Here is a 188,351-nt window from a genome sequence, read left to right on the forward strand (position 1 = left end):
GAGCCGCTCCATCTCGCGGGTCATGGCAAGGTCCATGGCCTTGTCGATACGTGTCTGCAATCCGAGAGGCGAGCGGGCGCCCTTCTCGAAGCTCTTCTTCCATTCGCGCATGGCCGCGACAAAGATCGAGCCCATGCCGCTCGTTTTGCGCTCCGAGAGGGAGCGGTAAAGCTCCTCGAGCGACTGGCCCGACCAGAAGACCTGCTCGAACTTGTTGAGCGCCACCCGCATGCGAGCATAGGCGATCAGCTTGTCGACGATGATAGCCCAGGTCCAGATCGATGCGGCCAGAAGGCCGATCATCACAAGCTTGACCACCCATCCTGCTTGCCAGAACAGCGCCCAGATCGACAATTCGCCACCGGGCGCGGCGAGCGCTACGCTTTCCATGTATCAACGTCCTCGTAGTATTATACCAGGGGAGACAATTTCGGCCCCGCCCGCACACGTCACACCGTTCAACAGAACCGCGCCTTGCTCCCCGCGGGACTCCCCATGCGCCTTTATCCGGGAAATTTTGGTCAAAGGAAGGCGCAGGCAGACGCAGGTTTCACCACCATTGTGATGAACTTGCATGGTTAATTATGCGTTACGATGCTGCATTGCGGCAGGTATTATTTGTTGCGCGGAAAGACAAACCGAAGTCAAGCGGCCACTGGCATGGCTGCGCGACCTACTCTCCACCCGCCATGAACGCCGGCAGCCATTCCTTGGGGAACCGCCGCGGCTTACCGGAAGGCCCGACAATCGCTGCTTCGACGCGTGCTTCGACCAGCACCGTCTCGTCACGCAGCAACCTTTGAGCCATGAAGACACGCGCGCCGGACACACGCTCGACGCGCGTCTCCACGGTTATGATGTCGTCGATGCGGGCCGGTTGCCGAAAGTCGATTTCCATGCGGCGCACCACCCAGGCGAGGATTTCCCCATGCTTGCCGTCTGCAAGCTCCGTATGGTGCACCCCCGCCAAACGCAGGAAGTCCGAGCGGCCGCGCTCCAGGAATTCAAGATAGCGGGCATGATAGACGACACCGGTGAAATCCGTATCGGCGAAGTAGACCCTTGCCTTCAGTCGATGCCCCTCCCCGGTCAGTACGCCCGACAGGCCGACCTCGAGATCTATATCGTCGCGCTCCGAAGCCAAACCGCCTATTCCTCGCCCTGAAACAGGCTGATCTGCGCCTGCGCCAGCTCCTTCGGCGGCTGCAAGCCCATATGCTTCCAAGCCCTTGCGGCCAGCACCCGCCCGCGCGGCGTGCGCTGGATGAAGCCCTGCTGGATAAGATAGGGCTCGATGATGTCCTCGATGGCGTCGCGCGGCTCCGACAGCGAAGCGGCGATGGTCTCTATGCCGACCGGCCCGCCGCCAAAGTTCTCAAGGATCGTCGACAGATAGCGCCGATCGAGCTGGTCCAGCCCCAGTGCGTCGACCTCCAGCCGCAAAAGTGCCTCGTCCGCCACCTTGCGCGTCACCTCGTCCGCGCCGGCCACGGAAGCGAAATCACGCACCCTGCGCAAAAGCCGGCCGGCGATGCGCGGCGTGCCCCGCGCCCGGCGGGCAATCTCCTCGGCGCCGTCCGGCGACAGCGGCAAACCCAGGATGCGCGCGCCGCGGGTGACGATCTGCTGCAGTTCCTCGACCGTGTAGAACTCCAGCCTGACGGGAATGCCGAACCGGTCCCTGAGCGGCGTCGTCAGCAGCCCCAGCCGCGTGGTCGCCGCCACCAGCGTGAATTTGGCAAGGTCGATCTTGACCGAGCGCGCCGCCGGCCCTTCGCCGATGATCAGGTCGAGCTGGTAGTCCTCCATCGCCGGATAGAGGATTTCCTCCACGGCCGGGTTGAGCCGGTGGATCTCGTCGATGAAGAGGACGTCGCGATCCTCGAGATTGGTGAGCAGCGCCGCCAGGTCGCCCGCCTTGGCGATGACCGGCCCTGAGGTGGAACGGAAGTTTACGCCGAGCTCCCGCGCCATGATCTGCGCCAGCGTCGTCTTGCCAAGCCCCGGCGGCCCTACGAAAAGCACATGGTCGAGCGCCTCGCCGCGCCCGCGCGCGGCCTCCACGAAAACCTTCAGATTGGCGCGCGCCGCCCTCTGCCCGACAAAATCGTCCAGCGACTGCGGCCGCATGGTCGCTTCCACGTCCTCGCCGCGCTTGTCGGCCGAGATGAGGCGATCGGCCTCGCTCATGAAAGAAGCTCCATGCCAGGGATGCGAGCGGCTGCCTTCCTGTCAAAGGTGACGGTGTGGGAGCAGCCGCTGGCGCGATGGTGTTCCGCGATAAGCGCATCGGGAAAATCAACCTGCCGGTCGTTCGCCCTCTCCAGTGCAGCCACAACGGCGTCGAAGCTTTCAAAGAGCAGGGTCCTTGTCCTCAACAACTTGCGAACCGTCGCCAATATCTGCTCCTTGGGTTGCCGGTATCGCGAAGCCAGCGACCAGTAGAATTCCAGGAGAACGATCAGGCTGACAAAGCCCGGGCGCTCGACAGTAAGGCTCGTGCCCAATGCAAGCGCCGCGGCGCGTTGCCGCTCGTCGTCATTCAAGACCATGCGAAGCAACACGTTCGTGTCGATACCAACCCGCTTCACGCAGCGTCCTCGCGGCTATCGTCTCCATCCTCGCCAGCAACATGGCGGCCAACGGCCTCGCCCACGGCGGCATCGATTTCTTCGAGACTCGCCGGCCCGCCGGGCGGATCACCTAGGATTCCTGCAAGATCCGCAAACTCCAGATTGCGGGCCGTGCCGACAAGGTGATCGTCGACGATGGTCCACGCAATCGTATCGCCTGGCTTGAGCGCCAGTCTTTCTCTGACATCCTTGGGCAACGTGATCTGGCCTTTCGATGTCAGGGTGACGAAATCGCCCATCGCCTTACTCCTGATGAAATTTCCTACTTTGTAGAAAATAGGGGAAACTTGCCCGAACGGCAAGCAACTGGCCTTCACGCATCACTGTGCCAGTTCCTTCAACCCCAGCCGGATCAGCGTTCCGGCATCCGCCCCCTCGCCTGCGTTTCTCATGGCATTAGCCACTGCATTGGCCGCGACGTCGCGCGAGTAGCCCAGATTCGCCAAGGCTGAAACGGCATCCGCAACAGGCGCGGGCGCGGAGCCCTCGCCGAGTTCCTGTTTCAGCCCAATGGTGCCCGACGCATCGCCCGCATAGGCCGGCGCCTTGTTCTTGAGTTCCGTCACGATGCGCTCGGCGACCTTCTTGCCGACGCCCGGCGCGCGCGCCACCATCGCGACGTCCTTTAGCGCAATGGCATTGGCAAGTTCCGCCGTGGAAAGCGTCGAAAGCACGGCCAGCGCCACCTTCGCGCCCACGCCCGGCACATTGTTCTGAAGCAGCCGGAACCACTCGCGCTCGAGCTGCGTGCGGAAACCGTAAAGGCGAATCATGTCCTCGCGCACATAGGTTTCGATATAAAGGACGACAGCCGTGCCCTCGCCTTCCAGCGCCGAAAGCGTGCGCGCCGGGCAATAGGCCACATAGCCCACCCCGCTCACATCGACGACACAATAATCATCGCCGATCTCGTCGACGATCCCTTTCAGCTTGCCGATCATTTGGCCGCTTCCAGCGCCAGGCGCGAGACGGCGGACTGCCGGTGATGCGCATGGCATATGGCGATGGCGATGGCGTCCGCCGCGTCGTCCGTATCGAACCGCGCCCTCGGCAACAGCACCTTGACCATCATATGGATCTGCTTCTTGTCGCCATGCCCCACCCCTATGACCGATTTCTTGACCGCGTTCGGCGCGTATTCCGCCACCAGCAGGCCGGCCCGCGCAGGGACGAGCATGGCGATGCCCCGCGCCTGGCCGAGCTTCAGCGTCGCGGCCGCATCCTTGTTAACGAAGGTAGCCTCGACCGCCGCCTCCACCGGCATATATTCGTGCAGGATACTCTCCAGCCCGTCATGGATCTGGCAAAGCCGTGTCGCGAGCGCCGCATCGCCGTCCGAACGCACCGTGCCGGCGGCCACGAAGCGAAGCGAATTACTGAGGGTTTCGATGATGGCCCAGCCGGTGCGCCGAAGGCCCGGATCGATGCCGATGATGCGAATCGCGTTGTTCATGGCACTACCATAGCCGCGCGCAGGCTTATTGCCATCGCTACCGCATCGGCCCGAGGTTTAACGCGAACCTCCGGCGCGAGCGGCCGGAAAGACCCACGACGGTGCATCGCCCGCATGGACTATTTCGACCCAAGCCTGCTGCTCCTTTCCGCGGTCATCGCGATTGCCGGCGTGGCGCGCGGCCTGTCGGGCTTCGGCACGGGCATGATCGTCGTCCCCGTGGCCGCGGCGCTCTATGATCCGGTGACGGCCGTGGTCGTCGTGGTCATTATCGATTCCCTGCCCACGCTCCCGGTCGCCATCCCCGTGTTGAAGATCGTGCGCTGGAAGGAGGTCCTGCCCGTAACCGCAGGGCTGGCGCTGTTCGTGCCGGTGGGGGTGTTCATCCTCAAGAACGGCGACCCGACGATGCTGCGCTGGCTCATCTCCGCCGTCATTCTCGCCTGCGCCGGCGCGTTGTGGCGCGGCTGGCGCTATCGCGGGCCGCGCGGCATCCCTGTGTCCTTCGGGGTCGGCGCAACGGCGGGCGTCCTGTCGGGGGTCGCGTCCATACCCGGACCGCCGGCCATCATCTACTGGATGGCCTCCACCCTGCCGGTCGCCATCGTGCGCGCCAATCTCCTGGCGCTATTCCTGCTCGGCGAGTTCATGTCGATCGGCAATCTGTGGGCGGCGGGACTTTTCGATCGCGAACGCGTGATCACGGGGCTCATCACGGCGCCGATCTATCTGGCCGGCCTTCTTCTGGGGTCGAAGCTCTACGGTCTGGCCAGCGACGCGGTGTATCGGCGCTTCACATTCCTACTGATCGTGATCGCAGCGCTTACCACGCTGCCGCTGGTAGACAAGATCGCAAACACCTTCGGCTGATCGCCAGTCTCAGTTCCCGCCAAACGCGGTTCGCAGAAGCGTGATCTGATCGGAGACGGGATTGGCCGTGAAAGCCAGCTCATCACTGTCGAAAGGATGCACGCCATAGACCTGCTCGTCCATACGGCGCACTAGCGCTTCCAGGCGGATCGAACGGCGCACCAGGCTCCGGAACGGCTCCGGCAACTCGCTCCAGCCCGGCGCGTCCTCGCTGCTGGAGGCGGTGTCGAGCCTGACCTTGGCCTTCTCGGCGGCAACCTGCTCGCGCGTCATCTCACCGGAATTGGCGGCACGCTGCAGCAAAAGCCAGGAGGCGAGTTGCATGAGCCGGGTGGTCAGCCGCATCGATTCGGCAGCATAGAGTCCCGTGGCAAGACGCGACAGGGTCTTGGCCGCGGCGCGGCCTTCGCCGTCGAGATATTCGGCGGCCTCCTCGACCAGCCCCATACCCTCATCGTAGAGAGGCTTGAACGACTGCGAAAAGACCCGGCGCTCGGCGAGCTTCACCATATTGGTGCTGCCCCTGCTCCCATTGACCATGCGTAATCCGCCCCACCAGTTCCTTGCGCTTTGTCTCCAGCGCCACCGTCTTTTTATCGCATCCGCGAGTGGCGAGAAAATGCTCTCCTTGAAGATCGAAGGCAAGTCCCCTCTTAACAAAAGGTTAACGCCCGACCTGAGGCTTCTTGACGCAAAAAAAGAGCCGCGATGGCGGCTCTCAGGAGTTTAACAGGGAGGCGTCAAACAGAATGGCTCAGCCACTCGGTAAGAATCCAGATCACTGGATAAACACAGTAAACACCCGTAAAGCTTAACAATGGATTAACGACTCCGTCGAGTTTCGCTTAAAAAGCGAGTTTCCTGACGATCGCGTCCCTAAACGTCCTTGACCATCTCGCGTAGCCGGAATTTCTGGATCTTGCCCGTTGAAGTCTTGGGGATTTCGGCGAAAACCACATGCTTTGGGCATTTGAAGGAGGCGAGCAGCGTCTTGCAGTGGGCGATGATCTCCTCCGCCGTCGCCTGCCGACCGGGCCTGAGCTCGATGAAGGCCACGGGCGTCTCGCCCCACTTTTCGTCCGCCCTGGCCACCACGCCGCACGCCGAGACGGCGGGGTGCTTGTAAAGCGCGTCCTCCACCTCGATGGAGGAGATGTTCTCGCCGCCTGAGATGATGATATCCTTCGAGCGGTCCTTGAGCTGGATGTAGCCGTCCGGATGCATGACGCCCAGATCGCCGGAATGGAACCAGCCACCGGCGAAAGCTTCCTCCGTCGCCTTCGGGTTCTTGAGATAGCCCTTCATGACGATATTGCCGCGGAACATAACCTCGCCCAGCGTCTCCCCGTCCGGTGGGGTCTCCCGCATCGTCGCCGGATCCATGACCGTCAAGCCCTCCAGCGCCGCATAGCGTACTCCCTGGCGCGCCTTGCGCCGGGCCTTCTCCGACCTGTCCAGGCTCTCCCACTCGTCCTTCCACTCGTTCACGACCGAAGGGCCGTAGGTCTCGGTCAGGCCGTAGAGATGGGTGACCTCGAAGCCGGCGTCGGCCATCGCCGACAGGACGGATTCGGGCGGCGGCGCGGCGGCGGTGTTGAAGATCACCGTCTGGTCGAAGTCGCGCTTTTCGGCGTCGCTGGCGTTGAGCAGCGCCGACATGACCACGGGCGCTCCGCAAAGATGCGTGACGCCATGCTCGGCTATCGCCTCGTACATCGCCTTGGCCCGCACCCAGCGCAGGCATACATGCGTGCCCGCTTGCACCGAGACGGTCCAGGGGAAACACCACCCGTTGCAGTGGAACATCGGCAGCGTCCACAGATAGACCGGCGCCCGACCCATGCCTGCATGGACGGTGTTGGAATAGCACATCAGCGTCGCGCCGCGATGATGATAGACGACGCCCTTCGGGTTGCCCGTGGTGCCGGACGTATAGTTCAGTGAGATCGCGTCCCATTCGTCGTCCGGCATCTGCCAGGCGAAATTCTCGTCCCCCTCGGCAACCAGTTCCTCATATTCCAGGCTGCCGATGGCCGCCCCCTTGGGATAGGGCGCATCCTCGGCATATTCGGGATCGTCGTAGTCGATCACCAGCGGCTTCACCTTGGCGATTCCCAGCGCTTCCTTCATGACGCCGGCGAACTCCCGGTCGACGATCACGACCTTGCTTTCGGCATGATCTAGCTGGAACGCGACAATGGCGGCGTCGAGCCTCGTATTGAGCGAATGGAGCACGGCCTTGGTCATCGGCACGCCGTGATGCACCTCCAGCATGGGCGGCGTGTTCGACAGCATCACCGTCACCGTATCGCCCTTGCCGATGCCGCGCTTGGAGAGCGCCGAGGCAAGCTTCAGGCTGCGCTCCCAGAACTCGCGATAGCTGCGCCGCTGCCGGCCATGGATGATGGCCGTCCGGTCCGGAAAAGTTGCGGCCGCCCGCTCCAGCAGCACGAGTGGCGTCAGGGGCTGATAATTGGCCGGATTGCGATCGAGGTTCTGTTCATAAGGATTGTGCGCCACGCTTACCCTCCCAACGTCTTTCCGCCTTTTAAGCATAAGCGCTGGATGCCGTCACTAGAACCAAATGCTGACCACGCCGTCGTGAATCAGCTTTACTGCGACGATCAGCACCATCGCATACATGAACGGATAGAAAACTTCCGGGCGCATGCGCTTGATGATCCACACGCCGGCCAGCGTGGCCAGCGGCGCCAGAGGCATCAGCATGAACGATGCGGTCAGATTGGTCGTGTCGAACTGGCCGAGCGCGAAATAGGGGACGAGCTTCACCGCATTGACCACGGCGAAGAAAATCACGCTCGTCCCGGTAAACAGCTTCGGATCCTGCTTCAGCCGGAGCGTATAGACCTGATAGGGCGGTCCGCCGGCATGGGCCACGAAACTGGTGAAACCGGCGACCGCGCCCCAGAAGGCGCCCATGAACCGGTTGTGGCTGCCGATGCGCTCCAGCCCGCCCAGCTTGTCCGTCGCCCAGCGCAGAAAGAACAGGAGCGCGATGATGCCGACGATCAGCCGCACATGCCCCTCCGTCACCACCGCGGCGGTCCACCAGCCGACGGCGATGCCTAGCATCGCCCCGGGCAGCATGATCGCAAGCGTCCGGCGGTCGAACACCCCGCGCCATGCCCACAGCGACACCATGTCCATCACGATCAGGATCGGCAGCAAGATGGCCGCCGCCTGAACCGGCGACACGGCGAAAGCGAGCAGGGGAACGCCCAACAGCGCCATGGCACCGCCGAAGCCGCCCTTCGACATCCCGACGAGCACGACGGCGGGAATTGCGGCAGCGTAGAAGAAGGGATCCGTGAGAATGGGCGACATGTTGAACTGGCTGATTGCCTATAGCATTTTGCAGTCAGGTGCGATCACCCGACATCCGCATACATGCGGAAAAACAAGAAGATGGAGCGCCCTTTGTGCAGTCGGATGGACGCATGGCGCTCCAGCGGCATAAACGCTTTCAGCCCTTTTGACGAGGCCGGGCCGCGAATAAATCGCAATTCGCTTGTTTCCGCGCCTGACATTGGACTATGCCCCAATAGAGCCAAGATCGCCCGTAAATAACGGCCGCAGGAAAAACATGACCGAAACATCGACGCCCCAACGCTGCCGCCTCGTGCTGATCGCCCCGCCGGACGCCGATCCGGCCCGTGTCGGCGCGGCCTTGTCTGCCGGCGACGTGGCATCCCTGCTCATTCCCGACTATGGCATCGACGAGGCGATATTCGAAGGCGTGGCCGAGCGGCTTTGCCGGCTCGCGCAGGAACATGGCGTGGCCGCCATCGTTGCCGGTTCGCCGCGGGTCGCCACGCGCATACACGCCGACGGCATCCATTTCGAAGGGCCCAAGGACGAGCTGGCTGAACTGGTCGCGAAGTACCAGGAGCGCATGGCCGTGGGGGCCGGCGGCGCCAAGAAGCGCGACGAGGCGCTCGAACTCGGCGAAACCCAGCCCGACTACATGTTCTTCGGCCGTTTCGGCTACGACAACAAGGAAGAGCCGCACCCGCGCAATCTTTCGCTTGGCGCCTGGTGGTCGGAGATGATTGAGATACCGGCGGTCGTGCTCGCAGGCTCGACCATCGCCTCCATCCGCGCGGTCGCCGAAACGGGCGCCGAGTTCGTCGCGGTCGGCAATGCGGTTTTCGAGATCGGCGTCGATCCGGCTGAGCGTCTGGCGGAAGCAAATGAGCTGCTCGACCGGCACGCGCCCCAATGGGAGCAGATCGGCTGATGCGCACTGTCCCGTTCCTGATGCTTGCCGCACTCGCCCTGTGCCAGTCGCTGCCCGCGTCGGCTCAGGACAGAGATGATCGCCTGGGTACATCCGGCACCGACAAAGCGGTTCCCGAGGTCGACCCCAACCGCTTCGGCGACGTCAAGGATGAAGCTTTCGGCGCATACCAGCGCGGCTACTATCTCACCGCCCTCGACCTTGCCCGCCCACGCGCCGAAGCCGGCGATCCCGCCGCCCAGACCCTTATCGCCGAGATCCATGCCCGCGGCCTCGGCGTCCCGCGCAACGCCGACGAGGCTGCGAAGTGGTATGCGAAGGCCGCCGAGCAGGGCGTGCCGGAAGCCCAGCTCCAGTACGGCCTGATGCTTCTCGATGGCCGCTTCGTCGAGCAGGATACCGAGAGGGCCCGCACTCTGCTGGAAGCGGCGGCCGAAAGCGACCATCCCTTGGCCCAGTTCAACTACGCTCAGCTTCTCATGCGCGAGGGATCCGGCCCGCAGGGCGAAGAGGAAGCGGTCGAGTTTTATGAAAATGCCGCCAGGGCCGGCTTACCGGACGCGCAATACGCCATGGCGCAGATCAAGGCCAATGGCGTCGGCGGCATCGAGCCGGATCAAGTGGAAGCCCGCCGCTGGCTCGAACGCGCAGCCAAGCGGAATTACGATACCGCCCAGCTCGATTTCGGCACATGGCTGGTCGAGGGGCGCGGTGGCGAGGCTGATCCCGAGGAGGGTTTCGCCTGGCTGAAGCGCGCTGCCGAGGGCGGCAATGTCGCCGCCCGCAACCGCCTCGCCAAGCTCTACCGGGCAGGCGTCGGCATCGAGGCCGACCCGGTGGAAGCTGCCGCCTGGTACATCCTGGCCCGCCGCGCCGGGCTGGTGGACCGAGAGATGGAAAGCTTCATGGACGGCCTCACCCAGGATCAGACCAAACAGGCGCTGGAACGGGCCAGCCGAATGCGCTGATCTCCATTTTTCAGAGCAAAAATGGCGAGGCCGACCGGCCGTCGGCACTCGTGCGTCGCAAGCCAGGGGCGCGGATACGCCCGCCCCGCGCTTGAGGGACAAAAAAGAAGGGTAGCCGGGTTCGCCCGATTACCCCGGCTCGTCTTGCCTCTTTTAGGATTTTATGGTCTTGGAGGCGCCGAACGGGGCACATGCAGCACCCACTCTATCAGGACACGTCAGAATGAAGATCAACGGCAACGAAATCCGTCCCGGCAACGTCATCGAGCACAATGGCGGCCTCTGGGTGGCGGTGAAGACCAACGCGGTGAAGCCCGGCAAGGGTGGCGCCTACAATCAGGTTGAGCTGAAGAACCTGATCGACGGCACCAAGCTCAACGAGCGCTTCCGCGCCGCGGAGACCGTCGAGAAGGTGCGTCTGGAGCAGAAGGACTTCACCTATCTCTACGAGCAGGGCGACGCGCTCGTCTTCATGGATGCAGAAAGCTACGAGCAGCTTGAACTCCAGAAGGATTTCGTCGGCGACCGCTCCGCCTTCCTGCAGGACGGCATGACGGTGACGGTGGAGCTTTACCAGGACAAGCCCATCGGCGTTTCGCTTCCCGATCAGGTCGTGCTCCAGATTTCCGAGGCCGACCCCGTGATCAAGGGCCAGACCGCGACTTCCTCCTACAAGCCGGCAACGCTGGAGAACGGCATCCGCGTAATGGTACCGCCCTTCATCTCCTCGGGCGAAAAGATCGTCGTCGACACCAACGAAATCACCTATATCCGCCGCGCCGACTAAGCGCCCGGACCACTCAAGAGAACAAGGACCGACCCCTATGGCGCGTTCGGCGATCATCAATGTCATGGTTCAGGCCGCTATGAAGGCCGGGCGCTCGCTCGCCCGCGACTTTGGCGAAGTGCAGAACCTGCAGGTTTCGCTGAAAGGCCCCGGCGATTATGTCAGCCAGGCCGACCGCAAGGCCGAGCAGATCGTCCATGACGAGCTTGCCAAGGCACGCCCCGGCTATTCCTTCCTGATGGAGGAAAGCGGCACGGTGACGGGGGACGATCCGCAGCACCGCTGGATCGTCGACCCGCTCGACGGCACAACCAATTTTCTGCACGGCATCCCGTTGTTCGCGGTGTCCATCGCCCTCGAACGCCAGGGCCAGATCGTCGCGGGGGTGATCTACAATCCCGCCATGGACGAACTCTACACGGCCGAGCGCGGTGGCGGCGCTTTCTTCAACGACCGCCGCATGCGCGTTGCCGCCCGCAGCCAGATGAGCGACGCGGTGATCGGCACCGGCATTCCTCACCTGGGCCGCGGCCATCACGGCAAGGCGCTTCTCGACCTGCGCAACGTCATGGGCGAGACGTCCGGAATCCGCCGCATGGGTGCGGCCGCGCTCGACATGGCCTATGTCGCGGCTGGCCGTCTGGACGGTTTCTGGGAAGACAGCCTCAGCCCGTGGGATACGGCAGCCGGCATCCTGATGGTGCGCGAGGCGGGCGGTTTCGTGACCGACCGCGACGGCAAGCAGCACATGTTCGACACCGGCTCGATCATTTGCGGCAACGAAGCCATCCACCGCAGCCTTCTCAAGCTGCTCCAGAAGCCCGCCCCGACCGCCTGAGCGGTTCAACGCTCCGCACTGCGCTTCGCCATATATGCCTTTCCGCAGGCAGTGATGGCGGCGCGGGCATCCATTGGTTGCTTCCACTCGAACGCCCGGCAAAAAGCTGCCGCATCCACCTTCAGGTCGCCAAGAAGCTGTTCCGCCATCGCGCCCTTGCCGGCAAGCCGCAGCCCTGCCGCGAGCAGATCTGGCGGCGCGGGAAGCAGCCGGCGCGGCAAGCCCATGCCGTCACGCAGCAAGCCAGCGATCTCGGCAATCGCCACGCTTTCCCTATCCGCTACTTCGTATACGCCCGTCCCCTTGCTCCGAATCCCGCCTTCGACGGCAGCAGCAATCGCATCGCAAAGGTTGTCGACGGCGCAAAGCGTGCGCGCATTGTGCACCGAGGCAAACGGCAGCGGCAAGCCCGAGGCGGCAAGCCGCATGAGCTTCGCCCAATTGCCCGGCGCATCGGGCCCGTAGACCAGCGGCGGCCTCAGCGCTATACCCGTCCGTCCCTCGGCACCACCGAAACGCCTGACATGCGCTTCGCCGGCCAGCTTCGAACGGGCATAGGGCGACGCCGCGCCCGGCTGCCCCTCGGCCTCCCTCGCCGCAATGCTGCTCATGAAGACCAGTGCCGTCACACCCGCTGCTTCGCAGCCCTCGGCCAATCGGGCTGTGCCGGCGTCGTTGACCTGGAAGAAGACCTGTTCATCCTCGACCTTGCCATGCGCCGGCCCCGCGAGATGAACGACCGTATCAACGTCGCGGAGCGCACCGCTCCAGTCCGTGCGACCGTCGATGGAGCCTATGACGACACTATCCGGCGCGCCGCCACATGAACGCACGGCCAGCCGCAAGCGATGGCCGCGCGCGGCGAGATGTCTCGCCGTATGCCTGCCCACAAAGCCGGTTGCACCCGTCAGGAGGATCGTCGCCATGAAATTTCCGGCCTTTTTCGTCGTTCTCTTGGCATTGCCCCAGCATGACAGGGCAAAGGCGCTTATGCGGTGATTGCTTATTTCAATTTGGTCACAATTACGTTTAGAGTCACCGCCAAACTCAGGCTAAACCAGATTCGAGGAACGTATGGCCTTGCTGAGATCGCTTGGGGCGGACCGTCTTGCCACCGACGATGCCTATGACCCCAGGGGCCTGTCGAGCCCGCAGGTCTTCCTCTATTCGATGCTGGTCTTTCTGGCGATATCGGGCTTCGTCGCCGCGATTCTCTATCGCCAGATTTCCGTCGCCTTTCAGAGCAATCCCGGCCTGAACGGCCTCATCCTCGGTGTTCTGGCCATCGGCATCCTGCTGGCGATGCAGCAGGTCATCCGCCTTTTCCGGGAAGTGCGCTGGGTGAACTCCTTCCGGATGGGATCGGAGGCCACCGAGCCGGTTCTCCTGGCGCCCATGAAAGCGCTCCTGAGCCGCTCGTCGACCATGGCGCTGTCGACCAGCTCCATGCGCTCGATCCTCGATTCCATTGCAACCAGACTGGACGAAAGCCGCGACACGTCGCGCTATCTCATCGGCCTGCTGGTATTTCTCGGCCTTCTCGGCACTTTCTGGGGCCTGCTTCAGACCATCGGCTCCATCGGTGATACGATCCAGTCACTCGATCCGGGTACCGGCAGCACCAACGACATTCTGGAATCGCTGAAATCCGGCCTTTCCGCGCCGTTGGCGGGCATGGGCACCGCCTTTTCATCGTCCTTGTTCGGCCTTTCCGGCTCGCTCGTCCTCGGTTTTCTCGATCTCCAGGCCGGCCGCGCCCAAAACCGTTTTTACATCGAGCTGGAAAACTGGTTGTCGACCGTCACCGATCTCGGCTCCGACCTCACGGCAGGTTCCAAGGAAAGCGAGGCCAGCGACGAGCTCAAGGCAATGGCCGAAAAGCTGCGGACCATGCAGGAGGGCGGCGGCGGCTCCAACCCCCGCACCGCCGCCGCCATGGCGCAGCTTGCCGAAGGAATTTCGGGCCTGGTCAAGAACATGCGTCAGGAACAGCAGATGATGCGGGATTGGGTCGAAGCCCAGGCGGGCGAGCAAAAGGCCCTGCGCGAAACGCTTGAAAGCATCGCCGCCTCACTCAAGAAGCGGGAAGGCGGCTGATGGCGCTTGCCCGTTCGCGCCGCCGCCCCGGAGGCGTCGACTACTGGCCCGGCTTCGTCGACGCCATGGCGACGCTGCTGCTCGCCATCATGTTCCTCCTGTCGGTGTTCGTGCTGGCGCAGTTCTTCCTGAGCCAGGAGATAAGCGGCAAGGACACCGTGCTCGAGCGCCTGAATGCACAGGTCAACGAACTGACCCAGATGCTCGCGCTGGAGCGCGCCAACACGCAGGATGCCGAGGACGCGCTCGCCGATTTGCAGGCTTCCCTTGAAGAGGCGCGGGCCGAGAAATCCCGCCTTGAACAATTGCTGTCGTCGGATGCGGGCCGCACCCAGCAGGCGGCGGAGCGCATTGGCGTCCTGACGGATGAGCTTGCCGACGAACGCCAGGTGAGCCAGCGCGCGCTCTCGCAGGTGGAGCTTCTCAACCAGCAGATCTCCGCGCTGAGGAAGCAGATCGGTGCGCTGGAAGCCGCGCTCGAAGCGTCCGAACAGCGCGATGTAGAATCGCGTACCAAGATCGCCGACCTTGGCCGCCGCCTCAATGTCGCGCTCGCCCAGCGCGTACAGGAGCTTAACCGCTATCGATCGGATTTCTTCGGCCGGTTGCGCGAGATCCTTTCCGACCGCGAGAACATTCGCATCGTCGGCGACCGCTTCGTGTTCCAGTCGGAAGTGCTCTTCCCCTCCGGCGCCACGGAGATCAACGAGAGCGGCAGGGAAGAGATGCAAAAGCTGGCCGACGCCCTTATCGACCTGCAGGAGGAGATCCCGCCGGAAATCAATTGGGTCCTGCGCGTCGACGGCCATACGGACGATGTGCCTCTTTCCGGCACCGGGCGCTTCCGTGACAATTGGGAGCTTTCCACCGCGCGCGCCACCTCGGTGGTCAAGTTCCTCATCGGGCAGGGCGTACCGGCAGATCGCCTGGTGGCCGCCGGGTTCGGCGAGTTCCAGCCGCTCGACCCCGCCGACACGCCGGAAGCACGCGCCAAGAACCGCCGGATAGAACTGAAATTGACCGAACGCTGAAATTTAACCGCGCCATCATTGCGAGAACACCATGTCTTTCCAGAAACTCGATGAACTTGGCCGCAGCCTCGGCGCGCTTGAGCACGCGTTGGCGATCCTCGGGGCGGACGAGGCGACCCAGATGGCCGTGGGCGGCGGCGAGGCCCGCGCCGAAGCCATGTCGGCGCTCGCCGGCATGCATCACCGGCAGGCCACCGCGCCGGAAATCGCCGATTGGCTGAATGCCGCGGAAAACGAAATGCTGGAGCCCGATCATGCGGCCGCGGTACGGGAATTCCGCCGCGAATACACCAACCGGACATGCCTGCCGACCGAATTCGTCGAGCGCCAGATGCGCACCCGCATGCGCTGCGAGCAACTCTGGCGCGACCTGCGCCCCAAGGGCGATTGGGCAGGTTTCCTGCCGGCGCTCGAAGGCGTGATCGAGTTCGCGCGCGAGGAGGCGGCGCTGCGGGCCGATGCGACCGGCCTTTCCCCCTACGATGCCATGATGGAGCAGTTCGACCCGGGCAATCGCGTGGCGGAAATCGCCCCGCTCTTCGCCGAACTCAAGTCATTTCTGGTCGATTTCGTCCCGAATGCGCTCGAAGCGCAGCAGAACCGGCTGGAAAAGACGCCGCTCCGCCCGCTTTCAGGAGCTTATCCGGTGGAAAAGCAGCGCGAGCTGGGCCTGGCGATGATGACTGCGGTCGGCTTCGACGTCACCCGCGGCAGCCTTTCGGTCTCGCACCATCCCTTCTGCGGCGGCGTGCCCACCGATGTGCGCATCACCACCCGCTATCGCTCGAACGAGTTCCTCTCTGCGCTGATGGGCACGCTGCACGAAACGGGCCATGCCCTATATGAACAGAACCTGCCGACCGAATGGGCTCATTGGCCGCTCGGCAAGGCGCGCGGCATGGCCATGCATGAAAGCCAGAGCCTGTTCGTGGAAAAGCAGATCGGCCGCAACCCGGCATTCTGGGAATGGGCCTTGCCGGTCGTCGAAAAACACCTGGGCGAACAGTGGGAAAAGGATGAGATCCTCGCCCATGTCCACTATGTGGAGCGCGGGCTGATCCGCGTCGACGCCGATGAAGTCACCTATCCGCTGCATGTCATCCTGCGTTTCGAGATCGAGCAGGAGTTGATCGACGGCAGCCTCGCAGCCAAGGACCTGCCCGAGGCATGGGATGCGCGCATGCGCGACTTTCTCGGCCTTTCCATCATCGACACGCCGCAGGACGGGCCAATGCAGGACGTGCACTGGCCTTCCGGCGCTTTCGGCTACTTCCCGTCCTACACGCTGGGCGCCATCATCGCCGCCCAGCAGTGGGCGGCCATCGAGCGGGAAATGCCGGACGTGAACCAGCAGATCGCCCGCGGCGACTTTGAGGCGGTCAATGCATGGCGACGAAAGCACGTCTGGTCGCAGGCCTCGCTCTGGACGACGCCGGAACTGGTCGAGCGCTCGACCGGCGAGCCGCTGAACGTCGCCCACTTCCGCAGGCACCTCGAAAAGCGCTACGGCGCGTGACGCGCGTCCCCTTGCCCGCCTGGGCATTCCATCCGACAGTACATCAGGTGACCTTGCAATAGATCGGGGGCGGGATGGGCAACGATGCGGATGCCATAATCGTGGGCGGAGGCCTTGCCGGCCTGGCTGCAGCGGCCGAACTCGCCGACCGCGGTAAACGCGTCATCCTGCTGGAGCAGGAAGGCTTTCTTGCCGGTCAGGCGCACTGGTCGCTGGGCGGTCTCTTCATGGTCGACACGCCGGAACAGCGGCGTATGCGCATTCGCGACAGCCGGGACCTCGCCCTTTCCGACTGGATGGGATCGGCGGGCTTCGACCGGCAGGAAGACCATTGGCCGCGGAAGGTCGCCGAAGCCTATGTAGAGTTTGCCGCCGGCGAGATGCGCTCCTGGCTGCGCCAGATGGGCATGCGCTGGTTTCCCGTCGTCGGCTGGGCCGAACGCGGCGGAGCCTTCGCCCATGGTCACGGCAATTCCGTCCCACGCTTCCACATCACCTGGGGCACGGGGCCGGGCGTCGTGGAGCCCTTCGCGCGCCGCGTCCGCGAACAGGAAGAGACCGGAAGGATCACGGTCCGGCTCCGCCATCGCGCCACCCGCATATCCAAGACCCGCGGCGTCGTATCGGGTGTCGCCGGCGACCTTCTGGAGCCGTCGGCCGTCGCCATCGGCCAGCAGTCCGGCCGGACCGTCATAGGCGATTTCGCATTCAGCGCCCCAATCGTCATCGTCGCTTCGGGCGGCATCGGCGGCAATCTGGATCTCGTCAGGAAAAATTGGCCGGTGGAAAGGCTGGGCCCGGCACCGAAAACGATGGTCGCGGGCGTACCGCACCATGTCGATGGTCGCATGATCGGCGTGACCGGAAAGGCCGGCGCGGCAACCATCAACACTGATCGCATGTGGCATTATACCGAAGGCCTGCGCAATTTCGCGCCGATCTGGCCGAACCACGGCATCCGCATCCTGCCCGGCCCTTCCTCCCTGTGGTTTGATGCGCGCGGCGACAGGCTTCCGGCCCCCTGCCTGCCGGGATTCGATACGCTGGCGACGCTGAAGCATATCCTTTCCACCGGCTTTGAGTATTCCTGGTTCGTCCTGACCCAGAAGATCATCGAGAAGGAGTTCGCTCTGTCCGGATCGGAGCAGAACCCGGACCTGACCTCGAAAAGCTGGCTGCAGGTGCTGAAGAGCCGGCGCGGCAAGGGCGCTCCGCCTCCCGTCGAGGCTTTCAAGGAAAAGGGCGAGGATTTCGTCGTGCGCGACACCATTGCCGAATTGGTGGCCGGTATGAACGCGCTCACCGGCAACGGCCTTCTCGATGCCGGCCACATCGAACGCCAGATCGCCGCCCGCGACCGCCAGCTTGATAACCCGTTTGCGAAGGACATGCAGATCACCGCCATCCGCGGCGCCCGCGCCTATCTGGGCGACCGGCTCATCCGCACGCCCAAGCCCCATGCCATACTGGACGCGGCCAACGGGCCGCTGATTGCCGTCCGGCTCAATGTCCTGACGCGCAAGACGCTCGGCGGCATCCATACGAATCTTCACGGCCAGGCGCTGGATGCTGCCGGAAAGCCCGTGCCGGGCCTTTATGCGATCGGCGAGGCCGCCGGCTTCGGCGGCGGCGGCTATCACGGCTACAAGGCGCTGGAGGGAACGTTTCTCGGCGGCTGCATTTTCACCGGGCGAAATGCCGGACGTCACGCCGCTGCGAATTGAAGCGCCCTACTCCGCCGCGCCCTTGAACACGTCCGCGCCGGCCTCGAACTGCAGGCTGGCCAGGCGCGCATAGGCGCCGCCGCGTGCCACGAGTTCGGCGTGGCTGCCCTCCTCGATGATGCGCCCGTCATCCATCACCAATATCCGGTCCGCCTTCAATACGGTGGCGAGGCGATGAGCGATGACGATGGTGGTGCGCCCTTTCATCAGTTCCTCCAGCGCCTGCTGAACCAGCGTCTCGCTTTCCGAATCGAGAGCCGAAGTCGCTTCGTCGAGGAGCAGGATCGGCGCATCCCGCAGGATCGCCCGGGCGATGGCCACGCGCTGGCGCTGCCCGCCCGAAAGGGTGATCCCGCGTTCGCCGACGGCGGTATCGTAGCCCTCGTCCAGTTGCTGGATGAACTCGTGCGCGTGGGCGGCCCTGGCAGCGGCAGCGATCTCGTCACGCGAAGCGCCGGGCCGGCCGAAAGCGATGTTTTCGGCGACACTGCAGGCGAATATCGTGACATCCTGCGGCACGATGGCCATGCGCCGGCGCACCGCCGAAGGGTCGGCTTCCCGCACATCGACCCCATCGACCAGGATTGTCCCCCGAACAGGATCGTAAAAGCGCAGAAGCAGCGAGAACACCGTGCTCTTGCCTGCACCCGAAGGCCCCACGATCGCCACGGTTTCGCCCGGCTCGACGTCGAAGGAGAGCCGATGCAGGGCAGAGCGTTCCGGCCGCGCCGGGTAGGCGAACTCGACATTACGGAATGACACCGCGCCCATGGCCGGCTCCGGCAGCGCCTTCGGGTTCTCCGGCTTGGTGATGGCGGCGTGCTCGTCGATGAGTTCGCCCATGCGCTCGGCGGCGCCTGCTGCCTGCGACAGTTCGCCCCAAACCTCGGAGAGCGCGCCTAGCGCGCCGGCGGCCAGTACGGCGTAGAGCAGAAACTGGCCGAGCGTGCCCGGCGTCATCGTGCCGGCCAACACCTGATGCGATCCGAACCACAACACCGCGACCACCGAGGCGAACGTCGTGAAGATCGCGAAGAACGTCAGGATCGAACGCGCCAGGATGGATTGGCGCGCCGCCTGGAAAGCCTGCTCCACGGCCTCGCCGAAGCGCCGGGCGACGCTTTCCTCGCTGGTGAAGGCCTGCAGCACCCGCACCGCGCCGATCTGCTCGCCGGCGAACGCGGACGCTTCGGCGAGCGTGTCCTGCGCATGGCGCGAACGCCGCCGCACGGAGCGTCCGAAGGCCACGAGCGGCAGGACGATGAGCGGAATGGCCACCACGACGAGCGCCGAAAGGCTGGGGCTGGTGATCGCCATCATGACCACCGCGCCAAGCCCCATCAGCGTGTTGCGCAGGGCGACCGAGGCCGTGGCGCCGACCGCCGACTTGATCTGCGTCGCATCCGCCGTCAGCCGCGAGACGATCTCGCCTGACTGGGCCTTGTCGAAGAAGGCCGGCGAAAGACGGGTAACACGCTCGAAGACGTCGCGCCGGAGATCTGCCACCACCCGCTCGCCGAGCGTGATGACGAAATAGTACCGGCAGGCCGAAGCCAGCGCGAGCACGGCCGCCACCACGACGAGCATCGAGAAATAATTGGCGATGAATGTCCCGTCGGATTGGGAAAAGCCATGATCGATCATGCGCCGCACCGCCAAGGGCAGGGTCAGCGTGGCGCCGGCCGCCAGAAGCAGGGAAATGCAGGCGCCGACGACGAGCCGCGGGTAGCGTCGCACATAGGGCGCAAGACGCGTGAGCGGCCCAAGCGACCGCCCTTTGTCCGGCTCCGGCGCCGCCTTCATTTCCGCGCCCTCGTTTCCAGCATGTACCCATTCCTTCCGGCGCGATAAAGAATCGAAGCCCGGCGCACTTGTGTCTGTTCTGCGCCTGATGTATAGGCACGCCAACCTTTTGAAAGCCGTAGCCTTCATCGGCCGCGGCTTCAAGTTTTGAGCGTGAGCGACATTGCCGCAGCGCTGCTCATCTGAACAACCGCAGAGATTCAGGACAGAACGATGAAAGCCGACATTCATCCCGACTATCACACGATCAAGGTCGTCATGACTGACGGCACCGAGTACGAGACCCGCTCGACCTGGGGCAAGGAAGGCGACACGATGCATCTCGACATCGATCCCACCACGCACCCGGCCTGGACCGGCGGTCAGCAGACGCTGATGGACCGCGGCGGCCGCGTCTCGCGCTTCAAGAAGCGCTACGAGGGTCTCGGCGTCTAAGACACTTTGTGATCATGATTGCAAAAAAAGCCCGGGTTTGCCCCCGGGCTTTTTTGTTGCAGGTCAGGGCCTGTCTATATGCCCCAGGGCGCGGTCAGGATCGACGCGGTCGCGCACCATCTGCTTCAGCGCTTTCACATCAGGAAAGCCATCGTCACGCTTGCGGTCCCAGATCAGTTCGCCGTCGCACTCGATCTGGAAGATGCCACCCGTTCCCGGCTTCAGCGTCACCTCGGAAAGCTCGAACGAAAAGGTCGACAGCAGTTCCTGCGCCATCCACCCCGCCCGCAGCATCCAGTTGCACTGGGCGCAGTAGGTGATGACCACCTTGTGGCCACCCATGCCGGGTCCAAGCGGGCCGGGTCCCGCTGATTTGTCCGACGTCTCCGTCATCATGCGGCGCTCAGCTTGGCGAGGGTCTCGTCGTCGACCTCGAAATTGGCGTAGACGTTCTGCACGTCGTCGTCGTCCTCGAGCGTCGCGATCAGCTTGAGGATCGATTGGGCGCGGTCCTCGTCCACCGGCGTGCTCGTCTGCGGCTTCCAGATCGCCTTGACCGATTCGGCCTCGCCGAGCGACCGTTCCAGCGCCGTCGTCACATCGCCGATATCCTCGAAGGTGCAAATGATGACGTGGCCGTTCTCGTCCGATTGCACGTCTTCCGCACCGGCCTCGATGGCCGCTTCCATCACCTTATCGGCATCGCCGGCGCTGGCCGGATAGATGATCTCGCCGACCCGGTCGAACATGAAAGAGACGGACCCGGTCTCCCCCATGGAACCGCCGGCCTTGGTGAAGGCGGCGCGCACATTCGACGCGGAGCGGTTGCGGTTGTCAGTCAGCGCCTCGACGATGACGGCTACTCCGCCGGGGCCATAGCCCTCGTAGCGCACCTCTTCGTAGTTCTCCGAATCGCCGCCGGAGGCCTTCTTGATGGCGCGTTCGATATTGTCCTTCGGCATGGACTGTGCCTTGGCGTTCTGCACGGCCAGGCGCAGGCGGGGGTTCATATCGGGGTCGGGCAGGCCTGCCTTCGCGGCGACGGTGATCTCCCGCGCCAGCTTGGAAAACATCTTGGAGCGGACGGCGTCCTGACGGCCCTTGCGGTGCATGATGTTCTTGAATTGGGAATGGCCAGCCATGGGGCTCCTTCACTCGTTCTTTCGAGATTTCCAGATTGGGCCGCGTTATAGTGAAATTGCCGGACAACGTCCAGCAGTCGCACGGTCGCGCAAGCCGGCGGAATGGGTTATCATCATCCCTGTCAAAGAAGGGAGTTGCCCATGCCTGCCTTCCGCCTCGCCGCGCTTTTGATGACATTCCTGATGCCCACGTGGTATGCCGCCGCCCAGCAGGTCCGCCCCAGCACCTGCCTCGCCATGGCGCAGACATTGCCTTCGGTGATTTTCGCCAGCTTCCAAACGGCCGCAGCCGGTGACGATGTCGCCATCACCTATGCTGGACACTCGACCTACCTTATCGAAACACCGGCCGGCGTCACCATCGCCACGGACTTCTCCGGCGCCCACGGCGCCAATCCCCCGCCGCGCGTGGTCACCATGAACAAGGCCCACACCACGCATTTCACGCTGAGCCCGCCGCCGGGCGTTGAGCATGTTCTGCAGGGCTGGAACCCGGACGGCGGCAAGGCGGAGCATTCACTGCTCGTCGACGACGTCTATATCCGTAACGTCACGACCGACATCAACCGTTTCGGCACGTTCGAGGCCGACGCCAATTCCATCTTCATCTTCGAGGTTGCGGGCCTGTGCATCGGCCATCTCGGCCATCTGCACCACCGGCTGACCGACAAACACTATGCGGCGATCGGCCGGCTCGACGTGTTGATGGTGCCGGTAGACGGCGGCATGACCATGTCGCTCGACGGCATGAGCGAGATCGCGCGCCGGCTGTCCTCCTCCATCATCCTGCCCATGCACCGGCACACGACGCCGCTCAGCGCCTTCACCGGCCGGATGGGCGAAGGTTTCGACATAGACTTCCGCGAGGGCCGCTCTTTGACAGTCTCTCTCACCAGCCTGCCGAGAAGGCCGACCATCGTTGTGCTGGACGGGGTCTGACGCCGCGCGTCGTCAATACTGACAACAGCTCACTCTCCGCCCGCCTCCCGCGCGAGTTCTTCCTTCTCCCGCGCACGCTTGCGCCGCGCCATCATGTTGAGACCCTCGACCAGCGCAGAGAAACCCATGGCGGTGTAGATATAGCCCTTGGGGACGTGGAAGCCGAAGCCATCGGCGATCAGCGTCATGCCGATCATCAGCAGGAAGCCCAGCGCCAGCATGACCACCGTGGGATTGTGCGCGATGAAGCGCGACAGCGGCTCCGCAGCGACGAGCATGACGGTGACGGCGGAGATGACGGCGATGAACATGATGGCGATCTCGTCCGTCATGCCGACGGCGGTGATAATGGAATCGATCGAGAATACCAGGTCGAGCAACAGGATCTGAACGATAGCCGCACCTATGCCCATGGTCACCCGGCCGCCCACCATGTTCGCCTTGTCATCCTCCGGATCGACAGAATGGTGGATCTCCTTGGTCGCCTTCCACACGAGGAACAGGCCGCCGGCGATGAGAATGAGATCGCGCCACGAAAAGCCGTGATCGAACAGCTCGAACAGCGGATCGGTAAGCTGCACGATGATCGAGATCGTGCCGAGCAAGGCCAGACGCAGGACCAGCGCCGCACCGATGCCAAGCCTGCGTGCCCGCTTCTGCTGCTCCTTGGGCAACTTGTTGGTCAGAATCGAGATGAAGATCAGATTGTCTATGCCGAGAACGATCTCGAGCACCACCAGCGTAACCAACGCCACCCAAGCTTCCGGATGATAGATGAAGTCAAAATGCCCAGCAAGCCATTCCATAATCGCTATCCCGCCGCAAAAGGGTAAAAAGTCCCGAACAGGTAGGATGCGGAATGGGCCGCGTCAACGCCAGAAAGCAGGTACCGTCTCTTCCAGCCTGGGGCCGAGCCGAAGCGGCGCGATCTTCTCGGCAAGACCCGTCCGGTCGGATATCTCAACGCCCAGGCCGCAGATCGTCGTCGGCCCCTGCGCCGCCTCGAACCGCCCCTTCGGCACCTTGGTGGTGAAGCGGTTGAGCGGCTCCTCCTTGTCCATGCCGAGCGAGGAATCGTAGTCGCCGCACATGCCGGCATCCGAAAGATAGCCCGTGCCACCGTTCAGGATCTGGTGATCGGCGGTCGGCTGATGCGTATGCGTGCCGACGACCACGCTCGCCCGCCCGTCCACGAAATGGCCGAAGCACATCTTCTCCGACGTCGCTTCCGCATGGAAATCGATGATCACCGCATCAACCTGCTCGCCAAGCGGACACGCCGCAAGCAGGTCTTCCGCACAGGCGAAAGGATCATCGAGATCCGGCTGCATGAAGACGCGGCCCATAATGTTGGCGACAAGCACGCGCGCGCCGTTCTTCGCCATATAGACACCCGAGCCGCGCCCTGCCGCTCCTTTCGGGAAATTGGCCGGCCGCAGGAACCGCTCCTCGCGGGGAGCAAAGGACAGCGCCTCGCGCTGGTCCCAGACGTGGTTGCCCGTCGTCACCACGTCGGCTCCCGCCGAAAGCGTATTCTGGAAAATCTCCTCGGTGATGCCGAAGCCACCCGCCGCGTTCTCGCCGTTCACGACAACGAAATCGAGCCGCAGATCGGAAATCAGACCGGGAAGCTTTTCCCACACCGTCGTGCGCCCCGAGCGGCCCACCATGTCGCCTAAAAACAAGAATCTCATCGCCGCCTTCTACATTATCGATCTGAAAATCGGAATTGCTTTTCGATCCACGGTCGAATCGTCGTGATCAAACCGGAACGAACCGGCGCAAGCCGCTTTCCGTCAGGATCTCAGGGATGATGACGTCATGGGGTTCCTCGGGAACTTCCGCCACCTCTTGCACGTCGAAGGCGATGCCGATCAGCCGCGGCGACCCGCCGGCGGCCTGAATGCGCGCAATTGCCCGATCGTAGTAGCCGGCGCCATAGCCGATGCGGTGGCCGCGCGCATCGAACGCGGCCAGCGGCACCAGCATCAGGTCCGGCGTCAGCTCCTGCGCTTCCGTTCCCGGTCCCTGTGTGCCGAACCCCATGTCCAGCATAGGCGCGCCACGCACCATCTCGCGGAAGATGATGGTTGTCCTGTCGAGGATCGCCGGCAGGCAAAGCTGCGCGCCACGGTCGCGCAGCGCCGCCATGAGCGGCCGCGTATCAACCTCCGACCGCATCGGCCAGAAGCCGGACACCACGGCACCCGGCTGTGGCGCGATCTCGTCTGCGTGCCCGGCAAGGTTCAACGACGTCTCGATACGCCAAGCTTCATCCAGCGCATCGCGGCGGGCGAGCGCTTCGAGGCGCAGCTTCTTTTTAAAGTCGCGTTTGGTAATGAGGGTCATTCCCGCACGATAGGCAACCTGCAACCGCAGGGAAACCCCGTCAGCGCCGGCCACTGCTTTCATTCCGACAAGGAGGGAAGATGCGATCCACGGCAACCGATGGAATGCTCGATCCCGGGAACCTACAAAGTAGGTGGGCGCCGTATGGCCAAGCCCACGGGCAAGACCAGGGACAGCTCCCTTAAGGATCGTTAAGGCCCCGGGGAATTGGATTCCTGTCGTGAGGCGCAGATCGCTCAGCCAATATAGTCCTGCGCGCTGCAATCCACCAGTGGGAAGGCACGCCTTGCGCGCACTATTTTCGATCAATAGTTTCGCCGGACGAATATTCGATGAAGGAGGGGCAAGCATGCCCGACATCACCATCCGACCGCTCGAGCCCGCCGACCAGCCAGAATGGCGGCGCATGTGGACTGCTTATCTGGAATTCTACAAGACCAGCGTGCAGGAGGAGGTTTACGCCACGACCTGGACGCGGCTCTTTGACGACGGCGAATACGAGCCCAATGGCCTGATAGCCCTGATCGACGGGGAGCCGGTGGGCCTCGTTCACTACATCTTCCATCGCACATGCTGGGCGACCGGCAACAATTGCTACCTGCAGGACCTCTACGCCGATCCTGAAGCCCGGGGCAAGGGCGTCGGCCGGGCGCTCATCGAGGCGGTCTACGAGAAAGCCGACGCGGTGGATGCCGCCAATGTCTACTGGATGACCCAGGACTTCAACGAAACCGCCCGCAAGCTCTATGACCGCATCGCAAGGCTGACACCTTTCATCAAATATCAGCGAACCTGAGGTCTTTTCTGATTGGGGCACGTCTGGTCAGGCCAGGCCGCGCCTCCCGACCTGCCTGTGATGCAGAGGTTTGCGGCCGGACTCCCGGGCGGGGTCCGTCGCTGCGACGCCCTCCCCGCCAAACACGATTTGCAGGAACTCGACCAGCCACTGCCTGAGATGCCGGTCCCAGATATACCGGCCGCCCAGATGGTCGCGACCGGGCTGGGCGCCGGGCAGCACGAAGCGATGCGCCCCGCGCACGACCCAGCGCTGCATCATCACCCGGGTGAGCTCCGCATGGAACTGCACGCCCCACGCGTTTTCACCATAGCGGAACGCTTGGTTGGGATATTGTTCGGCGGTGGCGAGCAGCTTCGCGCCCTTTGGCAGCGAAAAACCCTCGCGATGGAACTGGTAAACCATTTCCGGCCAGTGCATTAGCTGGCGGCCCTCGGTCGTCGCCCGGATCGGATACCAGCCTATCTCCACCAGGCCCTCGTCATGGCCTGTAACCTCGCCGCCCAGTTGGTTGACCAGCATCTGGGCCCCCAGGCAGATGCCCAGAAACGGCTTGTTCTCCCTCAGCGGAATGGAAATCCAGTCGGTCTCGCGCTGGACGAACTCGTCGCGGTCATTGGCGCTCATCGGCCCGCCGAACACGACGGCGCCGGCATGTGCCTCAAGCGTCTCCGGCAATGGATCGCCTAATGGTGGCCGGCGGATGTCGAGGGAAAATCCGGATGCTTCCAGCAACTGCCCCACCCGGCCTGGGCTCGACATTTCCTGGTGCAGGACGATCAGTATCCTGCCGCTATCGCCCCCGCCACGACCGTCGGTCATCCCGCTCCCTTGTCGATCCCAGCATTCTCCTGTACGCGCTGACGCATCAGCACCCGCGTCCTGGTGTCGACGCCGATCAGTTCGGCGACCCGCCAGACAAGATTATCCTCAAGCTCGTGCAGTTCGCCATCGGCAAAGACGATTTCCCACATCAGGCGCACGAATTCCGCGCGTGCCTCCACGCCCAGGTGCCGTTTCAGCACACTGGTGAACGTGTAAAGGTCGACCGCGTCGGCCTCCGCTTCCTCGCCCGCCTTGAGCAAGGCTTTCAGTTCCGAACCGCTCAGGCTGTAGGCGCGCGCGAGCGTTTCCTTCAGCCGTTTCTTCTCGCTCTCGCTACGCTCGCCGTCGGCTGCCATCACATGGATGAGCAGCGCCGCCCCCGCAACCCTCGGATCGTCAGCATCGAGGCCGGGCGCGGTCTCGCCGGCTGGCAGGTCTTTCAGGAAGGCAAGAATACGCTCGAACATCACAGGCTCAGGAATCGGGACAGGCAAAGGTTAGAATCGGACTTCGCACATGCGAAGTCCGATTGGAAAATAAATCGACCAAATGGGCTTATGGTTCCGCAAATCTGTTCCCCAGGAGCAACACTGCTCAGAACAACCGAAAGCGGGTTCCGTCCTTTTCTGTGTCCTTGGAATCCACGCCCGGATCGTCCGGCACGGGAGGGCGCAACAGCGCTCGATCCTCTTCGGCCTCGGCCAGACGTGCAAGCTCCTCGGCGGATTTATCATTACCTTCGGTCGGTTTTTTTCGCTCTTCATCCGCCCCAGCCCGCTCCGCCGGAGCCGCCGGCTGCTCTCCTCCGTTCGATCCCGCCTCTTCCTGCTCCTTTTCCGGCTCCTGCAGAACCGGCTCCGCATCGATCGCCACAGTCTCGATGTCTGCGGCGTCGTCTCGCGGGCCAGACTCGGACTGAAGCGCCGGCAGGGCGGCAAGCGCTTCTTCCGCTTCCACGACCTGCCCCAGCCGCTCCACCGGTGCACGCCATTCGACGGCATCGACGCGGCCTGTTACCGGCGAAACGGGTGCCCAGCGCTCCAGTGCCTGACCGTCCGCCACCCAGGCCGGATCGCGCGGCGCGCGCAACGCCTTGGCCAGCCAGTGGCGCACGCGCCCCTGATCGCCAGTCTCCGCCTCCTCTATGTCGGCCAAAAGGAGGAATGCGCCTTCGCGCGACTGCAGCCTGACGGCGGCCTCCGCCGCCGCGCGCGCTTCCTTGTATTCGCCGGCATCCAACGCCGCGCGACCGACGGCCAGCTCGGATTCCACATTGTTGGGCCGCAGCTTCTTCAGCTTCTTCGCCCGCGCCAGCCGGTCATGGGTGGAATCCCCGGGCCGGGCATGCACATAGACATCCGCCAGCTCCGGATGCGGCTCCTTCTTCCATACGGTCTCCAGCACCTTGGCGCCCTTGCGCAGATCGTTGAGCCGGTAGAACGCCCGTGCCGCCGTCACGGCGGCAGGCACGAAATCGGGCTGCAGCCGGTGGGCCTCCATCGCCGCGGTCTTCGCGCCGGTCGTATCGGTATCCAGCATTTCCATGGCCTTGGCGGTCAAAAGCACAGCCCGGCGGCGGGCAATGGCCTCGCGCTCAGCCTGCCTTGTCCCCTTCTGCGCCTCGACAAGCGCCAGTGCGCCCTGCCAGTCCCCTTCCTCGGCCCGTGCTTCCAGCGTGGCTTCTGCAGCCCATTGAAGCTGCGGCGCCTGGCGCGCGGCTTCCGAGGCATAGTGGCGGGCGGCTTCCCGTTCACCCAGCCTTTCAGCCTCGAGATAAAGTCCGCGAAGGCCCACGAGACGCGTTTCGGGATCGTCAGCCATGGCGGCGAACTTCTCGCGCGCCGCCTCATGGTCGCCGTCCAGCAAGGCTGCCTGCGCGTCGAGCAGGTGGATAAGCGGCTCCTGATCCGCCGAAATGAGTTTTGATGCCTGCTTTCCCATGCGCCGGGCAAGCCCCCCATCACCCGCGCCGGCGGCGATCATGCCGGTCGACAGTGCCTGGTATCCCCTGTCCCGGCGGCGCACCCGGAAATAGCGCGCGACGGCATAGGGGCTGTTCCAGATGCTGCGAAGGAGCCACCATACGATCATCACCGCCGCCACAATGGCCACGACGAGGACCGCGGCGACCATCAGCGTCACCTCATAGCGATACCCGCCGAAGGTGACGACAAGATCGCCGGGCCTTTCGGCCAGCCAGGCGAAGCCGAGGCCGAGCAGGAAGACGATCGCGATATAGAACAGGACTCGAAACATCGGCGCTTCCTCAAGCAGGCTTCAGCGCGCTGGAAAGCGCATTCTCTAGAATATCGTCGGCCGCCTGGCGCGCCCTCAACTTCTCGGCGAACGGCGCCGCGGTCTCCTTGGCTTCCGGCGGCAGCGTCTCATACTCAGCCAGCGCCTTCTCGAAATCGCCGGCCTGCACGGCCGCCTCCATCCGCGCGGCGATCGCTTCCGCGCTCTCGCCCTCCACCTCGCCTACCGGGCGCACATCGATCGCCGAACGCGCGCTTGCCATCAAACGCTCGACGAAACCCGCCGAGGGATTGGAGGCGCGGCCAAGGGCTGCGATGGCGGAGGCCGCCTCCGGCGCTTCCGCGGCCAGCTCGGCACGGGTGGGAATACCGAATTGCGCATAGGGCCGCAGCGGATCGAGCTGCGAGGCATCGGGAGCCAGGGCTGAATAGGTTTCAAGCTCGGAGGCATAGGGCTCGCCGCGCTCCACGGTGGATTTCAGTGCCGAGGCCGCGACCACCAGCGCCAGCCTCGGCCCCTCATCATTCGCGGCCACTTCCTCGGTCAGCGAATCCAGCCGCTGGCCCAGCGCCTCAACAGCCGATCTGTTCGCATCGGCCGTCTGCCGGATATCGTCGAGCGTGCCGCGCACCTGCGAGACGCTTTGCTCAAGACCGGCAACCTGCTCGGCGACTTCTCCGCCCGCACTACCTTGAGCGGCATTCTCGGACAGAGAGGAAACCCGCTCTTCCACCTCCTGGAGTTTTGCCTGCAGAGCCTGCAGGCCGGCATTTTCACCGGCCCCGCCGGAGGAAACGCTATCACGCAGGGAGGCGACATCCGAAGAAAGCTGCTCGATGCGCTGCAGCGGCTGAGCCAGCGCTTCCTGGAGGGCGCCGTCATCCTGGCTGGCCTGCGCCGGCGCGGCGCGGAGATTCTCCAGCTCCGCGCGCATGGCGGTCACCTCCTGCCGGAGGTTTTCGATTGCCGGATCCGGCGCTTCTTCCCGCTGACCTGGAACAGGCAGCACATTCGCCCATTGCAGCCCGCCGGCAAGCGCCAGCACGATCACACCACCCGCCACGCCGCCAAGAAACGCGCGGCCCGACCCGCCGGAACGGGGTTCTGCCTCGGCGCGGTGGGCCGATGCACCGCCCGCATCTGCGGATTTAGGGGCATCCTCTTTCTTTTCGCCCGCCTCTCGCGGCTTTTCGGCCGGGCTTCGACCGAATTTCCCGCGCTCGGCTTTCATTGACCGCTCGTCCCGCTTGGTGCTCGCCGAAGCGGCCTTGCCGTCATCGACGGTCTTTTCCCCGGGTGCGCCGGCTTCCGCTGGCTGCTGCGCTTCCGGTGCAGGATCCGCCTCGCCGGCATCCGTCTCCCGCTTGACCGCGTCCGGTTCCAGATCGATCGTCACCGGATCCTTTGAGGATTTCGAATGACGGGTCCTCGGCGTTTTGACCATCAGGCAGCTCCGCTGGCATTTCGTGCGCACCTCGTACGGCGCAACACCCTTCCTAGGACATGGCCCCTCAAAAGTGAAGGAAATGGTACCTTTTTCGGTTCCCCGGAGGGCATGGCCACCTTCCTGTTTTCCACACCCGATAAATTGTCAGGCGGTTATCGCGAGAGATCGTCGTCGATCAGGGACAGCATAGCCTCGTCGGTCGGCGCCGGGGCGACAAGACAGGTTTCGCGCGGAAAACGTCCCAACGCACCGGCAACCCGCTGCGAGATACATATGAAGCGCGCGGTCAGTCTTCGTCCGATAGACGCATTTTGCACCAGGAGGGAAGCAGCGAAACGGGAATGAACGAGCACGAAGTCCGGCGAGGCATCGCCCAATAGCCGTTCGACATCTGCCTCGGACAGAGGCTTAGCCAGCGTGTCATAGGTCTCGACAACAAGCGAACGGAGCCCGGCCGCCGACAATCCCGCCTCAAGCGCGTCACGCCGCACCCGGCCGCACAGGACAACGATGCCGCTACCGCGCGACACCTTCTCCGCCACGAGACGGGCAAGCGCCGCCGCATCGCCGCGATGCTCGGGCATGACATGAAGCCCTGCCTCTCGCGCCCGTTGCGCCGTCCTCGGACCGACCGCGAATGCAGGCAAACCGCTCAGTCGAGAAAGCAATTCCTCCGGCGCGTGGCGCACCGCATTGGCGCTCGTGATGGCCACGGCGTCAAACCCGGACAGATCGGGAGCGTCCGCCGGCAATGCGCGGATCTCGGTCAGCGGCAGCACAAGAGGCTGATGGCCCAGCGCTTCCAGCCGCGCCGCCGTTTCCGAGGCACCCGGCTCAGGCCGCGTAACGAGAACCCGCGCCACTAATCCCAACTGTCGAAGAATTGCGCGCCCGCCTTGTCGCGTATGCGCTTCCCGGCATCGACGCCGATCTCGGCCGCTATCCCTGCCTTGCCTTCGCCGCTGATCTCATGGCTCTGGCGACCGTCGGGGGTAAGGATGAGGCCGGAGAAGGACAGGCGATCGCCTTCCATCTTCGCCAGACCGGCTATCGGTGTGCGGCATGAACCGTCGAGCACCGCCAGGAAGGCGCGTTCGCAGGACAGCGCCGCGCCCGTCTCCTCGTGGTGGATGGCCTCCAGCATGGAGCGGATGCGCCCGTCACCTGCACGGCTCTCTATGCAGATGGCCCCCTGCCCGAGCGCCGGTGGAAAGGTTTCAGGGTCCATGATCGCGGTGGCGACATGTTCCATCGCCAGCCTCTTGAGGCCGGCCAGCGCCAGCAGCGTACCCTCGGCCACACCCTCTTCCAGCTTCCTCAGCCGCGTCTGCACATTGCCGCGAAACATGCAGACGTCGAGGTCGGGCCGCATGCGCAGTACCAGCGCCTGGCGGCGCAGCGACGAGGTGCCCAGCTTGGCGCCCTGGGGAAGGTCTTCGATTGTCTCGACCGAGCGCCCGATAAAGGCGTCCCGCACGTCCTCGCGTTCCAGGAAAGCCGTGATCTCCAACCCTTCTGGCAGAACGGTTGGCATGTCTTTCGAGGAGTGAACGGCGAGATCGATGCGGCCGTCGAGCAGCGCTTCCTCGATCTCCTTGGTGAAAAGCCCCTTGCCGCCGGCTTCCGAGAGTGGACGGTCCTGGATGCGATCGCCCGATGTCGAGATGACCACGATCTCGAAAGCCTCTTCCGGCAGGCCGTGCGCCGCCATCAGCCGGGCGCGCGTTTCGGCCGCCTGGGCCTGCGCCAGAAGGCTGCCCCGTGTGCCTATGCGAATGAGATCAGTTTGCATGCCGTCATGTCCGTGCTAACCGCACTGCCGAGATTGAAGTGCGGCCCTCTCCCTATCGCAGGAGGGGAGGTCGCGGCAACCTGAGCAGGTTCCGCAAGAATGTTCCACAATTTTGCGACAAGAATCTGCGGCAATAAGGGCGAAGCGGACCATATGACGCGCGTGCTGGGCATCGAGACGAGTTGCGACGAGACGGCGGCCGCCGTCGTGGCGCGCAATGCCGACGGCAGCCCGCATATCCTCGCGAATATCGTACTGAGCCAAATCGAGGAGCACGCGGCCTTCGGCGGTGTCGTGCCGGAGATTGCCGCTCGCGCTCATGTCGAGGCGCTGGACGGCGTCATCGAGGCGGCACTGCAGGAAGCCGGACTGACCCTGAAGGACGTGGACGCCATCGCCGCCACCGCCGGGCCCGGCCTTATCGGCGGGCTTATCGTCGGCCTGACAACCGCCAGGGCCATGGCCGCGGCGACCGGCAAGCCGCTCATCCCGGTCAACCATCTGGAAGGCCACGCGCTCACGGCCCGGCTGACCGACGGGCTGCCGTTTCCCTATCTCCTGCTCCTCGTTTCGGGCGGCCACACGCAGATCGTTCATGTGGCAGGTATCGGCGACTATCAGCGCTGGGCAAGCACCATCGACGACGCGCTGGGAGAAGCGTTCGACAAGACCGCCAAGCTTCTGGGCCTGCCCTATCCCGGCGGTCCCAATGTCGAAAAGGCCGCGGAGGGCGGCGATCCCCGTCGCTTTGCCTTTCCCCGCCCGCTGAAGGGCGAGGCCCGGCCGGACTTCTCCTTCTCCGGCCTCAAGACCGCCGTGCGCCGCGCGGCAACCGAACGGGCGCCGCTTTCGCCGAAGGACGTCAGCGACATCTGCGCCTCATTCCAGAAGGCGGTCACCGAAACGCTGGCGGATCGGGTAGCCCGCAGCCTGGAACGTTTTCGCACCCTCCATCCTTCTGACAGTGAGCCGGCATTGGTCGTTGCCGGCGGCGTCGCCGCCAACGCCGCGATCCGGGCCGCTCTGGAAGAACTGTGCACGGACAAAGGCTTCCGTCTCGTCGCGGCGCCGCTCGACCTGTGCGGCGACAATGCGGCCATGATCGCTTGGGCCGGGCTGGAGCGCCTTGAAGCCGGCATCGTGGAAGATGCGGCGTCCTTCGCGCCAAGGCCGCGCTGGCCGCTGGACGAGACGACGAACCCGCTCTTCGGCGGCGGCAAGCGTGGAGCGAAGGCATGAGCAAAATGAGGCGTATCGCCGTCCTTGGCGCCGGTGCCTGGGGCACGGCGCTGGGGCTGACCATGCGACGCGCCGGCCATGCGGTGACGCTGTGGACCCGCGACCCGCAGCTGGCGGATGAAATCTCGACCCTCAACACCAATGGGCGCTATCTGCCGGGTGTCGAGCTCAAGCCAGGGCTATCGGCAACCGTGGACATGGCCGAAGCGCTGAACGAGGCCGATTGCGTGCTCGCCGTGACGCCGGCACAAACGCTGCGCGAGGTATTGGCCGCCGCCCAATCCGCCATGGGGGCCGCCATGAAGCCTGACACGCCCCTCGTCCTGTGCGCCAAGGGTATCGAGCGCGGCACTGGCCGGCTGATGTCGGAGATCGCGGCTGAAGTGCTCCCGCAAAACCCGATTGCGGCGCTTTCCGGCCCAAGCTTCGCCGCCGAAGTCGCGCGCGGCCTGCCCACAGCCGTGACCGTCGCGGCAAAGGACGCCGCGCTCGCCGCGCGCCTTGCCGAAACGCTGTCAGCCCCGCATTTCCGCTGCTACTCTACCGGCGATCTGATCGGCGTCGAAATCGGCGGCGCACTCAAGAATGTCCTGGCGATTGCCGCCGGCGCGACCGACGGCGCGGGCCTCGGCGCCAGCGCCGTCGCCGCCATCATCACACGCGGCTTTGTCGAATTGCGGCGCATTGCTCGTTCCTTCGGCGGGCGCGACGAGACGCTGATGGGGCTTTCCGGCCTTGGCGATCTCGTCCTCACCTGTTCGTCGGCCCAGTCGCGCAACTATGCCTACGGGCTCGCGCTCGGCAGGGGCGAAAGCCTCGATAACCGGCCGCTTGCCGAAGGCGCGCTTACGGCCAATATTGCGGCCCGCATCGTTGCCGAGCGCGGGCTGGACGCGCCTATTATCCGCTCCGTCACGGAACTGCTGGAAGGCCGGCTGACCGTGGAGACCGCCATGGGCGCGCTGCTGTCGCGCCCGCTGAAGCACGAAGAAAACTAGAGCGCCGTGCGTCCATTTGGACGCACTAAGGACGCTCTATCTTTTTTATTTTTCCGCATTTATGCGAACGTCAGGTGATACCACCTGACTGCAAAATGCTAGAGCGTGAACCCGAAAAGTGGAACCCGTTTTTCGGAAATGAACATGCTTCAACAAAGGAGGCTGTATTGATCTTCGCCATCATCTGCCAGGATAAACCCGGCCATCTCCAGGTTCGCCTAGATGCACGCCCCGACCACGTGGCCTATCTCAACGGGCTGAACGAAAAGGGGGCGCTGAAATTCGCGGGGCCGTTCCTGGACGAAAACGAAAAGCCCTGCGGCAGTCTGGTGGCGGTCGAGGCCGCCGACAAGGCGGCCGCCGAGGTCATCGCTGCGGCCGATCCCTACGCTCAGGTGGGGCTCTTTGCCTCAGTGGAGATCCGCCCGTGGAACTGGGTCTTCAACAAGCCGGAGAATGCGTAACATGGCCTACTGGCTGTTCAAATCCGAGCCCAATGCCTGGTCGTGGGAAGACCAGAAGCGCAAGGGAGAAGCCGGCGAGGAATGGACCGGCGTGCGCAACTACCAGGCCCGCAACAACATGCGCGAGATGAAGATCGGCGATCTTGGCTTCTTCTACCATTCGGTGAAGGAGACCAGCGTGGTCGGCATCGTCGAGGTCTGCAACACGGTACACCCGGATTCGACCACCGACGATCCGCGCTGGGAGTGCGTCGACATCCGCGCGGTGACGGACATTCCCCAGCCCGTGACGCTGGCCGATATCAAGGCCAATCCACATCTTTCCGATATGGTTCTGGTGAACAATTCCCGGCTGTCGGTTCAGCCCGTCAGCGAGCAGGAATGGCGCGAGATATGCCGTATGGGCGGCCTGAAGGAAGCGCCGAAAAGCCCATGATCGGCGACGGCGCGGCGGAGGCCTTCATCCGTGCCAACACCACGCTTACCGCACCGCCGCACGTTCCGGAGATCCAGCTCCATCTGGCAGGTGAAGCTCACGATCTGTGGCAGCGGACGGAGGAGGAGTTGCAGGAACTCGGCCTGCCGCCGCCTTTCTGGGCCTTCGCCTGGGCAGGCGGGCAGGGTCTTGCGCGCTACGTGCTGGACCATCCCGAATACGTGCGCGGCAAGCGCGTGCTCGACTTCGCTACCGGCTCCGGACTTGTCGCCATCGCCGCCGCGATGGCCGGCGCCGGCGCGGTGCTGGCAGCCGACACCGATCCCTTTTCCGCAAGCGCCTGCCGGCTCAACATGGCCGCAAACGGTGTCCGGTTCGACATCGCCGGGCAAGATCCGGTCGGCAATGAGGTCGCGGCCGATGTGGTTCTTGCCGGCGACGTGTTCTACGACAAGGCGCTGGCCGAACGCATCATTCCCTGGTTCCAGGCGCTCGCCGGCTGCGGTATCGCCGTGCTGGTTGGCGATCCGGGCCGCGCCTACCTGCCGAAGGAACGCCTGCACTATCTCGCCGAATACGAGGTACCTGTCACCCGCGCACTCGAAGATGCCGAGGTGAAGCGCACCATCGTCTGGCAATTCGCTTGAACCCGGATGGGCTTTCTTCGTGGGCACAGCCGAGAGCAGCACGATACATGACACAAGCGCCGGTGCTGCCCCTCATCGGCCTACCGCACCTCCTCGGCAAACGGCGAGAAGGAGGATGGGAGCCGGCGCCGGCTTCCTACTTGGCCTGCCCTTCCACCGAATGGCGCATGATGAGCGGCATCTGGCTCATCGTGAAGATGATGGTTATGGGCATGATGCCCCACACCTTGAACGCCACCCAGGCGTCGGTCGAGAAAGACCGCCAGACGATTTCGTTGACGATGGCCAGGAAAATGAAGAACAGCCCCCAGCGCAGGGTCAGCTTGCGCCAGCCCACCGCATCGAGCTTGAAAGCCGAATCGAACACGTAGCCGAGCAGCGACTTGCCGAAGGCGAGCCCACCCAGAAGGATAACGCCGAACAGTGTGTTGACGATGGTCGGCTTCATCTTGATGAAGATTTCGCTGTGCAGATAGAGCGTCAGCGCCCCGAAGATGAACACCACCACACCGGAAACGAGCGGCATGATCGGCAGCGTGCGGGTAAGCACCCACGAGGCCGAAAGGGCGATCGCCGTCGCCGCCATGAACAAGGCGGTGGCGATGAACAGCGGCCCGCCCAGCGCACCCAGCGCCGGAAAGCGTTCGGCGATCCACTCGCCCCGCGCATTGGCGAAGAAGAAGACCATGAGCGGCCCGAGCTCCAGCGCCAGCTTGAGCAGCGGGTTGACCTCCTTGCGCTTGGGATCGGAAGGATCGCGTTCGAATATTCGCTGGCTCACTTAATGCACTCCCGCGATCGCCTTGGCGAAATCGCTTGCAGAAAAGGGTTCGAGATCGTCGACGCCTTCGCCGACGCCGATGAAATAGACCGGCAGCTTGTGCTTGGCGGCTATGGAGACGAGGATACCGCCCCGCGCCGTCCCGTCCAGCTTGGTCATCACCAGTCCGTTGACACCGGCAATATTGCGGAAGATTTCGACCTGATTAAGGGCGTTCTGGCCGGTGGTTGCGTCCACCGTCTGCAACACCGTATGCGGCGCGTCAGGATCGTGCTTGCCGAGCACGCGAACGATCTTTTCAAGCTCCGACATCAGCTCGGCCTTGTTCTGGAGCCGACCGGCCGTATCGATGATGAGAACGTCCGAGCCGGCCTCCTTCGCCTTCTCGTATGCGTCCCAGGCAAGGCCTGCCGCATCCGCGCCAAGCTTTGAGGCAACCACCGGCGATCCCGTGCGCTCGCCCCATATCTTGAGCTGTTCGATGGCCGCCGCTCTGAACGTGTCGCCGGCCCCCAGCGTGACCGAGAGCCCGCCCGCCGTCAGCTTGGCCGCAAGCTTGCCGATGGTCGTGGTCTTGCCGGTTCCGTTGACGCCCACGACGAGAACCACATGCGGCTTGTGCGAAAGGTCGAGTTCCAGCGGCACGGCGACGGGGGCGAGCACCTTCTCGATCTCCTCGGCCATCACGGCCTGCACTTCTGCGCCGGATACGTCCTTGCCATAACGACCCGACGCCAGCGCGTCCGTCACCCGCATCGCCGTTTCGAGTCCGAGATCGGCGCGCAGCAGCACGTCTTCCAGGTCCTGCAGCGTATCCTCGTCCAGCTTTCGTTTGAGAAAGATACCGGAAATGTTGTCGCGCAGTTCCTTGGAGGAGCGGGAAAGCCCTTCGCGCAGCCGCTGGAACCACGGCTTCTTCGGCTCCGTTGCGGGCGCGGCAGCGGCTTCTTCCTTGCGACGCTCGACAGCCTTGGCGACAGTCACCTTGGCGCGTTCTTCTGCCTCCACGGGCAAGGGCGGCGGCGTAGCGACCGTCTCCCTTCTCCCTGCCCGCGGGGAGAAGGTGCCGGCAGGCGGATGAGGAGCAGCGCCATCGGTTTCAGACTCAGGCGCTTCCTTGGCCGCGTCATCCACGGCCGGTGCGGCATCCTCAGCCTCGCGCGGCCTCCCACCCTCACCCTCTCCCCGTAAACGGGGAGAGGGAGGCGCCGGCGTTGCGCTGGGTTTTTCTGGCTCTGGCTCTGGCTCTGGCTCTGGCTCTGGCTCTGGCTCTGGCTCTGGCTCTGGCTCTGGCTCTGGCTCTGGCTCTGGCTCTGGCTCTGGCTCTGGCTCTGGCTCTGGCTCTGGCTCTGGCTCTGGAATGATTTCAGGCGGGGCGGCGGGTTCGGTCAAGCTGCCCGGCGCCGCCGGCTCTGCTCCCGCTGCCCCGGTCGTCTCGTCCTGCCGGTCGTCGGGCTTTTCCTCCTCCACCTTGTTCTTGCCGAAGGTGAAGACCTTTTTGATGAATCCGAATGCCATGCCTACCTATGCTGCCTCCACGGCCAGCGGCGCGGCCAGAAGCCGCTCCCCGTCATGGCCGGTGATCCGCGCTTCGATGATGTCGCCGGGGCCGCCGACATCGATAGCCGCCAGCGTAAAGCCTTCCGTGCGGCCAAGCCCTTCGCGCTCCACCAGGATACGCTGCTGGCTGCCGGCAAGGGAGGAAAGATGACGGCGATAGGCCTCGTCTCCCACCGTGCGTAGCCTGGCTGCGCGCTCCTTCACAAGCCCGCGGTCGAGCTGCGGCATGCGCGCCGCCGGCGTTCCCTCGCGCGGGGAGAACGGGAAAACATGCAGATGCGTCAGCCTGCATTCATCGACGATCCGCAGCGAGTTCTCGAACATTTCCTCTGTTTCCGTCGGAAAGCCCGCAATGATGTCCGCGCCGAACACGGCGTCGGGACGCAAGGCCCGCACTTCCTCGCAGAAGGCTATGCTGTCGGCGCGCAAGTGCCGGCGCTTCATCCGCTTCAGGATCATGTCGTCGCCATGCTGGAGCGACAGATGCAGATGCGGCATCAGACGCTCCTCTTCGGCGAGCGCGGCCATCAGGTCGCCGTCCGCCTCGATGGAATCGATGGACGAAAGCCGCAGCCGGCGCAGTTCCGGCACCTCACGCAGGATCGTCCGCACGAGCCGCCCGAGCTTCGGCGCGCCCGGCAGGTCGGCGCCGAAGCTGGTCAGGTCGACACCGGTCAGCACCACCTCGGCATAGCCGTTCTCAACCAGCCGGCGCACTTGGTCGACCACCGCGCCCATAGGCACCGAGCGCGAATTGCCGCGCCCATAGGGGATGATGCAGAAGGTACAGCGATGGTCGCAGCCGTTCTGCACCTGCACGAAGGCGCGCGCCCGGCCTTCGAGGGCGTCGACCATGTGGGAGGCAGTCTCCCGCACCTCCATGATGTCGTTGACACGCACCTTTTCGAAGCGGTTGACGCCGAAATCCGGCAAAGCGCGGTAGCTGTGCGCCTTCAGCTTCTCCTCGTTGCCGAGGACCAGATCCACCTCGTCCATGGCGCCGAAAGTGCCGGGCTCGGTCTGCGCAGCGCAGCCGGTGACAATAATGCGCGCCTGCGGATTGTCGCGCCTGGCCTTGCGGATCGCCTGGCGCGCCTGACGCACGGCTTCGCCGGTGACGGCGCAGGTGTTGATGACGATTGCTCCGCCCTTGAGCGCGTCCAGCCCGGCTTCGCCCGCTTCGCGCTTGATGACTTCCGACTCATAGGCGTTGAGGCGGCAGCCGAATGTCACAACGTCGACGCCCATCAGGCGACCCCCTCGGTCTCGCGCTGCCATTCCCCGGTTGCGGGATCGAACCGGCCGGAAAACTCCCATTCGGCCGGGCCGGTCATTATTACATGGTCGTCGTCGCGCCAATGGATTGCCAACGGGCCGCCGGGAACGTTGACCGTCACACGGCGGTCCGTGCGGCCGGTGCGCACGGCGGAAACGGCGGCCGCACACGCCGCTGAACCGCAAGCCCGCGTCAGCCCCGCGCCGCGCTCCCAGGTGCGCAGGTCCAGGCTGTCGCGCGCGGTGACCCGGGCGACCGAGATGTTGGCGCGTTCGGGGAAGATGGGGTGGTTCTCGAGCAAAGGCCCGAACCGTTCGAGATCGTAGCCGTTGACGTCGCCATCGACCCAGAAGATCGCATGCGGATTGCCCATTGAGGCGACGGACGGCGAATGCAGCGCCGGATCGTCTATCGGCCCCACCTGCAGTTCGATCATGCGCGTATCGCGGAACTCTTCCGCAAGCGGAACTTCCTGCCAGCCGAAGCGCGGCTTGCCCATGTCGACCGAGATCGTCCCGTCCTCGTGTTCCTCGGCATTGAGAATCCCCGCGACGGTCTGGAAGGTGAACAGCTTCTGGCCGGTTTCCGCCGCCAGCGCCTGCACCACGCAGCGCATGCCGTTGCCGCAGGCTTGGGCATGCGAACCGTCGGAGTTGAGTATCTCGATATAGTTGTGCGTTCCGGCAACCTTCGGATCGTGGATGGCCATGATCTGGTCGAAGCGCGTGGCAGGATCGGCATCGAGCGTGCGCGCGGCAGCGGCGGAAACACGGTCCGCGCGGCCACGCATGTCGGCAACGATTATCTCGTTGCCGAGCCCGTTCATTTTTGCAAATTGCGCAAGTTCCGCCATCGGCTCCAATTCCCGCTGGATATGGCGCCTATATGGCGGATCGCGGCAAAAATTACCAGACGACGCGGTCGATCACGCTATGGCGATGATGCCGAGAACCGCCAGCAGGAACAGGACGAGCACGATGCCGATAAGTATCTTGACGCCGGTCATGGCCGCACCGGCAATACTGTTGAGGCCCAGAAGCCCTGCCACGGCGGCGATAATCAGCAGAATGAGTATCCATTTGAGCATTGGGAATCCCTCTCCGCACATATAATCGATGTCGTTGCTTAACGAAAAATGCTTCCGCCGGTTCCGCACCGTATCTCGAAACTGCACGGAATCGCGTTCACGGGCCTTGAAAAGACTCGGTGAAACCGGTTCTTAACCATGTTGGTATGTGATAATTTCCAATCCTCGCCATGGTTGATCGTTAGGTGGGATGCTTGCGAACTTAATGCTGGGAAGCGCCCGGCGCCGACGGAGAAGGCAATGCCGCAGTCAAAGACTTTTATTTTCGCCGCCTCGCTTATGACGCTTGCGCTCGCAGGCTGTCAGTCCGGGCGGTTTACGCCCATGCAGTCGAACGCGCCGGCGCCTCTGGCGGCAGCGCCCGCCGGCACGGTGACGTCGAGCCAACTGCCGCCGCCGGCGCAGGCGACTTCGCCCAGCGAGTTTCCCGAAGCACCGGGCGGTACAGGCGACACCGAAATGGCCGCGTTGGATCCAGCCGCACAGGCTGCGGCCGCCGCGGGAGCGCCCGAGATAACGGCCGGTTCCGTGGCCGGCGTGTGGAGCGTGTCCGTGGCGGGCGAGAATTGCCGTGTGGCAACCCCGCAGACAAAGTTCGGCCAGGGCTTCCGTGCCGGTCCGCTGCGCTGTCCCGCGCCCATGGATGGTGTCAAATCGTGGAACGTGGCCGGCAATCAACTCGCCTTTTACGATGAGAGCGGGCAGGTGCTTGCCAGGCTCTACTCGACCGGGTCGGAGAATTTCAGCGGCCAGACGACGAACGGCCAGCCGATTTCCCTGAACCGCTAGAAAGATGACGCGCCCGTGATCCGGGCTCGCCTTTCCGCTTTGCCCGCCACCGCCCGGTAATCCCATGTCCCTGCGCGACGGACTAGCAACACACCAGACCGTCGCCGAGCGATACGCCCATCTGGTCGAGAGGGGCAAGATCGCTCGCGATCCGGCCCAGGAGGAAATCGCCGCTGCGCTGGACCGCCTGCGCGAGCGCATCGACGAACGGCGCCTGGCCCGCAAGTCGAGCGCGCTGGGCTGGCTCTTCGCCAAACGGCGCAACCACCGGGCCGGCGTCACCGGCCTCTACATCCATGGCGGCGTCGGGCGCGGCAAGACGATGCTCATGGACATGTTCTACGAGATGCTGCCGGTACGCGGAAAACGCCGGGCCCATTTCAACGATTTCATGGCCGACGTGCACGACCGCATCGCCAACCACCGGGCGGCGCTGAAAAACGGCGACACCAGGGAGGCAGACCCCATAGGGCCGGTCGCGGCCGCCCTGGCACAGGAAGCCTGGGTCCTGTGCTTCGACGAGTTCACGGTGACGGACATCGCCGATGCCATGATCCTGTCCCGCCTTTTCCAGGCGCTGTTTGCCGAAGGGGTCGTGTTGGTGGCCACCTCCAATGTCGCGCCCGACGACCTTTACCGGGATGGCCTCAATCGAGGCCTGTTCCTGCCCTTCATCGACATATTGAAACAGCACACAAGCGTAATGCACATCGATGACGGCGCGGACTACCGGCTCGAAAAGCTCAATCGCCTGCCGGTCTACATCACCCCGCTCGGCGCCCATGCCGACCAGCTGATGAACGAGGCGTGGGAAACCGTCACAGCGGGCAAGGAGGCGGAAAGGCAGACGATCGCATTGAAGGGACGGCGGATAGAGATACCCGTGGCCGTGGGCTCAGCGGCCCGGTTCGCCTTCGACGATTTGTGCCGCAAGCCGCTGGGTGCGCGCGACTTCCTCGCTATAACCAAGCGCTACAAGACCATCTTCATCGATGGCGTGCCTGTCATGGAGGATGCCCATCGAAACGAGGTCAAGCGGTTCATCCTCCTGATCGACACGCTCTACGATCAACAGGTGCGCCTGTTCGTCTCGGCCGAAGCGCCCCCCGCCAAGCTCTATGCAAGCACCCGGGGCACGGAAGCGTTCGAGTTCGACCGCACGGCGTCGCGCCTGATCGAAATGCAAAGCCGCGACTGGCAGCAGAAGACGCAAGAGGCCGATATTGGCGAAATTGCGCAGATATAATTGACGTTTACGTAAAGCCACTAACGTCTAAACGATTGAATTTGCTCGCGTGAAAATAATCGGTTGAATTTTTTTGCGAGCCTGCTTATGCCAACCGGGATTTTGGGCCGGAATAACGAGCTAACAGCAGCCGGCCCGAAACCCTGCAATTGCCGGGTCTGTGACGTTCGGGTTCCGGCGCATCACGGAAGGGGATTCTCACCACATGGCACGCGACAAGATCGCTCTCATTGGCTCCGGCATGATCGGCGGTACGCTCGCCCACATGGCCGGCCTGAAGGAACTCGGCGACATCGTATTGTTCGATATCGCCGAAGGCACACCGCAGGGCAAAGCCCTCGACATCGCCGAGTCCTCCCCGGTCGATGGCTTCGATGCAAAACTGCTCGGTGCGAATGACTACAGCGCCATTGAGGGCGCCGATGTTGCCATCGTCACCGCCGGCGTGCCGCGCAAGCCCGGCATGAGCCGCGACGACCTCCTGGGCATCAACCTCAAGGTGATGGAACAGGTTGGCGCGGGCATCAAGAAATACGCGCCCAACGCCTTCGTCATCTGCATCACCAACCCGCTCGACGCCATGGTGTGGGCGCTGCAGAAATTCTCCGGCCTTCCCAGGAGCCATGTCATCGGCATGGCCGGCGTTCTGGACTCCTCGCGTTTCCGCTATTTCCTCGCCGAGGAATTCAAGGTCTCCGTCGAGGACGTGACAGCCTTCGTGCTGGGTGGACACGGCGATTCCATGGTGCCGCTGACGCGCTATTCCACGGTCGCCGGAATCCCGATCCCCGATCTGGTCAAGATGGGCTGGACCTCCAAGGAGAAGGTCGAGGAAATCGTCCAGCGCACCCGCGACGGCGGCGCCGAGATCGTCGGCCTGCTCAAGACCGGTTCCGCCTTTTACGCACCGGCCGCCTCCGCCATCTCCATGGCCGAGAGCTACCTGAAGGACAAGAAGCGGGTGCTGCCCTGCGCGGCGCATCTTTCCGGCCAGTACGGCGTGAAGGACCTTTATGTCGGCGTGCCGGTCGTGATTGGCGCCGGCGGCGTCGAGCGCATCATCGAGATCGACCTCAACAAGGCCGAGCAGAAGAATTTCGACAAATCGGTCGCAACCGTTCAGGGTCTCTGCGAGGCCTGTGCGGAAATCGCCCCCAGCCTGAAGAAATAGGACCCCGACGCCCCATGAACATTCACGAGTATCAGGCCAAGCAACTCCTGAAGGGTTACGGCGCGCCCGTGGCCGACGGCGTTCCGGTCTTCAAGAAGGAAGAGGCGGAAGCCGCTGCCAAAAAGCTGCCCGGACCGCTCTATGTGGTGAAAAGCCAGATTCACGCCGGCGGGCGCGGCAAGGGCAAGTTCAAGGAACTCGGCCCCGACGCCAAGGGCGGCGTGCGGCTGGCCCAGAGCATTGAGGAAGTCGTCGCCAATGTCGAGGAAATGCTCGGCAACACGCTGGTCACCAAGCAGACGGGACCGGAAGGCAAGCAGGTCGGCCGCCTCTACATCGAAGACGGCGCTGACATCGACCGTGAGCTCTACCTGTCGATCCTGATCGATCGCACGGTCGGTCGGCCCGCTTTTGTCGTCTCCACCGAAGGCGGCATGGACATCGAGGCGGTCGCCGAGGAGACGCCGGAGAAGATCCTGACGCTCGCTATCGACCCTGAAAAGGGCGTCACAGTGGAAGACGTCAAGAAGCTCAACGAAGCGCTGAAGCTTGAAGGCGAAGCAGCCAGGGACGGCGAGACGCTGTTCCCCATCCTCTACAATGCCTTTACCGAGAAGGACATGAGCCTGCTCGAGGTCAACCCGCTGATCGTCATGAAAGACGGCCGCCTGCGCGTTCTGGACGCCAAGGTCTCCTTCGACAGCAACGCGCTGTTCCGCCACGAGGACGTTGTTGCCCTGCGCGATACCAGCGAGGAAGACGAGAAGGAGATCGAAGCCTCCAAGCACGACCTCGCCTATGTCGCCCTCGACGGCAATATCGGCTGCATGGTCAACGGCGCCGGCCTTGCCATGGCGACCATGGACATCATCAAGCTCTACGGCGCCGAGCCGGCCAACTTCCTCGACGTGGGCGGCGGCGCTTCCAAGGAGAAGGTGACGGCGGCCTTCAAGATCATCACCGCCGACCCGGCCGTGAAAGGCATCCTGGTCAACATTTTCGGCGGCATCATGAAGTGCGACGTGATCGCCGAAGGCGTCGTCGCGGCCGTGAAGGAAGTGGGCCTGAAGGTGCCGCTGGTCGTCCGCCTCGAAGGCACCAATGTCGAGCTCGGCAAGAAGATCATCAACGAGTCCGACGTCGACGTCATCGCCGCCGACGACCTCGACGATGCGGCCAAGAAGATCGTCGCCGCGGTAAAGGGCCGTTGAGCCATGCCGCCCCGCAAGATCGCTCTTCTGGAAGCCGCCGACCGGCGCATCGAAAAGGTGTTCGATCCCCATATTGCGGGCGACGTGAACGATTCCCAGGTGAAGATTGCCAAATTCGGGGCGGTCTTCGACTGGCATTCCCACGATGAGGAAGACGAGGCGTTTCTGGTTCTGCGGGGCCGGATCGCCATCGACTTCCGCGACGGCGTCGTCGAGCTTGGTGAAGGCGAATTCATCGTGGTGCCGAAAACGGTGGAACACCGCCCGCGCGCACTTACGGAGGAACCGGTCGTTCTGATGTTCGAGCCGGCCACGACCCTCAATACCGGCAATGCCGAAAGCGACCTGACCGTCTCCGATTTGAAGCGATTGTAGGAAAAAGCATGTCCATACTCGTCAACAAAGACACCAAGGTCCTGGTCCAGGGCCTGACCGGCAAGACCGGCACTTTCCACACCGAGCAGGCGCTGGCCTATCACGGCACGCAGATGGTCGGCGGCATTCACCCCAAAAAGGGCGGAACCACCTGGCAGGGTCAGGGCGGGGAAGAGCTGCCGATTTTCGCGACCGTCGCCGAGGGCAAGGAAAAGACCGGGGCCACGGCCTCCGTCGTCTACGTCCCGCCGGCAGGCGCGGCGGCTGCCATCATCGAGGCCATCGAGGCGGAGATCCCGCTTATCGTGTGCATCACCGAGGGCATCCCGGTGATGGACATGGTCAAGGTGAAGGCCAGGCTGGAAAAGTCGAAGTCGCGGCTCCTCGGCCCCAACTGCCCGGGCGTCCTGACCCCGGACGAATGCAAGATCGGCATCATGCCCGGCAACATCTTCAAAAAAGGCTCGGTCGGCGTCGTCTCGCGCTCGGGCACGCTCACCTATGAAGCCGTGTTCCAGACCACCAATGCAGGCCTCGGCCAGACGACCGCCGTCGGCATCGGCGGCGATCCGGTGAAGGGCACCGAGTTCATCGACATCCTGGAAATGTTCCTCGCCGACGACGAGACGAAGTCCATCATCATGATCGGAGAGATTGGCGGCTCGGCGGAAGAGGAAGCGGCGCAGTTCCTCAAGGACGAGGCCAAGAAGGGCCGCAAGAAGCCGATGGCCGGCTTCATCGCCGGCCGCACCGCCCCTCCCGGGCGCACGATGGGCCATGCCGGCGCGGTGATTTCCGGCGGCAAGGGCGGCGCCGAAGACAAGATCGCTGCGATGGAAGAAGCCGGTATCAAGGTGTCGCCGTCCCCGGCACGCCTCGGTACCACGCTGGTGGAAGCCATCAAGGGCTGAAGAATGCGAAACGCCAGGTTGCGCTTGCAGCTTGGCGTTTCAAACCACAACTGATTGAATGACGGCAAAGCCGTCCGCGCCGGCCGGCGTCCAGGCCGCTTAAGCAAGGAGCCGGAGAAAATCCGGAGCTTTACATGGCACGGCAAAACCAAGCCAACGACGAATTCTCCCTCACATCCTTCCTCTATGGCGGCAACGCCGCCTATATCGAAGAGCTCTACGCCGCCTTCCAGGAGGACCCTTCCTCGGTAAACGAGGACTGGCAGGCCTACTTCGGCCAACTCAAGGACGATGCGGCCGACGTGAGGAAGAATGCCGACGGCGCTTCGTGGAAGAAGCAGAATTGGCCGATTGCCGCCAATGGCGAGCTTGTCTCCGCGCTCGACGGCGATTGGGGAGACGTCGAAAAACACTTCGACAGCAAGATCAAGCAGAAGGCCGCTGACGGCGGTGTCGCCCTGACGGAAGCGGAAATCCAGCGTGCGGCGCGCGAATCCGTCCGCGCCATCATGATGATCCGCGCCTACCGCATGCGCGGCCACCTGCATGCCAACCTCGACCCGCTGGGTCTGGCCAATCCCCTCGAGGACTACAACGAGCTGTCGCCGGAAGCCTACGGCTTCACCGAAGCAGATCTCGACCGGCCCATCTTCATCGACAATGTGCTGGGCCTTGAGACGGCGACCGTGCGCCAGATGCTCGACATCCTCAAGCGTACCTATTGCTCGACCCTCGGCGTGGAATTCATGCACATCTCCAACCCGGAGGAAAAGGCATGGATTCAAGAGCGCATCGAAGGGCCGGACAAGGGTGTGGCGTTTACCGCCAACGGCAAGAAGGCCATCCTCCAGAAACTGATCGAGGCCGAGGGTTTCGAGCAGTTCATCGACGTGAAGTACAAGGGCACCAAGCGTTTCGGCCTCGACGGCGGCGAGGCGCTGATCCCTGCGCTCGAGCAGATCATCAAGCGTGGCGGCGCCATGGGGCTCAAGGAAGTCGTGCTCGGCATGGCCCATCGCGGGCGCCTCAATGTGCTTTCCCAGGTATTGGAAAAGCCGCACCGCGCGATCTTCCACGAATTCAAGGGCGGCTCCTTCACGCCTGATGAGGTGGAAGGCTCCGGAGACGTGAAATACCATCTCGGCGCCTCCTCGGACCGCGAGTTCGACGGCAACAAGGTGCATCTGTCACTGACGGCCAACCCCTCGCATCTGGAGATCGTCAACCCGGTCGTCATGGGCAAGGCCCGCGCCAAGCAGGACCAGGTCTTCGGCCGCAAGCGCGAAGAGGTAGTGCCGCTGCCCGAGCGCGCCAAGGTCATGCCGCTGCTTCTGCACGGCGATGCCGCCTTTGCCGGCCAGGGCGTCGTTGCCGAGTGTTTCGGCCTTTCCGGCCTGCGCGGCCATCGCGTTGGCGGCACCGTGCACTTCATCATCAACAACCAGATCGGCTTCACCACCAATCCGCGCTTCTCCCGCTCCTCGCCCTACCCTTCCGATGTGGCGAAGATGATCGAGGCGCCGATTTTCCACGTGAACGGCGACGATCCGGAGGCGGTGGTCTATGCCGCCAAGGTGGCCACCGAATTCCGCATGATGTTCCACAAGCCGGTGGTCATCGACATGTTCTGCTACCGGCGCTATGGCCACAACGAGGGCGACGAGCCGGCATTCACCCAGCCGATCATGTATCGCAAGATCCGCAAGCACCCGACCACAGGCGATATCTACGCGAAGAAGTTGATCGATGAAGGTTTGGTCGCCCAGGAGGAGATCGACCGGATGAGATCCGGCTGGCGCGCGCATCTTGAGGCAGAGTTCGAGGCCGGTCAGGCCTACAAGCCGAACAAGGCCGACTGGCTGGACGGCGCCTGGTCGGGCTTCAAGCGGGCGGACAACGAGGACGAACAGCGCCGCGGCAAGACGGCTGTACCGGTCAAGACGCTCAAGGAGATCGGCAGGAAGCTCACGGAAGTCCCCGCCGATTTCGAGGCGCACCGCACGATCAACCGCTTCCTGGAAAACCGGAAGAAGATGATCGAGTCGGGCGAGGGCATCGACTGGGCGACCGCCGAGGCGCTCGCTTTCGGCTCCATCCTCCTGGAGGGCAACCCCGTTCGCCTCTCCGGGCAGGATTCCGAGCGCGGCACCTTCTCGCAGCGTCATTCGGTTCTGTACGACCAGAAAGACGAGAGCCGTTTCATTCCGCTCAACCATCTGGGTCCTCAGCAAGCCTACTACGAGGCCATCAATTCGATGCTCTCCGAGGAAGCCGTGCTCGGCTTCGAATACGGTTTCTCGCTGGCCGAGCCAAGGGCGCTCACGCTTTGGGAGGCCCAGTTCGGCGACTTCGCCAACGGCGCGCAGGTGATCTTCGATCAGTTCATCTCGTCGGGCGAGCGCAAATGGCTGCGCATGTCGGGCCTCGTCTGCCTGCTGCCGCACGGCTATGAGGGTCAGGGGCCCGAACACTCCTCGGCGCGGCTGGAACGTTTCCTGCAAATGTGCGCGGAAGACAATATGCAGGTCGCCAACTGCACCACACCGTCGAACTACTTCCACATCCTGCGCCGCCAGCTCAAGCGCGACTTTCGCAAGCCGCTCATCCTGATGACGCCGAAATCACTGCTGCGCCACAAGCGAGCGGTCTCGACCCTGTCGGAAATGTCCGGTGAAAGCTCGTTCCACCGCCTTCTGTGGGACGATGCGCAACATCCGGGCGATCAGCCCATCAAGCTGGTCAAGGATTCAAAGATCCGCCGCGTCGTCATGTGCTCGGGCAAGGTCTATTACGACCTTTACGAAGAACGCGAGAAGCGCGGTATCGACGATGTCTACCTGCTGCGTATCGAACAGCTCTACCCTTTCCCGGCCAAGGCGTTGATTACCGAACTGTCGCGCTTCCGCAATGCGGAGATGGCCTGGTGCCAGGAAGAGCCCAAGAACATGGGCGCATGGTCGTTCATCGACCCCTATCTGGAATGGGTGCTGCAGCACATTGACGCCAAGCACAAGCGGGTGCGCTACACCGGCCGTCCGGCCGCCGCCTCGCCCGCCACCGGCCTCATGTCGAAACACCTGGAACAGCTCGCCGCCTTCCTCGAAGATGCGCTGGGCGGCGAATAGTCTGAACAGAACCAACGGAAACGAGACCTATGGCTACCGAAATCCGCGTTCCCACTCTGGGAGAATCCGTCACCGAGGCAACCATCGGCCGCTGGTTCAAGAAGAAGGGCGAGGCGATTGCCGTCGATGAGCCTGTCGTCGAACTTGAAACCGACAAGGTCACCATAGAGGTCCCCGCGTCTGCCGCGGGCACGCTGGAGGAGATATCCGCCGAGGAAGGCACCACCGTCGAAGTCGGTGCACTGCTGGGCATGATCGGCGAAGGCAACGGTGAAGCCGCGTCTGCGAAAAGCGACAAGCCAGCCGCCAAGAAAGAAAAGACCGAGCAAGCTGATGAGGGCGACGGGAAGGCGCCCGGTGGCAAGCTCGTCGACGTCAATGTTCCCTCGGCGGGGGAATCGGTGACCGAGGCTCAGGTCGGCGAGGTCTACAAGAAGGTGGGCGACACCGTTAAGGCCGACGAAGCGATTCTCGAGCTTGAAACCGACAAGGCGGCCCAGGAAGTCATGGCGCCGGTCGCCGGTGTGATCCGCGAACTGGCCGTCGGAAGCGGCGACGAGGTGAAGGTCGGCGCGCTGCTGGCCCGCATCGAGGAAGGCGCATCTGCGGATACCGGAAAGGCCGAAGCGAAAGCAACCGCGAAGCAGGAGGAAAAGGACGAGGCTCCCGTCGGCGAGGCTGCATCCACCGCCGCGCGCGATGTCCGCCATGGCGGCGGCGGCGGAGAATCCGCCCGCCCGCCAGCGCCCGCCGCTGCCAAGCTGATGGAGGAACATGGCCTGAAAGCTTCCGAGATCGCCGGCTCCGGCAAGGAAGGCCAGGTGCTCAAGGGAGATGTCCTCGCGGCGATAGAACGCGGCAAGGACACTGGACGCGGCGCGCCGAGCGAGCCGGCCGAGAAGCCGAAGGCAACCCGCGCGCCTTCCTCCGGAGAGGATGAGGCACGCGAGGAGCGGGTGAAGATGACCCGGCTGCGCCAGACCATCGCCCGCCGCCTGAAAGAGGCCCAGGCCACGGCCGCCATGCTGACCACGTTCAACGAGGTGGACATGACGGCGGTGATGGAACTGCGCAAGAAGTACAAGGACCTGTTCGAGAAGAAGCACGGCGTGAAGCTCGGTTTCATGGGCTTCTTCTCCAAGGCCGTCTGCCATGCCCTTAACGAGATCCCTGCAGTCAATGCCGAGATCGACGGCACCGACATCATCTACAAGAACTTCTGCCATATCGGCGTCGCTGTCGGCACCGAGAAAGGCCTTGTCGTGCCGGTGGTGCGCGATGCCGACCGGATGACGATTGCCGAGATCGAGAAGGAGATCGGCCGGCTCGGAGTTGCCGCGCGCGACGGCAAGCTCTCAATGGCGGACATGCAGGGCGGCACCTTCACCATCTCCAATGGCGGCGTCTATGGCTCGCTCATGTCGACACCGATCCTCAACGCCCCGCAGTCGGGCATCCTCGGCATGCACAAGATCCAGGAGCGGCCGATGGTCGTCGGCGGGCAGGTCGTCGTCCGCCCGATGATGTATCTGGCGCTTTCCTACGATCACCGCATCGTCGACGGCAAGGAGGCGGTCACCTTCCTGGTACGCGTGAAGGAAGTGCTGGAAGATCCCGAGCGTCTGGTGCTCGATCTTTAGGCAGCTGAAAACGGCGGCAGGCGCGAAATGCGAATGACATGGACATTCCTGACCGTGCCTGCCCTTCTTGGCCTGGCGAACGCCGTCGAGGCCGCCTGCCCGCAGGCCTTGGCGATTTATCAGGAAGTCGGCGGCCAAACGGCCATCGACTTCATCCCCAATATGGACATGGTCGCCGCCAGCAACACCTTTCGCCTGATCCTTCCCGATGCGGCTCCCATCGAAGGCCATGTGGAATGGCAATCCGGCGGCGGACGCCCGGACGGCTTGCTGCTGAAGGACTGTCCCACCGGCGACGCGACCGGGGAGGAACTTGCCGCCTGCACATTGTGGCGCGGCGTGGTGTACGCAGTCGACGATGCGGGCGATGTCGGGCTGCTTCCCGGCCCCCGTGACGATGCCGCGCAGCAGCTTATCATGACGGACTTGAGCCGGGCGCTGCATTTCAGCACACTCAATGACGGCGAGACAGCCCTACCCGGCTTCGACGTCTATGAAATCACCGGATGCCAGGAATAATGGTCCGCAATTTGATGTTGCCCCTACTTTGATGTTGGAAGAGATATTGAGCAACATGAGTTGCAAACCGACGAGGCGGAAATGAGCGCATATTGGCCTGAACTCCTTTCCCTGATGGCAATTTTCTCATTTGCGATTATTTCGCCAGGAGCGGATCTGGCGATGGTGATGCGTCAATCCATCGTCAACGGGCGGCGCGCCGCCATCCTGACCAGCATTGGCATCGGATGCGCCCTGCTGTTCCACGTGACGTATACCGTTCTGGGGCTTGGCCTGCTCATCTCCCAATCGGTCTACGCCTTCAATATCCTCAAATGGTGTGGTGTGGCCTATCTTACCTATATCGGCATCCAGTCGCTTCGCGCCAGGCCGCCGACCATGGAAACCGCACCGGTTCCGACCGAAGCGCCGGCCCAGAACCAGTCCGCGCTCAAGGCATTCCTGATCGGGTTCGCCACCAACGCGCTCAACCCGAAACCGGTCTTCTTTTTCCTGTCGATCTTCTCGACGGTCGTCCACATCGAGACGCCGGCGGTGGTCAAGTTTTTCTACGGATGCGTGATGGCGACAGCGCTTATCGCTTGGTTTGTCGGCGTATCCATCTTCATGACGACACCCTCCGTAAGGCAAGGGTTCAATCGCATCGGCGTATGGATCAACCGTGTCGGCGGCCTTGTCTTCCTCGGCCTCGGCCTGAAACTGGCTACCGAAAAAGCGGGCTGAAGACGTCAATTCCCGGCAATCCGAAAACCAATTATCACGACTGGCTGACAGCAATGCGGCCGAAACGAAGGGAAAATTCATGTCATACGATCTCGTCGTCATCGGAACCGGTCCGGGCGGTTATGTGTGCGCCATCAAGGCCGCCCAGCTTGGCCTGAAGACCGCCGTCGTCGAAAAGCTGCCGACCCATGGCGGCACCTGTGTGAATGTCGGCTGCATTCCCTCCAAGGCCCTGCTGCACGCATCGGAAATGTTCGCGGAAGCCTCGCACTCCTTCGCCGATCTCGGCATCGATATCGGCAAGCCGAAGCTCGACCTGAAGAAGATGATGGCGCACCGCCAGAACTCGGTCGACCAGAACACCAAGGGTCTCGACTTCCTGATGAAGAAGAACAAGATCGACGTTCTGCGCGGCACCGGCTCGATCGCCGGCAAGGGCAAGGTCACCGTCAAGGATGCAGACGGCAAGGAGCAGACGGTCGAGACGAAAAACATCGTCATCGCCACGGGCTCGGATGTAAACGGCATTCCCGGCGTCGACGTGAAGTTCGACGAGAAGGTCATCGTATCGTCCACCGGCGCGCTGGAGCTTTCCAAGGTGCCTTCGAAGATGGTGGTCGTGGGAGGCGGCGTGATCGGGCTCGAGCTCGGCTCCGTCTGGGCGCGCCTCGGGGCCGAGGTCACGGTGGTCGAATATCTCGATACCATTCTCGGCGGTATGGACGGCGAGGTCGCCAAGCAGTTCCAGCGCATGCTTTCCAAGCAGGGCTTCACCTTCAAGCTCGGGCAGAAGGTGACTGACGTTTCCAAGGCCGGCAAGGGTGCGAAGGTGACCTTCGAACCGGCCAAGGGCGGCGACGCAGAGACGATCGAAACCGATATCGTGCTGATCTCCACCGGCCGCAGACCGTATACGGAAGGTCTCGGCCTCAAGGAGGCCGGCATAGAGACGGACAAGCAGGGCCGGGTCAAGACCGATAAGCACCTGCGCACCAATGTCGAAGGCATTTACGCGATCGGCGACGTAATCGCCGGGCCGATGCTGGCCCACAAGGCAGAGGAAGAAGGTGTGGCGGTGGCCGAGACCCTGGCCGGTCAGGCCGGTCACGTGAATTATGACGTCATTCCAAGCGTCGTCTATACGAGCCCCGAAATCGCCTCCGTCGGCAGGACGGAAGAGGAGCTGAAGAAGGCCGGCGTTGAATACAATGTCGGCAAGTTCCCCTTTTCGGCCAATGGCCGTGCACGCTCCATGCTGCATACGGATGGATTCGTGAAGGTGCTGGCCGACAAGAAGACGGACCGTGTCCTGGGCGCACATATCGTGGGTTTCGGCGCTGGCGAAATGATCCATGAGGCTGCCGTGTTGATGGAGTTCTCCGGTTCCTCCGAAGATCTCGCCCGCACCTGCCATGCCCATCCGACCATGTCGGAAGCGGTCAAGGAAGCCGCGCTCGGCGCATTCGCCAAGCCCATTCATTCCTGAACATCGGCCGCGGGAATCGAGGGGACGCGGTTTGCGCCGCGCCCCTGGTATTCTCGCTCCTATTGAGCTGCCGGCGGTTCTTGTTCAGCCGGCGCTTCACCGGCTGGACCTTCGGTTTCCGGCGCGGCAGGGGCCGTATCCGTGGGAGCGGCTCCAGTCTCCGGCGCGGGCGTTGCTTCCCCGCCGGCACCTCCTTCGGGAACAACGGTTACATTCCCGCCCTCGGGCGCCAATGTAGTCTCCGTATCTCCAAAGAAGGCGCCGCCGCCGAACACCAGAAACAGGATAACCAATATGGCCGCCAGCACGGCAACGATGACGAACGTGCTGGCACCGCTCCCCGAACCCCGCACACGCGTGGCATCGGGTGGCGGTGGCGTGCTGGGGCCTGCCGCAGGATCATGCGGGTCCCGCGTGGGGTCGCCGCTGCCGGGTCTCTTGTCAGGATTTGCCATTGAACTCTCCAGGGGTTCGCCTCGGTAGCGTTGAAACGCACCAAAGGGTTGGAGTGTTCCCTGGCCTGCGGCGGGGCGGGTCCGCCACGCCGAAACGGAAAAATCCGATTTTTGGTTTTATAGGGCGCGGGTAACCCTGTATCCCGCCTGGCGCAACTTCTCGACGAGACCGTCCTTGCCGGGAAGATGCATGGCACCAACGGCAATGAAGGCATGTCCCTTCTTCAAAATGGGCAGCGCGCGCTCGGCCATGGTCGCATTGCGGGCGGTTACCATGGCCGCTTCGAATTCGGCATATCCCATGCTTGCCCCGTCGCCTGGAACGGCTTGTTCCAGCATCGGTCGGAACATCGCGGTCTCGCCGTCGCTGTAGAGCTGGATCATCGTCTCGATCACATCGTCCACCCGGTCGCCCATCGAAAGCGTACTGACCAGACCCTCGATGTGAAACGGCATCGGCAGCGAGGCCATGGCGCGAAGCTGTTCTCCCACGCTTTCAAGCCCGGCAAGCTTCTTGCCGGCCGCCTTCGCGTCCTTCGCCAGCTTCACGTCGAGCACCGGCTTTCCCGCCTGCTGGCGCGCCTGCTCGCAGGCAGGCAGTGCAACCAGGGAAACAAGCATCCACGGCTTCATCTTCACCACGCTCGAGAGCGGCACCCCTCGCGCATCGAGCGCCGTGGAAACGATTTCCCGCTGTTCCGCCGTCAGATGGTCGGTCAGTGCCTCGCCGGGCGGGAACATCATCAGGCCGGGCTCTTCCACCATGGCGGCCATGACCGCCTGCTGGTCCAAAATGTCCGTCGTCTCGATCACCACCGTCCGGGCCTCGTCGAAGGCCGCTTTCGCGGCATCGGGCAGGCTGGTGACACGCGGATCGGTTACATGCATCGTCCCAAAGAGAAAGGACGGCGCGATGCCGTCCTTTTCGATCTTCCACAGGAGTCCCTTGCCATTGGGCGTTCGCCCGGCTTCGCGCTCGATCTCGACAACCTGTTCCGGATCGTTCCTGAGAAACTCCTCCAGCAGGTTCCGGCCATTGCAGGCGATCGTCTCATCCGCCTGCGAATGCGCCGGCGAGGTCGCGAACAGCAGCGTGACGGCAAAAGCCAGCACGAACAGCACATTCACGGCGGCAAGCAGCCACAGCGATGTGTTGGCGATACGATCGGCAAGAGCGCGGTTTTTTCTCATGTTCGAGGCGTATCGGCAAAATGTGGAAAAATCGGTTAACCGGCAACAGAACCGTGCATTTCACGCGCGCGGATGCGCGGCATCGTAAATTTCCAGTAACCGGGATGTATCGACTGCCGTATAGACCTGCGTCGTCGACAGGCTGGCATGGCCCAAAAGTTCCTGAATGGCGCGAAGATCCCCGCCCCGGGCGAGCAGATGCGTGGCGAACGAATGGCGCAACGCATGCGGGGTGGCGGTGTCGGGAAGGTTCAGCGCCGAGCGCATCTTCTGCATCTCGCGCTGAATGATTGCCGGCCGCAGCGCCCCGCCCCGCGCGCCGCGAAACAGCGGCTGGTTCGGGCTCAGATGATAGGGGCAAAGCCGCCTGTATTCCGCCGCCGCCCTGTGGACCACGGGCAGGACCGGCACGAGCCGCGTCTTGCCGCCCTTGCCGGTGATGCGAAGCGTCTCCTCGCGCGGTGAGACGAGGTCACCGCCCGTAAGCCCCAGAGCCTCGGAAATGCGCAGGCCCGATCCATAAAGCAGCGCCAGGACAGCGGCGTTCCTGGCCGCGATCCAAGGTTCCTCTGCAAGCTGCCCGTCGCCGCTGGACACACGCCGCGCATCGGCCGCCGTCAGCGGCTTCGGCAATCCCTTGGGTGCGCGCGGCGAGTGCAGGGCGGAAGCGCCGGCCGCATTCACGAGGCCGCGCTTTTCCAGGAACCGCAGGAAAGAGCGGATACCGGCCAACCCCCGCCCCAGCGTGCGCGCACCCGCACCGCCATTGCGTCGCGCGGCCAGAAAGGCACGAAAATCGGCAGGTCTCAGATCGGCGATGTCGGCAATGCCCGGCGCGCCACCGCAATGGCCGGTCAGGAATTGCAGAAACTGCCGCGTGTCGCGCTCATAGGCCTCCACCGTCAGCTTTGCCAGGCGCCGTTCGCCGGCGAGCGTCTGCAACCACTCGCCGCGCGCGGCCTGAAGGTCGGGTCTGGCTGCAATGAGGAATTCCTGCGTCATGGCGCGCCCGTTGGAAAACACCATTATGGCAAGGGAAGGTTAGCGGCCGGTGAATGCCGGCTAACCTGGGATTCAGGACCTAGCCCTCGACTTCCTCGCGCAGCATCTCCAGTTCCAGCCATTCCTCTTCCAGCCGGTCGCGCGTGGCGCGTTTTTCGTCCAGTTCCTTCGTGAACCGCTGAAACGCGACGGCATCGCGCGTATAAAGTGCCGGGTCGGACAGCTTGGCCTCCAGCGCCTCGATCTCCGCGCCAAGCTGCGCGATCTTCTCCGGCAGCGTCTCCAGCGCGAATTTCTGCTTGTAGGAAAGCTTTTGCGCATTGGGCTTGGCCGGGCGTGGGGTCGGTCCGCTGCCCTTGCCCTTTGCGGCATCCGCCTGGCCGCGCGCCTTGCGCCGTTCCAGTTCCTCGCCCTTGCGCTGCGCCATCATATCGGAATAGCCGCCGGCATATTCCGTCCAGCGCCCGCCGCCCTCCGGCGCTATGGTGCTCGTCGCCGTCCGGTCGAGAAAATCGCGGTCATGGCTGACCAGAAGCACCGTGCCTGGAAAGTCCTCCACCAGCTCCTGCAAAAGGTCGAGCGTCTCCATGTCGAGATCGTTTGTCGGCTCATCGAGAACCAGCAGGTTGGCCGGCCGCGACAGGAGCCGGGCCAGCACCAGCCGCGCCTTCTCGCCGCCGGAAAGCTCGCGGATCGGCGTGCGCGCCTGCTCGGGCTTGAACAGGAAGTCCTTCATATAGGAAACGACATGCCGCTCCAGGCCGTTGACCACCACGCTGTCGCCGCGCCCGTCGGTCAGGAAATGGCTGAGCGTTTCGGACGGATCGAGCGTCCGCTTCTGGTCGAGAACGGCGACTTCCAGATTGGCGCCCAGCCGGAGCGTGCCCGAGTCCGGCGCAAGTCGCCCGATCAAGAGATTGATCAGCGTCGTCTTGCCCGCCCCGTTTGGGCCAACAAAGCCGATCCGGTCGCCGCGCAGGATACGCGCGGAGAAATCGGCAACAATCGGATGCCCGTCATAGGATTTGTTCAGCCCCTTGGCCTCGATCACCAGCTTGCCGGATTCGGCCGCGTCGCTCGCCTGCATGGTTGCTAAACCCTCGGCGCGGCGATGCGTGCGATGCTTTTCACGCAGCCCCTGCAACTCGCCCAGCCGGCGCACATTACGCTTGCGTCGTGCCGTCACGCCGTAGCGCAGCCAGTGCTCCTCGCGGGCGATCTGCCGCCCCAGCTTGTGCTGCTCGCGCTCTTCCTCTTCGAGCACGGTATCGCGCCAATCCTCGAAGTGGGCGAAGCCCTTGTCGAGCCGGCGCGTCACGCCCCGGTCGAGCCATACCGTCGCCCGGCTGACCCGCTCCAGGAAACGCCTGTCGTGCGAGATGGTGACAAGGGCCGAGGAGGAGCGCTGCAGTTCTTCCTCCAGCCATTCGATGGTCGCCAGATCCAGATGGTTTGTCGGCTCGTCGAGAAGCAGCAGATCGGGTTCGGGTGCCAGCACGCGGGCCAGTGCCGCCCGCCGCGCTTCGCCGCCCGACAGTGTGGCCGGATCTTCCTCGCCGGTCAGCCCCAGCCGATCGATCACCAGCGCCACCCGGTTCATATCGTCCGCAGGCCCCAACCCCGCCTCCACATATGCCCGCACGGTGGCATAACCCTGCCAGTCGGGCGCCTGCGCGAGATAGCGCACCGTCGCGCTCGGCTGGCGAAACACCTCTCCATCCTGCGGCTCCACCATCCCGGCGGCGATCTTGAGGAGTGTCGACTTGCCCGACCCGTTGCGCCCCACCAGCGCGATGCGCTCGCCGGGGCCAACCATCAGCGACGCGCCATCCAGAAGGGGCGTGCCGCCGAATGTCAGGCGGATATCTTCCAGTTTCAACAGCGGCGGCGCCATGTCAGCGCTCCCCCTCGGTAACAAGATGGGCTACCAGCAGCGCCCGGCCCACTTCCAACCTGACGGACAGGCTTCCCCGAACCTCGTTGGAAATCGTCAGCGAGGAGCCGAACGGCACGACCACATCGTTGAGCGGCCATTTCGCGCCCTCGACGGTGAGCCCCGCAAGCTCGCCGAATGCCAGGATGGAAAAGAGCGTGCCCTCGCCATAATCGAATTCATGACGGACGCCCGGCAACAGGGCTTGCCCCTCCTGCGCGCCGCTGGTCAAGAACACGGATACACCGCGTTCGGCAAGCTGCAACGCCAGCGTCATGTGCAGGAAGGCGTGATCCGGCCGCTCCCCGCCGAACGCGCCGACAAGAACGAGTTCGCTTGCCCCGGCCGCCAGCGCCGTATCGATGGCCAGTTCGCCGTCGGTCTTGTCCTTGTCCGGCGGATATATCTCGCGCGGAGTACCCGGAAACTGCTTCAGCAGTTCATCGGACGTCGAATCGAAATCGCCGAGCCAGAGTTCCGGCGCCAGCTCCAGCACGGCGGCATGCCGCATGCCTGAATCGGCCGCGAAGACGCGACTGCCTGAAAGCTGCGCGTCGAGTTCGGGGGTGCGGTGAACATCACCGCCGAGGAGAATGGCGAAACGGCTCATAGTCGTGGCGCATATCACGAAGCCGGGCGATGCGCCAACGCGGAACAGCACTTGCGCCCCACCGTCACCCGCCCTATTTTCCCAACCGCTCTAACGGGGTGCCGGCCGCCATCTGGGCGACCTGCTGAGAGGTCGTAAACCAACCCGCTGAACCTGACCCGGCTTGCACCGGCGGAGGGATTAGACGCGACAGCGCCTCATTCCCCTGAATCCGAACCCGAGGAGGCGCCCAATGCGCATGAAAACCATTCTCCCACTCCTGATCTTTGGCCTTGCCGCAGGCATGCTGCCGGCGGCAGCGCAGGAAAAGCTCACCATCTACACCTATGAAAGCTTCACCGCCGACTGGGGTCCCGGTCCGAAAGTGGAGGAAGCGTTCGAAGCCGAATGCGGTTGCGATCTGGAGTTCATTTCGGTCGCCGACGGCGTTGCGCTGCTCAATCGCGTCAGGCTGGAGGGCGAGAACACGAAAGCCGACATCGTTCTGGGGCTCGATACGAACCTCATCCACGATGCAAAGGAAACGGGTCTGTTCGTCCCGCATGATGTCGACCTCGGCAGGATCGACGTGCCCGGCGGCTACGAGGATGATGTCTTCGTACCCTATGACTACGGCTACTTCGCCTTTGTCTACGACACGGAAGCCGTGTCCGCGCCGCCGGCCAGCCTCAAGGAGCTGGTGGAGAGCGACAGCGACTTGAAGATCGCCATTCAGGATCCGCGCACCTCCACCCCCGGCCTCGGCCTGCTCCTGTGGATGAAAGCCGTCTATGGCGGCGAGGCCGCCACCGCCTGGGCCAAGCTCGAAGACAAGGTGCTGACGGTGACGCCGGGCTGGAGCGAATCCTACGGTCTCTTCACCAGCGGCGAGGCACCGATGGTCCTTTCCTACACCACGTCGCCCGCCTATCACCGCATCGCCGAGGACAGCGAGAGATACAAGGCGGCCGCGTTCGAGGAAGGCCACTACCTGCAGATCGAGGTAGCTGCCAAGACCGCGACCGGCGCCGGCAATCCGTTGGCCGACCAGTTCCTTTCCTTCATGACCGGCCCCGGCTTCCAGGACGTGATCCCCGAAACCAACTGGATGTTTCCCGCCGGCCAGACGTCCCAGCCGCTGAACCCCGTCTTCGGCGACTTGGTCCAACCGGCCCGCGCACTGCTCTTTACGCCGGAGGAAGTGGCGGCGAACCGCAAGGCCTGGGTCGACGAGTGGCTTGCCGTGATGAGCCAGTGACGCGCTCCACCTCGTTCAACGGCCGCATCGCCGCTGGCGCATTCGCGCTGGCGGCGATCGCATTTCTGGTCGGCGGCGCCTTTGCCGGCCTGCTGGTGGAAGCCACCGGCGACTGGCGGGGGGCGCTCGCCGCGTTCGATCCCTATCTCGTGCGCGTTGCCCGCTTCACGCTCTGGCAGGCGCTGCTTTCCACCGTGCTCTCGGTGATCCCCGCCATCTTCGTGGCGCGGGCCCTGGCGCGGCACCCCCGGTTCTTCGGGCGCAGCTTCATCCTCCAGCTTTTCGCCGTTCCGCTGGCGCTCCCCGCCATCGTCGCCGCGCTTGGCGTTCTGGCGCTCTATGGGCGCGCCGGCTATTTTGCGCCGGTATTCTCGGCTTTGGCGCAGGATCGCTGGCCGGGCATTTACGGCCTTTCGGGCATTCTCGTCGCCCACGTCTTCTTCAATCTTCCGCTGGCGGCCCGTCTGCTGCTGGCCGCGCTGGAGAACATTCCGACCAATCAATGGCGCCTTTCGGCACAACTCGGCATGGGCGCGCGCGCTTCTTTCCGCTTCATCGAGTGGCCTGTCCTGCGCGCCGCCCTGCCGGGCGTGGCGGGGCTCGTCTTCATGCTTTGCGCAACCTCCTTCACCATCGTACTGACGCTTGGCGGCGGCCCCCGCGCCACAACGCTGGAAGTGGCGATCTACCAAGCGCTGCGGTTCGATTTCGACCCAGCCCGCGCCATCGCCCTGACCCTGACGCAAGTCGCGCTGACGGCGCTGATCGTGGCCGCGATGGGCCGCCTCGGCGCTTCTGTCACCGGTGACGCCAGCCTGCCCGCCTCGCCCCGGCGTGCGCTGTTCCCAGGCAATTCGGAAAAGCTGGCCAATGCGGCCATCATCCTGACGGCGCTCGCCTTCGTCGCCGGTCCCATGCTCGCGACCGTTCTGGCGGGGCTGCAATCGGAATTGTCGCGCCTCGCGCAGGAAGCGGCATTCCTGGCCGCATTGCGGACCAGCCTCATCTTTTCGGCCAGTTCCGCGGCACTCTGCCTGCTTCTGTCGATAGCCCTCGTCATGGCCCGCCGCGCGCTGGAAATCCGCAGGGGCGGCGGGTCCATCGGTCCGTTCGAGCAGATGACCGACACCGGCGCCATGCTGGTGTTGATCGTGCCTCCGATCATCATCGGCGCGGGCTGGTTCATCCTGCTCCGCCACCTGGGCGATGTCTTTGCTTTCGCGCCGATGATGGTCATCACGGTCAATGCGGTCATGGCGATGCCCTTCACCGTCAGGGTATTGCGTCCAGCCCACGATGCCGCCAGCGCCCGCCACGAGAAGCTGTGCCTGGCGCTCGGCATCGGCGGGTGGAACCGCGTGCGGCTTGTCGACTGGCCGAGCCTGCGCGGGCCGGCGGGCACTGCCTTCGCTTTCGCCATGGCGCTTTCGCTGGGCGATCTCGGTGTCATCGCGCTGTTCGGCAGCGATCAGGTGCAGACCTTGCCCTATCTGCTGCTCCAGCGCATGAGCAGCTACCGAACCGCCGATGCAGCCGGGCTCGCGCTGTTTCTGGGATTGTTATGCATGGTGCTGATGTTTCTTGCGGGCCGCTGGGGTAAGGAGCGCGCATGAAAACTGACGCAACAAGCCGGTATGGCGCTTCCATAAGGCTGGATCGGACATCCTTCACCTATCCTGGAGGCACCGCGATGCTGTTCGATCTGCAGATCGAATCCTCCGACATCGTCGCCGTAATGGGCCCGAGCGGCTCGGGCAAATCCACGCTGCTCAACCTCGTCGCGGGCTTTGAAAGACCCGATGCCGGCCGGATACTGATCGGCGGGCAGGATGTGACGGACCTCGCCCCCGCCAGGCGACCGGTCTCGATGGTGTTTCAGGAGAACAACCTTTTCGCCCATCTCACCGTGGAGCAGAATGTCGGTCTCGGCAGGTCGCCCCGGCTGCGCCTGAGCGAACAGGACCGGACCGACATCGCCGCTGCGCTGGAGCGCACGGGGCTTGTCGGAAAGGAACGCCGCCTGCCGCACGCGCTTTCAGGTGGCGAGCGTCAGCGTGTGGCGCTGGCCCGGGTGCTCGTGCGCGACCGGCCGGTACTACTCTTGGACGAGCCCTTCGCCTCGCTCGGGCCTGCCCTGCGTGACGGAATGCTGGACCTCATGAAAGAACTCCATCGCGACCACGCCATGACCATCCTCATGGCGACCCACGACCCGCGCGACGCGGCCCGGCTGACGGAAACGATGATCGTGGTCGACGGTGGCCGTATCGCCGGGATCGGCTCTACATCGGATTTCCTCTCGGGCAATGGCCCCGAAGCATTCGATCTCTATCTCGGCGCACAGGGAAGGAAAGAATGAGCACGGGCATTGCCTGCCGCAATTCCACTATTATCTACCGGTGAAGATAGGATGGTCACGGACTGCCGTTGGTCGCCGCGCATCTCCGGTCGTTGAAGACCGATGCACCGCGCCGGCCAGACCTTCGCCCGACACGATCTTGTCTTGAGACGAAGTCTGTGGCTAGGTCGCGACGGATAGGCGGTATTCGCGCAAGTGTCATTCGGAAGGAACTGGCCCTGTCGCACGGTGCATTACGAGGAAGAGCCGCGATCGGGCGGAAAAGTGGAGGCCCGCTGCTTCGCGGCGCGGCACTTGGCGCTGGCGTGTTGCTTGCTGGCTGCCAGACTTTGGATCTGGGCGAATCGAAGTTCATACCATCCGACAATCCGGTAACTGTCGACACCGTGACCCGCGGCGACCAGCTGGCCAACCTTGCGCGCCGCCAGCACCCCAAGATCCTCAAGACCTATGGCGACGAATATTCCGACCCGAAGCTGGAGCGGATGCTGGCCAGGGTCGTCGGCAGGCTGACCCTCAACCCGGACAGCCCGTCGCAAACCTACCGAATCACCATCCTGGATTCGCCGAACATCAACGCCTTCGCGCTGCCCGGCGGCTACCTCTATGTCACGCGGGGATTGCTCGCGCTAGCCAATGATTCGGCGGAAGTCGCGGCGGTCCTGGCCCATGAGATGGCGCATGTGACGGCAAATCATGGCATCGAGCGGCAGCGTAAGGAAGCGGAGGCCGTCCTTACTTCGCGCGTCGTCGACGAAGTCCTGGTCGGCGACAGCACCGCCCGGGCGGCAGCCGTACGCGGCAAGCTGCGGCTGGCCCAGTTCTCGCGCAACCAGGAACTGGAGGCGGATGCCGTCGGCATCAAGGCAACGGGCCGGGCCGGCTACGACCCCTATGCCGCCGCGCGCTTCCTGCGCTCGATGGATGCTTACCAGAGCTTCCGCAATGTCAGCGGCGGGAGCGACGCAAGCCTCGACTTCCTGGCGAGCCACCCCAACGCACCGCGCCGCATCGAACTTGCCCAGGGCCATGCCAGGCAGTTCGGCATGCCCGGCACCGGAACGCGCGACCGCGAAGCCTTCCTCGAAGGTATCGATGGCATATTGTTCGGCGACAAGCCCGACCAGGGTTATGTGCGCGGCACGGATTTCATGCACCCCACGCTCGGCATCGCGTTTTCCGTGCCCGAAGGGTTCGTGATCGACAATTCCTCGGGCGAGGTCGTCGCCGCCGGGCCCGGCAATCTCGCCTTCCGGTTCGATGGCACTACCGTTGCCCGCTCTCTCTCGCTGACCGATTATCTCGGTTCCGGCTGGCTCGACGGCCTCGACAAATCCTCGGTCCGCACGACGACCATCAATGGCCGCGAAGCCGCCACCGCACGCGCCTATGCCGACGACTGGCAATTCGACGTGACTGTCGTGCGGGTCGGCGAACAGGTCTATCGGCTTTTGACCGGAGCGCCGCGCGCAAGTACGCAGCTCGATACCATCGCCCGCCAGATCACCGGCACTTTCCGGGTGATGAACCAGGCCGAAATCGCCGCGCTGAAACCGCTGCGCATTCGTGTCGTGACGGTCCGGCCGGGAGACAGCGTGGCGACCTTCGCCAATCAGATGGTCGGCGTCAGCCGAAAGCTCGAACTGTTCAGGGTGCTCAACGCGCTCGGCCCGGGCACTACCTTGTCGGCGGGCGACAAGGTCAAGATCGTGACGGACCGCTAGAGCAGATCATCGTTTCACTGAAACGCTGTTCTGCTCTACCTACTTGTTTTTACCGCATTTGTGCGACGTCAGGTGATTCCACCTGACTGCAAGATGCTCTTGACCAATTCCGGAAAACGTGGATGCCGGTTTTCCGTCTGGAATTGCGCACAATCAAAAGCTTGAATCATTGCATCGTTTCCGTGAAACGGTGAAACGGTCTGGAGCGCCCTTTTATGCGGCCGTTCGGATGGGCCGTTCTTCAGGTACCGCTCTGCAGTTCGGGATGTTTTTCGACGAGGGCGGTCCGCAGCTTCTCGAGGGCGCGCGATTCGATCTGCCTGACCCGCTCCTTGGAAATGCCGAGGGTCTCGCCGAGCGCTTCGAGCGTCGCGCCTTCTTCCGACAGGCGCCTTTCCCGCAATATCTGCAATTCCCGGCCATTCAGGGTCATCAACGCCTGTTCGAGCCAGGCGCTTCGACGTTCACCGTCAATCGCCTCGCCGACCACGTCATCGGGCAGCGGCGCATCGCTGACCAGGAATTCGATCCTTTCTGCCGCCTGCTCGTTGTCGCTCTTCAAGGGAGCGTTGAGCGATGAATCCGAGCCGGCAAGCCGGGAATCCATCAGCGCGACATCCGATTCTGGAACCTTGAGCGCCAACGCCACCTCGCGATAGACTTCGGCCGACGAGGCGACGCCGGCACCGCGCTGAAGCTTGGCGCGAAGCCGCCTCAGATTGAAGAACAGCGCCTTTTGCGCCGAACTCGTTCCGCCGCGCACGATCGACCAGTTGCGCAGGATGAAATCCTGCATCGACGCACGGATCCACCAGGTGGCATAGGTCGAAAAACGCACCTCGCGCTCGGGATCGAACCGCGCGGCAGCTTCCAGCAGTCCGACGTGCCCTTCCTGTATGAGATCGCTCATGGAAAGCCCGAAATTGCGGAACTTCGCGGCCATCGAGATCACCAGCCGCATATGCGCTGTCGTTATGCGGTTCAGCGCATCCTGATCCTTGCGTTCCTTCCACTTTACCGCCAGCGCGTGCTCTTCGTCGCGCTCCAGATACGGCGCTTTCATCGCCGCCTTGATCATTCGTTGCCTGGCATGATCCTGCATGATGGCTGCTCCCGATACCCCGCTCCATCCGGAACCTGACCGGTACTGCCGGCCCCGCCCACACAGCAAAGCAGACGGTAGAGATAGTAACGTGGGTCGACACGCAAAGGTTCCATCTTCGCTGCCTGCGCCTGAAACCGTGAGGCGTGCCGTAAACAAAAAAGCCCGGCGCTAAGGCCGGGCTTGAGAAGCGTTGGAGTGCCGCGCCTTTTGAAGGCTGCACAAGGACGCTCCTTGATTTTGCTCTTTCCGCACCTGTGCGGACGTCAGGCGACTCCACCCGACCGCAAAATGCTGTTGTGGAAACAGGCGGAGATTTAAGCCGCCTCTTCCTTCTCGGCCTCGACTTCTTCATTGTCGGCCTTGGCGCCGCGGCGCGGACCCTTATTAAGGTTGACCTCGATGAGGCGCACTGCCTCGGTCTCCGACATCTGGTTCACCGCGGCGATCTCACGCGCCATGCGGTCCAGCGCGGCCTCATAGAGCTGACGCTCGGAATAAGACTGCTCGGGCTGGTTTTCGGCGCGGTAAAGATCGCGCACGACTTCCGAGATCGAGATCAGATCGCCGGAATTGATCTTCGCGTCATACTCCTGCGCACGACGGGACCACATGGTGCGCTTCACGCGGGCACGGCCCTGGACGACCTTGAGAGCGCGATCCACATAGTCCGTCTCGGAAAGCTTGCGCATGCCGATCGACGTTGCCTTGGCAACCGGCACCTTGAGGCGCATCTTGTCTTTCTGGAAGTCGATCACGAACAGCTCCAGCTTGTGCCCGGCCACTTCCTGTTCCTCGATCGTGGCGATCTGCCCGACGCCGTGCGCGGGGTAGACAATGTACTCGCCCGTCTTGAAACCCTGACGTGTTGCCGATTTCTTCTGCTGGGTTGCCATACGCCTGAAACTCCTGTTCTTAATGGGGCATGGAGCGTTGATTCTCCTGCCCGGGCGGTAGCGCCGGGGACTTGCTCTCGCGTGCTCGGAACGTCTGCTTCACTCTGTGAAAGATGGGTTCGGATGTACCGGCTGCCAAGCGACACATAGGATGTCCTGGCCCAGATTGCCCTGGTCCGGAAAATAAACCTCACCCCTCAGTGATTGTTCGCTTGCGCCATCGAAAGACGTATTGGTCACCGTCATATCGAACGAAGCTACCATAAAAAGCTGAAAGAATCAACTATTTGCCGCACATGCACAATCGCTGTGCACTGCCAACCTTCCACCTTCAGCCATCGCGACAAAGCGCCGCAGCCAATTCGCCGCCCCGTTCTGACGGCTCACCCTGTCCAAACAGAGGATGGCCGCATGCTTAGTCGCCTTCGCCCGGTTCCGGGGAGAAGTACTTCTCGAACTTGTCCTCTTCGCCGTCGAATTCCTTGGCGTCCGGCGGAGCGTCCTTCTTGACCGTGATGTTGGGCCATTTTTCGGCGAACTCGGTATTCACCTGCAGCCATTTGTCGAGCCCCGGCTCGGTATCCGGCTTAATGGCCTCTGCCGGGCATTCCGGCTCGCAAACGCCACAGTCGATGCACTCGTCCGGATGAATGACGAGCATGTTTTCGCCTTCATAGAAGCAATCGACGGGGCACACCTCCACGCAATCCATATATTTGCATTTGATGCAATTGTCGGTCACGAGATAGGTCATGTGGGGCTCCCGGTGCTCCGGACGATGGTATTGGTGTCTGCCGCAAACCGTGCTGAATTTGCGCTAACGGCGCGTGAGGTAGCCCCTTTGAGGGGCCGTGGCAAGGGTTCACATTGCGCCACCGGGCATGCCAGGAGAACATCATTTCACAATGACGACGGCAATCCATTGCGGCACGGACGGCAGCCGTCAGTTCTCGTTGCGAAACCGTTCCATCTGGCGTCGCTCGCGCTTGGTCGGACGCCCCGCTCCGGCTTCCCGTTCACCGCCGGCGGATCTTGCGACAGCCTCCACAGGCGGCGTCAGGTCCTCGTAGAGCGTCCGCGCTTCCTCGGCCGGTCCGCGCCGCCCGCCGGGCAGCACCACCTTGTACACGACGATGCGTCGCTCCAGCGTGATCGTCAACACGTCACCGGGTTTCACCTGATAAGCGGCCTGATCGATCTTGACCCGGTTGACCCGCACCTTTCCGGCTACCGCCAGCTTCGCCGCCAGTGAGCGCGACTTCACCACCCGCGCGAAGAACAGCCATTTGTCTATGCGCTGACGTTCGGACGGGGCGGTCAAGACACGGCCCTACTTCTTGAGCTGTTCCTTGAGCGCGGCGAGCTTGGCGAAGGGCGAATCAGGATCGATCTTCGCAGGCCGGTTCGCCTGGGGCGGCCGCGCCTGGGTGCGCTTCGGCCCCTGGCCCGGCTTTCCTTTCGGCCCTCCCTTGCGCCGGTCGTCACGCCCGTTGCCGCTCCCTTGGTCGGGCCGGTGGCCCGGATTGCGCTCCTTCGCGCGTGCCGGTTTGTCGCCGGCGCGCTGCTCGCGCTTTTGCACTGGCTTCCGACGCTCGAAACGGACTGGCCGCCAGATCAGCACCGGCGGGAGCGCTTCTTCGGCCTCGCCTTCCGCCGGAGCTTCGGGCGCAGGCACATCGACGACAGCATCATCGGAAGGCGCCGGCTCCCCGATCGCCTCCGGAGCAACCGCTTCCACCGGCTCCGCAGAACCTTCACCGGCGGCGGGTACGTCCGTCGCGACGGCCCCTTTCGCCGGTTCGGCCGCGCTGGCTTCGTCCGTTGCAGCCGATGCATCCGGCGTTTGAACCGTAGCATCGGCGGATGCCGCCGGCGCGGACGGGCTTTCGGCGGCGGTCTCCACCGCTTGCTCGCTCCCGGCCTTCCTTGCAACCGCATCCCCGTCAAGCGCCGCAAGCGTGGCCGCGACCTCCCCGGCAGGCTTCTCCTCCGATCGGTAGCCGAGCCCCTTGAGGATGGCCTCCATATCCTCGGCCGTGGCGCCCAGGATGGACATCATCGCCGGCGTCACGGCAAAGGCATTGCCGTCGAACGCGCCTTCGGGGCGTTGTCCGTTGCCTGGCTTCCAGGCGAGCGCCGGGCGGATGAGATCCGCCAGCCGCTCAAGGATATCGACGCGCACCGCCCGCCGCCCCAGATTGCGGAAACCGGCCAGGCGGTAGAAACCGCGCTCGAATTCCGGATCGGTAACGACCGACGTGCGGCCGGCGGCAAGCGCGGTGACGACATCGCCGAAACCAGCCTTGTCCTTGGCATCGTTGACAAGTGCCCACAGCAGCGTCGCCAGGCCGGCGGGCGCCGGCTTGATGAGCGAGGGAATGAAGATGTGATAAGCGCCGAAGCGCACGCCGAGCCGGCGCAAGGCCGCACGCGCGTCCTGGTCGAGGCTGCGGACCTCTTCGGCCACGTCGCGCCGATTGAGCAGACCGAAATTTTCCGAAAGTTGAAACGCCAGTCCGCGCGCGATGCCCGAAAGCGCATCCGCCTGCCGCAGATCCATGAGCGGCTTCAGATGGGTTTCGATCTGGAAATTGACGAACCGCTCCGCCCGCTGCACGACCTTGTCGCGGGCAGGCCCCGTCAATTGTTCGTCGGCCAGCACGACGACGCGCGGCCTCAAAGCGTCATCGCCGGCGACCAGCGTGGCGACCGGCGCACCGAGCCAGCGCAGCACGCCGTCCGAACCCAGTGCCAGATCGCCATTGGGCGCCGCGCCGAAGCGCTCGGCCCGTGCCTCGAACTCGGCGGCAAGCGCCTTTTGCGCCGCAGCCTTGACCGCGCGGGCGTCCTCGCCCTCCGCCGTCCTGTCCGCGGTAAAGCGAAAACCCTGCATCTCGCCCACATGATGTCCCTCTACCAGGACTTCACCCGCGGCGCTTACTTCTGCTTCCGGCATTGCATTCTCTCTCAGGCGCTTCATGAGCACGGAAGTCCTGCGGTCAACAAAGCGTTTCGTCAATCGCTCATGCAGCGCATCGGACAACCTGTCCTCAATCTCTCTCGTTTTTTCCTGCCAGTGTGTCGGATCGGCCAACCAGCCGGGCCGGTGGGAGACGAAAGTCCAGGTGCGGATTTGGGCGATACGATGCGAAAGCGCGTCGATCTCGCCCTCGGTCGAGGTCGCCCGCCGCACCTGATCGGCCATGTAATCCTCGTCGACATGGCCGAACTTTGCGAGATCGGTAAAGATTGCCCTGACGATCTCGGCGTGCTGGGCCGGCGCAATCTTGCGATAGTCCGGCAGGGCGCAGGCATCCCACAGCCTCTCGACCTGCCGCCGGTCCCCGGCCAGGGCGCGTATGTCTTCCTCGCGCGACAGATGATCCAGCACCTTCATATCCGCCGCCGGCAGCGCGCGCGTCAGCCCCTCGATGGCGGGTACGCGATCGAGCGAAGCCTTCAACGCGTCGAGGGACGAGAAATCCGTCTGCGACGAGCGCCATTGCAGAACCTTGGCGGGCTCGAACTGATGCGTCTCGATCCGCTCCACAAGCGCGTCGTCCAGCGGGTCGACCCGGCCGGTGACGCCGAATGTGCCGTCGCGGACATGCCTGCCCGCACGCCCGGCGATCTGTCCGAGCTCGGCAGCCGAAAGCCCGCGATACTGAAACCCGTCGAATTTGTGGTTCTGCGCGAAAGCCACGTGATCGACATCGAGATTAAGGCCCATGCCGATGGCATCCGTGGCCACCAGATAATCCACATCGCCCGATTGATAGAGCGCCACCTGCGCATTGCGCGTGCGCGGGCTGAGCGCGCCAAGCACGATGGCTGCACCGCCACGCTGCCGGCGGATGAGTTCGCCGATTGCGTAGACCTCGTCCGCCGAAAAGGCGACGATGGCCGAGCGGCGCGGCAGCCGTGTGATCTTTTTCGACCCGGAATAGGTGAGCACCGACATGCGTGGCCGCGTGACGACGGAAATGCCCTTGAGAAGCCGCTCCAGGATGCCGCGCATGGTGGCCGCGCCCAGAAGCAGCGTTTCCTGCCGCCCACGCAGATGCAGCAGACGGTCGGTGAAGATATGGCCGCGCTCCAGATCGGCGGCGAGCTGCACTTCGTCAATGGCGACGAAATCCGCATCCGTCTGGCGCGGCATCGCCTCGACCGTGCAGACGGAATAGCGCGCACCGGGCGGCACGATCTTTTCCTCACCCGTGATGAGCGACACGTTCTCCGCGCCCACGCGGCCCGCGACCCTGCCATAGACCTCGCGGGCCAGAAGCCGGAGCGGCAATCCGATGAGACCGGATTCGTGCGCCACCATCCGCTCGATCGCCATATGCGTCTTGCCGGTATTGGTGGGGCCAAGCACCGCGGTGACGCCGCGCCCCCGCAGGATCGCCGCTTCAGAGCTGTTCGGCTGAATGTTCATTCGCAGCCTTGAATTGCGCAAAACCGGAACGGCTCATTCGGCCTCCCTCCCCGGTTTCGCCTCGGACAACAACCAATCGCGCATCAGCGGATGTGGTTCCGCAAAATGCTGCCGCAGTCATATAGGAAGCATGGCCGGCAACAAAAGGCAAAAGCTGCAGGTAACGATTTCCCCTGCCTGTTAAGCTTTGGAACGAGTCTGGAACGAATCGGCGACGAATCACTCACCTGCCTGTATTCTTGCTTTGTTCACCACAATATCTTGTGCTCCGGACACTGCCGCCGGCCACATGATGAATCGCTTCATCCGACGCCATGGTTGATTCCGGTTTTGACGTTAACCTTTGCCGAGCAATCGGTGAAGCACATCGCCGGGCACCCGCTAACCTTTAGATTTCATTAAGCTTTCTAAACCCCGTATTAAGCGGCTTCACCCCGCGGGGGCCGCCGCCGTTAACAAAGCGCTCAAACCCGGAACGAATCGGCGACGAATCAGAGATTCATGCTAGTTCCCGATATGTTCCATACTAGATATTGTGATATCCACAGGCTATCAACATATGCTCCACAGCCCGGCGCATGGTCGGACCATGCGCCGGGCCGCGGAATTTAGGAACTGCGTGCCGTTGTGGCACAGCCTGATGTCAGGTGATGTACTGCCCGCCATTGGCGGTAAGCGTCGAGCCGGTGATGAAGCCGGCATCTTCCGAAGCCAGAAATACCACGCAGCGCGCGATTTCATTGACCTCGCCGAGCCGCCCAATAGGGATTTGGGCAACAATCTTCTCGCGCACGGCTTCCGGCACGGCCATCACCATGTCGGTGGCGATGTAGCCCGGACAGATGGTGTTGACCGTAATACCCGCCCGTGCACCTTCCTGGGCAAGCGCCTTGGTGAAGCCGATATCACCGGCCTTGGCGGCCGAGTAATTCGCCTGTCCGGCCTGACCCTTCTGGCCGTTGATGGAGGAAATGGTGATCACCCGGCCGAATTTGCGCTCGCGCATCCCGGCCCACACCGGATGCGTCATGTTGAAGGCGCCGCTCAGATTGGTGTCGATGACCTCGCGCCATTGCTGCGGTGTCATCTTGTGAAACATCGCATCGCGGGTGATGCCGGCATTGTTCACCAGAACGTCAACCGGCCCGAGATCGGCCTCGACCTTGGCGATGCCCGCCGCGCATTCCTCGTAGTCGGCAACGGACCAGCGGAAGGCCGGTATGCCTGTCTCCTGGGTAAAGCGGTTCGCCGCCTCTTCATTGCCGGCATAGTTTGCCGCAACCTGATAGCCAGCATCCTTCAGGGCGATTGAAATCGCCGCCCCGATACCGCGCGTTCCACCGGTAACCAGTGCCGTTCTTGCCATGATAGTCGCCTCCCTTGACGTTTCCCCTCGTTCCGGTCCGTGTACCCGGACCGTTCATCAGGCGCGAGCCAGCCCGCGCCCATTATCGCTAAGCATGATTCCAAAAAGTGGATCCGGCTTTTGGGAAAGATCATGCTGATACAAAGAGCTGGATTGTGACGACGATTCAGCGAAGCGTCATCACAATCTAAAGCGCTTCGACGCACATGGCGACGCCCATGCCGCCGCCAATGCACAACGTCGCAAGCCCCTTCTTGGCGCCGCGCCGGCGCATCTCGTGCACGAGCGTGTTGAAGACGCGCGCGCCCGAAGCGCCGATCGGGTGGCCTATGGCGATCGCTCCGCCATTGACGTTCACGATGTCGGGATTCCAGGCCATGTCCTTGTTGACCGCACAGGCCTGGGCGGCAAAGGCTTCATTGGCCTCGACCAGATCCAGATCGTCAGCCTTCCAGCCGGCCTTCTCCAACGCCTTGCGCGAAGCCGGAATGGGGCCGGTGCCCATGATCTCCGGATCGACGCCAGCCGTCGCCCAGGAGGCGATGCGGGCCAGAGGCTTGATCCCCCGGCGATTTGCCTCCTCCTCGCTCATGAGCAGGGCTCCGGCCGCGCCGTCATTGATGCCGGAGGCGTTGGCGGCCGTGACGGTGCCTTCCTTGTCGAAAGCGGGGCGCAGCTTCTGCATGCCCTCGATGGTCGCGCCATGGCGGATATATTCGTCGTCCTCGACAACCGTCTCGCCCTTGCGCGTTTTGACCGTCACCGAGACGATCTCGTCCTTGAAGCGCCCGGCCTTCTGGGCCGCCTCCGCCTTGTTCTGGGAAGCAAGCGCGAACTGGTCCTGTTCCTCGCGGGTGATCTGGAACTTGCGCGCCACGTTCTCGGCCGTGACACCCATGTGATAGCCGTTGAAGGCATCCCACAGCCCGTCGCGGATCATCGTGTCGATCATAGCGTAGTCGCCCATCTTCACGCCCCCGCGCAAATGAGCGCAATGGGGTGCCAGCGACATGGATTCCTGCCCGCCCGCAACCACAATCCTTGCGTCGCCGCAGGCGATCTGCTGCATGCCGATAGCGATGGCCCTGAGGCCGGACCCGCAGACCTGGTTGAGCCCCCAGGCGGTTGTCTCCTTGGGCATTCCTGCATTGACAGCCGCCTGCCGCGCCGGGTTCTGGCCCTGGCCCGCCGTCAGCACCTGCCCAAGGATCACCTCGTCCACCTCGTCGGCCGCCACTCCGGCGCGCTCCAGAAGCGCCCGCAGCACAACCGTGCCAAGATCATGCGCGAGGACTTGCGCGAAAGCGCCATTGAACGCGCCAACGGGCGTGCGCGCCGCGCTGGCGACAACAATCGAATTCGAAGCGGACATGTGGAGCCTCCTGGGGAACGAACGGGACATTTAGGATTGGATCGTATCTTGCCATTCGTCGAGGTCAATCGCTGCCATGTCGAAAGCCGTGTCGAGCCCCGGAAAAGACGCCCATCGGGTGCATTGCACACAAAGCGCTTTCAATTGCCTGCTTCTTTCGCATATCCTGCCGAAAAGGTGGGAGAAGATATGCAATTTCTGCCTAATAGCGCGTCAGGGGGAGGTCTGTGATGCCCGCGAAAGACGACCCGGTGGTCATCAAGAAATACGCCAACCGCCGCCTCTACAATACCGGAACGAGCACCTATGTGACGCTCGAGGATCTCGCCGAAATGGTGAAGCGCGACGAGGATTTCGTGGTGCAGGATGCAAAAACCGGCGAGAATATCACCCACGCAGTACTCACCCAGATCATTTTCGAGCTGGAAAACGACAAGAATGGGCAGAACATGCTGCCCATCTCCTTCCTGCGACAGCTTATCTCTTTCTATGGAGACCAGATGCAGATGGTTGTGCCGAGCTTCCTCGAGCAATCCATGCACGCTTTCTCCAAGGAGCAGGAGCGCATACGCGAACAGATGCGCCAAGCTTTCGGCTCCACGCCGATGGACATGATGCAGATGGGCGCGCCGATGAAGATGATCGAGGAGCAGACGAAACGCAATCTGGAGATGTTCCAGAACGCCATGCGCATGTTCACGCCGACGGCGCCAACCGGAAACGGTACGCCCACCGGGGAAGAAGGCAAGGATGGCGAGGCGGGGCGCGACGATCTGAACGACTTGCGGGACCAGATCGCGGCCATGCAGCGCAAGATCGATTCCATGTCGAGGGAGTAAAGCGCAGCGCTGTAAACCGAAAAGACCGGCACAAGGCCGGTCTTTTCAAATTGGGTGTTGCCTGAGAACGCGTGAAACTACGCTTCCTTGGGCTCCAGCACCTGGCGGCCGCGATACATGCCCGACTTCAGGTCGACATGGTGCGGGCGTCGCAGTTCGCCGGAGTTCTTGTCTTCGACATAGGTCGGCGCCTTGAGCGTGTCTGCCGAGCGGCGCATGCCACGCTTCGACGGCGACGTTTTCCTTTTAGGTACAGCCATTGTTCTGCTCCGGTGATCGGTCGAAAGGCCGTCGCGTCCCTGCCTTCAGGGCCCCGCAATCCGGCCGGGTATTGGAATTCGGGTGGCCTATACACGGCAATCGGCCGTTTGGCCAGTGGGGAACGGCAAATTTCCTTCCACGCACCTCTAGTTAGGACGGTTCATCCTCGGCGCGAAGGTCGTAGCGGTCGATCAGTACCGGACTGACCAGCTTGGCATGGAGGAACAGGAGCACGAGATCGGCGTCCGGCCCCTCGCCTTCGTCCAGCGCGCGCTCCAGACGGCGGGCCATGGCATCGGTCGCACCTTCGCCGTTGACGGCGGCATATTCCCCTTCCCCCATGAGGCAATAGGCCATGAAGGAACCGACCGCCGGATAGGCCGCGGGCGGCGGTTCCCCATTGGCGCTCTCAGCCATCAGGCCCACAGTGGCGAGCTTGACCGCTTCGGGCACCTGCGCCGGGTGAAGACCGAACCGCCGCATCGCCTCATCCAGCCGGCGCATGTCCTCCGACCGGCCAAACATGCCGAAAAATCCGATAGCCGAGCCACGTTTCACCATCAGCCGGACCCCAGGCAGTCGACATAGCCGCCCGCTTTGCGCGCCCGCGCTTCGATCACAGAGGCCAGCCGGTTGAGGCCGGAAGACGGGCTTCCGGGTTCGCGCCCAAGCGGGTTGGGCAGGGTTACCGCCAGAAGCGCCGCCTGTCTCACCGAAAGATCCCTGGCGGATCGTCCGAAGTGATATTGCGCCGCCGCCTCCACGCCATAGATGCCGGGCCCCCATTCGGCGATGTTCATATAGATTTCCATGATACGGGCCTTCGGCACAATCCAGCTGAAGTAGAGGGCGAGCGGCACCTCGGCCGCTTTCCGCAGGTAGGAACGCCCCGGCCACAAAAACAGGTTCTTGACGGTCTGCATGGGAATGGTGGAAGCGCCGCGCGGCTTTTCCCCCGAAAGCGCGTCGCCGATCACGGTGTTGACCGCGCCCCAGTCGACCCCCGAATGGCTGCAGAATTGGCCGTCCTCGGACATGGCGACCGAGTGGACGACGGTGGGAGCCATCTGGTCCAGCGGCATCCAACGCCGGTCATAGCCCTTCAACGTGACGAGATCGGCGAGCATCAGGGTCGATACCGGGTGCACGAAGGAAGGGCGATAGGCAAGCGTCAGAAGCAGGGGCAGCGCAGCCACCGCCACGAGCACGAGCAGAATTCGGCGCAGCCAGCGGCGCACGATGCTGCGGGCATGCCTTCGCCTGCCCTTCCCACGTGTCCGCTTTTCTCCCTCGACCGTTGGCGCCGGCACAAAACACTCCCCACCGCTGTCCTCAGCACAGGGCATCGGCATCGCGGCATAAACAGACAAATCAGCCACAGCATCAGGCTTCCTGCCACCTGTGCTACGGCTAACCCTTCGATACCGGCAGCACGGTCCGCTGGCAACGGGGCAAGTCCAGATCAGGACAAGCGCTACGGTCTTGACCATTGCGGCGAATGCCGTCATCGCTCGCCGCATGGAATATCCGGAAACCGAAACATTCGAGAATCTGCTGGCGCTTCGCGCCGACGAGGTGGAACAGCTCCTGAGGCACCTGCTCGACGGCAGGCTGCGCGAAGGCGAGCTCGACCGCCCCCGCCGGCTGCTGGACGCCATGCGCCACGGCGCGCTCAACGGTGGCAAGCGGCTTCGCCCCTTCCTTCTGGTCGAAACGGCTGAAATGTTCGAGCACGGCGGACGCGCCGCGCTGCGCACCGCCGTAGCCTTGGAATGCGTGCACTGCTACTCGCTGATCCACGACGATCTGCCGGCCATGGACGATGACGACATGCGCCGCGGCCAGCCCACGGTCCACCACGCTTTCGATGAAGCCAGCGCAATCCTGGCCGGCGACAGCCTGCTCACCTACGCCTTCGATATCATCGCCGACAGCGAGACCGAACTGCCGGCTTCCACCCGGCTGGAACTCGTGCTGAAACTGGCGCGCGCGGCCGGCCTCGGCGGCATGGCCGGCGGACAGGCACTGGACCTGGAAGCCGAACGCGTGTCCCCCCACGAGGAGGACATCATCAAGCTCCAGGCCATGAAGACCGGCGCGCTCATCCGCTACGCCTGCGAGGCCGGCGCCATTATCGGTCACGCAGGACCCGCCGATGTGGAGCGCATGGGCGCGTTCGGCTCGGCGATCGGACTGGCTTTCCAACTCGCCGACGATCTGCTCGACCTTACCGCAACACCCGAGAGCATGGGCAAGGCCACCGGCAAGGATGCCAAGGCAGGCAAGGCCACCCTTGCCGGTATGCATGGCGCGGAATGGGCGCGCAACCAGCTCGAAGGCCTGATCGGCCAGGCCGAAGAACTGCTGGAGCCCTACGGCGAGCGGGCGGTCATCCTGCGTCACGCCGCCCGCTTCGTGGCTGCCCGCAACCGCTGACACCAAGCACAAGGTCAGCCCGCGCATTTTCCGTTTCCCGTTAATCGGCGCTTAATCGGATTGTTCGATTTTGAGCAATTAGGGGAAGAATGGAGCGGGGGCGCCCTTTATGTCCGATATTGTAACGCGTCGTTACATGCATGGCCGGCTGATCGTGCTGCTGGCCGGGTTTGTACTTGCGGTGGCCATCGGCCTCGGCGCGCTATTCTGGCAGGCGCAGCAGGCCAAGACTCAGGTGCGGTTCGGCGCCCTTCTGGGATTTATGACGGAGGCGACCGGCGAATTGATCTACAGCGCCTTGCGACTCGAACATATAAGCAAGCATCTGCGTGGTACACCTGCGGCATACGGCCTTCCCGTCGGCAAAGGGCCCGCCAACGCGGAAGAAGCGCTTCAAACCGCCCAGGACGAGTTGAATCAGGCGCTGGAACGGCTGCAGACGGCCTATAACGCCATGGAGATTGCGGCGCGCGGCGACATCTTGACACTGGAAAGCAGGCGCATCACCGATGAAGATGAAAGCCGGTCACGTTCGGCGGATCCAAGCAAGAATCCCCTCTTTGACAGCATAGAGACCTCAAAAGTGCCGCGTTCGGTCCTGGCCACCTGGGACGGCACGGGAGACGCTAATTCGCTCCGGCATGAATTGAAAAGCGTCCTGACGCTCACCGACCGCCTTGGCACATACGGCGACTACTCCGCCCCGGCCGCCCTACGGGTTTTTGCGGAGCTGCAGACATTGGTGAACCAGCAGCTCCGCCCGCATCTGAAGGAGGTTTCCGACTCCCTTCACGAGGAGATGGTCTCCACATACGACACCATGCAGTTCAGCCTGATCCTGAACGGTCTGGCGATCGTGCTGGTCGCCATGCTGATCGCATCCCGCATATTGCTACCGATGATCACGCGTATCGACGAAGCCCAGAAGGAGCTTCACGACACCAATCTCTCCTTGGCCGACGAGAAGCTTAGGGCGCAATCCGCGGACAAGGCGAAATCCGAGTTCCTTGCCAATATGAGCCATGAAATCCGCACTCCGATGAACGGTGTCATGGGCATGGCGGAGCTCCTGGCGCGCACCGAGCTCGATCGGCGGCAGTCGATGTTCGTGGATGTCATCGTCAAATCGGGCACGGCATTGCTGACCATCATCAACGACATCCTGGATTTCTCGAAGATCGACGCGGGACAACTTGCGCTCGAAACCGGCCCCTTCCGCTTGGGCGAAGTCATCGAGGATGTGGCTACCCTCGTCTCTCCGCGCGTCGCGGAAAAGGACCTGGAGCTGATCGTCCGGGTCGACCCGGCGCTTCCCGTAAGTGTGATCGGGGACATGGGCCGTTTCCGACAGGTCGCGACGAACCTCGTCGGCAACGCCGTCAAGTTCACCGAACGCGGCCATGTGCTCGTCGATGTCTCCGGCTCCGTCAAAGGCGACCTTACGGAGGTCACCGTAAGTGTCGAGGACACCGGGCTCGGCATCCCTGTGGAAATGCAAAAGGTTGTATTCGACAAATTTGCGCAGGTGGATGCTTCGTCCACGCGCCGGCACGAAGGCACCGGCCTCGGTCTTGCCATCGCATCGCGTCTCGTGGAACTCATGGGCGGCAGCATGGGTGTGGAAAGCCAGCCTGGCAAGGGTTCCGTCTTCCGGTTCACGATCCCCCTTGAAATCGATCGCGGCGCCGAACGGCCGAAGCCGGTGCCCTATGACGTTTCGGGCGCCCGCGTGCTGGCCATCGACGACAATCCGATCAACCGCGATATCCTGATCGAACAGCTCAAGAGCTGGGGCTTCGAGGGCGTCGCGGTGGAAAGCGGCGAAGTCGGCCTTGCCTTCCTCAACCGCGCTGTCGAACTAGACGCGCGCGTCGACTGCATCATCCTCGACTACCAGATGCCGGACATGAACGGGGCGGACGTGGCCCGCCGCATCAAGTCCAACCCGGCGACCGCCGACATTCCCATCGTGCTTTTGACCTCGGTCGACCAGGCCGAGACCGGACGCCTGATCGGCGAATGCGGCATCACCGCCCAGCTCAACAAACCGGCACGCTCATCCGCGCTCCTCGAAGCGCTCGTCTCGGCGATGCAGACGGCGCGTATGCAGAGCGGGGAGCAGATCGCCGAGGCCGCGTTCCAGCATCCGCGCCTCGTCAGCACCGTCGAGGCGCATAAAACCGTGGAGACGGCAAGACGCGGCCGGCTGGACGTCCTGGTGGCCGAGGACAACGAGGTCAACCAGCTCGTTTTCAGCCAGGTCCTGGACGGCATCGATCTGAACTACCGGATAGCCGCCAACGGAAAGACAGCCGTGAAAATGCACGACGCGCTCAACCCGCGCATCATACTGATGGACGTTTCCATGCCGGAAATGAACGGCCTGGAGGCGACCGCGGCGATACGCGCCCGGGAAAAGAGCATGAACCGGCATACGCCTATCATCGGCATCACCGCACACGCGCTGACCGGCGACCGCGACAAATGCCTCGACGCAGGCATGGACGACTATCTGTCGAAGCCCATTTCACCGCGCAAGCTGGCCGAAAAGATCGAGCTCTGGCTCAAGGAAGAGGAAAAATTCGCTGAAACCGCCTGATACCGCACTTTGGATACAGACCGCGGCGAAGGGCCAATCGCATCGAAGACATCGGCCCTGCTCTGGAACAAGCCGACTTCGGTCTTATCGTACGGCTGGCGCCTACTCGGCCGCTGCCTGCTTCGCGCCGAACCGGCGCTCGATATAGTCGCCGACCATTTTCTCGAACTGGCCCGCAATCCCCGGACCACGAAGCGTGGCGGCCTTCTTGCCATCGATATAGACGGGGGCCGCCGGCATTTCGCCGGTGCCCGGCAGGGAGATGCCGATATCGGCATGCTTGGACTCGCCCGGTCCGTTGACGATGCAGCCCATCACCGCGACCTTGAGCGCCTCCACGCCGGGATAGCGCTCACGCCAGAGCGGCATGTTGCGGGCAAGGTCCGCCTGTATCTTCTGGGCCAGTTCCTGGAACACGGTGGAAGTCGTGCGCCCGCAGCCGGGGCAGGCCGCCACCACCGGCACGAACTGCCGGAAGCCCATGGTCTGCAATAGCTCCTGGGCCACCTTCACCTCGCGCGTGCGGTCGCCGCCGGGCTCGGGCGTCAGCGAAATGCGGATCGTGTCGCCGATGCCCTGCTGCAGGAGAATGCCCATGGCCGCCGAGGAGGCGACAATGCCCTTGGTGCCCATGCCCGCTTCGGTCAGCCCCAGATGCAGCGCGTGGTTCGACCGCTTGGCCAGTTCTGTATAGACGGCGATCAGATCCTGCACCTGGCTCACCTTGGCCGACAGGATGATCTTGTCGCGCGTCAGGCCGATCTCTTCCGCCAACGCCGCCGAAAGCAGCGCCGACTGGACGATGGCCTCGCGTGTGACTTCCTGCGCCGTCATCGGCGAGCCGCCGCGCTGGTTCTCGTCCATCAGCCTCGTAAGCAGTTCCTGATCCAGCGAGCCCCAGTTGACGCCGATCCGGACCGGCTTGTCGTAGCGGATCGCCGTTTCGACGATCGCCGCGAACTGCTTGTCCTTCTTGTCGCGAAAACCGACATTGCCGGGATTGATACGGTACTTGGCGAGCGCTTCTGCACAGGCGGGATGATCGGCGAGAAGCTTGTGCCCGATATAATGGAAATCGCCCACCAACGGCACGTTGACCCCCACCCGCTCCAGCCGTTCCCGGATTTTCGGCACGGCGGCGGCGGCCTCGTCGCGGTCCACGGTGATCCGCACGATCTCAGACCCGGCCCGGTGCAGCGCCGCTACTTGCGCCACCGTTCTGTCGACATCGGCGGTGTCGGTATTGGTCATCGACTGCACGGCCACCGGTGCATCGCCGCCCACGAGAACACCGTCCACGTCGACCGCAACCGATACGCGACGGGGAAAAACCGCAGAGATGTATTCAGGCAGGCAATTGCCGGACATGATGGGAGCGTTCCCAAGGGTCAAACCGTTACGGCTTTCAGGTGGCGGACATGGGCCCGAATGTCAATGCCGTGGCCAGCGGTGGCTGCGCCGATCACTTCAACCGCAGGAAGTCCGTTCGCATCTCCGCCTCGCAGGCTTCCATGTAACGCGAGGCGCTCAGCATGTGCTTGTACATGATGGAGCGCACGCTTTCGCTGTCGCCGGCCCTCAGCGCCGCAAGCAGACGCATCTGGTACGACAGCCCCACCTCGCGCAATTCCGGGTTGGGCCTGTCATAGATGCGCTTGCATACGGTGAGGCTGCGCAGGAGGTTCTGCAGGAAGCCGCACATGAAACCCAGCACCGGGTTCGGGCTTATCTCAGCAAGCGCGCCGTGGAAATCGAGCTCAGCCATGCGCTGCTGATATTCCTCACCCACCGTCTCGGCGGGATGGTCGTAGGCCCGCATCGTTTCTTCCAGCCGGGCGTAATGCGCCTCGTCCATGTGGCCGACCAGGCTTGCCGCCAGCTCCGGCTCAAGCTGGCAGCGCACGGCGTAGATGTCGGCAATGGAAGGCTGGCGGAAGAAGAAATAGTTGGCCAGAAGCTCCATCGCCTGGCGTTCGCCCAGTGCGGAGACGAAGATGCCGCCGCCCGGCCCCGTGCGCGTCGTTACCAGCCCTTGGGCCTCGAGCGAGCGCAACGCCTCGCGCATCGTGCCCTTCGAGGCCCGGAAGCGCTCGATCAGCGCCTTTTCCTGCGGCAAACGGTCGCCGGGTCGCAGATTGTGTTCCACGATCCAGTCCTTGAGCTCCTCGCAGATGATGGCCGGCCTCTTCGGACCCCGCGGGGGGCGCGGGCGGCGGGTCCGTGTTTCGATCACGCAGCCCCCTCCATAGCCGACACGCCCAGCGGGTGGAAGCAAGCCGCCAGCCGTCCGTCCGAACCCTTCTCCTCCAGCGGCGGGCGCATTGCACGGCAATCGTCCTGCGCGCGCGGGCAGCGCGGTGCGAAAGAACAGCCAGGCGGCGGGTTGTACGGGTCCGGCAGTTCGGCCAGCCCCTCCTCGCCCTGTAGTCCTTTCTTGCCCGGCACCGGCGCCGAATCGAACAGGAGCCGCGTGTATGGATGCCGCGGACGGGAGAAAAGCCCCGCCGATGCGCCTTCCTCCACGATCCGCCCGAAATACATTACCGCCACCCGGTCCGACACGCTCTCCACGACCGACAGATCGTGGCTGATAAAGACATAAGTGAGCCCGAACCCGCCCTTGAGATCGTCGAGCAGGTTGAGCACCTGCGCCTGCACGGAAACATCGAGCGCGGAGACCGGCTCGTCCAACACCAGGATCTCCGGTTCCGCCGCAAGCGCCCGCGCGATGCCGATGCGCTGGGCCTGCCCGCCGGAAAACTCATGCGGATAGCGGTCGAGGAACTCCGCGCGCAGGGAGACGGCGTCCATCAGCTCTTCGAGCCGGTCGCGGCGCCTGGCCGAATCCAGCCCCAGCAGATGGATCATCGGTGCCTCGAGGATCTTGCGGATCGTCTTGCGCGGATTGAGCGAAGACACTGGATCCTGGAAAACATACTGAATGATGCGGGCAAGACCCCGCGAATCGCCCTTCGCCAGCGCCGTAACATCCTCGCCCCCCATGACGATGGAGCCTTGCGTGGGTGCGTCGAGCCCGACCAGCATGCGCGCCAGCGTCGACTTGCCGCAGCCCGATTCGCCGACAATGCCCAGCGTCTCGCCCTTTTCCAGCCGCAGGTCCACCCCCTGCACGGCATGCACCGCCGGCTTTGCCTTGCCGAACAAGGTCCGCCCGCCTCCGAAGACGCGCGTAAGGCCAGCCGTTTCGAGAATGGGCGTGTTCATTGCGCGGCCTCCTCCCGCCCTGCCGTGAGCGGCTTGATGCAGCGTACCGCGCGGCCAGGACCAAGATCGTCGAGCGCTATGTCGCCCTTTCGGCAGGCGGCTTCCACATGGGGGCAGCGATCGGCAAAGGCACAGCCTTCCGGCAGGCGGTTGACGGCGGGCGGAAGGCCGGCGATCGCGTCGAGCCGCCGTTCCGGCTCGCCCAGCACCGGCACGCAGTCGATCAGCTTGCGCGTATAGGGGTGGGCGGGCGAGAAAAGCACCTCGTCGGTGGGGCCCGTCTCGACGATGCGCCCGGCATACATCACCGCCACCCGGTCCGAGATTTCCGACACCACGCCGAAATCATGGGTGATGAACAACAGCGCCGACCCTTTCTCGTCCTGCAGCGCCGCCATCAGCTTGAGGATCTGCGCCTGCACCGTCACGTCGAGCGCCGTGGTCGGCTCGTCGGCGATCAGGATTTCCGCGTCATTGGCGAGCGCCATGGCGATGGAAATGCGCTGTCGCATGCCGCCCGAAAGCTGGTGCGGATAGGAATGCGCGCGCTCCGCCGCGTTGGGGATACGCACGAGCGAAAGCAGCTCCACCGCCTTCTTCCAGGCCTCGCGATAGGAAAGCGGCTGGTGGGCGCGGATGGCCTCGGTGATCTGGTCGCCGACCGAAAACAGCGGGTGCAGCGTCGACAGCGGATCCTGGAAAACATAGGCGAACGCCCCACCCCGAAGCCGCCTGAGCTCGGCTTCCGAAGCCTCCAGCAGATCCTTCCCCTCATGGATCACCCGCCCGCCCGCGATCCGCCCCGGCGGCGTCGGCACCAGGCCCAGCAGCGACATGGCGGTGACCGACTTGCCCGATCCCGATTCTCCGACAAGGCCGAGGCATTCATGCTTGTTGAGCTGGAAACTGACGCCGCCCACCGCCTTGTAGACCTCGCCGCCGACATGGAACTGGGTCTTGAGATCGCGCACGTCGAGCGCGGCACCCGTCTCTCGCGGCATCTCCGGCACGCTCTCCCGCCTGACGGCGGTCGCCGCCGACGGCCTGCTGAGCGCGCCCGACTTCAAACGCGGGTCAAGCACATCGCGGATGCCGTCGCCCAGAAGGTTGATGCTCATGACCAGTGCAAAGATCATCAGGCCCGGCACGATCGAGACGTGCGGCGCGTTGAACAGGACCTTGCGGCCCTCGCCCAGCATGGACCCCAGATCGGCCTGCGGCGGCTGCGCTCCAAGGCCCAGGAAGCTCAATCCCGCCGTCTCCAGGATCATCCAGCCGACGGTTGTCGACATGGTGATGACGATCACCGGCAGCACGTTGGGCAGCACCTCGGAAAGCAGGATGCGGATATGTCCCTTACCCGAAAGCTTGGCCGCATCCACGAATTCGCGCCGCGCCAGCGATAGCGTGACGCCGCGAATATTGCGCGCGAAGAACGGGATGTTGACCACCGCGATCGCGTAGAGCGCGTTCAAGAGGCCCGGTCCCAGAACCGCGACGATAGCCAAGGCCAGGAGGATGTAGGGAAAGGCCATCAGCATATCGATGCCGCGCATCATGATGTTGTCCGTGCGCCCGCCGGCATAGCCGGCGATCAGGCCGATGGCCGAGCCGAAGATCGCCGCCACGATGGTGGCCGAAAGCCCGACGGCTATGGAAACCCGCGTTCCCCACAGGAGCCGGGAGAAGAGATCGCGGCCGAGCTGGTCGGTGCCCAGCAGATGACCATCCGTCATCGGCCGCATCAGCCGGTCGGCCGGGTTGGTGACATCGGGCGACGGCAGGGGCAGCCATGGCGTGATGAGCGCCAGGCCCGCGATGAGGACGAGCAGCACCAGCCCGAACGCTGAAAGCCGGTTGGCCACCAGAAGCTGGAGAAAGCTCGGCCGCCCCCGGCGCGCCACCGGCTTCGCCGCATTGGTGGCCGCGCTCATGACTTCAGCCTCGGATCGAGGAGATGCTGCGCCACATCCGCCAGAAGATTGAACAGGACGTAGCTTGCCGCCACCACCAGCACCCCGCCTTGCACCAGCAGCAGGTCGCGCGTGGAGATCGCCTGCACAAGCATGCGGCCGATGCCCGGCCACTGAAATACGGTCTCGATATAGACCGCCCCGCCCAGCACGAAGCCGGCCTGGATGCCGATAACGGGGATGACGGAGACGAGCGCGGCCTTGAAGGCATGGCGGTAGATGACACGGCGCTCCGTCAGGCCTTTGGCGCGGGCGGTGCGGATATAGTCCTGGCGCAGCACCTCCAGCATGGCCGCGCGGGTGAGCCTGGCGATCACGCCGGTCGCCACAACGGCCAGCGTCACCGCAGGCAGGATGAGATGCGCCAAGAGATCGAGCGGTCCGCCGCCGCCATAGATGGCGAACATGCCCGAGGGCGGAAGCCATCTGAGGTTCACCGCGAAAACCAGTATCAGGATCAGGCCCAGCCAGAAGGAAGGCATGGAGATGCCGATCAGCACGAAGAAGGTCACGATCCGGTCGGTCCAGCCGAACTGGCGCACCGCCGAGACGATGCCTGCCAGAAGGCCGAAGACCGTGCATAGAAGAAGCGCCGCTCCCGCCAGCACCAGCGTCGCGTTGAAGCGCTCCAGCACCTCGTCGAGAACCGGCCGGTTGAGCGAATAGGAGCGGCCGAGATCGCCCTGCAGAAGATTGCCGAGCCAGATGAAATACTGCTCGGGCAGGGAGCGGTCGAGACCGAGCTGCTGGTTGATCCGCGCTACGTTTTCCGGTGTGGCGTACGCCCCGAGGATGGCCGTCGCCGCATCGCCTGGGATCATCGCCATGATCAGAAAGACGATGACGGTGAGGCCGAACAACACCGGCACGACCATTGCCAGGCGCTTGAGAAAATAGACGAGCATCACGCTGGCCCGCGAATGTAACGCCGGTCCGCCTTATCCCCCTCCGTCGTGACGGCCGATCTCCCCCCTTGAGAGGGAGATGTCCGGCAGGGCGGAGGGGGGTTGACGGCGCTGATCATCGGAAGCGGGACCTACTGCTTCGCCACGTCCTTGAGCAGCAGGAAGAATGACGGCTGAAGCTCGAAATTCTCCACCTGCGCGGTCGTCACCGCATTCTGCTTCCAGTTGGCGATGAAGGCCCACGGCGCGTCCTCGTGGACGATCTCCTGCATCTGTTGGTAGAGTGCCGCGCGTTCTTCCTGCTCGGTCGACCGGCGGGCCTGCTCCAAGATGGTGTCCACTTCCGGATTGGAGTAGTAGCCCGAGTTGAAACCGCCCTTGTCCGGAAACGCCTGGGTGCGCAGCGTCAGATAGGGCAGCGTGTCCGGGTCGTTCGTCATCCACGCCATTTCGGCCATGTCGGCCTTGCCTTCCAGCCCGGGATTCACCTCGCCGAGGAAGGTGTTCCACTCATAGGTCTCGATATTCACATTCATGCCGACTTCGGCAAGATCGGCCTGGATGGCCGTGCCCATGGCAACGGGGTCGAGCATGCCAGAACCGCCTTCGGTGACATAGAAGGTCACTTCCTCACCGTCATAGCCGGCTTCCTCAAGCAGCGCGCGCGCCCTGTCGGGATCGTGCGGATAGGGCTCCAGCTCCTCATTGTAGGCCCAGGCGAACGCCGGCGGCGTCGGCCCGGCGGCAATCTCCGCCGTGCCCTGCAGCACGTTCTCCACCAGCGCCTGCTTGTCGATGGCGTAGTTGACCGCCTGACGCGCGGCCTTCTTGTCGAAGGGCGGTTCCTTCATGTTAAGGATGAGGAACCAGAGATGGGGGCCCGCCTGTTCGTAGACCGCAAAATTCTGGTCGTCGGCGAACTGGCTGAGATTATCAGGCGGCACCTCTACCATCAGGTCGATACCGCCGGAAAGCATTTCGGCCACGCGCGTATTGGCGTCGGTGATGGGCCGGAAGACAACGGCCTCGAGCGAAGGCGCGCCATCCCAGTAGTCCTCGTTGCGGGTCACCACCACCTTGGCGTTGCTCTCCCACTCGGCGAATTTGAACGGGCCGGTGCCGGAGGGATTGCGGCCGAAGTCGGACCCATGCTCCTTCACCGCCGCCGGCGAGACGATCAGCCCGGTCGGATAGGCAAGGTTGGAAAGGAAGGGCGCATAGGGCTCGTTGAGCTTGAACGCTACCGTGTATTCGTCCTCGACCGTCACCTCGTCCACAGCGGAAAAGTAGAAGGCCAGCGGAAAGGGGCCTGTGTCGTGATAGGGGTGGTCTTCGTGCAGCAAGCGCTCGAAAGTGAATTCCACCGCCTCCGCGTTGAAGGGTGTGCCGTCGTGAAAGCTCACGCCCTCGCGCAGCTTGAAGGTGTAGGTCATCCCGTCGTCCGAGACTTCCCAGCTTTCCGCCAGCGCCGGCTCCACCTCCAGGGTACCGTCCCTGTAGCGCACGAGCCCGTCATAGACGTTCATGAGAATACGGAAATCGTTGACGGCCGTCACCGCCTGCGGATCGAGCGACTTCGGCTCGGCGATCTGTCCGACGATGAGCACGTTCGGCGGCGTCTGCGCCTGCGCCGGCTGCATGCCGAACGCGGCAAACCCCGCCATGGCCAGTCCTGCAAGCGTGCTTTTCAGCACGCGGCTTATCCCTGTCATGACACCCTCTCGGTTTCGCGTTTGTCGAGATTACTGTTGCTAGCGTAATTTATCATGATAAATACGCAAGCATGAATTTCACCGCTGCCCCCCGCAAGAGACTGTTCCCGGCCCTCCGCACCGTGGTGCCCTGCTATGTCTGACGGCCTGCGCATAAACCTTGCCCGCCTTCGAGCTGAACTCGAGGCGCTGGGTCAAATCGGCCGGAATCCGGCTACGGGCGGTCTCGACCGCGTCAGCTTTTCGGACGTCGACATGGAAGGCCGCCACTATGTCCGAGGCCTGATGGAAAAGTCCGGGCTGGAAACCTCCATGGACGGCGCAGCGAACCTTTCCGGGGTCTGGAATACAGGCAAGGGCCCCGTGATCATGCTCGGCTCGCATCTCGATACCGTGCCCGACGGCGGAATGCTCGACGGCGCCCTCGGCGTGCTCGCCGCGCTGGAGGCCGTTCGCACCATGCAGGAAGCCGGCCTTGCGCCGGCCTGCCCGATCGAAGTCATCGCCACTTCTGAGGAGGAGGGCCGCTTCGGTGGCATGTTCGGCGCGCAGGCGTTGGCGGGAATGGTGACCCGCGAATGGCTCGAGACCGCCCGCGACGACGGCGGAACCATGCTCGTGGATGCCATGCGCGCGCAAGGCCTCGATCCACAGAAGGCGCTGGGCGCCAAAAGGCCGGAAGGCTCCATCGCCGGCTTCCTCGAACTCCATATCGAGCAGGGCCCCGTTCTGGAGAAAACCGGAAAGCCGGCCGGCATCGTCACCGGCATTTCAGGCGTGTTCAACTGGACGATCCGGTTGATCGGCGAAGCCAATCATTCCGGCACGACGCCGATGGACATGCGACGCGACGCCTTTCGGGGCCTGGCGGAATTTGCCGGAGAAATCCCCGCGCTGATTGCCGAATGCGGCAGCGACGTCAGCCGGCTGACCATCGGCAAGGTTTCCCTGGAGCCGAATTTTCCCCATACCGTGCCCGGTCGGGCCGAATTCACCCTCGTCGCCCGCGATATGGACGAGGCGGTCATGCACGCGCTCGCCGGTGGAGCCCGACGGCGGATCGCTGAGGCGGCCGCCCGCCACGGGCTATACCACGAGATCGAGGAAACGAGCTGGCTTCCCCCCGCACCCTGCCACAGCTCCATCATCATGGCGCTTCAGGCGGCCGCGCAATCGCTCGGCATTGATGCCCCGCTGATGCCATCGGGAGCGGGTCACGACACCCAAGTGCTCAGCGCAATCGCGCCAGCCGGCCTGATCTTCGTGCCCTCTGTCGGCGGCGTGAGCCATGCACCTGGGGAATTCACGGACTGGAAGGACATTGAAACTGGATCGAACCTTCTGCTCCATGCGGCCATGCGCCTGGCCGGTGTATAAAGCGCCATCGTCACTCCATCTTGTCAAATCATGGAACTGCGATGCCGTCAGGCCGTTGCAGTGTCGGGTTCGCTCGATCATGAAGGGTATATCGATGCATAGATATCAGGACGGAATCGCCGACGATCTTCGCGACCAGCTCAGCAACCTGCGCGATGAAATAACCGATCTTCGCAGGCAGGTTTCGCGGCAGAGCGCTGGCGCATATCGGGAAGCCAGTCACAAGGGCGCCGAATTTGGCGACACGATGCGCGAATATCTCGAAGCGGCCGTACCCGAGCTGCGCCGCGGCGCCAACCATCTCGGGCGCACGGCCCGCCGGCATCCGGGCGCCAGTGCCGGAGCTGCAGCGGCTGGGCTGGTGGTGCTCGGTCTGGCGGCGGCGCTCCTGATGCGCCGATAGAGCTGGCGCTTGGCATCTCATGCTGCGATGCAATAAGCTCCCGGCATAGCCACTCGGGAGACCATATATGAGCATGCCAAGAACAGCTGTCGTCACCGGTTCCACCTCCGGCATCGGGCTGGGCATCGCGCGGGCGCTGGCGGCATCGGGTTGCAATATCGTCCTGAATTCCTACACCGACACTGCCGGGGACCGGGATCTGGCCGCGAGCCTTGCGGCCGAACATGAAGTGCAGGCCATCTACATCGCGGCCGACATGGCACAGGCATCTGCCTGCCGGAAGCTGGTGGATACGGCCTGTGCTCAGTTCGGCACCGTCGACATCGTGGTCAACAATGCAGGCATCCAGCATGTCGCTGCAATTGAGGATTTCCCACCGGAGAAATGGGACGCCATCCTGGCGATCAACCTTTCCTCCGCCTTCCACACCATCGCCGCCGCCATCCCCCACATGAAGAAGAATGGCGGCGGGCGCATCGTCAACATCGCCTCGGCTCACGGCCTGCGCGCCTCGCCCTTCAAATCCGCCTATGTGGCAGCCAAGCACGGCATGGTCGGTCTCACGAAAACGGTTGCGCTTGAACTGGCCGAGCATGGCATTACCTGCAACGCGATCTGCCCTGGCTACGTGCTGACGCCGCTGGTGGAAGCGCAGATTCCCGACCAGATGAAAGCGCATGGGATGGATCGCGATACCGTGGTGCGCGAGGTGATGCTCGCGAAGCAGCCAACGCGAGAGTTCGCGACTGTCGAACAGCTTGGAGAGACGGTTGCCTTTCTATGCTCACCCGCGGCCGCGCAGATCACCGGGACCACGATATCCGTCGATGGGGGATGGACTGCGCAATAGGGCGCGCTATATGTCGGTTTCCGGTTTCAGATCCTCGAAACGGCGAGGCCGATGAGACGCACCATGCGGCCAACCGCTTCTTCGCCGCCCTTTCCGCAAATCCCGCGCATCCGCATGCCCTCGAGCAGGTCGAACAGCATCGCGGCCAGTTCGCCGGCAGGCATGTCCGCCGCCTCCAAATCTGCTCCCTTTCTTGCGGCCTCCTCGGCGATGGCGTTCGCGAGCAGACCGATAAGGCACTCCCGCCACTCGGCGACGATATCGGCGGCGATCCTGTGCTCGACATCGATCAGTTCTTCGCCATGCGGGGAAGCGTCCACCAGGCGCGTGAGGCGAAACACGGCTCTGTCCAACGCCTTGATCAAGCGTTCGCTGAGTGTGCCGCCCTCCTTGAGCGCCTCTTCCGCCTGCGCGCGGGACTGCTCCAGCAAGGTTACTCCGACGGCGCGGAAAATGTCGGCCTTGTTGCGGAAGAGCAGATAGAGGGCGGGCCTGGATACGCCGACGGCGCGTGCGATGTCGTCCATCGTCGTGCGCGAGAAGCCATAGGCGAGGAACACCTCCAGGGCTTCATGGACGATGCGCTCGCGTTTCGGGTCCACCTCGTTATCTTCTTTTTTGCTTTTTGTGTTCATGATCGGCATAAAGCGTTGTTGACAAAATGACGAAATTTGTCAATGTGTCGCCGCCTGGAAATGCTCGTTTACAGCATGATCCGGGAGGGCGATGCTTGCATGCAAATGGCCTCTTGACACAAGGCTGTCAGGAGGAAAGGCCTGTATGCCTTTTTTGCAGCGCAGAAACGCGTTAGTAGTATCGAGCGGCGGTATGCGCTTTTTTGGCGAGTTTGAATCAGCCGTCCCTCGACACCATATCGGTTCGGACTTGCCGCTTTGGGCGGTCCAGCACACTGGAAATAGATATGCCCAAGATCAAGTTCCACAAGATCGCAGCCGTGCTTGTGCTTATCGCCACGGCCGCCTGGATAGCCACCGGAAAATTCTCATCGGTGGGCAGCGCAAGCCAGGAGGCGGAAGCCCGGCAGGAAGAAGCGGCGCCCGAGCGGCCGGCTGAGCTGAAAACGGTCCGGGTGGCTGCGCCCCCACGCCTTCAGCATTCCCGTACCATTCACGTTTCCGGTCAGACGGCCGCCGACAAGCGAGCCGTGCTGGCCGCCCGTTCCGGCGGCGTCATCCAGGAACTTGCGGTTGAGAAAGGCACCCAGGTGGCCAAGGGCGACCTGATCCTTCGCCTTGAAAGCGAGGGCAAGGAATCAGCCGTCGAATCGGCCAGGCAGGCTCTCACGCAGCGCCAGGCCGAGGCCGAAGCCGCCGAGAGGCTGGCAGAATCCGGCAACATCGCGCGCCTTCAACTGGACAGCGCCCGCTCCGCCCTCGCCAGCGCTCGTTCGGCGCTTGAGACCGCCCAGGCCGAGCTCGACCGGGTGATGGTGCGTGCGCCGTTTGCCGGGTTGATCGATTCCGTTCCTGTGGAACAGGGCAGCGCGATCATGCAGGGCGCCGAAGTCGCGACACTGCTGAAGCTCGATCCAGTCATCGCAAAAGGTGAAGTCAGCGAGCGCGATCTCGGCACCGTCAATATCGGCGACAAGGCCGAAGTCCGCCTCGCCAATGGCGAAATGATCGAAGGCACCGTCCGTTACATCAGCCGCGAGGCCTCCCCCCAGACGCGCACCTACGGCGTTGAGGTCGCAATACCCAACCCCGATGGCAAGATTCCGGCAGGCATGACGGCGGAGATCGAAATTCGCGCAGAAACGGTGGAGACCGTTGCCTTGCCGCGTTCGGTGGTCACGCTCAACGAGGCCGGCGATCTTGGCGTGCGCACCGTCGACGCGAACAACGAGGTCGCATTCCACCGGATCGACATCGTCGACGATACGCCCGAAGCGCTTTATCTGGCCGGCATTCCCGCCGACGCCCGGGTCATCGTGGCCGGGCAGGATCTCGTCACCGAGGGTGAAAAGGTTAATGCCGTCAAAGCCGATGAAAACCTGATCCGCGATCTCGCCGGGTCGGTCATCGGCAAAACGGTACAATAGGACCAGTCTGACCGATGGATATCGTTCGCCTAGCCATCAAGAACGCGCGGCTCACGCTCTCGATCTTGCTCTTCTTCGTGGTGGCTGGTGCGCTGGCCTATCAGAGCATCCCCAAGGAGGCCGAGCCGGATGTTCCGATACCGATCATCTATGTGAGCCTGAGCTATCAGGGCATTTCGCCGGAGGATTCCGAGCGCCTGCTCCTGCGGCCTATTGAGACTGCGCTGAAGGGTCTGGAAGGCGTCAAGGAAATGCGCTCCTCCGCCTATGAGGGCGGCGGCTTCGTGCTGGTGGAATTCCAGGCCGGATACGACTTTTCCAATGCCATCGAGGATGTACGGGCAAAGGTTTCCGACGCTGAGCGCGATCTGCCGTCAGGGGCGGACGAACCCTCGGTCGTCGAGGTCAACATTTCGGAATTCCCCATCCTCGTCGTCACGCTTTCAGGCCAGTTGCCCGAGAGGGTCCTGACGACCGCGGCCCGCAACCTGCGTGACCGCATCGAGGAGATTCCGGGCGTTTTGGAGGGCGCGCTGCAGGGCGCGCGAGACGAATTGGTCGAGATCATCATCGATCCGGTCAAGCTGTCGTCCTACGGCCTGGAGCTCGACCAGCTCATCAATGGCGTCAACGCCTCCAACAGCCTCGTTGCCGCCGGTGCTCTCAAGGGCGAGGAAGGCCGCTATGCGGTCAAGGTGCCTTCGCTTATTGAGAATGTCGAGGATGTGGCCAATCTGCCCGTCGTCGCAACCGATGACGCCGTGGTGCGCGCCCGCGACCTTGCGACAGTCCGCTCCACCTTCACGGATGCCGAGACGATCACCCGGCTGGACGGCCAGAACGCCATTGCGATCGAGGTCAAGAAGCGCGTCGGCTCCAACCTCGTGGAGACCGTCGATGCGGTGAAGGCGGCGGCCGAAGATTTCGCCGCCAGCATGCCGGCCGACGTGAATGTGACGTACAGCCAGGACAAGTCGGTGATGATCCGCGACATGCTGTCGGATCTGCAGAACCACGTTCTGATCGCTATCATCCTTGTGTTCATCGTCGTCCTCTATACCCTGTCCGGCCGCGCCTCGCTGCTCATCGGCCTGGCCGTTCCGGCTTCCTTCCTGATGGGTATCTATGCCCTGTCTCTGGCTGGCTATACGGTCAACATGGTGGTGCTGTTCAGCCTCATCCTGGCGGTGGGCATGCTGGTCGACGACGCCATCATCGTTACCGAATTCGCCGAACGGCGCATGACCGAGGGCATGCCCAAGGCTCAGGCCTTCGAGCTTGCCGCAAAACGCATGGCAGGACCGGTGATCGCCGCGACGATGACGCGCATAGCCGCGTTCTCGCCGCTTCTGTTCTGGCCGGGCATCGTCGGCGAGTTCATGAAATATCTGCCGATAACGCTGATCGTGACGCTGGCGGCGTCCATGCTCTATGCACTGATCTTCACGCCGACGCTGGGAGCGCTGATCGCCAAGGCGCATGTCGAGGAGAAGCCCAAGCCCGATGGCTGGTATCTCAACTTCGTCAAGCAGGCCATCCGCTTCCCCAAGACGGTACTCCTGCTCACCATCGCGCTTCTGGTCGGCGTTCAGTTCGCCTATTCGAAATACGGCGCCGGCGTCGAATTCTTCCCCGACGTGGAACCCGAATACGGCCTGATGTATGTCCATGCCCGCGGCAATCTCTCGCTCGAAGAGATGGACCGCCTCGTGCGCCCGGCGGAGCAGAAGCTCATAGGCTGGCCGGGAATCGAATCCGTCTACACCCGTGTCGGCCAAACGCGCGGCGGCGGCGAGGATATCGACGAGGATGTCATCGGCGTCATTCAGTACGAATTCATCGATTGGCGCGAGCGCAAGCCCGCCAGCGAGATACTGAGCGATCTGCGCGCCGAAATGGCGGAGATGCCGGGCGTCGAGATCGAGGTGCGCGTTCCCGAGGGCGGACCGCCGACGGGTCAGCCGATCCAGGTCCAGCTTTCGGCGGCAAACCCCGCCAATCTGAACGAGCAGGCCAGCCAGGTCGCCAAGCAGCTTGCCGAGATAGACGGCGTCATCGACATCTCGGACGGCCTGCCGCCACCCGGCATTGACTGGGCCATCCGGGTCGACCGGGCCAAGGCCGCCCAGTACGGCATCAGCCCCACTTCGGTAGGTACGGTCGTCCAACTCGTCACCAACGGGCTGAAGCTGTCCGAATACCGCCCCGCCGGCGTCGACGATGCCGTCGACATCCGCCTGCGGTTGCCGGAGGACCGGCGCACGCTCTCGACACTGGATCAGTTGCGTGTGCAGACCTCCCAGGGGCCCGTCCCGATCTCCAACTTCGTCGTGCGCGAACCGGAGCGCAGCACGGGCATCCTCAACCGCATCGATGCGCAGCGCACGATCACCGTCACGGCGAACGTCGCCAGCAACTTCCAGGTTTCGGAAGTCCAGGCCAATGTGACCTCGATGCTTGAGGGGATGGACTTCGGCGCCACCCGCTGGAAACTGGCCGGATCGAGCGAGGAAAGCGACGAAGCCGCCGCTTTCCTCAGCAAGGCGTTCGGTGCGGCCATCTTCCTGATCTTCGTCGTGCTGCTGGCGCAGTTCAACAAGTTCACCAGTGTGTTCCTGGTGCTGATGACAGTCGTCATGGCCACCATCGGCGTGTTCCTGGGGCTGCTGTTGACGGGTCAACCCTTCGGCATCGTCATGTCGGGCATCGGCGTAATCGCGCTGGCGGGCGTGGTCGTGAACAACAACATCGTTCTCATCGACACCTATGACCGCCTGCGCTCCGAAGGCATGCACAAGCGCGATGCGATCCTGCAGACCTGTCGTGAGAGGGCCCGCCCCGTCTTGCTGACGGCCATATCGGCCATCTTGGGCGTGCTGCCGATTGCTTTCGGTCTCGGTCTGGAACTGTTCAGCCGCGAGGTGACCCTCGGCGCGCCGTCCACCCAGTGGTGGATCTCGTTGTCGAGCGCCATCGTCTATGGCCTGACCTTCGCGACGATCCTGACGCTGATCGTCACGCCCTCTGCGTTGATGGTTTTCACCCGCGAGAATCGGGTCGCCGGGGAAGAGCGCCGCAGCATCCTGAATCGTCTCTTCCGCAGAAAATCGCAGAAGAAGGCCGATAATGACGGCCAGGCCGACGATGGATTGAGCGGCTTCCCTAAAGCTGCGGAATAGTACACGTCGGCATTTGCCGACAGGGGCTCACCCGGAGCCCACGGTGCACAAGAACGCGAAGCTGAAGCTTCCCTGGACCGTCCCAATGGTCGCAGGGGAGCTCCAGTCCCGTGGCTGGAACCTGCCGCATGCAACGTGCGTTAGAGATGTTATCGCTTCACAACGAAGGATACGACCATGACACTGGGCACAATTCTCATCATCATTCTTATTCTGCTCTTGATCGGCGCCATCCCTGCTTGGCCATATTCCGGCAGCTGGGGTTATGGGCCCTCGGGCATCCTGGGCGTGATTCTCGTTGTCGTGCTCATCCTGGTATTGCTCGGTCGAATATGACGGCTTCACCAGGCAGTCGTGCTGGATTGCTTATGCGGGCTGCGCCGCGATCGTATCAGCGGGCCGAACCATGCCCGCCATCATCACGACGAGCGCCAGCAGGCCTGACAGACCCATGAAGATCGGCGCAAACCCCGTCCGTTCGGCAACGAAGCCGATCAGCGAGGGGGCCACGAGCATGCCGGAATAGCCGATTGTGGTGGCAACGCTCATGCCGGCGCTCGAAGAGATGCCCGGCTGGTTGCCCGCCGCAGAAAAGGCGATGGGCACCATATTGGCAATGCCCAGCCCGGTGAGTGCAAAGGCGATGATTGCGATACCCTCGCTGGGCGCGATGCCCGCGCCCAGCAGGCCCAGAACGGCTATCGCTCCGGAAAGCCGCATGGTCTGCACCGCGCCGAACCTGTTTCGCACCCCGTCTCCTAGAAACCGCATCGCCGCCATGGCGCCCGAAAATGCCGTGAAGGCAAGGCTGGCGGAGGCAATGCCCGCGCCCATCTCCTGGCGCATGTAGAGCGCCGCCCAGTCCAGCACGGCTCCTTCGGGCGCCATGCAGAAAAGCGCGATCAACCCCGTGGCATAGACCATCGGGCTGCGCGGCAGACCGCGCTTTTGCCCATGCTCCAACACGGGCCGGCGTTCGGCTATCAGATGGGGAAGCGCGACCGCCACGAGAATGAGCGCAAAGGCGGTGACCGCGCCGGCGTGCGCGACATGGCCGAACTTCTCCACGGCAAGGCCGCCCACACCGGCACCCGCGAAGCCGCCAAGGCTCCAGAACCCGTGTGACGAAGACATGATGGCGCGGCCCAGCCTGCGCTCGACGACGACGGCGTTGGCATTCATCGAGACATCCATCGCGCCCAGCATCGCCCCAAAAACGATGAGCGCCAGCGCCAGCGCGGGCATGCTGCCGGCAAGTGCGACGCCAATCAGAGACGAGGCGCACAGGACGCCCGCCACCCGAAGCACGGGCCGCGTGCCGAATCGACTGATCAGATAGCCGCAAGTCGGCATTGCCGCGACCGCGCCCAGGCCGAAAACCAGGATGAGCAGCCCCAACATCGTCTCGCTCAGCGAAAAGCGCGAGGCGACCACCGGGATTTGCGGTGCCCAGCTACCGACCATGAAGCCGTTCACGAAGAAGTAGGTCGCGGTCGCCCAGCGGCCCCGCAGGGCATCGCGTTCAGCCATTCGATTCCTCATGCGTCAGAGCGGATGGGACTTGCTACTAAATCGATTTAATACCCCATCCTACCAACGCCGGCTTGTGCCAGTGGTGGCCTGATTGTCTACCAGCCCACCAGAGATAGGAGGGGCAGGAGCGGAAACTGCGCTGCGCCTGCCTATTGTCCGTTCTCGAACACCAGCAGAAGATCCTTCGCATCGATCTGCTCGCCGGCCTTTACCAGCACTTCCGCGACCTTGCCGTCGCGTTCGGCGTGCAGGGCCGTCTCCATCTTCATCGCCTCAATGGACAGCAGCACGTCGCCCGATTTCACCTCCTGGCCGACGGCAACCGACACGGTGGAGACGACGCCGGGCATCGGCGCGCCAACATGCGCCGGGTTGCCGGTTTCCGCCTTGGCCCGCGTCTTGGCGGCCGACGCACCATGCACGCGGTCGGGAACCTTGACGCGGCGGGGTTGGCCGTTGAGCTCGAAGAACACCGTCACCATGCCCTTCTCGTCCGGCTCACCGATGGCAAGGCAGCGGATGACCAGCGTCTTGCCGCGCTCGATATCGACGAAAATCTCGTCCTCCTGCTCCATGCCGTAGAAATAGACAGGCGTCGGCAGCACGCTGACCGGACCGTAGGTTTCACTGGCGGCCGCAAAGTCGGTGAAGACCTTGGGATACATGAGCCAGGACGCGAATTCCTCGTCCGTTACCTTCCGGCCAAGCTGTTCCTCCAGCGCCTTGCGATCGGCGTCGAGATCGGCCGGCGCCAGCAGCGAGCCGGGGCGCACCGTGATCGGCTTCTCGCCCTTGAGCGCCTTCTTCTGCAGGGCCTGCGGCCACCCGCCGGGCGATTGGCCGAGATCCCCGCGCAGCATCGAGACCACGGATTCGGGAAAGGCTATATCTTTCTTCGGATTCTCCACGTCGGCCACCCTGAGGTCCTGGCTCACCATCATCAGCGCCATGTCGCCCACGACCTTCGATGACGGCGTCACCTTCACGATGTCGCCGAACATCATGTTGACGTCGTGATAGGTCCGCGCCACCTCGTGCCAGCGCGTTTCCAGCCCGAGCGAGCGCGCCTGCTCCTTGAGATTGGTGAACTGGCCGCCCGGCATCTCGTGCAGATAGACCTCCGAGGCCGGCCCCTTCAGATCACTCTCGAACGCCGCATACTGGTTGCGCACGGCCTCCCAGTAGAAGGAGATGCGGCGCACCCATTCGCGGTCCAGCCCGGTGTCCCGCTCGCCGCCCTTCAGCGCTTCGACGATGGAGCCGAGGCAGGGTTGCGACGTGTTGCCCGACAGCGCATCCATCGCCGCGTCCACCGCGTCGACGCCGTTGTCGCAGGCTGCAAGCACCGTCGCCGCGGATATGCCCGACGTGTCGTGTGTGTGGAAATGCAGGGGCAGGTCGGTCGCCTCGCGCAGCGCCTTGAAAAGCGCCCGCGCTGCACCCGGCTTCAGGAGCCCCCCCATATCCTTGACCGCGATGATATGCGCGCCGGCCGCTTCCAGTTCCCCGACCATGCCAACATAATATTTCAGATCGTATTTGGCCCGGTCGGGGTCGAGAATGTCGCCGGTGTAGCAGATCGCGGCCTCGCACAGCTTGCCCTCCTCGCATACGGCATCCATCGACACGCGCATGTTCTCGACCCAGTTCAGGCAATCGAAGACGCGGAACAGGTCGACGCCGCCCCGCGCCGCCTGCTTGACGAACAGCTTCACCACATTGTCGGGATAGTTGGTGTAGCCGACGCCGTTGGCCCCGCGCAGAAGCATCTGCAAGAGAAGGTTCGGCGCGCCTTCGCGAACCAGCCGAAGCCGCTCCCACGGATCTTCTGTCAGAAAGCGCATAGCGACGTCGAAGGTTGCTCCGCCCCAGCATTCGAGCGAGAGCAACTCCGGCAGTGCCCGCGCATAGACGCCGGCGATGGCGGCGATATCGTGGGTCCGCATGCGCGTGGCCAGCAAGGACTGGTGAGCGTCACGCATCGTCGTGTCCGTCAGAAGCACGCGCGACTGTTCGCGCATCCATTTGGCGAAGCCTTCGGGGCCCCGCGCATCCAGTATCTGCTTGGTGCCGTCCGGAACCGCCCTGTCGAGATAGGGAACGCGGGGGGCGGCTGCCTCCGCCTTGGGCCGCGGCCGGTCGCGGGCTTCGGGATGGCCGTTGACCGTCACATCGGCGAGATAGTTGAGAAGCTTGGTCGCCCGGTCCTGGCGCTTGACCTGCGCGAACAGTTCCGGCGTCTCGTCGATGAAGCGCGTCGTATAGGTGTTGTCGCGAAACTTCTCATGGCCGATGATGGCCTCGAGGAAAGTGAGGTTCGTCGCCACGCCGCGAATGCGGAACTCGCGCAGGGCCCGGTCCATGCGGCGGATCGCTTCCTCGGGCGTCGGCGCCCAGGCCGTGATCTTTTCCAGCAGCGGATCGTAGAAGCGGGTGATCACCGCGCCCGAATAGGCAGTGCCGCCGTCGAGCCTTATGCCGAAGCCCGTCGCACCGCGATAAGCAGTGATGCGGCCATAGTCGGGAATGAAGTTCTGCTCCGGATCCTCCGTTGTGATCCGGCACTGCAGCGCATGGCCGTTGAGCTTGATCTCGGCCTGGGCCGGAACGCCCGTCGTCCCGTTGCCGATTTCCTGGCCTTCGAGGATACGTATCTGCGCCTTGACGATGTCGATGCCCGTCACCTCCTCGGTGACGGTATGCTCCACCTGGATACGAGGATTGACCTCGATGAAATAGAAGGCACCGGTGTCGGCATCCATCAGGAACTCGACCGTTCCCGCGCCGATATAGCTCGTTGCCTTTGCTATCTTCAGCGCATAGCCGCAAAGCTCGGCGCGCCTTTTCTCGTCCAGATAAGGAGCGGGCGCGCGCTCGACGACCTTCTGGTTGCGCCGCTGGATGGAGCAGTCGCGCTCGAACAGATGCACCGCATTGCCATGCGTGTCGCCCAGCACCTGCACCTCGACATGGCGCGCGCGTTCGACCAGCTTTTCCAGATAGACCTCGTCCTTGCCGAAGGCGGCTTTTGCCTCGCGTTTGGCCTCCGTCACCTCCCGCGCCAGGTCTTCCGCCTTGCGGATGGCGCGCATGCCGCGCCCGCCGCCGCCCCAGGAGGCTTTGAGCATGACCGGGTAGCCGACGTCCTCGGCCATCTTCGCCACCGCGTCCATGTCGTCCGGCAGCGGCTCGGTGGCCGGCACCACCGGCACGCCCACTTCCACCGCCAGATTGCGCGCGGCCACCTTGTTGCCGAGCCGGCGCATGGTCTCCGGCTTCGGACCGATGAAGATGATGCCGTTTGCCGCGCAGGCTTCAGCGAATTCCGGGCTCTCGGAAAGCAGTCCGTAGCCCGGATGAATAGCGTCCGCCCCAGAAAGCCTGGCTACGCGGATGATTTCGTCGATCGACAGATATGCCTCGATCGGCCCCAGGTCGCGCTCCAGATGCGGGCCTCGCCCCACCTGGTAGGATTCGTCCGCCTTGAACCGGTGCAGAGAATACTTGTCCTCCTCCGCCCAGATCGCCACCGTTCGGATATCCATCTCATTGGCTGCGCGGAACACGCGGATGGCGATTTCGGAACGGTTTGCGACGAGGATTTTCTTGATCTGCACTGGCATGCTCCGCTGAAGAAAATGGCTGTCACTGCCGCTTCCCGGGAAGCATGACCTTCAACGAATGTCTTCCCCCGGGGACGCTCCCCTTGATTAGCGTGGACGATGCTGCGGTGCAAACAATCCTGACGCCGGGGCAGAAATGTTTCACACCAGCGCGGCAAAAATCTGGCGCCAGATGAAAACGGCCCGGCTGAAAGCCGGGCCGCTCACATTACACGATCAGATGCGTATTACTGCACCAGATAGTCGTACTGGCCGTCTTTCCACTCGTAGAAGACATAGCCCGGCAGCGTGACGTCGCCCTTCTCGTCGAAGGAGAGCTCGCCCAGAACGGTCTCGAAGGTGCCGTCATTGAGCGCCGCGACCACCGCGTCATAGTCGGTCGAGCCGGCCGTGTTGACAGCCTGCGCCCAAGCCTGGATGGCGGCATAGGTGTACAGCGCGTAGCCTTCTGCCGTCTTGCCGGCGGCCAGGAGCGCGTCGACGACGGGTTTGGCGATCTCGTTCTTGCGCGGATCGGGCGAGAACGTCATCAGCGTGCCTTCGCCGGCATCGCCGGTGATGGCCCAATACTCGTCGGTCACGAGGGCATCGCCGGATACCAGAACCGTATCCATGCCCTGCTCACGCATCTGGCGGGCCATGAGGCCGGCTTCCGTGTGGTAGCCGCCGACATAGAGAACGCCGATGCCTTCCTGCTTCAGCTTGGAGACCAGCGCCGTGTAGTCCTTCTCGCCTGCGGTATAGGCCTCGTACATCGCCGGCTTGCCGCCAGCGGCTTCGTAAGCGGCCATGGTCGCGTCGGCCAGGCCCTTGCCGTAGGCGGTCTTGTCGTGAACGAAGGCTACCTTCTTGTCAGGAAAGTTTTCGACCAGGAACTGGCCCGCAACGGCACCTTGCTGATCGTCACGACCGCAGACGCGGAAGATGCCCTCGCCCGGACGCTCGTCGGTGAACTTCGGGTTGGTCGAGGCCGGCGAGATCTGAATGATGCCTTCCTCGGCATAGACGTTCGATGCCGGGATCGAAGAACCCGAGCAGAAATGGCCTGCCACGAACGAAACGCCCGAACCGGCGAACTGGTTGGCGACAGCCACGGCCTGTTTCGGATCGCAGGCGTCATCGCCTACTTCCAGCTTGAGCATTTCACCGTTTACGCCACCCGCCGCATTGATGTCGGCGACGGCCTGTTCGGCGCCGGCCTTCATCTGTGCGCCGAAAGAGGCATACTGACCCGTCATCGGACCAGCGGTCGCGATAGTGATATCGGCCCAGGCTGATCCGGTCATTACGAGGCTGAGCGCAGCGCCAGCCAAAAGTGTCTTCTTCATGACTACTCCCTTGAAAACACCACAAGTTCCCACAGCTTTCCGGAAATGGTGTTCGGCTCTCCGGTTCTGCCGTCGCGGGTTCACTCACCCGCTTAACCTGCATCAAAGCTCAATTTTTCTGCGAAGTGAAGACTTTGTGCCGGTTAATCATGAATTGGTTTACGCCTCTTGCCCACCGATCCTTCGCCAACCGAGCAGACCCGTGCGCGCATATCTGAAGTTGTACTGGGTCGACATCTGCCGGGCGCGCGTGATGCGCTTGCCCACGAACGCGAAGATCAGGAGCACGATCAGATCGGCAATGTAGTAGTGGACAGACAGAAGCGTGCCACCGAACAGCGAAAAGTGGATGAATCGCGTAGCTGCCGAAAGCAGCACTATATAGGCGGCGAGCTGCAGGTTCGGCTGCCATGCCCGGGCGATCGCACGCCCGGTCAGATATGCCGCCCCGCCGGCCAGGAAAACCGTGACGAACAGGAAGGCGCCGAAAGAGACTTCCCAAAAAAGGCTGTTCGCGTTTTCCATCTCAGTGCCTCCCGCCTTCCAGATACGCCGCGCGCACTTCCTCGCGCTTCAGGAGCTCTGCGCCGGTGCCGCTCATGGTGATGTTGCCGTTGACCATGACGTAGCCGCGATGAGCGAGCCTCAGCGCATGGAACGCGTTCTGCTCGACCAGGAACACGGTAAGGCCCTCGTTCTTGTTAAGCTCGCGGATCGCATCGAAGATCTGCTTGACGATCAGCGGTGCCAGGCCCAGCGACGGCTCGTCGAGCAGGAGCAGTTTCGGCCGGCTCATCAGCGCCCGCCCGATGGCGAGCATCTGCTGTTCGCCGCCCGACAGCGTGCCGCCGCGCTGGCCGATGCGCTCCTTCAGCCGTGGAAACAATTCGAAGACCTTCTTGAGATCGTTCTCGAAATGCTTGGGGTCGACCAGCGCCGCACCCATCTGGAGATTTTCCATGACCGTCATGCGCGGGAAGATGCGACGCCCCTCGGGCGACTGCGCGATGCCCAGATGCATGATCTCATGGGTGGGCATCGCCGTGATGTCCTGCCCGTCATAAACGATCTGGCCGGTGCGCGCCTGCGGATTGCCGCAGATCGTCATCATCAGCGTCGATTTGCCGGCACCGTTTGCGCCAATCATGGTGACGATCTCGCCGCGATGGACGTCAACGTCCACGCCGCGCAACGCAACGATCTTGCCGTAATAGGTCTCGACGCCGCGCACCGAGAGTAACGTTTCCCCCGTGCCGGTCATGCCTTGCCTCCCTTGCCGCCGGTGCGCGCCGCGCCGCGGCCGGGCCGGCTCGTGGCGACCTCACCGCTATCCACCCTTTTCGAGAATTCGGTATCGCCGCCCTTGGCCAGGACCTTCGCCTGCTTCACCCATTCCTCGCGCTCGATGCGGCCCGGAAAGGCGAGGTAGCTGCCCACCCATTCGACCTCGGCCTTTTTCCAGGTCGCAACCTGGGAGAAATTCCAGATGCCGAGCGCGTTGAGCTTCTTCTCGCTGGCCGGCCCCACGCCCTTGATGCGCGTGAGATTGTTGGCGCCCCCAGGGGCCGGCTTCTTCGTGCCGGGCGGTTGCTTACCGGGATGTTTGTCGGCGCCGGCGACTTTGACCTCGCTGGCGGAAGCAGCCGGCTTCGCAGCCCTGGCCTTCGGCTTTGCCGCCGGCTTGGCTTTCGCCGGTGCAGCGCGCTTGCCGGTTGCGTTAGCCTTCCCCGCGGCAGGTGTCTTGTCCTCCGGCGGCTCGTCTTTGGCAACTGCGGACAGATCCTCGCGAACTTCCGGTATGTCGATCTCTTCTTCTTCGTCGACACCCAGATAAGCGGCGATGACTCTCGGATCGGTTCGTACGGCTTCGGCCGTTCCGTCCGCGATCTTGACGCCGTAGTCGAGCACCACGATGTGGTCGGAAATTTCCATCACCACGCCCATATCATGCTCGATCAGGAGCACCGAGATGCCGTGCTCGTCGCGGATATATTTGAGCAGTTCGTTGAGCTCGGAAGACTCGCGCGGGTTGAGGCCGGCTGCCGGCTCGTCGAGACACAGAAGCTCCGGCCCCGTGCACATGGCCCGGGCGATCTCCAGACGCCGCTGCGCGCCGTAAGGCAGGTCCGAGGCCGGATCGTCGGCCCGGTCCACCAGGCGCGTCTTCTCCAGCCAGTAGACGGCCTTCTCGATGGCCGCTTCCTCAGCCTTCTTGTAGCCGGGCAGGCCAAGGATGCCGCCGAACGAGAAGCCGGAGGCCACCACCAGCGGGTTGTGCTGGGCGACGAGCAGGTTTTCCAGAGCCGTCATGCCGCCGAACAGGCGGATATTCTGGAAGGTGCGCGCCACCCTGGCCTTATGCGAGATTTCGTGGTCGGGCATGCGCTCCAGCAGGAAGACGCCCTTGTCGCCGTCCTTCCTGAAGCGCAAACCGCTGTCGGTTACCGCGCTGACGGTGTCGTCCTGCCGCCCGAGCCCATGGCGCATGATGATGCGCCCTTCCGTCGGCTTGTAGAACCCGGTGACGCAGTTGAAGACCGTCGTCTTGCCGGCGCCGTTCGGTCCGATGAGCGCCGTGATGTCGCCGCGCCCCACTTCGAAGCTGAGATCGCCCACGGCGACCAGCCCGCCGAAACGCATCGTCAGATGCTCGACCGAAAGGACAGGGTCGTTTTCCCAGCGGTGTGCGCCCGCCGCCTCGGAAGTTTTCTTCTTCGCCATCGCGTCCATCAGTGGCCCTCACCCTGTGCTACCATGTCCGCGTCAATGCGCTTTTTCTCCTTGAGAACGGCCGTCGGCTCGCGTGTGGAGACCAGCCCGCGCGGCTTCCAAACCATGATGAGCACCATGGCCATGCCGAAGATCAGCATGCGGTACTGAACCGGGTCGAAGCCCGGCCCGAAAACCTGGGACAGGAAGCCGAGGTTGCGCAGCATCTCGATACCGCCGATCATCACCACCGCGGCGATGACGACGCCGATCTGCGATCCGAGACCGCCCAGCACGACGATGGCCAGGATGATGGCCGACTCCAGGAAGGTAAAGCTTTCCGGCGAGATGAAGCCCTGCCGCGTGGCGAAAAACGATCCCGCGAACCCGCCGAACATCGCGCCGATCGCGAATGCGGTCAGCTTGGTGTTGCGGGTGTTGATGCCGAGCGACCGGCAGGCGATCTCATCCTCGCGCAGCGCTTCCCAGGCACGGCCTATCGGCAGGCGCCGCAGCCGCATGGTGACGAAATTCGTCAAGAGCGCCAGGAAGAAGATGATGTAATACAGGAAGATGAACCGCTGGATCGGCGCATATTCTATGCCGAAGAAATCGGCAAACCCGCCCTCGCCGCGTTTTAGCTCAAGTCCGAAGAATGTAGGCTTGGGAATGCCGGAAATGCCGTCCGGACCGCCCGTGAACTGATACCAGTTCAACAGCACGATGCGGATAATCTCACCGAAGGCGAGCGTCACGATCGCCAGGTAGTCGCCGCGCAGCCGGAGCACGGGGAACCCGAGGATGATGCCCCACAGGGCCGCCAGCATGCCGGCAAGCGGCAGCGCCACCCAGAAACCGATGAACTCGAAATGCTGCGCCAAAAGCGCGAAGGAATAGGCGCCGACCGCGTAAAACGCGACATAGCCAAGATCGAGAAGGCCGGCCAGGCCCACCACGATGTTCAACCCCCAGCCAAGCATGATGTAGGTCATGATCAGGATGGCCAGGTCGATGAACTGGCGGTCCTTGCCGGGGAAGAACGTGGTGAAGAAGAAGGGCAGCACCACGGCGAACGCGAACAGGGCCCGCATCAGCCACTTGCCAAGGCCGGGCGCCGCAGCTCCAAGCTGGCCGATCTTCTGGCCCAGTGTCTGCGTAGCCGGCGTGTGTGCCTGGAACACGAACATGTTGAGCGCCAGCCGGCCGCCGAAGACCACGAGGATCGACACGATCCACGCCGTCCAGCGCATTTTCAGGTCGAGCCCGCCCGGCGCGATGTCGGTACGCACGCCTATGAAGAAGAGGCCGAGCACGGCGACGAGCATCGCCGCCGTTGCCGCGTCGCGCAGCGAATCCTTGAGCTTGTTCTTCTTGGGAGCCGCCACGATGTTGGGGGCCTGGCGGCCGCGCTCCGCCGCCCTCTGCGCACCCGCCGGCCGGTTGCTTGCGGCCGGTACGTTTGTCTTGGCTCCAGCCATCAGACCTTCTCCACTTCAGGCTGGCCGAGAAGGCCGGAGGGCAGGAAAATAAGCACGATGGCCAGAATCGAGAATGCCGCCACGTCCTTGTATTCGACGGTGAAGTATCCCGACCAGAAAACCTCGATCAGGCCGATCAGAAGCCCGCCCAGCATGGCGCCCGGCAGCGACCCGATGCCGCCCAGGACGGCCGCGGTAAACGCCTTAACGCCGGCAAGGAACCCGATATAGAAGTCGATCACGCCGTAAAGCAGCAGGAACATCAGCCCCGCGACCGCGGCGAGCGCGGCGCCCATGACGAAGGTCAGCGAGATGGTCCGGTCGACATTCACGCCCAGCAGCGCGGCCATCTTGCGGTCCTGCTCGCAGGCCCGCTGGGCGCGGCCGAGCGATGTTCTGGTGATCAGCAGCGTAAAGCCGGTCATCAGGATCAGCGTGGTCAGTATGATGATCATCTGCATGTAGGAGAGCTGCACCAGGATGGTGCCCTGCTCGGTGGAGCCCTGCATCAGCGTCACGCCGCCCTGGATCTGCGGCGGCAGCGGCTTGACGCGCGCGCCCTGCGTGATCTGGACGAAATTCTGCAGCACGATCGACATGCCGATGGCGGTGATCAGCGGCGCAAGCCGGAACGAGCCGCGCAACGGTCTGTAGGCCAATCGCTCCACGGTCCACCCCCAGGCCGACGTGAACAGCATCGAAACGATAAGAACGATAAGAAGGACCACCGGCAGGAAGGCAAAACCCAGAACGCTGGTCAGGATCAGGAACACCGCCAGCGAAATGAAGGCGCCGATCATGAAGATGTCGCCATGGGCGAAGTTGATCATGCCGATGATGCCGTAGACCATCGTATAGCCGATGGCGATCAGGCCATAGATGGATCCCAGCGTCAGCCCGTTGATAAGCTGCTGGACGAAATACTCCATATCCTGTGCAACTCCCCTGGAACGTCGCCGGCAGGCGCATCCCTTGTTGTTATTCCCCTGACCGTTACCGACCCGACCCCGAAAGGTCTGAATGATCGCTGGCCTTGTTGACGGACCCGCCTTGTCGCGGGGCCGGTGCTGTAGACGGCGCGGAAGCTAGCATCCGTCCCGCGCAATGTCTTTGCTTTCGACGCGGAAAAACGGCGCGGCTGTCGCACAATCCCCGACGTTTCAAGCTTTTTGGCGCATATTATTGCGCCAGGCTGGATCAATAGGCAAATCGTTTCTGGCTTACCTATTGCACCACGAAACCATGCGCGAAGGGATCGCGGTCGTCAATGAAGATCGTGTTGAGCCCGGTCATGCGAGCCCAGCCCGCCACCGACGGCACGATCGCTCGACGACCGCCGACTTCCGTTTCCTTCTCCGCTCTTCCTTTGAATATCGAGCCGATGATCGATTCATGATGGAACGCCTCACCGGCCGCCAGCCGTCCCTTGGCATGAAGCTGCGCCATGCGCGCCGAAGTGCCGGTGCCGCAGGGCGAGCGGTCGATGGCCTTGTCGCCGTAGAAGACCGCATTTCGCCCATGCGCCCCTTCCTGCGTCGGCTTTCCCGTCCACAAGATGTGCGACAGCCCGTTTATCGCCGGATTGTCGGGATGAACGAAGCGATGCGCCGCATTCAGCCGTTCGCGCAGGACAGGGCTCCAGCGGACCAGATCCCCGGCGGCATGGTCAGCAAGATCCCGGAAATTTTCCTGCGGGTCGACGATGGCGTAGAAATTGCCGCCATAGGCGACATCGACTGTGAGCGGACCCAGGTCCGGGCACTCGACTTCCAGCGCCTCGGCATAAAGGAAGGCGGGTACATTGGTGATCCGCACCTCCTCAACATGCGGCCCCTCCTGCCTGTATTCGGCCACGACGAGGCCCGCAGGCGTGTCGAGCCGCAATATGCCTGGCGTCTTCGGCCGGACCAGACCATGCTCGATCGCGAAGGTCACGGTTCCTATCGTACCATGGCCGCACATGGGCAGGCAGCCGGAGGTCTCGATGAACAGGATGGCGATGTCGCAATCGTCGCGCGTCGGCGGGTAGAGGAAGGAACCCGACATCATGTCGTGACCGCGCGGCTCGAACATCAGCCCCGTGCGGATCCAGTCGTATTCGGCGAGGAAATGCGCGCGCTTTTCCGTCATCGTCGCCCCGGAAAGCTGCGGCGCGCCTCCGGCAACCAGCCGCACCGGATTGCCGCATGTATGCCCGTCGATGCAGAAGAAACTATGCCGGGCCATGCTGGAAAACCCTCCCGAATCGCTGCGGCCGAAACGGCGCAATGTCGATGGACGGCGCCTGTCCCAACACAAGGTCGCGCACAAGCCGTCCCGTGCCGGCCGCCTGGGTAAGGCCCAGATGGCCGTGCCCGAAGGCCAGGATAACATCGGGATCGCGCGACGAGGCCCCGATGACGGGCAGGGAGTCCGGCATCGATGGGCGATATCCCATCCATTGCCGACCGCCCTCCGTCTTCAGTCCTGGCAAAAACGATGCCGCCTTGTCGAGCATGGCTTCCGAGCGCGCGAAATTGGGCGGTCGTTTCAGCCCGCCGAACTCCACCGCGCCGCCAATGCGCAAGCCCGTTTCGAGCGGCGTTACGACGAAGCCATGCCGCCCGAAGACGAGTTGACGCTCCACGGGGAAAGCACCGGCCGGCAATGTCGTGTTGTAGCCGCGCTCCGTTTCCAACGGCACCGTATCGCCGAACTGGGCAGCGAAGCGCTTCGACCATGCGCCGGCGGCGATGATGAGCTTTCCGCAGATCCGCTTTTCACCCCCGGCAAGCTGCAGCACGATGCCTTCTCCCTCTCGGCGGGCGCCATTGACGGTCGCCGGCAGGAAACGGGCGCCATTGCTTTCCGCATGGGCCCAGATCGCCAGGCCCAGCCGATGCGGGTCGGCCACCGTCTTCCAGCCGGGCACGAAGGTCGCGCGGACAAACCTGTCGGAAAGGCCCGGCTGATAGGCGGCGATCTCCTCCTTCCGGAGATGCTGGAACGCGATATGGAAACGCCGCCGCGCGCGCCACCCTGGTTGCGCCGCCTCGAACTCGGCCTCGCTTTCATAGAGCTCCAGACAGCCATCCTCGCGCAGCATCCCGGTCGTGGAGGAGCGCGTCATCAGCCCCGACCACTCGCGCTCGGCCATCCGCATCATGGCCGCCTGCGCCCCCAGCGCAGCCTCGTAGCCGGAGGAGCGACCGGCCCGCAGGAAGCGCAGCAGCCACGGCAGGATGCTCGGCAGATAGGCAGGCGGAATGGAGAGCGGACCGAGAGGATCGGCCAGCCAACCTGGCACCTGCCGCGCCATGCCCTTTTGAGCCAGTGGCAGGACGTCGGCAAATGCCAGCGCGCCGGCATTGCCGGCGCTCGTTTCCTCGCAAATGCCCGAGCGGTCGATCACCAGGACCTTCCGCCCGGCCTCGGCCAGATACGCGGCAACCGCCACGCCAATGATCCCGCCGCCGATCACGGCAACGTCTTCAATGGCCGATGTTTTGCGGTCCCGCGCCACCAGTCCCCCCTGTCGGCGCTTAGGCCGCCCTGTCGAGCCGGGGCAGCGCCGGCCGCTCGTTGATGGCCTCGCGGACGATCCGCTCCACCTCCGCCCGGCGCGCGCCCGCCAAAGGCTGGCGCGGCATGCGAACCCGCTCGTTCGAGCCGATCTCGATCGCCTCGGCGAGCTTGATGTTCTGCACCAGATAAGTGGAAACGTCCAGATCGAGCAGCGGCCGGAACCAGCGATATATCGCCAGAGCCTCGTTGCTGCGCCCTGCCTTCATGAGCTGATAGATGGCCACCGTCTCGCGTGGGAACGCCGTGACGAGCCCTGCCACCCAACCGACCGCGCCCACGGCGAGCGCCTCGAAGGCGAGGTTGTCGACGCCGGTCAGGACGTCGAACCGGTCCCCGAAAGCGTTGATGACCTCGGTGGTGCGCCGGATATCGTCCGAGGATTCCTTGATGGCAACGAACAGATCGTTCGCCGCAAGCTCCTCCATCACCGGCACGGTGACATCGACGCGATAGGCGACGCGGTTGGAGTAGATCATCACTGGCAGGCCGCCGGCGGAAGCCACCGCATTGAGCGTGTCCACCGTCTCGCGGTCATTGGTGTGATAGATCGGGCTGGGCACGATCATCAGCCCATCGGCGCCAGCCTTGGCAGCCCGCTTGGCGAGTGCCTGCGCATCGCGCGTGGCCGCCTCGTTGATCGTCAGGAGGACAGGCTTGCCACCGGCGGCAGCCCGCGCCGTCGCCAGCACCTCCAGCTTCTCGTCGTGGCTCAGCATCGGGCCCTCGCCCAGCGAGCCGCACACGATCAGCCCGTCGCAGCCGGCATCCATATAGAGGCCGAAACACCGCTCCATCTCCTTATGATCGAGCTTGTCGTCGGTCGTGAACTTGGTCGTGACCGCCGGAAGAACGCCGTTCCACATTGTCTCGCCTCTCCATTTGATATATCACTGATATATTAACGGCGGAGCCTGCCTGTCAATTGCAAAATGCCATCTGATATATCAAAACTATCGACGGAGAGGATTTCGATGAACCAAGCGCCCCAGGCCAAGATGTTCGAGCCGGTGGCCGCCAAGGCGTACAGGGCTCTGGAGCGCATGATCGTCACGCTTGCCCTGGCGCCTGGCGCGGTAACGACCGAAGGCGCGCTCATAGAGAATCTCGGCTTCGGCAGGACGCCGGTCCGCGAGGCGATTCAAAGGCTGGCCTGGGAGGGCCTGCTGGAGATAAGGCCGCGCGCCGGCCTTGCCATCGCGCCGTTGGACGCGGCCGATTGGCTGAAGGTGATAGAGGCAAGGCGTGGCGTGGAGGCGGTGCTGGCGCGCTCGGCCGCGCGCTTCGTGACCCAGGACACCGCCGCCCTTTTCCGCAACGCCGCCTTTCGCATGCAGAAGGCCGTGGTGGCGGGCAATGCCATCGCTTTCCTGGAAGCTGACAAGGAGTTGGACGAGGCGATGGCGGCAGCGGCCGACAACGTCTTCGCGGCCCGCCTTGCGGCCCCGCTTCAGACCCACAGCCGCCGTTTCTGGTTTCGCTATCAGGCCGACACTGGCCTGGCGCAAGCTGCGGAAGGCCATGTCCAGATCATCCGAGCCGTTCTGGACGGCGACGAAAAAGGCGCCGCCCGCGAGGCCGACGCCCTGATGAACCTTCTGAGAAAGCACGCCGAAGCCGCTGCCCGGCATTGAGCCTCCGCTAAGACAATTCCACGAAAAGCAGGAACCGGCCTGCCGGAACTGCTTTGGATCCTGACCCTAGAGCATTTTGCAGTCAGGTGGAATCACCTGACGTCGCACAAATGCGGTAAAAACAAGTAGATAGAGCAGAACATCGTTTCAGTGAAACGATGATCTGCTCTAGAATCGAACGGGTGTGTCAATCGCCGTTTCGATGAAGCGGTGAGACGAGCTAGACGCCCTCACCCGCCAGCATCGTGCCGAAGCTATCGTCCCAGCTTTCCCCGGCGGCCAGAATGCAGCTATTGCCGTTGGTGTCGGTCGTCAGGATCGTCCAGGTTCCGTGCCGCGAGATGAAAACCTCCATCACGGCCTTTTGTCCCAAAAGGCCCATGGCTTTCTGCCGTTCGTCGAACTGGTTCTCCAATTGTCCGACAAGAGCATCGCGCGGCGCGCAGACAGCCACTTCACCGGTCGCCTGCTGGGCTGCAGTGAAAAGCGCCACGGCGGCCAGCGCCGTCAAGCCGAGCCCGGCTTTCATCGCCTTTTTCATCATGACCTCCCGCCGTCGGGACAACGGTCTTTGCGCCTCCCTGTCGGCGTTCTTTTGCTACAGCGCTGTGCGCCCGTCTGGACGCTGCAAACGCTCGAAACCACTCATGGGAAGATAACGACCAGAAGGCAAAGCCGTTCCTGTAACGTTGCAAAACATCGTTCACATTGCCGAGAGTGATATCCGCTTCAGCGGATGTTCAACGTCGCTTCGTGCCCCTCCAATACCGGCGCGCTTTCCCACCCGTGGCCCGCCGCAACGATGCAGGTCTGCTTGTCGGTGCGCGAAACAAGGATCGACCACGTGCCTCTCGGAGAGACGAAGAGTTCGATGATCGCGCGATTGCCGACGATCCCGTATCCATGCTGCTTTTCATTGAAGAGTTCGCCCAGATAGGAGACGATATCGCCCCGCTGCCCGCAGCGTAGGCCCTGCGCCTGGGCTGCGAGAGGCGTCCCGGCCACAGCCGCCGCTATCATGAGTCTGAGTATCCAGCGTGCCATTTGGCACCTCCCTTGCCGTCGTGTTTCCGGCAAACGGAGGTGGTATTGCACATCCTCGGCTTACCGGAACTGACGAGCGCGTGCCTTGTCAGTCACCGATTCGCTCCTTCGTGCGTTCCGGTACGTTGTCGACCGAAGGTCGTATATTTACAAATGGTTATCGCCGGGCCCTTCGGCAAGGGAAACCGCCTTCACTTTTAGCTGAGAAGCCGTGAACGCCGCCCGAGGCCATACCCCGGGCGGCGAAGGTCCAACGTTGTTTGTCGCCGCCCGGCGATCAGTTCATCGTCGGTATGATGAACTCGGCCCCGTCCTTGACACCCGAAGGCCAGCGCGAGGTGACCGTCTTGGTCTTCGTGTAGAAGCGGAATGCATCCGGCCCGTGCTGGTTGAGATCACCGAAGGCCGAGGCCTTCCAGCCGCCGAACGTGTAATAGGCGATCGGAACCGGGATCGGCACGTTGATGCCCACCATGCCGACCTCGACACGAGCGGCGAAGTCGCGGGCCGCATCGCCGTCGCGCGTGAAGATGGCGACGCCATTGCCATATTCGTGGTCGCTGGGCAGCGCCAGGGCCTCCTCATAGGTATTGGCGCGCACCACCGAAAGGACGGGACCGAAGATCTCTTCCTTGTAGATGCGCATATCCTTCGTCACATTGTCGAAGAGGCAGCCGCCCATATAATAGCCGTTCTCGTAGCCCTGCATCTGGAAGCCGCGCCCGTCGACGGCGAGCGTCGCGCCTTCCTTGACGCCAATATCGACATAGTTCTTCACGCGCTCCAGCGCCTCGCGCGTCACCAGCGGACCGAAATCGGCGCTCGCATCGGTGGATGGGCCCACCTTCAGGCTTTCGACGCGCGGAATGAGCTTCTCGACCAGCCTGTCGGCCGTTTCCTTGCCCACCGGCACCGCCACCGACACCGCCATGCAGCGTTCGCCGGCCGAGCCGTAGCCGGCGCCGATCAGCGCATCCACGGTCTGGTCCATATCGGCGTCGGGCATGATGATCAGATGGTTCTTGGCGCCGCCGAAGCATTGGGCGCGCTTGCCGTTGGCCGTCGCCCTTCCATAGATGTACTGCGCGATGGGCGTCGAGCCGACGAAGCCGACGGCCTTGATGTCGGGATCGTCGAGAAGCGCGTCGACCGCTTCCTTGTCGCCATTGACGACATTGAGCACGCCCGCCGGCAGGCCGGCCTCGACAAACAACTCGGCGATGCGCATGGGTACGCCCGGATCGCGCTCGGAGGGCTTGAGGATGAAGGCGTTGCCGCAGGCAATCGCCGGCGCGATCTTCCACAGCGGGATCATGGCTGGGAAGTTGAACGGCGTGATGCCCGCCACCACGCCCAGCGGCTGGCGCATGGAATAGACGTCGATGCCGGGGCCGGCACCTTCCGTGTACTCGCCCTTCATCATGTGCGGCGCGCCGATGCACACCTCGACGACCTCGAGCCCGCGCTGGATGTCGCCCTTGGCGTCGGGGATGGTCTTGCCGTGTTCGCGTGCCAGCAGTTCCGCCAGTTCGTCATAATGGCGATGGGCCAGTTCCAGGAATTTCATCAGCACGCGCACGCGGCGCTGCGGATTGGTTCTGGCCCAGCCGATCTGCGCTTCCCGGGCATTCTCCACGGCTTGCCGCACCTCTGCGGCACTGGCCAGCGAAACCTTGCCGCGCACCGTTCCGTCCATGGGCTGCATGACGTCCTGCGTGCGCCCGCTCGTGCCGGCGACACGCTTGCCGCCGATGTAATGACCGATTTCTTCCATTGAGGCGTCTCCCAGGGTTTTTGATTTGTCCCATTGTCCCGCTCTCGAAGCCCATTTGCAACGCGCAGCAAAACGAACCCGTTGTGCAGATATGGAATAGCGATTATGGAGGTTACCACAATTTCGCACGATGCGGCGCTTTGGGAGGGCAATCGCGTGAAGGAAAAAGTTTCTTGGTCGAGCCGCAGCGTGCGGTGTTTTCCATTTTCGCGCAGCGAAAATGGCAAGGCCGACCGGCCGTCGCGCCCTGATGGCGCGAGCCAAGGGCGCGGATGCGCCCGCCCGGCGCTTGAGGGACGGAAAAAATGAACTGGGACGATGTGCGCATATTCCTCGCCGTGCTGCGCGCCGGCCAGATTCTCGGCGCGGCAAGACGCCTGGGCGTGAACCACGCCACCGTCTCGCGCCGCATCGCCGCGCTCGAAGAAGCGCTCGGAGCCAAGCTCTTCCACCGGCTGACTACCGGCACGGAGCCGACCGCCGCCGCCGAGCGCCTGCGCGAAGTGGCCGAACGCATGGAAACCGACATGATCGCCGCCCGCGCCGAGCTTTCCGGCGAAAGCGGCGACATCTCCGGCACGGTCCGCATCGGCGCGCCCGACGGTTTCGGCGTCGCGTTCCTTGCTCCCCGTCTTTTCCAGCTGAGCGAGGCCCATCCACGGCTCGCGCTCCAACTGGTCCCCGTGCCGCGCTCCTTTTCGCTCTCGCGCCGCGAGGCCGACATAGCGATCACCGTGGAAAGACCTACCGAGGGACGCCTGGTGGCGATGAAGCTGGTGGACTACACACTCGGCCTCTACGCTTCCAAAGCCTATATCGAGGCCAACGGCCTGCCCATCGACACCGGCGAACTCTCCCGGCATCGTCTCGTGGGCTACGTGCCCGACCTCGTCATCAGCCCGATGCTGGACTACGCGGCCGAGATCGCCGAGGACTGGGTCTCGTCCTTCTCCATCTCCTCGGCGCTGGGTCAGGTGGAGGCCGTGCGCGCCGGCGCCGGCATCGGCATCCTGCACACCTTCATCGCCCGCCGGCACGAGGAACTCGTCGCCCTGCCGTTTCCCGAACCGATCCGCCGCAACTACTGGCTCGTCTACCACGAATCCATGCGCCCAAGCCGCCGCATCCAGAAGGTCGCCGCATTCATCGGCGACCTGGTGGAGCAGGAGCGCCAGAGCTTCGTTTGACACGTGTCCTCCGGAAAGCGTGAGCAGCCACCTGCCCGTCAATGCGGGCTGAGAGATATCCTGATCCCTCAGGGTTGATGCCGGACCGCCCAAGCCTGCCTCCGAGCACCCCTCACACGAACGGCTTCGCCGGATCGTAGCGCCGCGGCAGGAGCCGGTTCAGGTAGTCGAGGCAGGCGGCCGAAACCCGGCTTTCCTCCGGGTGCAGGAAGTCCGCCGGCATGTGGCGGGTCTTGCCCGCCACAGCTTCCAGAGCCACCAGCCGGCAGGCGGTTCGCTTGCCGTCATATTGAAGCGCCACCGAGCCGCTGCCCTTGTCGACCGAGGCCACGGCGAACGCGCCCGCCTCGAAGGCTTCGCGGGCGTCGGTTTCGCTGATGGTCGCGATATTGCCGCGCGGCAAATAGCCGAACGTGTCGACGCGGGCGCGCTGCCCGGGCAGGTCTTCGGCCAGCATCCGCTCGATGGCCTGGCCGAGATCGGTGCCCGAGAGCCGCACATTGCCGTGCTGGTCGCGCTCCAACATATCGGGCGGCACCAGCGCCTCGACGAGCGAGCGCCCCTGCGCATCGGCCACGCCTTCCGACATCGCCACGATGCAGCGGCCATGCCGCGCCAGCGTGGCTTTGACGTCATCGATGAAGCTCTTTCGCTCGAACGGCCGCTCGGGAACATAGGTGAGATGCGGCGCACCACCTTCATCCAGCGTCCAGGCGGAGGCTGCGGCAGTCAAAAACCCGGCGTGCCGGCCCATCACGATGCCGACATAGACGCCGGGCAGCGCCCGGAAATCGAGATCGACGCTGACGAAAGCCCCGGCGACGAACTCCGCCGCCGAAATGAAGCCGGGCGTATGGTCGTTCTCGACCAGATCGTTGTCGATGGTCTTGGGGGCATGGATAAAGGCCATGCCACCGCCCGCGGCATCGCGCAGGATCGCCTGCGTTCCCGAAGTGTCGTTGCCGCCAATATTGATGAACGCATCCGCGCCGGCCTGCTTCAGCCCTTTCAGGACCGCCTCGCAGTAAGCCGCGTCCGGCTTGTCCCGCGTCGAGCCCAACGCGGCGCTGGGCGTGGCGGCGATGCGCCGGAGCTCGCCCTCCGTCAGGTCGGACAGAACAACGAAATTGCCGTCGCGAATGCCGCGAACGCCATGCAACGCCCCCAACACCCGGCAACCGGGATAACGACTGCGCGCTTCCAGCGTCGCGCCCGCCACTGTCTGGTTGATGACGGCGGTCGGCCCGCCGCCTTGTGCGATGACGAATGTCCCGGTCATGTAGCGCGCCTCCCATGCGATGAATGTCCGCTATTCATGACATGGAGCACACCGTGAGGGAAAGGCGGGTTAGGGTCAGGACCTACTAATCTTGCTATAGATATTGGCAACAAGGAGCGAATCACATGAAAGCGCGGATCAAGTGGGTCGAAGACCGCACCTTCATCGGCGAGTCCGGGAGCGGGCATAAAGTCGTGCTTGGCACGGCTTCAGGGCCGGAGGGGCGGACGCCGGGGCCCAGCCCCATGGAGATGGTGCTGATCGGCACGGGAGGCTGCTCGGCCTTCGACGTCGTTCACATTCTCGAGAAGGGGCGCGAGGCGGTGGAGGACTGCGTCGTGGAGATGGATGCCGAGCGCGCGGAACAGGACCCGAAAGTGTTCACCCGCATCCACATGCATTTCGTGGTGAAAGGGCGCGGCCTGGCGACGAACAAGGTCGAGCGCGCAATCGCGCTGTCGGTCGAGAAATACTGCTCGGCGTCGGCAATGCTCGCCAAGACGGCCACGATCACCCATGATTTCGAGGTCGTCGACACGGCCGTGACGGCGGCTGGCTAGAGCCGTTCACCGTTTCGCAGAAACGCCTACCTGATCCAACTGTCTGGTGCTGGGCAACTCCAGGAAAACCGGCTCCCACTTTCCCTGGGGTTGCTCTCCAGGCCGTCACGGGCAGCTTCTGCCGCTCTTACCGGTCGTGGCGCCCGTGTACGCGGCGCAGCTCGGTCAGGTAGCCTGCGATGGCCATGCATATGCGATCGGTCAGGGCGGCCTCGTCCACCTTTTCGCCGCGGAAAGCCTGCAGCATCATGCCGCGGGCCAGCGCCACGATATCGGCGGCTGCCTCACCGCTGCGCGGCGTGTTCCTGAACATGAGGAAAGATTCCACGGCTTCCACGATTGCCCGGTTGGTGCGTGCGATCTCCTCATGCAACGGCAGAACCGCGTTGGCGTAGTCGAGCGCCTGCGCGAGCTTCGGATGGCGAGCCTGGTTTCGCATCGCAGCAACCACCAGACGTCTTGTCGTCTGTTCGTCCCCGCGGGTTTCCATTCCTTCCAGAGCCGCAACCATGTCGACCAGAAGATGCTTGCGCTTGCGGCGGAGCATCTCGGCCAGAATCGCCTCCTTGGTCGGAAAGTACTGGTAAAGCGAGCCGACGCTGATGCCCGCCTTGTCGGCAATCGCATTGGTGTTGAAACCGGCCAGGCCACCCGCCCTCAAAATGCGAGCCGAGGCTTCCATGATCGCGTCGACGGTCACGGTCGAACGCGCCTGGCGCGGGCGTTTGCGGGGCTCGATGGTCGGGATCGGCTTGTTCATGAAATGCGAGTTTTCAAATGTGAGTTATTGCTCGAATAATGCGCCGGATTTCTTCGCTGCACAAGGATGAAAGCTCGAATGCGGGTCGACGGGCAGACCGTTCTCATAACCGGCGCTACGCGCGGCATCGGCCGGGCTCTGGCGGAAAAGCTGGCCGCCCGTGGCGCAAGACTGCTGCTCGTCGGACGGGACGTGGCCGCGCTGGAGGTCGTGCGCGACGGGCTGGCCGGTCGGGCCCGGACGCTTGCCTGCGATCTGAGCAAGCCTGACGAAGTCGATTTGCTGGTCCACCGGGTGCATGAAGAGCATGGCGGGCTTTCCGTTCTCGTCAACAACGCAGCCGCGCAGAGGGAGATGGACTTCATCGACGGCGATCGCGGCGAGCTGACAGCCTATTCGCGCTCGGAGATCGCGCTGAATCTGACAGCGCCGATCACGCTTATCGCCGGCCTCCTGCCCCTTCTTGCACGGCAGGGCGAGGCCGTCATCGTCAATGTCAGTTCGGCGCTTGCCCTGGCGCCGAAGCAGGCAGCGCCGGTCTATTGCGCCGGCAAGGCGGGGTTGCGCAGCTTCGGCCGTGCGCTGCGCTACCAGTGCGCGGACGCGGCACCGCACGTTCGGGTCTGCGAGGTCATCATGCCCCTGGTCGACACGGACATGACGCGCGGGCGCGGCAGCGGAAAGATATCCGCAGCCACGGCCGCCGCGGCCATCCTGTCGGCAATCGAGAGCAGCCGCAACGAATATTGGGTCGGCAAGAGCCGCCTGCTTCCCCTACTCGGCCGGCTTTCACCGAAGGCCGTCGAACGCATCTTGAGATAGGAGCCATCCATTGTCCCTGATCAGCATCGAACAGCCATCCCAGCGGCCCTGCCGCAACGACTGGTCCCGCTTTCTCGCCGCCTGGCGCCGTGCGCCCTTGCGCACGGGGGCCATCGCGCCGAGCTCGCCCGCGTTGGCCGAGCGGATGGTGTTCTGCGCGGCGCTGAGGCCGGGCATGCGGGTCGTCGAGCTCGGACCGGGGACGGGCGTCGTCACCGAGGCCATATTGGCCGCAGGCGTGCGGCAGGAGGATCTCGTTCTGGTGGAGGCCGACAAGGATTTCGCCGGACTGCTCGCGCAACGTTATCCGGGGGCGAAGACTGTCTGCGGTGACGCCTTCTCGGCCATTGAACGCCTTGTGGATGCCGGCGGGCGTGCCGACGCTGTGGTTTCAAGCCTTCCCCTGTTCGTCTATCCCCGCCCCATGCGCACGGCGCTTTGCTGCAATGCGCTGGCGCTTGTCGGGCCGCACGGGCGCATGGTTCAGTTCACCTACAGCCCGGTCTCGCCGGTCAAGCCGTCGCCGGGCATCCGGGCGGTGAACTCGCGCCGCATCTGGCGCAACCTTCCGCCGGCCACGGTGTGGACCTATCGGGCGGAGACGCTCTGAGCTCTGCGCAGGGCCTCCGTCGCGTCGGCGTCCACCTCCATGCCTGCAATGACCACGCCGAACAGTCGTTCGGCCTGCTCGCGGGTATAGTACCCCATCGCCACGTCCTGCAGCACGCGCTCCGGCGGACGCTCGAGCGGGTTGCCATAGCCGCCGCCGCCCGGCGTGCCGACGGCAACCCGGTCGCCGGCCTTCATCGGGATGTCCTGCTCCTTGGAAAGATGCGGCGGTACGTGGGGCTGGCCGTCCCGCCACACAGTGACCGTGTTGACCGCGCCGTCGGCCCCGCCCAGCGCGCCTTGCGGCCCGGTGCGGCCGTGATCCATGACGAAGGAGGCGCGGGCCTCGCCGCGCATGAGCTCGACCTCGTAGGAAAGGCCGAAGCCGCCGCGTTGCCGCCCGGCGCCGCCGGAACCTTCGCGCAGCGCATAATGCCGGTAGAGGATGGGAAACGCCTGCTCCATCACCTCGATGGGTGGCGACTTGGAAATGCCGATGGTCGAGCATCCGTTGGACAGGCCGTCATGGCCGGCATTGCCGCCATAGCCGCCGCCGGAGATCTGGTACATCACGAAGTCGCGCCCTCGCGCCGGGTCGTGGCCGCCCAGGGCGAAATTGCCGCTGGAGCCGGCGGGCGCGGCAGTGACCTTTTCCGGGAGCGCCTTGACCATGGCGGAGAACACGGCCTCGGCGATGCGCTGGGAGACCTCGGCCGCGCAGCCGGAGACCGGGCGGGGATATTGCGCATCGAGAAAGGTGCCTACCGGTCGCCTGACGTCCAGCGGGGCGAAGGCGCCGGCCGAAAGCGGCACTTCGGGAAAGATGTGGCGCATGGCCAGGTAGACCGAGGAGAGCGTCGTCGCCAGCACGCTGTTCATCGGTCCGGTGCAGGGCGGGCTGGTGCCTTCGAAGTCGAAGGTCAGGCCGTCGCCCTTCTTTTCGATGGCGAGCGCGATGGTGAGCGGCTCGTCAACCACGCCGTCGGAATCGACGAAGGCCTGCCCGCGATAGACCCCGTCGGGGATGGTGGAGATAAGGCTGCGCATCTGCGTTTCGGCGCGCGTGCGAAGTTCGGCGATCGCGGCGCGCACGGTTTCGTCGCCATAGCGGTCGAGCACCGCGGCCAGCCGGTCCGCGCCGACTTCGAGGGCGGCCGCCTGGGCCCGAATGTCGCCGATGCGCTGGTCGGCCACGCGGATGTTGGAGCAGATGATGCCGTAGATCTCGGCGTCGAGCCGACCCTTCTTGAACAGCTTGACCGGCGGCAGGCGCAGGCCCTCCTGCTCGACCGCCGTGGCCGAGGCCGAAAAGCCGCCAGGCACGGCGCCGCCGATATCCGGCCAGTGGCCGGTGTTGGACAGCCAGCAGAAGATCTCGCCGTCGCGCCAGAGCGGCATCGCGAAGCGCACATCCATGAGATGCGTGCCGCCCAGATAAGGGTCGTTGACGATGTAGATGTCGCCCGGCTCGGGCGCGGCGGTGATGCCGCCGCGGATGCGTTCGATCAGGTTCCCGGTCGAATATTGCATCACGCCCACGAAGACCGGCAATCCGCCCGACCCTTGCGCGATCAGCGCGCCATCCTCGGCGGCGTAGATGCCATCGGAACGGTCGTTTGCCTCGGCGATGACGGGGGAGAAGGCGGCGCGCGAGAAGGTCAGGTCCATCTCGTCGCAAACCTGGCTGAGCGCGGCCTGGATGACGGAGAGAGTGATCGGGTCAAGAGGAGGAGTGGTCATCGGGCGCCTCCGACTGCGATCATGATGTTCCCATCCCTGTCGGACGCCGCTCGATCCCCCGGCTCGATCACCGTCGTCGTGTCGAGCTGTTCGAGAATGGCCGGGCCTTCGATGACGGCATCGAGGGGCAGTTTCTCGCGGGCGTAGACGGGGGTGTCGTGCCATTCACCGGCGAACCAGACCGGGCGGCGTTCGTTGAGCGCCTCTTCCAATGTGCCGGCGCGGCCGGCGGGGTCGATGAGGCTGGCGAGGTCGATGCCGGCGCGCACGCCTATGACGGATGTGTTGAGGTTGACGAGATTGGCGCGGATCTCGGGCAGCCGCACCTTGAAGCGGGCGAAATAGGCCGCCTCGAAAAGCTGCTGCAGCGTTTCGCGGTCGATCTCCGGTCCGGGCAGGGGCACGTTGAGGAGGTGGGTCTGGCCGACGAACTGCATGTCGGCGGTGTGCACGTAATCGATGCGCTCGGGCGCCACGCTTTCCCGCGCGATCGCCGCTGCCCCCTCACGGCGCTGGGCCTCCAGCACGTCGCGCACGAGGTCGAGGTCCAGGCTGGCGACGGGCCGGTTGACCGTGCGCACGAAGTCGTGGCGCAGATCTGCGACGACGCAGCCCAGCGCATTGGTGATGCCGGGTCGCGCCGGCACCAGGACACGGGGAATGGCGAGTTCTCGCGCGAGCGCCGAGGCATGAAGAGGACCGGCGCCGCCGAAGGCGAAGAGGGCGAAGTCGCGCGGGTCGTGCCCCTTGGCGAGCGAGACCATGCGGATTGCGCCGGCCATCTTGATGTTTGCCATATGCAGCACGGCGCCCGCCGCTTCATGCGCGTCCATGCCTAGGGGCCGGCCGAGCCTTTCGGCGAAGATCGCCTCCACCTGGCCGACCGAGACCGGATTGTCGACCGACAGCAGCTTGCCCGGGTTCAGCCGGCCGAGCAGGAGATTGGCGTCGGAAATGGTCGGCTCGCCACCGCCGCGGCCATAGCAGATCGGGCCGGGCGACGCGCCGGCGCTTTGGGGGCCCACTTCCAGCAGCCCCGCCTCGTTGACCTTGGCTATGGAACCGCCGCCGGCGCCCACCGTGTGCACGTCCACCATGGGGACGTGGATGGGCATGGCGTATTCGATCTCGATCTCGTTGGAAACGGCGGGGCGCGCGCCGCGTACGAGGGCGACGTCGGTCGACGTGCCGCCCATGTCGTAGGTGATGAGGTCGCGGGCGCCTGCCCGCCTTCCGGTGAAGGCGGCGGCCATGACGCCAGAGGCCGGCCCCGACATGACCGTCTTGGCGGCTTCGCGGGCTACATTGGCAGCGGAGATCATGCCGCCATTGCCGTTCATCACCAGGAAGTCGCGGGCGTAGCCGAGCTTCTTCAGTTCGCTCGAGAGCCGGGCGATATAGCGTTCGAGGATGGGCTGGACGGCGGCGTTGACGGAAGCGGTCACGCCGCGCTCGAACTCGCGCGCTTCCGACAGGAGCGCATGACCGGCGGTTATATGGTCGTTGGGCCAGATTTCACGCGCTATCTCGACCGCGCGCAGTTCATGCGCCGGGTTCGCGTAGGCGTGCAGGAAGTGGATGACAAGGGACTGGCAGCCGGCATCCAGAAGCCGGCGCAACGCATCGCGCAGACCGCCTTCGTCGAGCGGCGTCAGCACGTTGCCGCCTGCGTCCATACGCTCCGCCACTTCGAGCCGAAGGTTTCGCGGGATGACCGGCGTAAATGTGCCCGTCATGCCGTAGGCCTGGGGGCGGGTGCGGCGGCCGAGCTCGATAATGTCGCGGAAACCGCTGGTGGTGATCATTCCGGTCACCGCGAGGCGGCGCTCCAGCACGGCATTGGTCGTGGTGGTCGTGCCGTGCACGATGAGGCCGATTTCAGAAGCGGGCACGCCGGTCGCCGCGAGCGCGTTGACGACGCCGTGCGCCTGGTTTTCGACGGTGGTCGGCGTCTTGGCCACATGAACGCGCGGCGGCGAAGTGCGCGCGTCGATGAGAAGCAGGTCGGTAAAGGTGCCGCCGACATCGATGCCTGCTACACAATGGCCGGATACTGCGTCGCTTTTCTCACTCATGCCGAAAATCCGGAATGCAAAACCTTTTCCCCCGCATCAAATTGAAATAGGTCTTTTTATCGTCGCCTTGACGCGAAATTCATTTGTATACTAATAATATCGCGAGACAAGACAACCTCGCAGATGTCGTGCATGCGCCTTATATGGGGCGAGCGGAAAGTAACGAGGATCGCATCATGAACGCAGCCGTGTCCAATGCCGCCGAGGCCGTCCAGACGCTGGAATTTCCGATTCCGGCCGGCGTCTATGCGGAAAGCGTCGTTTCGGTGAAGCACTATACCGACCGCCTTTTCTCGTTCCGCATCACCCGGCCGCAGAGCTTCCGCTTCCGTTCGGGCGAATTCGTGATGATCGGTCTTCCCAATGCGCAAAAGCCGGTGTTCCGCGCCTATTCCATCGCGAGCCCCAGCTGGGACGAGGAGGTGGAGTTCTTCTCCATCAAGGTGCCCGACGGCCCGCTGACGCAGCATCTGCAGAAGATCCAGCCGGGCGACACGGTGCTGATGCGGCAGAAATCGACGGGCACGCTGGTCAACGACGCGCTGACGCCGGCCAAGCGGCTCTACATGATCTCGACGGGCACCGGCATCGCGCCCTTCGCGAGCCTCATTCGCGATCCGGACACCTATGAGAAATTCGACCAGATCATCCTCACCCATACCTGCCGCGACCTCGCGGAGCTGAAATATGGCGAGGAGCTGATTGCCGCGACACGCGAGGATCCACTGATCGGCGAGTTGACCGAAGGCCGGCTGCACCACTTTACATCGACCACGCGCGAGACATCGCCCGTCATGGGCCGCATTACGACGCTGATCGAGAATGGCGGGCTGTTCCAGGCGCTGGGCACCGAGCCTTTCGACCGGGAGAACGACCGCGTGATGATCTGCGGCTCGATGGATATGCTCAAGGACGTCAAGGCACTGACGGAAAAGGCGGGCCTGAAGGAAGGCTCCAACGCCGAGCCCGCTGATTTCGTTGTCGAACGCGCCTTCGTCGGCTGAGCCTCCGTTTTTAGGCTAACGCCTCTTGCGTCATCCCATCTGACCGCAGGAAGAGGCAGGACCCACTGGCTTGATGCGGTCGGCTCCCGCAGAAGGAGCTGCCGGTGCTGACATGCGCCGGGACGAGGACCGGGGCCGTACCCTACGCTCTTCTTCCGATAGCCCCCGGTTAGCCTTTGCGCGCTGTGGCCGCAGGATTTCCCCCTCACTATTCGACCGTTGACTCCGCTGCGTCATGGTGCCAAAAGTTCGTCGAAAAACATCGATAAATCCGGATTTCTAGAACAATGAACAAAACCATGGCGATTTCCGCGCTCTCGGCCCTCGGGCAGCAAACGCGGCTCGACGTGTTTCGCCTTCTGGTGCAGGCGGGCGCGGAGGGGCTTCCGGCCGGGGAGATCGCCGCGCGGCTCGACGTGGTGCAGAATACGGCCTCGGCGCATCTCAAGGTGCTGTCGCAGGCTGGTCTTATCCGCGCCGGGCGGCAGGGGCGGACGATCCGCTATGTGGCCGATATGACCGGCTTCCGCGACCTCCTGGCCTATTTGATGGAGGATTGCTGCAACGGAAACCCCGATCTGTGCCGCCCCGTCATCGAGGCCATAACATGTGATTGCTAAAGCATGATTTCCGAAAAGCGGAAACCGGCTTTGGGAAAAGGTCATGCCCCATCCAGGAGAGCCCTGCCCATGAGTGACAAGATTTTCAATGTCCTGTTTCTGTGCACCGGCAATTCGGCGCGGTCGATTCTCGCCGAGGCCATCCTCAACCGGGTCGGCGCCGGTCGGTTCCGTGCCTTTTCCGCCGGCTCACAGCCAAAGGGCGCGGTACATCCCTATGCGCTCGACCTGCTTGCGCGGCTGAACCACGACACCGCCTTTGCCCGTTCCAAGGATTGGGCGGAGTTCGCCGAGCCCGGCGCGCCCGAAATGGATTTCGTTTTCACGGTTTGCGACAATGCCGCCAACGAAGCATGTCCGGTCTGGCCGGGCCAGCCGATGACGGCGCATTGGGGCGTTCCGGACCCGGCGGCGGTTGAAGGCACGGAGGCCGAAAAGAGGCTGGCATTCGCCGACAGCTACCGCATGCTCGACAACCGGAATTCGATTTTCGTCAACCTGCCGCTGGCCTCGCTCGACAGGCTGACATTGCAAAGGCGGCTCGAGGAAATCGGCGAGCAGGCCAAGAAATCCGCCTGATAACGAAGGAAGATCATGTCAGATCATGTATTGCAGAGTGCCGAAAGCCCGACAGCCGGGATAGGTTTTTTCGAGAAATGGCTGTCCGTCTGGGTGGCGCTCTGCATCGTCGCGGGCATTGCGGCGGGCAATCTTCTGCCCGGCCTGTTCGGTTTTCTGGCAAGCCTCGAATATGCCTCGGTCAACATGGTCGTCGCGGTCCTCATCTGGGCGATGGTCTTCCCGATGATGGTCAATGTCGATTTCGCCAGCCTCAGCCATGTCGGCGACCGGCCAAAGGGGCTGGTGCTGACGCTCGCTGTCAACTGGCTGATCAAGCCCTTCACCATGGCCGCGCTCGGCGTGCTGTTCTTCAAGCACGTCTTCGCTGGCTTCATTCCGCCGGCCGATGCGGAGCATTACATCGCCGGCCTTATCCTCCTGGGGGCGGCGCCGTGCACGGCGATGGTGTTCGTGTGGAGCCAGATGACGCGGGGCGACGCCACCTATACGCTGGTGCAGGTCTCGGTGAACGACGTGATCATGGTCTTCGCCTTCGCCCCCATCGTCGCGCTGCTTCTGGGGGTAACCAGCATCGCGGTGCCATGGTCGACGCTGATTATTTCGACGCTGCTCTATGTGGTGGTGCCGCTCATTGCCGGCGCATGGGTCCGCCACCGGCTGGTGGCGCGGTCAAAGGGCGAGGCGGGCGGGCAGGCGGCTGTCGCCCGTTTCACCGAGCGGCTGAAACCGGTGTCCGTGCTGGGGCTGCTCGCAACGGTGGTTCTCCTGTTCGGATTCCAGGGCGATGTCATCGTTTCGAGGCCGTTCATCATCGTGCTCATCGCGGTGCCGCTGCTGGTGCAGTCCTACGGCATCTTCTTCCTTGCCTACGGTGCGGCCAAGGCGTGGAAAGTGCCGTTCAATGTGGCGGCTCCCTGCGCACTCATCGGCACCTCGAATTTCTTCGAGCTGGCCGTCGCCGTCGCCATCAGCCTGTTCGGCTTGCATTCGGGCGCGGCACTTGCCACCGTTGTCGGCGTGCTGGTCGAAGTGCCGGTGATGCTGTCGCTGGTCGCCTTCGCCAACCGCACGCGCCACTGGTTCGACCAGGCATAAGGCCAGACCTTAATCGGGGAGAGAAACGATGTCCGCCACCATCTATCACAACCCCGCCTGCGGCACCTCGCGCAACGTGCTGGCCATGCTGCGGCAAGCGGGAGAGGAGCCGGAGGTCGTCGAGTATCTGAAGACCCCGCCGTCGCGCGAAAAGCTGGTCTCGCTGATCGAGGCCATGGGCCTGTCCGCACGCGAGCTTCTGCGGCGGAAGGGGACGCCCTATGACGAGCTTGGGCTGGACGATCCCAAGTGGAGCGACGACCAGCTGATCGACTTCATGGTGGAGCATCCGATCCTGATCAACCGGCCCATCGTCGTGACGGAAAAGGGAACCAGGCTTTGCCGTCCGTCCGAGACGATGCTGGAGCTGCTGCCGGAAGGGACGGTCGGATCCTTCACCAAGGAGGACGGCGAGGTCATTGCCGGGCGGTAGGGACCGGGCGCCGCCATATGCCCCTGTACATTCGCCCTTTCAGCCGATAGATACGCCTTCGATGCGCGGGCATGATGCCGCGCCGTCCATGCGTGGCGCAGGAGCACGCGCGTAGGACAGGATTTCCGAAAGTAGATGTATGATTGAATTTGAAGGCATTGCGCCTGCCCTTGGCCGGGCGCTGGCCAATCGGGGCTATGAGACGCTGACGCCCGTGCAGCAGGCCGTGCTTGCTCCGGAGATGAATGGGGCGGATGCGCTGGTTTCCGCGCAGACGGGATCGGGCAAGACCGTGGCTTTCGGCGTGGCGATCGCGCCGACGCTGCTTGACGGGGCGGAGCGCTTCGGCGAGGCCGGTGCGCCGGTCGCGCTGGCCATCGCGCCCACACGCGAACTCGCGCTGCAGGTGATGCGCGAGCTGGAATGGCTTTATGCGGAAACCGGGGCAAGGGTCACCTCATGCGTCGGCGGCATGGACATGCGCTCCGAGCGCCGTCAGCTCGACCGCGGTGCGCATATCGTGGTGGGCACGCCGGGGCGGCTCTGCGACCACATAAGGCGCGGCGGGCTCGACATGTCGTCGCTACGCGCCGTGGTGCTGGACGAGGCTGACGAGATGCTCGATCTCGGCTTCCGCGAGGACCTGGAATTCATCCTCGACGCGGCGCCGCAGGATCGCCGCACATTGATGTTCTCGGCAACAGTTCCGCGCGCCATTGCCAATCTGGCGAAGAACTACCAACGCAACGCCGTTCGCATCAGCACCGCCGCCGAGCAAAAGCAGCATGTCGATATCGAGTACAGGGCCCTGACCGTTGCCGCCAGCGACCGCGAGAACGCGATCATCAACGTCCTGCGCTACTACGAGGCGAAAAACGCCATCGTCTTCTGCTCCACGCGTGCGGCGGTGAACCACCTGACGGCGCGGTTCAACAATCGCGGCTTTTCCGTCGTCGCCCTGTCGGGCGAGTTGAGCCAGAACGAGCGCACGCATGCGCTCCAGGCCATGCGCGACGGGCGGGCGCGGGTGTGTATCGCCACCGACGTGGCGGCGCGCGGCATTGACCTGCCGAACCTTGAGTTGGTCATCCACGCCGACCTGCCGACCAATTCTGACACGCTGCTGCACCGCAGCGGGCGTACGGGGCGGGCGGGCCGCAAGGGCGTGAGTGCGCTCATCGTCCCGCAGAACGCGCGGCGCAAGGCCGAGCGGCTGTTGCAGGGGGCCAAGATCCAGGCTGCGTGGGCGTCGCCGCCTTCCGCCGACGATGTGCTGCGGCGTGACAATGAGCGGCTTCTGGCCGATCCGGCGCTGGCCGAGCCCGTGAGCGAGGACGAGGCAGCCTTCGTCGACGAGCTCCTGCAGAACCGCGATGTGCGCCAGGTCGCGGCGGCCTTTATAAGGCTTTATCGCGGCGGCAAGTCGGCGCCCGAGGACCTGATGCCGGTTGCCCACCGCGACGAGCGGCAGCGCGAGGACACAAGGCCCTCGTCCCGCAACGATTTCGCCGAGAGCGCTTGGTTCTCGCTTTCGGTGGGACGCAAGCAGAATGCCGAGCCGCGTTGGCTCATTCCGCTTCTGTGCCGCGCCGGCGGCATCTCCAAGCGCGAGATCGGTCAGATCAAGATGCAGACCGAGGAAACTTTCGTCGAGCTGGATGCCGCCAGCGTCAAACGGTTTTTGGCCGCCGTCGGTCCGGACATGACGTTGGAAAATGCGATACGCCTGAAGCAGCTTGACGGCGTGCCGGATTTCTCGCGCTCCAGCCACGCAAAGCCCTATGCGGGCGGCAAGCCCGCGCGCGGCGAAGCCGCCGGCGGCTGGGAAAAACCCGGCAAGAAGCCCTTCAAGAAGCCGCACCGCAAGGGCGGCAAACCGGGCGCCGCGGGGCCGGAAGGCGAGGCCAGGTTCTTCAAGAAGAAAGCCGATGCGGGCGGCGCAGCCAAGCCGAAGAAGGCGAAGAAAAAGGCCCCTTGACCAGGGCCAGGTGCCGCGCGGTCGGACTTTACCCTGCTTTCCGGATCGAATGAGGAATTGGGGCGTTACGGTGCAGTGCGTTGATTTGCGACGCGGGCCGCTGCATCCACCATTGCCGGGTTTCCGGCCGTGCGGCGGGGCGGCGCACAGCTGGAGTTCTTGCCCATGGACGTCATCCGCATACTGCTTTCGATACTCATTCCGCCGCTCGGCGTGTTCCTGCAGGTCGGTATCGGCATCCAGTTCTGGCTAAATCTGCTGCTTACGCTGCTGGGCTACATTCCTGGCGTCATCCACGCGGTATGGATCATCACGAGGCGCTGATGCAGGCGGGCGCCCTCGACGACAGACGGGAGGCCGGACGCCCGGTACCCGATCCCCGGATCGAGAACCTCGACCGGCTCGCTACCCTCCTCGACACGCGCTGGGGCATTCCCGGAACGCCGTTCTCGTTCGGCATCGACGGCGTGGCAAGTCTTCTTCCGGTGGTCGGCGACGGCGCCACGGCCCTCATCTCTGCCTATATCGTGTACCGCGCTGCCCGGCTGGGCGCTCCGCGCGGCCTGCTCCTGCACATGACGGCGAATGTCGGGCTCGACTTTGCGGTCGGCTCAGTGCCGGTTATGGGCACGGTTTTCGATGTTTTCTTCAAGGCCAACAAGCGGAATGTCAGCCTCCTGCGCCAACATCTGGAGAGCGAGGCCGGCTAAACCGGAGCCACGCAGAGCTGTTAAGCGCCAGTGTGTGTTGCGCTGCAGCAATGTTGCCGCTATTACCCCTCCTACAACCATCCTGGACCCGGTGAAACTCCGGGTGGCTCCGCCGGCCGCTTATCCGCTGGCTCAATCATCTCGCATCCCGCATTTTTCCGCCCCACCCGGCGGCGGAGCGGGCTTGTTCTGGACGATCAATGATTTCAATTTCCCATTACCGCGACCAATGGTTCGGCAATGTCCGCGCGGATATGCTTTCTGGCCTCGTCGTCGCGCTTGCGCTCATTCCCGAGGCCATCGCCTTTTCCATCATCGCCGGCGTCGATCCCAAGGTGGGACTTTTCGCCTCTTTCTCCATCGCCGTCATCACCGCCATCGCCGGCGGCAGACCAGGCATGATCTCCGCAGCCACGGCAGCCACCGCTGTGCTGATGGTGACTTTGGTCAAGGATCATGGCCTGCAATATCTCCTGGCCGCCACCGTTCTGGCCGGCTTTTTGCAGGTCGGCGCGGGGCTTTTGCGGCTCGGCCACCTCATGCGTTTCGTCTCGCGTTCGGTAATGACCGGTTTCGTCAACGCGCTGGCGATCCTCATCTTCATCGCGCAGCTTCCCGAACTCATCGGCGTTCCCAATCTCACCTATGTGATGGTGGCGGGCGGTCTGGCGATCATCTATCTGTTTCCCCGGCTGACCACGGCGATCCCTTCGCCGCTCGTCTGCATCGTGGTCCTCACGGCGCTCTCCATCGGCTTCGGCTTCGATCTGCGCACCGTGGGCGATATGGGCGAGCTTCCGTCCACGTTGCCGGTGTTCCTCATCCCCGACATCCCGCTCAATCTCGAAACGCTGCAGATTATCCTGCCTTATTCGGCCGCAGTGGCGGCGGTCGGCCTCCTGGAATCGCTGATGACGGCGTCGCTGGTGGACGAGCTCACCGACACGCCGAGCGACAAGAACCAGGAATGCATCGGCCAGGGCCTTGCCAACACGGCAACCGGCTTCATCGGCGGCATGGCGGGCTGCGCGATGATCGGCCAGTCGATCATCAATGTGAAATCGGGCGGCCGCGGCAGGCTTTCCTGCTTCAGCGCCGGCGTTTTCCTGCTGTTCATGATCGTGGTGCTGGGCGAATGGGTGCGCCAGATCCCGATGGCCGCGCTCGTCGCCATCATGATCATGGTGTCGATCGGTACGTTCTCGTGGTCCTCGATCAAGGGCTTGCGCGAACATCCGCTCTCGTCCTCGATCGTCATGCTGGCGACCGTCGTCTTCGTCGTTTTCACGCATAATCTGGCCATCGGCGTGCTTGTCGGCGTGCTCCTGTCCGGCATTTTCTTTGCCGGCAAGATCGCCCAGATTTTCCGCGTCACGTCGGTGCTCTCCGATGACGGCAAGGCGCGCACCTACAAGGTGGAGGGACAGCTCTTCTTCGCTTCGGTCGAGGACTTCAACAAGGCCTTCGACTTCAAGGAAGCGCTGGAGAAAGTGGTTATCGACGTCTCCCGCGCCCACATCTGGGACATTTCGAGTGTTGCCGCACTGGACATGATCGTGCTCAAGTTCCGGCGCGATGGCGCCGATGTCGAGATATTCGGCATGAACGAGGCGAGCGAGACCATCGTGGACAAGCTCGGCATTCACGACAAGCCGGGCGCGCTTGAGAAACTGATGGGGCACTAGACATGAAGATCACCGCTTTTGTAGACGGCTCCATCTATTCGCAGAGCGTATGCGACCATGCGGCATGGGTGGCGGCGCACGCCGGCGCGTCCGTCGAGCTTCTGCACATCCTCGGTCGGCGCGAGACGGCGAGTGCGCCTTCCAACCTTTCCGGCGCCATCGCGCTCGGCGCACGCTCGAGCCTGCTGGAGGAGCTCTCCGAACTTGACGAGCAACGGGCGAAGCTGGCGCAGAAGCGCGGGCGCGCGATCCTCGACGATGCCGCCGGCATGGTTCACCTCGCCGGCGTCGATGCCGTCACGACCAAGCTCCGGCGCGGCGACATCGTCGAGACTGTGACGGAGATCGAAGCCGACACCGATATGTTCGTCATCGGCAAGCGCGGCGAGGCAGCGGACTTCGCCAAGCTGCATCTGGGCTCCAATCTGGAACGGGTGGTGCGCACGAGCACGAAGCCGGTCTTCGTGGCCTCGCGCGCATTCAAGCCCATCGACAAGGTGCTGGTCGCTTTCGACGGGGGTCCGAGCAGCATCAAGGCGGTCGACGCAATGGCGCGGTCGCCTCTCTTCGCCGGTCTCACCGTCAAGCTGCTCACCGTAGGCAGCGACAGCGATGATGCCAGAAGGCGGCTGGAAGACGCCCGCGCCACGCTGGCCGCTGGCAGCATCGAAGCCGAAATCGAGATCGCTTCCGGCCAGGCCGAGATCGTCATCGCCGAACGCGTGGAAAGCGAGCAGTTCCGGCTTTTGGTCATGGGCGCTTATGGACATTCGCGCATCCGCAGCCTGATCATCGGTTCGACCACGACGGAAATGCTGCGTTCATGCAAGATACCGGTGCTGCTGTTTCGATAACGTGGGCTCCGCCCGGCTTCGCCACATCCCGCCTGCGCCATCCTTAAAAACGAATGGCGGGCCGGGGCCCGCCATTCGAACACGTATCACGAAGCTGCGATCAGCTCGCGGCTTCCTCGCCGGCGGGCTCTTCCGCCGGAGCTTCGGCGGCAGCTGCTTCTGCCTCGGCGGCAGCGGCCTTGGCGTCTTCCTCGGCCTGCTTGGCCTCGGCGGCGCGCTCCTGGGCCTTCTTGCCGGGCTCGGCCTTTTTCGGGTTGCTGCGGGCCGGACGCTCGGCCAGGCCTGCATCGGCCATGAAGCGCAGCACGCGGTCGGTCGGCAGCGCGCCCTGGTCGAGCCAATGCTTGATGCGCTCTTCGTTGAGCTTCACGCGCTCGCCGTCCTTGGGCAGCATCGGGTTCCAGGAACCCAGCTGCTCGATGAAACGGCCGTCGCGCGGGCTGCGCACATCGGCCACCACAACGTGGTAATAGGGACGCTTCTTGGAGCCCGCGCGGGCCAGACGTATTTTAAGTGCCATGTTTCTTCCTTTCGATGATGGCTAGACCGGCAGAACGTGCCGGAAACGCAAGCGCGGCTCGCCGCGCAATTCCGTTGGTGGCAGGGGCGAAGCCCCGAGCCGCTTGATGACAGCCTGCGAGAGCAGGTTGTCGGGATGGACGAAGCTCATCAGCGGCGGCAGGTTCAGCTCCCGCGCCGCCCACAGCTGAACGCGCCGGGCCGCTTCCGTCGCATAGCCCCTGCCCTCGAAGCCTTCGAAAAGGCCCCAGGCCAGTTCCGGTTCGTCGAGCATGGGCGGATGCCAAAGTCCCGCGTAACCCGCCGCCTCGCTCCCATCCTTCGGCTGAACCGCGAACATGCCGTAGCCGTTGAGCGCCCATTCTCCGAAGCCGGCAGCAAAGGAGGTCCATGCCTGGAAGTCGGTCTTGACCCCACCGCTATAGCGTGTGCGTTCCGGATCGGCGCAGAAGACCGCATAGGCGGGAAAATCCTCCCGACGCCAGGCACGCAATATCAGCCGCTCGCTTTCCAGGACGGGGATCATGTCTTGGCCTTCGCCCCTTCGCCGTTGCCGTGCTGTTCGGCAATCGCCTCATGGTGGCGGATCACCTCGCGGATGATGAAATTGAGGAACTTTTCCGCGAAATCCGGGTCCAGATTGGCATCGTCGGCAAGCCGACGCAGCCGCTCGATCTGCTGCTTTTCGCGCGCCGGGTCCGCCGGCGGCAGATCGTGCCGCGCCTTGAGCACGCCCACCGCCTTGGTGCAGCGGAAGCGCTCGGCGAGCATGTGGATCAATGCTGCATCGATATTGTCGATCGACGCCCGCAGATCCAGAAGCTGTGCCCTTGCCGTGTCCTGCTCCATTTCCGCCCCCTATTTCTTCTTCGGCAGGCCGGGCAGTCCTGGCAAACCGCCGCTGGGAAGGCCGGGAAGCCCCTTCGGCAGGCCGCCGCCCATACCGGCCGCCTCCGCCTGCTTCTGCAGGGCTTCGAGCTGTTTCGGATCCATCTTGGAAAGGTCGGGCAGGCCGCCGCCCATTCCCGGCATGCCGCCCGGCATCCCGCCGAGCCCCATCTTCTGCGCCATGCCGCCCATCATGCCCCGCATCATGCCGCCCTTTTTGCCCTTGCCGCCCATGGATTTCATCATGTCGGCCATCTGGCGGTGCATCTTGAGAAGCTTGTTGATCTGCGCCGCATCCGTGCCGGAGCCGGCAGCGATGCGCTTCTTGCGGCTGTGCTTCAGGAGGTCGGGATTGGACCGCTCCTTCGGCGTCATCGACTGTATGATGGCGATCTGCCGCCCGAACATCTTGTCGTCGAGACCGGCGGCGGCCATCTGGTCTTTCATCTTGCCCATGCCGGGCATCAGGCCCATGATGCCGCCCATGCCGCCCATCTTCTGCATCTGCGCAAGCTGATCGGCCAGATCGTTCAGGTCGAACTTGCCGGCCTGCATCTTCTTGGCCATCGCCGCAGCTTTTTCCTGGTCGATGGTCTCCGCCGCCTTTTCGACCAGGCTGACGATGTCGCCCATGCCCAGGATGCGGTCGGCGATGCGCTTGGGGTGGAATTCCTCAAGCGCGTCCATCTTCTCGCCGACGCCGATCAGCTTGATCGGCTTGCCGGTAACGGCGCGCATGGAAAGGGCGGCACCGCCGCGCCCGTCGCCATCCATGCGGGTCAGCACCAGGCCGGTGATGCCGACGCGCTCGTCGAAGCTCGTAGCAAGGTTCACCGCGTCCTGGCCGGTGAGCGAATCGGCCACCAGCAGTATCTCATGCGGATTGGAGACACGCTTGATCTCCGCCATCTCGGCCATCAGCGGCTCATCGATATGGGTGCGGCCGGCCGTATCGAGAATGATCACGTCATGGCCGCCAAGCCTTGCCGCCTGCACGGCGCGCTTGGCAATGTCTACCGGCGTTTGTCCGCTCACGATGGGCAGCGTGGCAACCGAAACCTGCTCGCCGATCTGCCTGAGCTGCTCCTGCGCGGCCGGCCGCCGCGTATCGAGCGAGGCCATCAGCACCTTCTTGCCCTGGCGCTCCGTCAGCCGCTTGGCGATCTTGCCGGTAGTCGTCGTTTTGCCCGAGCCCTGCAGGCCGACCATCATGAGGACGACGGGGGCCGGCGCGTTGAGGTCGATGGTCTCGCCCTCCGCGCCCAGCATCTCGACCAGTTCGTCGTGGACGATCTTGACGACCATCTGGCCGGGCTTGACGGACTTCAGCACCTCGGCGCCGACAGCCTTCTCGCGCACGCGGTCTGTGAAGGAACGCACCACGTCGAGCGCGACATCGGCCTCGATCAGCGCGCGGCGCACTTCGCGCAGCGCCGCCGAGACATCCGCCTCGGACAGGGCACCGCGGCCGGTCAGGCCATTCAGGATGGAGCCAAGGCGCTCCTGAAGCGATTCAAACATCCACGTTCCTCTTGATCTCATGTCCTACTGAACACGAGAGGTAATGCATCCGCGCCGCAGGTTAAACCTCGCGCAAAGCCGAAAAGCACCCGGGGGCGCATCGCGCTGCCGGGTGTTGACCTCCAGGATCGTCTTCAAGAACGAAGCGCCCTGGTCGGCTGCTCGGAGTTTCAAACTCGTCGCGGAAAGTGGGGGCTGTAGACCCTAAAACAGAACCCGAGTCAAGCTTTCGGCATCGGGCCGGGGTGTATACTTCCAGAGGCGGAACCGGCGCCGCGGCTCTGGCGGCGCCGGTCTGTCCCGCTAACGCATCACATAGACGATGCGGCGGGAGTCCGGCTCGACCAGAACCGGCTGCCCGTTCACATAGACGTAGCGATATTGATAGTCAGGTATCTCGCGTATTTCGACTGTCTCGGGCAGGCCAGCGCCGACCACCACCTCACCTTCGAGGTAGACCGGTTCCACGCGGTTTTCCTGAACATAAGTGACGACCTCCTGCGGAGGAGTGATCGTGTCGACCGCACCGCCGGCCACGGCACCTGCCGCACCGCCGATCGCCGCGCCTACGGGCCCGCCAATGATGGCACCCGCAACCGCACCGGTTGCACCTCCGGCCACGGCCCCGGTGCCTTCCGTGCTTGCGGTTGTTTCATAGGTCACCGTCGGCACCGCCTCAGGCCGGGTCTCGGACAGCACAACCGTGTCCTGCCCCTCGATGCTGGCGGTCAGATAGTCGGAATAGGCCCATCCTTCGACACCGGCATGAGTCACCCGGCACCACTTACTGCCTTCGATGCAGCCATTGATGGTCGCTTCTTCAGATGCGCCGATCACGCCGATGACCGAGTGCTGCGGTCCCGGTCCGGACCGGATGTTGAGATCGGTCGTCGCGGTCGCCGCGACTTGGGCCATGGCGACGCCCGTAAACGAAAGCAGCGCCACCGCTGCCGTCGCAGTTTTCAAACCCAAAACTTTCATATCGAGTCTCCTTCAAAGCCCCTTCCGGCTCTTCGAACAAAAACCAGCAGGGTTTGGTTCCGTGAGCAGCACCGCCACCGCAAGCGGCACAGGTGACAAAGGTTGCATTCGCTGCCACAATACCGCCGAATTCGATTCTCGAGGGGGACATGATGGCGCTTGGCGGCAAGGCTGGCTGGCTGGCTGCAACTCTGGTTGCGCTTCTTCTAATCGGCGAACCTGCACTTGCTGCCGGCTGCGGCAACGATGCCGCCGGTTTCGAAGCCTGGAAGCGCCAGTTCACACAGGAAGCCGCGGCCCGCGGCGTCGGGCGCCGGGCGCTCGACGCGCTGCAGGGCACCCGCTATGCCAGTAAGACGATTGCCGCCGACAGGGGCCAGAAGAGCTTCAAGCTCTCGCTCGCCAGCTTCATGCAGAAGCGCGGAGCAAATGCCATCGTCTCGCGCGGCAAGGGCATGAAGAAGAAGTATGCCAGCCTGTTCGCCAATATCGAGCAGCGCTATGGCGTACCGTCCGGCCCCCTGATTGCGATCTGGGGCATGGAGACGGGTTTTGGCGGCTTCCTCGGCAATCAGAACATCCTCTCCGCCGTCGCCACGCTTGCCTATGATTGCCGCCGTTCGGAATTCTTCACCGGCCATCTCTACGGCGCACTCGCCATGATAGACCGCGGCATGATGAGCCCCGACGCCATAGGCGCAGCCCATGGCGAGCTGGGTCAGACCCAGTTCCTGCCGGGCAACGCGCTGAAATTTGCCGTCGACGGTGACAGGGATGGCCGCATCGACATGATCCGCTCTGCCGCCGACGCGCTGGCCTCCACGGCCAATTTCCTGCGCGCCCATGGCTGGCGTCCCGGTGCCGGCTATCAGCCCGGGCAACCGAACTTCCGCGCGATCGAGGGCTGGAACGCCGCCAGCGTCTACCAGCAGGCGATTGCCATTATAGCCAGGGATATCGATGGGTGAGGAGCGGTCCGCGCAGCGGATGAAAAGCCAATGCTTTGGCTTTTCAAGCGACGAACGCCCGGAGCCATAGCGAAGGGCCGGCAGGCGCTCAATGACGTTCCCCTTTAAAAAGAAAAGGCCGGCGTCACCGCCGGCCCCCTTGCATCCTCATCAGCCGCGTTTCCGCGCCGCCAGCGTCCTTAGCCGAAGCGCGTTGAGCTTGATGAAGCCGGCCGCGTCCTTCTGGTCATAGGCGCCCTGGTCGTCCTCGAAGGTCACAAGCGCGTCCGAATAGAGCGACTTGTCCGACTTGCGGCCGGTCACGATGACATTGCCCTTGTAGAGTTTCAGGCGAACCTCGCCCTCCACATCCTCCTGGCTCTTGTCGATCGCCGCCTGCAGCATTTCGCGCTCCGGCGAGAACCAGAAGCCGTTATAGATCAGCTCTGCATAGCGCGGCATCAGCTCGTCCTTCAGATGCGCGGCGCCCCGGTCGAGCGTAAGCGATTCCATCGCGCGGTGCGCCTGCAGGAGAATAGTCCCTCCGGGCGTCTCGTAGACGCCGCGCGATTTCATGCCGACGAAGCGGTTTTCCACGAGGTCGAGGCGGCCGATGCCGTTGTCGCGGCCCAGATCGTTGAGCGCCGCAAGCAGCGTCGCCGGCGACATCGCCTTCCCATTGAGCGCAATGGCGTCGCCGCGTTCGAAGCCGATGGTAATCTCCGTCGGTTGATCCGGCGCGTCCATCGGCGAAACCGAGCGCTGATGCACATATTCCGGCGGCTCGTTCCACGGATCTTCGAGAACTTTGCCCTCCGAGGAGGAATGCAGGAGGTTGGCATCGACCGAGAACGGCGCCTCGCCCCGCTTGTCCTTCGGCACCGGAATCTGGTGCGCCTCGGCGAAGTTCAGAAGGTCGGTGCGAGACTTGAATTCCCAGTCGCGCCATGGCGCGATCACCTTGATGTCCGGGTTCAGCGCATAGGCCGAGAGCTCGAAGCGCACCTGGTCGTTGCCCTTGCCAGTCGCGCCATGTGCAATGGCGTCGGCGCCGGTCTCGGCGGCGATCTCCACTAGGCGCTTGGAAATCAGCGGCCGCGCAATCGACGTGCCGAGCAGGTATACGCCCTCGTAGAGCGCATTGGCGCGGAACATGGGGAACACGAAGTCGCGGACGAACTCTTCGCGCACGTCCTCGATATAGATTTCCTTGATGCCGAGCATCTCGGCCTTCTTGCGAGCCGGCTCCAGCTCGTCGCCCTGCCCGAGATCGGCGGTGAAGGTGACGACCTCCGCGCCAAGCTCCGTCTGCAGCCATTTCAGGATGATCGAGGTGTCGAGGCCGCCTGAATAGGCAAGCACGACCTTTTTCACATTTTCCAGTTTCGCCATGGTCTTTTCCGGTAGTGGAGGTAAAGGGCCGGCACATGGGGCCGGTCGGAAGACAATGGCGCGATCTTTTAACAGGAAAAGGCGCGGCAGCAAGGGCACGCCGCGCCTTGAAGGACAGTTAGGCCCGATGGGATCAGGCGATGGTCAGAAATCAGGTGCCACGCCTTACTTACAGGACTGGATGGAGTCCAGCGCCGCGGTCAGCCCGAGCAGCGAAAACGTATAGCCCGTGTCGTTGCCCCGGCCGGATTTGGCGGCGATTTTCATGTCGGTGCCGGCCTTCATGGCGGCGAGAAGCTGCGGCTCTTCCGCAGCATTCTCAAGCCAGGCCGATTTGCCCTGGGTGAACATCGAGAAGGACTTGCCGCCCACCGTGACCGTTACCTTGGATCCTTCCTGAAGATCGTAGGCAGCGATGAACTGAGGCTCGAACGCGACGTTCTGCCCCGGCTTCTGGCTGACGAAGAAGAAGATGTCGCCATGGTCCAGGCTGGCGGGTTCCTTCGCCTTCGGCACGCTCATCACATAGCAGACCTTGCCGCTGTCGGACTGGTAGCTATAGGTGCCCCAGTCGCGGTGTTGCCCGACTGCGGTGGCCTGGGAATAGGCCGGTCCGCCGGCGACGACTGCGCCCAACAGAATGAGTGACGAGAAGATTGCTCGCATTGTCCTGACCATTACTTTGTCTCTGTCTGCATTTGTGTTGGCAGCGACCTCAAAGGTTCATACCGTGAAGCCTGATCGCTTCATTTTTATTTAATCTGGGTTACCAAAGGGTGAAGCCGCGTCAAGCGAACCGCCCAAAAAGACGCCGGCCTTGGATGCCGCGATCACAATGAATGCCTCCATGCCCCGACACAAGCGTTGAATCGGATGAAAAAGGCAAGAGTTTGACCCCCCACAGTATGACCGAACCGGCATAGCAGCCATGATTGCCCGCAGGCCCTAGCGCTGTTCTTCGGCTTCCAGTGTCCGTTGGGCCGCCTGCCGGTGGACCGGGGTAACATGCGTCCGCACGGCATTCAGCGCCGCCATCAGTACCGCGACATCGTCGGTGAAACCGAACCCGGCCAGGAAATCGGGGATCGTGTCTAGCGGCAGAATGAAATAGGCGAGCGCCGCCAGAAGTATGCCGCGCACCCGCGGCGGCGTGTCCCGGTCGAGGGCGCAGTAATAGCCCGCCACCACGTCTTCCATGAAAGGAACCTGCCGCGCAGCGCGCCTTGCCGTTTTCCAGAAGCGGTCGCGGACGCGCTCTTCGCGGCGACGGTTGTCGTCCTCGCTTCCGGGGGCAAGGATCTCACCGATTTTCACGTCTTCCATCATGATCGCATCATGTGGGGAGCACCAGCCTCATTGCAATAGCTTCGCCGCGGCCGTCCTGGGCCTGGAAGAATTCATGAGTGAAATTAGAATGATTCTAAACTATTGAAAAACATTGAGTTTCCCGATTTCATAAGCTACGAGGACCCGCCAGTTCAATGACAGGACCTTGAATCCCGTTGATTGAGGAAGGTGGCTTTGCGGGTGTCCGCCGGGTCACGCAACGGCTTTTGCCGTGGATATTCCTTCCTCACCGCCGGGTTCAGCGTATAGCCGGCCTGCTCGGCATGGGGGACCAGATGACCTATATTCGGACAACGGCCCTTGCCGCGCTTGTTCTCTCGTGGGCGGTCGCCATACCCATCTCCGCTTTTGCCGAAACGATCACCGTTACCGACGTCACTGGCCGCGAGGTTGCGGTGGAGACTCCGGTGGAACGGGCGATCCTCGGCGAGGGCCGGCAGCTCTACGTCCTTGCCGCTCTTGACCGCGAAGATCCTGCCCGGCGCATCGCCGCATGGCGCAATGATTTGAAGGAGGCCGATCCGGCAACCTATCAGGCCTATCTGCAGCGCTTTCCCGAGTTCGCCGGGGTTCCGACATTTTCCGGTTATGAGGACAGTCTGGTCGACCTGGAAACGACGATTGTGCAAAAGCCCGATGTCGTGATCCTGAACTACGAGACCGTGCAGGCGGCGGAAGAGGCCCAGTATATCGAAAAGCTCGCCGCGCTCGAAATTCCCGTCGTCTATGTCGATTTCCGCCGGCGGCCCATGGAGAACACCGAGCCGACGATCCGGCTTTTCGGCCAGCTCTTCGGCCAGGAAAAGCGCGCCGAGGCTCTCATAGAGTTCCGCCGGCGGGAAATCGCGCGGGTGACGGACGTCATCGCCGCCACCAGCCCCAACCGCCCCCGCGTGCTGATAGACAGGGCGGGCGGCTATTATGAGGATTGCTGCCACACATTCGGTGATGAGAACTTCGGAAAATTCGTCGAAATCGCCGGCGGAGACAACATCGCTCGCAACATTCTGCCCGGCACCTTCGGCCAGCTCAATGCCGAACAGGTGATCGCCGCCGACCCGCAGCACGTCATCGTCACCAGCGCCCACTGGGAAGCCTATGTGCCGGGCGGCACCTGGGTTCCGGTAGGCGCCGGAGGCGATCCGGCAGAGGCAATGCACAAACTGGAGTTTTATCCCTCGCGCCCCGCCTATACCGGAATTCCGGCGCAAAAGACGCAATCGTTCCACGCCATCTGGCACCAGTTCTACAACAGCCCCTACCAGTTCGCCGCCATCCAGCAGATCGCCAAATGGCTGCACCCCGAACTGTTCGCCGACCTCGACCCCGATGCCAATTTCCGCCGCCTGCACGATGAATTCCTGCCGGTGGATTACCAGGGCGGCTACTGGGTCTCGCTGTCGAATGGCAAAGACTGATTTTTTGAAGAAGGAAATATTGCAATGCATTTGAAGCAGATCGTTGGCGGAGCCTTGTTCGCCCTCTCCACGCTGGTTGCCGCGCACGCGGAGGAAATCACGGTAACCGACATTGCAGGGCGCCAGGTTACGCTCGACACTCCGGTCAAGCGCGTGCTCCTGGGCGAAGGGCGGCAGGTCCACGCGCTGGCCGCCATACGCGGGGACAAGGCTTTCGACGACGTAATCGCCTGGCGCGACGATCTCATGGGGTCCGATGCGGATTCCTACGCGCTTTACCGCGCCTTCGCGCCGCAGATCGAAGACCTGCCTCGGTTCGGATATATCCCCAAGGGCACCTTCGATGTCGAGGCGGCCATCGCGCTCGATCCGGGCGTGATCATCCTCAATCTCGAACAGTTCGAGGCCGCCATGGAAAGCGGCTTCTTCCAATACATGGACGCAGCGGGCGTGCCCGTCGTTTTCGTCGACTTCCGCGCCGATCTCGACAAGAACGGCGACCCAAGCCTGCGCCTCCTCGGCAAGCTCTTCGGCGTCGAGGAAAAGGCTGAGGAATACATCGCCTTTCGCCATAAGCAGCTGGGACGCGTCACCGATGTCCTCGAAAAGGCAAAGCCGGAAAAGCCTGTGGTGCTGCTCTACCGCGCGCCGGGCATCTCCTCCACCACGGCCTGCTGCAAGACTTTCGGTTCCTACAATTTCGGCAAGATGATCGAGCAGGCGGGCGGCATCAATGTCGGATCCTCATTCGGCGACACCACCTATGTCGACATCAATCCCGAACAGGTCATCGCCTCGGACCCCGAGCATGTGGTCGTTACCGGCGCCAACTGGGAATCCGTCTCCGACATCCAGGAATTCGTCAGGGTCGGTCCCGGCGCGCCGGAAGGTCCGGCGCTGGAGCGCCTGGCCCCGCTCGTGCAGGCACCTGCCTTCACCGGCATCCGCGCCGTGCGTGAAGGCAAGGTGCACGCCATCTGGCACCAGTTCTACAACAACCCCTACGATTACGTCGCCGTGCAGCGCTTCGCCAAATGGTTCTATCCGGAACTTTTCGCCGACCTCGACCCCGACGCCACCTTCCGCGAGCTGCATGAACGCTTCCTGCCCGTGGACTACCGCCCCGGCTACTGGGTCTCATTATCCGACAACACGAACTGAATATTGGAAAGGAATAAGCTATGCTTATCAAAGGACTGTTCGGCGGCGCACTGATCGCGCTGACGGCATGGACCTCGGCGGCCCTCGCGGAGGAGGTGACGGTCACCGACATCGCCGGGCGCGAGGTGAAGGTCGACGTACCCGTCGACAAGGTGATCCTCGGCGAAGGCCGTCAGATCTATCTCACCGCCGTGCTCGACACGGAAGATCCCTTCAAGCGCGTGGTCGGCTGGCGTGAGGATTTCTCCCAGGCCGATCCCGACAACTACGCCGTCTATCTGAAAAAATTTCCCGCCATGGCCGACATCCCCACCTTCGGCGGCTTCAAGGACGGCACTTTCGACGTCGAGCAGGCGATCGCGCTCGACCCCGATGTCATGATCATGAACATCGAGTCCAAGCAGGCGACGGAAGACGCGCAATATATCGAAAAGCTCGCCCAGGTGGGCATTCCGGTCGTCTATGTCGATTTCCGCGAGAACCCCTTCACCAACATCGAGCCGAGCATGCGCCTCATCGGCAAGCTGTTCGGCGAGGAAGAAAAGGCGGAAGCCTTCATCGACTACCGCGCCCGGCAGATCGCCCGCGTCACCGACGTGATCGCCGAGGCCAAGCCCGAGCGTCCGACGGTCTTCATCGACCGCGCCGGCGGCTATTCCGAGGATTGCTGCATGAGCTTCGGCGCGGATAATTTCGGCAAGTTCGTCGAGATGGCCGGCGGTGAGAACATCGCAAAGGGCATCATTCCCGGCACGTTCGGCACGGTCAACCCCGAGCAGATCATCGCCGCAAACCCCGACCAGGTGATCGTTACCGGCGGCAATTGGGACGCCTATGTGCCGGGCGGCGACTGGGTGGGTGTCGGCCCCGGCGCCGACACCGGCGAAGCGCTACGCAAGCTCAAGGCGCTGACCGGTCGCACAGCCTTCACCGGCGTAAAGGCCGTTGAGACTGGCCAATACCATGCCATCTGGCACCAGTTCTACAACAGCCCCTACCAGTTCGTCGCCATCCAGCAGATGGCCAAGTGGCTGCACCCCGAGCTCTTCGCCGAACTCGATGCGGAGGAGACCTTCCGGGAGCTTCACGAAAAGTTCCTGCCGGTGGACTACGCGCCGGGCCATTGGGTCTCCTTGTCCGATGCCCGCTGAGGTCACGGAAAATCCATCTGCCGCAATTCCTTCGGCATCGGGGCGCGGTCTTTACCGCGCCCTGGTCTGGCGCAAGCAGTTGATCCTGGCGGGGCTTGTGCTTGCCCTGCTCCTCAGCCTGTGCGTCGACCTCGCGCTCGGACCCGCCCGCTACGGGCTCGATCAGGTGGTGCTTGCGCTGATCGCGCCGGATGCCGTGCCGGTTCAGGTGCGCGTCGTGCTTTGGGAGATCCGCATGCCCATCGCCCTGATGGCGGTGGTGGTGGGTGCCGCGCTGTCGGTTGCCGGCGCCCAGATGCAGACGATCTTGAACAACCCGCTGGCAAGCCCCTTCACTCTCGGAATTTCCGCCGCCGCAGGCTTCGGCGCCGCCCTTGCGCTGGCCTTCGGCGTGGCGCTCATCCCGGCCGCCATCCAGTATGTGGTGCCGATGAATGCCTTCGTCATGGCCATGCTGACGGCGTTCCTGATCCATGTGCTCAGCATGAAGCAGGGCGTGACCGTGCAGACCATCGTCCTGCTCGGCATCGCGCTGGTCTTCACCTTCAACGCCCTTCTGGCGCTGGTGCAGTTCTTCGCCACCCAGGAGGCGCTGGCCGCGGTGGTGTTCTGGACCATGGGCAGCCTGACCAAGGCCACTTGGCCGAAATTCTGGATCACCCTGGCCGTGGTCCTCGTGGTGATCCCGCTTTTCGTCCGCCGCGCGTGGTCGCTGACTGCCATGCGGCTGGGCGAGGCGAAGGCGGAGAGTTTCGGCGTGAAGGTCGCGCGGATCAGGCTCGAAACACTGGTACTGGTGAGCCTTCTGGCGGCGATCCCCGTCGCCTTTGTCGGCACGGTCGGTTTTATCGGGCTGGTCGGCCCGCACATCGCGCGCATGCTCATCGGCGAGGACCAGCGCTTCTTCCTGCCCGCCTCGGCGCTCGCCGGCGCGCTCATTCTGTCGATCAGCTCGGTGGTCTCCAAGACGCTGATACCGGGCACCATCTTCCCGATCGGCATCGTCACCTCCCTTGTGGGCATCCCGTTCTTCATCTCCCTCATCTTCAGCAATGCGAGGCGGTCATGGTGAGCATTCGTCTGAACGATCTAGGCGCCGGATATGGCCGCAAGCCGGTCGTGTCCGGGATCTCGACGCCGGCTTTCGGCGCCGGCGAGGTCATTGCCGTGGTCGGTCCCAACGCCGCCGGCAAATCGACGCTGTTCAAGCGTATCGCCGGCCTGCTGAAAGGGCCCGGAGAGGTGGTCCTGGAGGTGGAGGCCAATGGATGGGCGAGTGGCCGCGCGATCAGCTACATGCCCCAGGACAATTCATCCAGCGCCGTTCTGAGCGTTTATGAATCCATCGTCCTGGCGCGCAAACAGGGCAGCTCGCTCCATGTCGGCGACGACGATCTGCGGGTGGTCGATGCGACCGTGGAAGCGCTCGGTATCGAGTCCATCGTCGCCCGCAATATCGGCGATCTCAGCGGCGGTCAGCGCCAGCTTGTAAGCATCGCCCAGACGCTCGCCCGCGAGCCGCAGGTTCTGTTGATGGACGAGCCCACATCCGCGCTCGACCTGCATCGCCAGATCGGTGTGCTCTCGCTGGTCCGGCGGCTGGCGCGCGAGCGCGGCATGGTGATTTTCATCGCCCTGCACGACCTCAACCACGCGCTGCGCTTCGCCGACCATGTGATGGTCATTGCCAATGGCGGCCTGCATGCCTGCGGCCCTGTGGCGAAGGTCCTGACGCCGGCGCTTTTGCGCAGCGTCTACGAGATCGAAGCGCGCATCGAGCGATGCTCGCAGGGCCAGCCCCATGTGATCGTCGACGATGTGGCGGGCGACCGACCCGTTGCGAGCTTCGCGCTGAGCGCATGACAGGCGAAGAGACAGCCCTGCGGGCGAATTACGGGCTCAAGGACGAGATCCGCGACTATTGGTCGGGCCGGGCCGCGACCTTCGACGATTCGCCTTCGCACCGGATCGACGAGGAATACGGCATGCCCGAGTGGCATCGGCTCATCCGCCAGGCCTGCGGCCTCGAGCCATCCGGGAACCTTGCCGGCCATCGGGTGCTGGACATCGCCTGCGGCACCGGAGAGGTCAGCCGCATGCTCTGCGGCCTTGGAGCGATGGTGACTGGCATCGACTTTTCCGAAACTATGCTGGCAACGGCTCGCCGCAAGCTGGACGGACAGGCGTGGAGCGGCCTCCTCTGCGACGCCGAGGCGCTCGCGCTCCTCCCCGACGCGCATTTCGACCTGGCAGTCACCCGCCATCTCGTCTGGACCCTGACCGATCCGACGGCCGCTTTCGCCGAATGGCGGCGCGTGCTGAAGCCGGGCGGCAGGATATTGATCGTCGACGGCAATTGGGCGGCGCCCAGGGGCATTCTCCAGCGCGTCCGTAACTGGCTGGCGAACCGGCTGGAACCAGCAGCCGAGCCCGACCGCCTCGATCGCGAACGGCACAGCGCCATTCTGTCCCGTGTCGCCTACGCTGAGGGCCTGACGCCTGAGAAGCTGGAGCATGATCTGCGCCAGGCCGGGTTCACCGAATGCCGGATATTATCGGTGCATCGCCTCTATGGACCGGGCATGCGAAACGCCGGCCTCGCCCAGCGCCTGCGGCTGACCGGCACCCACCGCTTCGCGCTCGTGGCTGGTTGAGGCCCGGCCCGTCGCACCACATAAGCCTCAGTACCGCCCCTCCACCCGCCTGCCGTCACCTTCTCCCCGCAAGGCAGGCAGCCGCATATGTCGGCGTCTTCCCCCACTCCGTCCCGCTTCGCGGTCCACCCCTCCCCCGCAACGGGGGAGAGGAAACGCCGGCCGTGGCGCGAGAGCCCTTCCTCTCCCCCACTCTTGGTGGGGGAGAGGTGGATCGGCCGAAGGCCGAGACGGAGTGGGGGAGCAACGCCGCTTCCGAACGGGTGAAGGAGGATGGCCGCGACGTCGGCGCCCCCTCGCTCCGTTTACGGGTGAGGGTGAGGGGCGGCGACGCGGCTTCGTTCACTTGTAAACGTCCGGCGTTTGCCCCCTCGGCGTCGTTCTGCCCGGGCTTTTGGTCTGGACGCGGGTTTCGATGGTGAGGGTGTATTTGGGGGCGGTCTGTTTCCAGCGGTGCTGGATGAGCTTGCGGACGGCCCTGGTGCGTTTGGCGGCGGTCCTGCGGTCGGTGTCGGGGTCGATATAGGCAAGGCTGAGCGTTGCCGGCTCGGTGGCCAGCACGGCGATCAGCCGGTCGAGGCCGGCCTCCCATTCGGGCCGGAGCGTGGTGGAACCGGGGGCGAAGGCGTCCGCGGTCAGGTCGAGCCGCACCACGCGGCCGATGGCGGCGGCGAAGTTGAGGCGCGAGGCCTTGCCGGCGGTCAGCCGCACCGCGCGCGGGTTCTCGCTGGTGAGCCTGTAGCCGGTGGGCAGGGTGCGGGTGTCGAGCTTCATCAGGAAGGTCGAGCCGATGCGCTGGTCGGGCAGGTCGGCGCAGGCCACGTGGAAGCGGCCATGCCTGTCGGTGGTGATCAGCAGCCCGCTGACGGTGGCCACCCGGACGCCGGCAAGGCCGCGCTCGCCGTCGTCCTGATAGCCGTTGCGGTTGGTATCGTCGAACACCTTGCCGATGACGTCGCCGCAGTCGAAGACCGGCTCGACCACCACTTCCACGGTCGCCGTGGCGACCGGCGTCAACCGCTCTCCGCTTAGGTTCTCCACCCATGTGCGGTTGACGTATTCTCCCGGTCCCGCGGCGGCGGATACCGTGAGGCTCAGCCCGATTTCGATCTCTGCTTCGAACGCTCCAGCTCCAACCTCGACGTCTGACGACAGAGGGATATTCTCGAATGACAGCCGTCGCCCGTCGACCCGTGGCGCAACCGCTGTCCCGCCGACCGTCGCGGAACCCTCGACGAAGGAGAATCCGGCCGGAATCTCATCGACGACATTCTCCACCGAGGCGCGGAGCGGGCCTGACACCCGCACCCGGATCGTGTAAGGCACCCGTTGGCCAGGTTGAACCCGCGTAATCGCTGCTGTCTTGGATATCTCCATGTCCGGTTCGACGGAGATGTCGACGAGCGCCTGCGCCTCGCCCGATTCGACGGGTCGGCCATCCGGATCCGTGCCTTCGGCCGTCGCCGTGTTGACGATACCGTTCAGCACCTTCTGCGCGTTCGCGATGTCCTCGCCGCTCATCCTGTAGGCAGCTGCGAAGGTCTGGCTTGCCCCTGGCGCCAGGTCGGCAGAAGCTGGCGTGAAGCCCGACAGGCTGACCGTTCCCGCTTTGCCGTCGAAGAGCGGGCCGGCATCCTTCGGCGCCACGTTCGCCAGCGTCATATTGCCGGTGTTTGTGACCGCAAATTCATAGACAATCTCGTCTCCGGCATCGATGGCTCCATTGCCGTTGGCGTCCCGGTATTCCCCCGTCTTGACAAGGGAAAGGCCCGGGCTGCCTTCTATGAAGATCGCCGCCTGTGCCGTATCGACGACTGAATGGCCGTCGGGAGCCGTGCCCGTCACGGTAGCCGTGTTCGATACCCGGCCCGCATCCACATCCGCCTGCGTCAGCGGATAGCTGGCCGTGAAGGTGCCGCTGTCGACCGCTCCTGGCACAAGGCTGGGTATCGGACCACCTTCCACCGTCACCCGCGGATCGTCCACGGCGACATCCGCCAGCGTTACATTACCGGTATTCGTCAACGTGAAAGCGTAGGCGATGTGGTCGCCCACATCCGCAACGCCGTTGCCGTTCGTGTCGACATGAGCCGCGATTTTCTCCAGCATGATAGCCTCGATGCTGGCCAGGAGCAGGGTCTTGCTCCCCTCGGCGCTGACATTATCGCCACCAGGCGTCGTCCCCGTCGCCGTTGCGGTGTTCTCGACCATTCCCGCGTCGATGTGCTCCTGCGTGAGATCGAGAACCGCAGTAAAGGTCGTGCCGTCGCTGCCGCCAGGCGCGAGGCTGGGTATCGGATCACCCGATACAACTGCGTCCGGGTCCGTCACGACGACGTTCGACAGTGTTACATTGCCCGCATTCCCGACCACAAAGGTATAGCCCACACGATCGCCGGCATCGGGGATGCCGTTGCCGTTGGCATCGACATAGATGCCGGTTTTCTCCAGTTGCAGCTTCCCAGCGGCATCCGCCGGTATCGTCGCGCTGTCCTGGGCGCTGACGGGTGTGGCGCTGGGGCCCGTCCCCCGCACCGTTGCCGTGTTCGGGTACACGCCGTTGTCGACATCCGCCTGCGTCACCGTATAGGTGGCCGTATAGGTCGTACTGTCGGTCTCTCCTGGCGCCAGGCTGGCGATCGGACCGCCCGACACCGTCACGCCCGGATCGTCCAGGGTGACGTTTGTCAGTGTCACAGTGCCCGTGTTCGTCACTGCAAAGGTGTAGGTGAGCGTCTCCCCCGCATCCAGGGCCCCGTTTCCATTGTCATCGGAAATCTCGCCCTCCTTATCGAGCGAGAGCCGCAATACCCTCTCCAGAACCGTTGTAACGTCCGCCTGGTCGAGATGGATGCCGTTCGCGGAAGTGCCCGCCGCAAACGCCGCGTTCTGAACCTTGCCCCTATCGAGATCCGCCTGCGTCAGCGTATAGCTCGCCGTGAAGGTCGTACTGTCGGCCTCTCCTGGCGCCAAGCTGGCGATGGGGTTGCCGGACACAGTCACCCCTGGCGTAGGGTCGTTCACGCTGACATTCGTCAGCGCCACATTACCCGTGTTTTCCACGGTGAAGGCGTAATTGATGTGATCGCCCGCATCCGTGACACCGTTGCCATTCGTGTCGATAGGCGTGCCGGCCTTGTCGAGGCTGATTGCCGGCGTCTTGGGGATGATCACCTCGGTCGGTTCCGTATCGGCGCCGGCGCTGGAATAGGCGCTCAACTCGCCGACGGTCGGCGAGGTTCCCACGCCCACCGCCTGGTTGGTCAGCCGCCCCACCTCGATATCCGCCTGCGTCAGGTCGTAGGTGGCCATGAATGTCGCCGTTTCGCCGGGCTGCAAGGTGCCCTGGGGCGACGAACCGTTGTTGGACACGAATGTCGGGCCGGTCGTCAGATTGAGCAGCGTGCCGTCGCCGCGCTCGAGGATGTCCTCGCTGATCCTTACATCGGTCAGCGTTTCGATGCCGGTGTTTTCGATGGTCATCGTGAAGGTGACCGTGTCGCCCGCCAGCGTACCGTCGAGCGCGGCCGTCTTGCTCATGTCGAGCGGCGAAACGCCGAGGGCGAAGTTCACTAAACAGCGTTGGGTTCCACTCGCAGTGACCGTCAAATTCTCGGTGGTTGAACTGGCAGTAAACGTATAGGCGAGATGCGACCACTGTCCCGAATTCGAAAGCGGGAAAGTCTGCGGATTGTTGCCAACGTCGACGATAATATTTTCACAGGCGGAGGCATCCGAAATGGATACAGCCCACGGAACAGCAAAGAATGAGATCTTGTATTGCCGACCTGGGAGAAGACCAGAGACACTCGTTCTGATTGCTTCAATCCACCCTCCTGGAGAATTGCCCAGCATCGAAGTAAACGTATCGTCGCCCGTTGGAAGAATGGGAATCGGGGCGTTGTTCCATAGGTATTGACCAGACCAGCGGTCTCTCGATGAACAATCCGGTGTTCCACGAAACGTTGACCATCCCGCCGGTGTTCTGTTCCATCCGGGCGCGCAGGGCGCCGTAGGCGGAATGTTCTGCGCGCTGGCGGTCTGCGGCGCGAGCGTCATGAGGAACCCGGCCAGCAACAACATGAAAAGCCCGGCGCGTGCCGAGAGCCCGCCGCACGAAAGCATCGGCGCAAGGCGCCGGTGGAGGATGCCGACACGCATCTCATCCTGAGGAACAGCAAAAAGAGTAGACAGGACTTGAAGCAGATTGGACATGGAAACCCCATTGCGTGATCGGTATCACGGTGAAGGCCCGGTATCGGGCGACGCAGGTACAGGGACAAACGCTCCGTGCGGTCGACTGCGAAGGATGCGCACGGCGAAGGCCGCGCCGTGGGCACAGCGGGCCGGCCACTGCTAACGGGAACCGGGGATCCCGATAAGCGGGAAGGGGTAACCTTACGGTAACCCGCGCTCGAAAGATGGAGAGCGCCGGGCCGCTAGGGCACCCTCCCGAAAAGAGGATGTCGGTTTTCAGAAGATATCATGCGCCGACAAGGCGATGGATCATGACGACGGTTCAAGGAAGCGTCATCATGATCCGGCGTGCTATAGAACTAGCCGGCAAACCTGTTCATCTTCTTCGCCAGCTTGAAATCCAGCTCGGTCAGCCCGCCCGCGTCGTGCGTGGTGAGAACCACGTCGACCGTCTTGTAGACATTCTTCCATTCGGGATGATGGTCGAGCTTCTCCGCCGCCATCGCAACTCTGCTCATGAAGCCGAATGCGGCGTTGAAATCGCCGAATTCGAAGCGGCGGCTGATGGAATCGCCGTCCTCCGACAGCGACCAGCCGTCTATGTCGGTCAGCGCCTCATTTATCGATTTCCTATCGAGCTTTTGACGTGCCATGGTCCGCTCCCCTGGATATTTGCATGAAACGCAAAAAGGATTACGCACATCCCATGAACGAACAGGTCCAAACCGCGATACTCTTCGTCTGCCTGGGCAATATCTGCCGCTCGCCCTTGGCCGAAGGTATCTTTCGCGCGGTCGCCGCCGAGCATGGAATGGCCGAGGCCTTCCATGTCGATTCGGCCGGCACCGGCGCCTGGCATGTCGGCTCCCCTCCCGATCCCCGTTCGGTCGCCATCGCCGCCGCCTATGGCATCGACATTTCCGCGCAACGCGCCCGCAAGGTCGATATCGCCGATTTCGGTCGCTTCGACCTGATCCTGGGCATGGACAATTCGAATGTGCGCAACCTCAGGCGCATGGCGCCAGAACACGCGCACCACCGCATCCACCTGTTCTCCAATATCGCCGGTAAAGGCCAGCGCGACGTGCCCGACCCCTATTATGGCGGCGAGGACGGCTTCTCCGAGGTCTACCGCATGATCCGCGAGGCGTCGGAAGCGCTGGTGGCAAAGTTGGCGGCGCGTGAAGGCTCCGCCTGGAGGAGCGGCCACGCTTCCTCGACGATATAAGGCCCGCCGCCGATCGAATCGCGCGACGACATCAGCACGAAGCGCCCGACCTTGAAGGGCATCGCCGCGAAATTCCCGCGCGCTGACAGATAGGCCGCGACATCAGCCGGGTTGGCGTTGCGCAGCCGGGCAAGCGTCACATGGGGCGTGAACTTGCGGGGATCCGCCGGCAGGCCCAGCCGCTGGCAGATGCGCTCTATCTCACCCTGCAGCGCGTTGAGATCAGGGGAAGCTGCAACGCCGGCCCATATGGAATGCGGCTTCTTCTGCCCGAAGGCGCCAACGCCCGACAGCGTGAGCTGGAAGGAAGGGCGGCGCACCCGGTCTAGCGCATTGGCTATTTCGTCGGCCACGTGGCCTTCGACATCGCCCATGAACCGCAAGGTGAGATGATAGTTTTCGACATCGATCCAGCGGGCTCCCGGCAGACCGCCCCGCAACAGCGAGAGCGATAACGCGGCATCGCGCGGAATCTCGAGGGCGGTGAAAAGTCGCGGCATGGCAACCTCCTCGAATCTCTATGTCTGTCGCCAGCGAATCATCGATCCTGCTCGCGGGCAAGATATTTTTGCAGGCCGCCGTTCACGCGCCCTGTTTTTCCCCCGCAACTATGGGTTCCAGGACAGGCAATATCCTCTCGACCATGACCTCCACCCCCTCGGCGTTCGGGTGCATGCCGTCCTCGAGCAGGAGCCCGCGATTGGCGGCCACCCCGTCGAGGAAGAACGGTATCAGCGGCACATCGTGGCGTTCGGCCAGGCGCGGATAGATGCCGTCGAAGGCTTGGCGGTACGCATCTCCCAGATTGGGCGCGGCCAGCATGCCAGCGAGCACCACGCCGATGCCGCGCTCCTTCAACCGTGAAATGATGGCGTCCAGGTTCTTCTCGCTCGAAGCCGGCGCGATGCCGCGCAGCATGTCATTGGCGCCCAGTTCGACGATCACCAGGTCCGCCTCATCCGGCACCGACCAGTCGAGGCGCGATAGCCCGCCGCTCGTCGTGTCGCCGGAAACCCCAGCATTGGCCACGCTCACATCGTGCCCTTTTTCCCGCAGCGCCGCCTCCAGCCGCTCGGGAAACCCCTCGCCCGGTCCGAGCTGGTAGCCGGCCATCAGGCTGTCGCCCAGACCGACGATCTGGAACGTTTCGGCGCGCGCCGGCAACGCCGCCGCAAGCACGAGCACCAGCCCGGCAAAGACCGATGACGCAATTTTGAGAGGAAAAAGCGACATGCGTCGTTTGAATGCCATCATGAAAATCCCATATCAACCGGATTGCGCGCACATATTAGGCCACACATATAGGACGTCCCGCCCGTGACTGAACCCGTTATCGAGCTTGAGAAGGTTTCTTTGCATCTGGGCGAGGGCGCCTCGGCGGTCCATGTCCTCAAGGAGGTCAGCCTGTCGGTGGAAAGTGGCCATTCCACGGCCGTCGTCGGCCCTTCCGGTTCCGGCAAGTCGACGCTGCTGATGGTGATCGCCGGCCTGGAAAGCGTCGAGCGCGGCAGCGTCCGCGTCGCGGGGCAGGAACTGACAGGCTTGAGCGAAGACGCCGTCGCCGCCTTTCGCGGCCGCACCATCGGCATCGTTTTCCAGTCCTTCCACCTCATTCCCAATATGACCGCGCTTGAAAACGTGGCCGTGCCGCTGGAACTGGCGGGCCATCCCGATCCGTTCGGCCTGGCCGCGAAGGAACTGGCCGCCGTCGGCCTGAAAGACCGGGTCACTCACTATCCGGGAGAGCTTTCCGGCGGCGAACAGCAGCGTGTCGCCATCGCCCGCGCGCTCGCCCCCGCTCCGGCCATCATGATAGCGGACGAACCGACGGGTAATCTCGACCAGACGACCGGGCGCCAGATCGCCGACCTGCTCTTCGAAAAGGCCCGCGAACGCGGCACGACCCTGGTGCTGGTCACCCACGATCCCAGCCTGGCAGAGCGTTGCGACACCCAGGTCGCCATGCGCTCGGGCCGCATCGAAACCATGCCCGAAGCGGCCCTTGCCGCCGATGCCGGCTGAGCGGGGCCGGGCGGATATGAGCGGAACCGATGCCTCCACATTGACCGAAGGTACAGCCAAGGCGCGGTTCGCGCGCAAACCTGCTGGAAAAGGCGCCGGCCCGGCACTCGCCCTGCGTTTCGCCTTGCGCGAGATGCGCAGCGGCCTTTCCGGCTTCTTTATCTTCCTGGCCTGCATCACGCTCGGCGTCGCCGCCATCGGCGGCGTCAATTCGGTCGCCCAGGCGATCGGCGCCGGCGTGGCCACGCAGGGCCAGGAACTGCTGGGCGCCGACATCCGCTTCGAGTTGAACCAGCGCGAGGCCGACGACGCCGAGCGTGCCTGGCTGGAGAGCCTTGGAACAGTCGCCACCAGCGCCAATATGCGCTCCATGGCCCGCCTGCCCGACGCCTCCGACCAGGCGCTGGTCGAGGTCAAGGCAGTGGACGACGCCTACCCCCTTTATGGCGAACTGATAACGGAACCGCCGCTGCCGCTGGACCGGCTGCTGGAAGAGCGGGACGGCGTGTACGGCGTGGCCGCACCCTCCCTCCTCTTCGAGCGCTTTGGCATCGGGATGGGCGACCGGCTGCTTCTGGGCAGCCAGGAATTCGAGCTTCGCGCCGAACTGGTTACGGAACCGGACGCCGTCTCCGACGGCTTCGGCTTCGCACCACGCTTCCTGACCTCATTAGAGGGGCTGCGGGCATCCGGACTGATCCAGCCGGGAAGCCTGGTCGAGCATGTCTACAAGATCCGCATCGGCGAAGACGCCAATGGAGGCGCCAGCGACGGTGAACTGAGGCAGCTCACCGAACAGGCCGGCGAGCGCTTTCCCGATGCTGGCTGGAGCATCCGCACGCGCCTCAACGCCGCTCCGGCGCTGTCGTCCAACATCGAGCGCTTTTCGCAGTTCCTGACTCTGGTGGGGCTGACCGCGCTCGTCGTCGGCGGTGTCGGCGTCGCCAACGCGGTTCGCGCCCATCTGGACGCCAAGCGCACTGTAATCGCCACGTTCAAGAGCCTCGGCGCCTCGGGCCGCTTTGTCGTCACCGTCTATCTTCTGCAGATCCTGATCATCGCGCTGGCCGGCATCGCTATCGGCCTCGTGCTGGCCGCGCTCATGCCGTTCATGGCCAGCGCCGCGCTGGCCTCCGTGCTGCCGGTGCCCAGCCAGGCCGGCCTCTATCCGGATGCGCTCGGCCTTGCCGCCCTGTTCGGCCTGCTGACCACCCTCGCTTTCGCGCTTCTGCCGCTCGGCCACGCCCGCGATGTGCCCGCGACCGCGCTTTTCCGCGAAATGAGCATGAGCGGCAAGGGTTGGCCGCGTCTGTCCTACGTCGTTGCCGCAGGCGCTATTGTGGCCGCGCTTTGCGCATTGGCGATCTTCTATTCGGAGGAAAGGCGGATAGCCGCCATCTTCGTCGGGGCAACCATCGCCGCCTTCCTCATCCTGCGCGCGGTCGGCTGGCTGGTCCAGCGCATGGCGCGCGGCGCTCCACGCGTGCGCTCCACGGCCCTCAGGCTCGCCATCGGAAACATTCACAGGCCGGGCGCCCTCACGCCTTCGGTCGTGTTGTCGCTGGGGCTCGGCCTGACGCTGCTTGCCACGCTTGCGATGATCGACGGCAATCTGCGCCGCCAGATATCGGGCAACCTGCCGGAGATCGCGCCGAACTTCTTCTTCGTGGACATCCAGTCGACGGAGGTTGATGGTTTCACCTCACTCGTGGAGAGCCGGTCCTCGCCCGAAGCCAAGCTCATCAAGGTGCCCATGCTGCGCGGCCGCATCACCGCCCTCAACGACACCAATGTCCGCGACATGGAGATCCCCCCCGAAGGCGGCTGGGTGCTGCGCGGCGACCGCGGCATCACCTACGCCGTCAACCAGCCGGAAAACTCGACGTTGACTGAGGGCGAGTGGTGGCCGGCCGATTATGATGGCGAGCCGCTCGTCTCCTTCACCGCGGAGGAGGGGCGGGAGCTCGGCCTGGAACTGGGCGACACCATCACCGTCAACGTGCTCGGCCGCAGCGTCACCGCCAGGATCGCCAGCTTCCGGCAGGTGGAATGGGAGACCCTGGCCATGAATTTCGTCATGGTGTTTTCGCCCAACACCTTCGCCGGCGCCCCCCATGCCTGGCTCGCCACCCTGACCGACGAAGCGGCCACGAGCCAGGACGAATCGGCTTTGCTCAACGCGGTCACCCGGTCCTTCCCGACCATCACCACCGTGCGCGTCAAGGATGCGCTGGACGTCATCAACCGCCTTGTCGCCCAGCTCGCGACAGCGATCCGGGCCGCCGCCGCCGTCGCGCTGATCGCCTCGGTGCTGGTTCTGTCCGGTGCGCTTGCCGCCGGAAACAGGGCCCGTATCCACGACGCCGTGGTCCTGAAGACCCTCGGCGCGACCCGGCGCACTCTCATCACGGCTTTCGCACTGGAATATATGCTGATCGGCTTGGCAACTGCGATCTTCGCGCTCGCCGCCGGCGGCCTGTCCGCCTGGTTCGTCGTCACCCGCATCATGACGCTGCCCTGGACCTTCTTGCCGGAGGTCGCGCTGTCGACCATCGTCATCGCGCTCGTCTTCACCGTCGGCGTCGGGCTGGTGGGCACCTGGCGCGTGCTCGGCCACAAGGCAGCGCCGGTGCTGCGCAACCTTTGAACAACGCGTTGTTAACGCAATGATTCACCCTTCGCCGGCCACGGCCCGTTTCGGACGATTCATCGGCTTTTGGATGTATAAAGGACTTGTCCTTGACACAAATCGACATCATATTTGACTGACGCATGCTGGACTCCCGCCAGCGGCGAGCGGTCGCGTGACCGACACCCGACGGGAGAGTAGCAAGAAAAGAGGAATAAATGGCTGATCTTCGCAACTATCAGGCCCGCGTAGCGCCCAGCGCGCGCGCGGACGCGGCCATCGACGAGGGCCTGCGCGCCTATATGCTTCGGGTCTACAACCTGATGGCGCTCGGCCTTGCGATAACCGGCGTAGCCGCTTTCGCCACCGCGCAATTGGCGATGACGAACCCGGCGTTCGCACAGGTAATGTATGGAAGCCCGCTGCGCTGGGTTGTCATGCTCGCGCCGCTGGGTCTGGTGTTTTTTCTGAGCGCTCGCATCCACAAGATGAGCGTGTCGGCCGCACAGACCTCCTTCTGGGTCTTTGCCGCCGTAATGGGACTGTCGCTGTCGTCGATCTTCCTCGTCTTCACGGGCGAGAGCGTCGTGCGGGTGTTCTTCATCACCGCCGCCTCGTTCGGTGCGCTGTCGTTGTGGGGCTACACGACCAAGCGCGACCTGACAGGCATGGGCTCGTTCCTGTTCATGGGGCTGATCGGCCTGATCCTGGCCATGATCGTCAACATCTTCCTGGCATCCTCGGCGCTGCAGTTCGCCATCTCGGCGATCGGCGTTCTGATCTTTGCCGGGCTGACGGCCTATGACACCCAGCAGATCAAGGAAATGTACTACGAGGGCGACGATGCCGCTGTGTCCGGCCGCAAGGCCATCATGGGCGCGCTGAGGCTCTATCTCGACTTCATCAACCTGTTCATGTTCCTGCTGCAGTTCCTCGGCAATCGCGAGTAACCCGCCCAGGCGGTCCACACAGGTCAAAATCACAAAGGGCGGCCTTCGGGCCGCCCTTTCCTTTTGCGCGGACGCCTGTCATGAATAGAGCGATTCTAGAGCCATTCCCGCCGAGACCATGTCCCCGACAACCAGCGACATATCCATCCGCCCGGCCGTTGCGGCCGACATTCCCGCCGTCACCCGCATCTATGCCCACGCCGTCGAGCACGGCACAGCGACCTATGAGCTCGAACCGCCGCCCGAATCGGAAATGGCCATGCGCATGGAGGCCCTGCAGGCGCAGGGCTATCCCTATCTGGTCGCCGAAAACGGAGAGCGCCGGCTGTTGGGCTATGCCTATGCCGGCCCCTTCCGCGCCCGCCGGGCCTACCGCTTCATCGTCGAGGATTCGGTCTATATCGACCCGCAGGCTCAGGGCCGCGGCGTCGGCCGGCTGCTCATGGAAGCGCTGATCGCCGAATGCCGGCGCCTGGGCTTCCGCCAGCTCATCGCCGTGATCGGCGACGGCACCAACCACCGCGCCTCCGTCCGCCTCCACGAGGTGACCGGCTTCGTCCATACCGGCGTTCTGAAAGGCAGCGGCTACAAGCACGGCAAATGGCTGGACACGGTCTTCATGCAGCTTGAGATGAACGGCGGCGACACCCTGCCGCCCGACCCCGATTCCCTACCCGAGCGCATCTTCCGGAAGAACCTGTAGCGCGGGCGGAAGATTACCGCCGCACCGCCTGCACCACGCGCAACTGTTTGTCGAAGACCGTCAACACGCGCGCCAGTTCCTGGCCGCGCTTCAGGACGATTCCCGCCGCCGAAACGACGGACCAGGCGCCCTGTTTGCGCGCCAGTTTGGGATTCTTGACTATCTGGAACATCGGCACCTCGCTGGCCCGGCGGTAGACCGAAAAGACTGCCCGGTCCCTGAGGTGGTCTATGGCGTAATCCCGCCATTCCCCTGCCGCAACCATCTGCCCATAGAGGCGCAATATATGATCCAGTTCGCGCCGGTCGAATGTTACAGGCAGATCCAGGCGCGCGCGCCTGGCCTCCGTGAAGGGGATAAGATTCCCGGAATCTTCCCCATCCTCCCTGTTGCTTCCATATTCAGTCATCAGCCGCATGCGTCCCTGTGACGATGTCATGAAGGAAAAGTGACGCGGCCAATGATGAAATGCAACCCCCGGAGCCCGGTCCGCCACGCAGCGCCACAGCATCGGCCCGAAAATCGGGATGGGCTTTCGGGGCAGCACGACCTGCAGATTCAGCAGTTTGCAGCGCCGGGCGACCTTTTAAATACGCCGCATAAAGCGCATCGATCGCTCAAGTGGCGAATGTCCACTTCGGCAAGGTTATACCGCTGCATTCACGAAAGAGGACACGGTGTCGGATATGGTGATCGGATGCCACATTCTCGCCGTCTTCTGTCCAAGCTGCCGCCTGATTTGAAAGCCACGATCCCTTCGTTGCCTGAGACGGTTCGGTCCGGGCGCTGCTCCGTAACCCCAAGCCCCCCCGCCCACGGGGTCGTGACCGGATCGAACCAACTCCGGGCCTCCCAGGCCCGAATTTCAGAGCAACGATCCCAAATAGCGCCGGAGCTTGGCATCGCCAAACCGGCGCTTTTTTTTGCACCTCTATAGCGAGCAGTGCCTATCCGGTTATCGGAGCCATTTTCAAAAAAGGGCTCAGCTACCCACGCGGACGGCACCCAGGATGGGCCCTGGCCGCCCGGACCTGTCCACCTTCTGCAGCAGCACGGCGCAATTGCCGCCCCATTTGGCAATCTCGCTCAGGGGCATCTCCAGCCGCATGGCTTCTCCGTGCCACATCCCGACGGTCCGGTATTCGGTAACGATGTTCCGGTATTCGATAGTACGGCCCGCATTCTCGCCCGCGCCGATGGACACGCGCTTGCGGGGCTCGTAATAGACGAGCACCACATGTGCATCTTTTGCATCGCCGACGGCCGGCCCGATGTCTATTGCCAAACTGCCGCCATCACCGTCTACGGCGATGTCGACAGCTTCGTCCGTATCGCGCTCGAGCGCCGCCAACACTGCCGGGCGTTTCGACCCTACCGCATGGGTGCGCCCGTTGATAACCGCCTGCGGCGTATAGACCGAACTGCCGAGCACCTGCGCATAGGCGCGCTGGCGCGCCGTGTTTTCCGGCGAGGCCAGCTCATCCTTCCAGCCGAGATAGTCCCAATAGTCCACGTGGTAGGCGAGCGCCACCAGATCGTCGCGTTCTGCCAGCTCGGCGAGAAACGCGTCGGCCGGCGGGCAGGAACTGCAGCCCTGGCTGGTGAACAGCTCGACGACCGCGACCCGGTCGGCCGCCAACGCACCGATCGGCACAAGGGTAAGCGCCGTCAGCGCCAAAGCTGCCAGTTGCGCGCCGAGCGGCGCTTTGATGCGCTTCATGATATCCGTTCCATGAATCTCCGTCCCGGAGCCCGCAACAAAGGTCTCCGCCTGTCGCAGGAATCGTAGCGACAATGCCGCTTCAATAGGAAGTCACGTTGCGGTGAAACTATTCTTCAGGCAAGCCCGAAAAAGGGCCGCCGGAAACCCCGGCGGCCCTCACGAGATTCGATGGCTGACTCTCCGGCTTATGCCGCAAGGTCCCGCAGCACATATTGCAGAATGCCGCCGTTGCGGAAATATTCCAGCTCGTCCAGCGTATCGATGCGGCACAGCACCGGCACCTCCTTCACCTCGCCGCCGGCAAAGGTGATCTTGGCGGTCATGGTTGCGCGCGGCTTGATGTTCTCCAGCCCTTCGATCGTCACCGTCTCATCGCCCTTCAGGCCAAGGCTCTTCCAGCCGACGCCGTCTTCGGCAAAGACAAAGGGGATGACGCCCATGCCGACCAGATTGGAACGGTGGATACGCTCGTAGCTTTCTGCGATGACCGCGCGCACGCCCAGAAGATTGGTGCCCTTGGCTGCCCAGTCGCGCGAAGAGCCGTTGCCGTATTCGCCGCCGGCAATGACCACGAGCGGCACGCCCTCTTCCTTGTAGCGCATGGCCGCGTCGTAGATCGACATCTCCTCCTTGGAGGGGTAGTGGATCGTGTAGCCGCCCTCGGTGCCGTTCTCGCCCAGCATGAAATTGCGGATGCGGATATTGGCGAAGGTGCCGCGCATCATCACCTCATGGTTGCCGCGCCGCGTGCCGTACTGGTTGAAGTCGACCACATCAACGCCATTGTCCATGAGATATTTGCCGGCGGGCGACTGTGCCTTGATCGAACCGGCCGGCGATATGTGGTCGGTGGTGATCTTGTCGCCGAACAGGCCGAGGATGCGGGCGCCCTTGATGTCGCTCACATCGCCTGCTTTCTGGCCCATGCCCTCGAAGTAGGGGGGATTTTGCACATAGGTCGACTTGTCGTCCCACGCATAGGTCTCGCCTTCCGGCACCTGCACCGCCCGCCAGTTCTCGTCGCCGGAGAAGACCTCGGCGTATTTCTGCTCGAACAGGTCGCGGGTGACATGCTTCAGGATGAACTCCTGGATCTCCTTGTTGGTGGGCCAGATGTCCTTCAGGTAGACGTCCTTGCCGTCCTTGTCCTGACCGATCGGCTCCTTGGTGAGATCCTTCTTCACCGTCCCGGCCAGCGCATAGGCGACGACCAGCGGCGGCGAGGCCAGGTAATTGGCCTGCACATCCGGCGAGATGCGCCCCTCGAAATTGCGGTTTCCGGAAAGCACGCCGGCGGCGATCAGCCCCTTGTCGTTGATCGCCTTGGAGATCGGCGGGTTGAGCGGACCGGAATTGCCGATGCAGGTGGTGCAGCCGAAACCGACCAGGTTGAAGCCGATCTGATCCAGCTCCTTCTGCAGGCCCGACTTGGCCAGATATTCCGCCACCACCTGGCTGCCAGGTGCCAGCGAGGTCTTCACCCAGGGCTTCTGCTTGAGCCCCAGCCTGTTGGCGTTGCGGGCAAGCAGACCGGCGCCGATCAGCACCGAGGGGTTCGAGGTGTTGGTGCAGGACGTGATGGCGGCAATCGCCACATCGCCATGGCCAAGATCGTAATCCTTGCCCTCCACCTGCCAGCGCTTGTCGAGGCTGGCCGGATCCTTCTTATATTCCTTCTCCAGCGATTCGGCGAAGCCGGAAGCGATGTTTTCCAGCGGGATGCGCCCTTCGGGCCGCTTCGGACCGGCCATGGAGGGCACGACATCGCCGAGGTCGAGTTCCAGTGTATCGGTGAAGACCGGGTGCTCGCTGCCGGTCTCGCGGAACATGCCCTGCGCCTTGCAATAGGCCTCGACCAGCGCGATGCGCTCCTTCGTGCGGCCGGAGACGTTGAGATAGTTGAGCGTCTCCGAATCGACCGGGAAGAAGCCGCAGGTCGCGCCGTATTCCGGCCCCATATTGCCGATGGTCGCGGCGTCCGCCAGCGTCATGTGGTCGAGACCGTCGCCAAAGAACTCTACGAACTTGCCGACCACGCCTTTCTTGCGCAGCATCTGCACGACCGTCAACACCAGGTCGGTGGCCGTTACGCCTTCCTTCATCTTGCCTGTCAGCTTGAAGCCGATCACCTCGGGCAGGAGCATGGAGATCGGCTGGCCGAGCATGGCCGCTTCCGCCTCGATGCCGCCCACACCCCAGCCCAGCACGCCGAGGCCGTTGATCATGGTCGTATGCGAATCGGTGCCCACGCAGGTATCCGGATAGGCGATCTCGACCCCGTCCTCTTCCTTCGTCCACACGGTCTGGCCAAGATATTCGAGGTTGACCTGATGGCAGATGCCGGTGCCGGGCGGCACGACGCGGAAATTCTTGAATGCCTTCTGCCCCCATTTCAGGAAGCGATAGCGCTCGCCGTTGCGCTCATACTCCAGCTCCACATTGCGGGCGAAAGCCTTCGGCGTGCCGAACTCGTCGACGATGACCGAATGGTCGATGACCAGGTCGACCGGCACCAGCGGGTTGATCTTCTGCGGATCGCCGCCGAGCGACTTCATCGCGTCGCGCATGGCGGCCAGGTCGACCACGGCCGGAACGCCGGTGAAATCCTGCATCAGCACGCGGGCGGGCCGATAGGCGATCTCATGGCCGGCCGTGCCCTTGTCGTCAAGCCAGGCGGAAACAGCCTCGATATCGGCCTTGGTGACGGAGCGGTCGTCCTCGTTGCGCAGCAGGTTCTCCAGAAGCACCTTCATGGAGAAGGGAAGCTTCGACACGCCGGCAAGACCGTTCTTCTCGGCCTCCTTCAGGTCGAAATAGACATACTCCTTGTCACCCACTTTCAGGGTGCGGCGGCAATTGAAACTGTCGAGAGATTTAGACACGGGCGATCCTATCTGGTCTGTTCATCCGAAACGGGAACGGACTCCTCCAGGCATCACGCGCGAAAGGTGCGGGTACGGTCATTTCCGCTGTCCGTTCCCAGCGTCCGGGCCGTTCAAGGCGGCGCGCGCGCGGGGTATCGGCACAAAGAGTTACACGCCGACCGCTGGCGTGGTTGTCCGGGATATAGAGAATTTCGTAAAAGACTTCCATACCGTCATTGGGCAAAACTGCAGCCCAGCAACAATTCAGGAAAACACTTTGCCGCCAGATGCCCCCACAATCGAGCTCAAAGCCACAGAACTGGCGGGAGAACGAGGCGGCGAGCCCGTATTCCAGAAGCTTTCCTTCCAGCTTCGCGACGGCGAGGCACTGACCGTGACCGGGCCGAACGGCGCCGGCAAATCCACGCTGTTGAGGGTCGTCGCCGGCCTGCTGCCCGCATATGAAGGCATCGTGTCCTTCAAGGGCGGTGGCGAAGACTTTCCCGACGCGCGGAGCGCCTGCCATTATCTCGGCCACAAGAACGCGATGAAAGCCGCGCTGAGCGTCGAGGAGAATCTCGTCTTCTGGCGCGATTTCCTGGGCCACCCGCACCTTGAGCCGTGGGAGGCGCTCGACATGGTTGGCCTCGGCGACATCGGCCATTTGCCTTTCGGGTACCTGTCCACCGGCCAGCGCCGCCGGGCGGCGATCGCCAGGCTCCTCGTCGGCTACCGCCCCGTCTGGCTGCTCGACGAGCCCACCGCCGGTCTCGACAAGGCATCCGAGACGCAGTTCGCCGAATTGATGAAAGCGCATCTGGAGGATGGCGGGTTGATCGTGGCCGCGACACACCTGCCGCTCGGGCTCAAGGGAGCGGGGGAGCTGAAGATGGGGGAGGTGCGGGCATGATTATTACCTGCGCCCCTCACACCCCCCTCTGTCCTGGGCTTGTCGAACGGGCCGGGCATCTCCCCCTCAAGGGGGGAGATCAGCTGCCACCCCTGCTTTCGCCAATCTCCGACGTCGCAAAAGAGGCGCCGGAGCATGCGGTCGGCGTAATCTCCCTCCTTGAGGGGGAGATGCCCGGTAGGGCAGAGGGGGGTGCGAAGGGGCACCGACATTCCCGGACCAAGGGATGCCCCGCCCCATGCTAGCCCTCTACCTTCGCGAAACACGCCTCGGCGTCCGCGCCGGAAGCGGTGCCCTGACTGGCATATTGTTCTTCCTGGCCGTCATCGCCGTCATCCCCTTCGGCGTCGGCCCCGATCTCAACCTTCTGGCGCGGATCGGCCCGGCGATCCTGTGGATCGGCGCGCTGCTGGCCGGCCTGCTCGGCCTCGAGCGCCTGTTCCAGGCCGATCGCGAAGACGGCTCGCTCGACCTCCTCATCGCCGCTGACCGCCGCCACATGCTGGCCGCCACCGTCTTCGTCAAATGCCTGGCCCACTGGACGGCCAACATATTGCCGCTGGTTGCCGTCTCCCCGCTGCTCGGCCTTTTCATGAACGTCCCGCCGTTCGGGATAGGTGCTGCCACGCTGACCCTTCTTGTGGGCACGCCGGCCATTCCCTTCATCGGCGCCGTCGGCGCGGCGCTCGCCGTCGCCCTGCCGCGCGGTGGCCTTCTCGTCTCGGTGCTGGTCCTGCCGCTGACGATACCGGTGCTGATTTTCGGCGTGTCGGCCGTGCGCGGAGCCGTTGCCGATCCCGATCCTTTTCTGCCGGCCTTCCTCATTCTCGCCGCGCTTACGCTCTTCTTTGGCGTCATAGGCCCCCTCGCCGCCGCCATGGCCCTGCGCTGGAGCGGCGATTGATGAAGCGGCGCCGGACTTCTGCGGCAACTGGACGAATTGCGAATAGGGCGAAGCAGCGCTATCTACCGATCATGAACCAGCCCCCGAAACAAACCCGCCTGATGGCGCTGGCCAATCCCACCCGGTTTCTGTCGCTGGCCGACCGTCTGGTGCCGTGGCTGGGCGCCCTTTCGCTGGCTGTGCTGGTCGTCGGGCTCTATCTCGCTTTCACGGCACCCGAGGACTACCAGCAGGGCATCACCGTTCGCATCATGTATATCCATGTCCCGTTCGCCTGGATCGCCATGTTCTGCTACTCGCTGATGGCGGCCTCGGCGCTCGGCACCCTGGTGTGGAAGCACCCGCTGGCCGACGTTTCGCTGAAGGCGGCCGCACCCATCGGCGCCGTCTTCACCGCGCTGGCGCTGTTCACCGGCTCGGTCTGGGGCAAGCCCATGTGGGGTACCTGGTGGGTGTGGGATGCGCGGCTGACGTCGGTCTTCGTGCTTTTCCTGATGTATCTCGGTATCGTCGCCTTGACCCGCGCCATGGACGATCCGGCCCGTTCCGCCCGCGCGGCGGCGATCCTCACACTGGTCGGCTTCATCAATATTCCGATCATCAAGTTTTCGGTCGACTGGTGGAATACGCTGCACCAGCCGGCTTCCGTTTTTCGTCTCGACGGGCCGACGATCCATGCCAGCCTCCTATGGCCGCTCCTCGTCTGCGCCCTCGGCTTCACCCTTCTTTTCCTGACGCTGCACCTCATGGCCATGCGCGCCGAGGTCTGGCGCCGCCGCGTCGCGGCGATGCGCCGGCTTTCCGCCCGCGCGGCCGATCTGCGGCCGGCCGGAGTGCGCGCCGGATGAACCATATCGCCTATGTCACCGCCGCATATCTCGGCTCCGCGCTCGCCATCGCCGGGCTGGCGCTGTGGATCCTGCTCGACCAGCGCGCCCGCAAGCGCGAGCTGAAGGAACTGGAGGCGCGTGGCGTACGCCGCCGCGCACAACGCACGGACACCACGTCATGAGCGAAGCGCCGGGCAGGCATAGCCCTTCCTCCTTACACCGGAGCAGGCACGGCAAAGCCGTGCCGGGCAAGGAGCAGGCCGAGGCCGCCCATCCGCTGCGCAAGATTCTGGTGATCCTGCCACTGGCCGCCTTCCTGGCGCTGTCGGCCGTTTTCCTGATGCAGCTTCTTTCCGGCCGGGACACCGCCACGGTGCCGTCCGCGCTGATCGGCGAGCAAGCACCGCAGACGAGCCTGCCGCCCCTTGAGGACCTGGGATTGCCCGGCTTGGAGCCGGCCGACTTCCGGGGCAATGTGTCCCTGGTCAATGTCTGGGGCTCCTGGTGCGGCCCCTGCCGGCAGGAACACCCGCTGCTCATGGAGCTTGCCAGGGACGATAGGGTTCGGCTCGTCGGCCTGAACTACAAGGACCAGCCCGAAAACGCCCGCCGCTTCCTGGGCGAGCTCGGCAACCCCTATGACGCGATAGGCGTCGATCGCAACGGCCGCGCCGCCATCGAATGGGGCGTCTACGGCGTGCCCGAAACCTTCCTCGTCGGCCCCGACGGCACCATCCGCTACAAGCACGTGGGCCCCTTCACGCCGCAGAGCATCCAACGCGAGCTGATACCGGAGATCGAGAAGGCGCTCAAAGTTCCGCCGGCCTAGAGCGCCGTGCGTCCATTTGGACGCACGAAGGACGCGCTGACACTTTTGAACCTACGCATCGTGCTTTCCGAAAACCGATTCCGATTTTCGGGCGGATGCTGTAGCGCAGTTCCAGGAAAAGTGGAAACCGGCTTTCCGTCCGGAAAATTGCGCAGAACCAGGCAGATTGTCCCCCGTCCCCTCGCCGGGTATGCTGCGCTGCACCACGGGGGAACGGATGGGTATTCGCCAACACTTCCTGCGGCAGGCCGAGGCCTGCGATAATCTCGGGTCGCCTTTCACGGCGCGCCTGTGCAGGCTTCTGCCCTCCTTGCTGGATCAGACGGCGGAGGTGGGCGGCATCGTGACCGGGTGGGGCGGCGATGCCGGCGCGGACGCCCTGGCGCTGCGCCTCTGCGGCGGGCTGCACGCGCTTGTCCTTTCAAGCCGCGCTCCCAGGTTAACCGCGGCCTACCCGCCCAACACCGCCAGCGACAAAGAGCTGGCACGCGCCGTCGTCGCCGCCACCCTCGAACAAGCTGACTTCCTGGTCGAGTTCCTCAAGAGGCCGCCGCAGACCAATGAGATCGGCCGCTCGGCCATGCTGTTGCCGGGCCTGCTGGCTATCGGGCGGGAAACGGCCATGCCGATCCAGCTGTGCGAGATCGGGGCGAGCGCCGGCCTCAACCTGATGCTCGACCGCTTTCACTACCGCTATGGCGAGGCATGCTGGGGCGACGAAGCCGCGCCGGTGAGGCTTGCGCCCGAGATACGCGGAAAAGGCCCCCCGCTCGGAGGCTTTCTCGACATCTCGGATCGTCAAGGTTGCGACACTTCCCCGATCGACATCGCCGACGCGGAGGAGCGCCTGCGGCTCAAGTCCTATATCTGGGCCGATCAGACGGAGCGGCTGGAACGGCTCGAAGCGGCATTGGCGTTGGCCGCCAAGGACCCGCCGCCAGTGGAAACCGCGGACGCCGCGGATTTCGTTGAGAAGGTGCTTGCCCGGCGCAACCCTTCATCGGCCTTCGTGCTTTTTCATTCGATCATGTGGCAATACGTGCCTGAAGCCACGCAGAGGCGCATCGAGAACCGCCTCGATACCGCGGGAAACCTGCCGGGCGCGGCACCCATCGCCTGGTTGCGTATGGAGCCTGTTGCCAGCGGCGCGCCCTATGCCACGCTGCGCTTGAACCTTTGGCCGGGCGGCGCAACGCGCGACCTTGCCCACTGCAACTATCATGGCCGCTGGATCGAATGGATCGAGCGTTGAGTCGGGCGCTATGGAACGGTTACCGTCGCTCCCCGTTCACCGCGCCGAGAAAGCCAGCCTGAGCCCGAGTGCAGCAAAGGCGGCGGCGAAGCTGCGGCGCAGCCATTTCATGGCGGCCGGGCTGCTGAGCACCCTGCTCCGCACGAGAGCCGCCATCTGGCCGTAGACGATGAAGATGACGAAGGTCATCGCCATGAAGACGAAGCCGAGCCAGCCCATGGCGACGGCCGGAACGACCGTGTCTACCGGCACGAACTGCGGCAGGAAGGCCAGGAAGAAGATCGACAGCTTGGGATTGAGGATATTGATCAGGAAGCCGCGGCGGATGATCTTCCAGTGCGGCACCTGCGCCCGGTCCGGCGCAGCGTCGAGAAGTCCCTTCTCCCTGAGTGCGCCCCAGGCCATCCATAGGAGATACAGCACGCCGGCGAACTTGACCGCCTGGAAGAGCACGGCGCTGGCATGCAGCAGCGCCGCAAGGCCGAGGATCGCCGCCGCTATGTGCGGCAGGATGCCGAGCGTGCAGCCGAAGGCCGCCGAAACCGAAGCCGCGCCGCCGCGCCCCAGTGCAATGGCAAGCGTATAGATCACGCCTGTCCCGGGAATGAGCACGACCACCAGGGCCGTAAGCAGGAATGCCGGGTCCAACGGGCCGCCTCCGTTTTTCAAGGGAGGCGGCAGTGTGCCCGATGGCTGCGTACTGTCAAGTATCGCCGGCCCAGGCGGCGCAGCAGCTCCGCTTACGCCGCTCCCGCGCGGCTCTTCTCGAAGCGCTTGCGCTCGTTCGGGTCGAGGTAGAGCTTGCGCAGGCGGATGGACTTGGGCGTCACCTCCACCAGCTCGTCGTCCTGGATCCACGAAAGCGCCCGCTCCAGCGTCATGCGGATCGGCGGGGTGAGCTTGACGGCATCGTCCTTGCCCGAAGCCCGGACGTTGGTCAGCTTCTTGCCCTTGAGTATGTTCACTTCCAGATCGTTGTCGCGGGAGTGGATGCCGATGATCATGCCCTGATAGACCTTGGTGCCGGCGTCAATGACCATCGGTCCGCGGTCTTCCAGATTGAACAGCGCATAGGCGACGGCCTCGCCGCTGTCGTTCGAGATCAGCACGCCGTTCACCCGGCCCGGCAGTTCGCCCTTGTAGGGCTGGTACTCGTGGAACAGGCGGTTCATCACCGCCGTGCCGCGCGTATCCGTCAGAAGCTCCGACTGGTAGCCGATCAGGCCGCGCGTCGGCGCATGGAAGACCAGCCTCTGGCGGTTGCCGCCCGAAGGCTTCAGCTCCACCATCTCGGCCTTGCGCTCCGACATCTTCTGCACGACGACACCGGCATGCTCTTCGTCGACGTCGATGACGACTTCCTCGATGGGCTCTAGAAGCGCCCCGCTCTCGTCCTTGTGCATGACGACGCGCGGGCGCGACACGGCGAGCTCGAAGCCTTCGCGCCGCATCGTCTCGATGAGAACCGCGAGCTGCAATTCGCCGCGGCCCGAGACGTAGAAGGAATCCTTGTCGTCGGCTTCCTCGATCTTCAGCGCGACATTGCCCTCGGCCTCCTTCAGGAGGCGGTCGCGGATGACGCGACTCGTCACCTTGTCGCCCTCGGTGCCGGCCAGCGGCGAATCGTTGACGATGAAGGACATGGTCACCGTCGGCGGATCGATCGGCTGCGCATGCAGCGGCTCGCTCACGGACGGGTCGCAGAACGTGTCGGCGACAGTGCCCTTCGACAGGCCGGCAATGGCGACGATGTCGCCCGCCTGCGCCTCGTCGATCGGCTGACGCTCCAGCCCGCGAAAGGCCAGGATCTTGGAGACACGCCCGGTTTCCAGCAGCGTGCCGTCGTGATGCAGCACCTTGACCGCCTGGTTCGGCTTCACGGAGCCGGATTCGACGCGGCCCGTGATGATGCGTCCGAGAAACGGATTGGCCTCGAGGATCGTGCCGATCATGCGGAACGGACCGGGATGCACCGTCGGCGCCGGAACATGCTTGAGCACGAGGTCGAACAGCGGCGCCAGCCCTTGGTCCTTCGGGCCCTCCGGGTTTTCCGAAACCCAGCCGTCCCGGCCCGAACCGTAGAGGATCGGGAAATCGAGCTGCTCGTCGGTGGCGTCGAGCGCGGCGAAAAGGTCGAACACCTCGTTGACCACCTCGACATGGCGCGCATCGGGGCGGTCGATCTTGTTGATCACGACGATGGGCTTCAGCCCGACCTTCAGCGCCTTGCCGACGACGAATTTCGTCTGCGGCATGGGGCCTTCGGCGGCGTCCACCAGCACGATGGCGCTATCCACCATCGACAGGATGCGCTCCACCTCGCCACCGAAGTCGGCGTGGCCGGGCGTATCGACGATGTTGATGCGGGTATCCTTCCAGTCGACTGAGGTCGCCTTGGCCAGGATGGTGATGCCCCGTTCCTTCTCCAGATCGGTCGAATCCATCGCGCGTTCGGCAACGCGCTGGTTCGCGCGGAACGAGCCGGACTGTTTCATCAGCTCGTCGACGAGCGTGGTCTTCCCATGGTCAACGTGGGCGATGATCGCAATATTGCGCAGGTTCATGAGTTCTCTTTGGGATCAGGAAGGCCGCCAAACATAAACGCGGCCAAGTTTCGTTGGCCGCGCTCATACAGCTTTTTTCGCAGATGCGAAAGGGCTTAGCGATTGTTTGGGAATTCACTGCGGCGAGGCAGACGCTCGCCGCAGCGGATTGTCGAACGATCGCTTACGCCGAACGCACCGGATCGAGCGTCACTTTATAAAGCTCATTGTCGTCGCGGTCCATCAGCCGCACCGTCATCTGCTCGCTGTTCGCGTCGATGTCGGCCAGCCCGAAGAACTGGAAGCCGGCCGATGGCGGCAGGTTGGCGCCCTGCTCCTCGCTCGGCGCCTTCACATATTTCAGCTCGGGGCCGAAAGTGCCGTCCAGATCGTTGGGGCCGAAGGTGCCGGCGTGCAGCGGGCCCGAGACGAACTCCCAGAAAGGCTTGAAGTCCTGGAAGGCGGCCTTGTCGGGATTGTAGTAATGGGCCGCCGTATAGTGAACGTCGGCCGTGAACCAGACCGTGTTGTCGATGCCCGCATTCTTGATGTAGCGAAGAAGGTCGGCGATTTCCATCTCGCGCCCGCCGGGCTGGCCGGAACCGCGGTCGGCGATGCCCTCGATCCTGTCGCCGTCCGGCACCACGAGGCCGATGGGCATGTCCGAAGCGATGACCTTCCAGGTGGCCCGGGAATTGGCCAGTTCCCGCTTCAGCCACTTCACCTGCTCCTCGCCCATGATGCGGGCTTCCTCGCTCATTTCCTGCTGCGGCGTATCGGTGTTCGCCCCGCGATAGGAGCGCAAATCCAGAAAGAAGACGTCGAGCAGCGGCCCGTAGGAGATCTTGCGGTAGACGCGGCCGGGCTCAGCCGGCGTAAAGCGGATCGGCGTCATCTCGTGGAAAGCACGCGCCGCGCGGGACGTCAGCAGCGGCACGGACTTCTCCGTGTAACGATCGTCCGCGGAGAGATCCTTCGAAGCCGACCAGTTGTTGACCACCTCGTGGTCGTCCCACTGGAAGAAGGTCGGACAGATGGCGTTCAGCGCGCGCACATGCTCGTCCATCATGTTGTATTTCCACTGGCCGCGGAATTCGTCCAGCGTCTCGGCAACCTTGCGCTTCTCGTCGATGAGAACGACGTTCTTCCACACGCTGTCGTCCTTCAGCGTGACCTCGTCTTCCATGGCGCCATCGGCATAGATCGTGTCGCCCGAATGCAGGAAGAAATCCGGCTGATGACCGGCCATGGTGGCATAGGTCTTCATCCCCGTCTCGTCGATGCCCCAGCCCTGGCCGGCCGTGTCGCCCGACCAGGCGAAGCGGATATTGCGCCGGCCAGCCGGCGCCGTCCTGAATCGGCCGACGATAGGCTCCGAGCCCGCCTTGATGTCGCTGAGGTCGTATGCCGTCATGCGATAGAAGATATCCTGGTCCGGCGTCAGCTCGGTCAGGAGCCGCTTGACGGCGAAATCGCTCTCCGGCAGCGCGTCGAGCGGCGGCAGCCTGCGCGCGTCCGCGAAGCTCTCGGTCGTCGCCACCTCGAACTGCACCCGCGCCGGCTTGTCCGTCCGCGTCCAGATCATGCCGGAACTGGTGTCCACGTCCCCCGACTGGACCCCGTGGGTGAACTGCGGACGCGACGACGCCCGCGAAATCGCAGGCATGGCAAGGCCGGCGGCGGCTGTGAGAACGGCTGCGCTGCCGCTCGCCAGGAACTGGCGGCGGGTACGCACTGCAAAAGGCTTCATTGACAGTCTCCCTCGTGACTCTGGTTGCGAGGGGCGCAATGTCGTTTGCTACTGTGGCAGGCGCTTATCGGTTGCGTGACAGGCTTTTGAAACTTGCGTGACGGAAGGCGAATGCCGTGCCGGAGGCGGCGCCGGCACGGCATTCGCCTTCCGTCACATTCGTTCGCCCGGCAGCTGGCTGGCTTGCTTCACCCAATCGGCGAACTGCGCTTCGTCGAGCTGGCCCTCATGAATGTCGAGATAGCGCACTTCCGGGTGCTTGGACTTTCCGGGCGGCACAGGCCGCAGCGACGTGCCGCGGAAGAAGGTCACCTTGATGTATTTCGTGAAGCAGTGAAAGCTGAGGAACCAGCCCTCGCCTTCAATGCCATAGAAGGGCGAGTTCCATTTGACCGCCTTGCTTACGCCGGGAACGGTGCGCGTGATGATTGCGTCGAGGCGGCGCCCGACATCGCTTTTCCAGCCCGGCATCGCCGCGATATAGGTCTGCACGGGGCCGTCGCCATAACCCTTCGCGATCTGGGGATTGCCGCCCGAGAGGAGAACGGGCTTGCCGGGTTCCGACTTTGCGGCGGGCTTTGCGCCCTTCCCCGGCTTCTTGGGCGCTTCCTTGTCGTTCATTGTGTTCGCGCCTCTCCTGCGGCTCGTCCTCCGCTGCGCCGCTTGGCGGCATACGGCAACGCGAACATGTAAAGGCCCGTGAACAGGAGCACGAAGAGCGGAGGCAGCGGCGAATAGACCAGCCAGGGGGGAGGTTCTCCGAGCCCCATGGCAACGAAGTTGGCGGTGACGGTCAACGTAAAGGCAATAGCCACCCAGCGGTGGATTTGCCGGATCCATGTGTTCCAGTTCAATAGGGCCTCCTTCGAAATCGAGCCGAAGCGGACCGGGCGTCCTTCGTGCGCCCGGATGAACGCACGGCCTTCTACGACGCGTTCAGCGACACGGCCGCCCGGACAAGAGCCTTCAGCGCCTCCTCGTCGATCTCGCCTCCTTCGTGGAAGTCGATCGCCCGCCTGGTGTTGCCCTCGAGACTTGAGTTGAAGAGGCCGGAAGGGTCGTCAAGCGCGGCCCCCTTGGCAAAGGTCATCTTCACGGCCTTCTTGTAGGTCTCGCCGGTGCAGATCATTCCGTCATGGTACCATACCGGCACGCCCCTCCACTTCCACTCCTCGACCACCTCGGGGTCGGCCTGCTTGATGAGGGCGCGGAGCCGGGAGAGCATCTCTCCCCGCCAGTCGCCCAGCTCCCGGATCCTCTCGTCTATCATCTGGGACGGAGTTTTCTCCTGTCGAGGCCCGCTGGTGCTCATGAAGTTTCCTCTTTCCGTTCCTCTTGTTCCCGGAGTCATGATGACGCTTCAAGGAAGCATCATCATGATTCAAAGGCGGTGCTGCGCCATCGACGCCTGCCCTGCGCCGTGCGGGCGGATTTCAGTCCATACGCTCCAGAACCTGCTCCAGGGCCGCGAAGAATCTCGGCCAACCGGCCTTGGCGCCCCGGTAGTATGGCTGCTGATCCGGCCTGAAACCCCTTTGCTCCATGCGCAGCCGGGTCCCCGTGCTCGTGGGCGTGAGGGTCCACGTGATGACGCTTCTGAGGTCCTTGGTATCCCACGTATAGGATAGTGTCTTGTGCGGCTCGGCTGTCTGGACCCGCCCTTCCACGGAACCCCAGTCCGCACTGAGTTGGAACCTGTGGCCGATATCCGGCTTGAAATCGTTCTTCATCAGCCATTCCTCCATCAGGTGCGGCTGGGTGAGCGCACGCCAGATCTTTTCCGGCGGATGGGGCACTTCCCGTTCGACAACGACGGAGAGCGTTTCGGCCGCGGCATCGGTCATTGGTCCATCCTCTTGAGCAGGTCTTCGAGATCGTCGAACCGGCGTTCCCAGAACCGGCCCATCTGGTTTGTCCAGTCGACCAGCGGGGAAAGCGCGTCGAGCTGCGCGCTGTAGTGGGTCTGTCGTCCTTCATGGCGGTCGCGCACCAGCCCTGCCCTTTTCAGGACACCCAGATGCTTCGAGACGGCCGGCTGCGAGACGCCGGCCTGAGCCGTCAGGGCCCCCACCGTCTGATCGCCGCCACGGCACAGCCGCTCGAAAATCGCCCGCCGCGTCGGATCGGCGAGCGTCTTGAAAAGGATTTCATGGGGCTGCGGCATGGGATCTATAACTCGCTGGCTATTGATCAGACCAATAACCGCCCGGATATGTGTGAGTCAAGCACCCGATGCACCGGCACGGCGATGCAGGTCCCGGGGCCGCTCGCCGTGCGGTGCGGGGACCTTTGCCGGCACTGGCTTCAAACCAACCCCTTCTTCTCCATCATCGCCTCCGGGCTCGGCATTCTCCCGCGAAACGCCTTGTAAAGCGCTTCCGGGTCCGCCGTATCGCCCGCCGCATAAACATGCTTCAGCAGCTTGCCGGCAGTTTCCGCATCAAAGGGATCGCCCGCTTCCTCGAAGGCGCGGAAGGCGTCGGCGTCGAGGACTTCCGACCACATGTAGGAATAATAGCCGGCTGAATAACCGTCGCCGGAGAACACGTGCAGGAAATGCGGCGTGCGGTGGCGCATGGGGATGGCGGCGGGGGCGCCCAGCCGTTCCAGCTCCGCCGCCTCGAAGGCAAGCGGGTCTTCTGGCGCTTCGTCCGCCGCATGAAAGGCCATGTCGACCAGCGCCGAGGCGGTGAATTCGGTCGTCGCGAAGCCGGCGTTGAAATTGCGCGCGGCCCGCATCTTGTTGACGAGCTCCATCGGCATGGGCTCGCCCGTCTCCACATGGCGGGCATGTTTCGACAGGACCTCGGGTACGGTGAACCAGTGCTCGTAGAGCTGCGAGGGAAGCTCGACGAAGTCGCGCGAGACCGCCGTGCCGGAGACCGAAGGCCATGTCGCCTCGCTCAAAAGTCCGTGCAGCGCATGGCCGAACTCGTGAAACAGGGTGCGCGCGTCGTCAGGCGACAGCAGCGCCGGCCTGCCCTTGGGCGGCTTGGCGAAATTCATGACATTGTAGATGATCGGCCTCTGGCCGCCGCCCAGCTTGTGCGCCGTCTGCAGCCGGCTCATCCACGCGCCGGAGCGCTTGGAGGGGCGGTTGAAATAATCGGCGAGAAACACGCCGCGCTCGGTGCCGTCGGCGTTCCTCACCAGGAAGACGCGCACATCCTCGTGCCAGGCCGGCACGCCCTCGATCTCCTCGAAGGTGAGGCCGAACAGCCGGCCGGCCACGTCGAAGGCGGCCGCGATCACATTCTCCAGCGCCAGATAGGGCTCCAGCGCGCCCTCATCGAAGGCAAAACGCTCGGAGCGCAATTTTTCGGCGTAAAAGCGCCAGTCCCACGGTGCGATGGAGTGGTTGTCGCCGGCTGCAGTGGCCAGCCGCTGCAGTTCCTTCGCGTCTGCCGCCGCCTTTTCCCGTGCCTTGTTCCACACCGGCTCCAAAAGCTCCATCACCCGTTCGGGCGTCTTGGCCATGGTGTCGTCGAGCTTGTAGGCGGCAAAGGTCTCGTAGCCGAGCAGGCGGGCCTTTTCCGCGCGCAGCCGCAGCGTCTCGCGCACGATCTCCGCATTGTCGGTCTCTCCGCCATTGGCGCCGCGCGAAACGAACGCCTTGAGCACGGTTTCACGCAGGTCGCGGCGCCGCGAATAGGTAAGGAACGGCTCGGCGATGGAACGCGAAAGCGTGACGGCAAAGCGCCCCGCCTCGCCCCGGCTTTCGGCCGCCTCGGCCATGGCGCTTCGAAGGGCCTGCGGCAGCCCCGCCAGGTCGTCCTCATCGAGGAACAGCGCCCATTTGCTCTCGTCGGCCAGCACGTTCTGCCCGAACTGCGCGCCGAGCCCGGCAAGCGCCTCGTTGATCTCGGCAAGCCGCTTCTTGCCCACAGCGTCCAGCCGCGCGCCGCCGCGCACGAATGCCTTCCAGCACTTCTCCAGCACCCGCGCCGTCTCCGGGTCGAGCTTCAGCGCATCCCTTTCCCGGTAAAGCCGGTCGATCCGCTCGAAAAGGGCCTCGTTCATGGCGATCGCCGAATAATGGCGGGCCATGCGCGGCGAGATTTCCCGCTCCAGCCGCTGGATCCTCTCATTGGTATGCGCGCCCGCCTTGCACCAGAAGATCGCCGAGACCCGTTCCAGCGTCTTGCCGGCCAGTTCCAGCGCCAGCAGCGTGTTCTCGATGGTCGGCGCCTCGGGATTGTCCGCTATGGCGGCGATTTCGGCGTTGTGAGCCGCGAACCCGGCATCGAAACCGTCCTCGAAGGCGCGATCCTCGATGCGCGCGAACTCCGGCAGACCAAGGCGGCCGTTCCAGTCGGCCAGGGGCGATCGTTCGGGCGGGAATGCGTCGTGGTTCATCGAAATCCTCGTGGAAGAGCCAGCAGACTGCCTGGATAGGATAAGAACAAGCTATAGGCCATGTAGGCTCCGGCCATCGGGCCTGCAACACTTGACAGCGCGCGCCGCGCACCGGACAATCGACCTAGTAAACATTACTTACTAATTCAGGGCACCCATGGCCGGCACCTTCGACCCCGAAGCCTTCGGCTTTCTCATCTTTGATCTCTATCGGCTCATCAGGAGCGATATCGACCAGCGGATCGCGGCCGCCGGCATCGGCATCACCCCCGGCGAGGCCCGAACGCTGGTTCATGCCGCGCGCGCCGGTGAGGTCCGCCAGAATGTCCTGGCCGAACGCATGGGCCTCGAAGCCATGACACTCAGCGCCTATCTCGAACGGCTGGAGAAACAGGGCCTCATCGAACGGCTTTCCGACGAGACCGACCGCCGGGCCAAGCTGATACGCCTCACCGAGAAATCGACGGGCGTTCTGGAGGCGATCGTGTCACTCGGAAAGGAAGTGCGCATGAAGGCGCGGGGCTCCATGAGCGATAGCGAGTGGGAAGCCCTGCAGGAAACGCTCAAGCGCATCCGTGGCAATTTCAGCGCCCCTCCTCCGGGCGAAGCCAACTAGAGCGCCCGTGCTTCCGTTTGGACGCACCAAGGACGCTCTATCTTCTTGTTTTTCCGCATTTATGCGGACGTCAGGTGATGCCAACTGACTGCAAAATTCTGTAGCCAACGCGCCGGAGACGGCGAAAGCAGGACCGAATGAAACATCGGCAAGAGGCGGCGGCGCCCGTCATGAGCGAACGCCGCGTGAGCCTGATCGGCGCCATGCTGGTCGCCATCGGCCCGGTTTCGATGGCGCTCTACACGCCGGCGATGCCCGAGATCGTGAGCGCCTTCGGCACCACCGAAGCGGCGGTGAAGATGACCCTGTCGCTTTATTTCGCCGGCTTCGCCATTGCCCAGCTCATCTGCGGGCCGCTCTCGGACGGCCTCGGCCGCAAGCCGGTCACCTTCGCCTTCATGGCCATTTATGCCGTAGCGAGCTTCATCGCCGTCATGGCGCCGGGCATCGAGTGGCTCATCGCCGCGCGCTTTCTGCAGGGTGTCGGCGCGGCGGTGGGCGTGGCCGTCTCGCGCGCGCTCGTGCGCGACCTGTTCACGCAGGAGCAGTCGGCGCGTATCATGAACCTGATGGGCATCATCCTCGCCATGGGCCCCGCCCTTGCGCCCACCATCGGTGGGCTCACCATGGAGCTGTTCGGCTGGCACGCCATCTTCCTGGTCATGCTTGCGGCCGGCGCCGGCATCGTCCTCGTCGTTCATTTCACGATGCGCGAAACCGTTACGCGAGACCTTTCCCGCATCTCCCCCGCCGGCCTCGTCCATTCCTACGGCCTGCTCCTGGCAAGCCCCTATTTCCTGACCTCCAGCCTGGTCGTGGCCGGCTCGGTCGGCGCGCTCTACACCCAGGCGACGGTGCTGCCGTTCATCCTCATGGGCCGGGTCGGGCTCTCGCCGGCCGAGTTCGGCATCGGCATGCTGATGCAGTCAGGCTTCTTCTTCATGGGGTCGCTGACGGTGCGCTCCCTGCTCGGCCGCACGAAAGCGCCCCGGCTGGTGCCCTTCGGCCTCGGCTTCATCGCCGTGGGCAGCGTCCTCATCGCCTGGTTCCTGAACGCCGCGCCGCCGACTTTCCTGAGCGTCATGGGCCCGGTCGCCTGCTATGCGTTCGGCATCGCCTTCGTCATGCCCGCCATGATGACCGCCTCGCTCGCCCCCTTCCCCCGCATCGCCGGATCGGCGTCGTCGCTGATGGGCTTCATGCAGATGGGCAGCGGGCTGCTGGGCGGCTCCATCGCCGCGCTCCTCGGCGACCCTGTCTTCGCGATGGGCACGATCATTCCAACCATGGGCGCCATCGCCATCGCGGCATGGCTGCTATGGCGACGCCTGCCGGAGCCGGCGCTCGCCACCGCCGTGCGTCATGTGCCGGAGAACCCGGCCTGACTCAGTCCAGCAAAGGCCGCTCGAAATCGCCGGTCTTGGGGTCCATCACCCACAATTCGCCCCGCTCGATGTCGAACCAGGCGCCGTGCAGCGACAGCCGGCCCTTGTCTTCCAGTATCTTCACGCACGGAAAGCTGCGCAGGTTTTCCACCTGAAAGCGGATGGAAATGCGCTCCAGCGCCGTCTGGCGCTCGGCAGCGGTCATGCTGTTGCCGGCAAGCGCCGCCGCCGCCGGGGCGACCAGCCCCATCCATTTGCCGATGAAATCGCCGGGAGAGAGCGGCTCGGCGGTAGGGTTCAGCGCCGCCCCTATACCGCCGCAGCGGCCGTGGCCCATGACCACGATGCTCTTCACCTTCAGGCTTTGGACTGCAAATTCCAGCGCGGCGGAAGTGCCGTGATGCTGGTCGTCCGGCGCATAGGGCGGCACGAGATTGGCCACGTTGCGCACGACAAAAAGCTCACCCGGTCCGGCGTCGAATATGGTCTCGGGCGCCGCCCGCGAATCGCAGCAGGCGATCACCATGGTTTCGGGCTTCTGCCCCTCACGCGCCAGCGCCTGGTAGCGCTGGCTCTCGATCGTATAGCGCGAGGCCATGAAATTGCGGTAACCGGCGAGAAGTCGTTCAGGCAAGTGTGTCATGGCAAGCCGAATAGCCGGGAATGGCGATACAGGCAAGATGGTCAGGTACCGGCCGCCATCTCCGCTTCCAGCCGCCGCATGGTGACGAGAGCTGTCGGCCGGGTCATGCAATCGATGTCGGCGGCCAGCGTCAGCTCGTCGGCGCCGCGCGCGCATGCCCTCTCAACCGCCTGGAAGACCCCGGACGTGGCGTATCGCAACGCCTCCTCGGCGCCATCGCCCTTCAGCAGCCGCGAGACGTAAAGCGCGGCCACCAGGTCTCCCGTCCCCTTGGGCGGGTTCTCGACAAGAGGATGCTCGGCAAGCAGCGCACTGCCGGAAGAAATGAGCAGATTGCCGATGTTACCCGCCGCCTCGCCGGGTGTCGACGTCACCAGCATCGCAGGCGGCTTGGCGGCCGAAGCCGCCGCGCGAACGGCGGCGATGGAATCGAGCTTTCGCCCCGTCATCCATGAAAGCTCGAAGCGATTGGGCGTGGCGACATCCGCGATCGGCATCAGCCGGTCGCGCACGGCAATGGCGGTAGTCTCCGCGACATACTGTCCCTCGGCATCGCCCATCACCGGGTCGCAGAGATAGATCGCCCGCGGGCTGGCCTTCCTGACCGCCGTAACGAGCGAAGCCACGGCATCGGCCTGCGAAGCCTCCCCCAGATAGCCGGATATGACCGCACCCACCTGCCCGAGCCACGGTGCGCGCTCCAGATCGCACATGAAGGCCGCGAATTCTTCGGCCGGCGGCACGATGCGGGTCGCCGGCCCATGCCCCGGATGCCAGGGAAGCACGATTGTCGGCACCGCCCAAACCGGATGGCCGCAGCTTTCCAGCGCGAAGACGATGGTGCGGTTGCCCACCGCGCCCCGCGCAACATGGCTGGATATGACGATGACTGCCTTGCCGTCGATCATGAACCCGACTCCGCGAGAAAAGAGAAAATCCAGCCGATCACAATGATAACCAGCACGACCGAGAGCACCCGGCCGATCCTGCGCCCCCAGAGCTCCGCCCAATCGTCTTCCGGGGCGTCTTCGGCCTTGAAATGCTTCTTCGTGCGGTCGATCAGCGGACGCGATTCGACCTCGCGGTTCACCCTGTCCAGGATGCCTTCCGATTCGTTCCGCCTATCCCGAGGCTTCCTGTCGACCATGCAGCGCCACCCAAAAAAACCAGCTATTCCGCAGCCATTCCGCAGCCATTCCATTGTCAGGCGAATACCACTATTCTGCCGCCCGGTCGAATATGCTCCGGGGACTTTTCTATGATCCAGTCATTGCGCCTGCCCGCGCCTTCCATGCGCGGCGCCATCATCCTGCTCGCCCTCTTGCCGCTTCTTTCGGCATGCGGCTTCAACACGATCCCGACCCGCGAGGAACAGGCCAAGGCCGCCTGGAGCGAGGTTCTGAACCAGTATCAGCGCCGCGCCGACCTCATCCCCAATCTGGTGGAAACGGTGAAGGGTTATGCGTCCCACGAACGCGAGGTGCTCGAGGCGGTGGTCGAGGCACGCGCCAAGGCGACAAGCGTGCAGATCTCGCCGGACATGCTCAGCGACCCCGAAGCCTTCAAGGTATTCCAGGAAAGCCAGTCGCAGTTGACAGGCGCCCTGTCCCGCCTCCTGGCGGTTGTCGAAAACTACCCCGACCTCAAGGCCAGCCAGAACTTCCTGGCGCTGCAGGCCCAGCTCGAAGGTACGGAAAACCGTATCGCCGTTGCCCGTCGCGATTACATCGAGGCCGTGCGCCTCTACAACACGTCGCTGAAAACGCTGCCCTCGATGCTTTGGGCGAAGTTCTGGTTCACCGACGCCGAACCGCTGCAGAGCTTCACGGCCTCCGAGGAAAGCATGAGCCTGCCGAAGGTCGATTTCGGCAATGGGGGCTAAGCCGAAGAGGCTGACCATGCGCCATCTCCTGGACCGGGCCGGTAGCGCCCCTGCCGCCCTTGTCCTGCTGCTTGCCGCAATGCTGTGCGCCTATTCGGCCGAGTTGCCGGCGCTGACGGGCCGTGTCGTCGATCAGGCCGCCATAATAGACGATGCGACCGAACGGCAACTGGTACGGACCCTGGCCGAATTCGAACAGCGCTCGTCGGATCAGATCGCGGTCGCCACCATCCATGATCTCGGTGGCGAAGCCATCGAACCCTATGCCAACCGGCTTTTCCGCAGCTGGGGTCTCGGCCAGGCCGGCGAGGACAACGGTATCCTCCTGCTCGTGGCGGTCGGCGACCGGAAAATGCGCATCGAGGTCGGCTACGGGCTGGAAGGCACGCTGACTGACCTGCATGCCAAGCTGATCATAGAAAATACCATGGTGCCGGCCTTCCGCGCCGGAAATTTCTCCGGCGGCATCGAGGAGGCGGTCAACGACATCATCATGGTGCTCGAAGGCAACGCCGCCGAGCTTGAAGCGCGTGCGCGGCGCTTTGCCGAGGAGAATGATGAGCCTGTCTGGCCGGTTGTGCTGTTTCTGGCGGTCTGGGGCACGATGTTCTTCGGCGGCTTCGCTATAGCCTTCCTGCCCCCGATTTTCGGCCGGAAAATCGGCCCCCGCCATTACAAATGGCTGGGCATGGACTTCAAATACAGTTCGGGCGGCAGCTCGCGCGGCAGATCCGGCGGCTGGTCGAGCAGCGGAAGCAGCGGCGGCTTTTCCGGCGGCGGCGGTTCGTCCGGCGGCGGCGGCGCGTCGGGGAGTTGGTGACGATGAGCATATTGTCCAAAGCCGAACATGACCGCATCGCGGCGGCGATCGCCGAGGCCGAGAGCCAAACGTCCGGCGAAATCTATTGCGTCCTGGCGCAGCGCAGCGACGACTATTTCTACCCGTCCGCCTTCTTCGTCGCCCTGTCGATTCTGATCGTCAGCCTGCCGCTGACGGTTCTGGCTCACTATTGGTGGATCGATCTGCGGCCGGCGGTGCTGCTCGGCGGCCAGCTTGCCGCGCTCGCGACCTCCCTTGCACTCCTGTTGGCGGCGCCACGGCTGCGGCTCCTGCTCGTGCCGCTTCATCTGCGATACCGGCGCGCCCACGAAAACGCCATGCGGCAGTTCCTGGCGCGCAACATCCATGTGACACAGAAGCGCACGGGTGTGCTCATCTTCGTGTCCTTGGCCGAACATTACGCGGAAGTGCTGGCGGATGCCGGCATCGATGCCCGCGTCCCCCAGGAACGGTGGAACGACGCTGTGGAAACGCTGACAGAAGCTGCGAAAAAGGGCGAACTGACGGATGGGATCGTCGCCACCATCGGGCTTGTCGGTGCTGAACTCGCCACGCATTTCCCCGCTGGGAACACCAATCCCAACGAACTGGACAATCACGTGATCGATATCTGAGAGACTGAATTGGAAGTCGTTCCGGCGCGGTGAAAATGGTTTTTGCGAGCACCCGAACACAGGAAGATGCTATTTGCAGACCGCCAGGAAGCCTTTTGATCAGGTTCGGCCGGAAAGCCCCCCGATACCCCAAAAGTTTATCCCCGATGAAACGCTTGTTCTTGCCTCGACCCCGCCCGCGCGGCTATGGTTAACAAATCATGAAGACACTGGCGATCGACATAAGAAAAGCTGAGCCTCATGACGCCGATGCGATTGCATCGGTGCACGACCGGGCCTGGCGCGGCGCCTATGCTGGCATTATTCCCCACAAGGCGCTCAACAGGATGGTCGGTCGGCGCGGTACGAACTGGTGGGCTGACGCCATTAAGCGCAGGGCGACCGTGCTCGTCGTGGAAATCGGCGGCGAAGTCGCCGGCTACGCGACGCTGGGTCGCAACAGGGCGCGCGAGCTCAAGCAGCAGGGCGAGATCTACGAGCTTTACCTCAGCCCCGAATATCAGGGCATCGGCCTCGGCACGCGCCTGTTCTCCGCCGCGCGCGAAATGCTGCGCGACCACGGTTTCAACGGACTTGTGGTCTGGGCGCTCGAGGAGAACGAGGGGGCGCTATCCTTCTATGAAGGCGCCGGAGGCAAGGACATCGCCGAAGGTGTGGAAGTCTTCGAGAGCAAGGCCCTGCGCAAGATCGCCTTCGCCTGGGCCTGACGACCTCGCAATCGCGTCTTCAGGCCGGTCTTCGGGCAAAAAAACCCCCTTGCGCCAATCGCCGCATTGCCTGCGGGAGCGAGAGCGGGTAGTCACCCCCCCAGCTTTCAACCATTCGCGGGAAATTTCATGCGCATCGAAGCCATCTCCATTGGCGACAATCCCCCTGAAGACGTGAACGTCATCATCGAGGTCCCGGTCGGCGGCCAGCCGATCAAGTACGAGATGGATAAGGAAGCCGGCACCCTCATCGTCGACCGCTTCCTCTATACGCCGATGACCTATCCGGGCAATTACGGCTTCGTGCCGCACACCTTGTCCGACGACGGGGATCCGATAGACGTCCTGGTCTGCAACACCCGCCAGCTCATCCCCGGCTGTGTCATCAACGTACGCCCGATCGGCGTGCTGATCATGGAAGACAATTCCGGCCAGGACGAAAAGATCGTCGCGGTGCCGTCGCCGCACCTGACGCGCCGTTACGAAAAGGTCTCGAATTACACCGACCTTCCGGAGATCACGCTGCAGCAGATCCAGCACTTCTTCGAGCACTACAAGGATCTGGAGCCCGGCAAATGGGTCAAGATCGGCGACTGGATGGATGCCGCCGCCGCCCGTCGCCTGATCACCGAGGCCATTGAGCGAGCCAAAAAGCCGGACGCCGCCGCCTAGAGCATGATCCCGAAAAGTGGATGCCGGTTTTCGGGATAGATCGTGCTAGAGCAGATCGTCGTTACACTGAAACGCTGTTCTGCTCTATCTACTTGTTTTTACCGCATTTGTGCGACGTCAGGTGATTCCACCTGACTGCAAAATTCTCTAAAACAAGGAGCTGGATGGTGGTGACGATTCAACGAAGCGTCATCGCGATCTGGAGGGGGCGACGACGATGCGGTGGGGGTTCAAATAGATCATCGTCATCCCGGCCGACCGCGGGGAGAGCCGGGGCCTGTTGGAAGACCATCGAAGAGCGGCCCGGTTCTCGCCGGGCGCGCTCCGGCACCTTCTGCGGAAATCAGCCACGCCTCTCAATGGATCCCGGCTCTGCGTGGCTTTGCCGCTGGGCCGGGATGACCACGAGGTGGAGCACCCAGCCTGTCAATCCCCGAAGCATTATCCGGGGCCTTATCGGCCACCGATTGCAGGGCGCGGCCCGGTCCGCCCCCGCCCTGCCGTGAAGTATTGTCCTATAGGCCGCCCATCCCGTCGGAACCGATATAGGCGATGCGCAGCATGTTGGTCGCGCCAGGCGTGCGCAGCGGCACCCCCGCCGTGATGATCACCCTGTCGCCCGGCTTCACGAATTTTTCCTCATAAGCGATGCGGCAGGCGCGATCCACCATGTCGTCGAGATCGTGGGCATCCGGAGAGACCACGCAATGGGTTCCCCAGACGAGGCTGAGCCGCCGCGCCGTCTCCACCACCGGCGACAGCGCGATGATCGGCACCATCGGCCGCTCGCGCGCCGCGCGCAGCCCGGTTGTGCCGGACGAGGTGTAGGTGATGATGGCCGAGAGCTTGAGCGTCTCGGCAATCTGCCTGGAGGCCAGTGAAATGGCGTCGGCGCCCGTCGGCTCCGGGTCGCTCCGCTGGGCGTAGACAATACCCTGATATGTCGGATCACGCTCGACCTGGACGGCAATGGAATCCATCGTCGCGACGGCCTCGACCGGATATTCGCCGGCGGCCGATTCGGCCGAAAGCATTATCGCGTCGGCGCCTTCGAAGACGGCCGTGGCCACGTCGGAAACCTCGGCCCGCGTGGGCACCGGTGCCGTGATCATGGATTCCAGCATCTGGGTGGCCACGACAACCGGCTTGCCAGCGCGGCGGCAGGCCCGGATGATCTGTTTCTGGATTCCGGGAACGGCCTCCAGCGGCATCTCCACGCCGAGATCGCCGCGAGCGACCATCAGGGCATCGGAAAGCTCCAGTATTTCCGGCAGACGCTTTACGGCCTGGGGCTTCTCGATCTTGGCCATGAGCGCGGCGCGCCCCCGGGCCACCTTACGCACCTCGGCCAGATCCTGCGGCCGCTGGATGAAGGACAGCCCGATCCAGTCGACACCCGTCGCCAGCACGGCATCAAGGTCCTTTCGGTCCTTTTCCGTGAGCGCGCCCAGCGGCAGGTCGGTGTCGGGCAGGCTGACGCCCTTGCGGTCGGAAATCTTGTTGCCGGCGACCACCTTGCAGCGGATTGCGCGGCCGTCGTTGCTCACCGCCTCGAGCTGCAGGCGCCCGTCATCGATGAGGAGACGATGCCCAGGCTCCACGGATTTGAGAATCTCAGGGTGTGGCAGATGCACGCGGGTGGCATTGCCGGGCTCGGGATTGTCGTCGAACGTGAATTCCTGGCCGACGTCCAGCGCAACCTTCTTCTCGGCAAATGCGCCGACGCGCAGTTTCGGCCCTTGCAGATCGGCGAGAATGCCTATCGGCCTGCCTGCTTCCTTTTCGACGGTCCTGATGCGGTCGACGAGGGTGCGCATCAGATCGTGATCGGCATGGCTCATATTGATGCGGAAGACGTCCGCCCCGGCCTTATGCAGCTTGGCGATCATTTCCAGGCTAGACGACGCTGGGCCGAGCGTGGCGAGAATCTTGACTTTTCTGCTGCGCTTCATGGGTTGGGTGTTCCCGTGACGGCGGCCGCGCCGTTGGCTGCGGTGGGGTCCGGCGTCGGACCGTCGGTCAGCTGCACCATCCAGTTCTCCTGTTCGCCTGTGTCATGTTCCTGGAAGCCCGCGCGCTGGAAGCCGCGGGCAAAACAATCGTTCACGCCGGCAATCTTGAATTCCTTGTCGGCGACGCACATTTCGATTTCACCTTCCCATCGGCCGCCCCGCGCGGCGTCCTCGGCGTAGAGGTAGTAGTAGCGCGATTCGAGCGGGCCCTCGATAAGCGTCTTGCAGCTCGAAGCGTCGATATGCCACCAGCCTTCGCTGATCCAGCCGGCGCGTGCGCGGTAGCCGATAGCTACGCCGACGAGATTCTGCGTTGCGTTGCACACACGGAAATCCGCCCGGGCGGGCGTCGGGCCCACCGCATAAAATCCCAACGCGGCGGCGGCCGCGAGAACGGACTTGCGCAAGCTTATCTTCAGGCTCCCAAACGGCATTTTCTGCTTCTGCTTCGACATTTCAGCCTGCCATCCTTTTCGGCAATGTGGGTCCCCGTGTCAACGCGCCCGCCCGGCTGAATTGTTTAGCCCCCGCGCCGGTTGACCCTTTGCCGCCATGCGCCGATATGATCGGGTGGAGCGCGATTTCTGCAAAGCCATGGAGACGAGGACTGATGACCCCTTTGAGCGAGGAACAAAAGCGCGATCTCGAGGCAGCCGCCTTTCGCCGGTTGGTCTCCCATCTGCGCGAGCGAACGGACGTGCAGAATATCGACCTGATGAATCTGGCGGGATTTTGCCGCAACTGCCTGTCCAACTGGTATCGCGAGGCGGCGGCGGAAGCCGGCATCGCCCTCGACAAGGCGCAGTCGCGCGAGATCGTCTACGGCATGCCCTATGATGAGTGGCGGGACAAATATCAGAGGGAGGCAACTCCCGAACAGGCCGGCGCCTTCCGGGAAAACCGCCCCAAAGACCATTGAAACGAGCTGGTTTTGGCCGAATCTCAGCTCGTTTTGGCCCGTTTTGACGCCATTTTCGCCGGGAAAAGGTGGTCTCGGATCATTTTTCTATCGCTTATTCGGGCTTGACCGAAGCGGGTGGCTGATGCATCGAACCGCAGTCCTTTCGCGCGCCCTGAGTCGCGCCTTTCCCACCAGATTCCGGAGTTCGCCATGGCCGATGACATCACCAATGAAACCGCGCAAACCGTTGCCGCCGGACAGCTACGGTCCTTTATCGAGCGCATCGAGCGACTGGAAGAAGAAAAGCAGACGATCTCCGAGGACATCAAGGAAATCTATGCCGAAATGAAGGGCACGGGCTTCGACACGAAGGCGGTCCGCACCATCGTGCGCCTGCGCAAGAAGGACCAGGCAGAGCGGCAGGAAGAAGAGGCGATGATCGACCTCTACAAGGCTGCGCTGGGAATGGCCTGAGCGGGAATCGGGGTCAGGGGAATATTGTCCGGCTGGTGGAGCTGAGGGGAATCGAACCCCTGACCTCATCATTGCGAACGATGCGCTCTCCCATCTGAGCTACAGCCCCGTTCAGCCTGGATGCCGCGCATTTATTGCCAGGGGACCGTCGGTGTCAAGCATCGCGTTTGCGGGCTTGCCGTCGCGGGCGGCAGTGTCTACATGTCGCGAAACCTTCGTTCCAGGCGGCCACGGAGAACCGTATGACTGCGCTCTTTCAGACCATTATCATGGCGCTCGACATTTATTGGTGGCTGATCATCGGATCCGCGATCTTTTCCTGGCTCTACGCCTTCAACGTGGTCAACCCGAACAACCAGTTCGTGGGCACGATCGGCAACTTCCTGTACAGGGTCACCGAGCCCGCGCTGCGGCCGATCCGCAATGTCATGCCCGATCTCGGCGGCATCGACATTTCGCCCATCATCCTGCTTCTCCTGCTCTTCTTCGTGCGGCAGTTCATCATCACGACGGTGGCGCCGGCCATTCTCTGATGAACGACTTCCACGCACCGTTCTTCCGCGCTGGCGCGGACGGCGTGGAAATCCTGGTGCGCCTGACGCCGCGATCGTCGCGCGATGCCGTGGAAGGCGTTGGCGAAACCGATGACGGGCGACGTCGTCTGAAGGCGCGGGTGCGCGCCATCCCCGAAAAAGGCAAGGCCAACAAGGCCCTGGAAAAACTGATCGGCAAGTGGCTCGACGTCGCTCCCTCCGCAGTCCATGTTACCGGCGGGTCGACCGCGCGACTGAAGACAGTCGCCATTTCCGGCGAGCCGGCCGAGCTTGCAAGACGCCTTCAAGCGCTTGTGACCATCTGATGTATCAGGGCCTCATCATGCTGTGGCCGGTGCACAGATTCAAAGAGTTAGGGCGCCCCTTGTGAGTCCGGATGCAGGCACGGCGCTCTAGAGCCGGTCGCCCGTCCGCGCATCCATGATGCTGATGAGCGCGCGTTGTGCGGCCCGCTTCATCGGATAGACGTCGAGCATGCGACGGTAGACCTTCAGCGCTTCATCCTCGTAACCGGTCCGGCGCAGAATGCCCGCCAGACCGCTCATCGCGCCGAAATGGCGGGGTTCAACCGACAGCGCCCGCGAAAGATCCGACATGGCGCGGTCGTAATCATCCATCATCAGATGAACCAGGGCCCGGCTGTTCCAGCCTTCCACATAGTCCGGATAGAGCGTGACTGCCTGGTCGAGAAGATCGAGAGCGACGTGGAATTTCTCGTCGCCGGCTGCCTTCTGCGCCCATTGCAGGAGCAGTTCGGCCGTGTCGCCGCCCTCCATCGTCCACTCACGCTCGATACGCCGGGCAATGCGCTGGGCGGCCACTTCGTTGGTCTCGCGCTTGAGATCGTCAAACAACTGGTCGATGGTCCCGCCGACCGCCGAGGTCTCGACAGCAGCATCGGCTGCCGCCTCATCGGAAGACGCCGACAGAGGCCACATCAGGGCCGGCAGAAGGAGTATGAAGCAAACAAAATGGCGCATGGCACGAGATTACCCGCACCAGCGCTTCTATAAAAGTGAAAACCGCGTGATCGCCGCCGGTCAGACCCGGCGGCAGTGCCTCAGCCCTGGCGGGCCTTGAAGCGCGGATTGGACTTGTTGATGATGTAGATGCGGCCCTTGCGGCGAACCAGGCGGTTCTCCCGGTGGCGGGTCTTGAGCGCCTTGAGCGAGTTCTTGATCTTCATTGGTCTTGCCCGTCAATCGGCCGTATGGCCACAATGGTTCAGGAGGCGCCGCCTCCAATGGAAAGGCGCGCCAAGCGGGCGCGCCGTAATTCGAGTGGGCTCATAGACGACATGACGCTCCCGTGTCAAGGTTTGCGGTATATTGGCCCGTCCTCGATCAACCGATTCCAGCTTGCCGCGAAAAAAGGGCCGGCATTTTTTCGACAGGGGGAATTCGATGAAGAAGATCTTTTCAGCCAGCGTCCTAGTCTTACTGTGTCATAAAACTGTTTTGGCAGCATGGACATCGTGGCAGCCGCCGCGCCAAGGCGTGGGCGAGCCTAATCCTGATGGTGGCGATGGAGTTGGTGACGTGGCGTTCGGGACGCAGCG

184 protein-coding genes, 1 tRNA gene, 1 other RNA gene and 1 other annotated feature (1 of these 187 only partly in view) are annotated in these 188,351 nt (G+C 63.7%); of the genes, 85 read left to right on the forward strand and 101 right to left on the reverse strand.

Features of this window, described 5'->3' with window-relative positions:
• The 7 genes from tolQ to ruvC all read right to left on the reverse strand — a co-directional run.
• Positions 1-390 carry the 5' portion of a protein TolQ gene (gene tolQ / locus N1058_RS11590; RefSeq protein ID WP_265517697.1) on the reverse strand. Its footprint begins 321 nt before the window's first position, so only the first 390 of its 711 coding nucleotides appear in the window; its start codon is at positions 388-390; its stop codon lies off the left edge, out of view.
• Positions 391-673: 283 nt separating this feature from the next.
• Complete coding sequence (ybgC, locus tag N1058_RS11595; RefSeq protein ID WP_274709241.1) at positions 674-1,144, reverse strand: tol-pal system-associated acyl-CoA thioesterase; 471 nt, start codon at positions 1,142-1,144, stop codon at positions 674-676.
• Between the two features lie 5 nt (positions 1,145-1,149).
• On the reverse strand, positions 1,150-2,190 hold the full coding sequence (ruvB, locus tag N1058_RS11600; protein ID WP_265517698.1) for a Holliday junction branch migration DNA helicase RuvB: 1,041 nt from the start codon (positions 2,188-2,190) through the stop codon (positions 1,150-1,152).
• Positions 2,187-2,591 carry a PIN domain-containing protein gene (locus N1058_RS11605; protein ID WP_265517699.1) on the reverse strand — a complete coding sequence of 135 codons (405 nt, stop codon included), beginning with the start codon at positions 2,589-2,591 and terminating at the stop codon, positions 2,187-2,189. The genes ruvB and N1058_RS11605 overlap by 4 nt, the downstream gene beginning before the upstream one ends.
• Positions 2,588-2,872, reverse strand: coding sequence for an AbrB/MazE/SpoVT family DNA-binding domain-containing protein (locus tag N1058_RS11610; RefSeq protein ID WP_265517700.1), 285 nt, complete (start codon positions 2,870-2,872; stop codon positions 2,588-2,590). Before N1058_RS11610 ends, N1058_RS11605 begins: the two co-directional genes overlap by 4 nt.
• Positions 2,873-2,953: 81 nt before the next feature.
• Positions 2,954-3,574 (reverse strand): Holliday junction branch migration protein RuvA, encoded by a 621-nt coding sequence (gene ruvA / locus N1058_RS11615; protein ID WP_265517701.1) that lies wholly within the window; start codon positions 3,572-3,574, stop codon positions 2,954-2,956.
• A complete protein-coding gene (gene ruvC / locus N1058_RS11620; protein ID WP_265517702.1) occupies positions 3,571-4,086 on the reverse strand; it encodes a crossover junction endodeoxyribonuclease RuvC in 516 nt (171 codons plus the stop codon). Before ruvC ends, ruvA begins: the two co-directional genes overlap by 4 nt.
• A gap of 114 nt (positions 4,087-4,200) precedes the next feature.
• On the opposite strand from ruvC, the gene N1058_RS11625 reads away from it, so the two are divergent.
• On the forward strand, positions 4,201-4,956 hold the full coding sequence (locus N1058_RS11625) for a sulfite exporter TauE/SafE family protein (RefSeq protein ID WP_265517703.1): 756 nt from the start codon (positions 4,201-4,203) through the stop codon (positions 4,954-4,956).
• Positions 4,957-4,965: 9 nt separating this feature from the next.
• Here N1058_RS11625 and rcdA read toward each other — a convergent pair whose 3' ends face one another.
• From rcdA to N1058_RS11640, 3 genes are all read right to left on the reverse strand, one after another.
• Entirely contained in the window at positions 4,966-5,496 is a 531-nt protein-coding gene (gene rcdA / locus N1058_RS11630) for a protease adaptor protein RcdA (RefSeq protein ID WP_265517704.1), read from the reverse strand.
• 336 nt (positions 5,497-5,832) lie between these two features.
• Positions 5,833-7,476, reverse strand: coding sequence for an acyl-CoA synthetase (locus N1058_RS11635; protein WP_420847976.1), 1,644 nt, complete (start codon positions 7,474-7,476; stop codon positions 5,833-5,835).
• Positions 7,477-7,530: 54 nt separating this feature from the next.
• A complete protein-coding gene (locus tag N1058_RS11640) occupies positions 7,531-8,301 on the reverse strand; it encodes a sulfite exporter TauE/SafE family protein (RefSeq protein WP_265517706.1) in 771 nt (256 codons plus the stop codon).
• A 259-nt stretch (positions 8,302-8,560) separates the two neighbouring features.
• Between N1058_RS11640 and N1058_RS11645 the strand changes: the two genes are divergently transcribed.
• From N1058_RS11645 to N1058_RS11660, 4 genes are all read left to right on the forward strand, one after another.
• Positions 8,561-9,214, forward strand: a complete 654-nt coding sequence (locus N1058_RS11645; protein ID WP_265517707.1) for a thiamine phosphate synthase — start codon at positions 8,561-8,563, stop codon at positions 9,212-9,214.
• Positions 9,214-10,182 carry a tetratricopeptide repeat protein gene (locus N1058_RS11650; RefSeq protein WP_265517708.1) on the forward strand — a complete coding sequence of 323 codons (969 nt, stop codon included), beginning with the start codon at positions 9,214-9,216 and terminating at the stop codon, positions 10,180-10,182. Before N1058_RS11645 ends, N1058_RS11650 begins: the two co-directional genes overlap by 1 nt.
• A 223-nt stretch (positions 10,183-10,405) precedes the next feature.
• On the forward strand, positions 10,406-10,969 hold the full coding sequence (gene efp, locus N1058_RS11655; protein ID WP_265517709.1) for an elongation factor P: 564 nt from the start codon (positions 10,406-10,408) through the stop codon (positions 10,967-10,969).
• A gap of 37 nt (positions 10,970-11,006) precedes the next feature.
• Positions 11,007-11,807, forward strand: coding sequence for an inositol monophosphatase family protein (locus N1058_RS11660; protein ID WP_265517710.1), 801 nt, complete (start codon positions 11,007-11,009; stop codon positions 11,805-11,807).
• A gap of 5 nt (positions 11,808-11,812) precedes the next feature.
• Here N1058_RS11660 and N1058_RS11665 read toward each other — a convergent pair whose 3' ends face one another.
• Positions 11,813-12,733 (reverse strand): NAD-dependent epimerase/dehydratase family protein, encoded by a 921-nt coding sequence (locus N1058_RS11665; RefSeq protein ID WP_265517711.1) that lies wholly within the window; start codon positions 12,731-12,733, stop codon positions 11,813-11,815.
• A gap of 148 nt (positions 12,734-12,881) precedes the next feature.
• On the opposite strand from N1058_RS11665, the gene N1058_RS11670 reads away from it, so the two are divergent.
• The 4 genes from N1058_RS11670 (at position 12,882) to N1058_RS11685 (ending at position 18,175) form a co-directional block, all read left to right on the forward strand.
• The gene (locus N1058_RS11670) at positions 12,882-13,904 is read left to right on the forward strand and encodes a MotA/TolQ/ExbB proton channel family protein (RefSeq protein ID WP_265517712.1); all 1,023 of its coding nucleotides are present in this window, start codon (positions 12,882-12,884) and stop codon (positions 13,902-13,904) included.
• Positions 13,904-14,935 carry a peptidoglycan -binding protein gene (locus N1058_RS11675; protein ID WP_265517713.1) on the forward strand — a complete coding sequence of 344 codons (1,032 nt, stop codon included), beginning with the start codon at positions 13,904-13,906 and terminating at the stop codon, positions 14,933-14,935. The genes N1058_RS11670 and N1058_RS11675 overlap by 1 nt, the downstream gene beginning before the upstream one ends.
• 31 nt (positions 14,936-14,966) lie before the next feature.
• A complete protein-coding gene (locus N1058_RS11680) occupies positions 14,967-16,451 on the forward strand; it encodes a carboxypeptidase M32 (protein ID WP_265517714.1) in 1,485 nt (494 codons plus the stop codon).
• 74 nt (positions 16,452-16,525) lie between these two features.
• Positions 16,526-18,175 (forward strand): FAD-binding dehydrogenase, encoded by a 1,650-nt coding sequence (locus tag N1058_RS11685; RefSeq protein ID WP_265517715.1) that lies wholly within the window; start codon positions 16,526-16,528, stop codon positions 18,173-18,175.
• Positions 18,176-18,181: 6 nt separating this feature from the next.
• On the opposite strand, the gene N1058_RS11690 is transcribed toward N1058_RS11685, so the two are convergent.
• On the reverse strand, positions 18,182-19,978 hold the full coding sequence (locus N1058_RS11690; RefSeq protein ID WP_265517716.1) for an ABC transporter transmembrane domain-containing protein: 1,797 nt from the start codon (positions 19,976-19,978) through the stop codon (positions 18,182-18,184).
• Positions 19,979-20,191: 213 nt separating this feature from the next.
• Here N1058_RS11690 and rpmE point away from each other — a divergent pair, with 213 nt between their 5' ends.
• Positions 20,192-20,413 (forward strand): 50S ribosomal protein L31, encoded by a 222-nt coding sequence (gene rpmE, locus N1058_RS11695; protein WP_265517717.1) that lies wholly within the window; start codon positions 20,192-20,194, stop codon positions 20,411-20,413.
• Positions 20,414-20,476: 63 nt separating this feature from the next.
• On the opposite strand, the gene N1058_RS11700 is transcribed toward rpmE, so the two are convergent.
• Together N1058_RS11700 and N1058_RS11705 are read right to left on the reverse strand one after the other, a co-directional pair.
• Positions 20,477-20,755: an Rdx family protein gene (locus tag N1058_RS11700; protein ID WP_265517884.1), complete on the reverse strand. Its 279-nt coding sequence runs from the start codon at positions 20,753-20,755 to the stop codon at positions 20,477-20,479.
• Between the two features lie 50 nt (positions 20,756-20,805).
• Complete coding sequence (locus N1058_RS11705) at positions 20,806-21,555, reverse strand: YebC/PmpR family DNA-binding transcriptional regulator (RefSeq protein ID WP_265517718.1); 750 nt, start codon at positions 21,553-21,555, stop codon at positions 20,806-20,808.
• A 141-nt stretch (positions 21,556-21,696) separates the two neighbouring features.
• Here N1058_RS11705 and N1058_RS11710 point away from each other — a divergent pair, with 141 nt between their 5' ends.
• Complete coding sequence (locus N1058_RS11710; RefSeq protein ID WP_265517719.1) at positions 21,697-22,494, forward strand: MBL fold metallo-hydrolase; 798 nt, start codon at positions 21,697-21,699, stop codon at positions 22,492-22,494.
• Positions 22,495-22,523: 29 nt separating this feature from the next.
• On the opposite strand, the gene N1058_RS11715 is transcribed toward N1058_RS11710, so the two are convergent.
• The 4 genes from N1058_RS11715 to ssrS form a co-directional block, all read right to left on the reverse strand.
• Positions 22,524-23,300 (reverse strand): TerC family protein, encoded by a 777-nt coding sequence (locus N1058_RS11715; RefSeq protein WP_265517720.1) that lies wholly within the window; start codon positions 23,298-23,300, stop codon positions 22,524-22,526.
• Between the two features lie 63 nt (positions 23,301-23,363).
• On the reverse strand, positions 23,364-24,188 hold the full coding sequence (locus N1058_RS11720; RefSeq protein WP_265517721.1) for a TIGR00282 family metallophosphoesterase: 825 nt from the start codon (positions 24,186-24,188) through the stop codon (positions 23,364-23,366).
• 67 nt (positions 24,189-24,255) lie between these two features.
• Complete coding sequence (locus N1058_RS11725; protein WP_265517885.1) at positions 24,256-24,843, reverse strand: 5-formyltetrahydrofolate cyclo-ligase; 588 nt, start codon at positions 24,841-24,843, stop codon at positions 24,256-24,258.
• Positions 24,844-24,923: 80 nt separating this feature from the next.
• Positions 24,924-25,080: non-coding RNA, 6S RNA (gene ssrS, locus N1058_RS11730), on the reverse strand.
• Positions 25,081-25,192: 112 nt separating this feature from the next.
• Here ssrS and N1058_RS11735 point away from each other — a divergent pair.
• Positions 25,193-25,639: a GNAT family N-acetyltransferase gene (locus N1058_RS11735; protein WP_265517723.1), complete on the forward strand. Its 447-nt coding sequence runs from the start codon at positions 25,193-25,195 to the stop codon at positions 25,637-25,639.
• A 27-nt stretch (positions 25,640-25,666) separates the two neighbouring features.
• Here the strand turns inward: N1058_RS11735 and N1058_RS11740 are convergent, their stop codons facing one another.
• From N1058_RS11740 to hemC, 6 genes are all read right to left on the reverse strand, one after another.
• The gene (locus N1058_RS11740; RefSeq protein WP_265517724.1) at positions 25,667-26,461 is read right to left on the reverse strand and encodes a glutamine amidotransferase; all 795 of its coding nucleotides are present in this window, start codon (positions 26,459-26,461) and stop codon (positions 25,667-25,669) included.
• Positions 26,458-26,931, reverse strand: coding sequence for a tellurite resistance TerB family protein (locus N1058_RS11745; RefSeq protein WP_265517725.1), 474 nt, complete (start codon positions 26,929-26,931; stop codon positions 26,458-26,460). The genes N1058_RS11740 and N1058_RS11745 overlap by 4 nt, the downstream gene beginning before the upstream one ends.
• 127 nt (positions 26,932-27,058) lie before the next feature.
• The gene (locus N1058_RS11750) at positions 27,059-28,720 is read right to left on the reverse strand and encodes a heme biosynthesis protein HemY (protein ID WP_265517726.1); all 1,662 of its coding nucleotides are present in this window, start codon (positions 28,718-28,720) and stop codon (positions 27,059-27,061) included.
• A gap of 10 nt (positions 28,721-28,730) precedes the next feature.
• Positions 28,731-30,164 (reverse strand): COG4223 family protein, encoded by a 1,434-nt coding sequence (locus N1058_RS11755; RefSeq protein WP_265517727.1) that lies wholly within the window; start codon positions 30,162-30,164, stop codon positions 28,731-28,733.
• Between the two features lie 155 nt (positions 30,165-30,319).
• Positions 30,320-31,030 (reverse strand): uroporphyrinogen-III synthase, encoded by a 711-nt coding sequence (locus tag N1058_RS11760; RefSeq protein WP_265517728.1) that lies wholly within the window; start codon positions 31,028-31,030, stop codon positions 30,320-30,322.
• Positions 31,030-31,959, reverse strand: coding sequence for a hydroxymethylbilane synthase (hemC, locus tag N1058_RS11765; protein WP_265517729.1), 930 nt, complete (start codon positions 31,957-31,959; stop codon positions 31,030-31,032). Before hemC ends, N1058_RS11760 begins: the two co-directional genes overlap by 1 nt.
• A 153-nt stretch (positions 31,960-32,112) precedes the next feature.
• Between hemC and tsaD the strand changes: the two genes are divergently transcribed.
• The 5 genes from tsaD to N1058_RS11790 all read left to right on the forward strand — a co-directional run bounded on the left by tsaD (position 32,113) and on the right by N1058_RS11790 (position 35,743).
• The gene (tsaD, locus tag N1058_RS11770) at positions 32,113-33,198 is read left to right on the forward strand and encodes a tRNA (adenosine(37)-N6)-threonylcarbamoyltransferase complex transferase subunit TsaD (RefSeq protein WP_265517886.1); all 1,086 of its coding nucleotides are present in this window, start codon (positions 32,113-32,115) and stop codon (positions 33,196-33,198) included.
• Entirely contained in the window at positions 33,195-34,196 is a 1,002-nt protein-coding gene (locus N1058_RS11775; protein ID WP_265517730.1) for an NAD(P)H-dependent glycerol-3-phosphate dehydrogenase, read from the forward strand. The genes tsaD and N1058_RS11775 overlap by 4 nt, the downstream gene beginning before the upstream one ends.
• A 167-nt stretch (positions 34,197-34,363) precedes the next feature.
• Positions 34,364-34,660, forward strand: a complete 297-nt coding sequence (locus N1058_RS11780; RefSeq protein WP_265517731.1) for a YciI-like protein — start codon at positions 34,364-34,366, stop codon at positions 34,658-34,660.
• A 1-nt stretch (position 34,661) separates the two neighbouring features.
• Positions 34,662-35,096, forward strand: a complete 435-nt coding sequence (locus N1058_RS11785; RefSeq protein WP_265517732.1) for an EVE domain-containing protein — start codon at positions 34,662-34,664, stop codon at positions 35,094-35,096.
• The gene (locus N1058_RS11790; protein WP_265517733.1) at positions 35,093-35,743 is read left to right on the forward strand and encodes a class I SAM-dependent methyltransferase; all 651 of its coding nucleotides are present in this window, start codon (positions 35,093-35,095) and stop codon (positions 35,741-35,743) included. Before N1058_RS11785 ends, N1058_RS11790 begins: the two co-directional genes overlap by 4 nt.
• 136 nt (positions 35,744-35,879) lie before the next feature.
• On the opposite strand, the gene N1058_RS11795 is transcribed toward N1058_RS11790, so the two are convergent.
• From N1058_RS11795 to N1058_RS11815, 5 genes are all read right to left on the reverse strand, one after another.
• Positions 35,880-36,524 carry a septation protein A gene (locus tag N1058_RS11795; RefSeq protein WP_265517734.1) on the reverse strand — a complete coding sequence of 215 codons (645 nt, stop codon included), beginning with the start codon at positions 36,522-36,524 and terminating at the stop codon, positions 35,880-35,882.
• Positions 36,525-38,042 carry a signal recognition particle-docking protein FtsY gene (ftsY, locus tag N1058_RS11800; RefSeq protein ID WP_265517735.1) on the reverse strand — a complete coding sequence of 506 codons (1,518 nt, stop codon included), beginning with the start codon at positions 38,040-38,042 and terminating at the stop codon, positions 36,525-36,527.
• Positions 38,043-38,048: 6 nt separating this feature from the next.
• Entirely contained in the window at positions 38,049-39,332 is a 1,284-nt protein-coding gene (gene mtaB / locus N1058_RS11805) for a tRNA (N(6)-L-threonylcarbamoyladenosine(37)-C(2))-methylthiotransferase MtaB (RefSeq protein WP_265517736.1), read from the reverse strand.
• Entirely contained in the window at positions 39,332-40,213 is an 882-nt protein-coding gene (dapF, locus tag N1058_RS11810) for a diaminopimelate epimerase (protein ID WP_265517737.1), read from the reverse strand. The genes mtaB and dapF overlap by 1 nt, the downstream gene beginning before the upstream one ends.
• A gap of 72 nt (positions 40,214-40,285) precedes the next feature.
• Positions 40,286-40,447, reverse strand: coding sequence for a DUF1328 family protein (locus N1058_RS11815; protein ID WP_265517738.1), 162 nt, complete (start codon positions 40,445-40,447; stop codon positions 40,286-40,288).
• Between the two features lie 240 nt (positions 40,448-40,687).
• On the opposite strand from N1058_RS11815, the gene N1058_RS11820 reads away from it, so the two are divergent.
• The 11 genes from N1058_RS11820 to lpdA all read left to right on the forward strand — a co-directional run bounded on the left by N1058_RS11820 (position 40,688) and on the right by lpdA (position 53,643).
• Positions 40,688-41,236 carry a protease inhibitor Inh/omp19 family protein gene (locus tag N1058_RS11820; RefSeq protein ID WP_265517739.1) on the forward strand — a complete coding sequence of 183 codons (549 nt, stop codon included), beginning with the start codon at positions 40,688-40,690 and terminating at the stop codon, positions 41,234-41,236.
• 64 nt (positions 41,237-41,300) lie between these two features.
• Positions 41,301-42,482, forward strand: a complete 1,182-nt coding sequence (zapE, locus tag N1058_RS11825; RefSeq protein WP_265517740.1) for a cell division protein ZapE — start codon at positions 41,301-41,303, stop codon at positions 42,480-42,482.
• Between the two features lie 205 nt (positions 42,483-42,687).
• On the forward strand, positions 42,688-43,653 hold the full coding sequence (gene mdh / locus N1058_RS11830; RefSeq protein WP_265517741.1) for a malate dehydrogenase: 966 nt from the start codon (positions 42,688-42,690) through the stop codon (positions 43,651-43,653).
• Between the two features lie 14 nt (positions 43,654-43,667).
• Entirely contained in the window at positions 43,668-44,864 is a 1,197-nt protein-coding gene (gene sucC / locus N1058_RS11835; RefSeq protein ID WP_265517742.1) for an ADP-forming succinate--CoA ligase subunit beta, read from the forward strand.
• Positions 44,865-44,867: 3 nt separating this feature from the next.
• The gene (locus tag N1058_RS11840) at positions 44,868-45,239 is read left to right on the forward strand and encodes a cupin domain-containing protein (RefSeq protein WP_265517743.1); all 372 of its coding nucleotides are present in this window, start codon (positions 44,868-44,870) and stop codon (positions 45,237-45,239) included.
• 8 nt (positions 45,240-45,247) lie between these two features.
• Positions 45,248-46,150, forward strand: coding sequence for a succinate--CoA ligase subunit alpha (gene sucD / locus N1058_RS11845; protein WP_265517744.1), 903 nt, complete (start codon positions 45,248-45,250; stop codon positions 46,148-46,150).
• A gap of 134 nt (positions 46,151-46,284) precedes the next feature.
• Positions 46,285-49,275 (forward strand): 2-oxoglutarate dehydrogenase E1 component, encoded by a 2,991-nt coding sequence (locus N1058_RS11850; RefSeq protein WP_265517745.1) that lies wholly within the window; start codon positions 46,285-46,287, stop codon positions 49,273-49,275.
• Between the two features lie 29 nt (positions 49,276-49,304).
• Complete coding sequence (gene odhB / locus N1058_RS11855) at positions 49,305-50,915, forward strand: 2-oxoglutarate dehydrogenase complex dihydrolipoyllysine-residue succinyltransferase (protein WP_265517746.1); 1,611 nt, start codon at positions 49,305-49,307, stop codon at positions 50,913-50,915.
• Positions 50,916-50,948: 33 nt separating this feature from the next.
• Positions 50,949-51,434, forward strand: a complete 486-nt coding sequence (locus N1058_RS11860; protein ID WP_265517747.1) for a hypothetical protein — start codon at positions 50,949-50,951, stop codon at positions 51,432-51,434.
• A gap of 81 nt (positions 51,435-51,515) precedes the next feature.
• A complete protein-coding gene (locus tag N1058_RS11865; RefSeq protein ID WP_265517748.1) occupies positions 51,516-52,157 on the forward strand; it encodes a LysE family translocator in 642 nt (213 codons plus the stop codon).
• 79 nt (positions 52,158-52,236) lie between these two features.
• On the forward strand, positions 52,237-53,643 hold the full coding sequence (lpdA, locus tag N1058_RS11870) for a dihydrolipoyl dehydrogenase (RefSeq protein ID WP_265517749.1): 1,407 nt from the start codon (positions 52,237-52,239) through the stop codon (positions 53,641-53,643).
• A 59-nt stretch (positions 53,644-53,702) separates the two neighbouring features.
• Here lpdA and N1058_RS11875 read toward each other — a convergent pair whose 3' ends face one another.
• The 5 genes from N1058_RS11875 to N1058_RS11895 form a co-directional block, all read right to left on the reverse strand.
• Entirely contained in the window at positions 53,703-54,098 is a 396-nt protein-coding gene (locus N1058_RS11875; RefSeq protein WP_265517750.1) for a hypothetical protein, read from the reverse strand.
• A gap of 117 nt (positions 54,099-54,215) precedes the next feature.
• Positions 54,216-55,289: a TraB/GumN family protein gene (locus N1058_RS11880; RefSeq protein WP_265517751.1), complete on the reverse strand. Its 1,074-nt coding sequence runs from the start codon at positions 55,287-55,289 to the stop codon at positions 54,216-54,218.
• A 60-nt stretch (positions 55,290-55,349) separates the two neighbouring features.
• The gene (locus N1058_RS11885; protein WP_265517752.1) at positions 55,350-56,291 is read right to left on the reverse strand and encodes a tyrosine recombinase XerC; all 942 of its coding nucleotides are present in this window, start codon (positions 56,289-56,291) and stop codon (positions 55,350-55,352) included.
• 79 nt (positions 56,292-56,370) lie between these two features.
• Positions 56,371-58,185: an ABC-F family ATP-binding cassette domain-containing protein gene (locus tag N1058_RS11890; protein WP_265517753.1), complete on the reverse strand. Its 1,815-nt coding sequence runs from the start codon at positions 58,183-58,185 to the stop codon at positions 56,371-56,373.
• Position 58,186: 1 nt separating this feature from the next.
• Entirely contained in the window at positions 58,187-58,834 is a 648-nt protein-coding gene (locus N1058_RS11895) for a thiamine diphosphokinase (protein WP_265517887.1), read from the reverse strand.
• Positions 58,835-59,072: 238 nt separating this feature from the next.
• On the opposite strand from N1058_RS11895, the gene thiB reads away from it, so the two are divergent.
• From thiB to N1058_RS11915, 4 genes are all read left to right on the forward strand, one after another.
• Positions 59,073-60,071: a thiamine ABC transporter substrate binding subunit gene (gene thiB, locus N1058_RS11900; protein WP_265517754.1), complete on the forward strand. Its 999-nt coding sequence runs from the start codon at positions 59,073-59,075 to the stop codon at positions 60,069-60,071.
• Positions 60,047-61,684 carry a thiamine/thiamine pyrophosphate ABC transporter permease gene (gene thiP, locus N1058_RS11905; protein ID WP_265517756.1) on the forward strand — a complete coding sequence of 546 codons (1,638 nt, stop codon included), beginning with the start codon at positions 60,047-60,049 and terminating at the stop codon, positions 61,682-61,684. Before thiB ends, thiP begins: the two co-directional genes overlap by 25 nt.
• A complete protein-coding gene (gene thiQ, locus N1058_RS11910; protein ID WP_265517757.1) occupies positions 61,681-62,430 on the forward strand; it encodes a thiamine ABC transporter ATP-binding protein in 750 nt (249 codons plus the stop codon). Before thiP ends, thiQ begins: the two co-directional genes overlap by 4 nt.
• 251 nt (positions 62,431-62,681) lie before the next feature.
• On the forward strand, positions 62,682-64,154 hold the full coding sequence (locus N1058_RS11915) for a M48 family metalloprotease (RefSeq protein WP_265517888.1): 1,473 nt from the start codon (positions 62,682-62,684) through the stop codon (positions 64,152-64,154).
• A 241-nt stretch (positions 64,155-64,395) separates the two neighbouring features.
• Here the strand turns inward: N1058_RS11915 and N1058_RS11920 are convergent, their stop codons facing one another.
• From N1058_RS11920 to N1058_RS11950, 7 genes are all read right to left on the reverse strand, one after another.
• On the reverse strand, positions 64,396-65,256 hold the full coding sequence (locus N1058_RS11920) for an RNA polymerase factor sigma-32 (protein ID WP_274709243.1): 861 nt from the start codon (positions 65,254-65,256) through the stop codon (positions 64,396-64,398).
• A gap of 317 nt (positions 65,257-65,573) precedes the next feature.
• Positions 65,574-66,152, reverse strand: a complete 579-nt coding sequence (locus N1058_RS11925) for a CarD family transcriptional regulator (protein WP_265517758.1) — start codon at positions 66,150-66,152, stop codon at positions 65,574-65,576.
• Between the two features lie 415 nt (positions 66,153-66,567).
• Positions 66,568-66,906 (reverse strand): ferredoxin FdxA, encoded by a 339-nt coding sequence (fdxA, locus tag N1058_RS11930; RefSeq protein ID WP_265517759.1) that lies wholly within the window; start codon positions 66,904-66,906, stop codon positions 66,568-66,570.
• A gap of 189 nt (positions 66,907-67,095) precedes the next feature.
• Complete coding sequence (locus tag N1058_RS11935) at positions 67,096-67,473, reverse strand: RNA-binding S4 domain-containing protein (protein ID WP_265517760.1); 378 nt, start codon at positions 67,471-67,473, stop codon at positions 67,096-67,098.
• A gap of 9 nt (positions 67,474-67,482) precedes the next feature.
• Complete coding sequence (locus tag N1058_RS11940; protein ID WP_265517761.1) at positions 67,483-70,587, reverse strand: helicase-related protein; 3,105 nt, start codon at positions 70,585-70,587, stop codon at positions 67,483-67,485.
• Positions 70,588-71,230: 643 nt separating this feature from the next.
• On the reverse strand, positions 71,231-71,953 hold the full coding sequence (gene phbB, locus N1058_RS11945) for an acetoacetyl-CoA reductase (RefSeq protein ID WP_265517762.1): 723 nt from the start codon (positions 71,951-71,953) through the stop codon (positions 71,231-71,233).
• A 187-nt stretch (positions 71,954-72,140) separates the two neighbouring features.
• Positions 72,141-73,325, reverse strand: coding sequence for an acetyl-CoA C-acetyltransferase (locus tag N1058_RS11950; RefSeq protein WP_265517763.1), 1,185 nt, complete (start codon positions 73,323-73,325; stop codon positions 72,141-72,143).
• A gap of 230 nt (positions 73,326-73,555) precedes the next feature.
• Here N1058_RS11950 and phaR point away from each other — a divergent pair, with 230 nt between their 5' ends.
• Positions 73,556-74,164, forward strand: coding sequence for a polyhydroxyalkanoate synthesis repressor PhaR (gene phaR, locus N1058_RS11955; RefSeq protein ID WP_265517764.1), 609 nt, complete (start codon positions 73,556-73,558; stop codon positions 74,162-74,164).
• Positions 74,165-74,241: 77 nt separating this feature from the next.
• Here phaR and rpmF read toward each other — a convergent pair whose 3' ends face one another.
• The 3 genes from rpmF to N1058_RS11970 form a co-directional block, all read right to left on the reverse strand.
• Positions 74,242-74,424, reverse strand: a complete 183-nt coding sequence (gene rpmF, locus N1058_RS11960) for a 50S ribosomal protein L32 (protein WP_265517765.1) — start codon at positions 74,422-74,424, stop codon at positions 74,242-74,244.
• Between the two features lie 151 nt (positions 74,425-74,575).
• Positions 74,576-74,986, reverse strand: a complete 411-nt coding sequence (locus N1058_RS11965) for a hypothetical protein (RefSeq protein ID WP_265517766.1) — start codon at positions 74,984-74,986, stop codon at positions 74,576-74,578.
• Positions 74,986-75,771 (reverse strand): biosynthetic peptidoglycan transglycosylase, encoded by a 786-nt coding sequence (locus tag N1058_RS11970; RefSeq protein ID WP_420847979.1) that lies wholly within the window; start codon positions 75,769-75,771, stop codon positions 74,986-74,988. Before N1058_RS11970 ends, N1058_RS11965 begins: the two co-directional genes overlap by 1 nt.
• A 172-nt stretch (positions 75,772-75,943) precedes the next feature.
• Here N1058_RS11970 and N1058_RS11975 point away from each other — a divergent pair, with 172 nt between their 5' ends.
• Together N1058_RS11975 and N1058_RS11980 are read left to right on the forward strand one after the other, a co-directional pair.
• Positions 75,944-76,861 carry a polyprenyl synthetase family protein gene (locus N1058_RS11975; RefSeq protein WP_265517890.1) on the forward strand — a complete coding sequence of 306 codons (918 nt, stop codon included), beginning with the start codon at positions 75,944-75,946 and terminating at the stop codon, positions 76,859-76,861.
• Positions 76,862-76,970: 109 nt separating this feature from the next.
• The gene (locus N1058_RS11980; RefSeq protein ID WP_265517768.1) at positions 76,971-79,460 is read left to right on the forward strand and encodes a response regulator; all 2,490 of its coding nucleotides are present in this window, start codon (positions 76,971-76,973) and stop codon (positions 79,458-79,460) included.
• Positions 79,461-79,562: 102 nt separating this feature from the next.
• Here the strand turns inward: N1058_RS11980 and ispG are convergent, their stop codons facing one another.
• From ispG to N1058_RS12010, 6 genes are all read right to left on the reverse strand, one after another.
• Entirely contained in the window at positions 79,563-80,828 is a 1,266-nt protein-coding gene (gene ispG / locus N1058_RS11985) for a flavodoxin-dependent (E)-4-hydroxy-3-methylbut-2-enyl-diphosphate synthase (protein WP_265517769.1), read from the reverse strand.
• 94 nt (positions 80,829-80,922) lie between these two features.
• Positions 80,923-81,693 (reverse strand): FadR/GntR family transcriptional regulator, encoded by a 771-nt coding sequence (locus N1058_RS11990; RefSeq protein ID WP_265517770.1) that lies wholly within the window; start codon positions 81,691-81,693, stop codon positions 80,923-80,925.
• Positions 81,690-82,685, reverse strand: coding sequence for an ABC transporter ATP-binding protein (locus N1058_RS11995; protein ID WP_265517771.1), 996 nt, complete (start codon positions 82,683-82,685; stop codon positions 81,690-81,692). The genes N1058_RS11990 and N1058_RS11995 overlap by 4 nt, the downstream gene beginning before the upstream one ends.
• Entirely contained in the window at positions 82,682-84,619 is a 1,938-nt protein-coding gene (locus tag N1058_RS12000; protein WP_265517773.1) for a dipeptide/oligopeptide/nickel ABC transporter permease/ATP-binding protein, read from the reverse strand. Before N1058_RS12000 ends, N1058_RS11995 begins: the two co-directional genes overlap by 4 nt.
• A complete protein-coding gene (locus N1058_RS12005) occupies positions 84,616-85,563 on the reverse strand; it encodes an ABC transporter permease (protein WP_265517775.1) in 948 nt (315 codons plus the stop codon). The genes N1058_RS12000 and N1058_RS12005 overlap by 4 nt, the downstream gene beginning before the upstream one ends.
• A gap of 131 nt (positions 85,564-85,694) precedes the next feature.
• On the reverse strand, positions 85,695-87,227 hold the full coding sequence (locus tag N1058_RS12010; RefSeq protein WP_265517891.1) for an ABC transporter substrate-binding protein: 1,533 nt from the start codon (positions 87,225-87,227) through the stop codon (positions 85,695-85,697).
• A 183-nt stretch (positions 87,228-87,410) separates the two neighbouring features.
• On the opposite strand from N1058_RS12010, the gene N1058_RS12015 reads away from it, so the two are divergent.
• The 3 genes from N1058_RS12015 to N1058_RS12025 all read left to right on the forward strand — a co-directional run bounded on the left by N1058_RS12015 (position 87,411) and on the right by N1058_RS12025 (position 89,905).
• Positions 87,411-88,652 carry a Zn-dependent hydrolase gene (locus N1058_RS12015; protein WP_265517776.1) on the forward strand — a complete coding sequence of 414 codons (1,242 nt, stop codon included), beginning with the start codon at positions 87,411-87,413 and terminating at the stop codon, positions 88,650-88,652.
• Between the two features lie 94 nt (positions 88,653-88,746).
• Positions 88,747-89,055: a hypothetical protein gene (locus N1058_RS12020; RefSeq protein ID WP_265517778.1), complete on the forward strand. Its 309-nt coding sequence runs from the start codon at positions 88,747-88,749 to the stop codon at positions 89,053-89,055.
• Positions 89,056-89,122: 67 nt separating this feature from the next.
• Positions 89,123-89,905, forward strand: a complete 783-nt coding sequence (locus N1058_RS12025) for a 3-hydroxybutyrate dehydrogenase (RefSeq protein WP_265517779.1) — start codon at positions 89,123-89,125, stop codon at positions 89,903-89,905.
• Positions 89,906-89,931: 26 nt separating this feature from the next.
• Here N1058_RS12025 and N1058_RS12030 read toward each other — a convergent pair whose 3' ends face one another.
• Positions 89,932-90,507 carry a TetR/AcrR family transcriptional regulator gene (locus tag N1058_RS12030; RefSeq protein WP_265517780.1) on the reverse strand — a complete coding sequence of 192 codons (576 nt, stop codon included), beginning with the start codon at positions 90,505-90,507 and terminating at the stop codon, positions 89,932-89,934.
• A 320-nt stretch (positions 90,508-90,827) separates the two neighbouring features.
• Between N1058_RS12030 and N1058_RS12035 the strand changes: the two genes are divergently transcribed.
• From N1058_RS12035 to N1058_RS12045, 3 genes are all read left to right on the forward strand, one after another.
• Entirely contained in the window at positions 90,828-91,967 is a 1,140-nt protein-coding gene (locus N1058_RS12035; protein WP_265517782.1) for an efflux RND transporter periplasmic adaptor subunit, read from the forward strand.
• Positions 91,968-91,981: 14 nt separating this feature from the next.
• Complete coding sequence (locus tag N1058_RS12040) at positions 91,982-95,146, forward strand: efflux RND transporter permease subunit (RefSeq protein WP_265517784.1); 3,165 nt, start codon at positions 91,982-91,984, stop codon at positions 95,144-95,146.
• Positions 95,147-95,323: 177 nt separating this feature from the next.
• On the forward strand, positions 95,324-95,482 hold the full coding sequence (locus N1058_RS12045) for a DUF3309 family protein (protein WP_265517785.1): 159 nt from the start codon (positions 95,324-95,326) through the stop codon (positions 95,480-95,482).
• A 30-nt stretch (positions 95,483-95,512) separates the two neighbouring features.
• On the opposite strand, the gene N1058_RS12050 is transcribed toward N1058_RS12045, so the two are convergent.
• The 11 genes from N1058_RS12050 to N1058_RS12100 all read right to left on the reverse strand — a co-directional run bounded on the left by N1058_RS12050 (position 95,513) and on the right by N1058_RS12100 (position 110,244).
• Positions 95,513-96,676 (reverse strand): MFS transporter, encoded by a 1,164-nt coding sequence (locus N1058_RS12050; protein WP_265517786.1) that lies wholly within the window; start codon positions 96,674-96,676, stop codon positions 95,513-95,515.
• A gap of 152 nt (positions 96,677-96,828) precedes the next feature.
• Positions 96,829-100,296 carry a pyruvate carboxylase gene (pyc, locus tag N1058_RS12055; protein WP_265517788.1) on the reverse strand — a complete coding sequence of 1,156 codons (3,468 nt, stop codon included), beginning with the start codon at positions 100,294-100,296 and terminating at the stop codon, positions 96,829-96,831.
• A gap of 233 nt (positions 100,297-100,529) precedes the next feature.
• Complete coding sequence (locus N1058_RS12060; RefSeq protein WP_265517789.1) at positions 100,530-101,630, reverse strand: branched-chain amino acid ABC transporter substrate-binding protein; 1,101 nt, start codon at positions 101,628-101,630, stop codon at positions 100,530-100,532.
• 159 nt (positions 101,631-101,789) lie between these two features.
• Positions 101,790-102,155, reverse strand: coding sequence for a DUF6867 family protein (locus tag N1058_RS12065; protein ID WP_265517790.1), 366 nt, complete (start codon positions 102,153-102,155; stop codon positions 101,790-101,792).
• A gap of 1 nt (position 102,156) precedes the next feature.
• The gene (locus N1058_RS12070; RefSeq protein WP_265517791.1) at positions 102,157-102,891 is read right to left on the reverse strand and encodes an ABC transporter ATP-binding protein; all 735 of its coding nucleotides are present in this window, start codon (positions 102,889-102,891) and stop codon (positions 102,157-102,159) included.
• Complete coding sequence (locus N1058_RS12075; protein WP_420847977.1) at positions 102,888-104,360, reverse strand: ATP-binding cassette domain-containing protein; 1,473 nt, start codon at positions 104,358-104,360, stop codon at positions 102,888-102,890. The genes N1058_RS12070 and N1058_RS12075 overlap by 4 nt, the downstream gene beginning before the upstream one ends.
• Positions 104,360-105,817: a high-affinity branched-chain amino acid ABC transporter permease LivM gene (gene livM / locus N1058_RS12080; RefSeq protein ID WP_265517793.1), complete on the reverse strand. Its 1,458-nt coding sequence runs from the start codon at positions 105,815-105,817 to the stop codon at positions 104,360-104,362. The genes N1058_RS12075 and livM overlap by 1 nt, the downstream gene beginning before the upstream one ends.
• Positions 105,817-106,746, reverse strand: a complete 930-nt coding sequence (locus N1058_RS12085; RefSeq protein WP_265517794.1) for an ABC transporter permease subunit — start codon at positions 106,744-106,746, stop codon at positions 105,817-105,819. Before N1058_RS12085 ends, livM begins: the two co-directional genes overlap by 1 nt.
• Before the next feature lie 295 nt (positions 106,747-107,041).
• Positions 107,042-108,043, reverse strand: a complete 1,002-nt coding sequence (locus tag N1058_RS12090) for a 4-hydroxyproline epimerase (RefSeq protein WP_265517795.1) — start codon at positions 108,041-108,043, stop codon at positions 107,042-107,044.
• Positions 108,030-109,322 (reverse strand): NAD(P)/FAD-dependent oxidoreductase, encoded by a 1,293-nt coding sequence (locus tag N1058_RS12095; protein WP_476739412.1) that lies wholly within the window; start codon positions 109,320-109,322, stop codon positions 108,030-108,032. The genes N1058_RS12090 and N1058_RS12095 overlap by 14 nt, the downstream gene beginning before the upstream one ends.
• Before the next feature lie 16 nt (positions 109,323-109,338).
• The gene (locus N1058_RS12100) at positions 109,339-110,244 is read right to left on the reverse strand and encodes a dihydrodipicolinate synthase family protein (protein WP_265517797.1); all 906 of its coding nucleotides are present in this window, start codon (positions 110,242-110,244) and stop codon (positions 109,339-109,341) included.
• Positions 110,245-110,352: 108 nt separating this feature from the next.
• Between N1058_RS12100 and N1058_RS12105 the strand changes: the two genes are divergently transcribed.
• A complete protein-coding gene (locus N1058_RS12105; RefSeq protein WP_265517798.1) occupies positions 110,353-111,012 on the forward strand; it encodes a GntR family transcriptional regulator in 660 nt (219 codons plus the stop codon).
• 220 nt (positions 111,013-111,232) lie between these two features.
• Here N1058_RS12105 and N1058_RS12110 read toward each other — a convergent pair whose 3' ends face one another.
• The 3 genes from N1058_RS12110 to N1058_RS12120 form a co-directional block, all read right to left on the reverse strand.
• Positions 111,233-111,553 carry a hypothetical protein gene (locus N1058_RS12110; RefSeq protein ID WP_265517799.1) on the reverse strand — a complete coding sequence of 107 codons (321 nt, stop codon included), beginning with the start codon at positions 111,551-111,553 and terminating at the stop codon, positions 111,233-111,235.
• A 188-nt stretch (positions 111,554-111,741) separates the two neighbouring features.
• Positions 111,742-112,056: a hypothetical protein gene (locus tag N1058_RS12115; RefSeq protein ID WP_265517800.1), complete on the reverse strand. Its 315-nt coding sequence runs from the start codon at positions 112,054-112,056 to the stop codon at positions 111,742-111,744.
• A 277-nt stretch (positions 112,057-112,333) separates the two neighbouring features.
• Positions 112,334-113,830 (reverse strand): CoA-acylating methylmalonate-semialdehyde dehydrogenase, encoded by a 1,497-nt coding sequence (locus tag N1058_RS12120; protein WP_265517801.1) that lies wholly within the window; start codon positions 113,828-113,830, stop codon positions 112,334-112,336.
• A gap of 305 nt (positions 113,831-114,135) precedes the next feature.
• Between N1058_RS12120 and N1058_RS12125 the strand changes: the two genes are divergently transcribed.
• Positions 114,136-115,017, forward strand: coding sequence for a LysR family transcriptional regulator (locus tag N1058_RS12125; RefSeq protein WP_265517802.1), 882 nt, complete (start codon positions 114,136-114,138; stop codon positions 115,015-115,017).
• Positions 115,018-115,129: 112 nt separating this feature from the next.
• Here N1058_RS12125 and N1058_RS12130 read toward each other — a convergent pair whose 3' ends face one another.
• Positions 115,130-116,296, reverse strand: coding sequence for a diphosphate--fructose-6-phosphate 1-phosphotransferase (locus N1058_RS12130; RefSeq protein WP_265517803.1), 1,167 nt, complete (start codon positions 116,294-116,296; stop codon positions 115,130-115,132).
• Between the two features lie 125 nt (positions 116,297-116,421).
• Here N1058_RS12130 and N1058_RS12135 point away from each other — a divergent pair, with 125 nt between their 5' ends.
• A complete protein-coding gene (locus tag N1058_RS12135; RefSeq protein WP_265517804.1) occupies positions 116,422-116,856 on the forward strand; it encodes an OsmC family protein in 435 nt (144 codons plus the stop codon).
• Positions 116,857-116,983: 127 nt separating this feature from the next.
• Here N1058_RS12135 and N1058_RS12140 read toward each other — a convergent pair whose 3' ends face one another.
• Positions 116,984-117,616 carry a TetR/AcrR family transcriptional regulator gene (locus N1058_RS12140; protein ID WP_265517805.1) on the reverse strand — a complete coding sequence of 211 codons (633 nt, stop codon included), beginning with the start codon at positions 117,614-117,616 and terminating at the stop codon, positions 116,984-116,986.
• Between the two features lie 78 nt (positions 117,617-117,694).
• On the opposite strand from N1058_RS12140, the gene N1058_RS12145 reads away from it, so the two are divergent.
• Together N1058_RS12145 and N1058_RS12150 are read left to right on the forward strand one after the other, a co-directional pair.
• Positions 117,695-118,438: an SDR family oxidoreductase gene (locus N1058_RS12145; RefSeq protein WP_265517806.1), complete on the forward strand. Its 744-nt coding sequence runs from the start codon at positions 117,695-117,697 to the stop codon at positions 118,436-118,438.
• 10 nt (positions 118,439-118,448) lie between these two features.
• Positions 118,449-119,048: a class I SAM-dependent methyltransferase gene (locus N1058_RS12150; protein WP_265517807.1), complete on the forward strand. Its 600-nt coding sequence runs from the start codon at positions 118,449-118,451 to the stop codon at positions 119,046-119,048.
• Here the strand turns inward: N1058_RS12150 and N1058_RS12155 are convergent.
• Positions 119,027-120,787: a hydantoinase B/oxoprolinase family protein gene (locus N1058_RS12155; RefSeq protein ID WP_265517808.1), complete on the reverse strand. Its 1,761-nt coding sequence runs from the start codon at positions 120,785-120,787 to the stop codon at positions 119,027-119,029. The two genes, N1058_RS12150 and N1058_RS12155, sit on opposite strands and share 22 nt — an antisense overlap.
• A complete protein-coding gene (locus N1058_RS12160; protein WP_265517809.1) occupies positions 120,784-122,862 on the reverse strand; it encodes a hydantoinase/oxoprolinase family protein in 2,079 nt (692 codons plus the stop codon). Before N1058_RS12160 ends, N1058_RS12155 begins: the two co-directional genes overlap by 4 nt.
• A gap of 176 nt (positions 122,863-123,038) precedes the next feature.
• Between N1058_RS12160 and N1058_RS12165 the strand changes: the two genes are divergently transcribed.
• The 10 genes from N1058_RS12165 (at position 123,039) to N1058_RS12210 (ending at position 131,823) form a co-directional block, all read left to right on the forward strand.
• Positions 123,039-123,866, forward strand: coding sequence for a ferredoxin--NADP reductase (locus tag N1058_RS12165; RefSeq protein WP_265517810.1), 828 nt, complete (start codon positions 123,039-123,041; stop codon positions 123,864-123,866).
• A gap of 287 nt (positions 123,867-124,153) precedes the next feature.
• Positions 124,154-124,486, forward strand: a complete 333-nt coding sequence (locus N1058_RS12170; RefSeq protein WP_265517811.1) for an ArsR/SmtB family transcription factor — start codon at positions 124,154-124,156, stop codon at positions 124,484-124,486.
• 69 nt (positions 124,487-124,555) lie between these two features.
• Complete coding sequence (locus N1058_RS12175) at positions 124,556-125,065, forward strand: arsenate reductase ArsC (RefSeq protein WP_265517812.1); 510 nt, start codon at positions 124,556-124,558, stop codon at positions 125,063-125,065.
• Positions 125,066-125,080: 15 nt separating this feature from the next.
• Positions 125,081-126,163, forward strand: coding sequence for an ACR3 family arsenite efflux transporter (gene arsB, locus N1058_RS12180; RefSeq protein ID WP_265517813.1), 1,083 nt, complete (start codon positions 125,081-125,083; stop codon positions 126,161-126,163).
• Positions 126,164-126,191: 28 nt separating this feature from the next.
• Positions 126,192-126,596: an arsenate reductase (glutaredoxin) gene (arsC, locus tag N1058_RS12185; RefSeq protein ID WP_265517814.1), complete on the forward strand. Its 405-nt coding sequence runs from the start codon at positions 126,192-126,194 to the stop codon at positions 126,594-126,596.
• A gap of 139 nt (positions 126,597-126,735) precedes the next feature.
• Positions 126,736-128,574 carry a DEAD/DEAH box helicase gene (locus N1058_RS12190; RefSeq protein WP_265517815.1) on the forward strand — a complete coding sequence of 613 codons (1,839 nt, stop codon included), beginning with the start codon at positions 126,736-126,738 and terminating at the stop codon, positions 128,572-128,574.
• 165 nt (positions 128,575-128,739) lie between these two features.
• On the forward strand, positions 128,740-128,898 hold the full coding sequence (locus tag N1058_RS12195; protein ID WP_265517816.1) for a YqaE/Pmp3 family membrane protein: 159 nt from the start codon (positions 128,740-128,742) through the stop codon (positions 128,896-128,898).
• On the forward strand, positions 128,898-129,284 hold the full coding sequence (locus N1058_RS12200) for a DUF4112 domain-containing protein (protein ID WP_265517817.1): 387 nt from the start codon (positions 128,898-128,900) through the stop codon (positions 129,282-129,284). The genes N1058_RS12195 and N1058_RS12200 overlap by 1 nt, the downstream gene beginning before the upstream one ends.
• A gap of 81 nt (positions 129,285-129,365) precedes the next feature.
• Positions 129,366-129,421: a sequence feature (sul1 is cis-regulatory element that is thought to sense ions involved in sulfur or methionine metabolism; They are found in Alphaproteobacteria), on the forward strand.
• Positions 129,422-129,484: 63 nt separating this feature from the next.
• Complete coding sequence (locus tag N1058_RS12205) at positions 129,485-130,969, forward strand: SulP family inorganic anion transporter (RefSeq protein WP_265517818.1); 1,485 nt, start codon at positions 129,485-129,487, stop codon at positions 130,967-130,969.
• Between the two features lie 2 nt (positions 130,970-130,971).
• Positions 130,972-131,823: a universal stress protein gene (locus N1058_RS12210; RefSeq protein WP_265517819.1), complete on the forward strand. Its 852-nt coding sequence runs from the start codon at positions 130,972-130,974 to the stop codon at positions 131,821-131,823.
• Between the two features lie 100 nt (positions 131,824-131,923).
• Here the strand turns inward: N1058_RS12210 and rpsP are convergent, their stop codons facing one another.
• From rpsP to N1058_RS12235, 5 genes are all read right to left on the reverse strand, one after another.
• Positions 131,924-132,343 (reverse strand): 30S ribosomal protein S16, encoded by a 420-nt coding sequence (gene rpsP / locus N1058_RS12215; RefSeq protein WP_265517820.1) that lies wholly within the window; start codon positions 132,341-132,343, stop codon positions 131,924-131,926.
• A 21-nt stretch (positions 132,344-132,364) separates the two neighbouring features.
• Positions 132,365-132,868: a GNAT family N-acetyltransferase gene (locus N1058_RS12220; RefSeq protein WP_265517821.1), complete on the reverse strand. Its 504-nt coding sequence runs from the start codon at positions 132,866-132,868 to the stop codon at positions 132,365-132,367.
• Positions 132,865-133,191: a chorismate mutase gene (locus tag N1058_RS12225; protein WP_265517822.1), complete on the reverse strand. Its 327-nt coding sequence runs from the start codon at positions 133,189-133,191 to the stop codon at positions 132,865-132,867. The genes N1058_RS12220 and N1058_RS12225 overlap by 4 nt, the downstream gene beginning before the upstream one ends.
• Before the next feature lie 9 nt (positions 133,192-133,200).
• Positions 133,201-134,751, reverse strand: a complete 1,551-nt coding sequence (ffh, locus tag N1058_RS12230) for a signal recognition particle protein (RefSeq protein ID WP_265517823.1) — start codon at positions 134,749-134,751, stop codon at positions 133,201-133,203.
• Between the two features lie 303 nt (positions 134,752-135,054).
• Complete coding sequence (locus N1058_RS12235; protein ID WP_265517824.1) at positions 135,055-135,732, reverse strand: DUF1236 domain-containing protein; 678 nt, start codon at positions 135,730-135,732, stop codon at positions 135,055-135,057.
• A 152-nt stretch (positions 135,733-135,884) separates the two neighbouring features.
• Here N1058_RS12235 and N1058_RS12240 point away from each other — a divergent pair, with 152 nt between their 5' ends.
• Positions 135,885-136,700, forward strand: a complete 816-nt coding sequence (locus N1058_RS12240) for a lytic murein transglycosylase (RefSeq protein ID WP_265517892.1) — start codon at positions 135,885-135,887, stop codon at positions 136,698-136,700.
• A 150-nt stretch (positions 136,701-136,850) separates the two neighbouring features.
• Here the strand turns inward: N1058_RS12240 and N1058_RS12245 are convergent, their stop codons facing one another.
• From N1058_RS12245 to N1058_RS12255, 3 genes are all read right to left on the reverse strand, one after another.
• Positions 136,851-138,071: an argininosuccinate synthase gene (locus N1058_RS12245; protein WP_265517825.1), complete on the reverse strand. Its 1,221-nt coding sequence runs from the start codon at positions 138,069-138,071 to the stop codon at positions 136,851-136,853.
• 165 nt (positions 138,072-138,236) lie between these two features.
• Complete coding sequence (locus N1058_RS12250; RefSeq protein WP_265517893.1) at positions 138,237-138,737, reverse strand: invasion associated locus B family protein; 501 nt, start codon at positions 138,735-138,737, stop codon at positions 138,237-138,239.
• A gap of 279 nt (positions 138,738-139,016) precedes the next feature.
• Positions 139,017-139,394, reverse strand: coding sequence for a YkvA family protein (locus N1058_RS12255; protein ID WP_265517894.1), 378 nt, complete (start codon positions 139,392-139,394; stop codon positions 139,017-139,019).
• A 299-nt stretch (positions 139,395-139,693) separates the two neighbouring features.
• On the opposite strand from N1058_RS12255, the gene N1058_RS12260 reads away from it, so the two are divergent.
• From N1058_RS12260 to N1058_RS12285, 6 genes are read left to right on the forward strand one after another with little or no spacing between them, the layout of a single operon-like run.
• Positions 139,694-140,836 carry an ABC transporter substrate-binding protein gene (locus N1058_RS12260; RefSeq protein ID WP_265517826.1) on the forward strand — a complete coding sequence of 381 codons (1,143 nt, stop codon included), beginning with the start codon at positions 139,694-139,696 and terminating at the stop codon, positions 140,834-140,836.
• Between the two features lie 24 nt (positions 140,837-140,860).
• Positions 140,861-141,997, forward strand: coding sequence for an ABC transporter substrate-binding protein (locus N1058_RS12265; RefSeq protein ID WP_265517827.1), 1,137 nt, complete (start codon positions 140,861-140,863; stop codon positions 141,995-141,997).
• A gap of 20 nt (positions 141,998-142,017) precedes the next feature.
• Positions 142,018-143,148 (forward strand): ABC transporter substrate-binding protein, encoded by a 1,131-nt coding sequence (locus tag N1058_RS12270; RefSeq protein ID WP_265517828.1) that lies wholly within the window; start codon positions 142,018-142,020, stop codon positions 143,146-143,148.
• Positions 143,138-144,220: a FecCD family ABC transporter permease gene (locus tag N1058_RS12275; protein WP_265517829.1), complete on the forward strand. Its 1,083-nt coding sequence runs from the start codon at positions 143,138-143,140 to the stop codon at positions 144,218-144,220. Before N1058_RS12270 ends, N1058_RS12275 begins: the two co-directional genes overlap by 11 nt.
• Entirely contained in the window at positions 144,214-145,011 is a 798-nt protein-coding gene (locus N1058_RS12280; RefSeq protein ID WP_265517830.1) for an ABC transporter ATP-binding protein, read from the forward strand. Before N1058_RS12275 ends, N1058_RS12280 begins: the two co-directional genes overlap by 7 nt.
• Positions 145,008-145,802: a class I SAM-dependent methyltransferase gene (locus tag N1058_RS12285; RefSeq protein ID WP_265517831.1), complete on the forward strand. Its 795-nt coding sequence runs from the start codon at positions 145,008-145,010 to the stop codon at positions 145,800-145,802. The genes N1058_RS12280 and N1058_RS12285 overlap by 4 nt, the downstream gene beginning before the upstream one ends.
• 342 nt (positions 145,803-146,144) lie before the next feature.
• On the opposite strand, the gene N1058_RS12290 is transcribed toward N1058_RS12285, so the two are convergent.
• Positions 146,145-149,375, reverse strand: a complete 3,231-nt coding sequence (locus N1058_RS12290) for a DUF7507 domain-containing protein (RefSeq protein WP_265517832.1) — start codon at positions 149,373-149,375, stop codon at positions 146,145-146,147.
• Positions 149,376-150,358: 983 nt separating this feature from the next.
• The gene (locus N1058_RS12295; RefSeq protein ID WP_265517833.1) at positions 150,359-150,652 is read right to left on the reverse strand and encodes a 4a-hydroxytetrahydrobiopterin dehydratase; all 294 of its coding nucleotides are present in this window, start codon (positions 150,650-150,652) and stop codon (positions 150,359-150,361) included.
• A gap of 53 nt (positions 150,653-150,705) precedes the next feature.
• Between N1058_RS12295 and N1058_RS12300 the strand changes: the two genes are divergently transcribed.
• A complete protein-coding gene (locus N1058_RS12300) occupies positions 150,706-151,227 on the forward strand; it encodes a low molecular weight protein-tyrosine-phosphatase (protein WP_265517895.1) in 522 nt (173 codons plus the stop codon).
• Here the strand turns inward: N1058_RS12300 and thpR are convergent.
• Positions 151,128-151,727, reverse strand: a complete 600-nt coding sequence (gene thpR / locus N1058_RS12305; protein ID WP_265517834.1) for an RNA 2',3'-cyclic phosphodiesterase — start codon at positions 151,725-151,727, stop codon at positions 151,128-151,130. The genes N1058_RS12300 and thpR overlap by 100 nt on opposite strands.
• A gap of 82 nt (positions 151,728-151,809) precedes the next feature.
• On the reverse strand, positions 151,810-152,478 hold the full coding sequence (locus N1058_RS12310; protein ID WP_265517896.1) for an arylesterase: 669 nt from the start codon (positions 152,476-152,478) through the stop codon (positions 151,810-151,812).
• 66 nt (positions 152,479-152,544) lie between these two features.
• Between N1058_RS12310 and N1058_RS12315 the strand changes: the two genes are divergently transcribed.
• From N1058_RS12315 to N1058_RS12330, 4 genes are all read left to right on the forward strand, one after another.
• Entirely contained in the window at positions 152,545-153,249 is a 705-nt protein-coding gene (locus tag N1058_RS12315) for an ABC transporter ATP-binding protein (protein WP_265517835.1), read from the forward strand.
• A 133-nt stretch (positions 153,250-153,382) separates the two neighbouring features.
• Entirely contained in the window at positions 153,383-155,896 is a 2,514-nt protein-coding gene (locus tag N1058_RS12320) for an ABC transporter permease (RefSeq protein WP_265517897.1), read from the forward strand.
• Positions 155,897-156,096: 200 nt separating this feature from the next.
• Complete coding sequence (locus N1058_RS12325; protein ID WP_265517836.1) at positions 156,097-156,828, forward strand: Bax inhibitor-1/YccA family protein; 732 nt, start codon at positions 156,097-156,099, stop codon at positions 156,826-156,828.
• 118 nt (positions 156,829-156,946) lie between these two features.
• Positions 156,947-157,531: a GNAT family N-acetyltransferase gene (locus N1058_RS12330; protein ID WP_265517837.1), complete on the forward strand. Its 585-nt coding sequence runs from the start codon at positions 156,947-156,949 to the stop codon at positions 157,529-157,531.
• A 13-nt stretch (positions 157,532-157,544) separates the two neighbouring features.
• On the opposite strand, the gene N1058_RS12335 is transcribed toward N1058_RS12330, so the two are convergent.
• The 3 genes from N1058_RS12335 to acnA all read right to left on the reverse strand — a co-directional run bounded on the left by N1058_RS12335 (position 157,545) and on the right by acnA (position 162,136).
• Positions 157,545-157,940: a DUF2794 domain-containing protein gene (locus N1058_RS12335; RefSeq protein WP_265517839.1), complete on the reverse strand. Its 396-nt coding sequence runs from the start codon at positions 157,938-157,940 to the stop codon at positions 157,545-157,547.
• A 573-nt stretch (positions 157,941-158,513) separates the two neighbouring features.
• On the reverse strand, positions 158,514-159,251 hold the full coding sequence (locus tag N1058_RS12340; RefSeq protein ID WP_265517841.1) for a DUF1223 domain-containing protein: 738 nt from the start codon (positions 159,249-159,251) through the stop codon (positions 158,514-158,516).
• A 188-nt stretch (positions 159,252-159,439) separates the two neighbouring features.
• Complete coding sequence (gene acnA, locus N1058_RS12345; protein WP_265517842.1) at positions 159,440-162,136, reverse strand: aconitate hydratase AcnA; 2,697 nt, start codon at positions 162,134-162,136, stop codon at positions 159,440-159,442.
• Between the two features lie 280 nt (positions 162,137-162,416).
• Here acnA and ccmA point away from each other — a divergent pair, with 280 nt between their 5' ends.
• The 6 genes from ccmA to N1058_RS12375 all read left to right on the forward strand — a co-directional run bounded on the left by ccmA (position 162,417) and on the right by N1058_RS12375 (position 166,843).
• Positions 162,417-163,028, forward strand: a complete 612-nt coding sequence (ccmA, locus tag N1058_RS12350) for a heme ABC exporter ATP-binding protein CcmA (protein ID WP_420847980.1) — start codon at positions 162,417-162,419, stop codon at positions 163,026-163,028.
• A 238-nt stretch (positions 163,029-163,266) separates the two neighbouring features.
• On the forward strand, positions 163,267-163,932 hold the full coding sequence (ccmB, locus tag N1058_RS12355) for a heme exporter protein CcmB (protein WP_265517845.1): 666 nt from the start codon (positions 163,267-163,269) through the stop codon (positions 163,930-163,932).
• A gap of 71 nt (positions 163,933-164,003) precedes the next feature.
• On the forward strand, positions 164,004-164,780 hold the full coding sequence (locus N1058_RS12360; RefSeq protein WP_265517846.1) for a heme ABC transporter permease: 777 nt from the start codon (positions 164,004-164,006) through the stop codon (positions 164,778-164,780).
• Positions 164,777-164,944 carry a heme exporter protein CcmD gene (ccmD, locus tag N1058_RS12365; RefSeq protein ID WP_265517847.1) on the forward strand — a complete coding sequence of 56 codons (168 nt, stop codon included), beginning with the start codon at positions 164,777-164,779 and terminating at the stop codon, positions 164,942-164,944. The genes N1058_RS12360 and ccmD overlap by 4 nt, the downstream gene beginning before the upstream one ends.
• Positions 164,941-165,591, forward strand: a complete 651-nt coding sequence (locus N1058_RS12370) for a DsbE family thiol:disulfide interchange protein (protein ID WP_265517848.1) — start codon at positions 164,941-164,943, stop codon at positions 165,589-165,591. The genes ccmD and N1058_RS12370 overlap by 4 nt, the downstream gene beginning before the upstream one ends.
• A 217-nt stretch (positions 165,592-165,808) precedes the next feature.
• Complete coding sequence (locus N1058_RS12375) at positions 165,809-166,843, forward strand: DUF2332 domain-containing protein (protein WP_265517849.1); 1,035 nt, start codon at positions 165,809-165,811, stop codon at positions 166,841-166,843.
• A 36-nt stretch (positions 166,844-166,879) separates the two neighbouring features.
• Here the strand turns inward: N1058_RS12375 and N1058_RS12380 are convergent, their stop codons facing one another.
• The 9 genes from N1058_RS12380 to N1058_RS12420 all read right to left on the reverse strand — a co-directional run bounded on the left by N1058_RS12380 (position 166,880) and on the right by N1058_RS12420 (position 175,492).
• A complete protein-coding gene (locus N1058_RS12380; protein ID WP_265517850.1) occupies positions 166,880-167,491 on the reverse strand; it encodes a LysE family translocator in 612 nt (203 codons plus the stop codon).
• Between the two features lie 92 nt (positions 167,492-167,583).
• The gene (typA, locus tag N1058_RS12385; protein ID WP_265517851.1) at positions 167,584-169,407 is read right to left on the reverse strand and encodes a translational GTPase TypA; all 1,824 of its coding nucleotides are present in this window, start codon (positions 169,405-169,407) and stop codon (positions 167,584-167,586) included.
• Between the two features lie 163 nt (positions 169,408-169,570).
• Positions 169,571-171,136 (reverse strand): alkaline phosphatase D family protein, encoded by a 1,566-nt coding sequence (locus tag N1058_RS12390; RefSeq protein WP_265517852.1) that lies wholly within the window; start codon positions 171,134-171,136, stop codon positions 169,571-169,573.
• A 153-nt stretch (positions 171,137-171,289) separates the two neighbouring features.
• Positions 171,290-171,757 carry a DUF1801 domain-containing protein gene (locus N1058_RS12395; RefSeq protein ID WP_265517853.1) on the reverse strand — a complete coding sequence of 156 codons (468 nt, stop codon included), beginning with the start codon at positions 171,755-171,757 and terminating at the stop codon, positions 171,290-171,292.
• Positions 171,754-171,990: a hypothetical protein gene (locus N1058_RS12400; RefSeq protein WP_265517854.1), complete on the reverse strand. Its 237-nt coding sequence runs from the start codon at positions 171,988-171,990 to the stop codon at positions 171,754-171,756. The genes N1058_RS12395 and N1058_RS12400 overlap by 4 nt, the downstream gene beginning before the upstream one ends.
• A 71-nt stretch (positions 171,991-172,061) precedes the next feature.
• Positions 172,062-172,448 carry a DUF1801 domain-containing protein gene (locus N1058_RS12405; protein ID WP_265517855.1) on the reverse strand — a complete coding sequence of 129 codons (387 nt, stop codon included), beginning with the start codon at positions 172,446-172,448 and terminating at the stop codon, positions 172,062-172,064.
• Between the two features lie 121 nt (positions 172,449-172,569).
• A complete protein-coding gene (locus N1058_RS12410) occupies positions 172,570-172,980 on the reverse strand; it encodes an SRPBCC family protein (protein WP_265517856.1) in 411 nt (136 codons plus the stop codon).
• Positions 172,977-173,300: an ArsR/SmtB family transcription factor gene (locus N1058_RS12415; RefSeq protein WP_265517857.1), complete on the reverse strand. Its 324-nt coding sequence runs from the start codon at positions 173,298-173,300 to the stop codon at positions 172,977-172,979. Before N1058_RS12415 ends, N1058_RS12410 begins: the two co-directional genes overlap by 4 nt.
• A 140-nt stretch (positions 173,301-173,440) precedes the next feature.
• Entirely contained in the window at positions 173,441-175,492 is a 2,052-nt protein-coding gene (locus tag N1058_RS12420) for a M3 family metallopeptidase (RefSeq protein ID WP_265517858.1), read from the reverse strand.
• A 157-nt stretch (positions 175,493-175,649) separates the two neighbouring features.
• On the opposite strand from N1058_RS12420, the gene N1058_RS12425 reads away from it, so the two are divergent.
• Positions 175,650-176,108, forward strand: a complete 459-nt coding sequence (locus N1058_RS12425; RefSeq protein ID WP_265517859.1) for a MarR family winged helix-turn-helix transcriptional regulator — start codon at positions 175,650-175,652, stop codon at positions 176,106-176,108.
• A 137-nt stretch (positions 176,109-176,245) separates the two neighbouring features.
• Positions 176,246-177,493 carry a multidrug effflux MFS transporter gene (locus tag N1058_RS12430; protein ID WP_265517860.1) on the forward strand — a complete coding sequence of 416 codons (1,248 nt, stop codon included), beginning with the start codon at positions 176,246-176,248 and terminating at the stop codon, positions 177,491-177,493.
• Position 177,494: 1 nt separating this feature from the next.
• On the opposite strand, the gene N1058_RS12435 is transcribed toward N1058_RS12430, so the two are convergent.
• Genes N1058_RS12435 through N1058_RS12445 form a run of 3 tightly spaced genes read right to left on the reverse strand, consistent with a single transcriptional unit; the run spans position 177,495 to position 179,226 of the window.
• Positions 177,495-178,136, reverse strand: a complete 642-nt coding sequence (locus N1058_RS12435; protein WP_265517861.1) for a carbonic anhydrase — start codon at positions 178,134-178,136, stop codon at positions 177,495-177,497.
• A gap of 41 nt (positions 178,137-178,177) precedes the next feature.
• Entirely contained in the window at positions 178,178-179,044 is an 867-nt protein-coding gene (pdxY, locus tag N1058_RS12440; RefSeq protein ID WP_265517862.1) for a pyridoxal kinase PdxY, read from the reverse strand.
• Entirely contained in the window at positions 179,041-179,226 is a 186-nt protein-coding gene (locus N1058_RS12445; protein ID WP_265517863.1) for a hypothetical protein, read from the reverse strand. Before N1058_RS12445 ends, pdxY begins: the two co-directional genes overlap by 4 nt.
• Positions 179,227-179,394: 168 nt before the next feature.
• On the opposite strand from N1058_RS12445, the gene N1058_RS12450 reads away from it, so the two are divergent.
• The 5 genes from N1058_RS12450 (at position 179,395) to ppa (ending at position 182,852) form a co-directional block, all read left to right on the forward strand.
• Complete coding sequence (locus N1058_RS12450; protein ID WP_265517864.1) at positions 179,395-180,018, forward strand: LemA family protein; 624 nt, start codon at positions 179,395-179,397, stop codon at positions 180,016-180,018.
• Between the two features lie 16 nt (positions 180,019-180,034).
• On the forward strand, positions 180,035-180,838 hold the full coding sequence (locus tag N1058_RS12455) for a TPM domain-containing protein (protein WP_265517865.1): 804 nt from the start codon (positions 180,035-180,037) through the stop codon (positions 180,836-180,838).
• Entirely contained in the window at positions 180,832-181,473 is a 642-nt protein-coding gene (locus tag N1058_RS12460; RefSeq protein ID WP_265517866.1) for a TPM domain-containing protein, read from the forward strand. The genes N1058_RS12455 and N1058_RS12460 overlap by 7 nt, the downstream gene beginning before the upstream one ends.
• A gap of 200 nt (positions 181,474-181,673) precedes the next feature.
• Complete coding sequence (locus tag N1058_RS12465) at positions 181,674-182,180, forward strand: GNAT family N-acetyltransferase (RefSeq protein ID WP_265517867.1); 507 nt, start codon at positions 181,674-181,676, stop codon at positions 182,178-182,180.
• 129 nt (positions 182,181-182,309) lie between these two features.
• Entirely contained in the window at positions 182,310-182,852 is a 543-nt protein-coding gene (gene ppa, locus N1058_RS12470) for an inorganic diphosphatase (protein WP_265517868.1), read from the forward strand.
• 515 nt (positions 182,853-183,367) lie between these two features.
• On the opposite strand, the gene pyk is transcribed toward ppa, so the two are convergent.
• Positions 183,368-184,804 carry a pyruvate kinase gene (gene pyk / locus N1058_RS12475; protein ID WP_265517869.1) on the reverse strand — a complete coding sequence of 479 codons (1,437 nt, stop codon included), beginning with the start codon at positions 184,802-184,804 and terminating at the stop codon, positions 183,368-183,370.
• Positions 184,801-185,298 carry a DUF1036 domain-containing protein gene (locus N1058_RS12480; protein WP_265517899.1) on the reverse strand — a complete coding sequence of 166 codons (498 nt, stop codon included), beginning with the start codon at positions 185,296-185,298 and terminating at the stop codon, positions 184,801-184,803. The genes pyk and N1058_RS12480 overlap by 4 nt, the downstream gene beginning before the upstream one ends.
• 176 nt (positions 185,299-185,474) lie before the next feature.
• On the opposite strand from N1058_RS12480, the gene N1058_RS12485 reads away from it, so the two are divergent.
• Together N1058_RS12485 and N1058_RS12490 are read left to right on the forward strand one after the other, a co-directional pair.
• Positions 185,475-185,783: a DUF1244 domain-containing protein gene (locus N1058_RS12485; protein ID WP_265517870.1), complete on the forward strand. Its 309-nt coding sequence runs from the start codon at positions 185,475-185,477 to the stop codon at positions 185,781-185,783.
• Positions 185,784-185,975: 192 nt separating this feature from the next.
• Positions 185,976-186,239, forward strand: coding sequence for a DUF2312 domain-containing protein (locus N1058_RS12490; RefSeq protein WP_265517871.1), 264 nt, complete (start codon positions 185,976-185,978; stop codon positions 186,237-186,239).
• A 33-nt stretch (positions 186,240-186,272) separates the two neighbouring features.
• On the opposite strand, the gene N1058_RS12495 is transcribed toward N1058_RS12490, so the two are convergent.
• A tRNA-Ala gene (locus N1058_RS12495) sits at positions 186,273-186,348 on the reverse strand.
• 133 nt (positions 186,349-186,481) lie between these two features.
• Here N1058_RS12495 and N1058_RS12500 point away from each other — a divergent pair.
• Together N1058_RS12500 and N1058_RS12505 are read left to right on the forward strand one after the other, a co-directional pair.
• Entirely contained in the window at positions 186,482-186,772 is a 291-nt protein-coding gene (locus N1058_RS12500; RefSeq protein ID WP_265517872.1) for a YggT family protein, read from the forward strand.
• A complete protein-coding gene (locus tag N1058_RS12505) occupies positions 186,772-187,098 on the forward strand; it encodes a DUF167 family protein (RefSeq protein WP_265517873.1) in 327 nt (108 codons plus the stop codon). Before N1058_RS12500 ends, N1058_RS12505 begins: the two co-directional genes overlap by 1 nt.
• An 87-nt stretch (positions 187,099-187,185) precedes the next feature.
• On the opposite strand, the gene N1058_RS12510 is transcribed toward N1058_RS12505, so the two are convergent.
• Together N1058_RS12510 and ykgO are read right to left on the reverse strand one after the other, a co-directional pair.
• Complete coding sequence (locus tag N1058_RS12510; RefSeq protein ID WP_265517874.1) at positions 187,186-187,773, reverse strand: tetratricopeptide repeat protein; 588 nt, start codon at positions 187,771-187,773, stop codon at positions 187,186-187,188.
• Positions 187,774-187,853: 80 nt separating this feature from the next.
• Complete coding sequence (gene ykgO / locus N1058_RS12515) at positions 187,854-187,979, reverse strand: type B 50S ribosomal protein L36 (protein WP_009452263.1); 126 nt, start codon at positions 187,977-187,979, stop codon at positions 187,854-187,856.
• Positions 187,980-188,351: the final 372 nt, after the last annotated feature.

The sequence above is a fragment of the Nitratireductor luteus genome (assembly GCF_026162365.1).
Lineage (GTDB): Bacteria > Pseudomonadota > Alphaproteobacteria > Rhizobiales > Rhizobiaceae > Chelativorans > Chelativorans luteus.

Bases quoted from the DNA above. Each gene is read 5' to 3' on its own strand.
- ruvB (WP_265517698.1), bottom strand. From the start codon at position 2,190: ATGAGCGAGGCCGATCGCCTCATCTCGGCCGACAAGCGCGGCGAGGAC.
- N1058_RS11610 (WP_265517700.1), bottom strand. From the start codon at position 2,872: ATGGGCGATTTCGTCACCCTGACATCGAAAGGCCAGATCACGTTGCCC.
- ruvA (WP_265517701.1), bottom strand. From the start codon at position 3,574: ATGATCGGCAAGCTGAAAGGGATCGTCGACGAGATCGGCGATGATTAT.
- ruvC (WP_265517702.1), bottom strand. From the start codon at position 4,086: ATGAACAACGCGATTCGCATCATCGGCATCGATCCGGGCCTTCGGCGC.
- N1058_RS11625 (WP_265517703.1), top strand. From the start codon at position 4,201: ATGGACTATTTCGACCCAAGCCTGCTGCTCCTTTCCGCGGTCATCGCG.
- rcdA (WP_265517704.1), bottom strand. From the start codon at position 5,496: ATGGTCAATGGGAGCAGGGGCAGCACCAATATGGTGAAGCTCGCCGAG.
- N1058_RS11640 (WP_265517706.1), bottom strand. From the start codon at position 8,301: ATGTCGCCCATTCTCACGGATCCCTTCTTCTACGCTGCCGCAATTCCC.
- N1058_RS11645 (WP_265517707.1), top strand. From the start codon at position 8,561: ATGACCGAAACATCGACGCCCCAACGCTGCCGCCTCGTGCTGATCGCC.
- N1058_RS11650 (WP_265517708.1), top strand. From the start codon at position 9,214: ATGCGCACTGTCCCGTTCCTGATGCTTGCCGCACTCGCCCTGTGCCAG.
- efp (WP_265517709.1), top strand. From the start codon at position 10,406: ATGAAGATCAACGGCAACGAAATCCGTCCCGGCAACGTCATCGAGCAC.
- N1058_RS11660 (WP_265517710.1), top strand. From the start codon at position 11,007: ATGGCGCGTTCGGCGATCATCAATGTCATGGTTCAGGCCGCTATGAAG.
- N1058_RS11665 (WP_265517711.1), bottom strand. From the start codon at position 12,733: ATGGCGACGATCCTCCTGACGGGTGCAACCGGCTTTGTGGGCAGGCAT.
- N1058_RS11670 (WP_265517712.1), top strand. From the start codon at position 12,882: ATGGCCTTGCTGAGATCGCTTGGGGCGGACCGTCTTGCCACCGACGAT.
- N1058_RS11675 (WP_265517713.1), top strand. From the start codon at position 13,904: ATGGCGCTTGCCCGTTCGCGCCGCCGCCCCGGAGGCGTCGACTACTGG.
- N1058_RS11680 (WP_265517714.1), top strand. From the start codon at position 14,967: ATGTCTTTCCAGAAACTCGATGAACTTGGCCGCAGCCTCGGCGCGCTT.
- N1058_RS11685 (WP_265517715.1), top strand. From the start codon at position 16,526: ATGGGCAACGATGCGGATGCCATAATCGTGGGCGGAGGCCTTGCCGGC.
- N1058_RS11690 (WP_265517716.1), bottom strand. From the start codon at position 19,978: ATGAAGGCGGCGCCGGAGCCGGACAAAGGGCGGTCGCTTGGGCCGCTC.
- rpmE (WP_265517717.1), top strand. From the start codon at position 20,192: ATGAAAGCCGACATTCATCCCGACTATCACACGATCAAGGTCGTCATG.
- N1058_RS11700 (WP_265517884.1), bottom strand. From the start codon at position 20,755: ATGGGTGGCCACAAGGTGGTCATCACCTACTGCGCCCAGTGCAACTGG.
- N1058_RS11705 (WP_265517718.1), bottom strand. From the start codon at position 21,555: ATGGCTGGCCATTCCCAATTCAAGAACATCATGCACCGCAAGGGCCGT.
- N1058_RS11710 (WP_265517719.1), top strand. From the start codon at position 21,697: ATGCCTGCCTTCCGCCTCGCCGCGCTTTTGATGACATTCCTGATGCCC.
- N1058_RS11715 (WP_265517720.1), bottom strand. From the start codon at position 23,300: ATGGAATGGCTTGCTGGGCATTTTGACTTCATCTATCATCCGGAAGCT.
- N1058_RS11720 (WP_265517721.1), bottom strand. From the start codon at position 24,188: ATGAGATTCTTGTTTTTAGGCGACATGGTGGGCCGCTCGGGGCGCACG.
- N1058_RS11725 (WP_265517885.1), bottom strand. From the start codon at position 24,843: ATGACCCTCATTACCAAACGCGACTTTAAAAAGAAGCTGCGCCTCGAA.
- N1058_RS11735 (WP_265517723.1), top strand. From the start codon at position 25,193: ATGCCCGACATCACCATCCGACCGCTCGAGCCCGCCGACCAGCCAGAA.
- N1058_RS11740 (WP_265517724.1), bottom strand. From the start codon at position 26,461: ATGACCGACGGTCGTGGCGGGGGCGATAGCGGCAGGATACTGATCGTC.
- N1058_RS11745 (WP_265517725.1), bottom strand. From the start codon at position 26,931: ATGTTCGAGCGTATTCTTGCCTTCCTGAAAGACCTGCCAGCCGGCGAG.
- N1058_RS11750 (WP_265517726.1), bottom strand. From the start codon at position 28,720: ATGTTTCGAGTCCTGTTCTATATCGCGATCGTCTTCCTGCTCGGCCTC.
- N1058_RS11755 (WP_265517727.1), bottom strand. From the start codon at position 30,164: ATGGTCAAAACGCCGAGGACCCGTCATTCGAAATCCTCAAAGGATCCG.
- hemC (WP_265517729.1), bottom strand. From the start codon at position 31,959: ATGCAAACTGATCTCATTCGCATAGGCACACGGGGCAGCCTTCTGGCG.
- tsaD (WP_265517886.1), top strand. From the start codon at position 32,113: ATGACGCGCGTGCTGGGCATCGAGACGAGTTGCGACGAGACGGCGGCC.
- N1058_RS11775 (WP_265517730.1), top strand. From the start codon at position 33,195: ATGAGCAAAATGAGGCGTATCGCCGTCCTTGGCGCCGGTGCCTGGGGC.
- N1058_RS11785 (WP_265517732.1), top strand. From the start codon at position 34,662: ATGGCCTACTGGCTGTTCAAATCCGAGCCCAATGCCTGGTCGTGGGAA.
- N1058_RS11790 (WP_265517733.1), top strand. From the start codon at position 35,093: ATGATCGGCGACGGCGCGGCGGAGGCCTTCATCCGTGCCAACACCACG.
- ftsY (WP_265517735.1), bottom strand. From the start codon at position 38,042: ATGGCATTCGGATTCATCAAAAAGGTCTTCACCTTCGGCAAGAACAAG.
- mtaB (WP_265517736.1), bottom strand. From the start codon at position 39,332: ATGGGCGTCGACGTTGTGACATTCGGCTGCCGCCTCAACGCCTATGAG.
- dapF (WP_265517737.1), bottom strand. From the start codon at position 40,213: ATGGCGGAACTTGCGCAATTTGCAAAAATGAACGGGCTCGGCAACGAG.
- N1058_RS11815 (WP_265517738.1), bottom strand. From the start codon at position 40,447: ATGCTCAAATGGATACTCATTCTGCTGATTATCGCCGCCGTGGCAGGG.
- N1058_RS11820 (WP_265517739.1), top strand. From the start codon at position 40,688: ATGCCGCAGTCAAAGACTTTTATTTTCGCCGCCTCGCTTATGACGCTT.
- zapE (WP_265517740.1), top strand. From the start codon at position 41,301: ATGTCCCTGCGCGACGGACTAGCAACACACCAGACCGTCGCCGAGCGA.
- mdh (WP_265517741.1), top strand. From the start codon at position 42,688: ATGGCACGCGACAAGATCGCTCTCATTGGCTCCGGCATGATCGGCGGT.
- sucC (WP_265517742.1), top strand. From the start codon at position 43,668: ATGAACATTCACGAGTATCAGGCCAAGCAACTCCTGAAGGGTTACGGC.
- N1058_RS11840 (WP_265517743.1), top strand. From the start codon at position 44,868: ATGCCGCCCCGCAAGATCGCTCTTCTGGAAGCCGCCGACCGGCGCATC.
- sucD (WP_265517744.1), top strand. From the start codon at position 45,248: ATGTCCATACTCGTCAACAAAGACACCAAGGTCCTGGTCCAGGGCCTG.
- N1058_RS11850 (WP_265517745.1), top strand. From the start codon at position 46,285: ATGGCACGGCAAAACCAAGCCAACGACGAATTCTCCCTCACATCCTTC.
- odhB (WP_265517746.1), top strand. From the start codon at position 49,305: ATGGCTACCGAAATCCGCGTTCCCACTCTGGGAGAATCCGTCACCGAG.
- N1058_RS11860 (WP_265517747.1), top strand. From the start codon at position 50,949: ATGACATGGACATTCCTGACCGTGCCTGCCCTTCTTGGCCTGGCGAAC.
- N1058_RS11865 (WP_265517748.1), top strand. From the start codon at position 51,516: ATGAGCGCATATTGGCCTGAACTCCTTTCCCTGATGGCAATTTTCTCA.
- lpdA (WP_265517749.1), top strand. From the start codon at position 52,237: ATGTCATACGATCTCGTCGTCATCGGAACCGGTCCGGGCGGTTATGTG.
- N1058_RS11875 (WP_265517750.1), bottom strand. From the start codon at position 54,098: ATGGCAAATCCTGACAAGAGACCCGGCAGCGGCGACCCCACGCGGGAC.
- N1058_RS11880 (WP_265517751.1), bottom strand. From the start codon at position 55,289: ATGAGAAAAAACCGCGCTCTTGCCGATCGTATCGCCAACACATCGCTG.
- N1058_RS11885 (WP_265517752.1), bottom strand. From the start codon at position 56,291: ATGACGCAGGAATTCCTCATTGCAGCCAGACCCGACCTTCAGGCCGCG.
- N1058_RS11890 (WP_265517753.1), bottom strand. From the start codon at position 58,185: ATGGCGCCGCCGCTGTTGAAACTGGAAGATATCCGCCTGACATTCGGC.
- N1058_RS11895 (WP_265517887.1), bottom strand. From the start codon at position 58,834: ATGAGCCGTTTCGCCATTCTCCTCGGCGGTGATGTTCACCGCACCCCC.
- thiB (WP_265517754.1), top strand. From the start codon at position 59,073: ATGAAAACCATTCTCCCACTCCTGATCTTTGGCCTTGCCGCAGGCATG.
- thiQ (WP_265517757.1), top strand. From the start codon at position 61,681: ATGAAAACTGACGCAACAAGCCGGTATGGCGCTTCCATAAGGCTGGAT.
- N1058_RS11920 (WP_274709243.1), bottom strand. From the start codon at position 65,256: ATGCAGGATCATGCCAGGCAACGAATGATCAAGGCGGCGATGAAAGCG.
- N1058_RS11925 (WP_265517758.1), bottom strand. From the start codon at position 66,152: ATGGCAACCCAGCAGAAGAAATCGGCAACACGTCAGGGTTTCAAGACG.
- fdxA (WP_265517759.1), bottom strand. From the start codon at position 66,906: ATGACCTATCTCGTGACCGACAATTGCATCAAATGCAAATATATGGAT.
- N1058_RS11940 (WP_265517761.1), bottom strand. From the start codon at position 70,587: ATGAACATTCAGCCGAACAGCTCTGAAGCGGCGATCCTGCGGGGGCGC.
- phbB (WP_265517762.1), bottom strand. From the start codon at position 71,953: ATGGCAAGAACGGCACTGGTTACCGGTGGAACGCGCGGTATCGGGGCG.
- N1058_RS11950 (WP_265517763.1), bottom strand. From the start codon at position 73,325: ATGTCCGCTTCGAATTCGATTGTTGTCGCCAGCGCGGCGCGCACGCCC.
- phaR (WP_265517764.1), top strand. From the start codon at position 73,556: ATGCCCGCGAAAGACGACCCGGTGGTCATCAAGAAATACGCCAACCGC.
- rpmF (WP_265517765.1), bottom strand. From the start codon at position 74,424: ATGGCTGTACCTAAAAGGAAAACGTCGCCGTCGAAGCGTGGCATGCGC.
- N1058_RS11965 (WP_265517766.1), bottom strand. From the start codon at position 74,986: ATGGTGAAACGTGGCTCGGCTATCGGATTTTTCGGCATGTTTGGCCGG.
- N1058_RS11970 (WP_420847979.1), bottom strand. From the start codon at position 75,771: ATGCCCTGTGCTGAGGACAGCGGTGGGGAGTGTTTTGTGCCGGCGCCA.
- N1058_RS11975 (WP_265517890.1), top strand. From the start codon at position 75,944: ATGGAATATCCGGAAACCGAAACATTCGAGAATCTGCTGGCGCTTCGC.
- N1058_RS11980 (WP_265517768.1), top strand. From the start codon at position 76,971: ATGTCCGATATTGTAACGCGTCGTTACATGCATGGCCGGCTGATCGTG.
- ispG (WP_265517769.1), bottom strand. From the start codon at position 80,828: ATGTCCGGCAATTGCCTGCCTGAATACATCTCTGCGGTTTTTCCCCGT.
- N1058_RS11995 (WP_265517771.1), bottom strand. From the start codon at position 82,685: ATGAACACGCCCATTCTCGAAACGGCTGGCCTTACGCGCGTCTTCGGA.
- N1058_RS12000 (WP_265517773.1), bottom strand. From the start codon at position 84,619: ATGAGCGCGGCCACCAATGCGGCGAAGCCGGTGGCGCGCCGGGGGCGG.
- N1058_RS12005 (WP_265517775.1), bottom strand. From the start codon at position 85,563: ATGCTCGTCTATTTTCTCAAGCGCCTGGCAATGGTCGTGCCGGTGTTG.
- N1058_RS12010 (WP_265517891.1), bottom strand. From the start codon at position 87,227: ATGGCGGGGTTTGCCGCGTTCGGCATGCAGCCGGCGCAGGCGCAGACG.
- N1058_RS12015 (WP_265517776.1), top strand. From the start codon at position 87,411: ATGTCTGACGGCCTGCGCATAAACCTTGCCCGCCTTCGAGCTGAACTC.
- N1058_RS12020 (WP_265517778.1), top strand. From the start codon at position 88,747: ATGCATAGATATCAGGACGGAATCGCCGACGATCTTCGCGACCAGCTC.
- N1058_RS12025 (WP_265517779.1), top strand. From the start codon at position 89,123: ATGAGCATGCCAAGAACAGCTGTCGTCACCGGTTCCACCTCCGGCATC.
- N1058_RS12035 (WP_265517782.1), top strand. From the start codon at position 90,828: ATGCCCAAGATCAAGTTCCACAAGATCGCAGCCGTGCTTGTGCTTATC.
- N1058_RS12040 (WP_265517784.1), top strand. From the start codon at position 91,982: ATGGATATCGTTCGCCTAGCCATCAAGAACGCGCGGCTCACGCTCTCG.
- N1058_RS12045 (WP_265517785.1), top strand. From the start codon at position 95,324: ATGACACTGGGCACAATTCTCATCATCATTCTTATTCTGCTCTTGATC.
- N1058_RS12050 (WP_265517786.1), bottom strand. From the start codon at position 96,676: ATGGCTGAACGCGATGCCCTGCGGGGCCGCTGGGCGACCGCGACCTAC.
- N1058_RS12060 (WP_265517789.1), bottom strand. From the start codon at position 101,630: ATGAAGAAGACACTTTTGGCTGGCGCTGCGCTCAGCCTCGTAATGACC.
- N1058_RS12065 (WP_265517790.1), bottom strand. From the start codon at position 102,155: ATGGAAAACGCGAACAGCCTTTTTTGGGAAGTCTCTTTCGGCGCCTTC.
- N1058_RS12070 (WP_265517791.1), bottom strand. From the start codon at position 102,891: ATGACCGGCACGGGGGAAACGTTACTCTCGGTGCGCGGCGTCGAGACC.
- N1058_RS12075 (WP_420847977.1), bottom strand. From the start codon at position 104,360: ATGGACGCGATGGCGAAGAAGAAAACTTCCGAGGCGGCGGGCGCACAC.
- livM (WP_265517793.1), bottom strand. From the start codon at position 105,817: ATGGCTGGAGCCAAGACAAACGTACCGGCCGCAAGCAACCGGCCGGCG.
- N1058_RS12085 (WP_265517794.1), bottom strand. From the start codon at position 106,746: ATGGAGTATTTCGTCCAGCAGCTTATCAACGGGCTGACGCTGGGATCC.
- N1058_RS12090 (WP_265517795.1), bottom strand. From the start codon at position 108,043: ATGGCCCGGCATAGTTTCTTCTGCATCGACGGGCATACATGCGGCAAT.
- N1058_RS12100 (WP_265517797.1), bottom strand. From the start codon at position 110,244: ATGTGGAACGGCGTTCTTCCGGCGGTCACGACCAAGTTCACGACCGAC.
- N1058_RS12105 (WP_265517798.1), top strand. From the start codon at position 110,353: ATGAACCAAGCGCCCCAGGCCAAGATGTTCGAGCCGGTGGCCGCCAAG.
- N1058_RS12110 (WP_265517799.1), bottom strand. From the start codon at position 111,553: ATGAAAAAGGCGATGAAAGCCGGGCTCGGCTTGACGGCGCTGGCCGCC.
- N1058_RS12115 (WP_265517800.1), bottom strand. From the start codon at position 112,056: ATGGCACGCTGGATACTCAGACTCATGATAGCGGCGGCTGTGGCCGGG.
- N1058_RS12120 (WP_265517801.1), bottom strand. From the start codon at position 113,830: ATGGAAGAAATCGGTCATTACATCGGCGGCAAGCGTGTCGCCGGCACG.
- N1058_RS12125 (WP_265517802.1), top strand. From the start codon at position 114,136: ATGAACTGGGACGATGTGCGCATATTCCTCGCCGTGCTGCGCGCCGGC.
- N1058_RS12130 (WP_265517803.1), bottom strand. From the start codon at position 116,296: ATGACCGGGACATTCGTCATCGCACAAGGCGGCGGGCCGACCGCCGTC.
- N1058_RS12135 (WP_265517804.1), top strand. From the start codon at position 116,422: ATGAAAGCGCGGATCAAGTGGGTCGAAGACCGCACCTTCATCGGCGAG.
- N1058_RS12140 (WP_265517805.1), bottom strand. From the start codon at position 117,616: ATGAACAAGCCGATCCCGACCATCGAGCCCCGCAAACGCCCGCGCCAG.
- N1058_RS12145 (WP_265517806.1), top strand. From the start codon at position 117,695: ATGCGGGTCGACGGGCAGACCGTTCTCATAACCGGCGCTACGCGCGGC.
- N1058_RS12155 (WP_265517808.1), bottom strand. From the start codon at position 120,787: ATGACCACTCCTCCTCTTGACCCGATCACTCTCTCCGTCATCCAGGCC.
- N1058_RS12160 (WP_265517809.1), bottom strand. From the start codon at position 122,862: ATGAGTGAGAAAAGCGACGCAGTATCCGGCCATTGTGTAGCAGGCATC.
- N1058_RS12165 (WP_265517810.1), top strand. From the start codon at position 123,039: ATGAACGCAGCCGTGTCCAATGCCGCCGAGGCCGTCCAGACGCTGGAA.
- N1058_RS12170 (WP_265517811.1), top strand. From the start codon at position 124,154: ATGAACAAAACCATGGCGATTTCCGCGCTCTCGGCCCTCGGGCAGCAA.
- N1058_RS12175 (WP_265517812.1), top strand. From the start codon at position 124,556: ATGAGTGACAAGATTTTCAATGTCCTGTTTCTGTGCACCGGCAATTCG.
- arsB (WP_265517813.1), top strand. From the start codon at position 125,081: ATGTCAGATCATGTATTGCAGAGTGCCGAAAGCCCGACAGCCGGGATA.
- arsC (WP_265517814.1), top strand. From the start codon at position 126,192: ATGTCCGCCACCATCTATCACAACCCCGCCTGCGGCACCTCGCGCAAC.
- N1058_RS12190 (WP_265517815.1), top strand. From the start codon at position 126,736: ATGATTGAATTTGAAGGCATTGCGCCTGCCCTTGGCCGGGCGCTGGCC.
- N1058_RS12195 (WP_265517816.1), top strand. From the start codon at position 128,740: ATGGACGTCATCCGCATACTGCTTTCGATACTCATTCCGCCGCTCGGC.
- N1058_RS12200 (WP_265517817.1), top strand. From the start codon at position 128,898: ATGCAGGCGGGCGCCCTCGACGACAGACGGGAGGCCGGACGCCCGGTA.
- N1058_RS12205 (WP_265517818.1), top strand. From the start codon at position 129,485: ATGATTTCAATTTCCCATTACCGCGACCAATGGTTCGGCAATGTCCGC.
- N1058_RS12210 (WP_265517819.1), top strand. From the start codon at position 130,972: ATGAAGATCACCGCTTTTGTAGACGGCTCCATCTATTCGCAGAGCGTA.
- rpsP (WP_265517820.1), bottom strand. From the start codon at position 132,343: ATGGCACTTAAAATACGTCTGGCCCGCGCGGGCTCCAAGAAGCGTCCC.
- N1058_RS12220 (WP_265517821.1), bottom strand. From the start codon at position 132,868: ATGATCCCCGTCCTGGAAAGCGAGCGGCTGATATTGCGTGCCTGGCGT.
- N1058_RS12225 (WP_265517822.1), bottom strand. From the start codon at position 133,191: ATGGAGCAGGACACGGCAAGGGCACAGCTTCTGGATCTGCGGGCGTCG.
- ffh (WP_265517823.1), bottom strand. From the start codon at position 134,751: ATGTTTGAATCGCTTCAGGAGCGCCTTGGCTCCATCCTGAATGGCCTG.
- N1058_RS12235 (WP_265517824.1), bottom strand. From the start codon at position 135,732: ATGAAAGTTTTGGGTTTGAAAACTGCGACGGCAGCGGTGGCGCTGCTT.
- N1058_RS12240 (WP_265517892.1), top strand. From the start codon at position 135,885: ATGGCGCTTGGCGGCAAGGCTGGCTGGCTGGCTGCAACTCTGGTTGCG.
- N1058_RS12245 (WP_265517825.1), bottom strand. From the start codon at position 138,071: ATGGCGAAACTGGAAAATGTGAAAAAGGTCGTGCTTGCCTATTCAGGC.
- N1058_RS12250 (WP_265517893.1), bottom strand. From the start codon at position 138,737: ATGCGAGCAATCTTCTCGTCACTCATTCTGTTGGGCGCAGTCGTCGCC.
- N1058_RS12255 (WP_265517894.1), bottom strand. From the start codon at position 139,394: ATGGAAGACGTGAAAATCGGTGAGATCCTTGCCCCCGGAAGCGAGGAC.
- N1058_RS12260 (WP_265517826.1), top strand. From the start codon at position 139,694: ATGACCTATATTCGGACAACGGCCCTTGCCGCGCTTGTTCTCTCGTGG.
- N1058_RS12265 (WP_265517827.1), top strand. From the start codon at position 140,861: ATGCATTTGAAGCAGATCGTTGGCGGAGCCTTGTTCGCCCTCTCCACG.
- N1058_RS12270 (WP_265517828.1), top strand. From the start codon at position 142,018: ATGCTTATCAAAGGACTGTTCGGCGGCGCACTGATCGCGCTGACGGCA.
- N1058_RS12275 (WP_265517829.1), top strand. From the start codon at position 143,138: ATGCCCGCTGAGGTCACGGAAAATCCATCTGCCGCAATTCCTTCGGCA.
- N1058_RS12280 (WP_265517830.1), top strand. From the start codon at position 144,214: ATGGTGAGCATTCGTCTGAACGATCTAGGCGCCGGATATGGCCGCAAG.
- N1058_RS12285 (WP_265517831.1), top strand. From the start codon at position 145,008: ATGACAGGCGAAGAGACAGCCCTGCGGGCGAATTACGGGCTCAAGGAC.
- N1058_RS12295 (WP_265517833.1), bottom strand. From the start codon at position 150,652: ATGGCACGTCAAAAGCTCGATAGGAAATCGATAAATGAGGCGCTGACC.
- N1058_RS12300 (WP_265517895.1), top strand. From the start codon at position 150,706: ATGAACGAACAGGTCCAAACCGCGATACTCTTCGTCTGCCTGGGCAAT.
- thpR (WP_265517834.1), bottom strand. From the start codon at position 151,727: ATGCCGCGACTTTTCACCGCCCTCGAGATTCCGCGCGATGCCGCGTTA.
- N1058_RS12310 (WP_265517896.1), bottom strand. From the start codon at position 152,478: ATGGCATTCAAACGACGCATGTCGCTTTTTCCTCTCAAAATTGCGTCA.
- N1058_RS12320 (WP_265517897.1), top strand. From the start codon at position 153,383: ATGCGCAGCGGCCTTTCCGGCTTCTTTATCTTCCTGGCCTGCATCACG.
- N1058_RS12325 (WP_265517836.1), top strand. From the start codon at position 156,097: ATGGCTGATCTTCGCAACTATCAGGCCCGCGTAGCGCCCAGCGCGCGC.
- N1058_RS12330 (WP_265517837.1), top strand. From the start codon at position 156,947: ATGTCCCCGACAACCAGCGACATATCCATCCGCCCGGCCGTTGCGGCC.
- N1058_RS12335 (WP_265517839.1), bottom strand. From the start codon at position 157,940: ATGACTGAATATGGAAGCAACAGGGAGGATGGGGAAGATTCCGGGAAT.
- N1058_RS12340 (WP_265517841.1), bottom strand. From the start codon at position 159,251: ATGAAGCGCATCAAAGCGCCGCTCGGCGCGCAACTGGCAGCTTTGGCG.
- ccmB (WP_265517845.1), top strand. From the start codon at position 163,267: ATGCTAGCCCTCTACCTTCGCGAAACACGCCTCGGCGTCCGCGCCGGA.
- N1058_RS12360 (WP_265517846.1), top strand. From the start codon at position 164,004: ATGAACCAGCCCCCGAAACAAACCCGCCTGATGGCGCTGGCCAATCCC.
- ccmD (WP_265517847.1), top strand. From the start codon at position 164,777: ATGAACCATATCGCCTATGTCACCGCCGCATATCTCGGCTCCGCGCTC.
- N1058_RS12370 (WP_265517848.1), top strand. From the start codon at position 164,941: ATGAGCGAAGCGCCGGGCAGGCATAGCCCTTCCTCCTTACACCGGAGC.
- N1058_RS12375 (WP_265517849.1), top strand. From the start codon at position 165,809: ATGGGTATTCGCCAACACTTCCTGCGGCAGGCCGAGGCCTGCGATAAT.
- typA (WP_265517851.1), bottom strand. From the start codon at position 169,407: ATGAACCTGCGCAATATTGCGATCATCGCCCACGTTGACCATGGGAAG.
- N1058_RS12390 (WP_265517852.1), bottom strand. From the start codon at position 171,136: ATGAAGCCTTTTGCAGTGCGTACCCGCCGCCAGTTCCTGGCGAGCGGC.
- N1058_RS12395 (WP_265517853.1), bottom strand. From the start codon at position 171,757: ATGAACGACAAGGAAGCGCCCAAGAAGCCGGGGAAGGGCGCAAAGCCC.
- N1058_RS12405 (WP_265517855.1), bottom strand. From the start codon at position 172,448: ATGAGCACCAGCGGGCCTCGACAGGAGAAAACTCCGTCCCAGATGATA.
- N1058_RS12410 (WP_265517856.1), bottom strand. From the start codon at position 172,980: ATGACCGATGCCGCGGCCGAAACGCTCTCCGTCGTTGTCGAACGGGAA.
- N1058_RS12415 (WP_265517857.1), bottom strand. From the start codon at position 173,300: ATGCCGCAGCCCCATGAAATCCTTTTCAAGACGCTCGCCGATCCGACG.
- N1058_RS12420 (WP_265517858.1), bottom strand. From the start codon at position 175,492: ATGAACCACGACGCATTCCCGCCCGAACGATCGCCCCTGGCCGACTGG.
- N1058_RS12425 (WP_265517859.1), top strand. From the start codon at position 175,650: ATGGCCGGCACCTTCGACCCCGAAGCCTTCGGCTTTCTCATCTTTGAT.
- N1058_RS12430 (WP_265517860.1), top strand. From the start codon at position 176,246: ATGAAACATCGGCAAGAGGCGGCGGCGCCCGTCATGAGCGAACGCCGC.
- N1058_RS12435 (WP_265517861.1), bottom strand. From the start codon at position 178,136: ATGACACACTTGCCTGAACGACTTCTCGCCGGTTACCGCAATTTCATG.
- pdxY (WP_265517862.1), bottom strand. From the start codon at position 179,044: ATGATCGACGGCAAGGCAGTCATCGTCATATCCAGCCATGTTGCGCGG.
- N1058_RS12450 (WP_265517864.1), top strand. From the start codon at position 179,395: ATGATCCAGTCATTGCGCCTGCCCGCGCCTTCCATGCGCGGCGCCATC.
- N1058_RS12455 (WP_265517865.1), top strand. From the start codon at position 180,035: ATGCGCCATCTCCTGGACCGGGCCGGTAGCGCCCCTGCCGCCCTTGTC.
- N1058_RS12465 (WP_265517867.1), top strand. From the start codon at position 181,674: ATGAAGACACTGGCGATCGACATAAGAAAAGCTGAGCCTCATGACGCC.
- ppa (WP_265517868.1), top strand. From the start codon at position 182,310: ATGCGCATCGAAGCCATCTCCATTGGCGACAATCCCCCTGAAGACGTG.
- pyk (WP_265517869.1), bottom strand. From the start codon at position 184,804: ATGAAGCGCAGCAGAAAAGTCAAGATTCTCGCCACGCTCGGCCCAGCG.
- N1058_RS12480 (WP_265517899.1), bottom strand. From the start codon at position 185,298: ATGCCGTTTGGGAGCCTGAAGATAAGCTTGCGCAAGTCCGTTCTCGCG.
- N1058_RS12485 (WP_265517870.1), top strand. From the start codon at position 185,475: ATGACCCCTTTGAGCGAGGAACAAAAGCGCGATCTCGAGGCAGCCGCC.
- N1058_RS12490 (WP_265517871.1), top strand. From the start codon at position 185,976: ATGGCCGATGACATCACCAATGAAACCGCGCAAACCGTTGCCGCCGGA.
- N1058_RS12500 (WP_265517872.1), top strand. From the start codon at position 186,482: ATGACTGCGCTCTTTCAGACCATTATCATGGCGCTCGACATTTATTGG.
- N1058_RS12505 (WP_265517873.1), top strand. From the start codon at position 186,772: ATGAACGACTTCCACGCACCGTTCTTCCGCGCTGGCGCGGACGGCGTG.
- N1058_RS12510 (WP_265517874.1), bottom strand. From the start codon at position 187,773: ATGCGCCATTTTGTTTGCTTCATACTCCTTCTGCCGGCCCTGATGTGG.
- ykgO (WP_009452263.1), bottom strand. From the start codon at position 187,979: ATGAAGATCAAGAACTCGCTCAAGGCGCTCAAGACCCGCCACCGGGAG.